The sequence below is a fragment of the Thalassospira lucentensis MCCC 1A00383 = DSM 14000 genome (assembly GCF_000421265.1).
Taxonomy (GTDB): Bacteria; Pseudomonadota; Alphaproteobacteria; order Rhodospirillales; family Thalassospiraceae; genus Thalassospira; species Thalassospira lucentensis.
The window spans coordinates 1-230686 of record NZ_ATWN01000007.1; the positions used below are offsets into that span (position 1 = coordinate 1).

Below are 230686 nucleotides of genomic sequence, written 5' to 3' on the forward strand. Positions count from 1 at the left end.
CCATCAAGGACCATGACGCGGATCCGCTCATCCTCAAGCTCCCTTTCAAGACGCTTGATCTTTTGTTCCGGGGTTTCTTCCAATTTGGACATGGCTGTGTGCCTCGCTGTGGACCAGTCGAGCTTACCATGTTTGCGCAACCAGTTCAGGACTGTACTTCGTCCCTGAATGCCATAGCGGTCCTGCGCTTGCTTATAGGTCAGTTCGCCTTTTTCAACCTGATCAACAACAGCCAGTTTAAAGCCCATGTTGTAATCTCGTTGTGTGCGCTTACGACGCACTTTGCCTGAAGTAGACATTGTCATCTCCTGTAGGTGACAACGTATTTCAGGACGTGACAACTCATAAAAAAAGGGAAGGCATTTTGCCTTCCCTTTTTCGCGCGGAGAAACGTCGTTAGTTGGCCTGACGACGTAGGAAGGCCGGGATCTCAAGAAGGTCATCAGACGCACCAGGCGTCTTGCCCCGGGAAGAGGGCTCCTTGTTCATGACCTGCGATCCATCATCGTGCAGGGGCATTTCGGTCTGACGCGGCGCAGGTGCCTGCGGTTGCCCGACCTTGGGGGCAGCATGCTGTTGCGGCTGTCCCTGCTGTTCCCTGGCGGTTTTGTTTTTACCAAACAGGCTGCTTAGGACCGAACGCGGCGATGTTGCGTTCTGGGCATCTGCGGCCTCAAAGACGTCCGGGCTGTGTTTGCTGACCGGTGCGGCTTCGCTTGGTGAAACAGCGCGCGGCGGAATGAATGCCATGTCGCCGTTGCTGTTTGGTTTTTCGGTTGCACGCAGGACCGGTTTCGGTTTCAGGACCGTCTGGCCCATTTCAATCGAACCGGTTTGCTGTGCTTCGGCCTGATGGTTCAATTCTGGCTGATGCGCGCTGCCGGTGGCAGCAAAGCGATCTGCTGGAATCTGATCAATCGAAGCACCGCCTGCATAGTCATCCTGTGCCATACCGGCTTCTGGTGCGCTGGCAGCGGCATTGCCGGCACCATGCTGACCAAATGACGGTGCGGCTGCGACTTTTTCTGCCGGTTCAGCCGCCTTGGGCTGTGCGACGGAAACAGTGGTTGGCTGCGGACGACGGACATCCTCGGCATCAATACCGGTTGCCACCACAGAAACACGCAACGCGCCTTCGATGGTCGGATCAAAGGTCGACCCAAAGATGATGTTGGCTTCGGAGGCGACTTCTTCGCGAATACGGTTCGCGGCTTCGTCGACTTCGTAAAGCGCCATGTCCATGCCGCCGGTGATGTTGATCAGGACAGCACGTGCGCCCTTCATCGATGCATCTTCCAGAAGCGGATTTGCGATGGCAGCTTCGGCGGCCTCAAGGGCACGTTTTTCGCCAGATGCTTCGCCGGTTCCCATCATGGCTTTGCCCATCTCGCTCATCACAGTGCGGATATCGGCAAAGTCAAGGTTCACAAGACCGGGAACCATCATAAGGTCGGTAATCGAACGCACGCCATTGCGCAGAACATCATCTGCCATCTGGAAGGCATCTGCGAACGTGGTTTTTTCATTCGCAACCCGGAACAGGTTCTGGTTCGGAATGATAATCAGGGTATCAACATACTGTTGAAGTTGCTCGATCCCCTGTTCGGCAGTGCGCATGCGGCGCGTGCCTTCAAAATGGAATGGCTTGGTCACAACGCCGACGGTCAGAATGCCTGCCTCTTTGGCAGCACGTGCGATGACCGGCGCTGCACCGGTACCCGTACCACCGCCCATACCGGCGGTGATGAATACCATGTGGCAGCCTTCAAGCTGTGCCTGAATTTCTTCAATGGATTCTTCTGCTGCGGCACCCCCGGCATCGGGACGTGCACCTGCACCCAGGCCTTGGGTGATTTTGCGGCCAAGCTGCATTTTGCGCGTGGCTTTGCTTTGGCTCAGGGCCTGAGAATCGGTATTGGCAACAACAAAGTCACACCCTTCAAGTTCGGATGTGATCATGTTGTTCACGGCGTTTCCGCCAGCACCGCCGACACCGATAACGGTGATCTTCGGTTTTAGGTTTTCTTCCGTTTCAGGTACGGAAAAACTGATTGTACTCATTGTTTGCTCTTCCTCTCCGCGCTTTAGAGCTTAAAGATCTACGCGACCTTCCCTTTGCCACGTATGTCAGAACACGTCCTGACACAAAGACCTCCAAGATGGTTTTAGCTGGCAAAGAGTTATTGGCGTGTTAATGCGCGCAAAAGTTTTCGAAAAAATGCAAAAAAAATCTGCATTCATTCCGATTTGCTCAGCAAACCTGCGGATTGCTTGGTTTTTGATGTTGGGAAACTAGAAATTTTCTTTAAACCACGCACCAAGACGGCCCCAGCGACCACCCGATTGGCGGATATTGGCCATGGCTTCGCTTAATGGGTCGTTTTGCTGTTCGACGGCGCGCAGCAACAATCCGGCACAGGCCGAAAACGCCGGACCCGCGGTTGCTTCGGCAAGGCCGGTGACGCCGTGTGGATGTGCGATACTTGCCGGACGTTCAAACATCTGGTTTGCCAGATCAGAAATGGCATTGAGCTGACTGGCACCCCCGGTCAAAACGATGCTGCGCCCGCCGATCTGTGACAGACCATGTTCTTCAAGTTGATCACGGATCAACTCAAACGTTTCTTCAAGGCGCGGTTTGATGATGTTGATCAACATCGATCGCGGCACATGATTGAAATTGTTTTCGTCTTCATCGCCAATCACCGGAACTGCAAGGATTTCCTGATCATCGGATGGGGATGTCAATGCACTGCCATGCAGGGTTTTCATCCGTTCCGCATGGTTAAGCGACGTGTTCAGCCCATAAGCGATATCGCGCGTCACATGCGCCCCACCGACGGGAACCGAGGCGGTATAAATCACCTGTCCACCGTGGAAAACCGCAACACTGGTTGTCCCGGCCCCCATATCAATCACGGTGGCACCAAGGTCGCGCTGATCGGGTGTTAAGGCCGAAAGACCCGATGCCAGCGGGGTGACAACGGTTTCCCTGATGGCCAGATGGCAGCGGCGCAAAAGCGTATCAAGATTGCGAAGCGGGGCTGTCTGGGTGCGCACAAAATGAAGATCAAGACCAAGGGTCGATCCATACATTCCGCGCGGATCATTCATGCTGTTGGTACCATCCACCCGGAAGCCAAGCGGAACCGCGTGGATCAGTTCGTCACCGGCCTGACGCAACAGGGCTTCTTTCTGATCATTGAGTTTTCTGATCTCAAGATTGCCAATCGGTCGGGACCCAAGGGGCAATTCAACCGTATGTGTTTCCGATTCGGGTTGTCCCCCCGACAGGTTTACGATCACGGATTCAATCGTGTGCCCCGCCATTTTTTCGGCGGCGTTGACCGCCGCCAAGACAACTTCCTGTGCGGCATCAAGATTGGAAATTGCGCCGCTTTGCAGCCCCTTGGACATGTTGTGACCAATGCCGATGATTTTCGGCGGCAGGTCTTTTTCACGTCGGGCAATAAAACAGCAGACCTTGGACGTTCCAATGTCCAAAGCCGCAATCAATCCTGATTTGGTTTTGCTGCGTGCCAATTGAGTGCTCGAAATCTTTTTTAAAGTTATTGGTTCGATTAATCAGGACTTGTCCCCAACGTCCGAACCTTACGCCCGTTTTCCACTAAAAGCCGTTGCAAATTGGTTAAGGCTGACCGGAGTCTTTTGCAATACGTCAATCTGATCACGGGAATTGGCATTTTGCGGTGCAAAATGACAGGGATGATCAACCGCGGGTTTTCTCTGGTTATAGCTTTGTTGTACTGCAACGTTACAGGCCCAGCTTGACAGTCAACTGTAACGTTGCAGTAATTAACCGCCAAATCATAAAACCAACAGGGAGGAAACAGCATGTTTCTTGGCAAAATGACACGTGCCGGGATCGGAATGATCGCGGCACTCGGACTTTCGACCAGCATTGCATCGGCTCAGGAAAGTGTAGAAGTCCTGCACTGGTGGACAGCCGGTGGTGAAGCCAAGGCGCTTCAGGTTCTGAAAAAGGATCTCGAAGATCAGGGCGTTTCATGGAACGACATGCCGGTCGCAGGTGGTGGCGGTGAGCAGGCAATGACCGTTCTGCGCGCACGCGTGACATCGGGCAACGCCCCAACCGCTGTTCAGATGCTGGGCTTTGATATCAAGGACTGGGCGGGCGAAGATGTTTTGGCCAACCTTGATGCGCTGGCGGAAAAGGAAGGCTGGGAAGAGGTTGTTCCCGATGCTCTGAAAGACTTTTCAAAGCATGACGGTCACTGGATTGCCGCCCCGGTCAATGTCCATTCCACCAACTGGGTCTGGGCCAACAAGGCAATTTTTGAAGAACTTGATCTGAAACAGCCGACCAACTGGGATGAGTTGATCGCCGCCCTTGATAAGATCAAGGACGCTGGTTACACCGCCGTCGCCCATGGCGGGCAGGCGTGGCAGGATGCCACCATCTTTGATGCGGTTGTGATGGCAACCGGTGGTCCGGACTTCTATCAGGCATCCATGATCGATACCGATCCGGATGCATTGGGATCAGATACGATGCAAACCGTGTTTGATCGCATGGCGAAATTGCGCACCTATGTTGATGACAACTTCTCGGGCCGCGACTGGAACTTGGCAACCGCGATGGTGATCAACAAGGAAGCCGGTGTGCAGTTCATGGGTGACTGGGCCAAGGGTGAATTCCTCAATGCCGGTAAAGTCCCGGATACCGATTTTATGTGCTTCCGCTTCCCCGGAACGCAGGATGCGGTAACGTTCAACTCTGACCAGTTTGTCATGTTCAAGGTTGGTGAGGACCGCCAGGACGCCCAGATGAAACTGGCATCTGCGGTCATGTCGCCAAGCTTCCAGTCGGCCTTTAACGTGGTCAAGGGATCGGTCCCGGCCCGTACGGATGTTTCAAACGACGCCTTTGATGCGTGCGGTAAAAAAGGCATGGCCGAACTGGCTGCGGCCAACAAAAAAGGCACGCTGTTTGGCTCTATGGCGCATGGTCACTCGGTCCCGGCCGGGGTCAAAAATGCCATGTATGACGTGATCACCGCCCATTTCAACGGCGAGTACGACAGCGCGACGGCTGCTGAAGAACTCGTCAATGCGGTGGCATCCGCCCAATAAACCAAAACGATAAACCGACGGCCGGTGCGAACATCGGCCGTCGGATAACGTGCGGAGCATTACTGATGCAACCATCCTTGCCCGGCAAGGCACAAGCAACCCTGCGGGAAGTTCTGCCCCGTCTGGTGCTGAGCCCAAGCCTGTTTCTGATCCTTTTATTCGTTTACGGATTTATCATTTACACCGGTTATCTGTCGCTGACCGACAGCCGGATGCTGCCATCTTATGATCTCGAAGGGTTTGGCAACTATGCCAACCTGTGGGGGCAACGAAACTGGCTGGTTGCCCTTCAGAACCTTGCGATTTTTGGCATTCTTTACATCGCCATCTGCTCGGTGCTTGGCTTGGTGCTGGCGATTTTGCTTGATCAAAAAATACGCGGCGAAGGCATCCTGCGCCCGATCTATCTTTATCCGATGGCGCTGTCGTTTATCGTCACCGGGACGGCGTGGAAATGGTTTCTGGATCCGGGTCTTGGTCTTGAAAACACCATGCATTTGTGGGGCTGGGAAAGTTTCACCTTTAACTGGATCAAGGATCGCGACATGGCGATCTATACCGTGGTGATTGCCGCTGTCTGGCAATCATCGGGGTTTGTCATGGCAATGTTTCTGGCCGGGCTGCGCGGCATTGATAGCGAAATCATGAAAGCCGCCCAGATGGACGGGGCCAGCCGATGGAGCCTCTATACCCGGATCGTCATTCCGCAATTGCGCCCGGTATTTCTGTCGGCCTTTGTGGTTTTGGCCCATCTGGCGATCAAGGCCTATGACCTTGTCATTGCCTTGACCAATGGCGGACCGGGGCGTGCGACCGAACTTCCCGCGACCTTCATGTATTCCTATACCTTTACCCGCAATCAGATGGGGGTTGGGGCATCATCTGCTGTGATCATGCTCGCCATGATTGCATCGATCATTGTGCCTTACCTTTATTCCGAACTCAGGGAGCGTCGCTAATGGCCCGTTCAACGCAACCTTCGTTTGGCACCGGCAAGCTTATGCGTGCTGCCCTGTATGCGGTTTTGATCCTGTTTGCGGTTTATTATCTGCTGCCGCTGTTTGTCATGCTGGTCAATTCGGTTAAGACACTCGATGAAATCCGCGGTGGCAACATGATGTCACTGCCCGAGGTTTTCACGATTGAGCCCTGGTTGAACGCGTGGTCCAGAGCCCAGATCGGGGTCGAACCCACCGGGCTTAGCCCCTATTTCATCAACAGCATCATGATGGTCGTGCCTGCTGTTGCGATCTCGACCGCCCTTGGGGCGATGAATGGGTATGTCCTGACCAAATGGCGGTTTCCCGGCGATAAGATCATTTTTGGTTTGATGCTGTTTGCCTGCTTCATCCCGTTCCAGATTGTCCTGATCCCGATGGCCCGTGTTTTGGGCATGATCGGCATTGCAGGCACGACAAGCGGTCTGGTGCTGGTGCATGTGGTCTATGGGCTTGGCTTTACCACCTTGTTTTTCCGCAACTATTACGCGGCATTTCCTGATGAACTGATCAAGGCGGCCAAGATGGACGGGGCCGGGTTCTGGCGAACCTTTACCCGTATTTTATTGCCCAGTTCCGGGCCGATCATTGTCGTGACCGTAATCTGGCAGTTCACCAATATCTGGAATGATTTCCTGTTTGGCGCGTCCTTTGCCGATTTTGATTCGATGCCAATGACCGTGGCACTCAACAACCTCGTTTCATCCTCGACCGGGGTTAAGGAATACAATGTGCATTTTGCTGGTGCGGTGCTTGCGGCCCTTCCGACACTGATCGTTTACGTCGTTTCCGGGCGCTATTTCGTGCGTGGATTGATGGCCGGTGCGGTCAAGGGCTAAGCCAAGCAAAGCCAAAAGCACCCAAAAAAGAATTACAGGGAAGTTATCATGTCCTTTCTACAAATCGACAAGGTTTGCAAAAGTTTCGGTCCAATCAATGTGTTGCGCGATATCTCGCTTGATGTTGAGGAAGGCGGGTTTCTTGTGCTGGTCGGCCCGTCAGGCTGTGGCAAATCAACACTTCTGAACACGATTGCCGGGCTTGAAAAGCTGACAACCGGGGAAATCCGCATTGATGGCAATGTGATTGATGATTTGCCGCCTGCCGAACGCAACATCGCGATGGTGTTTCAAAGCTACGCGCTTTATCCCAACATGAATGTCGGGCAAAACATCGCCTTTGGCCTTGAAATGCGCGGCATGCCAAAGGGCGAACGTGATGCCAAGGTGGCAGAGGCAGCCAAAACCCTTCAGATCGAACATCTGCTGGATCGTAAACCCGGTCAGCTTTCCGGTGGGCAACGCCAACGTGTGGCGATGGGGCGTGCGCTGGTGCGCAATCCGCAACTGTTCCTGTTTGATGAACCGCTTTCAAACCTTGATGCCAAGTTGCGCGTGGATATGCGTACTGAAATCAAACGCATGCATCAGACATTCGGCACCACGATTGTCTATGTCACCCATGACCAGATCGAAGCCATGACACTGGGTACACGCATTGCGGTTCTTAAAGACGGGGTCGTGCAGCAATACGGCACGCCTGCCGAAATTTATAACGATCCGACCAATCTGTTTGTCGCTGATTTCATGGGATCGCCTGCAATGAATCTGATCCCGGCAACGGTACGTGGCAACGGGGTTGAAATGGCACGTGCGGACGAAGACCCGCTGGTGCTGGGATTTGATCAATTGCCCGGCGATGTGGCCGCATATGAGGGGCAGGAAGTCATTGTTGGTATCCGGCCCGAAGCCATCACCGATGCGGATAGCCGGGCGGCGATGCGGGCCGGGCAACAGGTGACCGCATCGTGCAAGATTGATGTGGTTGAACCCGCCGGGGCGGACATCTATGCCATTACTGCGCTTGGCGGTAAGGAAGTCGTGACGCGCTTGCATCAGGACTGGTTCGGGCAGGCCAACCAGCATACGGAATTGGTCTTTAACCTTGAAAAAGTTGTGTTTTTTGATCCCCAAAGCGGCGTAAGACTGCGTTAGAAAATACACATCGGAATGCCTTGCACGGAGGGACAGCGCGCTGTCTGAACATGATCCTGTTGGCAATTTGGGCCCGTCACGTGCCCAAAGCCGACCGACGCTTAAAACCATTGCGGAAATGACCGGCCTTGGGGTGACCACGGTGTCGCGTGCGCTTAAGGATGCGCATGACATCAGTGCCAAAACCAAACTGCGGGTGCGCAAGGTGGCCGATGCCATTGGCTATCACCCTGATCGGGCCGGGGTGCGGTTGCGCACAGGCAAAACCAATGTCATCAGTCTGGTGCTGGATCAAACCGACAAGGTGCCGGAATTTGCCCGACGTTTGATTGTCGGCATTTCCGATGTCATGCGCGGCACGCCGTACCATCTTGTTGTGACACCACAATCGCGCACCGATGATCCGATGGACCCGGTACGCTATATCCTGAATACACGCGCAGCCGACGGGGTGATTATTACCCATGTGCGCCCCGATGATGAACGCATTGAGGTGCTGCGCCAAAGCGGATTGCCCTTTGTCGCGCATGGTCGCAGCCTTACCGGGGCGGAGCACGCCTATCACGATTTTGACAATCGGGCCTTTTGCGAAATGGCGGCAAACCGCCTGATTTCGCGCGGGCGCAAACGGTTGGCACTGTTATCGCCACCATCGGAATTTTCGTATTATCAGGAAACGCTGGCCGGGCTGGCGGCAACGGCGAAGGCCGCCGGGGTGCCGTTCCAAGTCCTTGGTGGCATTGACCTTGATAGCAGCAGCGAAGTTCTGCGTCAGGCCGGTATGGCGTTGCGCCATCAGGATTATGTGCCCGACGGCATCATTTGCGGTAGCGAGCTTTGTGCCATGGCGCTGATTGACGGCATGATCCAGTCAGGCCTGAATGTCGGGCAAGATATTGATGTGATTGCCAAGGAAACGTCGGATTTGCTGAACTTTACCCGCCCAAGGATCGACAGTTTGCGCGAGGACCTGATTGTCGCCGGGCAGCAATTGGCGACCCACCTTTTGGATGTCATAGAAGGGCGCGATACCACCAACCTGCAATCGCTTAGTCAGCCGGTCCCGGTTTGGCGAAATGAGGGGTAAGGTGATCGCGTTTAAGGGGCCTAAATCCCACCCACAAACGTCGCATCAGGCATGTTTTAATTATTCATAAAAAATGAATAGTTGTTGTGATTGATCATTTTTAATGAATAACGCGAAGTTTGTTCGCAGCAGGGTGCATAATCGTCGAAAACACCAATAAGTAATATTGTATGATGATTTAATGTTGTGGTTTTGACGATGGAGCAGGAGGCCAGAGCGGGATCGACCGCGCCCTCTTTTTTTCCAGGTTGTGACGTCACGCTAGATTATCTTTTGGGATGAGTTGCAGCGTCATGCGGCATCACTCTTCTTAAGGGGCGACGGCGATCCGCTGGGGCACCTTGTGTATGAATGCGGTGTTATGCCGCGTCACCTTTTTTTGGTGGGCTGCGGCGTAGTTCGGCGGCACCGGGGGTGAGGCGGACGAAGGTGCGGTCGGGCAGGCGCAGATCGACGATCAGGACATCGCGTTCGAGCAGGTCATGTTCGTTATTGAGCACCGCAAGGCGTTGCCATGCCTTGTCCATGTCCTTTTCGGGCAGGCGGACATACATGCCGTTGGCAAGTTGAATGTTCCAGCGGCGGTGGCCGATGCGCTGCGCGCCGGTGACCTGATCATAGAGATGGGGTACTGATTTGATGATGCTGAGCATCTCGGCGGCGTGTTCGGGGGCGTCATCGCCGACCAGAACCGGCAGGTCAAGATAGTCGCCGAGTTCATAGTTCTGAAGCTGCGCGCCATCGCCATCAATCAGCACATGGTTGCCTTGATCTGTCTGCCAAAGGGCCAGCGGGCGGCGTTCGACGATGGAGACAATCAGGGTGTCGGGCAATTGGCGTTCGACAGCAGCCGTGCGCACCCATGACAGCTGTTCGATCCGTTCGCGTGCACTGTCGACGTCAAAGGTAATGATCGGGGTGCCGGGCTTTTTGCCGATGGCGGCCAACAATGCGTTGGGATCGGTTTTTTCGCGGCCCGATACTTCAATGTTTCTGACCGTCATGCCAAAATCGGCAGACAGGCGAATGGCTTCGTTCTGGGCGATGGTTAACCACGCATCCGCACGCCCGGTTTGCCACAGCGCAATCGGGCCAAGCGTAAAGACACCAATGAAGCCGGTCCACCAGACAACACGGGCGATCCGTTTGACGTTCGAGGCAACGCTGTGTTGTTTATCAAGCTTTTCGCGGCGTTCGCGCGCCTGTTCTTCGAGCGTGCTTGATGTTCCTAACGCTCGCATGAGGCGTCCTCCACCATCCATGCGACGATGTCGGCAAAGCTAAAGCCGTCATGGCGTGCGGCATCGGGGACAAGCGATGTCGGGGTCATGCCGGGCTGGGTGTTGATTTCAAGAATGGCCAGACGGTCGTGTTTGGGATCATAGCGGAAATCGGCGCGCGCAATCCCCCGGCATCCCAGCGCGCGATAGGCGGCTTCGGCGTTTTGGCGCAGTTTGGTGCGCAAATCATCGGAGATATCGGCGGGCACGACATGTTCGGAGCCGCCCTGGGCGTATTTCGATTCAAAATCGTAAAAGGCATGATTGCCGGTCAGGATTTCGATGACCTCCATCGCCTCGCCATCCTTGACCGCGACGGTCATTTCACGGCCCGGCACGAATTCTTCCTGCATGACGCCCGCCCCATGCACCCAGTCACGGGCCAGCATGTTTTGTTCTTCCTCGGCCGTCAGGATGATTTCAACCCCGACAGACGACCCTTCGTTATTGGGTTTGAGAACATAGGGTGGGGGCAGGGCCGCACCCTTGGCAATTTCATCGCGCGTCACCCAGACATGGCGGGCACAGGGAATGTCATATTCCATGAACATCGCCTTGGCCGACATTTTATCCATCGCAATGGCGGACGCGCGCACACCTGAATGGGTATAGGGAATGTCCATGATTTCAAGCAGGCCCTGAACTGCGCCATCTTCGCCCCAGCGGCCATGCAGGGCATTGAAAATCACATCGGGTTTGGGATCAATGGCGGTAAGCTGTGCGGCCAGATCGCGGGTCGCGTCAATTTCAGTCACCTGATAGCCCTTTTCACGCAGCGCCTTGATGCATTCAACGCCCGAGGACAGGGAGACTTCGCGTTCGGCCGACCAACCGCCATAAATGACTGCGACATGTTTGTTCATGCGTCTTTTCCTATGATTGAGTGGCCAAGGCGTTCGCCAATGCGCCGGATTTCCCAGCGCAAATCAACGCCACTGTGGTCTTTGACCCGTTTTTTGACTTCATCGCCCAACTGTTCAAGATCAAAGGCGGTGGCAGTGCCGAGATTGATCATGAAGTTGCAATGGTGCGGGGATATTTGCGCACCGCCAATGGTCAACCCACGACACCCGGCGGCATCAATGAGTTCCCACGCGCGGTCCGGTGTCGGATTGGCAAAAGTTGATCCGCCGGTACGCGATTTGATCGGTTGTGATCCGGCGCGGGTATCCTGAATTTCGGCCATGCGGTTGGCGATTTCACCGGGGTCACCGGATGTGCCACGCAGGATGGCGGATGTGAAAATCCAGTCATCGGGCACGCCGCAATGACGATAGGATAAATCCATGTCGTCGGGGGTGACGGTGTGCAGGTTGCCCTTGCCATCAATCGCGGTGGCCGAGACAAGTACATCCTTGATTTCGGTGCCATATGCCCCGGCATTCATGCGCAGTGCCCCGCCAATGGTACCCGGAATGCCCGACAGGAATTCCAGCCCGGCAATACCGGCCTGCTGGGCGGTTTGCGCAACATTCAGATCGAGTGCACCGGCCCCAACATGAATGTCGCCATCCTTGATCACGGCATCGGTAAACGGACGCCCCAGACGGATGACCACACCGCGAATGCCGCCATCACGGACCAGAAGGTTCGATCCCACCCCGATGACCGTTACAGGCATATCGGCGGGCTTTTTTTTCAGAAAACCGGCAAGATCGGCCTCATCGGCCGGACGGAACAACACATCAGCGGGGCCGCCGACCTGAAACCAGGTGACCTTTGACAATTGCGCGCCTTCGCGCAGCTTGCCACGGACCTTGGGCAGGCGGTCAATCAGAGGTGTGTGGTGTCCCGGCGTGCTCATGGTAACCTCAGTTTTTCAGGGCTTCGAGTTGGGCGGGCAGGGCGTTGGCCCATGCGCTGATGGAGCCGGCACCAAGGCAGACAACCAGATCGCCCGGTTTGGCCGCAGCGGCGATGACTTCGGCCAGTTTTTCCGGTCCTTCAAGCGCACTGACATGGCGATGACCCCGGTTGCGCAATCCTTCGACCAGTGCATCGCGTGATGCGCCTTCGATCGGGGTTTCTCCGGCTTCATAGACATCGGCGACAATGACGTTGTCGGCATCGTTAAAGCAGGTGCAGAAATCTTCGAACAGGTCATGCAGGCGCGAATAGCGGTGCGGCTGCACCACGGCGATGACATTGTTCTGGGTCGCCTGACGGGCGGCTTTGAGCACCGCCTTGATTTCGACCGGGTGGTGACCGTAATCATCAATGATGGTGACACCATCAACTTCGCCGGTTTTGGTAAAGCGGCGTTTGACCCCGGTAAATCCGTCAAAGGCGGAAACGATTTTTTCATCCGGGATGCCAAGTTCAAGGGCGACCGTGATCGCGGCCAGCGAGTTTGACACGTTATGGTCGCCAACCATCGGCAGGCGGACATCCTTGATGATGCGTTCTTCGCTATCGACCCGTTCGCGGATGACGACGTCAAAGACGCTGTCGGAGATGTTGGTGCGCACATTGGTCGCGCGGACATCGGCCTGTGGCGAGAAACCGAAGGTGAAAATACGGCGGTCGGTGACCCGGCCAATCAGGGCCTGAACTTCGGGATGGTCAATGCACAAAACGGCAAAGCCGTAAAACGGGATGTTTTGAACAAAGTTTTTAAAGGCTTCGCGCAGTTGGTCGAAGTCCTTCCAGTGATCAAGATGTTCGGGATCGATGTTGGTGACAACCGAAATGGTCGAGGGGACCTTCACAAAGGTGCCATCCGACTCATCGGCCTCAACCACCATCCAGTCGCCATCGCCAAGGCGCGCATTGGTGCCGTATGAATTGATGATGCCGCCATTGATGACGGTCGGATCAAGGCCCGCCGCATCCAGCATGGTGGCAACAAGTGACGTGGTGGTGGTTTTGCCGTGCGTGCCGCCAACTGCAATTGCGGCCTTAAGGCGCATCAGTTCGGCCAGCATTTCAGAACGGCGAACAACCGGGATCATGTCGGCACGTGCGGCAATGACTTCGGGGTTGTCAGATTTAACCGCGGTTGAAATCACAACCACGTTGGCATCGGTGATGTTGCCAGCTTCGTGGCCGACAAAGACCTTAATGCCAAGACCACGCAGGCGCTGAACATTGGCATTGTCAGAGATGTCAGACCCTTGCACCGAATAGCCAAGGTTATGGAGAATTTCGGCAATACCGGACATACCGATGCCGCCAATACCGACAAAATGGATGGTGCCGATGTTGAGCGGCAGGGTGTTCATTGCGTGTCTCCTTGGTCTTTCTTACTTATGTTTTCTGCATCCGGGGTGCCTGCGGGGTTGAGACCCAGCATATCAAGCACCATATCGGCCAGCCGTTCGGCAGCATTGGCGCGTCCGGCGGTTTTGGCGGCCTTTGCCGCACGGGTCAAGGCCGCAGGATTGCGTAAAAGCTTTGCCAGCCGGTCGGTGACGGTTTCACTGGAAAAACGGTCTTGCGGCATCAGCCATGCGCCCCCGGCGTCTTCGACCTGCTGGGCATTAAAACGTTGATGATCATCAATGGCATGGGGGAGTGGCACCAGCAAGCCGGGACGCCCGGCAGCGGTCAATTCGGCCACGGTTGATGCGCCGGAACGGGCAATCACCAGATGGCAATCGCGCAGGCGTTCGGGGATGTCATCGATAAAGGATGCCAATGTCACATCAATGCCCGACCCGTCATAGGTCTTGCGCACCGCATTGATGTCTTCGTCGCGGGCTTGCTGGGTGACGACAAGGCGGGTGCGAATGCCTTCGGGCAGGTTGACCAGTGCGGTCGGCAGGATTTCGGACAGAACGCGCGCCCCCTGTGACCCGCCGGTGATCAGAAGTTTGATCGGGCCGTCTTCGGTCGGTACGTCATAGGTGCTGTTGGCAAGGGCGGCGACTTCGGCGCGCACCGGGTTGCCAGTCCAGATGACTTTGTTCTGATCGGTCGGATCAATCAGGGTGACAGTGGGAAATGAGGTGGCAATGCGTTTGGCAGACCCTGCCACCAACCGGTTGGCACGGCCCAAAACGGCGTTTTGTTCATGAATGGCAAACGGAATGCCCAGCCACTTGGCCGACATGGTGGCCGGGATCGAGGCATATCCGCCAAAGCCGATGACGACAGCCGGTTTGGCCTTTTTAATCATCGAGCGGGCTTTGAGCGTGCCAAGCCCAAGACGGGCAGCACCCATGAGGCGGCCTTTAAGGCCCTTACCGGCGATCCCGCCCGCGGGCAGGATGATGGTTTGCACCCCATCGACCCCGTCGGTATAGCGCGCAGCCCGGGCATCGGTGAAAAACAGCACCTTTGCGCCGCGCCGCACCAGCGCCTTTGACAGGGCAACGGCGGGGAACATGTGACCGCCCGTCCCGCCAGATGTCACAGCGATGACCTGCCCGGCAAGCGGGGCGTCATTGGTGGTGGAAATATCAGGTTGTGTGAGTTTCGTCATCTCGTCCACATGTTACACGACGGCACGCGCCAAGGTTCCCCCATCAAAACCCGACAAAGGTTAATATCCCTTCAAGCGGGGACGTTTGTAGGGCGGGAATTTGTCGTTTTTTTGGGACGGGGGTGTCGTTGGGATGTTTGAGGGCGGGGAAGGTGGTGACGTGCTGTTTAAGGCTGCGTTCGTGGTGGGATGGACTCCCGCCTTCGCGGGAGTGACGGTGTTTTGGGTGTTGGGGGATGTCGCCCTTTTGGCCGTCATTCCCGCGCAGGCGGGAATCCAGTGGTTAGCAGGCCGCTATTCGCCGCGGGTTAGGGCCAGAACTGCAATACCGATTGCAATGTGAATGGTGACCCTGCCGTCGTGAGGTCGGAACGGCAGGGTCATGCTTTTCGATGCGGGGTTGATCAGCTTATGGTTCGATTGTAATTGCGATTTTGCCAAGGAGACCGTTATTGCGGGTTTCCAGCCGGGCATGAGCAAGCGGAATGTCGGCGAGCGAATAGACCGCACCAACATGTGGTCGTAGCTGACCGCGTTCGATCAAGGCGCTTAACTCATCAAGCTTGCCGCGATTTTGCCGCGTGAAAACGAAGTGGAAGCTGGCGTTTTTGCCCCAAGCTTCGATAACGTTTTGCGGTTTTGCAATGTCGACAATCGAGACAACGCGGCCAAGCTGGGCGAGGGCATTGGGGCTGCGCGTCAATGTGTCGCCGCCAATGGTGTCGAAGATAACATCCACGCCATGACCGCCGGTTTCGCGCATGATGACGTCAACATAATCCTCTTTTTCGTAGTCGATGATGACATCCGCGCCCATGCTTCGGGCAAACTCAAACTGTGTGTCGCGCGCGGTTGTGAAAACCTTTGCGCCGATAGCTTTGGCCAGTTGGATCGCTACATGACCGACGCCGCCTGCGCCACCGTGTATCAGAATGCTTTCGCCGACCCTGAGGGCTGCGCGCACGACCAGTGCTTCCCACGCGGTTCCACCAACCAAGGTCAGGCTGGCGGCTTCGAGATGACTGAGTGAGGGGGGCTTGATCCCGATGATGCTTTCAGAAGCGACGTGGTACTCGGCATAGCTTCCGGGGCCGTCAAATATTTGGGGCGTGTACCAAACTTCGTCACCTGGCGCGAAGGCCGTTACGCCGGAGCCGACTTCTTCGACAACGCCGGAAACATCATGCCCGGTAATGGCGGGCAGGGGTACATAATCGGGATAGTCGCCGCGCCGGACTTGGTAATCCAACGGATTGATGGAAGTTGCATGTACGCGGACCAGAACTTGTCCTGCGTGGGGGACGGGCTTGGCAACGTCGGAAAGTTCGAACGATTCAGGGCCACCGAATGATTTCAGGATCTGGGCTTTCATTGTATTCCTCGTTTCGATAAAAAGAGATATCGGGATTTTTCGATGTAATGTGGGAAAAAACTACAGTTCTTTCCCTATGATCTCAGCAAGAGCGCTTATAGTTGCTTCATTCCGTTTGTAGTAAGTCCATTGCCCGATGCGCCTGACATCGACCAATCCTACACGTTGCAGGGTTGCAAGATAATCAGACACGGTTGACTGCGACAGTCCAACGCCTTCCTGGATGCTGCTGACGCAGACGCCCACCGTATGCACGTCACCTTCGTCCTGCGGAGGGAAGCTGTTCGCAGGGTCCTTCAAGCCTTTGAGGATTTCAAGGCGCGTACGGTTTGAGAGGGCTTTGAATATTTCGAGCATTTCCATATCGCGAGAATATCGAGATTTACCGATATGTCAATGCGAAATGTGATCACGGTCGAAGTGGTGCTGCTACAGGCCATTTCTTATGAAGTGATCACGCGGCACGCTGGACTCCCGCCTTCGCGGGAGAGACGGTGTTGGGCTGTTGTTTTGATGAGGTGTCATTCCCGCGAAGGCGGGAATCCATTGCGCACTGTTCGCGGGTCGGTTATTCGCCCGGACGTTTGCGGGTGAGGGCGAGAACAAAGCCCATGCCAATGGCGATGCCGATGGTGGCCGAGCCGCCGTAGGAAACAAACGGCAGGGTCATGCCCTTTGGCGGGACCAGTTGCAGGGTGGAGGCCATGTTGATGACCGCCTGCAAGCCGAACTGCACCAGAATGCCGGTTACCGCCAGCACGACGAACAGGTTGCGTTCGCCCATGAGGCGCGACAGGCCGCGCATGATGATGAAGGCAAAGACGCCGACGACCAGCACACAGAACAGCAAGCCGAATTCTTCGCCGGCCACGGCAAAGATAAAGTCGGAATGGGCATCGGGGATCGAGTTTTTGACCCAGCCTTCGCCGGGGCCGCGCCCCATGATGCCGCCGTTCATGAAAGCTTCCATCGAACGTTCGATTTGATAGTTGTCGCCCGATGCCGGATCAAGGAAGCGGTCCACGCGTGATTGCACGTGGGGTAAGATCAAATAGGCACTGACCGCAAGGCCAACAGCCCCCAAGCCCAGACAAAACACCAGAATGATCGGAAGGCCAGCGAGGAAGATTTGCACCGACCAGATGGAGGTCACAACCACCGTTTGCCCAAAATCAGGCTGGATCATCAGAAGGAAAATACACAGGGCCAGCATCAGGCTGCTGACGATGTAGCCGGGGAAATTGGGGTTAAGCCGACCTTCGGCAAACATCCATGCCACGACAACCGCAAAGGCCGGTTTTAGGAACTCGGACGGCTGAATTGTGACACCTGCAAGGTGGATCCAGCGCACCGCCCCCTTGATCTCCGAGCCGATGAACGGGGTGATGATCAAAAGGAAAATGACGCCAAGGAACATGATCGAGGCCAGCCTTCGGACCCATTTCACCGGCAGCAGTGAAATTGAGAACATGCAGGCGGCAGCAAGACCGAGAAAGACAAACTGGCGGGTGACGAAGTGGAAGCTATCGACATTGATGCGGTCGGCCACCGGCGGGCTTGCCGACATCACCAGAAGTGCGCCAATGCCCATCAGCAAAATGATGGCGGCAAGAAACCAGCGATCGACCGTCCACCACCAGATGCCCAGAACGGAGGTGTCCGCGCGGGAAAAGGCAATATTGGTATTATGACCAAACAGCGATTTCATGAGCGTTCCTGCGCGTTGGTGGCGAGATGGGCATAAATGTCGCGGAAGGCATCGCCGCGGGCTTCGAAACTTTTGAATTGATCGAACGACGCGCAGGCCGGGGTCAGCATGACCACCGGGGCGTCATCACCGTTGGTTTTGGCATCTTCAAACGCCGCCCTGGTGGCGACATCAAGGGTTTGGCATTTATCCCATGGCAGATCGGTACCGAGTGCGTCGGCAAACTCATTGGTGGCCGCCCCGATCAGATAGGCCTTCTTGATGTTGGGGTAGAATGCCTCAAGCCCGGCGATGCCGCCTTCCTTGGGTTTGCCGCCAACAATCCAGTAGATGTTTTGATAGGCCGAGAGTGCCTTGGCGGAGGCTTCGGCATTGGTGGCCTTGCTGTCATTGACAAAGACAACGCCGTCAATGGTGCCCAAGCGTTCCTGACGATGGGCGAGGCCGGGGAATGACAGGATGCCATCAATGATCCGGGTGGCATCAACACCGCGTGCGCGACAGAGCGCATAGGCAAAGGCAATGTTTTGCCAGTTATGTTTACCGGGCATCTGGGCAACGGTGGTGAGATCGAGAATACGGGTTTGTGCGCCCGAAATATCATCAATCAACCAGCCATCAGAAACATAAATACCGTGATCAACCGGTTGATTGATCGAAATTTCGATGATGTGGCGGCCGCCTTCGCGGGCCAGTTCGACCGACATTTTGGCGCAATTTTCATCATCAATCGAAATGATCGCCCATTTCGGGCCCTTGTTACGCGCAAAAATCTGATATTTTGCGCCGATATAGCCATCCATCCCGCCGTGACGATCCAGATGGTCGGGCGTGATGTTTAAAAGTGCGCAGGCATCAAAGGCGGCGTCGGCCAGCAGATCAAGTTGATAGGACGACAGTTCAAGCACCAGACAATCATCAGGACCGGATGGTTCAAGACCAAGGGCGGCATTGCCAAGATTGCCCCCGGCCTGCGTTTTGATCCCGGCACCGGCCAGAATATGGGCGGTAAGCGCAGTTGTGGTGGATTTGCCATTGGTGCCGGTGATCGCCAAGGTCGGCACATCGGGTTGGGCGGTACAGAGCAATTCAACGTCGCAAATGATCGGCACACCGGCCCGGCGTGCCTTTTCGGCCGCCGGGTGCGGGGTCGGGAAGGTGGACGGGATGCCGGGGCTTATGACCAGCATGTCGGGTTCGGTCCAGTCACACTCAACCAGATTGATCGGGGCCAAGCCCAATGGTTCGATCAGATCACGACCCGATGCGTTGTCATCCCACGCCCAGACAATCGCACCGGCATTGATCAATGCCTTCACACTGGCAAGACCCGATTTGCCGAGCCCCAGAACCGCGATGGTTTTGCCGCGCAAGTGTGAAAGATCAATCAAGGGTGTTTTCCTTAGCGAAGTTTAAGGGTGGCAAGCCCGACAAGGGCAAGGATCACGGCGATGATCCAGAAACGAATGACGATGGTTGCTTCCTGCCAGCCCTTTTTTTCAAAATGGTGATGCAGGGGCGCCATGCGAAATACACGCTTTCCGGTCAGTTTGAACGAGCCGACCTGAATGATTACCGACAGGGTTTCAAGCACAAACAAGCCACCAATGATGGCCAGAACCAGTTCGTGTTTGGTGACAACCGACACAGCCCCAAGTGCGCCGCCCAAGGCAAGCGACCCGGTATCGCCCATAAACACCATGGCAGGCGGGGCGTTGTACCACAGGAACCCAAGGCCAGCACCGACCAGCGCGCCAAGGAAAATGGTGAGTTCGCCTGATCCGGCGACGTAATGGACCTGAAGATATTCGGCAAATTGGATGTTGCCGATCAGATAGGTGATCAGCGCAAAACTGGCCGCGGCAATCATGACCGGCACAATCGCAAGCCCGTCGAGCCCATCGGTCAGGTTGACGGAGTTTGACGCCCCGACCATGACAAACATGGCAAACGGGATAAAGAACCAGCCGAGATCAAGCAGGTAGTTCTTGAAAAACGGGAAGGCCAGTGCGGTCGAAAGCGGATCGGCGGTGTTATAAGAAATCCAGAAGGCGGCAAGGGCGGCAATGGAAAACTGACCGAGCAGCTTTATCTTGCCGGGTAAGCCCTTGGTGTTTTTCTTTGACACCTTGAGGAAGTCATCAAGGAAGCCGAGGAACCCATAGCCGATGGTGACGAGTAAAACCGCCCAGACATAGGCATTGGTCAGATCGGCCCATAACAGGGTGGCGATCGATGTTGAAATCAACAGCAAAAGACCGCCCATGGTGGGCGTGCCTTTTTTGGTCAGAAGGTGACCTTCCGGGCCGTCTTCGCGGATCGGCTGACCTTCGCTTTGTTTGGACCGCAACCAGCGGATCAGGGACGGGCCCAGAACAAAAGCAAGGATAAGCGATGTTATGATCGCGCCGCCTGTGCGGAACGTGATGTACCGAAACAGGTTGAAAACCGGCATCTGATCGGCCAGCGGATAAAGCAGATTATAGAGCATTGCTCTTGTCGTTCCTTCTGCGACGAATTTCTATTGGGGTGCGGGTTTGTCGACCACGCCGCCCGATTTTAACGCCGATACAATTTTCGAAACGTAAATGCCAAGCGATCCTTTGATCAAAACCACGTCGCCGGGCTTAAGATCGGCCTTAATCGGCGCAATTGCGGCATCCGCAGTTTCGAAATGTCCGGCATTTATGGCGTCCGGCAGGGTTTTATCAAGCTCAGCCATCAAGGGACCGACACAATAAACCCGGTTAATTTCCATCGCGGTCAAAGGGTGATGAAGGTCAGCATGCATTTTAACCGCATCATCGCCCAGTTCGCGCATGTCGCCCAGAACCGCGATCTTGCGGCCGCCCTCAGCGGGTTTGCTTTGGGCCAGAACCTTGATCCCGGCCATCATCGAGGTCGGGTTGGCGTTATAGGCATCATCAATCAGGGTAAAGGTGCCATCACCCGAGGGCAGTTTGACCGTGGATGTTTCGCCCCGGCCTGCAGGCGGGGTAACATCGGCCAGGTCGCGGGCGGCGCGTTCGACATCCGCACCAATGGCCGCGACACAGCCCAGAACCGCGAGTGAATTGATCACCCAGTGTTCGCCGGGGCAGCCGATGAAATATTCCAGTTCATGGCCATCAATGCGCGCGCGCACCGCACTGCCATCATTGACGATGTTGGCTTCAAACAGGCGGTAATTGGCAACCGCATCGGTGCCAAATGATTTGATGTCGGTCAGGCCCAGTTCCTTGGCCCGGCGTGCCAGTGCGAAATAATGCAGATTGTCACGGTTGAGGATGACCGCGCCATTTTTGTTCAGACCGTCAAAAATTTCGGCCTTGGCCATGGCGATTTCGGCTTCGTCCTTGAAATATTCGGTGTGCGCGCCGACGACGGTGGTGATCATGGCAACCGATGGTTTGACCATCTTAACCAGCGGGCTGATTTCGCCGGGATGGTTCATGCCGATTTCAAGAACGCCGTATTGGGCGTCGACCGGAAGGGTCGCCAGACTGATCGGAACACCCCAATGGTTGTTAAAGCTGGCCGGGCTGGCGTGGGTTTTGCCCTGCTGGCTGAGCACGTATTTCAACGCTTCCTTGGTGCCGGTTTTACCGACACTGCCGGTGATGGCGACGATTTTGGCGTTGCTTCGTGCACGCCCGGCGTCGCCCAGACGGTTCAGGGCGGCCATGGTGTCATCGACCAGAAGGATTTTATCGGGATCGGTAATGCCGGTCGCGTCATCGACCATGACGGCGGACGCACCGGCATCAAGGGCGGCCTGCGCAAATGTGTGGCCGTCAAAATTCGGGCCCTTAAGGGCGATGAACAGATCGCCCTTGGTGACCTTGCGGCTGTCGATTGAGATGCCCGATACCGTCCAGTCGCCGGATGTTGTGCCACCGGTTGCGGTTTGGGCATCTTGTGCCGTCCATAAAACAGCCTTGGTCATAGGGTTACTTTCTTTCTCATCAGGCCGTTACGACCAGGGTGCCGTAACGGGAATTTATGGTCAGTTGCCACCGGCAAGGATGCTGCGCGCAACCGATGCATCATCAAACGGCATCACCTGATCGCCGATGATCTGGCCGCGTTCGTGGCCCTTGCCCGCGATGATCAAAACATCATTGCGTTGCAGGATGCCAATGCCGCGTTTGATCGCATCTGCGCGGTCGCCAATTTCAATGCCGCCGTCACATGCCTTTTTGATGGCAGCGCGAATGGTGGCGGGATTTTCGCTGCGCGGGTTGTCATCAGTGATGATGGCAATATCGGCGAAATCCTGTGCGACCTTGCCCATCAGCGGGCGTTTGCCGGTATCACGATCCCCACCCGCGCCAAAGACACAGACAATGCGTCCTTTGCAATGCGGACGGACAGCCTTGATCACGGTTTCAAGCGCATCGGGGGTATGGGCGTAATCAACAAACACCGGGGCGCCAAAGCTGGTTTTGCCAACCAGTTCCATGCGACCCCGCACACCTTCAAGCTTTTCAAGGGCGAGAACCGCCGGGTCGATATCGGCACCCGAGGCGATGACAATCGCAAGGGCGGCGAGCGCGTTCATCACCTGAAAACTGCCCATCAGCGGGAGGTGAATTTTGTATTCACCCTTGTTTGCCAGAAGGGTCAGTTTGGTGCCGGTACTATCAGGAACGGCGGAGACCAGTTTGATGTCATCGGCATTTTCGCCGTAGGACATTACGGTTAAGCCGCGCTTTTCGCACATGGCTTTCAGCGTCGCGAACTGTTCGACATCGGCGTTCAGCACCGCAGTGCCATCAGCCACCAGAAGGTCGGAAAACAGGCGGGCCTTGGCGGCGAAGTATTTGTCAAAGCTGCCGTGGTAATCAAGATGATCGCGCGACAGGTTGGTAAAGGCAGCCACGGTGACCTTGACCCCGTCAAGGCGATGCTGGTCGAGCCCGTGCGAGCTTGCCTCCATCGCGACGTGGGTGACACCGATTTCATACATTTCATTGAGACCCTGATGCAGGGCAACCGGGTCTGGCGTGGTGAGCGAACCGGGGATTTTTGCGCCCGCGGCGCGAATGCCAAGGGTGCCGATGGAACCCGACATATTGCCCATGATCGTCCAGAGCTGTTCGGTAAAGATCGCGGTCGATGTTTTGCCGTTGGTGCCGGTGATTGCCGCGATGTTGGCAGGTTGCTGCCCATAAAAGCGCGCAGCAAGCTGTGCGTAGCGCTTTCGCGGGTTTTCAACCGGGATCAGGGGAACCGTCGGGGCACTTGGACGGGGCGTTCCGTCCTTGGCCAAAATGGCGGCGGCGCCGAGCTTGATCGCATCGGCGATGTATTTCGAGCCGTCGTCCTTGGCACCAGACAGGGCGGCAAAGATATAGCCATCCTTTACGGTGCGTGAGTCTGCTGTCAGGCCCGTGATATCCGGGTCCTGTCCTTGGGCATGTTTAAGTGCCGCTTGATCACCTGCCATGAGTTCAGAAAGACGCAAGTTTGCGTTCCCCTTTGCGAAGTTCAATCTGCAACGCTTGCTCGATCTCCGGCGCCTTCGCATTCGCCGGTTCAATGCCCAAAAGGGGAGCAATACGTGTCACAACCTTGCCAACCGCAGGGGCGGACACCCATCCTGCTGTGGCAAATCCATAGGTTTTTTTTGTGCCTTTGGGCTCGTCTAGCGTCACCAGAACCACATATTTCGGGTCCTGCATCGGGAAGGCGGCGACAAAGGTCGACATGCGGGCGTTCTTTACGTAGCGCCCGTTCACGAGTTTTTCCGAGGTGCCGGTCTTCCCGCCAAGGAAGTAGCCCGCCACTTCGGCGTTTTTGCCCGATCCTTCGGTCACAACCAGACGCATCAAACGACGCATCAGGTCAGACGTTTCTCGGGAAAAGACACGTTCGCCTGCCGGGGCACCGTCTTGTCTGAGGACGGTGGACGGGCGGCGAATACCACCGTTTGCAATGGTGGAAATACCGTTGACGACCTGAAGCGGGGTGACGGCAATGCCGTGACCAAAGGCAATGGTCATGGTGTTGATTTCACGCCACGGATTGGGCACAAGTGGCCCGCCGACTTCAGGAAGTTCGATTTCTGGCTTGTCGAGCATGCCAAGCTTTTTGAGGTATTTTTGCTGGGTCGCGCCGCCAAAGGCCATCGCCATACGGGCCGAACCGATGTTCGAGCTATGGACCAGAATTTCCGGCACGGTCAGCCAGCGGTTCTCGGCGTGGTAATCACGGATCGAGAAGCGCGCAACGCGCAGTGGTTCGGTGGCATCGAAAACCGAGTTCAGGTTTGCCGAGCCGGTCTCAAGCGCGATTGCAGTGTTAAACAGTTTGAACACCGAACCCATTTCATAAACGCCCAGCGTGCTGCGGTTGAACCGCGCATCCGCAGGCGCCTGACCGGGGCGGTGCGGGTCAAAATTGGGAAGGGACGTCATGGCGATGACTTCGCCGGTGTAGACATCCATCACAAGCCCGGCAGCGCCAACCGCACTGTAGGTTTCCATCGCACTTTCGACTTCTTCCTCAAGCGCGTATTGCACCCGGGTATCGACCGACAATTGCAAAGGGCCGTTGTTGATGCGCAGTTCGTTATCAAATTCGCGTTCGGCACCGGCAATGCCGTTGTTATCGATATCGGTAAAGCCAAGCACGTGTGAGAACAGGCGGCCATGCGGGTAAACGCGGCGTTCTTCACGTTGGAAATTCAGACCGGGAACGCCCAGCGAGTTGACTTCATATTGCTGTTCGGGAGTCAGGTTGCGGCGGATCCAGACGAAGGCCTTGCGCGAGCTTAAATGCCGGATCAGCGTATCGCGGTCCAGATCGGGCAGGGCTGTTAGCAGCATGTCGGCGGACTCAACCGGGTCCTTTACCACGCGGGCGTCGGCATAAAGCGAATTGGTCGGAAGATCGGTGGCAAGCAAAATGCCGTTGCGATCGACGATGTCGGCGCGTTCGGTTTTAAGTTCGCGCGCATCGGTTCCCGAGGCCACAGCAGGTTCGTTGCCCTGACGCAAAACAGAAGCATCGACCAGACCATAGGTGATCCAGGTAAAGCCAACGATGAACATCGCGCCGGTGATGAAAATGCGGTTACGTGCAGTTTCAATCGCCAGACGTTCACGTTGATCGGGTCCGAGTTCCGGACGATCCCCGCGCAGCCAGTATGAGAAACGCATGAAGCTCATCGCGTGCCTCCTGCGGTGGCGGCGACCGAGGGGGCATCAATGATCATGGCGTCGGCGGCCTCGTCAGACATCAGATCGCCCGGTCGGGCACGCGGGAGCGGCAGGAAGGCAACTGCCTCGCCAAATTTGTCCAGACGATAAAGATGCTGATCGGCATTTTCGGGCAGGTCATCGATGCTGGCCATCTGGAGAATATCGATCTGCGCCAGGCTGAGATATTGCTGGGATAACCGTTCGATCCGTTCAGGATTGTTCAGGTAGCTCCATTCGGCCTGAAGCACATGGATGGTTTCCTGTTCGGCCAGAATATCGGACTGAATATCAGCGTAGCGTTTTTCAAGGCGTTCGACTTCGTGACTGACCCAATAGGTGCCAGTCCCAATCAGGATGGTCAGAAGCAAGCCGATAATTGTCACCGCGCGGGTCATTCTTTACCCCCTTGCGCAGTCGTCGCAGGCTGATCGTTGCGGGCAACCGCACGCAGTTTGGCCGACCGCGCACGCGGGTTGGCGCGAATTTCGTCCTTCTGGCCGGTGACGGCCTTGCGGGTGATGGTCGTGAAGGTCGGCGTTGCGACTTCGGGTTCGCCCGGAAGACGACGCGACATTTTGTTCGGATCGCCCGAACGTTCCTTCATAAATGTTTTGACCTGACGGTCTTCAAGCGAATGGAAGGTCACAACCACCAGACGGCCACCGGGTTTCAGCAAAGTTTCGGCCGCAGCCATCGCGCGTTCAAGTTCGCCAAGTTCGTCATTTACAAAAATGCGCAGCGCCTGAAACGTGCGGGTGGCCGGATCAATGCCGTCCTTGGATTTGCGCACGACCGAGCGCACCGCACGGGCAAGCTGGGATGTCGTGGTAAAGGGTTCTTCGGCGCGCATTTCCATGATTTTACGCGCGACCTTGCGCGAGGCGCGTTCTTCGCCGTAGCGGTAAATGACGTTGGCGATGTCTTCTTCTTCGGCGGTGTTGATGAAATCAGCCGCCGTTGGACCCGACATTGACATGCGCATATCAAGCGGGCCATCGGTGCGGAATGAAAAGCCGCGATCCGCCTGATCAATCTGCATCGATGAAACGCCGATATCAAGCACGATGCCGTCAACTTGTGGTGCGCCAGCAGCGGGGATCAGTTTACCGATCTCGCCAAAGCATCCTTCGACCATGTGGAAGCGACCGTTGTAGTCGGCTTCCATTTTCTGGCCGTTGGCAACCGCAGTCGGGTCGCGGTCAATGCCAAACAGCTCACACTGGGCGGAATCAAGAATGGCGCGGGAGTAACCGCCTGCGCCAAACGTACCATCCACCATGATTTCGCCGTCACCGGGTGCAAGAGCGTCAAGCACCTCGCGGAGCAAAACCGGTTTGTGCGGGCGATCTTCTGTCGCAAAGCTGATGTCCTGATCGGTCATGATGCATCCTCCTCGGTCGGGGCACGCGGGCGTGTGCCGTTCGAGGGTTCAGTCATCGGTTTGAGTTTGAGTGTCGCGCCACGGTTCAACGTTCGGGTCCGGCTGGCATCTTGCAGGGGTGTAAAGATGTCAGGGTTCCACAGACGGAAGGTGCGACCACGGCCAACAAAGGCGACCTGATCTTCGATGCGGGCATATTCGATGAGTTCGGCGGGCAGAATGATGCGGCCTTCGCCGTCATAGGGCAGCATGTGCGAGGAGCCAAGGATGGTATCGGCCAGATCGTCGGCCTCGTCCGAGAACATGTCGAGTTCATCAAGCGATGCTGCGATGCGCTCCATATGGCTTTCGCTGCAGCCTTCAAGGGCGCTTTCCTTGTGGGATTGATACAGGTAGATGCCAGCGAATTCTTCACGTTCAAGGGCCGCACGGAACCGCTTGGGGACGGATACGCGTCCCTTCCGGTCCAGCTTGTGAATGTGCGTCCCTGTGAACAGCACTTCGCCATTCCCCTGATCAAAAAAACCAATTCAAAAACAGGTTCCCAAATGGGAGGTCAGATGACCGGTTGCTGTTTGAAATGGATATGCCCCGCATGGCACAGAAATTATGCCTGCTTATGGGGTACCATGGGAAATGATGGGGGTCAATGGGATTTGATGGGTTCAGATGTGACGTTTTAGGGTATTCCCAGTGCTTCCGGTGTATATGCAGAAAGCCTGATTTCCGCCAAAAACGCTTTGAATCACGGTGTTATCCATCTCCTGCCCATGAAATCCCAAAGGTGGTCCATGGGAACCCATGGGGGCGCTTAAAAACGGGTGTATGGGTTCTTATGGACGCGGCGTGTTTGGTGTAGCTTGCGGGCATGACATACGAAGACAATTTGCGATTTAAGCCCCAATCGGGTTTGATGCGCGGATAAACTCCTGCAAGATGTCAGGATCGGAACGTGTCCTGCGCGGCATGCAGGACGGGACTTAAAGACAGCAACAGATACTGGCGCGGGGCAGCGTCAGTGAGATGAAGGACGCGATTGTTGCGGATAAAAGCTGCCATTTTCTTAATGAGTTGTGCGTTTTTGGCGATATCGATCACGCCAAGCGGCGTGGTTCCCTATGTGCAGGGTGTTCATGCGCAAGGTTTGACGCTGGATCAGGCCGGGGGTGGATCAGGATCAACTTCGCCCGAGGTTACATCGCCGCAAATGCGCGAACTTCTGCCGCTGATTATGAAGCAACTGCAAAATAACCCTGAACTGATGTCGCGATTTGGCATGGGGGGATTGGGCGGACTATCCGGTCTGTCGGGGCTTGATGGTGCGGGCGCGGGTGATGGTGCTGGAATGACCGGCATTCCGGGTGCCGGGACCAATGTTCCCGGCCTGAATGAGGCGATTGCCAAGGCACTGGCGGAAAAAAACGGCGGAACCGGCGTGGTGCCACAGGGGATCCCCGAACAGGTCAAGCTGTACCGCGAACAATTCCACCCGGTTGATATTGATCAGGATGGTCGCATTGGTGCGGAAGAGGCCGCATCCTATGCCAGCTGGATGTTTCGGCGGCGCGATATCAACGGTGATAGTGTGCTGGTCGTGCGGGAATTTTCCGCCGTCGAACAACTGCCCGGATCGCCCGAAGCCAACCGGCAGCGGCTGCGCACCGAGAGCCGTCGTCTGGAATTATTGTTCGCGCAGTATGATACCGATAAGGACAGTATGATCAGCAAGGATGAATTCCTAGCCCAAGCCAAAAGTGCGTTTGATGAGAAACGCGGAACCGAACCGGATGTTGATCCGTTTACATTCCAGACGGTACTGCCGTTCTAGGGTCAGGACGGCGTCACGGAAGTTTCACGCCCCAACAGGTTGTTTCCCGGTTTTGATGGCCGGGTGTATATCAGACACGCATGACAAAAACTGATCCATAATTTGGCCCATAATCTGGCCGCGATCAAACGACAGGCCAGCGCCGACGGAGAGAGGCCATGGACACCAACGAATTTTTCGCACCCGCACGTACGACATCCGATGAGGGCGGCAGCCGCAGCGAAAATGCCCCCGATACAGAAACGCATGATGGCGCATCTGGCGCGGCTGCGACGGAAGCGGGCGTTGCCAAGGTGCCAGATGTTTTGGATGTTTCGAGTGTTTCGGGCGATGAAACAACCGCGACACCATCGGGTAAGTCGCCCGTGTCAAAGGCACCTCGGACGCCGGTCTGGGTGGATCTTTTGTCGCCAAGCAATGATGAAATCCACGAAATCGAAAAACGATTTGGCATTGAAGTTCCGACCCGCGAAGAAATGCAGGAAATTGAGCTGTCATCGCGTTTGTATGATGAAGATGGCGCGTTGTTCATGACGGTATCGGTGTTGAACCGGGCGGCATCGGACGCACCGCAAACCGCTGCGGTAACGTTCATTCTGGTCAAGAAAACCCTGATTACCCTGCGCTATGCCGATCCGGTGCCGTTTAAAACCTTTATCCGCCGGGTCAACCGCAGCCCATCGCTTGCCCACAGTGCCGAGACGGTTTTGTTTGGATTGCTCGAACAGATTGTTGATCGCCTGGCGGACGTGATGGAGCAAGCGGCGGCCGACCTTGAAGGGCTGTCCAATCAGGTTTTTGCCAGTCCTGAGGATCGGAAATCAGATCAGGGACATCAGGAAACCCTGCGTCAGATCGGGCGGGCAGGCAACCTTTCGGGCAAGGCCAAGGACAGTTTGTTGAACCTGCATCGGCTTGGCTTGTTTCTGTCGACACAGGCGCGGCTGAAAAAGGACGCCAAGGCGCGGCTTAAGGTTATCTCGCGCGATATCGTGTCGATTACCGAGCACGCCAATTTCATCGCCAATAAAGTCACGTTCCTGCTGGATGCGACGCTGGGCATGATCAGTCTTGAGCAAAACAACATCATCAAGATTTTCTCGGTCGCAGCGGCGGCCTTTTTGCCGCCAACCCTGATTGCCAGCATTTACGGCATGAATTTCGAGGTCATGCCCGAACTTGACTGGCAATTTGGCTATCCGGTGGCGATTGGCTTGATGGTTCTGTCGGCGGTGTTGCCGCTTTGGTATTTCAAGCGGAAGGGCTGGCTTTAGGGCAGGCTTCGGAATTTAAGCAGTTTGGCGAGATTGGTGGGGTAATTGTCCTTTGTGCCATGGTTTTTTTTGGTAGATTGCGCGACCTTCTCACCGGATATCGCGGAGCTATGGATATGTCGAAGATCGCCTTGATTATGATTGACTGGCAACAAGGGTTTGATGACCTTGCCTATTGGGGAAACCGCAATAATCCGGATGCGGAAACCAACGGAGCAAAGCTTCTGACCCATTGGCGCAAGGCCGGATTGCCGGTTATTCATGTCAAACATGACTCGACCGCGCCGCAATCGCGCCTGCATCCATCCCATGCGGGCAATGCGATCAAGGATATTGTCGCCCCGATTTCCGGCGAGCTGGTCTATGGCAAGAATGTCAATTCGGCCTTTATCGGGACAACGCTTGAGGCGGACTTGCGGGCACAGGGGATTTCAAAGCTGGTTCTGTGCGGGATTACGACGGACCATTGTGTGAACACGACAACCCGCATGGCGGGGAATCTTGGCTTTGACGCGACGATTGCCGCAGATGCCTGTGCGACCTTTGATCGCCAATTGCCCGATGGGCGCGTGTTTGGCGCAGATGTGGTTCATGACGTGGCGCTGGCCAGCCTTAATGGTGAATTTGCCGCGGTCAAAACAGTCGCACAGATCATTGACGGGTGATCGGCAATTGACTTGCGTTTGCAGCTGACGCAATTTGCCCCCTGATTTCCGCAAAAGGTGCCCCCATGACCAAAATTGATACCCAAGAAAAGCTGCGTGCCATCTATGGTGCCCCCCTTGAAGTTGCCGTTTCAAAATGCCTTTCCGCACTTGATCCGCACTGCAAGCATTTCATCGATCTGGCACCTTTTGCCGTAATTTCATCGGCAGATTCGAACGGGGATGCGGATGTCAGCCCGCGCGGTGATGGTCCGGGTTTTATCAAGGTTCTTGATGACAACACCATCCTGATGCCCGACCGTCCGGGCAATAACCGGGTTGATACGCTGGCCAATATTGTCGAAAACCCGAAGGTCGGGATGCTGTTTTTTGTGCCGGGCATCAATGAGACATTGCGGGTAAATGGCACGGCTGAAATCCGTACCGATCCGGAATTGCTGGCGCAGTTTGCCGATACGCCAAAGCCGCCGGTCACGGTGATCAAGGTGACGGTCGAGGAAGCGTTCCTGCATTGTGCGAAATCGCTGATGCGGTCCAAATTGTGGGATGCAAATGCGCAGATTGACCGCAAGACGTTGCCGACCCTTGGTAAAATGATCAAGGATCAGACGTCGGCGAATTTCGAGGTCGGGACACAGGAAGAAGCCGATAAGTATTTCGCCGCATCGATTGCCGAGCGCGGTTGAGCTGAGCAGTTTTGCGCGGTTTGTGAATTTTAGTACAAGGCGATGACGGGATGTCATCGCCTTTGTCGTATTGGCGTTACAAAAAAATAAGACCAGATGGCCTGTAAGCCGGGTTCTGTCCATGCGGCAAGCCGCACTGTATGGCCATTCATCTGGGACGTCCGTCGCCGAACGCCTCCTGCAACCAACCCGAATGGTGGTGCGAAAACCCACCTGCCGACAATGCCGAAGCATCCGGCCGACCATTCCTATTAGGTTTTGCTCCCGGTGGGGTTTACCATGCGTCCCGCATTGCTGAAGGACCGGTGCGCTCTTACCGCACCCTTTCACCCTTGCCGAATGGCTTGCGCGATTCGGTGGTTTCCTTTCTGTGGCACTTTCCCTAGGGTCGCCCCCGCCAGACGTTATCTGGCACCGTGTTTCCGTGGAGCCCGGACTTTCCTCCCCCGCTGCGAACAGCAGGGGCGACCATCCGGCCATCTGGTTGCGGTGATGTAGGTTAGATGGGGTCGTTCGTCAAGAAAAAGCAGTGATCTCAATCGACTGTCTGTCGGGCGCAAAAATGCGGGCAAAAAAGCATTGGAGCCATGCAAAGACAGATTTGCGTTGCTATCCTAAAGAGTGTAAAAGTCGTCTTCAAATTCATCCACCCGTATAGTTATAGGCTGGCACATTCACCCATGCATCGGGCATTCTGGTTCATAGGCGCGGTCGCGCTGTTGTTTACGTCTGTCTGCGCGCAGGCAAAAGAGATCCGCATTTGTTACGACAAATGGGTTCCCTATGCCTATGAGGGGCGCAGCGGTGCGGAAGGTCTGTCGGTTGATATTGTGCGCACGTTCATGGAGCGGGCCGGGCATGAGGTGACATTTGTGTCGATGCCGACAGCACGGTGCCAGTTTTCCCAGCGGTACGGGGCGGTTGATGGCATTTTGCTTGATGACGTTGCGCATGCCAAAAGTGCCAACTTGAAGATATCATCAGACTCGCTGGCCAGCCGGGTGACGGTTGCGGTTGTGCGATCAAGCTTCCTTGAAAGCGAATATCGCGGGCCGGAAAGTTTTGAGGGCGCAAGCTGGCTTAAGGTTATTGGGGACCAGTATCCCGAGGCCATCGCAGGCAACCCGGATATGCATGCGGTCGAAGTTGGCGAGAATGCCAAAGGGTATGAGATGCTGCGCCGCCATCACGTCGATGTTGTCTTCGCCGATCTGGCGTCGATGCGCTATGACATTGGTGCCCGGCGCGACGCCATGCAGTTCAAGGTTTTGCACCCGGCTCTTGAGGTTGCCGAATTTTATCTAAGCCTTGGCGCAGAGACAGCCGACATCCTTGGCGACTTTAACCTTGCGATGGCGCACGGTGTTGAAAGCGGCGAGCTGGATAATATTTATTACCGCTACCTTGGTTTTAGCCGGAATGGCTATGCGCGCTATATCGAGCATTCTGACGGGGCGGGCGCGGCAGAGAGCAACAGCATTGAACAGTAGTGTTTCTGGATGCTGCGTCGTCGATAGGCAATCGGTTTGAGGTCGGCCCCTATGTCTATGTGGCTTTGACCAGTGCCTTGGCGATGGCCACGCATTCGTTATCAACCTTCCCGGAAATATCGGCCGGACGCCAGTGGCGCTGAAAGGCGATGCGGCGTTTTTGCCCGTCACCATCGCCATAGCCGATTTGATCGAGCAGGGGGTCAAGGTTGTCGGGGGATGTGAGGGCTTTGGGCGACATTTCGGGCGACCTCTGGGGCCGTATTTTGGGCCATAATCCGATGCCGTTTTCGGCCAGTTGATCCCATGGGAACAACTCGCCGGGGTCTTCTTTTCGGTCCGGGGCCATGTCGGAATGGGCGATGATGCGGCTGGCCGGGATGGTGTGGCGACCCAGGATGTCGCGGCACAGCGCAATCACCGATGTGATTTGATCTTCGAGGAAGGCGCGATAGCCATGTTCATGGCCGGGATTGACGATTTCAATGCCGATGGAGCGCGAATTTACATCCACGCATTTTTGCCATTCACCGCGCCCGGCATGCCATGCACGTTTGTCTTCATCAACGAGGCGGAAAATGCGCCCGTCTTCTTCGATCAGATAATGACATGACACCGATGACGCCGGATCACACAGGCGATCAAGGGCGATTTGCCCAGATTGCATGCCGGTGTAATGCAGGACGAGAATGTCAATCGGGCTGCCGTGCGGACGGTCGCCAAAGTTGGGCGATGGATGGTCGATGATGTGTGTCATTGCGCCGCTTGGCATGTCCGCATCGCCCCGCTTTGATTAATCCATGCCCTGGGTTTTGCGCTGTACCGGTTTGCGCAGCATAATCACGCCCACCCCGCACAGCACAACCGCCCCACCAATGATTTTCAGCACGGAAAAGGCTTCGCCAAAGACGATAAACGATCCGAAGACACTGATCACCGGGGCCAGAAGCGACCATGGCACGACAACATTGACGTCCTGAGTTTTTAGCAAGTGATACCAGAAGCCATAGGCGACAATCGAGGACATCACAACGGTGAAGCTGAGGTTGGCCCATGCCACCCAGCTTGCGTTCATGACGGCCTGAAACGCGTGCGGTTCAAAGATCAGCGAAAAGAAAAGCAGTTGCGGCGCGGCCATGAGTGCCATCCAGCCATTAAGCTGGAAGGTATCAATGTCGCCCAGTTTTTTGATCATGACATTGGCAACCGCCCACATGAAGGCGGCAAATACCACCAGCAATAATGGCAGTTGCAGATCCGTCATGGTCGGATCCCAGAACATGATAATGACCCCGATAAAGGCCAGTGCCATGCCCGAAAGCCGTTTCCAGCCCAACCGGTCATTAAAGAAATATGTGGCCAGCATCGATGAAAACGGCACGCCCAAAAGAACGATAATCGCCACCGGTCCCGCATCAATCATCGACAGGGCATAGAACAGAACCCCGAAATGGAGTGTGCCAAAGATAACCGAAATGATCGCCAGTTTTCCCATGCGCCCGCGTGGCATGCGCGCAAAGGGGACCAGCAGGGCCGCAACAGCGCCAAAGCGAATGGCGGTCAGCATGAAAGGCGGGATTTCACCGACCGCACCCTTGACGGTCAGCATGTTGACGCCCCAGATGATGGCGACGGACAAGGCCATGAGGGTGGCTTTTAACGGCATGGCGCGGGCTTTCAACATGGGTTGGCCCGATCCTTGTTCGGGTGCCAACCGGGTGACAATTGCCCGCAACCAAAGTCGGCGGCGGGGATTTATCCCTTGATCCACTGTTTTGCATCACAGGACAAATGAGTTGTTTTCAACTGCAGGCTCAAGTGTGGCGCATCTACCGTTGCGGGTAAAGTCCCGCAACGTTTCGCCCTCGCCAAAAGATCACTAGGTCCTGACCCCAGATGATCGGTCCTAGCCGAGTTCTTCACGCATCACTTCAAGTTCCAGCCAGCGGCCTTCGCACTCTTCGAGTTCGGCGCGCGCGGCATCAAGGCGGTCGGCCTTCTTCTGGAAGGCTTCGGGGTCCTTGGTGAATAGGCTGCCATCTGACAGGGCGGCTTCAATCTCGGCCATCTCGACCTCAATCTTTGCCATTTTGTCGGGCAGGTTGTCGTATTCGCGCTGATCTTTATAGCTCAGCTTGGCCGCAGCTTTGGGCTTTGCCGGGGCCGTGGCCGATGTGAAGGCCTTTTTGCCGGTCTTTGCCGCTGGACGGTCTTCGGTGGGTGCTTGTCCGGCATTTGAAAGTTTGCGCTGGGTGATGTAATCGGAATAGCCGCCAGCATATTCAACCGCCAGACCATCGCCCTCCATAACGATGGAGGATGTCACGACGCGATCAAGGAAGTCACGATCATGGCTGACCAGCAGAAGCGTGCCTTCGTAGTCATCAAGCATTTCCTGCAGAAGATCGAGCGTATCCATATCAAGATCGTTGGTCGGCTCATCCATGATCAGAAGGTTGGTCGGTTTGGCCAGTTGTTTGGCCAGAAGTAAACGATTGCGTTCGCCACCCGAAAGAGCGCCGACCGGGCTTCGGGCCTGCTTTTCATCAAACAGGAAATCACGCAGGTAACTGACGACATGGCGGGGATTGCCGCGCACCATGACCTGATCACCGCCAACATCGCAGAGCGTATCCCAAAGGGTCATGCTGTCATCAAGGGCGACGCGTTTCTGATCGAAATAGGATGCGTTCAGGTTGGTGCCGATCTTGATCGTGCCGCTGTCGGGTTCAAGCTGCCCGGTCAGCATTTTAAGCAATGTGGTTTTACCAGCCCCGTTCGGGCCAATGATCCCGACCTTGTCGCCGCGCAGAATACGGGTTGAGAAACCGGTCAGGATTTCACGGTCACCAAATGACTTGGCGATATCGGTGGCCTCGATCACGACCTTGCCCGATGTGCCACCCGTGTCAGCGGCAAGTGAGACATTGCCGATGCGATCAACCTGGGCGGAGCGCTGTTCGCGCATATCATACAGACGGCGCAGACGGCCCTGGTTCCGTTTGCGGCGCGCCGAGATGCCCTGCACCGACCAGACGGTTTCCTTGGCGATCAGCTTATCAAGCTTGGCGCGTTCCTCGGATTCTTTGCGGTAGATTTCCTCGGACCATTCTTCGAACTTGGCAAAGTTAAGCTTGCCCTGATGCATCACACCGCGATCAAGCCACAGCACCCCGTTTGACACCGCATTGAGGAATGCGCGGTCATGCGAAATCACCACAACTGCACCGCGGAAGTTTTTGATCTCGCCTTCGAGCCATTCAATCGTTGGCAAATCAAGGTGGTTGGTCGGCTCATCAAGCAGCAAGACTTGTGGGTCGGCAATCAGCGCGCGCGCAATTGCCGCGCGGCGGCCTTCACCACCGGAAAGCTGTTTGGGATCGGCCATCGGATCGATGCTGACCGATGCGAGGAGCATGTCGGAGCGATAGGAATATTCTTCTTCATGGGCATCAAGGGCGGACAGAACAAATTCTTCGACCGTGTCATAGCCGTCAAATTTGGGTTCCTGATTAAGGTAGGCCACCTTGCAGCCCGGCTGGACAAAGCGTTCGCCGCCGTCAGCTTCGATTTCACCGGCGATGATTTTAAGCAGGGTGGATTTGCCCCCGCCATTTCGCCCGACAAGGCACAGCCGATCCCGTTCGCCAATGGCAAATGAAACATCGGAAAACAGATCATTCCCGCCAAAGGTCAGGTGAATGTCATTAATATTAATCAGCGGTGGCGCCATGGGAAAACCGATAAGCTTGGGGTCAAAAATAAGTCCATTGGCCCCCTGCAAACAGCATATAGGGTGCCGTTGCAAGGGAAATCATCCGGGAGGGGCGATACAGGGTGCTTTTATGGTCAGCGAATGCCGCGTTCTTTGCGAATTTGATCCCAGGCGGCATTGATCCGGGCCATTTTTTCATTGGCCTGTTCGATGAACTCGGGCGGCATGCCTTTGGCCATCAGGGTGTCGGGATGGTTTTCGCGCGACAGTTTGCGATGGGCCGATTTCAGCTCATCGTCACTGGCGTCGCGGCCCAAGCCCAACTGTTGATACGGATCGGGTCCGTTCGAGGATGTATGGGCCTGATGCACACGGTCAAAATCGATATCGGCAAAGCCAAAGATATGGGCGACCTTTTTAAGGTAGGCCTGCTCGGAGGGGTGCAATTGCCCATCGGCCATGGCGATCTGATACAGCGCTTCGAGGATGCCTTCAAGCAGGGCACGTTCGCCGCGGAACATGGTGGCGATTTGCTGCGCATAAGGTTCAAACCCGTCGGGTGATGCCTTTGCCATGTCAAAGATACGACCGACATTTTTAGCCTCGCCCGGCGGGATGCTGAACACACGTTTAAAGGCATCGATTTCATCGCGGCTGACATGTCCGTCAACCTTGGCCATTTTGGCAGCAAGGATAATGACCCCCGTGGCAAAGGCGATCTGGCGTGGATCCTGCCCGCCCGGAAAGCTTTGGTAGCCGCCGTAATGGGGGCCTGATCCACCAAGTCGCGGGTCGGACGCGCTGTTTTTTATCTTGTCGACAACATGTCCTGCGGTTGCGCCAAGGATCGCGCCAAGCGGTCCGCCTAAGGCAAAACCAGCTGTTCCGCCAATAATTTTTCCCCAGATGCTCATGGGTGATTTTTGTCCTGTTGTTTGCGATGCCTGATGTGAAAGGCGGGTCAGGACAGCAGGCTTTGCCATCCGAATGCGTTCCCCCAACATAGTTTGGAGCGGGCAGAAAGAAATGGTCAAATCGCATTTTCTAATGCGTTCAGCTCAAAGGTATCGGGAGTGCTATACTTTGGTAGTATTTAAACTACCTTCAGTAGAATGTTTCTGATAAGTTGTGATAACAAGATTGTAATAAATAACCCTAGAATACAGAAAGTCGGGGTGGGAAATGTCCTTATTGTCACGCATGAAGCTGGTGTATCAGATCTCGCTTCTGAGCATTGTCGCGTTGGTGATCTTTGCAATTGTAGGTATTACGCAATTCATCGCCGATCAGCAACGCCAGTCCGCACAGCTTATCGCCAAGGCGGCGACGGCCGATCTGTCGATTGTCGATAACACCTCGCGTGCATTTCTGAATGCCCGGCGCCACGAAAAGGACTTTGTCCTGCGCCGCGACGAGCAATATATCACCGCACATGAGCAGTCATCTGGGAATGTGCGCGCCGGGCTTGAAACACTGGCCGCGCGCGAAGAACTTGACGAGCTTCTGGGCGAGGTGGACCAAGCCCGCGCAGCTTTTGAGCAATATGTCGCAGAATTTGCCAATGTTGTCGCCCTGCAGCGTCAGATCGGTCTGGACGGCAGTAGCGGCTTGCTGGGCGAAATGCGCAGTGCCGCATCCGAGGTTGAAGGTGCCTTGGCCGATGTTGCAAAGTTTGAAGCGATGCTGGGCTTAAGCGACAGTAAGGATTTGTCGATTGAGCTGTTGCAAATGCGCGGCAACGAAAAAGACTTTCTGGCAAATATGGACCCTGTACATATCGAGAATGTCGAGGGCCTCGAAAAGAAATTTGACGCATCCCTTAAAAAGGCAGGCAGCATTCAGGACGATAAGAAAGCCCAGCTTGCAAAGCTGATGGCGTCTTATGTTTCCAATTTCAAAACCCTTGCCGATGCGACGCTGGCGCGCGAGGAATCGCTTGGTCGGCTCAGCTCCTATTACGCGGCTGTCGAACCTATTCTTGCAACGCTCAGCACGGAAATCGGATCGGTCGCAGCAGACATGCAGGCGCGTTCCGAAAACATCGCGCGAACCGGTGTGATGGTGACCTTTGGCATCTTCATTGCCGGGACGCTTGTGCTGATTGTCATGTCGTTCATCTTGGCGCGTGCGATTGTCAGTGCGATTACCGGGCTGACATCAAAAATGACCCGTTTGGCCAACAGCGATTTCGACCTGCAACTCGGCGAAGCCGACCGTAAGGATGAAATCGGCGAGATGGGCCGTGCGGTTGTTGTGTTTCGTGAAAACGGGCTGGAGCGACAAAAACTTGAAGCCCGTCAAAAGGAAATTGACGAACAGCAACGCCAGCGAATTGCAACGCAGGAACAGCATATTCGCGAGTTTGACAATGATGTGGTCGCGATGATGAGCGAAGTGGGCACTGCGGTCGAGCAACTTCACTCCGTGTCAGAAGTCCTGCGGCGCAGTGCGACAACGGCGGATGAGCAATCAACAACCGTGTCGGCAGGGACGGAAGAAGCATCGTCAAATGTGCAACTTGTCGCAACGGCGGCAACAGAACTTTCCGCGTCCATTCATGAAATTGCCGGACAGGTCAGCGACACATCGCAAATGGCCATTTCGGCCAGTGAGCGGGCGCAAACCACCAATGAAGATATTCAGGGGTTGAATACGGCGGCCGTGCGCATTGGCGAAGTCATTGGAATGATCAATGACATTGCCGGGCAAACGAACCTGCTTGCGCTTAATGCCACGATCGAAGCGGCGCGCGCAGGCGAGGCAGGCAAGGGGTTTGCCGTCGTCGCAAGTGAAGTCAAGAACCTTGCCAATCAGACCGCAAAGGCGACCGAGGATATCACCGCGCAAATCGGCGATATTCAGCGGGCGACCGGATCGGCAGTTGAGGCGATTGATGAAATTGTTCGTATGATTTCCGATATCAGCGAACGCGCGTCGTCTGTCGCAGCCGCGGTCGAGCAACAAACCGTCGCCACCAGCGAGATATCGCAAAATGTCGAACAGGCGGCATCGGCAACGCGCGAGATTTCATCGGCCATGCAGGGCGTATCGTCCGCGGTTGCAGATACCACAGAGGCAGCACAGGATGTGCGCGGGTCTGCTGATAATCTTGGCAAGCAAAGCGATGGCTTGAGTGCGCGTATTGATCAGTTCCTTGAACGGATGCGCGCAGGCTAGGCCCTGATGCTCGCTAAACATTAAATGGCAGGGAATGCTGTTGGAAAAAGAAGTCCGATTTGATGTCGGGCTTCTTTTTTTTTGTGCGGACAGATACAGTCTTGCCCGCAACTGCAGCATTCTGGGCGGTGCGGTTGTGCATCTGAGTGTGCGTTTTGAGCGCGACTGGAATGACGTTCACACGCGGGGCGTCAAAAAAATCGATATTTTTCGCGTAATTTGATGTCATAGAACTCATATACCCCCTTATGAGACAAATGTGCTGCGATGGTGCGGTGCAAAACGGAACCAGATAAGACGGTCGGGGGCGCGACATGAAATTTCTATCTCGCATGCGGTTAATCTATCAGATTTCACTTATTGGTCTGTCGGCTTTGACGATTTTCGTGATCGTTGGGAGTGTTCTTTTTGTCGCGGATGCGCAGCGACAATCGGCGGAAAATTCCGCTGATAGTGCGCTTCAGGACCGTTTGCTGGTCGATAATATCGCCAAAGAATTCCTTAATGCCCGCCGTCGGGAAAAGGATTTCCTGCTGCGGCTGGATGAAAAATACGTCACAGATCACGCTGAAACAGTCGCAGCAGTTCATGACGGGTTGGAGCAGCTTTCAGCCAACCCCAAATTGGCGCCGTTTGAGACCGAGATTGGTTCAATCCTGACGTCATTTGATGCATATGCCGATAAGTTCAGCAAAATCGTCAATCTGCAGCGCGATATCGGCTTGACCGAAGAAGGTGGCCTTCTGGGCAGCCTTCGGTCATCGGTGCACGACGTTGAAGAAGCACTGGCAACCTATAACGCCGACAAGCTGACCGTCGTCATGTTGATGATGCGCCGCCATGAGAAGGATTTCCTGGCCCGGATTGATCCGAAATATGTTGATCGGATTGATGCCCGACTGGCTGAATTCGGACCGGCATTGGCAGCAACAAGCAGCATCCCCGATGATGAAAAGAAAAAGATCACTGGGCTTATGACGTCATACATCACTGATTTTAAGGCCCTGGCGGAAAAGATCCTGATACGTGAGCAGGAGCTTGGTTTGCTAAGCGATTATTACGCACAAGCAGAACCGGTTCTTGAGCAGTTGAGCATCGACATCACGGCGATCAACGAGATGTTGACCGCCCAAGCCAACGATATCGCTAAACGCAGTTTGATGGTCACGGTCATTATGTTTGTGGTCGGTGCGATTGCACTGATTGCGATGTCATGGCTTCTTGCGCGCGCAATTGCTGGTGCGATTGGCGGCCTTACCAATAAAATGGCACGTCTTGCGGAAAACGACTTTGACGTCGATATCAACGAGGTGCAGCGCGCCGACGAAATTGGCTCTATGGGGCGTGCCGTTCTGGTTTTCCGTGAAAACGGGATTGAGCGTAAAAAGCTTGAAGCCATTCAGGCAGAGGCAGATAAAAAACGCCGTATCCGGATGGAGACTCAGGAAAAATACATCCGTGAATTCGATGAAGCCGTGGTGTCGGTGATGGCGGAAGTCGGTGTTGCGGTCCAACAGTTGCATTCGGCCTCGAACGTATTGCGCAGCAGTGCTGACGTGGCGGCAACCCAATCAATCGCGGTCTCATCAGGTACCGAAGAAGCATCGTCAAATGTGCAATTGGTCGCAACGGCGGCAACCGAATTGTCGGCCTCGATCAACGAGATTTCCAGTCAGGTGACGGAAACCTCCAACATGGCGCAATCGGCAACCGAACGGGCGCGCAATACCAATGAAAACATTCAGGGGTTAAATGATGCCGCGCTTAAGATTGGCGAGGTCATTGGCCTGATCAGTGACATTGCCGGTCAAACCAACCTTCTGGCACTGAACGCGACAATCGAGGCAGCCCGTGCCGGGGATGCCGGGAAGGGATTTGCGGTTGTGGCAAGTGAGGTCAAGAACCTTGCCAATCAAACCGGCAAGGCTACGGAAGACATTACCAATCAAATCACAGGCATTCAGCAGGCAACCAGTCTTGCAGTTGATGCCATTGATGAAATCGTGCGGATGATTTCCGACATCAGCGAGCGGGCCGCCGCCGTTGCCGCCGCCGTCGAAGAACAAACCGTTGCGACCGGCGAAATTTCGCAGAATGTCGAACAGGCGGCCGCGGGTACCGAGGAAATATCGGCCGCGATGCAGGGGGTTTCGGGGGCGGTTGCTGATACCAATGTTGCGGCGAACGATGTGCATGGATCGGCCACCAACCTGGGCACTCAAAGCGAAAGCCTACGGGGGCAAATTGACGGGTTCCTGAAACGCATGCGATCACTTTAACGATGAATTGTCGGTAATAGATGGCGGCTGGGCTTTACCTTGCCGCCATTTTCACGATAAAATCACGACAATATCACGAGATATAAGTGTCAAATCACCCGCGAAACACCTGCGCGTGAGAAAAGGGGAACGTCTTATGACTGATAAACCACGCATTGTTTCATCATCGCATCTGGTGTCAGAGCGTGCTGCTGAACTTTCCGAACTTGAGTTTGCCCTGATCCTGTCGGGCAATGCGTTTGATCGCTGGATGGTGCGCTGCATGCGTGCGGCTGGCATGCCTGATCTGTCAGTTCTCGATATTCTGGTTCTGCATAATGTCAATTCACGCGAACGCGAAAAAAGCCTGTCGGAGGTTTGCTTTGTGCTTAATGTTGAAGACAGCCATCTGGTGAATTACGCGTTGAAGAAATTGCGCAAGCTTGGCCTTGTTGAAGGTAACAAGCGCGGTAAGGAAGTGCATTACGGCACGACACAGGATGGCCGTGCGATGTGCGAGAAATACCGCGAAGTGCGCGAAGCCTGCCTTGTCGAAACGTTCCAGCGTCTTGGCGTAAACAGTCAGGAAGTGGGCGATGTTGCCAAGACGCTGCGTGCAATTTCCGGTGTTTATGATCAGGCGTCGCGTGCGGCAAGTGCGATGTAAATCAGGTCCGTATGATTTAGGGTCAGGAGCCATTGAAACCAAATTAATGGGTCCTGACCCTAGGGCTGAGGCAACAGCGTTCGATTGTAGGTTGGTGACATCACGATCTCGTTAAAGCAGACCCGCATGGGAGCTGCGACCACGTAGGATACCATTTCGGCCAGATCGTCGGGTTTTAACATGAGTGAGAGTTCTTCATCTGTGACGGGCACCGGACGTTGTTTCAGGATCGGTGTAGCAACTTCCCCCGGACTGATGCAGCAGCAGCGGATGTTATTGTGCATTTCTTCCTGATTTATGCTGTGGGAGAGGTCGATAACGCCACGTTTGGACGCGATATAGGCCGGGCCGGCGGCAGGGAATTCGTGCCGCGCCGACCAGGAAGAAATATTGATGATCAGCCCGTCTTTTTGCGCGCGCATGACGGGCAAAGTTGCGCAAACCGTATTCGCCACGCCATTGAGATTGACGGCCACGATACGGTGCCAGTCGCCAATATCGAGGTCGCGCCAGTGTCGTTTGGGACTGTTCATCCCGGCACAATTGATCAGGACATTGATTTTGCCCATGGACGCCTGAATGTTGCGCGCAGCATCCGCGACCTGATCGCTGTTGCTGATATCAAGCGGGTGGATTTCGACCTTTCCGCCATCTGACTTGATCGCGGTTGCGACCTTGAGAAGTGTTTCTTCGCGCCGTGCAGACAGGGCGACCTGCGCGCCCGCCGCGGCAAGCGACTTTGCGATTGCTTCGCCGATACCGCTGCCAGCACCTGTAATCCAAACAGACTTCCCTGAAAGGTTCTGCATCCGATTTTTCCTTTTTGGTGATATTTCTGGATTCTACCATATGGCAATAAATCCAGAAATATCAGATTGATGGAAGATTTAAGCAGGATGACGCGGGCAAAATGTCCTGCGTAGTTTCCCGGTTTGTGCATGGCTGTTATGAATCAACATTGACAATTTGTCAGTAAAATGTGATTAATGTGTCGGGAGGATGCTTCGGAGTCTCGATACGCGCGATTCTGTATCGACTCCCAGTCACACAGGGAGACTTGAGCAATGCTTAAAAAGGCACTTTCGACTGTCGCAATCGCGGCAATGACACTGTCCGCCGGTATGGCGGCTGCTGCTGAAAAATGGGATATGGCAACGCCGTATCCGGATGCGACTTTCCACACCCAGAACATTATTGAATTTGCCAAAGACGTGAATGACGCGTCCGGTGGCGAGCTGACCATTACCGTTCATTCGGGCGGTTCGCTGTTTAAACATGCCGACATTAAACGGTCGGTTCAGCGCGGTCTGATCCCGATTGGTGAGACGCTGATTTCGCTTCTGGCCAATGAAAACCCGATCTACACCGTTGATGCGATCCCGTTCCTGGCGACGTCTTATGACGATGCCAAGAAACTTTGGGAAGTATCGCGTTCGGGCATTGAAGCCGCCCTTGAAAAAGACGGTCTGAAAGTGCTGTATGCCGTTCCGTGGCCAGCACAGGGTCTTTATACCGCGAACCCGGTTGCCAAGGTCGAAGACCTCGAAGGTGTTAAATTCCGCGCTTATAACTCCACCACGTCCCAGCTTGCCGATCTGACCGGCATGGTTGCAACGCAGGTTGAAGTGCCGGAAATCCCGACCGCCTTTGCCACCGGCATTGTTGAGGCAATGATCACATCGCCATCAACCGGTGCCAATTCCAAGGCATGGGATTTTGTGTCGAACTTCTATGACGTTCAGGCATGGCTTCCGAAAAACATGGTTGTTGTGAATGCCAAGTCGTTTGACGCCCTGCCAGAAGCCGCACAGAAAGCGGTTATGGATGCGGCAGCCAAAGCCGAAACCCGCGGCTGGGAAATGAGCATGGCCGAAGCAGATGCCAAGAAGAAAATCCTGGCAGAAAACGGCATGAACGTTGCAGCACCGAGCGACGAGCTAAAAGCTGGCCTGTCCAAAGCAGGCGAAACCATGGTTGCCGATTGGCTTGAAGAAACCGGCGATGACGGTAAAGCCATCATCGACGCGTTCAAGAACTAAGGTTCTTGTTATTTCACGGGATCGGGCAGGCAAAGCGTTCTGTCCGATCCCGACACGCCCCACATTTCAGGGGCAGGACCCTTTAATATGATTGTCATGGCAACCTCAATATTTGCGAAATACAAGGAAAAGCTCGCAGAGCGGGTTGGCATCCCGGCCAAGAGGTTTGACGCGGGAGTTCGCAAATATTGAAGTTGTCCTTCGGATTGATCGGATTTGCACGGGCTACTTTGTCGCAAGGCATTGAAAGATAAATATCTTCCTGCTGCCTTGCTCCGCGTATCCGCACAAATCTGATCAACCATTGCAAACATATTAAAGGGTCCTGACCCTCATGTTACTGTCCGTGTAGAAAGCAAACCACCATCGCGATAACCCGCGGGCGGAAAGGGGACTGCTGTGCGTAGATTATCAGAGCCTGACACATTTTATCTGCCCCATTTTGCCGGAGAGATCCCTCTGTCCGGCAAGGAAAGGGCCGCAGAGCGTAGCGGCGCTACGGTCAAGGTGCTTGACGCTGCGGGGCAGAGGAATCTCTCGGCCCGAAGGGTTTGCTTTTGGCGGCGTTTAGCTTCGTTACACCGTTTGACCGATGCGCCGCATCGCTCTGCACGCTGTGCCTTGCCAAACGGCACGCCAAAAACAAACAAAATGGAGCAGATAAAATGAGACAGGCTCTAAATTATTTATTCAAATTCAGTGCCGGGCTGGCAGCCTTTTTCCTGATTGCCATCGCACTTTTGATTTTGGCCCAGTCGATTGGCCGTGTGCTTGGCATTGCTGTGCATGATGCCAATGAAATGGCCGGTTTTGCGCTTGCGGCGGGGACGTTTTTGGCGCTTGGCCCGGCATTCCGGGCCGGAACACACATCCGGGTTCAAATCGTGCTGTCGCACCTTAAGGGCGGGTTCCGTCGTGTGATGGAAACCATCACGCTGTGTGCGGCGTCCTTCCTTGGCGGGTATTTCGCATGGTGGGTGAGCGTTTTGGCCGAGGAAAGCTACTCATACGGCGATACCTCGCCTGGGGTTCTGGCCTTTCCGTTGTGGATACCGCAGGCCGCCATGGCCTTTGGGTTGATTGTTTTCACCATCGCAATGATCGAAGCACTGGTTGATACCGTGTGTGGTCGCGCGCCGGCCTTCGCCCGTGGCGAAGCCGTTGAGCTAAACGAGTAGGGCACGGTCATGGATGTACTTCAAATTGGCCTGATCCTGATGGGGCTGTTGTTCCTGTTTCTGGGGGCCGGGCTTTGGGTGGCATTGTCGCTGTTTGCGATTGGTGTGTTTGCGCTGGACTTCTTTACCAGTGCACAAACCGGCCCGATCATCGCGACAACCGCGTGGTCCAGTCTTGCGACGTGGTCGTTGGCACCATTGCCGTTGTTTATCTGGATGGGCGAAATCCTGTTTCGGTCGCGGCTTTCCGAGGACATGTTTACAGGGTTGGCCCCGTGGTTGAACAAGCTTCCCGGGCGGCTGTTGCATGTCAATATTCTGGGGTGCGGTATCTTTGCCGCCGTGTCCGGGTCATCGGCGGCGACGGCTGCCACCATTGGCCGGATGTCGATCCCGGAATTGCGCAAACAGGGGTATCCCGACAAACTGATCCTTGGCACGCTTGCCGGGTCGGGCACGCTTGGCCTTTTGATCCCGCCATCGATCATTTTGATTGTTTATGGTGTGTCGGCGGAACTTTCGATTGCGCGCCTGTTTATTGCCGGTGTTTTGCCCGGTGCGATGCTTATTGTCCTGTTCATGAGCTTTGTCGGCATTTGGGCAACGGTCAATAAGGACAAGATGCCCGCAGCGGAACCGAGCATTCCGTTTGCTGATAAAATCCGTGCATCGGGGCGGTTGATCCCGGTGATCACCCTGATTGCCGCGGTGATTGGATCGATTTACGGCGGGATTGCCACCCCGACCGAGGCGGCGGCATTTGGTGTTGTCGGTGCGTTGATCCTTTCGGGGATTAGCGGGTCGTTAAGCCGTGAAAGCCTGATGGACGGGATTATGGGGGCCACGCGCACATCGTGCATGATCTGCTTTATCCTTGCCGGTGCGGCGGTTTTGACCGTGGCGATGGGCTTTACCGGTATTCCGCGTGAGCTTGCGGCATGGATCGCGCAGATGGATTTGTCGCCCTATGCGTTGCTGGCCGCACTGACCGTGTTCTTTATCGTGCTGGGCTGCTTCCTTGACGGGATTTCGGTGGTGGTTTTGACCACATCGGTGATCCTGCCGATGGTGCAGGCCGCAGGGATCGATCTTTTGTGGTTTGGCATCTATGTGGTGCTGGTGGTTGAAATGTCGCAGATCACCCCGCCGGTTGGTTTCAACCTTTTTGTTTTGCAGGGGCTGACAGGCAAGAACCTGTTTGCCATTGCGCTGGCTGCTTTGCCGTTTTTCTTCCTGCTGTTGTTTGCTGTGGTGCTGATTACCGTTTTCCCGGAAATCGCCACATGGTTGCCACAGCAAATGAACGGCTGACCGGTTTGAATATCTGATCTTTCGTATCGAATTTTTTGACTACAGATGCCCAAGGAGACAGCATCATGGCTTCTCACGCCCAAAACGCCCCCGTTTCGCAGACCACCGGACAGCCAAAATGGCAGTTCTGGATTGATCGCGGCGGTACCTTTACCGATATCGTTGCCCGCAAACCGGACGGGTCGCTTGTCACGCACAAGTTGCTGTCGGAAAACCCGGAACGCTATGCCGATGCCGCCATTCAGGGCATTCGTGAATTGCTTGATGTTCCGGCCGGTGAAAAAATCCCGGGTGAGAAAATCGAAGCGGTTAAAATGGGCACCACTGTTGCCACCAATGCGTTGCTTGAACGCAAAGGCGACCGCACCGCACTGGTGACGACCAAGGGGTTCCGCGATTCATTGCGTCTGGCCTATCAGAACCGCCCGCGCCTGTTTGATCGCAACATCAAGCTGCCGGAAATGCTCTATGAAAGCGTGATTGAGGCCGATGGCCGCTTTGACGCGCAGGGTGAAGAACTTACCGCACTTGATCGCGATGCCCTGCGTACCGAGTTGCAGGCTGTTTACGATGACGGCATTCGCGCCTGTGCCATCGTGTTTATGCATGGGTACCGTTATACCGCGCATGAAAATGCGGCGGCCGAGATTGCACGCGATATCGGGTTTACTCAGGTATCGGTCAGCCATCAGGTCAGCCCGTTGATGAAACTGGTGTCGCGCGGCGATACCACGGTTGTTGATGCGTATCTGTCGCCGATCCTGCGCCGCTATGTTGATCAGGTCGCAAGCGAGCTTGGCGGTGTGAAACTGATGTTCATGCAGTCGAATGGCGGGTTGACGGATGCCGCGAAGTTTCAGGGCAAGGACGCCATTTTGTCGGGCCCGGCGGGCGGTGTTGTCGGCATGGTGCGGACGGCCGAAATGGATGGTTTCAAGCAGGTCATCGGGTTTGACATGGGTGGGACGTCCACCGATGTTTCGCACTATGACGGCGAATATGAACGCGATTTTGAAACGCAGGTTGCCGGGGTGCGCATGCGCGCGCCGATGATGAAAATCCATACGGTTGCCGCCGGTGGCGGGTCGATCCTGCATTTTGATGGCGCGCGTTTCCGCGTTGGTCCCGACAGTGCCGGGGCAAATCCGGGACCAGCGGCCTATCGCCGCGGTGGGCCACTTGCGGTGACCGACATCAACGTCATGCTGGGCAAGGTTCAGCCGGAATTCTTCCCCAATGTGTTTGGCCCCGAGGGCAATGAGCCGCTTGACGCCGATGCGGTGCGCGCCGGGTTTGAGGCCATGGCCGCCAAGATCAAGGACAGCACCGGACAGGTTCGTACCCCCGAAGATGTCGCCGAAGGGTTCCTTCGCATTGCGGTGGAAAACATGGCCAATGCGATCAAGCAAATTTCGGTTCAGCGCGGCTATGACGTCACGGATTACATCCTGCAGTGCTTTGGCGGGGCCGGGGGACAGCATGCCTGTCAGGTGGCCGATACACTTGGCATGACCAAGGTGTTTGTCCATCCGTTTGCCGGTGTTTTGTCAGCCTATGGCATGGGGCTTGCCGACATTCGGGCGATGCGCGAACAGGCGGTTGAGGCCAAGCTTGAAAGTGGTGCATTGGCCGGTCTTGATCAGCAGCTTGATGTGTTGGCCGCAGACGCACGCGGCGAATTGCACGAACAGGGCATTACGGATGCCAAGATCAAGATGCTCAAACGGTTGCATCTGCGTTATGACGGTACGGATACGCCGCTTATCGTTGATTTTGGCGATGTTGATGCGATCAAAGGTCAGTTCGAAGAACAGCACAAACAGCGTTACGGCTTTGTCATGAGTGAAAAACCGCTGGTGGTTGAGGCGGTTGCGGTTGAGGCAGTTGGCGAAACCCAGAGCCTGCCTGACGCCGAAGCCAAGGCAGACAACACCGATGGTGTCGCCCCGGATGCGTTGGCGACCCGTGCGGTGGTGTTTGATGGCACATCGGAAGACACGCCGTTCTATAAACGCGAAGACATGAAACCGGGGGCGACCGTGCGTGGCCCCGCCGTGATTGTCGAGCCGGTTGGCACCACCGTGATTGATCCGGGCTGGGAAGCCAAGGTCAATGCGCGCGATCATTTGGTTCTGACCCGTGTTGTGGCGATGAAACGGTCCGAGGCGATTGGCACACAGGCCGATCCAGTGATGCTTGAGGTGTTCAATAATCTGTTCATGAACATTGCCGAGCAGATGGGCGTGACCCTGGCCAACACGTCATACTCGGTCAACATCAAGGAACGTCTTGATTTCTCCTGTGCGCTGTTTGATCAGGAAGGCCTTCTGATTGCCAATGCGCCGCATATGCCGGTCCATCTGGGATCGATGGGGGAATCGGTTCAGGCGGTCATGCGCAATAATGTCGGCAGCATGAAGGCTGGCGATGTTTATATGCTCAATGATCCGTATAACGGCGGCACGCATTTGCCCGACATCACCCTGATCACCCCGGTGTTTGGCGATGATGGCAAGGATATCCTGTTCTATGTCGCGTCACGTGGGCACCATGCCGATGTTGGCGGGATCACGCCGGGCTCGATGGCGCCAAATTCCCGCATTCTTGAAGAAGAAGGTGTCTTGATTGACAACTTCAAACTGGTTGATCAGGGCAAGTTTGATGAACCGGGCCTGACGGGCTTGCTTGAGGGGGCGAAATATCCGGCACGTAACCCCTATCAAAATATTGCCGATTTGCGCGCGCAGATTGCGGCCAATGAAAAGGGTGTGCAGGAACTGCGCAAGATGGTTGATCACTTTGGCCTTGAAGTTGTGCATGCCTATATGGGCCATGTGCAGGACAACGCCGAAGAAAGCGTACGGCGCGTGATAGATAATCTTGAAGGTGGCGAGTTCTCCTATGAAATGGATAATGGCGCGGTCGTAAAGGCCAAGGTCACCATCCATAAGGAAACCCGATCCGCCACGGTTGATTTCACCGGCACATCCGATCAGCTTGATAACAACTTCAATGCGCCGTCGGCGGTGACCCGGGCAGCGGTCCTTTATGTCTTCCGGACATTGGTTGATGATGACATTCCGCTCAATGCCGGGTGTCTGAAACCGGTCGATCTGATCGTGCCCGAAGGATCAATGCTAAACCCGGTTTACCCGGCCGCCGTCGTTGCCGGGAACGTGGAAACATCCCAGCATGTGACTGATACGCTCTATGCCGCCCTTGGCGTGATGTCGGGCGCGCAAGGGACCATGAACAACTTCACCTGGGGCAATGATACCCATCAGTATTATGAAACCATCTGTGGTGGTTCGGGTGCTGGTCCCGGTTTTGATGGCACCAGTGGGGTTCACACCCATATGACCAACTCGCGCCTGACAGATCCAGAAGTACTTGAATGGCGTTTCCCGGTGATGCTGGAAAGCTTTGAAATCCGGCAAAATTCCGGTGGGAATGGTGAGTTCAAGGGCGGCAATGGCACAACGCGCCGGGTCCGTTTCCTTGAAGACATGACCGCATCGATCCTGTCAAACCACCGTCGCGTTCCCAATCAGGCGGTCGCAGGCGGGGAGCCGGGAAAACTTGGCCGCAATGCGATTGAACGCGTTGATGGCACGGTTGAGGAGCTTAAAGGAACCGACGGGGCGCAAATGCATCCCGGTGATGTCTTTATCATCGAAACCCCGGGGGGCGGGGGCTACGGCAAGGCTTGATCGTAGCACCTGTCACTTAAGATCAGTTGGGAATAGAGCCCACCAAAACATGGGTCGCCGGGAAACCGGCGGCCTTTTTTTGTGTCTGATGTCATGGATGTCATGGCAGTGTCATTGTTGGTGAAATTGACAACACTTCGTTTGTGTTGGTATAAATACCAACATGAAAGCCAATTTGCTTATGCGTGAGCGTCATCAGCTTGCGCCAGATGCTTTTGTTGAAATGCGCATTTGGCGGGTGCCGCAATCGGTGCGTGGTTCTGCGCATATGTTCAAATATGCGCTGGCTTATGTCGTCGCCGGGGAATGTGTCCTTCGCTATGACAACGAAGCTGGCAAGGGTGACCACAGGCATATTGGCGATGTTGAAATATCCTATGACTTTTCGACACCGGCGCAATTGCTGCGTGATTTCTGGGCCGATGTCGATGGATGGAGGCGGATATGACCACCGATAACACTTCCAATACGGTAACTCTTTCGGTTGCGTCGCGCGATGATGTGACCAAGCGTGCGCTTGCTGCCTTTGACGGCACGGCGCAGGGGGCGCATATCTCGTTCGCATCGGTTGAGTTGCTGTGGCAAACCATGACGCCCAAACGATGGGACTTACTCAAAGTCATGACCGGACAGGGGGCGATGAGCATGCGTGAAGCTGCCAGGCGGGTTGGTCGGGATGTCAAAACGGTTCATGGGGATGTTCATGCCTTGCTGAACGCTGGCGTTCTTGACCGGGAGGAAAATGGCCAGATAACGTTTCCTTTTGATGCCGTGCATGTCGATTTTACGCTGACGACGGCAGCGTAAATCTGAAAATCTGGAAATCGGGCCCGCTGCGATCACGCCATATCGCACCAATTTGACAGGATGAGAGCACCGTGAAATTTTTCATATTGAACCAGCGCTATTTCGTGATCGCCAGTGTTGCGCTTTTGACAGCCGTTTTTGTGATCTGTGCTGGCGTGGTCAACAGTTGGTTCTGGGTGCCTGCCGTTATCTTTGGCGCCCTGTTGCTGGTCGGGTTTCATGACTTGCGCCAGAACAAGCATTCGATCCTGCGCAACTATCCCATAAGCGCGCATATCCGCTTTATCCTTGAAAGCTTCCGCCCGGAAATTCGTCAGTACCTGCTGGAAAGCGATCAGGATCAAATCCCGTTCAGCCGTCAGTCGCGCGGGCTTGTCTATCAGCGTGCCAAGGGGGCCGAGGACAAACGCCCGTTTGGCACCATCGAGGATGTTTATAAATCGGGCTATGCTTGGCTGACCCATTCGGTTGCGCCGACCACCATTCCCGACAGCGATTTTCGCGTTCGGGTCGGAGGCCCCAATTGCAAGCAACCCTATCAGGCAAGCATTTATAACATCTCGGCGATGAGTTTCGGCTCCCTGTCAGGCAATGCGATTTTGGCACTGAACAAGGGTGCCAAGAAGGGCGGCTTTGCGCATGATACCGGGGAAGGCAGCGTTTCACGCTATCACCGCGAAGGCGGTGGTGATCTGATCTATCAGGTGGCATCCGGGTATTTTGGGTGCCGTAATGACGATGGCAGTTTTTCCGAAGAAAAGTTTGCTGAAACAGCCGCTGACCCGCAGGTCAAAATGATCGAGGTGAAACTCAGCCAAGGGGCCAAACCCGGGCACGGCGGGATGTTGCCAGCGGCGAAGATCACCAAGGAAATTTCCGATGCGCGCGGCATTCCCATGGGCATTGATTGCATTTCACCCGCCGCGCACAGCACATTTTCAACCCCGATTGGCCTGATGGAATTCATCGGCCGGTTGCGCGATCTTTCGGGTGGCAAACCGGTCGGGTTCAAGCTGTGCATCGGGCATCGCCGTGAATTTATGAGCATCCTTAAAGCGATGCTTAAAACCGGCATCGTGCCTGATTTTATCGTGGTCGATGGCAAGGAAGGCGGCACCGGGGCAGCCCCGGTTGAGTTTGTCAATCACGTCGGCATGCCGATGCATGAGGGGCTTACCTTTGTGCATAATGCGCTGCGCGGGGCGGGGCTTCGTGAACAGGTGAAAGTGGGGGCGGCGGGCAAGATCGTGTCGGCCTTTGACATTGCGCGTACCCTTGCCCTTGGCGCGGACTGGTGTAATGCGGCGCGCGGTTTCATGTTTGCGCTGGGCTGTATTCAGGCCCAGTCATGCCATACCAACTGCTGCCCGGTCGGGATTGCAACGCAGGATAAAATCCGTCAGCGTGCGCTTGACCCGGGTGATAAAAGTGAACGTGTGGCGCGGTTCCATAAAAATACCATGCATGCCCTTGCTGAAATTACCGGGGCGGCGGGCCTTCATGATCCGCGCAATTTCATGCCCTATCACTTCATGGTCCGGCAAAAGGACAATGAGTTTGTTGATGGCAATGAAGCCTATCCCTATCTGCCCGAAGGCTTCCTTGTTGCCGATACGGAAATCGAGGAACTCCATGACTGGCATTCGCGCTGGGATCGTGCGTCACCTGAAACCTTCGCGCCCAAGGAAATTCCGTTTGGGCCGTATAAACGGCACAAGGATGACACGACCGAGAAAGCGGCTCAATAAGGAGGATGCCCAATGGCAGTAAAACGCATTGTGTCAAACTTCGCGGTTACGGATATCGCCAAGGCCAAAGCCTTTTATGAGGATATTCTGGGTCTTTCGACCGTCATGGATCACGGCTGGATCAGGACGTTTGCCGCCGCGGGTGAAACCATGACCACACAGGTCAATTTCGCCACCGAAGGCGGATCGGGCACCCCGGTTCCCGACATGTCGATTGAGGTCGATGATCTTGAAGAAACACTGGGTCGGATGACGGCTGCCGGTATCGAAATCGAATATGGCCCGGTCGATGAGCCATGGGGTGTCAGGCGGTTTTATGTCCGCGACCCGTTTGGCAAGTTGGTTAATATCCTTGAGCATAAATGATAAAAAGCCCGGTCTTGTGAGATGACCGGGCTTTGTCATTAGCGTTGGAACAATTCTGCGCGGACCGCAACCAGCCCTTCACGGGTTATGCGATATGGCGCGCCTCCGTGTGAACGGATAAAGCGGCGTTTACGCAGTTTCTTGAAAACCTCGATCGTGCAGGCGGTCAGAAACCAGCCGTCGCGTGTGATGCAATCTGCTTCGAGGATATGGTTTTTGTCGTCCTTGATCACTTTGATCAGGCCGCCCTGTGCGAGTACATGAAGCACGCGCTGTTCATTTTTCGATATATTCAATGGTCAGAGTCCGAAAACCAGTAAGAAAAGCGGTTTCCGATCGGGACAGGCACAACAGTACCGGTCACGCACCCCCCAATGAATGATTGGGCATGCGATCCGATCTGCTGATCAGCGGTCTGGATAAGGTTAGACTGTCAAACCGCGATCAGCGGCTGCGCCGGGACTCTGACATAAAAACTCCGATGAAGTATGTGGACGCAAATTGTCGGTTTGCGTGTCTATTGTCAAGCCGCGCGCTGCATTTCGACAGTTGGAATGTCACGGTCGGGGACCGGGCCGGTCACAAGGAAGCCGAATTTGCGGTAGAATGCCTTGGCGCGTTCGTTGTGCGCGACCACGGTCAAGCGCACATTGCTGCGCGCGCCATGTTCGGCCAGCGCATCAAGGGCGGCGATCATGAGCGCCTTGCCTGCACCACTGCCGTGTGATGCCGGATCAACCATGATCCAGTCGATTTCCGGGCTTTCGTGAATGGCGATCACGTAGCCAAGAAGATGTTCGTCCGCGGTGGCGACATAGACAGAGTGATTTTCGCTGCCAAGCGCATATTGGAAAACATCGGTCGATTTGGCGACATAGGCGGCAACGGTTTTGGCCGCAGAATCCCCCATGCCTTCGATGAAATAGGTTGAATCTGTCGCGCGCTTTGTCAGGTCGCGGATGAGAGAAAGATCGTTGGCAGTGCCTTTGCGGATCTGCATTTTTTATAAAAGCTCGTGCTCGTTATTTTGGTTGGGGTGTAAATGACCCAGCGTTCAGTGTCGCCTAAATTTCATACCATGTGGTTAATGTCCAGACTTCTGAACATCAGATTTCTGTGTTGTTTAGCGATGGATGCCGTGCATCTGGCACTGTGACCGGGCCCTTTGGCCCTATGAGGCGGTGTTATTTACGACGGCGTTTTTTATCGCGGTACATTTCAAGATCGGTCACGGCAATCATGTCCTCAAGACTTTGATTGACCGGATCAAAAAACACCGATGCACCCGAACTGATTTCCGGGGTTTCGCGGATCGGTGTTTTTGCCTTGGGGACCGATAGTTTGGCATTGGCAAGCGCATTGCGCACGCGGGCGATGATTGTCGTCAAATCACCGCGATTGCGCACATACCCCAGAACGGCAAACTCATCGCCGCCCATGCGGCCACAAATGTCGACTTCGCGGATGCTTTCGGTGATGGCCTTGCCAACCGCACGCAGGGCTGCATCGCCAGCGGCATGGCCGTAATCATCGTTCCAGTGTTTCATGTCATCAAGATCAATGAAAATGATCCCGATGTTGTGGTGATAGCGTTTGGCGATGCGGATTTTCTGATGGGCCAGCATTTCAAATCCGGCGCGGTTGTTCAGGCCGGTTAACGGGTCTGACATCGAAATATTGCGCATGATCTGGTATTGCTCATACAGGCGCAAATCGGCCTCGATCAGGTCGCGGAAACATTCAAGAAGTTCAAGCTGGCGTTTGTCATATCCGGTGGGTTTGGTGTCAAACACGCACAGGGTGCCAAACACCACGCCATTGGGCCAAAACAGCGGCACCCCGTAATAGGATACATACCCATCTTCGGTCAGTTCGGGGTTATCAGCCCACTCGGGCTTGCCTGTGGCATCGGGTTCATAAAACGATGCCTTGGTTTGTGCGACGCGGCGGCAGTAAATGTTGCTGCTGGCGGGTTCGGACTTGCCCGATAGTTTGCGGTTGGGGTTTGCGTCATTCTGGCTGGTCAAGGCGGCGCGAAAGCCAAGTTTGTCATTGTATTCGACAACATAGCCCGCCGTGGCCCCCAAAAGCCCCGTCATCAGGTCAACAGCACGTTGCCACTTGTCCATTGAAGACAGCATGGCTTCATCATTTGCCAGCCAGTCCTGTGTTTTCAGGGTCACCATCGAGACTGCTTTCACTTCTTGGCGTGATCATGGAGCATCAATGGCCTTAACTGACATGTGGTGCCCCCGCTATCTTCATATTTGTCTGATGAAGGTTAAGAACAAGCTTTCTTTTCCATGATTTAGGGGCTGTGGGATGTGTTTTTTGTCGTCGTGGGCAGTTCAATAATCTGTATTTTCGGATTGTCGGTCAGATTGTTGCCCCTTTTACTTGCGATTGCAGGAGACAGGTTTCAAACTTGATCGGACTTTCCAATTGGCCGAACCAAGATTGATTAAAGATAAAACAGGAGACGCCCCGATGGCAGACGTGATCGATTACACGATCCATGGTGAAGAAATGCAGTTGGTGGAGATCGAACTTGATCCGGGCGAGGGGGTTCGGGCCGAAGCCGGGGCCATGATGTATATGTCCGACGGCATTGCCATGCAGACTGGTACGGGTGGCGGCATCTTTTCCGGCTTTAAGCGCATGCTGACCGGCGAGGGGTTCTTTATCACCAGTTTCGTGCATGAAGGTCAGAACAAGGGGCATGTTGCCTTTGCCGCCCCTTATCCGGGCAAGGTGGTGCCGCTTGATCTTGCGACCTATGGCGGGGAAATCATCTGCCAAAAGGATGCTTTTTTGTGTGCGGCGGCGGGCATTGATATTGATATCGCCTTTTCCAAGAAAATCGGGGCCGGGTTGTTTGGCGGCGAAGGGTTTATTCTGCAACGCCTGACCGGTGATGGGCTGGCGTTCATGCATGCCGGGGGCACGATCATTAAAAAGGAACTGCAACCGGGCCAGACGTTGCGCGTTGATACCGGGGCGCTGGTGGCACTGACGCCGTCGGTGGATTATTCGATCAAGTTTATTGGTGGCTTTACCAATGCGCTGTTTGGTGGCGAAGGGCTTTTTGTCACCACCCTTGAAGGGCCGGGAACGGTCTGGTTGCAAAGCTTGCCGTTTGCGCGGCTGGCGGACCGGATTGCCGCAGCCTTGCCGCAAGATCGCAATAAGGGGTAATTCCCGCGTGCTGAGACGGACAATGGATCAGGCTGCTCACCATGTGGTGGGCGGCTTTTTTTTGCATTTTCTGGGTAAAAGGTAATACCAATTTCGACCATCTCGGCGTAGGGTGGGCGAAATCATTTAAGGTCGCCCGAGCAGATCGATGGTCCATCCCCACATTCAAATGGGCCATTGTGCGTTCAGGCAAACCTGATTGCCACCCGGACCAAGGGGGCAAAGCCCCGAAAATACGAGGAACGTCATGTCGGATCGTCAATATGAACGCATTGAAACCCCGGAAAGCCTGATCAGCACCTTGCGCGAGATGCTTGGAGATCGGCTTTCGACAGCGGCGGCTGTGCTTGAGCAGCATGGCAAGGATGAAAGCTGGCACGCAGCATCGCCGCCCGATGCGGTTGTTTTTGCCACCACGACCGAGGAAGTCGCCGAGGTGGTTAAACTCTGTGCCGCGCATGAGGTTCCGATAGTGCCGTTTGGCGTTGGATCGTCGCTTGAAGGCCATGTTGCGGCCTTGCGCGGGGGGATTTGTATTGATCTGTCGCGCATGGACGCGATTTTGGAGGTCAATAACGAGGACCTTGATTGCCGGGTTCAGGCCGGTGTCACCCGTGAACAGCTTAATGATCACTTGCGTGATACCGGTTTGTTTTTCCCGATTGATCCGGGGGCGAATGCATCCATCGGCGGCATGACGGCAACCCGCGCATCGGGCACCAATGCGGTGCGCTATGGCACCATGCGCGAGAACGTCTTGAACCTGACGGTGGTGACACCGGATGGTAAAATCATCAAGACCGCCAATCGGGCGCGTAAATCATCGGCGGGTTATGACCTGACGCGGTTGTTTGTCGGGTCCGAAGGCACCCTTGGTGTGATCACGGAAATCGCCTTGAAGCTGTATGGCATCCCCGAGGCGATGTCGGCGGCGGTGTGCGTCTTTCCGTCGGTTGCAGCCGCGGTTGATACCACGATCCTGACCATTCAGGCGGGTATTCCGGTCGCACGCATTGAGTTTCTCGATGAAATGCAAATCCGGGCGATCAATAAATATTCCAAAACCGATCATAAAGAAGCGCCGACCTTGTTCTTTGAATTCCATGGTACGGATGCCGGGGTGAAGGAGCAGGCGGAATTTGTGCAATCGGTTGCCGAAGAATTCGGGGCCGAGGAATTCCAGTGGGCGACCCGTCAGGAAGACCGCAATAAACTGTGGGCGGCACGCCACAAGGCTTATTACGCGTCGCTTCAGCTTGAGCCGGGTAAGGCGGGCATGCCGACCGATGTTTGTGTGCCGATTTCAAAACTGGCCGAAGCGATTTCCGAGACCCGTGCCGATTGTGATGCCAGCCCGTTGACCTGCACGATTGTTGGTCATGTCGGGGATGGTAATTTCCATACCCTGATCCTGCTTGATCCCGAAGATGCCGGTCAGATGGCCGAGGCAAAGCGCCTTCATGACCGGATGGTCGAACGTGCGCTTAAACTGGGCGGGACCTGTACCGGGGAACATGGCATTGGCTATGGCAAGCTTGATTTCATGGAAGCCGAGCACGGGGCCGATACGATTGCGCTGATGCGTGCGCTTAAAAACGCGATTGATCCCAAAGGTCTGATGAATCCGGGGAAGCTTATTCCCGGTCTTTGATATCATCAGACTATTTATGATTGATGCGAAAAACGGGGCCTTTTGCGCCCCGTTTTTGTTTTGGTTAGAACCGGAACGACAGGGAAAGTGATCCGAACTGGTCAGCACCATCCTGTGCGGTATATTCGGCGGTGCGATACACATGGGTATAGGTCAAACGTGCCTGACCCATGATCACGGCAAAGCCGATTTGCAGATCCCCGACCAGCGGTTCCTTGTCGACGGAATTACTGTCCTGGAACGTATTGCCATCAAGCGTGATATCACGTGCGACATACCGCCCGGCGACCCCGGCAAACAGATACCCACTTAGTGGGAAGCCCTCGGTATCGGGGACGAAGAAATCAGATCCCGGCAAGCTGGGGCGAATGCGCGGCGGACCGTAATCGGCAGGCAAGTCAAACCCCATGCGAAACATCGTGCCGACCTCGGCATTGGTAAAGGCATTGCCAAGCGACACAGCCCCGTGCGGGGTGGCATCAAATTCGATCCCGGCAATGTCGGCTTCAAACCAGCTGCGGTATTTGCGTTCATAGGTCAGGTTCAGCAGCGGTTCGTTTTCGATCTGATTGTCCCAGCCTTCGGGGGCAGGGCTGTTGATGTTTTTGTGAACGATTTTCTGTGTTTTGTCGGCAAGCGATGCTGGCCCGACCACGCCCAGTGTCAGTTCAAGCGTATCAATCCGCGAATAGTTGCCGTCACCATCATTTTGCAATCCGGTATCGGACAACAGCCCGACCGTACCGGCCAGAATACCGGCCCATGGACGATCATCGGGCTGGTTTTCGGCAATTGTGATGTCGTCGGGCGTGTACATGGTCTGGCCGAAGGAATAGCTGGTTCGAATGCGACCGTTCGAGGCAAAGAATGGAACTTTTTTGGCAGCAGTGAGGAAGGATGCCGGTGCGGAATCCTCAGGCGAGATAAAGGCAAGACGCACGCCATTGGTGTAATGCTGATCACTGTTGGTCGGTGTGAATACGTCATTTTCCACCGAGAGCGACACCCCCCATTTTTCATCCGGGGTTCGGGTCGATTGCGGTCCGCTGGCTGTGTTTTCCTGCGCACTGACATGCTGCGTTGCTGCGATCAGGCTGAGCAATGAAACCGATAGGGCCGCAGGATACTGGATGGCTCTGGGCAATGGCATGGTGGGTTCTACTCGCTCAATCGGCTTTGTTGTTGGAATTTCAAACCAAATTCAATTCTGATTTTGCCCAATTTATGGCGCAGTGTCGCATAGTTAACGCATCCGTCCACAGTTAACATAAACTCGCTCGACGCGCGATTGTTCCCATCTGGGCTAAATCGGGCGCAAACGTTCATCGGGTGTTTGCTGTCGTACAGGAAAAGAGCCCGCAAATCGTCGGTGAAAGAAACAGGACGAGGTTACGGGCTTAACGTCAAGCGCCCGCCCGTTTGATCGATCATGTGATCCCAGGGCAGGCGCCTTTATTAACGATGCTATGCGTGATGTCTTATGGCAGTTTAGGCCGTTTTGCGGCGCAGGCGCGCGACATCTGTTTGGCTTGTATCAATCAGCCCGCGATAGGCATGCCAGCTTGAGAAGCCCAGAAGCGGCATGATGACAGCCATGCCAAACAAAAACACAACCATGCCACATGCCGACAGGATGGCGATCACCGCCGCCCAGCCGGTCAGGACTTTCCAGTTTTTGCGAAATGCCGCGACACTGATGATAACAGCCGTGATGACATCAACGTCGCGATCAACCAGCAAAGGTATCGACACGACCGAAACCGCAAAAACCATGATGGCCAATGCACCGCCAAGGATGCTTCCGGTGATCAGGAAGGTCATGGCGTCACGCGAAAAGAAGGTTTCCCACACCAGCACATCAAGCGATGGCACCGTGCCATTATAAAACAAGGCAAACAGCAACATCGCAATACGTGTCCACACCAAGAAGAACAGCATCAACATAATGCCGATGGCACCAATTTGGCCCGGGTTGCGGCGAAACCCGTTCAGGCTGTGCCACAGGGTGACGTTCTCGCCCATTTCAAGGCGGCGACTGGTTTCATAAAGCCCGACGGCCAGAAGCGGGGCGAGCAGCATAAAGCCTGCCGCCAAGGGTAAGGTCAGATGAAGTTGCCCAGTTCGAAAGATGCTCAGGACCACAAGATAGCCTGCAAGAACACAGAATGCGCCATAGGCCAACCCGATGGCAGGGGCACGTTTAAAATCACGCCAGCCTGCTTCAAGCCATGCACCGGACTGATCGGTGGTGATTTCGCGAATGGCGATGCCGCTTATTGTGGGTTCGACCGTATTGTTTGTCTTTACGATTGTTGTTTCGGTCATGGGTGTCCTCCCTGTCGCTTTGGCCGGTTTGATTTGGCCCGTCTCATTTGGCGTGTCGCTTTTTGCAAAACGATCTTTTGATCTGCCTGAAAGTCAGGATTGAATTTAGTGGTGTGTAAAATGTATCATTTTAAGGGCGGATTTCCACCATCCCGTTGATTTTAAAGCATGTATAAAGAATGTGTGATGTGCCATTCTGATGAAATTGGGTTATGTTCCCGCATGCTGTGGGATTGTTTGGATTGGTTAAAAAATCAGATTTTAATCAGTCTGGATGCTTGATCACGGCGTATGACCCATACAGATGACATGGGATGTGGACAATTGGGGCGATAAGACCCATCTGAACATCGGAAAACCAATCGGACGGTCTGTGAACAATCTCTCGCCATTTTCTATTGCGAGACGTAATACGAACCCTATGCTTTGGGGCCTGACCCGAAACTTGAAATCGAACCTTAAAAGGTCGCTGCCCACCGGCAGAACGATCTTGCGAGCAAGCGGAGCCTGACTTTTGAAAAAAATCCTTGCCGTTATCGGCGCTGTGCTGGTCGTTTTGATTGCAGCGTTGCTGATCATTCCATCCCTGATCGACTGGAATGGCTATAAGGCCCAGGTCAGTCAGGCTGTCCGTGATGCGACGGGACGCGAACTTGTAATCAATGGCGATTTGTCGATGTCGTTGATCCCGTCGCCTGCCTTGTCGGCAGAACAGGTTGCACTTGGCAATGCGCCCGGTGCGACGGACGCGAACATGGTCACGATTTCAGAAGTGCGGGTTTCCGTTGCGATGATGCCGCTTCTGACCGGCAATGTTCAGGTCACCGAAATCAGCCTGATTGATCCGGTGATTGCCATCGAAACGTTTGAAGATGGCAGCAACAACCTTGTGTTTGATCCGGCACAGGCAAAGCGTTCCGGCCCGGATGCGGGGACGATCACCACGCCCGAGCCTGCAACGCCATCGACAGAAAACACCCCGGCTGCACCGACATCCGGTGATGATGGTGCAAGCAGCGATTTCTCCAGCGCCATTCAGGTTGACCAGCTTGAGGTCGAAAATGCCACGATCATTTACCGCACACCGGGCAGTGAGGAACGCATCGAAGGGCTGACCATTGGTGTGTCGGCCGATAGCCTGAATGGCCCGATGGACGGCGAAGGATATGTGTTTTATCGCGGCATTCCGCTGACGTTTGAATTTAACGTCGGACAGATCAGCCAAACCGGCCCTTTCCCGGTCAGCCTCAAGGTCGGTGTCGACAAGGTCGATGGGGGCATTTCGCTGGGGGGTAAAGTTGACCTGTCATCGGACAACCCCGGATTTGACGGCCAGATTGAAGGCAAGTTTGATGATCTGCGCGCAGCAGCATTGCGCATTGCCGGTGAGGGAGCAGACATCCCCGATATTGCCGCCAAGCCGTTTGACCTTGGCGGGCACATCACGGCCGATGCCAAATCGGTTACGTTAAATGATTTGTCGATCCGTTTTGGGGAAACCCGTGGATCGGGGGCGATTGCGATTGATCAGGAACCGCGTATGCGGGCTGATGTTGCGTTGCGCTTTAACCAGCTTGATCTTGATTCAATTCTGGTGCTGGCCGACGTCGGTGATGGCGTAAAGGCACCAGAAGCCGACACCGCATCGGGTTCATCATCGACCGATGCCGGAAAAGCATCCGATGAGGCGCAGTCCATTCCATCGCAAAGTTCGGTGAAATCCGGTTCAGCAAACGGGCCGATTATTCCGGCCGATCTGACAGCATCCATCGACTTTGAAGTCGAAACCCTGATTTATAATCAGACGCCCATTCACAATGCCCGTATCAACGCGGCGATAGCCAACAGCAAAGTCACCTTGAACGAGGTATCCGCCGGATTGCCCGGTGGAACGGACTTGGCAGTGTTTGGTAGTATTTCGGGTGAAAAATCGACACCATCTGCGGCACTTAGCTATGAAATCGCATCGGAAAACATCCGTGCGGTGATCCGTTGGCTTGGTGTTGATGTTGATGGTGTGCGCGCTGATCGGTTGCGCCGTTTCTCGTTGACTGGCGGGATTAAAGGCACACCTGAGCAGCTTAACATTTCCGATCTGGACATGCGCATCGATGACACTGCCATTCGCGGTGCTGTGGTTGCCAATATCAGTGGTCCGGGGCTGCCGTCCCTTGGTATCGGGCTTAAGCTTGATCGCATCAATCTTGATCAATACCTTCCGAGCAGCCCAAGTGCGGCGGGCACTGATCAAGCGTCTGGTGCGTCGTCAGGGACGACTTCTGGTTCGGGGGCAACATCATCTGATGGGGCTTCTGGTCAAGGGACTGCGGGCGGCACAGATGCCGATATGGTCAAACTGATCAAGGATGCCCTGGCACCACTTGACGGGATGGCAGCCAATTATCGGTTGTCGGCCGATGAGATCATTTCATCGGGTGTGTCGGTGCGCGGGATCGTTATTGATGGCAACATCAATGGGCGCAAGATCGCACTGAACAATTTTGCCATTGCCGATGCGGCTGGTCTTGCGGCCAGTGCCAAGGGAACATTTAATGGTGCTACGGACATTCCGGCATTTGAAGGTTTGGCCGTGCGCGTTACGGCCAAAACGCTTGAGCCGTTGGCGAAACTGACGGGGATTACCCTGCCGGCACCGGCTAGCAGCTATAAAAGCATTCAGGCCAATCTTGGTTTGAACGGGCCTGTGAGCGGACCAACACTTGATCTTGATGTGTCCAATCCGTTGGCACAGGTGAGCCTTAAGGGTGTGTTGGCCAATATCTTTGGGGCCAATCCCGGTCTTGATGGCAAACTTGGTGTTCAGGCATCAAGCCTGAACCGGGCACTTGATCTGGTGGCCCCGACCTATACCCCATCGGGGAACCTTGGGCGCCTGGCACTTTCCAGTACGGTTAAGGGAACGGCACAGAACATCAATCTGGGCGACCTGAAACTGGTCGTCGGAGCATTTGAAACGGCGGGGGATGTTAAGTTTGACGCGACGCAGGCCCAGCCAAAAGTCACCGTCAGCCTTTCTGGTGGCAAGCTTGCAGTTGATCCGTTCCTGCCAGCCGAGAAACGCGCTGGTTTGATGCCGGGTGCGGGAAGTGGGATGCGCAAGGCAGCATTTAACCTGCCGAAGACGGCAAGTGTCACCCGTGTGGATGCCCGTGATGGCACGCCATGGGATGATACGGTGATTGATGTTTCGGCCTTGCGGTCGATTGATGCCGACATCGCCATTGCCCTTGATCAGCTTGATTTTGATACCTATAGCCTGATGAAGCCGGACTTGAAGGCGGATCTTGTTGCCGGGTTGTTGACGATTTCCAAGCTGACCGGTGTGTTGGGCGATGGTGATCTGGCGATTGATGGTAATTTCGATGCGCGCAGCACCGACATTCCCAAACTTGCCCTCAAAGGTTCGCTCGATGGTGCGCGGGTGGAAAAACTTGCCCCAATTCAGGTTGCCAGTGACCTTATCAATGGCGGTATTCAAACCAAGTTTGATGTTTCCTCATCGGGGAATACATCGCGTCGTCTGGTGTCAGCCCTTGGCGGGACAGCCAATTTTGTCCTGAATAATGTGCGGTTTAGCAATGCCGATAAACGGTCTGCTGATCCGAAGCTTAACCTGCAGGCTTTGCTGCGTCAGGGACCACAGGCCATGGTGGTTGAGGGCATTGGCAACAACGACATTCTTGAAACGCTTGAGGCCGATATCACCATTACCAACGGTGTGGCCAAAACCACACGGGTCGAGGCAACCTCACGCGTGGGGACGGCGGATGCGGATGCGACCCTTGATTTGCCCAAATGGGTGATGGATACGCGCGCCGACTTTGATTTCTCGGAAAAAATCGAAGAACTGCCGCCGTTCAGTGTCTTTGCCAAAGGCAAAATTGACGATCCGGTGATTACGGGGCGGATGGACAAGGTTGCGGTGAAGGTTCTTGATAACCTTTTGGACAAGGCGCTTGGCGGGGATGGATCGTCCGGTTCAACTGGTGACTCGGGTAAGGATGCGGCCAAAGGATTGCTAAAAGGTCTTTTGAATCAATTCGGTCGCTAATCCCCGTCCTTGAGATTTTATCTTTGAAACGGCCCTGCAGTGCGGGGCCGTTTTATTTTTGCGCCTTTGTCATCTTAGTTGATTGTCACATAACGGCAAAAAAACCTTAACAAAGTGGCTCGGCTTCTACATGATCCGCGCGTCGATTCCCTTTGGTGGTTACGGTTGATTATGTCGGTAAAGAAAACGGCTCTGGATAAGGACCTTAGGTGGCAGAAGCGCATGGATGCGGGGATGGGTGAAACCGCCTCGATCAGTGCGAAGCTTGGTCTGGCACTTGTGTTCCTGCTGGCGTGCAGCGCGTTTGTCGCCTTTCAAATGGGCGGGGTACCGCAAAGTGGTTTCCTGATTGCAGCAGCCGTCATTGGCGGGTACATGGCGCTCAACATCGGGGCCAATGACGTTGCCAACAATGTTGGTCCGGCGGTGGGGTCCAAGGCGCTGACCATGGTTGGTGCGCTTTTGATTGCCGCTGTTTTTGAGGCTGCTGGTGCGATCATTGCCGGTGGCGATGTTGTCAGCACGATCAAGAACGGCATTATTGATCCGGCCCGGATGCCCGATCCTCAGACCTTTGTCTGGGCAATGATGGCAGCCCTTCTTGCTGCTGCCTTGTGGCTTAATCTTGCGACCTGGGTTGGTGCGCCGGTTTCGACCACGCATTCCATCGTTGGAGGTGTGATGGGCGCTGGTATGGCCGCCGTCGGCATTGACGCGGTGAATTGGCCGACCATGGGCACGATTGCTGCAAGCTGGGTGATCTCGCCGGTTCTGGGGGGCTTGATTGCCGCCGGGTTCCTGGCCTTTATCAAGTTCCGCATCCTTTATACCGACGACCGGGTTGCTGCGGCGCGCAAATGGGTGCCCATCCTTGTCGGGGTGATGGTTTCGGCCTTCACCATGTATCTGATGATGAAGGGCATTAAGAAAATCTGGAAAGTGGAAACGCCGGTTGTGATTGCAATTGGTATTGCTGCTTTTGTCATTACGGTCCTGCCTGTCCGTAAGGCCGTTTTCCGGGCTTCTGCCAATATGACGGGGCGTCGCAAGGAAATTGCATCCTTGTTCCGGGTTCCGCTGGTTGTGTCAGCGGCCCTTCTGTCATTTGCCCATGGGTCGAACGATGTTGCCAATGCGATTGGCCCGTTGGCGGCCATTGTTTCGGGTATCAACAGCGGGGAGATCGTGACATCTGCGCCGATCCCGATTTGGGTGATGGTCATCGGCGCGATTGGCATTGCAGCCGGGCTTATCCTGTTTGGTCCGAAGTTGATCAAGACGGTGGGGACACAAATCACCAAGCTTGATCCGATCCGGGCCTATACCGTCGCGCTGTCGGCAGCCTTGACTGTGATTGTTGCATCCGCACTTGGTCTTCCGGTCAGTTCCACCCACATTGCGGTGGGGGCGGTGTTCGGGGTTGGCTTCCTGCGCGAAAGCCTTAGTCACCGTCGCCGCAAGATCAATCCGCCAATGTTGGTGAACGTTGGGAACGGGGATCAGGCCAACGAGCATATCGAAGCCCTGCGTCAGATCGACCCGAACGAAGCCAAAAAGGCGGAGAAGAAGTTGCGCAAGCGTCTTCTGGTGCGCCGGAACTATGCATTTACCATCGCAACTGCCTGGGTGGTGACGGTACCGGCTGGTGCGTTTCTGGGAGCCTTGCTGTTCTTCACCATTCGCGGCATTATGTTGTAATATCAAAAAGAATAGAGTTTCGCGGCACAGTACCCCGCACTTTTTGGGGTATGTGCAGCGATCTGCAGCGGCGGTCAGGGGTTCCCTGATCGCCGTTTTTCCTTGACCGGTCTGTGCCGTGGGCGTAAACACCCGGCAACCAAAGTTGTACCGAACCCGGTCTTGATCGTCGCCCAATAAAGTGGGCCGCGAGATTTGGTATGCGTGGGTCGACCCTATTGAAGGACAGATAGATGAAAGCCATCATTTTCGGCATTCTGGCAATGGCCGCAACGGTTGTTGCATCCAACATTCTGGTCGAATATCCGCTGCCCGGCGTTTTGGCCGATTGGCTGACCTATGGCGCGTTTACCTATCCGGTGGCGTTCCTTGTGACGGATTTGACCAACCGCGCGCGCGGGGCCAGGGCGGCCCGTCTTGTAGTGCTGGCGGGGTTTGCGTTGGCGGTTGTGTTGTCGCTGGTCTTTGCCGACACACGCATTGCCATTGCATCGGGGTCGGCTTTCCTGATTGCGCAGATGCTTGATGTCACCATCTTTGACAAACTGCGTCAGGCAACCTGGTGGAAAGCGCCGCTTGTCTCAAGCGGGATCGGGTCGGCTGTTGATACCGCGCTGTTCTTTTCCATTGCGTTCGTGGGCACCGGTTTGCCTTGGCATACATGGGCCATGGGCGATTTCACCGCCAAGGTGATCATGGCGCTGACCTGTCTTGCACCGTTCCGTTTGTTGATGGCGGTGGTGACACCGCGTCTGAATGTGGGTTCAGCACAGCCAACACAGGGCTGATATACAGGCCAGTGGCTTGTGATTTTTGGCGAAGGGGCGCATAAAACGCCCCTTCATTTGTTTGTTCATTGTTCTGGAATAGCCCTGATCCATGAAAGTCGATCTGTTCGATTTCGAATTGCCGCGTGAGCGCATTGCCGAACATCCCGCATCGCCGCGTGATGCCGCGCGTATGCTGGACCTGTCGGCGGCGGATATCCAAGACCGTATCGTGCGCGAATTGCCCGATATTTTGCGTCCCGGTGATTTGCTGATTTCAAATGACACCCGTGTTATTCCGGCCCGCCTGTTTGGCAAGCGTGGGGAGGCAAAGGTCGAAGTCACCTTGCATAAGCAGGAAGGCCTTGGCACTTGGGTTGCCTTTGCCAAGCCAGCCAAGAAGCTGCGGATTGGTGAAACATTCTTTGTGAATGATGAATTTGAGGCCGAAGTCCTTGATAAAAAGGACGGCGGCGAAGTGGTATTGCGGTTCAATAAGTCCGGTGCGGATTTGATTGCCGCGCTTGAGGAATATGGTGTGATGCCGTTACCTCCCTATATCCGGCGCGAAACAGGTGGCGATGATCAGGATAAATCCGATTATCAAACCATTTTCGCCCAAAAGGACGGCGCGGTTGCGGCCCCGACGGCCGGATTGCACTTTACCCCGGAATTGCTGGCCAATCTTGATGCGCGCGGGATCAAGCGCCGCACGATTACGCTGCATGTCGGGGCGGGGACGTTTTTGCCGGTGAAGGTTGATGACACCGAGAACCACAAAATGCATGCGGAATGGGGATCAATTTCGCCGGAAATTGCCAATCTGATCAATGAAACGCGGGCCAATGGCGGGCGGGTTGTTGCGGTTGGGACGACGTCGTTGCGATTGCTTGAAAGTGCGGCACGTGAAGACGGGGTGGTTGAACCGTTCGAGGCCGAAACCGACATCTTTATCACGCCGGGATATAAGTTCCGGGCGGTGGATATGTTGTTGACCAACTTCCATCTGCCGCGTTCGACCTTGTTCATGCTGGTATCGGCCTTTGCCGGGTTTGACCGGATGAAGGCGGCCTATGCCCACGCGATCGAAAACGAATACCGTTTCTATTCTTATGGCGATTGCAGCTTGCTTGAATGCGCCAACAAAATTGATGCACGGACATAATCAGACATGACCGAATTTCGCTATGAACTGCTTGCCCAAGATGGCAAGGCCCGTCTGGGACGTATTTACACCGCCCACGGTGTCATTGATACGCCGACCTTTATGCCGGTTGGTACGGCGGCGACGGTTAAGGCGATGTTGCCGGAAAATGTTGCAGATACCGGTGCGCAGATTTTGCTGGGCAATACGTACCATTTGATGTTGCGTCCGGGGGCGGAACGCATTGCACGTCTTGGTGGCCTGCATAAATTCATGAATTGGGACAAGCCGATCCTGACCGATAGCGGCGGGTATCAGGTGATGTCGCTTGCGAAACTGCGCAAGATCACCGAAGACGGTGTGACGTTCAAAAGCCATATCGACGGGCGCAAATTTAACCTGACGCCGGAACGGTCGATGGAAATTCAGCATTTGCTGGGATCGACCATCACCATGGCGTTTGATGAATGCACGCCGTTCCCCGCGACCGAGCAACAGGCACGCGAAAGCATGCAGATGTCGATGCGCTGGGCAAAACGGTCCAGAGATGCGTTTGTCAATCGTGAAGGATATGCGCTTTATGGCATTCAGCAGGGCAGTGTGTTTGAAAACCTGCGTCGGGAAAGTTCGGAAAAGCTGACCGAGCTTGATCTTCCGGGGCATTCGGTTGGCGGACTTGCGGTGGGTGAAGGCCAGCAGATCATGTTTGATACGCTTGATTTCTGCGTTGATATGTTGCCTGCCAACAAGCCGCGTTACCTGATGGGGGTTGGCAAGCCGTCTGATCTTGTCGGGGCCGTGATGCGCGGGATTGATCAGTTTGATTGCGTTTTGCCGACCCGGTCGGGGCGCAATGCACAGGCCTTTACCCATCGTGGTACGCTGAACCTTAAAAACGGGCGTCATCGTGATGATGACCGTCCGCTGGATGATCAATGTGGATGTCCGGCCTGCACGAAATATTCGCGCGCCTATTTGCATCATCTGATCAAGGCGGGCGAGATGCTCGGTTCCGTGCTGCTGACGTGGCATAACCTTGCCTATTATCAGGATTTGATGCGCGATATGCGGAGCGCGATTTCCGAGGGCCGCATGGACGCATTTGCACGCGATTTCCATGCCGCACAGGAAGGCGGGGATATTGATCCCGTGCCGATCATCGAGGATTAAGGAGAACCGTCATGGCCGATCAAACGATCTATGACAATCTGACCATGCTGGGCAGTGACACAGCACAGCCCGCATCCCCGGATGAAGCCGTTTTGGAACGTGTGGCCAACCCACAGGCCGGAACCGATTACTGTGTGCGGTTTGTCGCACCGGAATTTACGTCCCTGTGCCCGATGACCGGTCAGCCCGATTTTGCCCATCTGGTGATTGATTACATTCCTGGTGACTGGCTGGTGGAAAGTAAATCGCTGAAACTTTTCCTGACCTCGTTCCGTAATCATGGATCCTTCCACGAAGATTGCACCATCAAGGTCGCCAAACGCATTGTCGAAACCCTTGATCCGAAATGGCTGCGCATTGGCGGGTACTGGTATCCGCGCGGCGGTATTCCGATTGATGTGTTTTATCAGACAGGTGCCGAACCAGAAGGTGTCTGGATCCCTGATCAGGGGGTTGCGCCCTATCGCGGGCGTGGCTGATACCGGGTATCGGCAGAACCAGAATTAAAGGCTGCTTTGGCAACAAGGCGGCCTTTTGTGTTTTCGGAAAGCTGTTTGGGTCTTCAATGGTATATTTTGCGAATTATTCTCATTGTCATTATTTATAGTTCCTGCTAATGGAAGGGGCGGCAGGGATCACCTGCGACGTTTGGTATCTGTTGGTTGGGAATGATGATGGCGCGTCACGGCGCATCCGTCTTGATGGCAAGTTTTCAGGAAAACTATGAACAGCTTTTGCGGTTTTTGACCCGGAAGCTGAATGGTGATTCCCAATGTGCGGCCGATGTGGTGCAAGATACCTATGTCCGGCTTGCCAAAACATCCGACACTGACGAACCGATAGATAATCCGCGCGCCTATATCTATCGGGTGGCGGGGAACCTTGCGATTGATCGTATTCGCCATGATCGCCGGATGTCAGCACGGTTTGACGGCGATGCGCAAGGTACCGACATCCATGACCCCAAGCCGGGACCGGAAACCATTTTCCTGTCGCGGGAACAGATCATGCTGCTGGATCGGGCACTGGAAAAACTGCCGGAAAATGCACGCGCCGCGCTTTTGATGTTTCGGGTTGAGGGGCTGTCACATGCCGAAATCGCCGAGAAACTTGGTGTTTCCAACAGCATGGTGGCCAAATATATTGGCCGTGCGTTAAGGCATTGCCGCGATGCTCTTGTGGTCGGGGGCGAAAAATAATGTCAAAAAGTTTTGTCGATGCAGACAGGCTCGTTCGTCTTATGATGAGAAGCCAAATTTCAGGGGCGGTCAGCCAGCAGTTTTGGGGATACGGGTTTTGACGTCGGGTGGATCCGCGCAACAGCAGGCGATACTAAACGCCTATGACGATGACATGATCGCGCTGAGCGATCAGGCCATTGAATGGCTTGTGCGTCTGCATTCCGGGGACGCGACGGCGGCGGACTTTGCGGCTTTTGCCGCATGGCGCGGGCAAAGCGATGACCATATTCGTGCGGTCCGTGATGCAGAAGCCCTTCTGGGCGGTGTTGATGAAACCAATGCGGCGCAAAACTGGACAGGGTCAGAACCTGTGTCGCCCAATCGCCTTGCGATGCCTTCGCGCAGGAGCCGACCAGTACAGTCTGGGCCACGCGCGGTGTTTGCCACGCGACGTGCCGTCATCGCAATGGCATCGCTGTGCGCGGTGCTTGTCCTGACGATTGTCGGAGGCATTCAGGGAACCGGGATTTTGGGGCGCTGGAATGCCGATTACAGTACCGGAATCGGGCAATTTGAGACGGTGACACTGCCCGATGGCACGGTTGCACATATGAATACTGCCTCGGCATTTTCGGTTGAGTATTCCGATGATGTGCGGCGCATTGATCTTGCGGCGGGTGAGGTGATCTTTGAGGTTGCCAAGGACGCAGCGCATCCCTTTATCGTCTCGGCGATTGGCGGTGAAGCCATGGCGGTCGGTACGGTATACGGGGTGCGGATTGACGGTGACCATGCCAGGGTCACTGTGAAGGAAGGCATTGTCGAAGTCAGCAATGGGACGGGTAAGGCGGTGCGTCTTGTGGCCGGGGACCGGGCATCTTATCAGGTTGGAACGCCGCCGGTACTTCGCGATGACATCAATCTTGCGACCTATGGCAGTTGGCAACGTGGCAAATTGATTTTCAACAGCCGGTCGCTTGGCGATGTGATTGATGAAGCTCAGCGTTACCAGACTGGCCGGATCATCATTGCGCGTGATCGCCTGCGGGACTTGAAGGTCACGGGTGTTTTTGACATCGCCGAACTTGATGATCTGTTGGCGTCGCTTACGCAAACAACGGGCGCAAGTGTCCTGAAATTGCCGCTTGTGACGGTGATCTATTAGACACCCAAAGCGGTGACATCGAAATATTTTCAAAAAAGTTGAAAGATTAGGTGCAAATCTCGTTAGCCGGGATCGTCATAAGGTCAAAAGAGAATGATTGTAGTTATTAACATCATTCGCAATGGGGAAGTTAACCAGAAGGCCTTATGATGAATTCAGGTAATGCGATGAAGCTGACAACGGTTGATCAGGCGTCAGTTCACCACGCAGGGGATATGCGCAATCAGTGGGTGCGCCGTCTTGTGGCGACCACCCTTATTTCCGGGGTTGTCGCAACCAGCCCATGGCAGGCGAGTGCTGCGACACTGGGGACAGATGGTGCGCAGAATGTTGAAATTGCCCAGTCAACGCTGGTGACGTTTGATATTCCGGCACAGGAGCTCGACCGTGCGCTGACCAGCTTTGCCGATCAGGCCGATGTGAAACTGTTCTTTCCGTCCGAAGGACTGGGTGGGCTTGAAGCACAGGCTCTTCAGGGTGAAATGTCGGTTGATGCGGCCCTTGGTGCGCTTCTGAGCGGAACCGGTTTCACTTGGCGCTATACCGACGGTGGCACGATCACGATTGAAAAGGTTGCAGCCAGCGGTGAGAACGTTCTTGATCCGGTGCGTGTCGATGCGAATGCCATCGATGAGCAGGCCGATGGCCCTGTTGTGGGATACCTCGCCACACAGTCACAGGCTGGGACAAAAACCGCAACGCCAATCCTTGAAACACCACAGTCCATTTCTACTGTAACCAGTGACCAGATTACAGATCAGGGGTCCCAGAGTGTTATGGATGCGGTGCGCTATACGCCGGGTGTCTTTGCCGAACAGTTCGGTGCCACGAGCCGGTATGATTATGTTGTCATGCGCGGCATGACCGAAAACAGTGTCGATAATGTCTATCTCGATGGCATGCAGATGATGGGCGATAACTCGACCTATAGCTCGATGCAGGTCGATCCGTATTTTATTGATCGCGCAGATGTTGTGAAAGGACCGGCATCGGTTCTGTACGGCCGCAGTTCGCCGGGGGGATTGGTTGCCCTTTCAAGTAAAACGCCGGAGTTCGAACAAAAGGGTGAGGCCGAGGTGTCTTATGGCAACCGGAACCAGCGTGCTGTGGCGTTTGATGTGACAGGGCCACTGACCGAAGGTGACAGGCTGGCCTATCGTGTTGTCGGCAAGGCGGATGCGCAAGATACACAATTCGATTATGTCGAAGAGGAACGCTATGTTCTTGCACCGTCCTTAACCGCGAATTTTACCGATGATACGCGCTTGACCGTGCAGGCATATTTACAGCGTGACCCGGAAGGTGGGTGGCATAACGGCGTACCGGCAGAGGGAACGCTTTATCCACGCAATGGTCAGTATATTTCGCGAAGTTTCTTTGACGGCGATCCCGATCTGGAAAAATTTGACCGTGTTCAGAACATGGTCGGTTACGAGTTTGAACATGATTTTGACCGGGACTGGACGTTGCGCCACAAGCTCAGATACCTCGATTCCAGTGTTGATATTGATCAGGTGTACCAGACGGGGTGGTCTGGGACGTCAAATGAACTCACTCGTACTTACTATGGTGGCGACGAAACCTTGCGTGCTTTGAGCAGTGACAACCAGATTGAGGGCAATTTTTCCACGGGGCAGATAGACCACACAGTACTGGCAGGTCTTGATTATCAGCATCGCCGGGCGCGGACCAATTACTGGTACGAAACGGCATCCAATATTAATGCGTTTAATCCGGTTTATAGTGGTTCAAACGTGACATTTGGAACGCCTTACAAACTAAACACCAAGGAGCTGGAGCAGACGGGAGTCTATCTTCAGGATCAATTCGCCTATGAAAACTGGCGGTTTTCGCTTGGACTGCGTCAGGATTGGCTGGAAACATCAAATCTGAGCAGGCTTGACGATACGCGAACAGGTCAGGACCGTGAAAAACTGACGAAAAATGCCGGTTTGTTGTATTTGTTTGATAACGGTATTGCGCCCTATATCAGCTATTCCGAATCTTTTGATCCGAGCCTGCTTTCTGATTCAAATGGCGATCCAATTGAACCCACCGAAGGCACGCAATACGAAGCCGGTATCAAGTACCAGCCGGAAGGTGACGACATCTTATTGAGTGCTGCTGTCTTTGATATCCGGCAGGACAATGTTGCATTGTATAATTCAACCACGACGGCGTATGACCCGGCAGGGTCGCTTGAAAGCCGTGGTCTTGAACTCGAAGCACGTGGTCGGGTTAATGACAACATTGATCTTATTGCAAGTTATACCTACACCGATACGCAATATGATGCGCCCGGTGATAGCAAGGATGGCAAGCAATCCATGCAGGTGCCTGAACATATGGCATCCCTTTGGGGACACTATCAGTTCTTGTCAGGTCCGCTGAACGGGCTTGGTCTGGGGGGCGGTGTTCGTTATGTCGGTGAAACTTGGGCAAATGTGACCAATACGCAGAAGGTCCCGGATTATGCGGTTCTGGATTTCGCACTGAACTATGATCTTGCTTATGTCGGGTTTGATGATCTCGATTTCAGGCTCAATGTGAACAATCTGCTGGATGAGGAATACGTCGCATCCTGTTACACGCTTGCGAACTGTTATTTTGGCGATGCACGTTCCATCGTCGGAACATTGCGGTATAAGTTCTAAGCACCCCGGACTGTTTTCAAAGGCCGCAGCTTTTTGCTGCGGCCTTTTGCGTTTTGGGCAGATGATTATATAAGGCAGACGAGAGTACCCGGTTCGACAACCAATAGATCAAACGCCATGGCCGCCCACAGCGCAGATGCGATCACGCTTGAACGTCTTCAGGCCAAAGCCCGTGAAATCGGCTTTGACGTCTGTGGTGTTGCGCGCCCGAGCATTGATGCGCGTAATCAGAAGCGTCTTGATGAGTTTGTTGCGGGTGGGGAATACGGGTCGATGGACTGGATGAATGATCCCGAACGGTTGCCGCGCCGCCGTGATCCGGTGGCGTTGTGGCCGGATGTGAAATCCGTGATTGTGCTGGGCAGTAATTATGGCCCGGCGGAAAATCCGATGGCCTTGCTGGATCACCCCGACCGGGCGATGATTTCGGTCTATGCCAAGAACAAGGATTACCACGATCTGATCAAAAAGCGCCTGAAACAATTGGCGCGCTGGTTGATGGAACAGGCGCAAAAGTCAGGGGCAGGTGGTGAGCAGGTCAAAGTGTTTGTCGATACCGCGCCGGTTCTTGAAAAGCCGTTGGGTCAATCAGCCGGGATTGGTTGGCAGGGAAAACACACCAATCTGGTGTCGCGCGAATTTGGCAGTTGGCTGTTTCTGGGCGAGGTGTTCACAACCCTTGAGTTCGAGCAGGCTACGCCGGAAATCGATCATTGCGGGTCGTGTTCAAAATGCATTTCGGCCTGTCCGACCGATGCGTTTCCAGCGCCGTACAAACTGGATGCACGTAAATGCATCTCATACCTCACCATCGAACATGATGATGTGATCCCGCACCAGTTTCGCCGTGCGATGGGCAACCGGATTTATGGCTGTGACGATTGTCTGGCGGCCTGTCCGTGGAATAAGTTCGCTTCGCGGACCGAGGAGCTGGCCTTTATCCCGCGCGCGGAATTGACAGCCCCCCGGCTGGCCGATTTCCTTGAGCTTGATGAGGCGGAATTTCGGGCGTTTTTTACCGGGTCACCGATCAAGCGGATTGGCCGGGCCAAATTCCTGCGCAATGTTCTGATTGCTGCGGGCAATAGCGGGGCGGAAAGCCTGATCCCGCGTGTTGAAAAGTTATTGTCTGATGAAAGCAGCCTGATCCGGGCCAGTGCGGTTTGGGCCTTGACCCAACTGATGCCGTCGGATGCGTTTGCCACGCTTAAATCAGACCATTACACGGGTGAAGAAAGCTCGGTGGTGCGTGATGAATGGGATCAGGCAACCAAGGCCGCCTGATCGCACTTACAGATCAAATTTGATGAAATCGAAATGGTAGCGAAGCCCGCCGGTGCTGTCGGCAAAGGCAATGCCATATCCCGGATTAAGCCGATTGCGGTCTTCGAGGTCTTCTTCTTTCTCATGACGGAAATCAAGCGGTTCGCCGCATTGCGTACTGGCAGCCAGAAGGAAGGGCACACCTTGCCATGTGCCGGTTGCCGGGCGGTGCAAATGGCCAAAGAACAGATGTTTGACCTGTGGGTTGGCGGTAGCGATTTCGGCCAGTTCCTGATCAGCGTCAAGGCGAATGGTATCCATGAACGGCAGGCCCATTTCAAACGGCGGATGATGCATGAACAGGAAGGTTGGGGTGTCACGGTGGACATTTAGCTCATTGCGCAGCCAGTCCAGACGATGCTGGCATAATGTACCGTGATGGGCGCCGGGAACGATGCTGTCCATCATCACAAACCTTACCCCACCAAATGTGTGTCCGTGATTGATAAAGCCGTTTTCATCCACCGGGGTGTCGGGAAAGGCATGTTTGAACGCCGCCCGTTCGTCATGGTTTCCGGGGATCAGGATATAGGGAATGGCAAGGTCGTCCAGAATGGCAATTGCCTGTTCATACTGTTCCGGATGGCCATGATGGGTGATGTCGCCGGTGATGACGCAAATCTCGGCATCGCGGTGGTATTTGTTAATCTCGCCAATGATTTTGCCGAGCGTGGCGGCGGCATCGGGATGGCGTGAATAATCATCACGTGCGAGAATATGCGTGTCGGAAAGATGTATAAATTTCATGGCGATGCCCTATCATGATCCTAGAGCCTATTCCATTTAGATTGCACCGTTTTGCCGGAGATCACCTTCTGTGCTGCAAGGAAAGGTTCGCCGAGCGTAGCGGTGCTACGGTGAAGACCTTTGACGCTGCGGGGCAGAAGGTGATCCAGGCCCGAAGGGTTTGTGTTTGGCGACGTTTGGCAGCGTTACGCCGTTTGAACGATGCGCCGCATCGCCCTGCACGCCGTGCCTTGCCAAACAATTCGCCAAACGCAAACAAAACGATGCAATCTAAATGGAATAGGCTCTACTGAAACCATGTCCGTTTTCGAAGTACGTGCAAAGTTATAAATGTCATGGATGATACCGTTCGTAAAAGATCAGTGACAATTGCCGGGCACCGCACCAGTTTTTCGCTTGAAGAAGCGTTTTGGCAGGAGCTGTTGGGGCTTGCTGAGCGCCGTGCTGTGACATTGGCGGAATTGGTGGTCGAGATTGACAGCACGCGTGACGGCAACCTGTCGAGTGCCTTGCGGCTTTATATCCTGCGTGATCTTCAGGCGCGGTTGGCAGAGGCATCTGATCGCGGTTCAGATCCTGCGTTGGACGGGGACGGCGAATAATCGCGGGTGCCATAGATCGGGAATGGGGCGATGTGCGGTATTGCGGGGGCGACGGCAAAAAACGACCAGGCTTTTTTATCCGATGCTTTGAACCATCTTTCCCATCGCGGTCCTGACGGTCAGGACGTCTGGCATGATCCCGATCATCGGTGTGCAATCGGATGTGCGCGCCTTGCGACGACGGATATTTCACCCGATGGTGCGCAACCCGTCACCTCGGTCGATGGGCGGTTTGCTCTGGTCTTTAATGGTTATATTGCCGGGCATCGTCGAGCACTTGACGCGTTAAAGAAAACCGGCGTTTCGGTGCGCAGTCACAGTGACGCAGAGCTTGTCCTGCATCTTTTGATCGATGCAATTATGGGGGACGGTAATGGTGACGTCACGGGGGCACTGGCGCAACTTTCCGGGCAATTTGCGCTGGCCTTATGGGATCGGGATCAGGCGGTTTTATATCTGGCGCGTGATCCTCTTGGCATCAAGCCGCTTTATGTGATGAACCGCCCCGATGGGCATCTTGCTTTTGCGTCTGAACCATCCGCACTTTCTGCCTTTGAGCCATTGCACCGCGATGAGACGGTGCGCGCGCATTATTTTGCACATTTGTTTGTGCCATCGCCTGCGGTCGGGAGTGTCGATGTAGGTTCGCTGCCGCCCGGTCGGGTTTCACGGTGGCAGCATGGGCAGGTCACACACGATCAAATTATCCACCCGGCAAAACGCGGGCGTGGTGCAGACGGTGCATTGGAAAGCCAGCACGGCAATCTGGTGGCAGCCGTGCATAAGGCGGTACGCCAATCGGTGGCAGATGCGATGGATGCCGATTGTTCGGTTGGAACGTTGGTATCCGGAGGGCTCGACAGTGCCGGTGTTGCTGCGATGGCCTGTTCGATTGCGCGGGAACGCGGGCAGGTGTCACCAACTGGTTTCGTGATGGGTTTTAACGACCCGGCGGTGGATGAAACGCGCGCAGCACAAAGGCTTGCGCGTCATCTGGGGCAAGAGATTCATGTCGTGTCCGCGCCGGAAAAACCGCATGAGATTTTTGAGGAACTGCAAAAGGCCCTGCACAGCATTGGCGGGCCGTTTGCCAATCCATCAGTGGTTTTGATGCGCAGCCTATCACGTGTGGTTGGTGGCCATGCAAAAGTCTGTTTGTCGGGCGATGGCGGAGATGAGCTGTTTGGCGGCTACCCACGGTATCAGGGCGCACGGTTGTTTGATCAATACTGGCGTTCTGTACCCGCATCGGCTCGTCGGATGCTTGCCCGCATGGTCGGGCGCAATGGGCCGCGCAATATGGCGCGATTCCTTGAGGGTGGGCAAGGCGATGCCCGCTGTGCGTTTGAGGCTTGGAACAACAGATGTGCGGTGCCGGAACTTAAGGCCGGGCTGGTTAAGGATACGCAGGATGTTGATGGTGCTGGCGGTTTGGCCGATGTGATGATGGCGTTTGATCGCGATGTGACGCTTCCAGGCAATCAATTGATGATGTCGGACCGGATGGGGATGGCGTTTGGTGTTGAGTACCGGTTGCCGTTGCTTGCGCATGATGTGGTGCGTGTGGCGGCGGAGATTGAGGCCAAACAGCACCTGCGGCGTGGGGGTAAGGATATCTGGCGCGCGGTTGTCGCACCCTATTTACCCAAGGAGCATGTCAATCGCCCAAAGATTGGATTTAACCCGCCAACAGCGGATTGGCTGGCAAAGGTCTGTCGTTATGTCTGGGGTGATGCCGAAACGATTTGTACCGCCCTTTTTGACGGGTTTGATGTGCCTAAAGACCGGCGCGCTGTTTATTGGCAACGAGCCATATCAGGACGCGCGCCTGATGTTGCGTTGACCCTGTGGGCGTTGATGGTCTGGCAGATGTGGTTAAACGATGGATCGGTTAAGCGCCAGCGGGTTTTGGCACAGCAATCATTCCCACGATCAAGCGCGCGCGTCATCGCCCCAGCTTCGTGACCGGCGATACAGGTTCAAGGCCGTCAGTGCGGTCGGAGCAAGTTGAACCACTTGACGTGACAGGGCCGTGACGTGCCCTTCATCAATCTCGTCTTCATCGAAAATCGTTTGGGTGGTTGCGCAGAGTTCGGACAATTGACGCAGACCAAAGGTGCCTGACGTGCTTTTGAGGACGTGAACTTCGCTGCGCACCGTCGACAAATCGTCTTCTGACAGGGCCTTGTCGATTTTGACCAGACGGGATTCGGTTTCATTGATGAAAATATCAATCCCGCAGCGCGCCCCTTCATCCCCGGCATCGTTGTAAAGCTGTTCAAGGACGCGGATATCAAGCACCGGGCTTGTTGGTGTTTCCGGGCGCATCCGTTTGCCCAGCCGCGCACTTTTGCTGCGCAGGACCGGCGGCGGGGAGGGCAGGTTGTTTTGTTTGAGTTTGTCGAGGGGCGCACGCGTAATCAGGTCACGAATGGTTTCAAGCAGCGGGCCGCGCTGGATCGGTTTGTTGATAAATTCATCAACACCTGATTGGCGGGCAATGACATTCCAGTCCCGCGATTGATGGGCCGACAGGGCGATGATCGGTGTGTGGGAAACCGGACCCTGCATATGGCGAATACGCCGCGTGGTGTGCAGCCCGTCCATGTCGGGCATTTCAACATCCATCAGGATTAAATCCGCCGCAACGCCACGGCGCAGCATGTTGAGCACAGTTTGCCCGTTGCTGGCTTCGACGATGGTGTATCCTTCGGATTGCAGAATACGCCGTGCGACCATGCGGTTGCTTTCGCTGTCATCGGCAATGATGACAGTACCGATGTTGCTGTCGTTGGCGGAATCGTTCAGGCGCATCGTCGGGGGCGGGGCGGCCTGTGGTTTAACGAAACAGACCGAAATCATCCCGCCTTCAGGCAGTTCTGTTTCGTTAAACAGAAGGTCTTCTTCGGCAACGCCGGTAATGAGCTGTTCCCAAGCAGGATTGGCATACACAATACGTTCGTCGGCATCGAACAATGCGATGCCGGCTTGTGTTTGTGCCAGTGCTTCGATGATCTGGTTATTCATTGGCCACCTTGTCGATTCGGTGCCCAGTCCCTTACCAAAAGGTAATTAGTCTTATTGTCTGAAACGCATAGGTTTCATTTTTGATTTCGAACATTGTTACATTTTTTTCTAATAAGTCCATATTTTTTAACAGATGCAGCGGCGAAGCCACCTGTCGCCATAAAACAGAGAAGCAAAACAACTGTTTCAAAATATGCATTAAATGAAACAATTGTTGAGATCTGGCATGGCTTGTGGCGTAATTGCCCGATCATGTGAACAAAGGTGTCTGACCGATGGGGCTTCATGCGGATTTGCGCGAAAAACTGATATCTGACTATGCAAAGTTAAGTCCGCAGATGCAGAAGGCGGCGCGCCATATCCTTGATCATCCCAATGATGTTGCTCTGCGTTCAATGCGGTCCCTTGCGCGGGCCGCCGATGTTCCGCCCAGCACGGTCACGCGCCTGATGACGGCCATTGGTGTCGATACCTGGCAACAGTTTCGCGATCATTATCAGAACCGTTTGCTTGATCTTCCGGCAAGTTATGCCAACCGGGCGCGTGAAACCCAGAATGTCTCGCAGGATGTGGATCGCGATCAGCATTTGCTGGAAAGCATCGCACGCACCGAAATCGATAATATCGACAAGGCGTTTGGGGCGGAATTGCGGGGGCGTACCATCGACGCCTGTGTCGCGATTGAAAATGCGCGGCAGGTTTTTGTCGTCGGGCGCGGTGCGGCCTATCCGGCGGCCTATCAGTTTGCCTATGCCTATCGGTTGTTTCGCGACAATGTGGTTTTGGTCGATGGCCGGTCAGGTGCATTTGGCGATCAGTTGCGCGGGATCAACCGCCGCGATGTGATGATTGCCATCGGTGCACGTCCGTATATTCGCGATACGGTGCGCGCCGTCGAGTATGCGTGCAGTCAGCATTGCCCGGTGATTGCCATTTGTGATTCCGACGTCGCGCCGATCGCGCTTGATGCGATGATCAAACTGATCGTTTCGGATAAGTCTCAGTCCTTTTTCCAAAGCTTTACCGCTGCGGTGTCGCTTGTACAGGCGATTGTTGCCCTGCTTGTCGCGCGCGGTGGGCAAAAGGCCCTGGAGCGGATTGCCTCGGCCGAAGAACAACTTGCAGCCTTTGATACCTATGTCGAAGATCCCAGCCCCACACGGAATTCCTGATCATGACGCATGCATCAAACACCTCATCTGCCCCCAATGCCAAAACCCACGTGCTTCATCGCAGCAGTGTCGCGACCCCGCCGCGTGCGATCCGGGGCGAGGGGATCTATATCTTTGACGAGAATGGCAAAAGTTATCTGGACGCCTGCGGTGGAGCGGCGGTGTCGTGCCTTGGACATTCTGATGCGGATGTCCGTGCGGCGATGCATGCCCAGATTGATCAGATTGCCTATGCCCATTCCGGGTTCTTTTCATCCGATGCGATGGAAGAACTGGCCGATGACCTGATTGCCCATGCACCCGATGGGATGGATAAGGTTTATTTTGTGTCAGGCGGGTCGGAGGCAACCGAGGCCGCGCTTAAAATGGCGCGGCAATATTATCTTGAAATCGGGCAGCCGGACCGGAAATACGTTATTGCGCGCAGGCAGTCCTATCATGGCAATACGCTGGGGGCGCTGTCGGTCGGCGGCAATATGTGGCGCCGCCAACAGTTTGAGCCACTGTTGATCACGGCAACCCATATCGCGCCAGTGTACCAATATCGTGATCAGCGCGACGGTGAAACCGAAGCTGAATACGGTCTTCGCGTTGCCAATGAATTGGAAACCGCAATCCTTGAACTGGGCGCACAAAATGTTGCTGCCTTTGTGGCCGAGCCGGTTGTCGGCGCGACATCGGGTGCGGTGGCGCCAGTGCCGGGGTATTTCAAGCGCGTGCGCGAGATTTGCGATCAGTATGGCGTGTTGCTGATTTTGGATGAAGTCATGTGTGGCATGGGCCGAACCGGCACCTTGCACGCGATTGAGCAGGAAGGCATTTCAGGCGATATTCAAACCATCGCCAAGGGGTTGGGGGCGGGCTATCAGCCGATTGGTGCGGTTCTGGTTTCAAAGAAAATCAATGATGCCATCGCCAACGGATCGGGCTTTTTCCAGCATGGGCATACCTATCAGGGGCATGCGACGGCCTGTGCAGCCGCCTTGGCAACCCAGCGCGCCATTCGGGAGCGTGATCTTTTGAGTAATGTTGTCAAACAGGGCGAAAATCTTGCCGATGGCCTTCGGGCTAAACTGGGGCAGCACCCGTTTGTTGGGGATATTCGCGGACGGGGCCTGTTTCGCGGGGTGGAACTGGTGGCCAACCGCGAAATCAAAGACCCGTTTGACCCCAATATGAATATCAATGCCAAGATCAAGAAGGCGGCCTTTGCACGTGGGCTTATGGCCTATCCGATGGGCGGGACGATTGACGGAGTGCGCGGCGATCATGTGTTGTTTGCCCCGGCGTTTATTGTGACTGAGGATGATGTTGCCAAGATTGTTGATCTTTTTGCCGCCGCCCTTGATGACGTTTTTGTCGCAGAAGGACTGGCATAATGGCATATGGCCAGACACCGTTTGTGATTGCCGCAGCCCCGAATGGCGCGCGAAAAACCAAGACCGATGTACCCAATATCCCGATTACTCCGGCTGAAGTCGCCCAAACGGCCCTTGCGTGCAAGCAGGCCGGTGCGGCGATGATGCATCTGCATGTCCGTGATGAGGAACAGAAACACAGTCTTGATATCGGGCGGTATCGCGAAATGCTGACCGAAGTCCGCGCTGCAGTCGGTGATGATATGGTTTTGCAGGTCACAACCGAGGCGGTCGGGATGTATAGTGCCGATGATCAGATGGCGATGGTCCGCGGGCTTGTGCCCGAGGCGGTGTCGATTGCCATTCGTGAAATCGCACCGGATGGCTTTGACGTGAGTGCGATAAAATCATTCTTTGCCTTCATGCGCGAAGCCAAAATTTCCCCGCAGTTCATTCTTTATGCCTCTGATGACGTCAGGCGGTTTAACCAACTGGTGGAAGAAGGGATTTTGCCGGGGGAAAAGTTCCCGGTTTTGTTTGTTTTAGGGCGCTATAGCGTGGGGCAGGTCTCTGATCCGGCTGATTTATTGCCATTTATCGGAACGAGTTCTTATATCTCTACGTGGATGGTGTGTGCGTTTGGGGCGTTTGAGAATGCCTGTATCCTGACCGGCGCCGGATTGGGCGGGCATGCGCGCATTGGATTTGAAAATAATCATCTTTTGGTTGACGGATCGCCTGCGGACCATAATGCTGAGTTGATTGCTCAGGCGCGCGAGGGTGCCCGCCATATGGCGCGAAAAATCGCGACGGGCGAACAGGCCAAGCAGATCATGCACCCCGTATGGTAGCTGTGGCCAGTCTCAGCGGCAAAAGTGCAGAAAACTTAAATTCTATCAGGAGGTTTCGGGCTTTATAGGCTTTTAATTCGGTGTTCCGATACCTATAATCCCGCCGTCGAAACATCTGATTTATCTGATGTTTCTATGTGATTCTTCTGTTCCACGCGGAGCGGTTGAATTCGTAATAATAGGGTGTACAAGGGAGCTATTCCTAATGAAAAAACTTATTGCTGTAGCGGGTGCAGTTGCTGCGATTGCAGGTGCCTCGCTCTTCGCCGGTCCGGCGTCGGCACAGGAAAACCGTTTCATCACCATCGGTACCGGTGGCGTAACGGGCGTTTACTACCCGACCGGTGGTGCAATCTGCCGTCTGGTAAACAAAGATCGTAAAGAGCACGGCATTCGTTGCTCGGTCGAGTCCACGGGTGGTTCGGTTTACAACATCAACACCATCCGTTCTGGCGAACTCGACATGGGTGTTGCCCAGTCCGATTGGCAGTTCCATGCCTATAACGGCACTTCGAAATTCGAAGATCTTGGTCCGTTCGAAGACCTTCGTGCAGTGTTCTCCGTTCATCCGGAGCCGTTCACGGTTGTTGCGCGCGCAGATTCCGGCATCAAAACCTTTGACGATCTCAAAGGCAAACGCGTGAACATCGGTAACCCGGGTTCAGGCCAGCGCGGCACTATGGACGTTGTTCTTGAAGCCAAAGGCTGGTCTCTTGATGACTTTTCCTTGGCGTCCGAACTGAAGCCAGCCGAACAGTCCCAGGCTCTGTGTGACAACAAGATCGATGCCATGATCTACACCGTTGGTCACCCGTCCGGGTCGATCCAGGAAGCAACGACAGCCTGTGATTCGGTTCTGGTAGAAGTTGCTGGTCCGGCCATCGACAAACTGGTTGCGGATAACCCGTATTACCGTGTCGCCACCATTCCGGGTGGTATGTATCGCGGCAATCCTGATGATGTTCAGACCTTTGGCGTTGGCGCGACCTTTGTGTCCTCGACCAAAACCGATGCTGACGTCGTTTATCATGTTGTCAAAGCAGTCTTTGAAAACTTCGATGATTTCAAAAAGCTGCACCCGGCATTCTCCGTCCTGAAAAAAGAAGAAATGATCAAGGACGGCCTGTCGGCTCCGCTGCATGACGGTGCTGCGAAGTACTACAAAGAAGCAGGCTTGATGTAATTTCGCTGCGAACGGAGGGCAAACTTGCCCTCCGTTTTCTTCTTGCGCCTATCGGGTACTAAAAAATTGAATAACGATTACACCGTAACTTTGGTGTTTGAGTACTCCGTGGGCGACCGGTGTGTGTGTCGACGGAGGTTTTTTGTTTCTGGGTTACCAGTGCAGATTGCTTTCGTAATGACCGGGAGTTTGTGATGACCGAAAACAAAAATGGGGACAATGTATCCGTTGATCAGGGGTTGCAGGACCTGATTGCAGAAAGCGATACAGGTGCCCGCCAGCCAGGTGGCTTGACCGCACAGATTTTGCTGTGGCTTGCCGTCGCATGGTCCTTGTTCCAGTTGTGGTATGCTTCGCCGCTGCCATTCATGTTCAATTTTGGTGTGCTGAATTCGACCGAAGCACGGTCGATCCATTTGGCGTTTGCCATTTTCCTCGCATTTATGGCCTATCCGGCGTTTAAGAATTCACCGCGCAGCTATGTCCCCATTTTTGACTGGGTTCTGGCATCTGTCGGTGCTTTATGTGCTGCGTACATTTATATCTTCTATCGGGATTTGTCCGACCGTCCGGGCCTGCCGATTACGCAGGATCTGGCGGTTGCCGGTGTTGGTTTGGTGCTGTTGCTTGAAGCCACCCGCCGCGCACTTGGCCCACCTTTGATGTGTGTGGCAATACTGTTCCTGGCTTATGTGTTCTTTGGCAATGCAGCTTGGGTACCTGACGTCCTGCAATGGGCGGGGGCGAGTTTCTCTAAGGCGATGTCGCATCAGTGGATTACCACCGAAGGCGTGTTTGGCATTGCACTTGGCGTTTCAACAAGCTTCGTGTTCCTGTTTGTGCTGTTTGGCTCATTGCTTGATAAAGCCGGGGCTGGCAACTATTTCATCAAGGTCGCGTTTGCAGCCCTTGGTCATATGCGCGGTGGTCCGGCAAAAGCAGCCGTTCTGTCATCGGCCATGACCGGTTTGATTTCAGGGTCCTCGATTGCCAACGTGGTCACCACCGGGACCTTTACAATCCCGCTGATGAAGCGTGTTGGTTTCTCGGGTGAGAAGGCCGGTGCGGTTGAAGTCGCATCGTCGGTCAATGGACAGATCATGCCGCCGGTCATGGGGGCTGCGGCCTTCCTGATGGTCGAGTATGTCGGTATTCCCTATCCGGAAGTCATCAAGCATGCCTTCCTGCCGGCAACGATTTCCTATATCGCGCTGATTTACATCGTCCATCTTGAGGCGCTCAAGGCCAATATGAAAGGCCTGCCAAAGCTGCATACCTCGACACTTAGTCAGACGATGATGCGCTCGTTACTGTTCGTCTTGTCGCTGGTTGTTCTGTCTGGGGTGATTTATTACGCCATCACCTTACAGAAACAGGTGTTTGGTGAGGGGGTTGGCTGGATTGTCGCTATCGAATGTGCGGTGGTGTATTTTGCTGGCCTGTATTATGCAGCGAGATACCCTGACCTTGAGCTTGATGACCCCAATCAGCCGGTGGTCAAGCTGCCGGAACTAGGCGAAACCGCAAAGGCTGGTTTGCATTATCTGCTGCCGGTTGTGGTTTTGGTCTGGTTCCTGATGATTGAGTTGAAATCACCGGGACTTTCGGCCTTTTGGGCTACGGTTCTGATGATCTTCATCATGTTGACCCAGCGTCCGGTCAAGGCGTTCTTCCGTAAGCAACCTGATTATATGAACGAGCTGCGTGCTGGTTTGATTGACGTGGTAGATGGTTTGGCGACCGGTGCGCGCAATATGATCGGCATCGGTGTTGCAACTGCCGCCGCCGGGATCATTGTGGGCACGGTATCGCTGACCGGGATCGGTCAGGTGATGGTTGAGTTCGTCGAACTGATTTCGGGCGGCAACTTGATGCTGATCCTAATCTTTACCGCGATCATCAGTCTGATTCTTGGTATGGGGTTGCCGACCACGGCGAACTATATCGTGGTATCGAGCCTGATGGCGCCGGTGATTGTCGAACTTGGGGCGGCAAACGGATTGATCGTGCCGCTGATTGCGGTCCATCTGTTCGTATTCTATTTCGGAATCATGGCTGATGTTACTCCGCCGGTGGGGCTGGCGTCCTTTGCCGCGGCCGCGATATCAGGTGCCGATCCGATGAAGACCGGTTTTGTCGCATTTTTCTATTCGATGCGCACCGCGGTTTTGCCGTTCTTGTTCCTGTTCAATACGCAGCTTTTGATGATCGGTCTGGATCACCCGATTGATGTGGTGGTGGTGATTATCATATCAACGATTGCCATGTTGATCTTTGCCGCCGCGACGCAAGGGTATTTCTTTGCCCGATCGAAACTGTGGGAAAGTGCAGCACTTCTGCTGATTGCGTTCAGTTTGTTCCGTCCGGGGTTCTGGCTTGATATGATCGAGCCGCCTTATGAAAACCTTCCCGCGACAGAAATTGTACAAAAAGCGGCGGAAATGCCGGCCAATACCAGCATCCTTCTGGATGTTGAGGGCATCAGTCTGGAAGGTGACGACGTCGCCAAGTCTGTGATGTTGCCTTTGGGGCCGGAAGCATCAGGTGAAGATCGGCTGTATAACGCAGGTCTTTCGGTCCGTGACGAAAACGGGAAGATCTTTATCGACGACCTGGTGTTTGGTGGCCCGGCCGAGAAAGCGGGGCTTGATTTCGATTTTGAAATCACCGCGATCAAGGTGGAAGCCAGCCGTATGCCCAAAGAGGTGTTCTATATCCCGGCGTTCTTGTTGCTGGGTGGGATCATCGTTCTGCAACGCCGTCGTCGTCGCGCCGAATTGGCGCTTGAAGCGGCTTAAGGAGGGCCAGGTTCATGTATAAGGATATTCTGGTTACAGTGGATCTTGATCATGACTCGTCGTGGAAAAAGGCGGTTCCGGTTGCGATCAAGCAGGCGCAAAGTTTTGGCGCACGTCTTCACGTTTTGACAGTGGTGCCCACGGTCGGCATGTCGATGGTCGGGCAATTCTTTCCGAAGGGCTACGAGACCAAGGTTCTTGATGCCTATAATGAGCGTCTGCATGAGTTCGTGTCGGAGCATATTCCGAACGATATCAAGGTGCAGCACATCATCGGGCAGGGAACGGTTTACGAAGTGATCCTGAAAATGGCGAAAAAAACCAAATGCGATCTGATCGTGATTGGGGCGCATCGTCCGGAACTCAAGGATTACCTTCTGGGGCCGAATGCTGCGCGTGTTGTTCGTCATGCGGACTGTTCTGTGATGGTTGTTCGCGAATAGCTGCATCCTGAACAAGGCATAAAAACGATATAGGAAAGGGGCGATGCATATGCATCGCCCCTTTTTGTCATCAGGAAAATATTTGGGTGTGCGTGATTATTTCGCAGCGCACGGATTTGCCGCACATGGGTTCGCGGCCGCACAGGGGTTGGCGGCGCATGGGCTGCACGGGCTGCAGGGATTAACGACCTTTTTCGCCGCACACGGATTGGCGGCACACGGGTTTGCCGCGCATGGGTTCGCAGCACATGGGTTGGCTGCACAAGGATTTGCCGTGCAGGTTGCGACTTCTGCGGTCGGGGTGGGCAGCGGTGCGGCCATCGCCATCGGTGCGGCCATGGCGAGGCTGGCGCCAACGGCAAGTGCCGGGATAAGGGCGGTTTGGGCGAAACGATTTGTTTTCTTGGTCATTATTGCCTCTCTGAAGATGCTGTCATTAAATGTCGGAAGGAGCGTGATTGAGCTAACGTCCTCAAGCCACGCCGACTATGGCGCAAATCATCTGGGAGGCGGCGTCACATAGTTTCACTGTTCTGTGACAGCCCCGTGTGGGGCGGGGGTTCGGTGCTTATATGCCAATCCCCTTATCTTGGGTAAAATCGAAAGCCAGACGGGGAATAAACTGGCCAAACTTATTGAAAAGCCGGTCAAATTTCATCATGTTGATGATAATGGGCTAAGTTGGGTGGTGCCGCTTGGCGGGTTGAATAATCCGTGAGAATGGGATCCGGGCAAAACGGGAATTACCGATGAAAAACAGTGTTAAAGCTGCAATTGTTCAAAAGTTTTTCGTAGCGGTATGCCTTTTGGCGTTTTCAGATGGTGCTTTTGCGCAATCGGGTTCTGTCACGGAACCATCCATGGTCGAAATCCCGGCGGGCTGGTTTTGGCAGGGGTCTGATGGGATCGAACGCTCATATGCCTATGATATTGACGAGCAGGTCTATGGCCACGACATTAGCCGCCGCAATAGATGGTATGATATCGAAGCCGACAAATGGCGCGTTCATCTTCTGCCCTACCATATTTCCAAGACCCCGGTGACCAACGATGATTACGCCGCGTTTATCAAGGCAACAGGTCATGCTGCCCCTGACATCAGCAAGGATGAATGGGACAGACAGGGGTTGATTTACAATTACGATACGATCGCGCCTTTCCTGTGGAAAAAGGGGCGCCCGCCCAAAGGACGCGGCAATCATCCTGTGGTGCTGGTGTCCTGGCAGGATGCACAGGCCTATGTTGAATGGCTAAGTGAAAAGACCGGGAAAAGCTGGTCATTGCCCAGCGAACTTTATTGGGAAAAGGCTGTTCGCGGGGAAGAGGGAACCTTTTATCCGTGGGGCAATATCTATGACCCGACCCTTTTAAACAGTGGCGATCGTGGCCCCTTTGATACAACGCCGGTCGGGCAATATGATGCCGGGCCGTTTGGTCTTTTGGATGGTGTCGGACAGGTGTTTGAATGGACATCAACGTCCGGGCAGGCGGGGTATCGCTTTGTCAAAGGCGGGTCGTGGGATGACCGTGGTTGTGGTGTCTGTCGCCCGGCCGCCCGTCATGCGCGGCCTGAACATCTCAGACATATTCTGATCGGCTTTCGCGTGATGTATCGCGACTGATTTTAGCCATTGAATTGCCTTCAGACCCTAAATCCCGCACCAAAAACACGGCCACATAATATGGACCACAGGGTTCATGTGCATATTTTATAATGGAATAATCAGTATAAAACTGAATTCCATTGGTTGATCCTTGTTGCAAAGCACGTTGAAATCACTAACTCTTGATCGAGATTAATTGGTCGGAATGACCAGAATGCGGATATTTCTGCCTTTGCGGATATAGAAAGCGGATCGCAAAGACACTGGTGCTGATATGAGTCAAATAGCAATCGACTGGACATCCATTCCAACGGGCCGACTGAAAAGAATGTTGGCTGCGGGGCGTGATGTCATGGAATGTCATCGGGTTTTGACCGCCACCAGCGATAACATCGTTGGCGAGCTGATCAAGACGGGCGGGACATTTTATGAATGGACGCATTACCCCGAAGGGGATGTTTATGACCGTCAATCACATGCGCAATTTTATTATCACGCCCACCCAAAGGAAGAACGGCGTGAATGGGATGAACATGGTCATTTCCATAGTTTCATGCGCCCGCGTGGCATGCCCGATGGCTGCAAACCAAAACAGATAGACGGGTTTGAGTATCCCGAAGGGCCAAATGATGCGCTTTCGCATCTGGTGGCATTTTCCATGGATGAGTTCGGGTTTTGCCAGAGACTGTTTACCACCAATCGCTGGGTCACCGGCGAGGTCTGGTATGATGGTGCCGACGTGACGTCGATGCTTGATAATTTCATCATCGACCATGCACAGCCGTCTTGGCCGGTTAATCGCTGGATTTCCGGGATGATGGTTCTATATCGTCCACAGATCGAAGATTTAATCCGCCAGCGCGACGCCAAGATCACATCCTGGCAGCAACAATATCCGGACCGTGATGTCTATGAGGATCGCGATCTTGAAGTAACCTCGACAGAAGATATCGCCGTTGCCGAGCAAATGTGCGCAATCGGTGCCGAACTGGGTCGGCGCCGTGAGGCAGCCTGACAAGACCGGAAACGATTGAGTGCCGTGACATGACAAAAGGCCGATGCGCAGATGCATCGGCCTTTTATTTTTGGGGGTCAGGGTGTTGAATTATTTCGTTTTAAGAAACTCAATCATGTCCGCAACGTCTTCATCCTTCTTAAGTTTGAAGGCCATTTTCGAACGTTGTTTGGACCCGGCAATTTCACTGAGTTTTGCGGACGGATCTTTGAGGTAATCGGTCAGGAAGGCCTCGTCGGAGACAAAACCTTTTTCACACGCGGCTTGGTATCCCTTGCCGTATTTGTATCCATCGACGGTACCGCAGTCACGACCGACAGCGCCAGCCAGGCTTGGGCCGACCTTGTTTACGCCAGCATCGACACTGTGGCAGGCAGCGCAGCGTTTAAAAAGTTTCTCGCCATTTTCGGCATCACCGGCAACGGCCGGGACAGCGGCAAGGATGACAAGGGACGTGGCGGCGAATGCAATTTTGCGGGAAAGTGACATTATCGGGCCTCTCTTTGTTCATTCCCGTTGACCGGGATTACGTATCGATAGACTAGGGTCAGGACCTAGCACCCGTTTGGGTAACCAGAAGGTCAACAGGGCGGCATATTGTGCTTAAAAAATAAGGCCGTGCTGTTGAGATTCTAGAAATCATAACGACATCTAGCATATCTAAACCGTACAGGATTTGAGTTTAGTCAATTTTCGACAGTTAATACGTAGGGATGCTGATGATGGATTGCGCGTCGGTTCATGGCCTGAAATGATCTATCGCATGTGCAGTTCATGGTCCCGATATAAGGCCATTTTGACTGTGAGGATGACATGATGAAAGAGCTAGGGTATTGAATATCAGGTATTTGTGCTAAATTTCGGGAAATTATGTTTGTCGAAACTCTGCCACAAGTATAGTGTAAAAAGGTTAGTTGGCAGCCATCCGGTAAGCGTGCCAGGAGATATCTATTGCCGCGTATCACCAAAGAAGATCTGAGTAAGCTGGTTCAAGACCCGTCCGGGTCAAACCGTGCGGATACTGCTGATAAGATCAGTCGCGAGTTTTCAACAGAAACTCTGTCTGACAGCGAACGCATTTTGGCCGAAGATATCTTTCGTTTGATGATCCGCGATGCGGAAGTCCGTGTTCGCAAAGCTTTGGCCAAGAACCTTCAGCAAACCCCGCTTGTGCCCCATGATGTGGTGGCAACACTGGCGCGCGACGTTGATGAAGTTGCCCTGCCGATCCTGAAGTTTTCCGAAGTTCTCAATGATGAAGACCTTGTCGATATCATTGGCGATAATACCGACAGCGTGGAAAAGCAGCGTGCCATTGCGTCGCGCGCCCATGTGTCGGAAATCGTTTCAGCGACCCTTGTCGATATTGGCCATGAAGATGTGATGGTTGATCTGGTTTCGAACGCCGGTGCCGAGATCAGTGAAGTGTCGTTGCAGAAAGTTGTCGAAGAGTTCGGTGAAAACGAACGCATCCAAAAACCAATGATTGAACGCAATCATTTGCCGATCACGATTGCCGAACGTTTGGTGACGCTGGTGTCTGATCGGATGCGCGCAGAACTTATTTCACGTGGTCACATCCCCGAGGGCATCGTCAACGCCGTGATGACCCAATCGCAGGAAAGTGCCACCATTGGCCTTCTGGGCGAGGGGGCGGAAGACCGCGATGTCGAACTTCTGGTCGAGCATCTCTATGCCAACAACCGTCTCACAAGCGGTTTGATCCTGCGTGCGCTTTGCATGGGCGATGTATCGTTCTTTGAGGCGGCCTTGGCACGGCGTGCCGGTGTATCGTTGATCAATACCCGCATTTTGATCCATGACAGCGGGCCTTTCGGGCTTGAGGCAATCTATAATAAGGCCGACCTGCCAGAACATTTCTTTCCCGGTGTCCGTGCCGCGATGGAAGTTGCCCGCGAGACCACCTTTGATGGTGGGGAGCAGGATAAGGAACGTTATTCACGGCGTATGATCGAACGGGTTTTGACCCAATACGGTGATCTGGGTGTCGAATTTGATTCCGATGACGTCGATTACCTGATGGGCCGGATGTTGCAATTGCCCAGTGAACGGGCGATGCATCAGTAACAACCGCGCAATCGGTCACCGTTGCCATCAATCTCAGGAAACCGCCAGGTTAAGCAACATGCTTTCGGGCGGTTTTTTTGTGACTGGAGTTTAGGTCGTCAATTGACGGGGCGTTCGCAACATGAAAAAGGCGCCGTTCTTAAACGGCGCCTTTTGGGAAAGTCAGTGGTTGTACCAGAAGCCTACTCAAGCAGGGTATTTGGCATCCACAAGGCAATTTCAGGGAACGCCATCACCAGGATCAAGCCGATAACCTGCAACAGAACAAAGGGAATGATGCCTTTGTATATCTGCTGAATGGAGATCGATTTTGGTGCAACGCCCTTAAGATAAAACAGGGCGAACCCGAACGGCGGGGTTAAGAAACTTGTTTGCAAGTTTACCGCCACAAGGACCGCAAACCAGGTCAGAACCTGCGTCTCGGTTGCGCCCAGTCCACCAACATCAAGATGATGACCGAAATCAAGCTGTGCGATCACAGGTGCAAAGATCGGCAGAACAATCAGCGTAATCTCAACCCAGTCAAAGAAGAAGCCAAGGATAAACACGATCAGCATCAGCAACAGCAAGATGCCCCATGATCCCAAGCCGGCCTGTTCAACCAGATCAATGACAAGATCATCGCCACCAAGCGAACGGAACACGTATGAGAATACGGTAGCACCAGCAAACAGGAAGAACAGCATTGCCCCGGTCAGAGCCGAACGTTCGCAGACATCCTTAAGGACCGGCCATTTAAGCCGTCCTTTAACCAATGCAAGGAACGTCGCGCCAACTGCGCCCACACCAGCGGCCTCGGTCGGGGTCGCGAAGCCTGCAAAGATTGACCCAAGTACCAGAACAATCAGGAAGACCGGCGGGAGGAAGCTTCGCAGCATCATCATCACAAGGTCTTTGCCGTGGACGGCTTCGCCTTCTGGAAGCGGCGGGGCCAGTGACGGGTTTATCTGACAGCGGATAAAGATGTAAACAGTGTACAAACTTGCCAGAAGCAGGCCGGGAATGATCGATGCCAGGAACAGATTGCCGACCGAAATCGACAGAAGGTCTGACATCAGAACCAGCATGATGGACGGCGGTATCAGGATGCCAAGGGTACCAGAGGCGGCAATTGTCCCGGTCGCAAGCGACGGGTCATAATTGCGGCGCAACATGACCGGCAAGGCCAGAAGCGTCATCATCACAACAGATGCGCCGATAATGCCCGTGGTTGCGGCCATAATGGTGCCCATCAGAGTGACCGAAAGTGCCAAGCCACCCGGAACCTTGCGCAGCAGCATGTTCAGGCATTCAAGCAGATCTTCGGCGACGCCACTTTTTTCAAGCATCGTACCCATGAAAATGAACATGGGAACGGCAACCATCACCATATTTTCGGCGATGCCACCCCAGATGCGCGAAACGATGTTGAAGAATTCAATAAAGGAGAAAACGTCATAGGCCATACCGAGGAAGCCAAAGGCAATCCCTATGCCTGAAATGACGAATGCAACCGGAAGACCCGTGAACACAAAGATGCCGATACAGGCAAACATGAACAGCGGAAACCAGTCTTCGATATAAAAGTTATCCATTTGGGTTATCCCTGTCCGGCTTAGTCTTTGAGCTTGGCGACGTCGCCAAGGTCTGCGTGGTGGGTCCCGACATAATAGCCCGCACGTTTATGCAGGTTGGTCGGTCCAAAGACAAAGACGAAGCATTTCATAAATATCGAAAGCCCCGCCATCGCGAGAAGCCCAAAGCCGATGGGGATTGTCGATTTGATGATCCAGCGATGTGTCAAGCCGGTTGTCGACGCCGAAACCTCGTGGTTTTCAAAGGAGCGGGCGACAAAATCAAAACCGAAATAAAGCACCAAGGCACAGAACGGCAGGACACAGATAAGGCCGCCGATCATTTCAACAATGGCGCGGGTGCGCGGACGCAAATTGTCACGGATCAGTTCGATACGGACATGAGAGTCGCGAATATAACCAAAACCAAAACACAGCATGAACAGGCCGGTGTGCAGGTGCCATTCGAGTTCCTGCAATTTGATCGATCCTTGACCGCCAAATTTACGCTGGATCACATCATAAATGATCGTCAGCATCAGCGGGATCGCCAGCAAGGATGCCCACTTCCCGATACGGGAAACGACGGCGTCAATGCAGTCACTAATTTTTAGTAGCGCTTCCATAGGAGACTCCCGGGTCTTCTCTTTCGCGGTCAAGGCCGGGGCACGCGGACCCGGCCTTGCCGTGACTTGTTTTTATAGACTGCGTAAGCAGCCTTTCAGACCGTTTGGATTAATCGAGATACCCGATGTCTTTCCAGATTTTGTAATCTGCACGGAAGGACTGCAGGCTTTCATAGGCATCCTTGAATGCGGCATCTTCACTCGAAAGTTCGCCAGCCACTTCTTCCCATGCACCACGCATCGCATCGAGCATTTCCGGCGACCATTTTTTGATGTTCACGCCTTTTTCCTGAAGTTCTTTCAGGGCTGCGAACTGGATCGCTTCGCCTTCTGCGAAACCATAAGCAAGGTTGTCGTTACAGACTGTTTCGATCTGTGCCTGCTGGGTGTCGGAAAGTGCATCCCATTTTTCTTTGTTCATCATCAGATCAAAGAAGGTCGACTGCTGATGCCAGCCCGGGAAGTAGTAGTATTTGGCTACCTGATGGAAGCCAAGTTTCAGATCGATCGCTGGCATGGAGAATTCGGTCGCATCAATCGTACCCAGCTCAAGTGCCGGATAGATGTCGCCGGCCGAAAGAAGCTGGGTCGATACACCGAGTTTTTCCATGACTTTTGCGCCGAGGCCAAAGAAGCGCATCTTCAGGCCCTTAAGGTCATCAACCGAGTTGATTTCCTTGGAGAACCAGCCAGAAGCTTCCGGTGCGATCAGGCCACAGAACAGCGACTTGATGCCATGTTCGGCATACAGCTTGTCAAAGATTTCCTGACCGCCGCCAAACTTAACCCATGCCAGATATTCACCTGCCTGCGGGCCGAACGGAACAGCACCGAACAGCTGAAGGGCAGGGACTTTACCAGCCCAATATCCCGGGGTTGAGAAGGCCGCATCAATCGAGCCGGTTGAAACAGCATCAAAAACTTCGAGTGCAGGCACAAGTGCGCCCGGCTCATAGAATTTAATGTTGATGTTGCCACCGGAAACGGCATCGATTTTTTCATCGACGCGCTTGCCCAACGTCCCGAGCTGGGTCAGGCTGCCAGGATAGGTTGACCCCATTTTCCAGCGAACGCGTTCCTGAGCATTTGCATCAGATGGGGCCGCAGAAAATGCTGCCGTTGCGAGAACTGCGACACAAGTTGCCGACTTAAGCAGTTTAGAAAAGCTCATCCGTCTTCCTCCCTAAGAAGTCCGAAATTGGTAATACCACGTGAGGCGGACAACCGCGTTTTGCTATTATTATTGCTGCGGGTTTCCGCCGATTTTCATGTTGCGAGGCCGAGCATAAGCGTAATTCGCAAGTATGGGCAAGTTTGTTTCGCTCTTTGCGCAAGAAAATATCTTCGCGGATGCGTGAAAAATAACTTGCATCCAGCTTCAAAAGCAGGATTTGCGCACGGGAATGCGTATTTTTACAGACGTTTAGGCTTTGGTGCGGCCCTATCCTTAAAAGACACGTTATATTCGTCGCTTAGCAAAATTGCTCTGCGACGATTCGCCTTTTGTATGGGATCGAGCGCTGAATGTATGGTGTGGGGTGTTTTGATTTATCGTGTGATGAAGGTTTTCAGGGGCTGTGCGCGGACATCTGGTTTTGCAGCTGCAACATCATTCGGGCTGCTGTGGTCCCTGATTTTTGGAGATGTGGGAGTGCGACGTTGCCCGGGCATCAGAGGCCTGAAATGAAAACGGGCGGTCTTTTAAAAAAAAGACCGCCCGACTGATGGTCGGAGCGAGAGGATTCGAACCTCCGACCCCTGCCTCCCGAAGACAGTGCTCTACCAGGCTGAGCTACGCTCCGTCAGTGGCGGGAGGTTTAGCCCTTCTTTCCGCGCGGATCAAGCATAATCGGGCTGTTTTCAGGGAAATATTTGCGTGATTGGAGGCGTTCAGCACCGAGTTGCCCAAGGATAAGTCAAGATCGATCCGGGGTTCTGATTTGACCAATTGCTTTGAACGCAAAAGGCCCCGAAACGGATCACCGTTTCAGGGCCTTTGAATAATGGTCGGAGCGAGAGGATTCGAACCTCCGACCCCTGCCTCCCGAAGACAGTGCTCTACCAGGCTGAGCTACGCTCCGTCATTCTGCGAAGCCGGGTGATAATGGTTTCTGGCAGGTGACGCAAGATATTTTTGTGACATCGTTGCCCAACACCGCCAAGCAATATGGGGTGCTTGTCGATAGGTGGTATCAGTAGGGGCGGGAAATACAGAACTCGACCGCTTCGATCATCGAATCCTTGATCGGACCATCGTCAAAGCGCGTTAGCGTATCAATTGCCATCTGACCATAGTCGCGGGCCCGATCCATTGATGCCGTAAGTGCATCATGTTTGCGGATCAGCGTCTGCGCACGGTCAAGGTCGCCGTCTTCAAAATTCTGATCTTCCATGCAGCGACGCCAGAATGCTTTTTCGGTGTCGTCGCCTTTGGCATAAGAAATGATTACCGGAAGTGTGACCTTACCGTCACGGAAATCATCGCCGACGGTTTTGCCAAGCGTGGCCTGATGGGCCGAATAATCGAGAACATCGTCAATCAGCTGGAATGCAGTCCCGAGATAGATGCCATAAAGCCGAAGGGCTTCTTCATCCTCGGCCGACCGTTTGGCAATGACCGCACCGATTTGCGATGCTGCGCCAAACAAGGCGGCAGTTTTGGCCGTGATGACTTCAAGATAGGCCTCTTCGCTTGTACCCATGTCATTGGCAGTCGCAAGCTGTAAGACTTCCCCTTCGGCAATGACGGCTGATGCCTGTGCCAGAATATCAAGAACGCGCAGCGACCCTGTTTTAACCATCACGACAAAGGCACGCGCAAACAGGAAATCGCCAACCAGAACGCTTGCTTCGTTGCCAAAAAGGGCATTGGCTGAGGCCTGTCCGCGGCGCAGCTGACTTTCGTCAACCACATCATCATGCAGAAGGGTTGCAGTGTGGATAAACTCAACACAGGCGGCAAGGTCAACCGCATCGGGACCATCGCCGTAACCGCAAAGCCGGGCCGATGCCAGTGTTAGCATCGGACGCATGCGTTTGCCACCGGCCGCAACCAGATGTGATGCCAGTTGCGGGATCAGGGCGACTTCGCTGTGCATATTGTCGATGATGACCTGATTGACGCGCTTCATATCGGCGTCAACAAGGTTAACCAGTGAATCAAGGCTCGGCTGAGGCTTTGTCTGCGGTGCGGTATTGGTCACGCTGTATTCCGACTTTCCAATGGCATCTTCGCGGCCTGCATTTAGCGAAGATTGCAAATAACATCAGGCGGCCTCAACATAGATAGCCAAGGGCATACCGGTCAAGGGGACAAATGCTGTGGTGCACAGTGTGCAATCCTAGATAAATTGCGGGATTAAGGGCATTTTCTGAAAACGGCTGCACAGGCTCCCCACATTAATGTACGTATAATTTCAACACTGGATCTGAAACGATCCGGTCAAGGTGACACAACGAGCAAACTATTTAAGGGGAACCGCCATATGATCGAACTGTTTCGCAGCAACGATCCGATTGAGCTGAGCTGGGCGCAATCGGTGTTGGCGGATGAAGGAATTTCGAGCCACATCTTTGACTATCACGCCAGCATCATCGAAGGGTCCATCGGGGCGCTGCAACGGCGTTTGATGGTTGACGGCGAACAGGAAAGTCGCGCGAAATACATTCTTGATATTGCCAGACGCGAGCTTGATGCGCATAACGCAGAACAAGATAAAAAGGACGAACTGACGTCCAAGTGATGCAGGCAAGTGATGCTGGGTCTCGGGATTTCACCAAAACCCATATTGCTGGGCAGGATGAGGTGCGTGACACTGGTGGCGCAAATAAAGGCGATTGATGACAAACGCAGGTGCGACATGTGATGTGCCTGACTTTCCCGAAGACCGGATCAGTCATGATTTTCTTCTGGGTGGGTCGGTAACGCTTAAACAACCGGTCGATGGCTATCGGGTGGCGGTGGATGCGGTGTTTCTGGCGGCTGCGGTCGCGATTAATTCCAGACGCGATCAAAAAATTCTTGATGTCGGGGCGGCGGTTGGCTCCGCTGGGTTGTGTGTCGCACATCGACTTGAAGATGCGGTTGTGACCGGTATTGAACTGCAAGATGACCTCTATGCGCTTTATTGTCGCAACGTGGTTGAAAATGACCTGGTTGGGCGCGTGACCCCGGTTCATGGCGATATCAATGATCCAAGATTGTCTTTACAGGCCCACGGTTTTGATCAGGTAATTTCAAACCCGCCCTACTATCCTAGTGGCACGCGCCCGACCAATGAAAGCCGGGCAACTGCCCATCAGGAAGGTCATACCAGTCTCAAAGACTGGATCGGGTTCTGTTTGAAAATGCTGCGTCCAAAAGGTCGGATTACATTGGTCCATCGTGCAGATCATTTGGATCGCATCATCGGTTTATTGCATGGTAAAGCCGGGGATGTGACGGTTTACCCGATCTGGAGCAAAGATAATTCCGAGGCACCACTGCGCGTGATTGTTTCAGCCCGCAAAGGGGTGGCATCGCCGCTTACCCTGCGTCGCGGACTTGTTTTGCATGACGCCGCAGGGGCCTTTTTACCGCACGCGGAACAAATTTTGCGCAATCCTTTGCCATTGCCCGGTTTCTAAATCGATGAGAGTTTAATATAAGAACCGCTTGGTTGCGCTGTGGCGCAGGAATAAATGCGCTTTGGGAACGGATATGCTCAGCTTTTCGAAAATCATTTTTACCGCTCTGGTCATTGTCGTCGTCTGGCAGGGCTTTAAGCTGTTTAACCGTTTCAAGCAGGTTTCAGAAAACGAACAGCCAAAGCAGACCCGCCATAAGAAGAAAAGCCAGCCAAAGACAGTGGCGCAGGAAATGGAAAAATGCCCCGAATGCGGCGTTTACCACGCCGAAGGCAATGCCCATCGCTGCTAGGGCTATGATTCGAATTGTCCAGCGGAAGCGACAGAACCCCAACGGCCTGTGTTCGACTTTGTGCCAAAGCGGGCAGATTTCATTTGAAAATCCGCATCAGATCGTTGATCTATGATGTTGCAATGCGGCATTTTGTGTTCGGCGGTGATGCAAGGGGTGCAAATTCAGTGCATCTCAGGGCTTTTGCCTTCTTGACCGCGAGGGGGCAGGGCGGTAGCTTGCCGCTCTAATTTATAGGCAACAGTAATAGTGAGTTTGCGCAATGGCGCTCGACGGGTCGCAACGTCCCCCTTCATTCCAGGAAATCATTCTTCGACTGCAAAGCTATTGGGCCGATAAGGGATGTGTCATCCTTCAGCCTTATGACTTGGAAGTCGGTGCCGGTACCTTCCACACCGCGACAACCTTGCGCGCGCTTGGACCGGAAAGCTGGAACGCGGCCTATGTGCAGCCATCGCGTCGTCCAACCGATGGTCGGTATGGGGAAAACCCGAACCGCTTGCAGCACTATTACCAGTTTCAGGTGATCATGAAGCCGTCGCCGGGCAATTCGCAGGAATTGTATCTTGGCTCGCTCAAGCATCTGGGCATTGACCCGATGGCCCATGACATCCGCTTTGTCGAGGATGACTGGGAAAGCCCGACCCTTGGTGCATGGGGCCTTGGCTGGGAAGTCTGGCTTGATGGCATGGAAGTCACCCAATTCACCTATTTCCAACAGGTCGGTGGGTTTGAATGCAACCCGGTCCCGGTCGAGCTGACCTATGGTCTGGAACGTCTGGCGATGTATATTCAGGGTGTCGAGAACGTCTATGACCTTGATTACAATGGTCAGGGTGTCAGCTATGGCGACGTGTTCCTGCAAAATGAAATCGAACAATCGACCTATAACTTTGAAGTCGCGAACACCGATATGTTGTTCCAGCACTTCAAGGACGCACAGGCCGAATGTGGCGTTAATATCGAACGTGGTCTGGCATTGCCAGCCTATGAGCAGGCAATGAAAGCCAGCCATATCTTTAACCTTCTTGATGCGCGCGGTGTGATTTCTGTGACCGAACGTGCGGCCTATATCGGCCGTGTTCGCGACATGTCGAAATCCTGCTGTGAGGCGTGGCTGCGATCACGCGGCCATCTGAAAGAGGAGGCATAAGTTATGGCCGAATTGCTGCTTGAACTGTTTTCCGAAGAAATCCCGGCCCGTATGCAGGCCCGTGCGACCGCTGACCTTTCAAAGCTGGTCACCGATGGCCTTAAAGCCGCCGATCTTGCGTTTGAGACTGTCGAAACGCTGGTCACCCCGCGCCGCTTGACCCTGATCATTGATGGTTTGCCGGAAAAACAGCCGGATCTTCGCGAAGAACGCCGTGGTCCACGCGCTGATGCGCCTGAAAAGGCGATCAACGGTTTCCTGACCGGGAACGGTGTGACCCTTGATCAGTGCGAAAAACGTGAAATGCCCAAGGGTACCTTCCTGTTTGCGTTTGTCGAACAGAAAGGCCGTGCCAGTGCTGAGGTCATCAAGGACATCGTCGAAGATGCCATGGCCAAACTGCCATGGCCAAAATCGATGCGCTGGGCCGATCAGAAAGTCCGCTGGGTGCGTCAGCTCGACAGCATTCTGTGCCTGTTTGATGGCAAGGTGATCCCGGCATCATACGGCCCCGTTACCGCCGGGGATACCACCCGCGGCCACCGGTTCCTTGCCCCGGCAACCTTTAGCGTTGCCAATGCGACCGAGTACAAGGAAAAACTGCGTGCGGCCATGGTCATGCTTGACCGTGAAGAGCGTAAGCAGGTGATCCTTGACGGTGCCAAAAAGCTTGCCGCCGATGCCGGGTTTGAACTGCTGGAAGATAATGGTCTTCTGGAAGAAGTCTGTGGGCTGGTTGAATGGCCGGTGCCGGTGATGGGCAAGGTCGATGACCTGTTTATGGATATCCCGCGTGAGGTTCTTGAAACCTCGATGCGTGAACATCAGAAGTATTTTGTTGTCGAAGATAAAAACGGCAAACTTGCTGCACGCTTCATCACCATTTCCAACATGGTAACGGTCGACAACAATGCCAAAATCATTGCCGGGAACGAACGCGTTTTACGCGCACGCCTGCATGATGCCAAATTCTTCTGGGATCAGGATCGGAAAGTGACGCTGCAATCGCGTCTGCCGAAACTCGACAGCATCGTCTTCCACGCTAAGCTGGGATCGCTTTCCGAGCGCGTTTTGCGTTTGCGTGGGTTGGCACGCGAATTGTCGGCGGATATTCCCAATTGCGATGTCAAACTGGCCGACCGTGCGGCGGAAATCGGCAAGGCCGATCTGGTGTCGCAGATGGTGTTTGAATTCACCGAACTTCAGGGACTGATGGGCAAATATTACGCCGAGAATGACGGCGAAGCCCCGGAAGTTGCCAATGCCATTGCCGAGCATTATGCCCCGGCGGGGCCATCGGATATGTGTCCGACGGCACCTGTTTCAGTTGCTTTTGCCTTGGCTGAGAAGCTTGATACCCTTGCCGGGTTCTTTACGGTCAACGAAAAACCGACCGGGTCAAAAGATCCGTTTGCGCTTCGTCGTGCTGCATTGGGTGTCATTCGTCTGGTTTTGGAAAATGGTTTGCGTTTGCCGCTTCGGCGTGTGTTCGCCTTTGCCGTTTCCCAGTACCCAACTGCTATTCGTCGTGACGCGGCAGTGGATGACCTTTTGGCCTTCTTTGCCGACCGTTTGAAAGTCCATCTGCGTGAACAGGGTGTCCGCCATGATTTGGTGTCCGCCGTGTTTGCGCTTGATGGCGAGGACGATCTTGTCCGCCTGCTGGCCCGTGTTGAGGCGCTTTCCGGTTTTGTATCGGGCGAAAGCGGCGTCAACCTTATGGCTGGCTACAAGCGTGCGTCCAACATCCTGCGCATCGAAGAGAAAAAGGACGATACGTCCTATGACGCGGATGTTTCCGCGGATCTTCTGAGCGTGGATGAAGAACGCAAGCTGTATCAGGCGCTCATCGATGTCCGGCATGCTGCCTTGCCGCTTTTGCGCGACGAGGATTATGCCGCGGCAATGACCGAATTTGCGCGGTTGCGTGAACCGGTCGATGCATTCTTTGAACAGGTCACGGTAAATAGTGACAAGGCCGACGAACGTGCCAACCGGCTTAAGCTGCTGGCGCAAATTCGGACGGCCTTGCATGACATTGCAGACTTCTCAAAGATCGAAACATAAATAGGTCGGGGTTACGGGGCTTTCCCCATCCTGGGGAGGCCCGCCAAAGGGCCTTGACCAGATGAGGAAAAGGCAAGATGACCAAATGGGTCTACGGTTTCGGTGGCGGTAACGCCGAAGGCCGATCGGATATGCGTGAACTTCTGGGTGGCAAGGGCGCAAACCTTGCCGAGATGAGTAATCTTGGGCTTCCGGTCCCGCCTGGCTTTACCATTACAACCGAAGTCTGCACGGCGTTTTATGACAATGACCGTGCTTACCCGGATGGTCTGAATGCCGAAGTCGAAACGGCGCTGGCGGCAGTTGAAAAACTGGTCGGGCGCAAGTTTGGCGACGCAAATGATCCCCTTTTGGTATCTGTTCGTTCCGGTGCGCGGGCATCCATGCCCGGCATGATGGATACGGTTTTGAACCTTGGTCTGAATGATCAGACAGTCGAAGCCTTGGCATCAGTGTCAGGTGATCGTCGTTTTGCCTATGACAGTTACCGCCGCTTTATCCAGATGTATGGCGATGTGGTGCTCGGCGTTGAGCATTACCATTTCGAAGAAATCCTTGAGATCCATAAGGAAGACAAGGGCTATTCCCTTGATACCGAAATGAGTGCCGATGATTGGGCCGAGGTCGTCCGCGATTTCAAGAAAAAGGTCGATAGCGAGCTTGGTCAGCCGTTCCCGCAAGACCCTCGTGAACAGCTTTGGGGCGCGATTGGTGCGGTGTTTGGCAGTTGGATGAATGCGCGTGCCAATACATACCGTCGTTTGCACAGTATCCCGGCAAGCTGGGGCACGGCCGTTAACGTGCAGGCCATGGTGTTTGGCAACATGGGTGATGATTGTGCGACAGGTGTGTGTTTCTCGCGCAATCCATCGACCGGCGAAGATCGTTTCTACGGCGAGTATCTGATCAACGCACAAGGCGAAGACGTGGTTGCGGGCATTCGGACACCGGCACCGCTGACCAAAATCGAACGCGAAGAATCCGGTTCGGACCTGACGTCGATGGAAGAAGCCCTGCCGACGGTCTTTGCCGAACTTTGTGATATTCGCGACAAACTCGAATCCCATTACCGCGATATGCAGGACATGGAGTTTACCGTTGAGACGGGCAAGCTTTACATGCTGCAAACCCGTGCCGGTAAACGCACCGCAAAGGCGGCCCTGCGCATCGCCGTTGAAATGTGCCGTGATGGCGTGATCAGCAAGGAAGACGCCCTGCGCCGTGTTGATCCCGCCCAACTTGATCAGCTTTTGCACCCGACCCTTGATCCGGAAGCCACACGTAAAGTAATTGGCATGGGCCTTCCGGCGTCCCCGGGGGCGGCTTCCGGGCAGGTCGTGTTTTCATCTGAAATTGCTGAAGATTGGGCGCATAACAAGGGCCAGAAAGTCATTCTGGTGCGGATCGAAACCAGTCCGGAAGACATTGCGGGCATGCATGCCGCCGAGGGTATCCTGACATCCCGTGGCGGGATGACAAGCCACGCGGCCGTGGTGGCACGTGGCATGGGGACCCCCTGTGTCTGTGGTGCCGGTCAGATCAAGATCGATTATGCCAATAAAACCATGATTGCGGGTGGTGTGAACCTTAAGGAAGGGGATGTTATTACCCTTGACGGGGCAACCGGCGAAATTATGCTGGGCGAGGTCGCAACGCTTAAGCCCGATCTTTCGGGTGATTTTTCCAAGCTGATGGAATGGGCTGATGGTGTGCGCCGGCTTAAGGTCCGCACCAATGCCGAAACCCCTGATGACGCGCAAACCGCACGTGGTTTTGGCGCCGAGGGTATTGGTCTTTGCCGGACAGAACATATGTTCTTTGACCCGGCACGGATCATTTCCATGCGCGAAATGATCTTGGCTGAAACCGAACAGGGGCGCCGCACCGCCCTTGATAAATTGCTGCCCTATCAGCGTCAGGACTTTATCGATCTGTTCCGCATCATGAAGGGCCTGCCGGTAACCATCCGGTTGCTTGATCCGCCATTGCATGAATTCCTGCCCCATGGCGACGCTGAAATTGCCGAGGTTGCCAATGCCGCAGGCGTGTCCGAGGCGATTGTGCGCCGCCGGTTGCTTGACCTGACGGAGGCCAACCCGATGCTGGGCCATCGTGGGTGCCGTTTGGGTATTAGCTATCCTGAAATCTATGAAATGCAGGTGCGTGCGATCTTTGAAGCCGCGATTGAGGTTTCAAAGGATGGTGGCGATCCGGTTATCCCAGAAATCATGATCCCGCTGATTGTCGGCAAAAAGGAACTCGAAATCCTTAAAGCCGCGATCATCAAGGTTGCAGCCGAGGTCGAGGCCAAAAAATCGGCTAAGCTGACCTTCCTTGTAGGCACAATGATCGAATTACCGCGTGCAGCACTCAAAGCCGGTGAAATTGCCGAAGAAGCCGAGTTTTTCAGCTTTGGCACCAACGATCTGACCCAGACCACCTTTGGGCTGTCGCGCGATGATGCGTCGCGTTTTCTGGATACCTATATTTCCAAGGAAATCTTTGCCGGTGACCCGTTTGTGTCACTGGATCAGGAAGGGGTTGGTGAATTGGTCAGCATTGCGGCTGACCGCGGGCGTGCAACGCGCCCCGACATCAAGCTTGGCATTTGTGGTGAACATGGTGGGGATCCGTCCTCCATCGCGTTCTGCGAAGCACAGGGACTAGATTACGTATCTTGCTCACCGTATCGCGTGCCAATTGCGCGTTTGGCCGCCGCACAGGCTGCCCTTGGTCGCAAGAAGCCCTAAATAAAACACCGGCGGCAAGATGACCTTGCCGCCGGTGTTTTTGTCTTTGTTTGAGCGGGCGCTTTACGCTGCGTTACGCAGCACTTTCCGGCAGCGACACCCAATCGGGGATATTGACGGTAATTTTTGCGCCATCGGCCAGAAGTTCATCCCCCTCCGAAATACGTTCCAGACGGATCAGGGCAAGCCCGCCATCGCCATGGACGGAGCGGATGATGCCTGCTTCCTTGTCGCCATTCATGATGGCGGTACCCGCCGACGGAGCGGTGCCGGTGATTGTGATGGGCAGCAAACGTTTGCGCACCAGACCACGATATTTGGTCCGTGCGGTCAGTTCCTGTCCCATAAAGCAGCCCTTTTTGAAATCGACGCCATTTAGCTCTTCAAACCCGTTTTCAAGCAGAATGGCTTTGTCGATTTCAAGTTCTTCGCTGCCATTGGGCACGCCAAGTGATACGCGCAATTGATGGAAAGATTCCACGTCGCTTTCGATGGCACCGATTGCCGCCATTTCAGCCAAGCCATTTTTCGGGAGTAATACGCGCGCACCCATTGCGGTCAGACGCGGATCAACGGCCTTGATCCCGTTGGCAAAGCCAGCCGTGCTGCCCGGTGTGTCGGGCAGTGATAACGACGGCAACGCATCCTTGCCAAAGACGGCCACTACGTCATAGCTGTCGGTGATATCGGTGAGTTCGGCCTTGGCACGGAGTTTATACATGCGCAGTTTTTTGAAAAGATCTGCGGCACGTGCGCCGTCTTCGCCGCGTTCGCATTCGATCAAAAGGCTGTCTTCGTCCTGTTGATAGACAAAGAAATCAAAAAGGAACTTCCCCTGCGGGGACAGTAAGGCACCATAGCCGGATTTCTCAGCACTGATGGATTCGATATTGTTTGATACCAGCCCTTGCAGAAAACTGACGCGGTCAGGACCGCTGACCCGGATCACGGCCCGGTCCGGCAGAAGGGCGTAAAAAGTCTCGGTCATATGTATGGGCTCCGGTTAGTCGGAATGGTTTGGCCGAAATGTGGGGCAATTGCACATAATTCGCAAGCCCTGTCTCGTGAACGAAAGCCAGAGTGTGATGTAAGAAAACCCTTCATAAAACGCCGCCGAGCAGATAGAACCAAAGTCATGAAAATCTTGATGCTTGATCATTCCATCGGCTTTGATCCCAAAGATCGTGAAGCCCGCCCGCTCGGGACCACGCAGCGCGCCTTTATTGCGCTCGCCGAGGCCCTTGTTGCCCGTGGTCATAAGGTCGAAGCGCGCCGAAATGGTGGCATCGATAAGGATATGCACGGTGTTGCATGGCGACAACTTGATGCCGAATTGCCGCCCTTTGGTGGCGATGCGGTCGACACGGTAATTGTCTGGCGCGATCCGGCATTGTTAAGCCATGCGTCGATTCCGGTGGATGCAAAAACGATCCTTTGGTTTGATGGTGACCCGGCAAAATTGAATGCCGATGATCTGCGTCTGGTTCTGCATGACAAGGAAGTGCAGATCGTCTTTACAGATGATGCCCAGAAAAAAGGGTTTGAAGCCGATCTGGTGAAAAAGCCGATTGTGGTCAAGCCGGGTGCCGTCACGGCCTTTACCATGGCATCAAACATGCACTGGGCGTTTGAATCGCGCGAAGAAGTGGCGGTTACGGTTGCCAATACCACCACCGGGATTGCCCAAATTGTGCGTATTTGGGAAGCCTACGTTGCGCCCAAGGCGCCCAAGGCAATTTTGGAAATCTATGCCTATGATCTTTTCATGGCGATGGCCGGTGAAAACGATCAGGTCTCTGACGACATAGTTGATTTGGTGCGTTCGGCGATTGACAAGGGGGTTCGGGTGTTACATCCAAAACCCGAAGGCGATATGGCCGAAACGGTGGCCAATGCGCGAGCGTTTTTGCATCACGGAAAATATGGCACGGACTATGCCGGTCAGTGGATTGTCGATGCACTTGGTGCGGCGACCCCGGTTGTGTCTTATGGCGGGATTGCCAAAACCCGCGTTGAAGATGGCAAAACCGGGTATATCGTTCCCGATGAGGCGGCCTATGGTAATATCACTTGGCAGCTTCTGACCGACCGGTCGTTCTTTTCTACTCAGTCCGAAGCCGCACGCAATGACCGCCGCGAATGGATTCATGTCGCCGGTGAGCTGGAGAAAATTTAAGCTGTGCGCTTGCTGTTTATCACGTCAAACCGTTTGGGCGATGCTGTTCTTTCGACATCGGTCTTACGCCATTATGTCGAAACCTACCCGGGCATAAAGGTTACCGTTGCTTGTGGCCCGGTGGCCGCGCCAATTTTCGAAGCCGTCCCCAATCTTGAACGCATTATCGAGATGCCCAAGCAAAAACGCGGCGGGCACTGGTGGAAACTCTGGAAATCGGTTGCGTTGACCTGGTGGGACGTGATCGTTGATCTACGCGGCAGTGCGACGGCGTATGTTTTGCCGGGTTGGAAGCGGGTTGTGCTTAAGGGGAATGATGATGGTCTTCATCGTGTCGTTCAACTTGGTGATCTAATCGGTCTCAACCCACCACCAATGCCAAAAGTATGGACCAGAAAAGAAGATGAGGATAGGGCTGCTCAACTTATCCCTAATGATGGCGCGCCACTTCTGGTGGTTGGGCCATCAGCGAACTGGATTGGTAAAACTTGGCACGCGGAGCGGTTTGCAGAGACGATCAATAAGCTGACCGAGAAGGGAGCGGTCCTTGAAAACGCACATGTTTTGTTGGTGGGGGCTCCTAATGAACGCAGTTCGGCTGAGCAGGTTATCCAGTCACTACCAGAAGACAAGCGAACAGAAATCTTTGGCAACGAGCATCTGTTGACGGTCATGGCATGCCTGAGAAAAGCGGATCTTTATCTTGGTAACGATTCTGGGTTGATGCACATGGCTGCTGCATCGGGTCGACCGACGCTCGGTCTTTTTGGGCCATCGCGCGATGAGCATTATAGCCCTTTTGCTAAATGGGGACGGGCTGTTCGGACAGACTGGTCCTACGATAAAATTATTGCTAATCGAACAAGCTGGTTTTCCAAAGAAAACCTCATGGAAAGTTTGCCGGTCGAAAAAGTTGTGACAGCAGCTACAGAATTGGTTTCTGACTTTCGGGCAGAGGAAAAAGACAAATGACAGAGGCAAAGCCGCGTATTTCGGTTGTCATGTGCGCCCATAATGAGCAGGAGCGACTGCCGTCCTGTCTGGAAAAGGTGTCATTTGCGGATGAGATCATTGTCGTGTGCGACAAATGTACTGACCAGACAGAAGAAGTTGCTCAGAAATATGGTGCGAAAACCGTTGTTGGCAGCTGGGACATAGAAGGTGCACGGCGCAATCGCGCAATTGAAGAAGCCACAGGCGACTGGATTTTCGAACTTGATGCAGATGAACACGTCAGCGAAGAGCTCGCGATTTCCATTCGCTCGGCTGTGCGGTCTGACGCGTTTGATCTTTATGTGGTCCCTGTAGACAATTATGTCGGAAAGCGGCTTGTCAGATATGGTTGGGGGGCTTCATTCGGGACATCTGCGGTTTGGAGGCTGTTCCGAAAAGGTCATAAGAACTGGGGATCACAACGGGTGCATCCTTCGTTTGATATGCAGGGACGCAAGGGACCCAAGCTTAATGGCGCTCTTCTTCATTTTGTTGACCGCAATATCTCTGACATGATCTGTCGACTGGATAGCTATTCGACAGCTCGGGCTGCCGATTTGCGCGAAAGTGGTAACATCGGCACGTTTGCAAACAACTTCCGGCGTATTTTTTCACGCTTCTATCGCTGTTTTGTCGCGCGCAAGGGATACAAGGAAGGTGGAATGGGCTTTCTGATCGCGTTGTTTGGTGCGCTGTTCCCAATCCTTTCCTATCTTAAGGCCAGATACGAGGACTCCTGAACGGTGGGCGTGTGTTTTGTGTCAAATAGTGTAGGCGAATATAGTCAGGGAATGCCCTCGATATCAGAAAATGCACTGCTATTTGAGTATTTGAGAGGGCTCATCCCGTGAGCATGTTGCTGCAAACCATGGCTGGAAGTCCGTTTGGCGGGGCAGAGGAATTCTTTGTGCGTCTGGCTTGTGGGTTTCAACGTGTCGGGATTGAGCAGCATTGTGTCGTGCGTCCGAACGAAGGTCGCAACGCGGTGCTTGCTGCCAATGGCGTTTCGTTTGACGAATTGCCCTTTGGTGGGCGGTTGGATGTACGAACGCCATGGAATTTGCGTAAACAGCTCAAACGTCACAAGCCGCGCATTGTCCTGAGCTGGATGAACCGTGCCAGCCGCATGACGCCATCAGGTGACTTTGTGAAAGTTGCGCGGCTTGGCGGATATTACAAACTCAAAAATTTCCGAGATTGTGATCACCTGATCGGCAATACGCGCAATATCTGCGATTATCTTATTGGCGAAGGATGGCCCGTTGATCGCACTCATTATCTGCCGAATTTTGTTGATGCAAAACCCGGTACAGCAATCAGTCGGGCCGAATTTAATACCCCCGATGATGCGCCGCTAATCCTTGGTCTGGGGCGGCTGCATGACAACAAGGGGTTTGATACCCTGATCCGTGCGATGGCTGAAGTACCAAGTGCCTATCTTTGGATTGCAGGGGCGGGTGATTTAAAAGACGATCTTCTGAAACTTGCCGCTGAATGCGGTGTTGCAGATCGCGTGCGACTGCTTGGCTGGCGGCGCGATGTTGCCAATCTTTTTGCGACCTGCGACGTGTTTTGCGCATCGTCACGACATGAACCGCTGGGCAACATGGTGATTGAGGCGTGGGCACATGGCAAAGCGGTTGTCGCACAGGCAAGCCAGGGGCCGGTTCAATTGATCACGCCGGGTGAAAGTGGTTTGCTGTCGGAACTCGAAGATGTATCTGCTTTGGCTTCAGATTTGCGCGCCGTTCTTGACGACAGAGTGCTTTCAGACACATTGTCAAGCAACGGTCGTACTGCCTTTGAGGCGAACTTCACCGAAGACGTTGTCGTCGCAAAATACAAAGCTTTCTTTGACGAGGTTGCGCTTTAATGTGCGGAATTGCCGGATTTATTGCCAAAGACAAGCAAACCATTGATCCCGAAATTCTGGATCGCCTGCGCAATGCGCTGGGGCATCGTGGTCCGGATGGCGATGGCCGATATGTAAAAGGTCCGGTTGGCTTTATCCAGACCCGGCTGGCGATCATTGATCTTGATACTGGCGATCAACCACTTTTCCATGAAAATGGCAGCGCACTTATCGCCAATGGCGAGATTTATAATTATGTTGAGTTGCGTCAGAACCTGTGCGAAGCAGACTTTAAGACCCGTTCAGACAGTGAAACTGCCCTTCGCATCTATGCCCGTGATGGCATAGACGGGTTTGATCAACTGCGCGGTATGTATGCCTTTGCCCTTCATGATGCGATGGAAAATCAGGTCGTACTGTGTCGTGATCCATTTGGCATCAAGCAGCTGTATTACGTTGAAACGCCGGAATTCTTTGCCTTTGCGTCCGAGGCGCAGGCGTTGGTTGCGGCGGGACTGGTTGGCAGGACTGTGCGCGAAGATGCCCGTGCGGAGTTGCTTCAGGTCCAATTCACGACCGGCAGTGATATGATCCTTGATGGTGTCAAACGCCTGTTGTCAGGTGAGACCCTTGTTCTGAAAAACGGCCGTGTGGTTGAGCGCCGCCGCCGCCAGGTTCTGGGGGACAAGGGTGTTGTTGGGGCGCGTCTTGATGGCGCCTTGACCCAATGGGACCGGGTGTTTGAAGAGTCTGTGCGACTTCATCAACGTTCTGACGTTGATTATGCGATGTTCCTGTCAGGTGGGGTGGATAGTGCATCTCTTTTGGGCATGATGCATCGTTTGAACGAACGTCCGGTGACGGCCTATACCGCCGCATTTGAGGCATCGAGCGTCCATGATGAACGCGAATTGGCCCGCGAGGTTGCCAAGGCCTGCAACGCCAATCACGTTGAGGTCATGTTTTCCGAACGCGATTTCTGGACGCTTTTGCCCGAAGTTGCTGCCAAGATGGACGATCCGGTGGCTGACTATGCTATTTTGCCGACCTACAAGCTTGCAGCCGAGGCCGCGCGGGATTTCAAGGTCGTTCTGTCCGGCGAAGGCGGCGATGAGCTGTTTGGCGGGTATGGCCGATATCGTTCGGTTATGCGGCCTTTATTACTGGGCGGGCGGGTCATGCGCTCAAAGGGCACCTTTGATAAGATCGATGTTCTGCACCCCAAAGTTCTTGAAGGCTGGCGCGATGGCATCGCGGCATCAGAAAGCCGCGAAAACCGTGGAAAACGTTCGCGTCTTGCGGTGGCACAGGCAGTGGACTGTTCGGACTGGTTGCCAAATGATTTGTTGATCAAGCTTGATCGCATGCTGATGGCACACGGCCTTGAGGGGCGGACACCGTTCCTTGATCCAATGGTGGCGGACTTTGCATATCATCTGCCAGACCGGCTTAAGGTGCGTAAAGGTGTGGGTAAATTCCTGTTGCGCAGCTGGCTGGAGCGGTGTCTTCCTATGGCGCAACCCTTTGCCAAAAAACGCGGATTTACCGTGCCGGTTGGGGAATGGATTGCCGGGCAGGGTAAGCGCCTTGGCCCGCTGGTTGCCAATCAGGCCGGTGTTCTTGAAATTGCCGATCCGGTTCGGGTGGAAAAGCTGTTCACCACGCCCGGCAAGAAAGAAAATGCAGCATGCTGGCATCTGTTGTTTTACGCCTTGTGGCATCAGACCAATGTTCTTGGTCAGGCACCGGCAGGTGATGTTTTTGATACACTCGCTTCGTAGCCAGTTTGATATCTTGTGAATTTCGAATGCAAATATCGGTGATGCTGGTCAAATTTGATGCCGATGTATGGCCCGCTGTAAATAAGTGACACGTGATCAAGGGCATGACACGATCATGCGCGTGGAGCTGAGATTGATCGATTAGGACAGAAGGCTTTTCATGGCGAAAACATCAGCATGGATGATCGTTCCCAATCTGCTGCGGACATTGATGCGCGGCGATGTACCTCTGAAATCCAAACTTATTTTGCTGGCAGGACTTGTCTATTTGATCAGTCCAGTTGATCTGTTGCCCGATGTTATTGTTGGCGTTGGGTGGCTTGATGATCTTGTGATTGTGCCGCTTTTGGGGTGGCTTTCCTATCGCAGCTTACCCGCACCGGTCCAGCATGATGTCGTGCCTGAAGCTGATGCCGGTCAAAACACATCACGTCGAACCATTTTATATATGGTTGTTCTTTTGATGGCCGTCGTGCTTGTGATCTTGTTGGGCAGCGGAGAGGATGAGCTTGAGCTTGCGCCTGTTTCTCCAGTTCTGTCGCAATGACGCAATGTTTACTGATCCGACCAAGGGCGCATTTGACAGCTGGCTTTGCGCACGAATACTCTTGATCCAAACACATCATGATCGGGAGACGTTCCATGGGCGATGCATTTCGCGCACTTGTTTTGGATCAGAACGACAAGAAAGTCACAGCCGAATTCCGTAATTTGACAACTGATGACCTGCCGGATGGTGATGTCTTGGTTCGGGTCAAATGGTCGACCTTAAATTACAAGGATGGCATGATTTTAAATGGCCTTGGCCGATTGGTGCGCACCTATCCGCATGTGCCCGGGGTCGATTTTTCCGGTGAAGTCGTCTCGTCAAGTGATGCACGGTACAAGCCCGGTGATCAGGTTGTCCTGACCGGTTGGCGCGTTGGTGAGGCCCATTGGGGCGGATATGGTCAAATGGCGCGGGTAAAGGCCGACTGGCTTGTCCCGCTACCAGAAGGACTCGATGCGGCACAGGCGATGTCCATCGGGACGGCCGGGTTTACGTCAATGCTTGCGGTTATGGCACTGGAAGAACAGGGCATCAGTCCAAAACAGGATGGCGAAGTTCTTGTAACAGGTGCCGCTGGCGGGGTTGGCTCGGTTGCAGTATCGATTTTGTCGGCCTTGGGGTATCGGGTGGCGGCCTCAACCGGGCGCACCGAAACCCACGCCTACCTCCGTGAATTGGGGGCGACGACAATTATTGATCGCAATGAGTTGACCGATACCAGTAAGCCTCTTTTGGCCGAACGCTGGATCGGGGCGATTGATAGTGTTGGCAGTACAACCCTTGCTCATGTTCTTTCAGAAATGAAGTATCACGGTGTTGTCGCAGCCTGTGGTCTCGCAGGAGGAGCCGACTTACCGGGAACTGTGATCCCGTTCCTGTTGCGCGGGGTGCGGTTGATCGGCATTGATTCGGTAATGTGTCCCTATGCAACCCGAATTCGGGCTTGGGAACGGCTTGCGAAAGAGCTTCCTATCGATCAGCTAAATGCCGCAACGACGAAGGTTGCGCTTCGTGATGTTGTGCCATGGGGTGAGAAAATTTTGAAAGGTCAGATCAAAGGTCGTTTGCTGATTGACGTGCAGGATTGCTAGAAGCCTTGGAACCATGCAAAATCAGATACTTTCCGATGTTCAGGCTTTGACGGAAAAATGATTTTAAACGTGGAAATTGCTGCGATGGCTGATCAACGGTTTCGAATTCTTTTGGTCGAAGATAACCCGGGGGACGCGTTCCTTGTTAGGACGCTTCTGGATGAAACCGGGGATCCGTTTGACATTGAACATTGCAGTGACCTTACCTCGGCCCTGACTATTTTAAATGGCGATGGGCCGGGGGCACGGTTCGATGTTGTCTTGCTTGATCTGACCTTACCAGACTCATCGGGTGTCGAGACAATTCGTCGCGTGCGCAGCTGTGCCAATAGCGCCCCGGTGGTTGTTTTAACCGGTCACAAGGACGAAGAACTGGCGTTTGAAGCCCTGCAACACGGTGCGGAAGACTATCTGACCAAGGAATTTCCAGACGGTCGGACAATTCGACGTTCCATCCGGTATGCCATTGAACGTTCGCGGGCCGAACGGGCACTCAAGGAAAGTGAAGAACGTTATCGCAAGCTGGTCGAACTTGCCCCTGAGCTCATCTCAATCCTGAGCGGTGAGGAGATTACTTATATCAATCAGCAAGGGCTCACGATCCTGGGGGCTGAGGATACGACAGAACTTGTTGGTCGCAGCTTTATGGAAATGGTTAATCCATCCAGCCGTGAAATCCTGTCAGAATATATAGAACGCTATCGCAACGGTTACAGCGGTCGGGCAGATTTTGTCATCATGTGCAACCGCCCGGATGGTGAAACAGTTGAACTGGAAGTGTCGGCAATCGCCTTTACCCACGAAGGCGCACCGGCAATGTTGATGTTGGCCGAAGACGTGACGGAAAAACGCAAAGTCGAACGCCAGTTGGTCCAGACATCAAAACTTGCGACACTGGGTGAAATGGCGGCATCAGTGGCCCATGAAATGAACCAGCCGCTGAATGTTATTCGCATGGCGGCCGATACCTGTGCGCTTCAATATGATCTTGATGCTGTAAAACCGGCCTTTCAACGAGAACGCCTGTCTTTGATCAGCGGTCAAACTGAACGCATGTCTGAAATCATCAAGCACCTGCAGATATATAGTCGTCCTGATGATGATGACTTTGCTCCGTTTGATCCCATGAAGGCCGTGGGGCGTGCGGTGGACATGATTGAGCATGATTGCCGCCTGTCGGGCATCATGATTGATGTGGTGCCACCTGCCCAGATGTGTCGGGTGAATGGCCGTCAGGTACAGCTCGAACAGGTTTTGGTCAATATGCTGACCAATGCGCGTGATGCGATCAATGAGAATGGCGATGACGCCAACAGCATTGGCGGATTAATCCGTGTCAGTGCGATGATTGATCAAGACGAAAAGTTCCTGAAACTCGCGGTGAATGACAATGGTGGTGGTGTGCCAGAGGCGGCCATTGATCTGCTGTTCCATCCATTTTTCACCACCAAAGACGTTGGTAAGGGAACAGGGCTTGGGTTGTCGGTCAGCTATGGCATCGTCGAGGCGATGGGGGGCAAGATTGATGTGCGTAACGAAGGGGATGGGGCCTGTTTCGAGGTGACTCTACCGGTCGCCCAAATCGGTAAGGAACTCGAAGCGGACGGTGACGAAGCGGTGGTAAAAAGTGCACGAATACATGCTGACTGCGTTGATCGTGCCGGGCGTCAAGCTGTACGGGTACTGGTCGTTGATGACGAAATTGATGCAATGGAAATCATTGCTGCTTATCTGGAAGCACAAGGATATTCGGTTTCAGCCGCAACGAACGGTGAGGATGCATTGGCGATTGCCGGGGTTATGCAGCCGACCATTCTGATTACCGATATTCGCATGCCGCATATGGATGGCAACAGCCTTGTCAAAGCGTTGCGTGCCCGAAACCCTGCCATGCCGGTCATTGTCATGACCGGACACCCCGGCGATGCTGAGCGACCGGTTGACGATGATGACGGTGCAGATGCACCTGTCATGGTGATGCCAAAACCCCTTGATCTTCAAGAGCTTCTTGGCACTCTCGATGAGCTTGCTGAAGTTTACTGTGAATAGAAAACCGTTGGGGCGTAAAGAAGATGGCGAAGTATATAACAACAAAGCCCGGCAAAATTGCCGGGCTTTGTTATGAGTGTCGTCGTTTGCGTTGCGCTCAGGTCAGGCTTCCCAACCGAGCTGCATCGCAATTTTGACTGCCTGAGTACGATTGGCGGCACCAAGCTTTTTGAAAATACCCGTCAGGTGGACTTTGACGGTGATTTCACGCACTGTAAGTTGCTTGGCTATTTCCTTATTCGACAGGCCTTTGGTCAGCAGAGCAAGAACTTCGCGTTCGCGATTGGTCAACTGACGCAAAGGATTGTCAGGTGACAGGCCGTCCAGATCAATCTCGCCAGGACGCATTTTTGTACCGTCATCTTCAAGCAAAGCTGATGGAATGTATTTCTCACCTGACATGATCAAGCGCAATGCATTGATCAGTGATTTTCCCGACAATGTTTTTGGCAGATAGCCAGAGGCACCATGCTCGAGCGCGTTCAAAACGTCACTGCGCTTAACTGATCCAGACAGAATGACAACCGGAATTTCCGGGTGCTTTTGACGCATGACGGTTAAGCCCGAAAGGCCGTTCATCCCCGGCATGTTCAAATCAAGAATGGTCAGCTCGACTTGCGTTTCCCCGTCGACAACTGAAAGCGCCTCGGCAAAATCCTTCGCCTGAGAGATTTCAACTTCCGGCGCCGCCGTTTTAAGGAAGGAAGTGATCCCGTCTCTGACGAGGTCGTGGTCGTCTGCTAGCAGGATGTTCATTTTTGTGCCGTACCCGTTTTTGTCCGAGCTTAGGACATGTGTCCGTCCGCGTCAGAAACGCGACCGCACCCAAGATACGGAATCGCGTAAATCTATAATGTTTAGTTCAAGCGTCCCCCCCGGACGCGCGCGCAGCATTCAACAAAATGGGGGGCCTGTCAAACGGCAGGATAGTTTCTGGTTTTCTGAACTATCCCATTGAATAGGGTATTATGTTCAAGGGTAGATGTTCTGTCGCGCTTTGCATAGTATATGGGGAGCGGAAGCAGACTTCGCGAGGTCCAAAATCAAATAGAAATCGAGATGCCCTGTCTCGCGTCGTTCCCGTTTTCGTTGTTAGACGCAATGGATTCTATCGGTTTAGGCGATTCGTCGCTGGCTTGTGCTGTTGCACGTTGCAAGCTTGCCTGACGGAAGGCCGCCATATCGGCACCGGACGGTGCATTAGGGGCAAGTGCTGCGTTCTGCAAGGTCGCCAGTGCGCGATCACGATCCGCCGCAGATCCAGTCATCGATACACCAACATCAACGTGTCCACCGATTGCATATGCTTTGCCATCTGGCCCGATCTGATATTCATACTGTGGCGCAGACCCATAAGGACCCGCTGCGGCGGCATGGGCTTTTTCTTCTTGTTTGACGGCGGAATCACGTGATTGCAACTGTTCAACAACGGCCTTTTCCGCCGGATCAAGGTCTGTATCGCCAGAAATGCTGCTGTTCGTATTTTGACCGGCTTGTTCTTCACTGGTTTCACGCGCCTGACGATACTCCGCGCGGCTAACACCGCCCGCAACGGCTTGTGCTTCAGTCAGGGTGCGGGGATCAACGATGCGTGTCCGTGCAGCGTCACTGTCTTGGCCCGCAATTGCATAGGGTGATGAACTGCCAGTGCTCGAAGGCGCAACTTCGATAGCTTCGTATTCGGCCAAAACTTGTCCATCAGCAGTTCGTGCGATTTCCTGAACATTCAGGACTACGCCCATTCTGCCGCTATTGGGGTTGGCAATGGTTTGACCGGTTGCAATCATATAGCTTTGTAAGCTCTAGGTTTATCTATGCACTGTATATCCAACAGAATAGCAGATAATGATCTTTCTGTCTTGTGCATGATTTGCGGACCAGGTTGAGGGCTTCTCGTGTCTTGCGAAAAGGGGGCCTTGCTGCTATCAGAATGACCGAATTTAAAGTGCCGTGATAGTTATCGTTCATAAACACATCAGACAGGAATTCCGAGGAACATGCTCGACTTTGCCATTCCCGCCCATGAAAAGGTGCTGGTTACCGGTGCTGCCGGTTTTATTGGATCGCACCTTTGTCTGAAGCTGCTTGAGCAAGGGACGACTGTTGTTGGCCTTGATAACGTCAATGACTATTATGACGTGAACCTCAAAGAAGCCCGTCTGGCGCGGATTGAAGGCAAACCAGGTTTCAAGTTTGTTCGCATGGACCTTGAAGACCGCGACGGTATTGCCGACCTGTTTGCTACGGAAAAGCCGACCTATGTTGTTAACCTGGCTGCTCAGGCTGGTGTGCGGTATTCGATTGAAAACCCGCATGCCTATATTGATGCCAACCTTGTCGGGTTTACCAACATCCTCGAAGGATGTCGCCATAACGGCGTGAAGCATCTTGTCTATGCGTCAAGCAGCTCGGTTTATGGCATGAATACTGAGATGCCGTTCTCGGTCCATCACAATGTCGATCACCCAATCAGCCTGTATGCCGCGTCGAAAAAGGCAAATGAACTGATGGCCCATACCTATAGCCATCTCTATAGCTTGCCGACGACAGGACTGCGATTCTTTACTGTATATGGACCGTGGGGGCGTCCGGATATGGCGCTTTTCTTGTTCACCAAGGCCATTCTCGAAGGCAAACCGATCAACGTGTTCAATCAGGGCAAAATGCGCCGCGATTTCACCTATGTCGATGACATTGTCGAAGGTGTTCATCGCTGCATCTCGACCGTGGCGGAACCAAATGCGAACTGGAAACCGGCAAAACCGGACCCGGCAACCAGCTCGGCTCCCTACCGCGTGTTTAACATCGGCAACAATAGCCCGGTTGAGCTGATGCATATGATCGAAACTCTTGAGAAGGCGCTGGGCAAAACGGCCGAGAAAAATATGCTGCCGATGCAGGATGGCGATGTTCCGGCCACTTATGCTGATGTTGATGCCCTGACCGATGCAGTTGGCTTTAAACCGGAAACCTCAATCGAGACCGGGATTGGCAATTTTGTTGCGTGGTACCGCTCCTTTTACGGATAAACGAAGTTGAAATTTGCCGCCATTTTTGTGCTGTTCGCCAATGCGTTCTCGGCGGGCATGATGTTTCTGGCCAGCGTGTTCATCTCACGCTATGGCGGCAAGGAGCTGTTTGGTTTTTTTAGTGTTGTACTTGGTGTCGTTGTAATTGGGGCAAAAGTTTCAACACTTGGCCTTGATGTTGCGATCGTAAGGTTTTTACCAAAATATAGCACTGAGGGACGGGCGGATGCTGCAGGTGGTATAAAGCGTGTCGCAATAGGGCTAACATTGGTATTTTCGTTAGTCGGCGCATTGATCTTTGGAACTATGCTGTATTACATGCGTGCATTTCCGGGGGCGGTCTCATTTACTGTGGCGTTAGCATTGCCGATGGCTTCTTTGCTGGCTATTTTTCAGAATATCATTCGTGCAGATGGAAATGTTTCAAGGGCGGTCATTGGCGAGGCTGTCGTGCGACCGGCAACGTTTATGGTGTTTCTGGTTGCTGTTCAGTTTCTTTTATATGACGGATTAGGGAACTTTACGGTTGGCCTAGGTTACACACTTGCCCTGACAGCTTCCTTAGTCACCGTAATTGTGCTTGTTGTCGTGGATAAAAAGGTTAATTGGGCTGGCGACTTCAGTTTAGCTTCGGATGATTTTCGGCAATGGTTATCTCATGGTGTTAACTTGTTGTTGTCTGAGTCTGCTACAGCTCTATTGAATCAATCCCCTATTGTTCTTGCCGGTATATTGCTCTCTGCGGCGGAAGCCGGTGAAATGAGTGCTGTCATTCGTTTGGCAATGCTGGTGATTTTTGCTCTGACGGCCGTGCAATCCATTATAACGCCGTTCCTGTCGCGTGCGATGTCCAATAACAATACAGACGAACTCCAGGCGCTTGTTGCCCGAGCGACTGGATTTACAATGGCCGTCGCATTGCCTGTGTGTGGAATCTTTTTTGCCTTTGCTCCAGAGCTTCTAGGCTTTTTTGGCGAAGGGTATGTTCAAGCCGTTCCGTTGCTTCGCATCATGCTCATGGCATATTTCCTTTACGCTGCTGCGGGGCCAGCCGTCTCCCTTATGACGATGACAGGTCAGCACAAGGTTGCCCGAACCGTAATCTGTTGGGCGGCTGTAATCATGATGTTGGCAGGTGCTGCTGCCATGAGTTTTGGTGGGTTGACACCGGCGGTTTGGGTTTCAGGTGCAGTGGTCGCAATTTATCCTCATGTATTGGCTGTTTTATGTCGTTCTCGTTTGGGGGTTGACCCGACGGTGTTTTCGCTTCGGTTCCTTTTAAAACGATATAAAGACAAAACCTAGCTCTCGATACACGCGTTGCGCAGTTACAGCGTTGCTGTCTGCGTTATTGTATCTATCAAATATTTATCTTTCGGGGAAATGGTGCTGCCGGAGAGATTTGAACTCTGACCTCTCCCTTGCAACGGGTGTATCTAGGGCCACCGGAGGGCAATTTATCCCCATGTGTTGGTTGCGTGTTATCGATTAAGTCAGGGCTTGGACTTGACTATCTTTTCGTTGTGATTTCCCGTGCGGTACTTGATTATCCTGGCAGCTTCAGATTGTAAGGGCCCGGGATGCGCGCGAGATACAATGTTAAAACGGTTGATAGCCACTCATTCACCGAGACTAGTTTTTCCAAACTAGTGGGAAACTTCTTCGCCCTTCTTTCCCTTCTTTGGGTGGTTGGACGCGTTGTCGATGGTCTTGGTGTACTCTATGCGTTTGATATAAGTTGGACTGATGACTTCCCGCTCAGTCTGCGTCTCGAGACGGTAACCATTTTCAGCTGTATGTTTTCGCTCGTGCTCGGGTTTTGGGTCAGTTCGGAAGCAACCAGTTTGCGGCTGCGTGGCATTCTGTTTGGTCTCGTCGGCCTCGTACTGTCTGCAGTGCTTTTTTATCGGCTTGGTCAAGGTATTCCGTCATATCGTCCAGATCAGTTTGATACTAATTGGGTGGCGCTTTCTGGCCTTGTTACGCTGTTTTTTGCGCTGCTCGTGTGGCGATTGTTTTCTGGCTGGTTGGTCTTTTCCACTGCCCTTGTTTTGTCTGCGTTCATTATAGAAGACTTGTTGTTTGGGGCTGGAGACGTTCTCGACCACAGTATGGTATTCTGGCTCATAAAGTCAGGCGCGTGGAATACGTTCTCCAGCGTCATTATTATGGGCAGCCCTTTTTGTTTACTGGCATTCAGGGCCGACCAGATTGCTCTTGGCTATCAAGTTAAACGACGGTCTTTTGTCTGGTTGGCACGTACCTGCTCTGTGCCTTACTCTGTTTTTCGGTTTACGAATAGTGATGACCTTTTCTGGAGTAAACTGTCGGTTGTTGCTCTCCCGATATTGATCTTTCCTTTTATGTGGCGTTTCGAATTTGGCCATTTTGTCCTACTGTGTACGCTGCTTTTTGGTGTGATTATACCGCTGATACTTGGCCGATTTTTGGGAAGGTTTGCGGATAGTCGGTACTTTAAAAAACGCACGACGTTTTTTGTGGTTGCGAGTTTGATCGTAGCTGTTAGCTACCTCTTTATTGCTGTCGCTAACATAAACGTTTTGATTTGTGCCGTTTTTGCCGTCGCATTGACGTCGTCATCGAGACGAATTGCGTCTGCTGATGCTGGCCGCAAGACCAATGGGACTATAGTACGTGCTATCTCGGTTCTGTATGGTGGAATGTTTCTAACTTTGCTTGCGGCTTTAACTTTCGGGGCCGCCAGTTCGGTATCGTTGATTTGGGATTACGGCAACCTTACTAATCTACGTTATCCGTGGCATATCGCTGTGAGTGTTCTTGTGCCGATTGTTGTTGTTTCTTTGGTGGCCAAATTACGTGGGAATTTTAGTAAGGTATCCAAAGACGCCGTGATGGTGGGATTTACCGCCTTTCTGTATTTTGCATTCGTTCAGGGAAAGTCCCCAGGCATGTCTGGTACATTGTCAGTCTTGGCGATGCTCGGAGGGACACTGTTTGGTGTGTTTGCGGGCGCAACTTTTGAAAAGCGGAAGGGGTTCCTTGCGGGTCTGTCTGAGGCTACGTTAGAACTTTACCGCTGGGCTATCGGCTGTGTTTCCGTGCTCGTACCTGTGACGGTCATTGCAATAGTATCTGCAGCCGTTTGCAGTGTAATTTACTATCCCATTTACTAATGGGAGCAAATGCTCCGAGTTAGCATTTATGCGATACAATAAAAAATTCTGGAAAATGGTGCTGCCGGAGAGATTTGAACTCTCGACCTCTCCCTTACCAAGGGAGTGCTCTACCCCTGAGCTACGGCAGCCTAAGCAGGTCGCTTAACGGGCAAATGGTGCTGCTGGGGAGATTTGAACTCCCGGCCTCTCCCTTACCAAGGGAGTGCTCTACCCCTGAGCTACAGCAGCATTAAGCCCTTTGCGGTGCGGGCGGGTTATAGGCCACGGATCCGTATTTGGTCAAGCCCGAAATAGGCGAAGTTTTTCGAATGTTCAAACATCGCAGCTTTTTGCCCTGTTTTCGTCAAGATCGGCTGTAATTTTTCGCCTGCTGTTTTATAACGTCCCGACATCTTCCCGATCATATCAACCGGAAACCGGATCACATTATGACTGCAAAGAAATCCGATATCCGCCCGGCGGTGAATAAGGAACGCCAAAAGCGCGAAGCCGAAGCGCTGCGCGCCAATCTGGCCAAGCGTAAACAGCAGAAGCGTTCACGACAGGATGCAGGCGAGGCGACAGGAAAAGACAGTCCCCAATCGGATGATGAAAAGAATTAGGCATCAGCCACAGGCATCGTTTGGTTGATCTTCATGCTGTGTGGCGGGTAAAACGAATATCGCAGGATGGCGCAGTGTCGCGCAGGGACCTTTACAGTAAACAAGGGTGGCAAAATGTCGGTAAGACCTGATCACTGGATACGCCAAATGGCGCAGGAAAAAGGCATGATTGAACCGTTTGTTGACGGTTTCAAACGCGATGGCGTGATTTCCTATGGGGTCAGTTCCTATGGCTATGATGCCCGGGTTGCTGACGAGTTCAAGATTTTTACCAATGTCGACTCGGCGATTGTTGATCCCAAGGATTTTTCCGATGACGGGTTTGTTAACCGCAAGACCGATTGTTGTGTGATCCCGCCCAACAGTTTTGCCCTGGCGCGTACGGTGGAATATTTCCGCATTCCACGCGATACGCTGGTGATCTGCCTTGGCAAGTCGACCTATGCGCGGTGCGGTATCATTGTCAATGTCACCCCGCTTGAGCCGGAATGGGAAGGGCATGTGACATTGGAGTTTTCAAACACTACACCGCTTCCGGCCCGCATTTATGCCAACGAAGGGGCGTGCCAGTTCATTTTCCTGAAAGCCGAAAGCGAATGCGATACCTCCTATGCGGATCGCGCAGGAAAATATATGGGCCAAAAAGGTGTCACACTGCCGCGCCTGTGATAAAGGCATGGCAACATATTCGGCGGTGATACGCCAAGACACGGTTTTGCTGCGCACAAAGACGCAGCACAATGAGGATTGAATGGACAAGATCAAGATTTCCGGTGGTCGCCGGTTGCAGGGTAAAATCGCTATTGGCGGTGCCAAGAATGCGGCCCTTCCGCTTATGGCAGCCGCCCTTCTGACCGATGAAACGCTGACTCTCTCAAACCTGCCGCATCTGGCCGACATCACGTCGATGGCAAATTTGCTGGCCCAGCATGGTGTCGCGCTGCATCTCAATGGTCATGCACCCAATGGCGGTCACACGGGCCGCGTTCTGGAAATGACCGCCAAGGAAATCATCTCTACGACCGCGCCTTATGATCTTGTGCGCAAGATGCGCGCATCTGTTCTGGTTCTGGGGCCGATTGTCGCACGTTGTGGTGTCGCCCGCGTTTCGCTTCCCGGTGGTTGTGCGATTGGCAACCGTCCGGTTGACCTGCACCTTAAGGCACTTGAAGCTATGGGGGCTGAAATCCACCTGACCGAGGGCTATATCGAAGCCCGCGCACCAGAAGGCCTTAAGGGCGGGCATGTCCTGTTCCCGCAGGTGTCTGTTGGTGCGACGGAAAATGCCCTGATGGGAGCATCCCTTGCCGATGGTGTTGTGACCATTGCCAATGCGGCCCGCGAACCCGAAGTTTCCGATCTGGCCCATTGCTTGGTTGCGATGGGGGCCGAGATCGAAGGCATCGGCACCGATACGCTTAAAGTCACCGGTAAGCCGCGCCTGCATGGTGCGGAATACTCGGTGGTACCTGATCGGATCGAAACCGGCACCTACGCGATTGCCGCGGCAATTACCGGGGGCGATATTGAACTGAGCGGTACGCGGCTTGAGCTGATCGACAGTCTGGTTGATGCCATGCGCAAGGCCGGGGTTGAGATCGAAGAAACCGACGATGGCATGAAGGTGCGCGGCAACCGCGCAACCCTTCGCGGCGTTGATGTCATGACTGAACCTTATCCCGGTTTCCCGACTGATATGCAGGCCCAGTTCATGGCGCTGATGTCGGTGGCCAATGGCGCATCCATGATCACAGAGACGATTTTTGAAAACCGCTTCATGCATGTGCCGGAATTGAGCCGCATGGGGGCGGACGTCAACGTCCATGGACGTTCGGCCATTGTGCGCGGCAGTGCGAAGCTGTCGGGGGCCGAAGTAATGGCAACCGATCTGCGTGCGTCGGTGTCGATGGTGCTTGCGGGCTTGGCAGCCGAGGGCGAGACGGTTATTAACCGTGTCTACCATCTTGATCGCGGCTATGAGCGACTGGAAGAAAAACTGAGTTCCTGCGGGGCGCAGATCGAACGTGTCCGGGTGCCGGTCTAAAGCCGGTTCGTGATTGGATTGCGATCCGGACAGTAAATAACGCGTAAGGCGACTGATTGATGAGTGACGAAAAGCTGGTGCTGGCCCTGCCAAAGGGGCGCATTCTTGACGAGGTAATGCCGCTGGTGCGATCCGCCGGGATCGAACCGGAAGCCGCATTTGATGATCCCAAATCCCGTGCGCTTCGGTTTGCCACAAATCATCCGCATATCGATATCATTCGCGTGCGCAGCTTTGACGTTGCAACTTTTGTTGCCTTTGGTGCCGCCCATATCGGGGTGTGCGGCAATGATGTTCTGATGGAATTTGACTATCCCGATATCTATGCGCCGCTTGATCTTAATATCGGGCATTGCCGTCTGGCTGTGGCCGAGCCCGAAGAAATGATTGACGGTGATGATCCATCGCGCTGGTCGCATGTGCGTGTTGCAACCAAATATCCCAATGTGACGCGCAATCATTTTTCCAAACGCGGTGTTCAGGCCGAATGCATTAAACTGAACGGCGCGATGGAACTGGCACCGACCCTTGGTCTGTGCCGTCGCATTGTCGATCTGGTATCGACGGGCAATACGCTTAAGGCCAATGGCCTGCGCGAGATTGAACATATTGCCGATGTGACGTCACGCCTGATCGTCAACCGGGCCGCGCTTAAAACCCGTCCGACCGATGTTCAGCCATGGATTGACCGTTTCTCCGAGGTGCTCAATGCCGCTTAAGCTTTCTATTACCGATGCCGGGTTTGAGGAAGATTTCGTCAAACTTCTCGGCATGAAGCGCGAATCTGATGCCGATGTTGATGCGGCTGTTGCCAACATCATTGCCGATGTGCGCGCACGTGGTGACGAAGCGGTATGTGAATATACCAACCGTTTTGACCGTCTTAATATTGATGCCAGTGGTATGGCGGTGACGGCGGCCGAGGTTGATGCTGCCTTAGACGAAGTTGATGCCGATCTGCTTAAGTCGCTGGAACTGGCGGCAACGCGCATTCGCTCCTACCACGAAAAGCAGATGCCAACCGATGAACGCTACACCGATGAAACAGGTGTTGAGCTTGGCTGGCGCTGGCGGGCTGTGTCGGCGGCGGGGCTGTATGTCCCCGGTGGTTTGGCATCTTATCCGTCATCGGTTCTGATGAATGCCATCCCGGCCAAGGTTGCCGGGGTTGAGCGTCTTGTCATGGTGGTACCAACCCCGGACAATAAAATGAACCCGCTGGTACTGGCTGCGGCCCGCATTGCCGGTGTGGACGAGATTTACCGCATCGGTGGCGCGCAGGCGGTTGCGGCCCTTGCCTATGGTACGCAAACCATTAAGCCGGTTGATAAGATCGTTGGCCCGGGCAATGCCTTTGTCGCGGCGGCAAAACGCCGCGTATTCGGGCAGGTAGGCATTGACATGATTGCCGGTCCGTCGGAAATCCTTGTGGTCGCCGATGGTTCTAACGATCCAAGCTGGGTGGCGGCAGACCTTTTGTCGCAGGCTGAACATGATCCGGTTGCGCAATCGATCCTGATCACCGATGACGCCGGTTTTGCCGACCGTGTGCAAGTCGCGATTGACGCGCATCTGGAAAAATTGCCGCGTGCGGAAATCGCCGGGGCAAGCTGGCGCGACTTTGGTGCAATTGTCTTGGTGGAAAATCTGTCGCAGGCTCCGGCCCTTGTGGATCGGATCGCCCCGGAGCATCTGGAATTGGCGGTGGATGACCCGGACGCACTGGCAGAAGACATTCATCATGCAGGTGCGATTTTCCTGGGCCGTTACACGCCAGAAGCCATTGGTGACTATGTTGCCGGGCCAAACCACGTGCTGCCAACGGCCCGTTCGGCACGGTTTTCTTCCGGTCTTGGTGTGCTTGATTTTGTTAAGCGGTCATCGCTGATCAAATGCACCCCGGAAAGCCTGGCCAAGATCGGACCAGCGGCAATTGCGCTTGCGGAAAGTGAAGGTTTGCAGGCACACGGACTTTCAGTGGCGATCCGGTCAAACCAGATGTAAGCTGTGTTATGCTGTTGCAGTGCAGCGTGTAAGGGGACCGCAGGGAGAGAGCCATGGCAAAGAACCAATGTATCGCTGGTATCTATCTTGACGAAAAGTACAAGGTGCGTCGCCGTCCCGAGGTCGAACACGAACAGGCTGTCGCGATTTATGACCTGCTCGAAGATAACCATTTTGAGCCTGCTGGCGGGTTCGAAGGGCCGTATTCGGTCCATATGCGCATCGAAGAAAACCGCATCTATATGGATGTGCGCGGCGATGATGACAGTGAAAACCTGACCACCATTCCCGTGCCATTGTCGCCGTTTCGCCGCATCGTCAAAGATTACTTCATGATCTGCGAAAGCTATTATGACGCGATCAAAAAGGCCAGTGCATCACAGATCGAAACCATTGATATGGCGCGTCGAGGGTTGCACAACGAAGGGTCGGAGCAATTGCGCGAGCTTCTGGCTGAGAAGGTGACAGTTGATGAAAATACTGCACGTCGCCTGTTTACCCTGATTTGCGTCCTTCACATCCGGGGTTAAGGCACAGTGGCAGAAGAGCTTCCCGGATCGGTTCTCTTTGCCTGTAGTTTCAATGCCGTTCGTTCGGTGATGGCGGCGGCCATCATGCGCCATTATCACGGGACGCGCATTTATGTCGAAAGCTGCGGTCTGCGCGCTGGTGAGGTTGATGGTTTTGCCATTGCCGTGATGGATGAAATCGGTCTGGACATTTCCTCATACAAATCCAAAACGTTTGATCAGCTTGAAGACGGGTTCTTTGATCTCATCATCACCATGTCACCAGAAGCCCAGCATCGTGCGGTCGAAATGACCCGCACCATGGCCTGTGATGTTGAATTCTGGAATACCTTCGATGCCACCATTGTCGAAGGATCGCGTGAAACGCGGCTTGAGGCCTACCGTCAGGTGCGTGATCAGATCAAAAATCGCATCCTCGATCGTTTCCCGGTCGGACCTTCGCCAAAAGTCTGATTATTTGTTTTGGGCAAGATCGGTAAACGCGTCACCATCAAGAACAAAGATCTTTTCTTCATCGGCAGGACGCATGCCGAGTTTTTCATAGAACCGCTGACCGATGACGTTTTGGGCATCAACTGATAGCCTGATATAGGTTTTGCCTTGCGCATGCGCCTGTTTGGCGACAGCTTGAACCAGATTTCGCGCAAGGCTGCCCCCTGGCTGTGCCCCGCGATGAGACGGGGCGACATACAGGTCCTGAATATAAAGCCCGGCCTGTCCACGGAACGTTGAATAGCTGGGGAAATACAGACAAAGCGCAACCGGAGTGCTGTTTTCGGTCGCGATCATGGCCTCAAAGGCGGGGGTATTTCCAAACCCGTCCCGGACAAGATCGTCTGGACTGCTTTTAAATTTGTCCTTGCATCCGGTGGCAGCAGCAATCTGAAACAGCATTGCATGAAGGGCCGGGACGTCATCCTTTTGTGCCAGACGGATGTCAGGTTGGTTCTTTGTCGACATGGCGGTTGGTTCCAAAGGGCTAAGGTCAGGACCTATTAATGCGAAAGACTCCAGACAATAGAACCGATTAGGCACCCCAGCAAAGAGCCAAAACCACAGGCAGCCATCATAAGCCGTCGTAACGCGGGCCTATAAACGCATCAACAGCCGTTGCCATGCCGTGTATGCAGTGCTGGAACGCCGAGGGGGTGGTGTGAAAGGACTTGACCTTTTGCCCGGTTCAGAGCAGTTTGCGCCCCACCGGTATTTTGATATTGCAATACGAAAGCTAGGAGTCACATGGCTAAAGAAGACGTTATCGAGTTTCAGGGCACTGTCGTTGAACTTCTGCCCAACGCGATGTTCCGCGTGAAGCTGGACAATGACCACGAAATCCTTGCTCATACCTCGGGCAAAATGCGTAAGAACCGTATTCGTGTTCTCGCAGGGGACCGTGTCAGCGTCGAAATGACCCCTTATGACCTGACCAAGGGTCGTATCACCTTCCGTTTCAAGTAATTTGAAACCTGCTTACAGCGTAAATTGACCTTGTCTGGCGTGCGGTTTACCTTTGCGCCCAAGGGCAATTGTTCTGTGTATGGAACGCGTGTGACAAGGTCACATCGCGAACCAAGGGTAAAGATCCGACATCCGGGAGCCGCGTCTTGTCGAAACTGATACTGGCCTCTGCATCGCCGCGCCGTCTTGAGCTGCTTGCGCAGATCGGAATTGTGCCAGATCAGGTTGCCCCGGCGGATATCGACGAAACGCCAGCGGCCGACGAAAGTCCGCGCCGACTTGCCTTGCGCCTTGCCGAAGAAAAAGCCCGTGCCGTTGCCAAAAGCAATGGCGGGGCTTTTGTCCTTGCCGCCGATACTGTTGTTGCCTGCGGAACCCGCGCGCTGGGCAAGGCATCCGATGAACGCGAAGCGCGCAAATTCCTGACCCTTCTTTCTGGTCGTCGCCATCGTGTTTACGGCGGTGTCTGTCTGATTGCGCCGGATGGCACTGAGCGGTCCCGCGTGATCGAAACACAGGTTAAATTCCGAACCCTCGGTACCGAAGACCTTGACCGTTATCTTTCGCATGACGAATGGAAAGGCAAGGCAGGTGCCTATGCCATTCAGGGCCATGCGGCGACCTTTATCAAGGCGATTTCCGGCTCCTATTCCAATGTCGTCGGGCTGTCGCTCTGTGAGGTGGACGGCCTCCTGCGTGGTCTTGGCTACCCCGTCAAAGAGGTCTGATCATGACAGCTGGCGTACCCCCAAAAGGCCGCCTGCTCATTGACGCTGTTGCGCTTGAACGGCGCATTGCCCTTATTGAACAGGGGCGCCTTTCGCGTCTTTGGATTGATCGTGGTGGGCCTGCACGGTTTGACCTTCATCTTGGCCGGGTGTCAAAGGTTCTGCCGGAAATGGCCGCGGCGATGGTGGCCCTTGAGGGGCTTGATGACGGTCTGCTGCCGTTTGATCGCTACACCGGGCCACTTCATGAAGGCCAATGGGTGCTGGTGCAGATTTCCCGGCTTGGCTTTGAAGACAAGGGTGTGAAGCTCACCGGGCGGATTGCCATCGAAGGGCTGGGCATGATCCTGCGCCCGCACGGCAAACAGATCGAACTTCCCCGGAAACTCAAGGACGAAGGCCGTCGTGCCGATTTGGCGCGTCACCTCAAATCGCTTCAGACTGATGATGATGGCATCATGCTGCGCAGTCATGCCCTTGAGTGGGACGGGGCAGCACTGTCGGGCGAATATCAACTGTTGCGCCGCCAATGGCAGGCCGCGACCGCAGCGCTGGCTGATCCTAAAAAACCGCAACGGATATCGCCTGCGCAGTCTGAGGTCGATCAGATGATCGAACGCCACCTGATGGCGGGGGGCGCATGCGTCGTCGATGGAACGAATGAATTTGTGCGCCTGCGCGGCATTTTAAAGGCCCGTGGTGTGCCAGACGACAATCTTGCCCGTCACACTGGGGCGCAGCTTTTGTTTGCCGCCAGTGATCTTGAAATCGATCTTGAAGACGAGATGAACATGGCGTTGTCGTCACGGGTGGAACTTCCCGGTGGCGGCTGGATCGCGGTTGACCCGGCAACCGCACTTTGTGCGATTGATGTGAACGCTGGTGGGGGCGATGCAGGCCGGGATAGTGAAGCCCGTGCGATTGAGCTTAATGCTCGTGCGGCCATAGAAATCGTTCATCAAATCCGCTTGCGCAATATTGGCGGATTGATTGTGATTGACCCCTTGCGGGTGAAATCGCGTGCCGGACGCGACAGGTTTGATGTCGTTCTGCGCGAAACTTTCGGGGCGGAGCTTGAAGGGGCTGTTCAAATTGGCGGGTTCACACGGCTTGGCCTGTTTGAGTTTAGCCGCCAGCGGTCGGGCGAATCGCTTCGTGAGCGGATGCAGGTAAAGTCAGACACGCACAGACTTTCAAACCAAACGGCGCTTAATGCGGTCATCCGTCATGTGATTGGCGACTGTCGCAACGGTCTCGTCGGGGCGGTTAAGCTTTATGTGGCTCCGGCGATTGCCGAACGACTTGCGTTGAATGAAAATGGTGCAAACATCTTGCGAAATGAATTGGGGGTTACCCCTGAAATCATCGCAGACCCGATGCTAAGCGAAGATGCCTACCGGTTGGAGAAAAAGACATGACAGAAAAAAACACAGCAAAAACAGCAGGGTCGGGCTGCCCTGTTTGTGACAAGCCGGTTGAAGAAAAATACAAGCCGTTCTGCTCGAAACGCTGTGCGGATCTTGACCTTGGGAAATGGTTGAATGAAAGCTACGCAATTCCCGCAGCCGAGCCGCCCGAGTATCTCGAAGACCTTGAAGATGAAGAAGAATTTTAACGGGAAAAAAAATGCGATTTGAGTCTGGACAAGCCCCAAAGGAGTTTGTATAACCCGGCTCGTTCCGCAGGGGACACTCTGGAAACAGAGATGAAAGATTAAGATGCCCAGATAGCTCAGTTGGTAGAGCAGTGGACTGAAAATCCGCGTGTCGGTGGTTCGAACCCGCCTCTGGGCACCATCTTTCATAAAACAAAAAAGACCCGGCTTTCATAGCCGGGTCTTTTTGATTCCGGGTCTATGTCAGACTTTGTTGTCTGGAATCCAAAGTGTGAATTCAACACCCTCATCATCCTGATCAGTTCCTTCGCCAATCAGGTTGCGTTTGTCATCAAGGGTGAATGTACCCGACGCAAATGCCCCTTTGGTACAATTTGCAAACCATGTGCCTTCTGTCGGGGCGTCGTTTTTGGTTACGCTCAGTTGTGCTTTGCATTGCGAACTGTTTGGGCCGACAAACTCAAGTGTCCCGCCATAATCTTTGAGCGACACCTTGGTATCGAGATGCCCATCGGTCAGCTTGCTTCCCCAAGTCATTGCGATGGTGCGATCATAGGTGCCCATTCTGGCGCTGGACCAGTTACCGCCTTGTGCACCCGAAGTCTTGGTTCTCGTCATCGCGCATGCTGGAGTAGGTAGCGCCATTACCCGCGCTGCATAGGCGTCACGGTCATCGACCAGACTGATGTTATGGGTCAATTTTGCGATGTCGAAATCAGCGTTCCCGCAGTAGACAACAGTGACGATTGAATCGATGCCGCCGCGATCGTTGTCGTAAATTTTGCGGCCATTTGTCGCACGGAAGCCGAATTTGGCGACTTTACATTGCGAACTTTCGCCAATTTTGGCGTCAGCATAATAGCCCACTGCCTTCCCATTCACGTTTGACGTGATCGGATAGGTTTTCAATACTGTCACATTTGATGTTTCGAATGTGTCTCGGAATTGCGCTTCGTCTGCAAGTTCCTGTTCGCTTTGTGGGGTGAACCAGACATCAAATGTATATGCATTTGTGACCAGACCCTGCCCGCAGGCCAGTTCCCATCTTTCGTTCTGGACTTGACCATTGTTACGATCACTCTGTTCGAGCTTGGTCACCGGAATGTTCGAGGCCGTCGGCACGTTAAACCGTGACTTGCCAATCGGTACTTCTTTCCATTCTGAAAATGCATAATCTCTGGTGGTCTGGCACCCGGCCAGCAACAGTGTTGTCCCCAAAACGGCGAACCCGATAAGTTTCTTGGTGTTCATTATTACCCTCTAGATTGTATGTCCCACGATGAGGATAGCCACTATTGGCAGGTTTGAGACCTGTTCGAAAGTGGTGGAAATGCGGTTTTCTAATATGTTTTTTAGGTATCTGGTCGCTCTTAAGTAAGCGTCAGTCTCATCATTCAGAAGTGGAGACCTGCAGCAAATGCCAAGTGTTGGAGGTCAGGCGAAGCAAAATGCCGCAAACATCAATTCTTGGATGTTTGCGGCATTTTTGTGGGATCTGTTGGGGTTAAAGTTCGATTTGAAGCAGTATATTTGAGCCTTTTTGGTCGGTGCCTTTACCATAAAGTAGCTTGTCATTTTCGGGATAGAAAAATCCCTTGGCACTTTGACCATTGTTACATTTCATAGACCAATCTGCATTCAGTGGTTTTTGTGGGTCTGAGGCTTTGAAGTGACCTTCACATGTTAATCCTTCATCAAATGATACATTGAACACACCAGTGGTTGGCCCATGAGAAATTTCTATTGGACCCGACCCTTTGTAAGTGCCGTCCCACACAACAGTGGCATTTGCTTTTTTTTGAGTGTCGAGTGTTTCGGTTAACTTTGGCTCGCTGTAAGCAGACGTGCAATCTTGTAACTGACCAGCGTTGGCAGCGCCATTTTTAGTCATATCAACGGTTTCGACAAACGTTCCCATATCAATACGCTCATCACCGCAATAGTGAAGCTCTATATATGTATCAACCTGTCCACGGTCATTGTCATACATGCGGGCATTTTTGCCGCGAATACCAAAAATTGCTCCCTGACAAATGTCTCCGTTGGATTTTTTAACATCTGCATAGTAACCAATACGGCGTCCTGTAGGGATCGTTACAGAAGTTGTGTTTTGAAGACTCACATTGGATCCAGCCCCCGCTATTACTTGGGCAGCAAAAGTCTCCTCTGATTTAAGGTCACTAATTGTCGATGGGTTGAACCATGCACTCGAAACATGTTGAATTTGAACTTCACCTTTTCCGCAGGCAAGTACCCATTTCTCGTCAAGAACCTGACCATTGTTGCGGGATCGCTGTTGAACTGCACTTACCGGGACTGACAACGCCTGCATGATATTAAAACGTGCACTTGCAATAGGCGTTTCTTTCCATTCCGAAAAATGGTTTGAGCGTGTGGTCTGGCAGCCGCTCAATGCCATGCATCCAAGGATGGTTGTGAGGAGTACTGGATTCCAAAACTGATTTAATTTCATTGAAGTAAATTTCTTCCATAATTTATTATGTTGGCAGAAGTAACGCGTGGCGCATTCCAGTCGGGACCACGAGTTCATTCCTCGGAAACAGGTACGAAACCCGAAATCTATTTCGGTGACATTGTCCAACATTATCAATGGTTAATTTGCGATGGATACTATCTATAAGAACGGGTTGGCTGCTCTGTCCTATCCTATTGATTAGGGTTGGGGGTTGATAGACGATTTAATGTTTGGGTTTGTTCGAGGGCGATGAAAAAGTAACTATTTAACATGCTTTCACTTGATGATTCTTGCAGAGCCTCTTGGGTCCACATGCCTGTAAAGAATCGGTAAGAGATCGGATGCGCTGGATTAAGCAGGCACGCACCCTATCTTCTCAAAGTTTATGAATTTGTTGCTGTTGTGATCAAATGAACAGAAATCTTCTGGTCTGGTTTCAAATGAAAGGTGCAGTTTGTGTAAGCAGTGAGATATGCGTTTAGTGCTTGATTTGACGAGGGGTTTAGGGCTTTTGTTGCGGAAATTTGACAATCCGCTACCATCATTCCGGCATGTGATTTCAACCCGCTGAAACATAAAAACGTTTATGATATAAGGTTTTGGTGAAATCCGCTGTGCTGCAAGAGCAATACGCCTAGGGGACCCAAAATGGCCGAGAAGCAGATCGAAATCGAACTGAAACTTCGGATCGATCCAAAGCACGTTTCGCGTTTGCGTCAGGCACCCGTCTTACGCGAGGTGAAAGAAGGCCGTCGCATCGAGACGACCCATCTGGTTTCCATCTATTATGATACGCCCAAGCTGTCGCTGGCGCGCAAGGGGCTTGCCATTCGGGTGCGCAAGATTGGAACGCAAGGGTGGGAGCAAACCGTTAAGGCCACCAATGGCCTGCGCGAGGCTTTGCCCGCACGTCACGAATGGACAGTACCGCTTGAAGACGGGGCACTTGATCTTGAGAAATTTACCGACAAGGACGTTAAAAAGCTTCTGAGCAAGTTTGCCAAGAAGAAAACCATCGACCGGATTTTTGAAAGCGACCTTAAACGCAGTGCCGTTGATCTGACTTACCGTGATGCGGTGATGGAAATGGCCATAGATCAGGGTGTTGTGCGCGCCGGTGAGGCCGAAGTGCCACTTTCCGAAGTCGAGTTTGAATTAAAAGATGGCCATCCCGCCGCTTTGTTTGACTTGGCACTAGAGCTGCAACGCACTGTTCCCTTGCTGTTGAGCATGCGATCTAAAGCATCGCGCGGTCGGGATTTGTACCTTGGCACGGAGACACGCTTTTATAAGCCAGACGCGGTTGCCCTGACAGCTGATATGTCGGCCGAAACAGCCTTTCGAGCCGTCCTTGCGCAGGGGCTTCGGATGATCCTTGGCAATGAGATTTGTGTGCGTCAGGACCTTCATGTCGAAGGCTGCCATCAGATGCGGGTTGGCATGCGCAGGCTGCGGGTGGCGTTTAATCTGTTTAAAAAGAACCTGCCACATGGCGAGGCGGTTTTGCTGAGGCGGTTGTTAAAGACGTGTAGCAAGGGACTTGATGCCTTGCGTGATTGGGATGTGTTTCTTGGCGAAACCTTGCCCCTGATCGAAGAACGGTTTTCGCAAAATGTGGGTGTTGCCGAGTTGCGCAAAGCCGCCGAGATTGAACGTCAAAAGGCGTTGGTCGCAGCACATGATATGCTCGATAGCCCGGAATATGGGCAGCTTCTTTTGATCCTTGGCGCATGGGCCAGCTATTCGCGCTGGGCATCCGGGGCCAGTGCATCACAGATGAAAGCCATGGCTGCCCCGATTGGCAAGATGGCCGAGCCATTGCTGGAACGGGTTTATAAACGTGTTACCCGTCGCGGCGACAACATCACTGCGTTGACCACGCCACAGCTTCATGCACTGCGTCTTGATGTTAAACAGATGCGCTATGGCACCGATTTCTTTGGCGGTGTCTATGGCAGCAAGAAGGTCAAAAAGTTCCGCAACGGCCTTGTCGCCATGCAGGATATTCTTGGTGAGTTGCAGGATGCAGCCGTGGCTGAAAAACGGCTGATGTCACTGGCGCCAAAACTGTCAAAAGAAGGACTGGTGGCCATCGGGCTGGTATCTGGCTGGTATGCCGCACGTGTTGACCATGAACTGGACGGTCTTGGCATGGCCTGGAAAGAGTTCGCAGAACGCAAGTTGTTCTGGAGTTGACTGATACCATATTGTGCCGTTTCTAATCGATGAAGGCTGCGGGGGATTACGCCGCAGCCTTTTTCATGTCCTGATAGGCCGCCAAAGCCCGCTCACGGCCTTCTTTCAAGCCGATCAAGGGATCGGGGTAGGACTTGCCCAGCGTGACGTCAGCAGCCTTGAGGATCAAGGGCGATGCTTCCCATGGTTTGTGGATGTATTGATCAGGCATGTCGCGCAGTTCCGGCACCCATTGGCGAACATATTCGCCCTTGGGGTCAAATTTTTCGCCCTGAAGCACCGGATTAAAAATACGGAAATATGGAGCTGCATCCGCCCCGCACCCGCCGATCCATTGCCATGAAAACGGATTGTTGGCCGGGCAGGCATCGACAAGTGTGTCGTCAAACCATGCCAGCCCGTCGCGCCAATGGATCAAAAGATGTTTGACCAGAATGGATCCGACAATCATCCGCACCCGGTTGTGCATGTATCCGGTATGCCAAAGTTCACGCATGCCGGCATCGACGATGGGAAAGCCGGTTTGCCCGCGCTGCCAGGCTGCCAGATCGTCGGGGGCATCTGACCATGCAAAGCTGCTGAACTTATCTTGCAGCGGCTGGGTTCGAAGGTCTTCGGCGTGAAACAGGATATGATGGGCAAATTCCCGCCATCCGAGTTCGGATATAAACTTCGATGCGGTTTTGCCTTTGCCGGGATTGGCATCGGCAAAATGGTTTGCGGTGTGCCAGACCTGAAATGGGCTGATTTCGCCAAAGCGTAAATGCGGGGAAAGTTCGGACGTCACCCGGTGATCCGGGCGGTCGCGCAGATCGGCGTAGTCTTGCAACCGGTCATCAATGAAATCAAACAACTGATCCATCGCGCCTTTTTCGCCGGGGGTAAAGCGTTCAGATAATCCCACGGCCCAATCAAATGGCTTGGGCGACAGATCCAGTGTTCGAAGGTCAACCTGACCTTTGATGTCTTGATCGCAAAGCGTGATGGTTTCAGGTGCCATGAAAGGCGCACGTGGCGGTGGGTTTTTTTGGCAGGCGCGCCAGAACGGGCTAAAGACCTTGAAATCAGTACCGCCGCCGGTTTTGACTTCCCACGGTTCAAACAGAAGCTGCGCCTTGAAACTCTCGCACGTAAGACTGCGATCCATCATGGCGGCCTTGATTTCGGTATCGCGCGTGATCGATGGCTTGTCATAAAGTCGGTTCCAGAACAATGCCCCGACCGGCTGGCTTTCAATGATGGTATCAAGGATATCAGAGGACTTGCCGACAAACAGCCGCAAGGCAGTGTTTTTAGGCATGTTAGCGCTAACATCGCCAAGCTCTGAAATGGCGCGGTCAAGCACGGTCAGGCTTTTTTCAAGCCACCATCGAGTAGCCCCGCCAAGCTGATCTGAAATCACTGGATCAAGGATGAATAGCGGTAAAACAACCCCGTCATTTTCGCGCGCCCACTGGGTTGCTGCGCGTAAGGCCGGATTGTCGGCCAAACGCAAATCATTGCGAAACCACATGATGGCGATTGGACGGTCGGTCATTGATATCCTTAAAGATCGTCTTGGAATTTCGACAGAAAGGTGAGAGAGCGTCTCGACTGTGACAGCGTATAGAGGGGGTGCCGAGCCGCTCTCTCTGGCTTAGGGTACATTAAGAGGTACGTTCCATGATCGTGATCAGTTCACCAAAACTTTGCGTCAGGGCATTTTTGTTCCATCCGGCAAACCCAAGCACCAGCCCCTGCGGCAGATTAGGGCGGTTTTGGGCCGATTTATCGTGGAAATAAGACGACAGCGCGCGGCAATCAAGCCCGGCTGTGACCATCTTTTCCTGCAAAACCATGTCGTCATGCCCGGCGATAAGTTTTGTGCAGAAATGCAGTCCACCGTCTGACGGCATAATAGAAAGTGCGCCTGACGCACGATCCGCAATCAGGTTTTGCAGATGTGTGCGCCGTTCGCCGTACCGCAGGCGCATCTTGCGTACGTGACTGCCAAAATGGCCGTCGGCGAAAAACGCGGCAAGGGCGGCTTGCGCGGTTGGGGCGGGGACCCCGTCGGCAAAGCCGCGCATACCGCGAAAGGCCGGGATTAACGCCTTTGGCAGCACCAGATATCCAAGCCGAATACCGGGAAACATCACCCGGGAAAACGTGCCGACATAAATCACCCGGTTTTGGGTATCAAGCCCCTGAAGGGATGACAGCGGTGGCCCGTCATAGCGGTATTCGCTGTCGTAATCGTCTTCGACAATCCAGGCATCATTGGCATCCGCCCATTGCAACATCGCCAGACGCCGCGCAAGCGAAAGGGTCGTTCCCAATGGGTAATTGCGCGATGGGGTTGTGACCACGATCCGTGCTGGAGATGATGTGTTTGAAAGCAGATCAACGCACAGCCCTTCGTGATCGACCGGAATGGCCTGAACATCGGCACCACTGGCGGCAAGAACACCGCGTATGCCTTCGTAGCCGGGGTCTTCGGTAGCGATGACATCGCCGGGATCGACGAGTGCACGGGCAATCAGATCAAGCGCCTGCTGCGCGCCAGATACAATCATCACCTGATCGGCATCGCAATTGACCCCGCGCGACTGGCGCAGCCATTTTGCGATTTCATGGCGCAATTGCGAAAGGCCAAGCGGATCATCGGGGATCGTCAGATCAATATCGGGCGACCGCCATGCACGGCGCAACAACCGCGCCCAAAGGTCAAAGGGAAAGCCATCCAGATCCGGTGTGGCGGGGTTAAACGGACGGGCGACCCGGAACCTTGGGAAGCGTCGCTGATATTCGAGCATGCGCGCGACACTTTGGCTGAGCCGCAAGGGGCGTTCATTGGTCTTGGATGCATTTCCTTGATCGCTGGTTTGATGCGTTGCCGCCATATCGCGGTCGGGCAGGGTGCTGGCAACAAAGCTTCCGGCTCCGACACGGGTTTCGAGGTAGCCTTCGGACGTCAGCAGGTCAAAACTGGTGACCACGGTATTGCGCGATATGCCAAGTGTTCTGGCCAGGTCGCGGCTGGCCGGAAGCCGTTCGCCCGGATGGAGCCGCCCATCAAGAATGGCGGCCCGTATGCCGTGATAAAGCCGCCGATAGGCGATGGGTTCTGCCCGGTCGCCGGTTTGGTCGGTGTGGCTGGGATATATCCAGCTGTAATCGCTGCGCATGCTGATCGGCCTGACGGTTTGAATTGGTTCTATGTATTTTATTATAATGGACCTTTTGAAAAGTCCAATAATCGCGATGATCAGGCGAAACACCCCGCGTGCCATCACCGACGAACAAAAGAGAACCCCATGTCTGACGTACTTGATTTGCCTGACCAATATGATGTTCACCCCGTAACCAAAATTGTGCGTGGTCCCAAGCGTGCATCCTATGACCGTAAGCTTGTTCACGGGATCATTGATGACGCCTTGATTTGCCATGTTGGAACGGTGGTCAATGGTCGCCCCACCATGATCCCGACCGCCCACTGGCGGGTGGGCGAACGGATTTATATCCATGGGGCGTCGAAAAACCGCATTCTGGGCGCGATTGCCGAGGGGGCGGAGGCCTGCCTGTGCATCACCCACCTTGATGGGCTGGTGATGGCGCGTTCGGCATTCCATCATTCAGCCAACTATCGTTCGGTCGTGATTTACGGCAAGGGTGAGGTTGTATCTGATGACGCAGGCAAGATGGAACATTCCCGCCTGTTTATGGAAAAGCTTGAACCGGGACGGTGGGGCACCATCCGTGAACCCAACAAGCAGGAGCTTAAAGCCACCATATTCCTTGGCTTTGACCTGAACGAAGTTTCCGCCAAAGTCCGGGCCGGTGATCCGGTCGATGATGACGAAGATTACGACCTGCCGGTGTGGGCCGGGGTTCTGCCGTGCCAGAACATGTGGGGCACGCCGGTTGACGATGCCAAGATTGATCCCGGCTTTGTCGGTAAAGGCAAAAAGCCGGAGTAGGATTTCTCGCTGAAACGAAAACCGGCTGGCAGAGGGAACTCTGTCAGCCGGTTTTTCTGTATCGTGATGCTTGATCGTGAGACGGATTAATCGACCATCGCCGCCGCAATTCTTGCGCCAAGGCGGGCATTGTTGCGCACAAGAGCGATGTTGGCTTCAAGGCTTTTGCCATCGGTCAGTTCGGTCACGCGTTTAAGCAGGAACGGGGTAACGTCGCGCCCTTGAATGCCTTTTTCGGTGGCCTCGGCCAGTGCGCTTTCAATCGCACCTTCGATGGCTTCGCGGGCGAGCGCCTTGTCGGCCTCGGGCGGGTTGCCAATCACAGCCCCACCTTCAAGACCAAATTCCCATTTCGATGTCAGGAAGGCCGCCAGTTCTTCGGGGGTATCAAGACGAAGGGGCGCTTTTTGACCGCTTTCCACCGAATAGAACGCCGGGAATTCATCGGTGCCATAGGCAATCACCGGCACACCCAGCGTTTCAAGATGTTCAAGCGTTTTAGGGATATCAAGGATCGCCTTGGCACCAGCACAGACAACCGCGACACTGGTTTTACCAAGCTCGGTCAGATCAGCCGATACATCGTAATTCCCGGCAAGATCACGGTGAACCCCACCAATACCACCCGTGGCAAACACCCGGATGCCGGCCTTTTCGGCCAAAATCATGGTGGCGGAAACCGTGGTCGCCCCGTCAAGTTTCTTGGCAAGGCAATAGGGAATATCGCGGCGCGACAGTTTCAGGATGTCCGTGCCCTTGGCGAAATATTCCAGCTCATCGGCGGTAAGACCGATTTTGCAGCGACCAGCAATCACGGCGATGGTGGCGGGAACCGCACCATTATCACGCACATCCTGTTCAACAGCACGCGCCGTTTCAAGGTTCTGCGGATAGGGCATGCCATGGGAAATAATGGTCGATTCAAGGGCGACAACCGGCTTGCCCGCAGCAAATGCTTCGGCGACTTCAGGGGCGATATCGATATGATTCAACATAAAGTGGCTCATGTTTGAGTTAAAGTTTTAAAGGTCAGAATTAAACAGATCATCCTTCGAAATCCAGCCCAAAGCATTGCATGTCTGCAATGTTTCATATTGATCAATGCCACATCTGAAACGCACTTGTGCCAGTCAACGGATTGTAACGGATGTGGCAGGCGCGTATCTTGTTGAAACCACCAACCTTTTCGGGACCATCCTTTATGCATTCCAAACCAGTTCTGACCCGTGGGCTTCTCGCCTTTATGGCGGTCGGAAGCGGCCTCTCGGTTGCCAGCCTTTATTATGTGCAGCCCTTGCTGGAACTGCTTGCACGTGAATATGGCCTAAGCGACACCAAGGCCGGGCTTTTGGTTACAGTCGCGCAATTGGGCTATCTCGCCGGTTTGATCGTGGTGGTCCCACTTGGCGATCATCATGAACGGCGGAAATTATTGACCATTACCTCGGCCTTAACGGCCTTGGGCCTTTTGGCGATGGGCTTGTCGCATTCGTTTTTGTTGCTGGTCGCATTTAGCATCATGGTCGGCATAAGCTGTGTCACCGCCCAAATCCTGGTGCCGTTGGCAGCCCATCTTGCCAGTGATGATAAGCGCGGATCGGCGGTGGGCACGGTGATGAGTGGCTTGTTACTGGGTATTCTTTTGGCGCGTACCTTTTCGGGGGTGATGGCCGAACTTGCCGGATGGCGGTCGGTTTTTATCGTCGCGGCATTCCTGATGGCGGGCTATTCGGTGGCCTGTTACAAAATCTTGCCCCATCTGGTCCCAACCTCAAACACCAGTTACCGGACACTTTACGCCTCCATCCTGCATCTGTTTCGTGATGAGCCGGTGTTGCGCCGTCGCAGCCTGATTGGTGGGCTGCAATACGCGGTGTTTGGCATTTTCTGGACGGCGATGGCCTTTATGCTTGCCCGTCAATATGACATGTCCGAAGCCATGATCGGCATGTTTGGCCTGATCGGGGCCATTGGTATTTTGGCGGCCCGTATTGCAGGCAGGCTGGCGGATCGGGGTTGGGCAAGGCTGAGCACCGGCGGATTTTTAATGGTGACGGTGTCAAGCTGGGTGTTGCTGTATTGGGGGCAATGGTCGCTGGTTGCCTTTGGCGTCGGTGTCGTGTTGCTCGACCTTGGTATCCAAGGTGCGCATATCTCGAACCAAAGCGAGATTTACCGCCTTAACCCCGAAGCCAGAAGCCGCCTGACAACGGGCTATATGGCCAGTTACTTCCTCGGCGGTGCATGTGGTTCGGCCAGTGCAGCTGTTTCGTACGGGATGGGCGGGTGGCCCGCTATCGTGGCGCTTGGATCAAGTGTGTCGATCCTTTGTGTCGTCATCTGGGCTGTCACGGAATTGCGCTTCCCGGTGAAGCGCATGCACCAGTAGTTCTGGGTTGTTTCGGGCATAGCCCTCAAAGCAAAACGGCCGCCCCATCGGGACGGCCGTTTGCATCAAAAACCCAAGCTGTTGCTTAGTTCTTTTCTTTGTCGACAAGCTGGTTAGCAGCAATCCACGGCATCATAGCGCGCAGTTTGGTGCCAACTTCTTCGATCGGATGTTCTGCATTCAGGCGGCGTGTTGCTTTGAACATCGGCTCACCGCAATGCATTTCCTGAACGAAATCACGCACGAATTTACCTTCCTGAATGTCAGCAAGGACTTCTTTCATACGGTCTTTGACCGATGCGTCGATCACGCGCGGACCGGTGACATAGTCGCCGTATTCTGCGGTGTTCGAGATTGAGTAACGCATGTTGGCCATACCGCCTTCATACATCAGGTCAACGATCAGTTTCACTTCGTGCAGGCACTCAAAGTATGCCATTTCCGGTGCGTAGCCAGCTTCGGTCAGGGTTTCAAAACCGTATTTGATCAGCTGGGTCAGGCCGCCACACAGAACAGCCTGTTCGCCGAACAGATCGGTTTCGCACTCTTCACGGAAGGTGGTTTCGATCACGCCCGAACGGCCGCCACCGATTGCAGATGCATAAGACAGTGCGACTTCAAGTGCATTGCCCGATGCGTTCTGTTCAACAGCAACAAGGCAAGGAACCCCGCCGCCACGTGCATATTCAGAACGAACCGTGTGGCCCGGGCCTTTTGGTGCGATCATCATAACGTCAAGATCAGCGCGCGGCTCGATCAGGCCGAAATGCACGTTCAGACCGTGTGCGAACAGAAGGGCGGCACCCTGTTTAAGGTTGTCGCGCAGTTCATTGGCATAGATCGCTGCCTGATGCTCATCAGGGGTCAGCATCATGACAACATCTGCCCAAGCAGCGGCTTCGGCCGGGGTCATGGTTTTCAGACCGGCTTTTTCAGCCTTTTTGCGCGAAGAGGAACCTTCACGCAGGCCAACGGCCACTTCTGCAACACCGGAATCATGAAGGTTCAGCGCATGGGCGTGACCCTGCGAACCGTAACCGATGATGGCAACTTTTTTGGTTTTGATCAGATTAACATCTGCATCGCGGTCGTAATAAACACGCATCTTTCGATACCTCTGGACGTTGGACCACGCTTATTTTTATCTGCGTGGTGGGATGGATCAAATTTGTTTAGGGGCAAAACCCCCAATGCCTTGCCCAATGCGGATCACCGGGCAGGGCAAACTCACATCGTCAGTGTGCCGCGCGAAATTGCCGCGACACCCGTACGCGAAATTTCCGAAAGCCCCAGCGGTTCCATCAATTTGATGAAAGCGTCAATCTTTTCGGGGCTGCCGATGATTTCATAAACGAAGGAACTGTTGGTCGCATCGACTGCGCGTGCCTTGAAGATATCGGCAATACGCAGGGATTCGACGCGTTTCTCACCCGTTGCAATCACCTTGATCAGGGCCAATTCACGTTCAACACTTGGTCCCGACAGGGTCAGATCATTGACCTTGTGAACCGGGACAAGACGCGAAAGCTGTGCCTTGATCTGTTCGATGACCATCGGGGTGCCCGATGTGACAACGGTGATGCGCGATTCATGGGTATGCGCATCGACCTCGGCCACGGTCAGGCTTTCGATGTTATAGCCACGGCCCGAAAACAGCCCGATGACACGGGCCAGGACGCCTGCTTCGTTATCCACCAGAACAGAAATGGTGTGCTTCGAAATTTCGGTTTCTTTCACGGTTTCGCTCCGCTAGGGCGCGGTTGGGGGCAATCTATTGCCGCCCACACCGGCTTTTTCATTATGGTTTTGATGATGTCGTCTCGCACTTTTGTTGGGTGCGGATCAGACCAGAACCATTCCTTCGTCGGAATCAATGGCTTCGTTGCCGTTGGTTTCCTGCCCAAGCAGCATTTCATTGTGCGGCTTGCCCGATGGGATCATCGGATAGCAGTTTTCCTTATCATCGACAGCAACATCCAGAATAACCGGACCATCAATTTCGAGCATTTTGGCAATGGCATCATCAAGATCAGCCGGATTTTCGCACTTCATGCCGGTAAAGCCAAAGGCCTCGGACAATTTGACGAAGTCGGGCAGGGTTTCGCTATAACTTTCGGAATAGCGCGACCCGTGCAGAAGCTGCTGCCACTGGCGGACCATGCCCATGTAACGGTTGTTCAGGATCACGGTTTTGATCGGCAGACGATACTGCGTCATCGTCGCGCATTCCTGAATGTTCATCATGATCGATGCATCACCGGTAAAGCAGACAACCGTCGCATCAGGATGAGCAACCTGCACGCCAAGGGCGGCGGGCATCCCATAGCCCATGGTACCAAGACCACCTGACGTCATCCATTCATACGGGTGTTCAAACCCGAAATGCTGGGCGGCCCACATCTGGTGCTGCCCCACATCGGTGGTGATATAGGTTTTGCGATCACGGGTCAGCGCATGGACACGGCGAATAACGTGCTGCGGCTTGATCACGTCTTTGGGTTGTTTGTAGGACAGGCAGTGTTTTTCACGCCAGCCTTCAATCTCTTTCCACCAGCCATCAAGTGCGGCTGCGTCGAGCTTGTATTGCTTGGCTTTCCAGATTTTGATCATGTCTTCAAGAACGTGACCAATGTCGCCAACAATGCCGATATCGACGGGGACGTTTTTGTTGATCGAACTTGGATCAATGTCGATCTGGACTTTCTGTGATCCCGGCGCAAAGAAATCAAGATTGCCGGTTACACGGTCATCAAAACGCGCGCCAACCGCAAACATGACATCGCAATCATGCATCGCCATGTTGGCTTCGTAGGTTCCGTGCATGCCCAGCATGCCAAGGTGCTGCTTGTCAGACGCCGGATAGGCACCAAGACCCATCAGGGTCAGGGTGATCGGAATGCCGGTGGTGCGGGTGAATTCCGCCAGAAGCTTACAGGCCTGTTCGCCGGAATTGATGACACCGCCGCCGCAGTACAGGATCGGCTTTTTGGCCGATGCCAGCATTTCAAGGGCTTGTTCGATCTGTCCACGGTCGCCCTTAACCACCGGGTTATAGGTCCGGTGCTGAACCTGTGACGGTTCGAGATACGGCGCCTTGCCAACCAGAATATCCTTGGGAAGGTCAATAACAACCGGTCCCGGACGCCCGGAAGATGCAACGTGGAAAGCTTCGTGCATGGTACGCGCAAGCTTTGCTGGATCTTTCACCAGATAGTTATGCTTGGTGCACGGGCGGGTGATGCCGGTGGTGTCGGCTTCCTGAAATGCATCATTGCCGATCAAATGGGTCGGCACCTGACCGGTCAGGCAGACAACTGGAATCGAGTCCATCAACGCATCGGTAAGGCCCGTTACGGCATTGGTTGCCCCCGGTCCGCTGGTTACAAGCACAACGCCGACCTTACCGGTCGAGCGGGCGTAACCTTCAGCAGCGTGGACAGCAGCCTGTTCATGGCGCACGAGAACGTGACGAATTCGGTTCTGTTTAAATATCTCGTCATATAGCGGTAGGACAGCGCCGCCGGGATAGCCGAACACGACTTCCACACCCTGATCTGCAAGGGCCTGCAACACTACTTCCGAACCGTTCAAAATACGTTCTGCCATGATTTTCGAGCCTCTTTACTTAGCGACAACAACGTGTCGCGTGATAACCGCGTGGTTGAAACATGATCCAATTATCCTCGAATTGGAGTTGAAAAATCCGCCGAAACGGCGGTTTTCCGCCATTCCGGCGGTGGAAGCGCCAACCTATCGCCTCACTTTGGCGTGGTCAACAGAAATTGGTTAATATCATGACGCAATTTGTCCGCCAAACTTTCCGAATATTGCGTGTCGATGATTTCCTTGTCGGTCATCTGATGGCGAAACCAGGTTAATTGGCGTTTGGCATAGCGTCTGGTTTCGCGTTGCGACAGGTCGCGCGCGGTCTCAAGATTGGTGTCGCCTGATAAGTATGAGGAAAGCTCTCTGACGCCGACAGCCTTCATTACAGGTGCTGTTGGCGGCAAATTCAAGGCGACCAGTTCACGAACTTCATCAAGTGAGCCTTGCGCGATCATCAGATCAAAACGCCGATTGCAGCGGTCATACAAAATGTCGCGCGGCGGCATGTAACAAAGCTTCTTGAAAAACATGTTTTCGGGCGGGGTAATCACCGGTTCCTTGTGCCAACTGGCCAATCCACGTCCGGTATGGGCAAAAACTTCGGCGGCGCGAATCATCCTTTGAGTGTTGTTGCCATCAAGCTTGGCGGCGGTTTCCGGGTCATCGCGTTTGAGTTTGTCAAAGAACGCGACGTGGCCCATTTCAGCCAGTTCGGCGGTAACGGTCTCGCGAATCCGCATCGGAACATCCGGGATCGGCGCAATCCCGGCGGTCAGGGCATTCAAATACATGCCAGTACCCCCGGTAATGATCGGAAGTTTGCCTTGGGCGTGACACTCGGCAATTTCGGCCATCGCCATTTCGCGCCACTTCCCGGCCGAGCAGGCCTCCGCCCCGGAAAGAACCCCGTACAAACGATGTGGCGCACGGGCAAGTTCGCCATCGTCGGGCCGCGCACTGAGCACACGCAGTTCTTTATAGACCTGCATGCTGTCGGCATTGATCACCACACCGTCAAATGTGTTCGCCATATCAAGGGCAAGTGCAGACTTGCCGCTGGCAGTGGGGCCGGCAACGATCAGGACGGGTTGGAAGTCGGGTTTATTGGGTGTGGGCATTTTATAAATTCGTCTCTGATCAATTCGGGTGCCATGGATCAAACAGACGCGCGCCTGTTTGATCAAAGTCTTTTACATTGCGCGTCACAATTGTCATGCCATGAACCAGTGCGGTTGCGGCAATCAGGGCGTCACGTTCTGATTTGGGATCGGGAACATGCAAACTTGCACATTTGCGCGCAATGATGTGGTCAATCGGCAAGATGCGTTCGTGAAACGCAGCCAAAACCTGTTCTTCAAACCAGTCACGCAGCAATTGCGCCTGTTGGGCATCTTTGCGTGCGATTTTCAAAATGCCGGTTTCAATTTCCAGCACACTGATGGCTGACATATACAGGCTAACCGTCGATACCGAGCGTGCCCAGGCAACAACGTTTTCATCCGCACGGCCCGATGCCGCCTTGCGCAGTTCGGATATGACATTGGTATCAAGGATAAACATCAGGACAGGTCAGCCGACTTTATGCCGATATGGGTCGGTTGCGGGTCGAAGGCAAAATCGCCAGTGTCAGCAGGCATTGCCAGCAACTCGACAATCGATGGCAGGTTGCCGGTCAGCTTCTGATACTCTTCAATCGATAGCAACACATGCGATGGCTTGCCCCGGTCGGTAATCACAACCGGGCCGCTGTTGGATGCTTTCTTTGCGCTGCTTGTATCCTGATTGAATTCACGGCTTGATATTGTCGTAATTCCCATATCGCACCTCCTGAAAAATGTAGAAACAATACTACAATCGAAAGGGGTTCAGATCAAGATAATCGACAAAATCAACAAACGCTCTTGTCATGGTTCGATGCAATCCGGATAAAGGCGAGATATCGGTTTAATCTCTTTCCGCCAAGGAGCCTCCATACCATGAAATTGGTACTGACCCTGATCGCTGCCCCGAACTCGAACGCATTGACAGATGCCATCATTGATCGTGCGGCGATTGCGCTGACCGGGGCGGGGGCACTTGTCGGCGGTGTAAGCTGGCTTGCCGGTGGAGAGGCCTGTGATCTTGAGTTCGACGGCATCACCCTTGATGTTGCTGATACCACGCTGGCCGAGGCCGAGCTTGAAGTCGACGCCGTCACCCAAAAGATCGCCACCCGGCGCAAAAAGCTTCTGATTGCTGATATGGACAGCACCATGGTTACGGGTGAAACGTTGGATGAACTGGCTGAGTTTGCCGGGGTAAAGGACCGGGTTGCGGCGATTACCGCGCGCGCGATGAATGGCGAGCTTGATTTTGAAGCCGCCCTTGATGAACGGGTCGGACTTTTGGATGGCATGTCGACCGATATGTTGGCCGAAGCATGGAAAACGGTGGAATATACCGGCGGGGCCAAGACGCTGGTCGCAACGATGAAGGCCAACGGCGCGTTTGCCGCCCTTGTGTCGGGCGGGTTTGATTTCTTTACCGCTGCTGTGCGCAAGGAGCTTGGCTTTGATTTTGATCAGGCCAACGTTTTGATGACCAAAGACGGCAAATTGACCGGCAAGGTGCAAAAGCCGGTTTTAGACCGTCAGGCCAAGGTTGATGCGCTTGAGAACTTGACCGAAGAACACGGCATGACGGTGGATGATGCGATGGCGGTTGGCGATGGGGCCAATGACCTTCAGATGATTTCACTGGCGGGAACTGGGGTGGCCTTCCATGCCAAGCCATCGGTTCGCGAACAGGCGCGTATCTGCATCAATCATGGTGATCTGACCGCACTTTTGTACCTGCAAGGGTATCGGAAATCTGAATTCGTTGTCTGATCGGCGAAACCCAAGTTAACGAAAAAGGGCGACCTGCATATGACAGGCCGCCCTTTTTTACGTTTGATAATAATCGCTGTGGATTATTGTTCTGCGTTCAGTGTCAGGCCAAAGTAACGCGCGCCTGCCGATGTTTCGATCAACATCAGGATGGTACGTTTTTCATCGTCAACGGCGGATTTAACCGCATCCATGACGTCTTCGACGTTTGACACCGAGCTATGCGACGCCTCGATGATGATGTCGCCCGGACGGACACCCTTTTCCGCAGCAAAGCTGTCGCTGCTGACGTCGGTGACGATGACACCCTCGGTACCTTCTGCAAGGTTATAGCGGGTGCGCAGTTCGTCATTGACGTTGGCAATCTTGATGCCAAGGGCGTCAACCGATGCTTCGGCAATTGCCGGGGCTTCGGTTTGGTTGTTGGCCGGGGCATTCGCCGCAACGACGTCTTCTTCAAGTTCGCCGAGTTCGACCTGTACGGTCTGCTTTTTGCCATCACGCCAGATCACCACATCGACATCCTTGCCGATCTTGGTATCTGCGACGATGCGCGGCAGGCGACGCATGCTTTCGACTTCCTTACCATCAAAAGTCAGGATGACGTCACCCTGTTTGATGCCAGCTTCTTTGGCCGGACCTTCGTCCGAGACACCGGCAACCATTGCGCCGGTACTTTCATCAAGGCCGACCGAGTCTGCGATATCGTCGGTAACAGTCTGGATGTGAACACCAAGCCAGCCACGGCGGGTACGGCCGTATTCCTTAAGCTGGTCGACAACGCTTTGGGCAATGGCTGAGGGAATGGCAAAGCCAATACCGACAGAACCACCTGACGGGGAATAGATCGCACTGTTAATGCCGATCACGTCGCCTTCAAGGTTAAACAGCGGACCGCCAGAGTTGCCACGGTTGATTGAGGCATCGGTCTGGATGAAGTCATCATACGGACCCTGATTGATGTTACGGTTACGGGCCGAAACGATCCCGGCCGTTACAGTGCCACCAAGACCAAACGGGTTGCCGATCGCCATGGCCCAATCGCCAATGCGCGCATCATCGGAACTGCCCCATTTAACAAATGGCAGGTCTTCTTTTGGTTCGACCTTAAGCAAGGCAACGTCGGTTTTAGGGTCGCGGCCGATCAGTTTGGCGTCAAGCGTGTCACCATCATGAAGGCGAACGCTGATTTCATCGGCACCATCAATGACGTGATTGTTGGTCACGATATAGCCATCGGCTGAGATGATGAAGCCCGACCCAAGGGCTGTGGCACGGCGTTTCTGTGGGCTTGGGCCGCCCTGTTCGCCACCCTGACCGTTGCGATCCATGAAATCGCGGAAAAGGTCTTCAAAAGGTGAGCCGGGAGGAAACTGGAAATCTGGTCCCTGACGATCAGCAACCATTTGGCTGGTCGCGATGTTCACAACACTGGGCAGAAGGCGTTCAGCCAGATCTGCGAAGCTGTCAGGAGCGGGGCGGGCATTCGCGATTTGCGAAACACTGGTCACGCCAAGAAGAACAATCACCAGTGCCGCGCTTACTTTGCTCCGCACCGGGTTGTAGAATGCCTGTAGCATGTTTTTGATCCTGTTCGTTGCCGCGTTCACGGTATTTGTATGTTGCAGCGCGCGATGGAGCCTCGTAATTCACCCATCGCTTAACTATCCAAATTAAACCCGACTTTGGCAGAATTTGGGCAAGCCTGAGGAAAAAGAAGGAAATATCATCACTTTATTGTGGCGATAACTCCGTACGGCTGCTGTTTTCCAGCCAAAACCCAGTCTTACAGCCAGGTTCGCACGGCCCAAATTGCCCCAATTGCTGCTATGGCTGCAATCAGTCCGCCTGCACGAAGTTGTGATTCCGGGATTTCCTGAACCATTTCCATCACCCGTTTCATGCCGCCCGGAAACAGCGAATAAAACATGCCTTCTAGCGCAATCGCCAGAAGTATGGCTGTGGCAAGTTCCTTCATGGGTGCGGACGTTCCGGCGGTTTTTTATGCCCGTCAGCTATGTTTGCTAACAGATCAAAATTATGAAAACAAAAAGGGCGACCTGACTAATATGCAGGTCGCCCTTGTGTTTTGTCTAGCGGCTTGTTTGAGGCGCCGACTTATTAAAGTATTGGAAAAACTCGCTATCTGGTGAAAGCACCATGGTCGAGCCGTTCGAAAGCGCGGATTTATAGGATTCTAGCGAACGATAAAATTCGAAGAATTCCGCGTCTTGGCCATAGGCCTTACCCAGAACGATGTTTCGTTCCGCGTCGCCTTCACCGCTAAGAACCTCAGCCTGACGGCTGGCCTCGGCAAGGATACCGATGCGTTCACGGTCAGCTTCTGCCTGGATTTTCGCCTTGAGCTCTTCACCTTCTGCGCGAAGCTGTGCGGCCTCGGCAATACGTGAAGACCGCATACGGTTATACACCGCCTGGGACGTTTCCTGTGGCAGATCGGTACGACCAATACGTACGTCAATCAGCTGAACACCAAATTCCTTGGCGGGTTCGACCAGGCTTGCCTGGATCTTTTCCATGATCTGCGCACGGTTGTCTGACAGAAGTGTCACAAGCGGGGCCTGTGCCAATTCACCACGGATCACCGAGTTCAGACGCTGGCCAAACAACTGAACAAAGTTCGTTGTGTTGGTCGCACGCTGACGGAAGGTCAGCGGATCAACGATTTTCCAGCGGGCAAAGCTGTCAACATTGACACGCTTCTGATCCGACAGAAGAACCTGCTGTACCGGCGGGTCCAGTTCAAGAATGCGGCGTTCGTAATATTCCACATTCTGGATCGGCAGTTTGAAATGCAGCCCCGGTTCGGAAACCGCATGAACAGGATTACCGAACTGAAGAACAAGGGCCTGCTGGTCCTGACGTACGGTAAACACACACATGGAGCCAACTACGGCGGCGATAACGACAACGACGCCTGCGGCAATAAGTTTAGGACTTGCCATTATTTATTGCCTCCTGCATTTGCACGTTTTTCAACTTCCGGCAGCGGAAGATACGGCACAACGCCATTGCCCTGAGATTTCTGATCAATAATGACTTTGTCAGATTTGCTCAGAATTTCCTGCATGGTTTCAAGATACAGGCGGCGCGTGGTGACATCTTGCGCAGTCAGATAGGAATTATAGATCGAGGTAAAGCGTTCTGCTTCACCTTGTGCTTCTTTGGTCACACGATCCTTGTATGCGCGGGCCTGCAGAATGGTTCGTTCTGCTTCACCTTTTGCACGTGGGATGATGTCATTGCGATAGGCCAGTGCTTCGTTCTGGGAACGATCACGGTCCTGACGCGCACGCTGCACATCGTTAAACGCATCGATAACGTCACGCGGCGGGTCAACTTTCTGCATTTTTACTTCAGCAATGAAAACGCCCGACTCATAGCCGTCCATAATCGACTGAAGCAAAACACGTGTCTGTTCTTCAACCCGGACACGACCGACGGTCAGGGCTTCTTCCAGATTGGTTTTGCCGATGACTTCGCGGATAGCACTTTCCGCAGCAAGCTTGATCGTGTTTTCAGGGTCACGGACATTAAACAGATAGGAGCCAGCGTCGCTGATGCGCCACTGAACAACATAGTCAATGTCGATGATGTTCTGATCACCGGTCAGCATCAGGCTTTCTTCCGGGACGTCCCGGGTGCCGCCACTGCCGACAGTACCATTGCCGCGATAACCGATCTCGATCTGGTTGGTCCGTTCGACGTTCGGTTTAATAACCTCGCCAATCGGGGCCGGAAGGAAATAGTTCAGACCCGGACCTGTGGTGCCAACCCATTTGCCAAACAGAAGTGTCACACCCTGTTCGCCCGGTTGGACACGGTAAAAGCCGGTCAAAAGCCACAACCCGATGATCGCGATACCAATCAGCACGAAGCCCTTGTATCCGCCGCCACCGGGGAACAGCCGTTTCAGGCGTTCCTGGCCCTTGCGAATCATTTCGTCAAAATCGGGGGGCGTATTTCCGCCGCCGCCACCACCCGAAGGACGCTGTCCCCACGGGTTTTGACCGCCGCCATTATTTCCGCCGCTGCCCCAGGGGCCACCGCCCCCTTGTGAATTCCATGGCATCGAGTGTTTTCCTCTTCTTGCCGTTCGGTGTTTATTTTGGTTACCGAGCGCACGCTCCGTCCAACAAACTCCATTGTGCCAAGCCGACCTTTTGTCCTGCAAGGATAAACCGGCAGGGCGTAGCTCACTACGCGTAAACGGGCTTGGCGCTGCGGGCAACAGACAATCTCAATATGATCTGGCCCGACGGTCTTGTTTTAACGCTATTTGACTTTACCGCATCGGGTCGGCGATGGTGCCCATCGATTTTCCCGCTCGTATTAAGTCAAACAGTACGCCAAAAACAAACACACTGAAACTTGTTGGACGGCGCATGCTCTTTCGCCTTATATGACAGCTTGCCTTGCAAAACAACGATACGCGCTTGCAAGTTCTATATGATCCCGGACTTAAGGCAAAAATTGGAGACCGCAATATGACCTCGCCCAACCGTGAACAGATTATCGCCGCCCTTAACAGCGTGATCGACCCGGTAGACGGCCAATCAATCGTCGCCAAGGATATGGTGCAAGGTATTGATATAAATGACCAAACAGTCAATATCATGATTGCTGTTGATCCGCAACGCGGACCGTCCCTCGAAGATTTGCGCCAGACTGCTGAAAAGGCGGTGGCTGCTGTGAACGGGGTCACAACGGCCCGTGTGGCCCTGACCGCCGAGCGCGCCAAGGGTACACCCGATAACGCGCCAAAGGCACCGGGTGGCCCATCACGCCCTGCTGGTACGGCTTCCGGGCAAGCAGGTCAGGTGGGACAACGTCCGCAGGGTGGCGGTCAAAAGCCGCTTGAACTGCCTGACGTGCGCAGCATCATTACGGTGGCGTCGGGTAAGGGCGGGGTTGGTAAATCGACCACCTCGGTCAATCTGGCGCTGTCGCTGGCGGCCAAGGGGCTTAAGGTCGGCTTGCTGGATGCCGATATCTATGGCCCGAGTCTGCCGCGGATGCTGGGGCTTCGCGATGCCAAACCGAAACCATCTGATATTGATGGCAAAATGACCCCGCCAACGGCCTTTGGCATTCGCATCATGTCGATTGGCTTTATGATCGACGAAGAACAACCGGTGATCTGGCGCGGCCCGATGGCGATGGGCGCGCTTGAACAGCTTCTGCGCGATACCGATTGGGGCGTTCTCGACGTGATGGTTGTCGATATGCCACCGGGCACGGGCGATATTCAACTTTCCATGGCGCAGCGTGTGCCTGTTACCGGGGCGGTGATTGTTTCCACCCCACAGGACATTGCCCTTTTGGATGCCCGCAAGGGGCTGAATATGTTCCGCAAGGTCAATGTGCCGGTGTTCGGCTTGATCGAAAACATGTCCTATTACAAATGCCCGGAATGCGGCCATATCGATCATGTGTTTGATCACGGCGGCGCGCATAAAGCGGCCGATGAGCTGAATGTGCCGTTCCTTGGCGAAATCCCGCTTGATCTGAAAATCCGTCTGGGGGCGGATGAAGGCAAACCGATTGTCCATTCAGACCCGGACGGTGAGCACACCAAGGCCTATGGCGCGATTGCCGACAAGATTGCAGCGGCAATTGACGAACAGGTTGGTCCCGTGTCCGAGCCCAAGAAAAAAAGCCTGTTCCCGAAAATCAGCTTTAAGTAACGACGGTTCTGCCAAGGTCTTTTGGCAAAGCAGAAAACGATCAAACCCCGCCAGTATGCTGGCGGGGTTTTTCTTTTGCGGTTTGGGACTGGGCCTTGGGCTTGGGGCAGGAGGATTTAAGCCGTTGCAAGCTTGCCGGTGCTCGCAAGCATCCGGTATTCCAGCCCAGCCAACAGACAAACCGCCAATGCCTGCACTATGACAAAGCCAGAACCGAGCAATGAAGGCGAGATGGCGGGCAGCAGCAGGACGGCAATGCTTGCGATGACCCATCCGACATTGCCAATGATAATCAGCCAAACCATTGCGGGACTTGGTGTTGCCTGACGTCCGGTGACATACATCAGGACGGCACAGGGAAACAAAATCACACCAGCAATCAGCAGTAGGTTGCTCGGCAGGCCTAACCATTCACCAAGCAGGTCTGCGCCAAGGGTTAGCAGGACGCCAAAGGCAAGGCAGGTTGCGGCGTCGAGCACCAAAACGGTTTTTAGCAATTTTGCAGAAGAAGCTACAGACATCGTTCTAACCTTTCGGGTTGGTTGTGATGGCTGCAGTATGCCGACGGCAGGTAATGAAGGCGATTACCTCGGAGGTAATGTCATGTCGAATTGTTTGATGATAGTCTGTGTCAAATTCATTCAGGGCAGACAATGAACCAGATAAATCGCGACACATTTTCAGGTGTTTTGAAAGCATGGCGCAAACAGCGTCGGTTAAGTCAGCTTGACCTTGCGGGTATGGCGCAGATTTCAACGCGTCATCTCAGTTTCCTTGAAACCGGTCGATCAAAGCCCAGCCGGGACATGGTTCTGCATCTTGCCGACTGTCTTGAAATTCCGCTGCGTGAACGCAACAGTTTGCTGGTTGCGGGTGGTTTTGCGCCGATCTATGCCGAACATGATTTCGCCGATGATCAATCAATGGCGATACGCGCAGCTGTTGATCAAATTCTGTCGGCGCATGAACCCTATCCGGCACTTGCCATGGATCGACACTGGAACATGGTGGCTGCCAACAAGATTGTACCTTTGATGCTTGATGGTGTTGATGCTGAATTACTGCGTCCGCCGGTAAACCTGTTGCGGCTTAGCCTTCATCCCGATGGTCTGGCATCGCGTGTGGTCAATTATATCCAATGGAAGGATCATTTGCTTGATCGTCTGCGCCGCCAGATCGAGCTGGCAGCGGACTCCAAGCTGCGTGGCCTGCATGACGAAGCCAGCCATTATCGTATGCCACCGACGGTAACGGGGGCTGAAAACACGCCGCCGACAGATGCCGGAGCCTTGTCCGGGCTTGTGGTACCATTGGTGCTGCAAACAGAGATTGGCACATTACGGTTTGTTAGCACGACGACCGTGTTTGGGACCCCGGTCGAAGTCACATTGTCAGAATTGGCAATTGAAACGCTGTTGCCTGCGGACGCGGCGACGGGACATGCTTTGCGCCAATTGGCATCCGGTCTTTAAAGCAAAACCCCGCCAGAACATTCTGGCGGGGTTTTGTGTTTGCAGGAAATAACTGCTGATTAGGTGGCGTCGGCCATGAAGGACGGCATCCAGCCTTCGTTCAGGTCGCGCAGGTCGGAAACGCTGACCTTGGCGTCGCCTTCGATGCTGATGGCATCGCCACCGATCTGACCGACGATGACGGCGGCAACATTGGCACTGGCCGCAGCATTCAGAACCTTGTCCGGATCGCTGGTTGCGATCACGTAGCGGCCCTGATCTTCGCCAAACAGCCATGCGGCTTCGCTGCCCTGTTCTGGCAGGCTGACGTCCGCACCGATATTGCCCGCCATGCACATTTCGGCAACGGTGACCAAAAGGCCGCCATCGGCGATATCGTGGCAGGTTTTGACAGCACCAAGTTCGATCAATTCGCGCACCAGCGTACCGGCACGTTTTTCCGCATTCAGATCAACCGGCGGCGGCGCACCTTCTTCGCGACCTTCGATGGTCTTAAGATACAGCGACTGGCCAAGTTCGCCCGTAGCCGCACCGATCATGATCAGCGCGCCTTCACCGGCTTTAAGGCCGATGGTGGCATGATGAGCCAGATCGGAAATCACACCAACGCCGCCAATAGCGGGGGTTGGCATGATGCCTTCGCCGTTGGTTTCGTTATAAAGCGACACGTTGCCCGACACGACCGGGAAGTCCAGCGTGATGCAGGCGTCCGCAATGCCCTGACAGGCACCGACAAACTGACCCATGATGCGCGGGCGTTCCGGATTGCCAAAGTTCATATTGTCCGTGATCGCCAGCGGTTTTGCACCGGTTGCGATCAGGTTACGGTATGCTTCGGCAACCGCCTGTTTGCCGCCTTCGACCGGATCGGCCATGACATAGCGCGGGGTACAGTCGGTGGTGGCTGCAATGCCCTTGTTGGTACCAGAAACGCGCACAACACCGGCATCACCGCCCGGACGGACAATGGTATTGCCCATGACCAGATGGTCATACTGTTCCCAGATCCAGCGACGTGATGCGAGGTCAGGGGACGCAATCAGGGTTTTAAGCGCATCGATATGATCGACCTTCCCCGAAAGGCTTGCCGGATCAATGCGATCCTGTTTCGGGGTGACTTCCCACGGACGGTCATATTCCGGCGATGCTTCGGCCAGCGGATCAATCGGAAGATCACCGGCAAGCTCACCATGCCATTTCAGAACCATGCGTTTGGTATCGGTCAGTGTACCGATCACCGCAAAGTCGAGTTCCCATTTGTCAAAGATCGCCTTGGCGGCCTCTTCGCAACCGGGTTTCAGCACCATCAACATGCGTTCCTGTGACTCTGACAGCATCAGCTCATAAGGCGTCATGCCTTCTTCGCGCATTGGAACTTTATCAAGCCACAGCTCAACACCAACACCGCCTTTGGACGCCATCTCGAACGAGGATGACGTCAGGCCAGCCGCCCCCATGTCCTGAATGGCAACGATCATGTCGGTCGCCATCAGTTCAAGACAGGCTTCAAGCAGAAGTTTCTCGGTGAACGGATCGCCAACCTGAACGGTGGGGCGCTTTTCATCGCTGTCGTCATCAAACTCGGCCGATGCCATGGTCGCACCATGGATACCGTCACGACCGGTTTTCGACCCGACATAAACAACCGGGTTACCAATACCAGCTGCCGCCGAATAGAAAATATTGTCCGTATCGGCCAGCCCCACGGTCATCGCATTGACCAGGATATTACCGTTATAGGATGCGTGGAAGTTGGTTTCGCCACCAATGGTCGGAACGCCCATGCAGTTGCCATACCCGCCAATGCCTTCGACAACGCCACTTAGCAAGTGGCGTGTTTTCGGATGCTCTGGCGCGCCAAAGCGTAGCGCATTGAGGTTGGCAATCGGACGTGCGCCCATGGTGAAGACATCACGCATGATGCCGCCAACACCGGTTGCCGCCCCCTGATAGGGTTCGATGAACGACGGGTGATTGTGACTTTCCATTTTGAAAATGGCGGCCTGACCATCGCCGATGTCAATCACACCGGCGTTTTCACCCGGACCCTGAATAACCCAGTCGGCCGTGGTCGGAAGCGTTTTCAGCCATTTTTTCGATGATTTGTAGGAGCAATGCTCAGACCACATAACCGAAAAAATACCAAGTTCGTTGATGTTGGGTTCACGGCCCATGATTTCGAGGACGAGTTTGTACTCTTCCTCGTTCAGGCCGTGTTCTTTGACCAGTTCAGGCGTGATCGGTGTGCTGTTGAATTGGTTGGTGCTCACGATACGGCCTCCACCATGCTTTTGAACAGACCGCGACCATCAATCCCGCCATGCAGCGGATCAATGGCATTCTCCGGATGGGGCATCATGCCAAGAACATTGCCCGCCTCGTTGATGATGCCTGCGATATTGCGCTGCGACCCATTAAGGTTGGTTTCTGTGTCAACGGCACCGTTGGCATCGCAGTACCGCAGGACAACGCGGCCTTCGCCTTCAAGACGGTTGAGCGTGTCTTCATCGGCAAAATAATTGCCATCATGATGTGCCACCGGATAATCGACCACATCGCCTTTGCCATACTGGTTGGTAAAGCGGGTTGTGGTGGTCTCGATCTTCAGATGCGTATTCTTGCAGATAAATTTCAGGCTGGCATTGCGCATCAGCGCACCGGGCAGAAGGCCTGCTTCTGTCAGGATCTGGAAACCGTTACAGACGCCCAGAATGGTCACGCCCTGGCTTGCGCGCTCAGCAACGGCGCGCATGATCGGCGATTTGGCAGCCATCGCCCCGCAGCGCAGATAGTCGCCATAAGAAAAGCCGCCGGGGACCATGATGATGTCGACGTTGGGAAGCTCGGTTTCGCCATGCCAAACCAGGGTCGGCTGGGTGCCGGTCGCCTGTTTCAGGGCTGCGATGGCGTCATTTTCCCGGTTGATGCCGGGAAACAGGATGACAGCGGATTTCATGAAATACCGTCTCTCGATTAGGGTCCGTTACGTAATCTCGAACCGCAAAAGTCTGCTTAAGCAAAACCTTGGCGGGGCGGTTAAGCCAGCTCGATGGTGTAGTCTTCGATCACGGTATTGGCGAGAAGCTTCTCGCACATTTCGGTGACCTCGGCTTTGGCCTTGGCTGTATCCGCACCGTCGATTTCCAGTTCAATGAACTTGCCCTGACGGACGTCATTAACGCCATCAAAACCAAGACCCTGAAGGGCGTGGTGAACGGCTTTGCCTTGCGGATCAAGAACACCGTTCTTCAGGGTGACATGAACACGTGCTTTCACGGGAAGCTCCTTTAACGTTCGCATGCGAAGGCGCATGCGCGATATTGCTTGCAAACAAAACGCTGTCCGATGAGATCGATCACCGGTCAGTCATAAGAAAAAGGCCGCGCGAACGCGGCCTTGGGGATTATTTGTCTTTATTGAGCATTTCTATTTCGGCGGATTCAGGCAGCACACCAAGACGGCGGGCGACTTCCTGATAGGCCTCTTCAACGCCACCCATGTCGCGGCGGAATCGGTCCTTATCCATCTTTTCGTTGGTTTCTGCATCCCAAAGACGGCAGTTGTCCGGGCTAAACTCATCGGCCAGAACCAGATGGGCAAAATCGCCTTCCCAAACACGGCCAAACTCAAGTTTGAAATCAACCAGTTTGATGCCGATGCCGCGCATCAGACCACACAGGTAGTCATTGACACGCAGCGTCATGCCGACAATTTCCTCAAGCTCTTCGGCACTTGCCCAGCCCAGTGCGAGGATATGTTCGTCAGATACCAGCGGATCGCCAAGATCGTCGTCTTTGTAATAAAACTCGACAATCGGACGCGGCAGGCGTTCGCCTTCTTCAAGGCCAAGACGCTTTGCCATCGACCCGGCCACGATGTTGCGCACGACAACTTCGATCGGAACGATTTCACATTTGCGGCACAGCTGTTCGCGCATGTTCAGGCGGCGAATGAAGTGGGTCGGGATGCCGATTTCCGCCAGACGGGTCATGACGAATTCGGTAATCATGTTGTTGAGCACACCCTTGCCTGCAATCGTGCCGCGCTTCTGCGCGTTAAAGGCGGTGGCATCATCCTTGAAATACTGAATGATCGTGCCGGGTTCGGTACCTTCGTAAAGAACCTTGGCTTTGCCCTCATAGATGGGCGTCTTTCTGGACATTGGCGGGATCTTTCACATATTGGCTTGCGGGGAGTGTCCCCGAGCACCCTGAAAATCGCGCCCCCCATATAGCAGTGCTGGGCGAGAAACTCAATTGTCGCGTAAGGTCTATTTATGCAGACTTGATAATCGTATTTTGCAACCGTCACGCCGAACGGTGCCGCAATGCAATATTTCCATTGTATTACGCCGTTTTTACAAACAGTTGCCGGTTACAAAGCCACTGGATGAAACGGGGTCTCATCGGGTTGCCCGTTGGCAAATAACCAGACAGGGCGACGCGGAAGTTCGTTTTTGTCAGTGGGAATCGCCGGCAGACCGATCACGGATGAACACAGGGTTTCAAATCCGATGTTGCTTCGGACCAGCATCGCATCGGCGCGAATATCGTGATGATCCGGGTCGGCGGGAAGGGTTCCTGTATCCGCCAGAAGCGCCTGCCAGGCAAACCAGTCATCGGCTTCGGGATTGGGGGCTGGGGCGCTGATGAAACGCGGCAGATTGCGTTTTGTCCGGGCACTATTTTCCGTGTCGTTCAGATCGTAGGCGGTGACAATCGACAGACCTTCGGGAATATCGGTGATTTCAATCTTGCCTTCGCCATGATTGGCAAGCCAGTATGCATCACGGTTATCGGCGATCACCATGTTAAACGGGCGATAGGCGGTACCATCAAGTTCGGCCAATGCCTGTGCGGCGTCAATCGCATCGGCATGGTCAAGTGCTTCAAGCGGCAATTCACCGCGCGATCGTTTGCCATCGGCCGGGCCAAGGGTGCCAAACCGGTTCAGCACGGCGGCAACCACACCGTCTTCGTTGTTGCCAAGCCATGTGCCCCCGGCTGTTTCATCCAGTCCGGCAATCACATGGGGTCGGTCTTCCCAGTGGCGGGCCGGGGGCTGCCACGGGCGGTTGTTCATTTCGTCACGATTGGCGCCAATGATGACAGGCCATTCGTGGTCGGGGCGGCGTAAAATAATGACAGTACACATGAGCCAGATCAAAGCGTCATGGGGGCATATTTGTCAAATTCAAAAGTGACCGATGAAGGGATGAAATTACCTTTGTCCGGTCATACTTATCAATCTGGCCTATTAATCTAACCGTAATCTATTTGAACAATCGGACGCCAAACGGGCAGGAGGGAACATCATGAACAATTTTAATGATCGTGAACGGGGCTTTGAGGCCAAATACAGCTTTGATCTGGAACAGGATTTTCGCATCGAAGCCCATCTTTACAAGATGCTGGCGGTATGGGCAGGCGAACAGATGGGCATGGCCCCGGCCGATTGTGATGCCTATGCCAAGAAAGTCATTGGCGAAGTGATCGCAAACCCCAAAGAAAACAGCATTGTTACTTTTTTGCTAGCGGATTTCGGCCGCAACAACATTGATGTAACCGTCAGCACGCTACAGGCGAAACTCGAACAATTGCGCCCGATTGCCCGGGCCGAGATGCTTGCGGGTTAAGCGCAGTCAAAACCCTTGCAAAAATCTTCGTGTTTGCAAACGCCTAAGGGGTCCCGTATTCTCCAAACGGAAACAATAAAAACAACGGGTGCAACTTCTTAGTGTGGTACTCATGACATCTGGGTGGAGATGTCTACTTGGGAAAGAAGGGCAAGGGTTTTGCGTATCCTATTGGCAGACGATCACGACCTGGTTCGTGAAGCATTATCGTTGCTGTTTCAGCAATATTTCGAAGATTGCGAAGTCGTCGAAGCCGGGGCATTGGATCCGGCGCTTGATCATATTGTGGCAACCAATGATTTCGACCTTGTTCTGCTCGATCTCCGGATGCCGGGCATGAATGGGCTCGAAGGCCTTAAGCGGACACTTCAGAAGGTCGCCGAAACCACGGCGGTTGTTTTGCTTTCCGGGGCCTATCGCAGCGAGGATGTCCGTCACGCCATTGAGGCGGGTGCACAGGGGTTCATTCCCAAAACACTGCGCGGTCAGGCCTTGGCAAATGCCATTCAGCTTGTCCTTGCCGGTGAAAAATACCTGCCATCGTCCATTCTCAATGATATGACCGACGGTATTGTCGGTGGTCCTGATCGTGAAAAACGCATGGCGGGTGGTTTCGGGGTCGAGGGGGATTTTGCCCGCCTGACCCCGCGTGAACGTGAAGTACTGGCGTTGCTATCTGAAGGGCGTCCGAACAAGGATATCGCACGCCATCTTGATCTGCGTGAAATCACGGTGAAATATCACCTGAAAAACATCTATCGCAAACTCAACGTTTCGAACCGCGCCCAAGCGGTAAAAACCGCGCTTGAAGATATGGCGCGCTCGGGAACTTTGTAATATACTCGTCAAAGGCAGCTTTGTTTGAGCTTGCGATCCGGCCCGTGTTTTTCACGGGCCGTTTTCGTTGGTAACACTGTTTGTCCTCCTCGTCATGTCACCTAAAACGAGGATTTCTTATGACCATCCGTATTGCACTTGTTGGCGATTTCAAACAGGCCGTTATCGCCCATCAAGCCATCCCCAAAGCCCTTCAGATTGCTGCTGATGATCTCGGGGAAATGATCGCGTATGACTGGATCGCAACAGAGCGTCTTGACGCCAATGTACCGCATATTCTTGAGGGATATGACGGGATTTGGTGTGTACCTGCCAGCCCGTATAATAGTTTTGACGGGGCGCTAAATGCGATCCGCTATGCCCGTGAACGCGATGTTGCGTTTCTGGGAACCTGTGGCGGGTATCAGCATGCGGTTCTGGAATATGCCCGCAATGTTCTGGGGCTTGTTGATGCGGCCAACGCCGAAATTGACCCGGACGCGAAATTGCCACTGATTGCGCCGCTTGTCTGTGCGCTGATTGATCAGGATGGCGCGATCAAGCTTGCCAAAGACAGTCTCATCCGAACCCATTACAGCAGTGCTGAAATCAACGAAACCTATCGGTGCAGTTATGGCCTTAATCCAGATTATGCCGGTTTGCTGGACGGGCAGGACCTTGTGATCAGTGCGTGGGATGATGAAGGTGATCCCCGTGCAGTCGAATTGCGGAGCGCACGTTTTTTCATCGGAACGGCGTTTCAGCCCGAAAGATCGGCCTTGCGCGGGGAAACCCATCCTCTGATCACGGCATTCGTCCGGGCCGCATCCCAATCACGCATTTAACGGTTCATCACATAGAAAAACACCCCCGTGCAGTGCACGGGGGTGACGATAACGCGCAGCATTCCTTAGGTCGGATCGCACTGTTTGGCTGCGACAATGCTACAATCGGATGTCGTTTTGACCGATTGGGCGGTTGCGGCGGGAGTTCGTGATGATTGCATCACCAAGGTTCCCGACAGGATGGCGGCGGTGGCGATAATGTCTGTCATTGAAATGGTTTCACCAAGGATCAAGACGCCGGTCAAAAGGCCGATCACCGGCGGGATATAGGTGACACTGGATGTCTTGATCGCACCAAGCTGCTCAACCAGATAATAGTAGCACATAAAGGCCATGCCGGTACCCAGAAGACCCAGCCCAATAAACAGCGACCCTGCGGCTTTCCAGTCGGTAAAGATCATCTCAAGTCCGTCAAAATCGCCAATCGCCATGGCGGTCAGTGACGACAGGCCCAACTGATACGTGCACAGCGCAATCGGCGAAATGCCAAGCGGGCTTAGGAACTTTCGGGCATAGACAAACGACAGTCCAACACACGCTGATCCAAACGCGATGTACAGAACACCGGTCAAGTCATTGCTGGCAATATTGGCGTCCCAGGGCCGTGCAATCACAATGACCCCGCCAAACCCGATCAAAAGCCCGGTGATGGAGCGAAAGTTAACCGGTTCGCTGCGCAGGAAAATCGCCGCTCCGACAAAGGAAAAAAGCGGGATTGCACCGCTTAGCATGCCCGCGGTGCTTGTTGGCAAAAGTGAAATGCCCTTGGCAAAGGCAAAGTAGTAAACGGTAGCCGCCATCAGCGACATCACCACAAAATGGTGGATGTAGCGGACATGCTCCCAGCGCAGAACTTTGCGCGACAGGGCAAAAGCCAGCACGGGTAAAAACCCTATCACCACACGCACCATAACGATCTGCATCGGAGACACCACACCGCCTGCGATCTTGTTGAACAAAAACGTCATGCCCCAAAGAAGGGCCAGAAAACCAAAAACAAGATACGGGGTGGGGATGCTGCGTTTCATGGCGGTACTTTCGGTGGCGGTGATTGCCAGATTGTAGGCAGCACGCAGATCGGCTACAAATCATGTTATCTGTTCAATGAAATAGAAAAGCTATATCATGGCTGCATATCCACCGCTGAATTCATTGCGTGCGTTCGAGGCATCTATTCGACTAAATAGTTTTTCTCTTGCCGCCGAAGAATTGAACGTGACCCCGGGGGCTGTTGGTCAGCAGATCAAAAAGCTTGAAGACTGGCTGGGGATGGAGCTATTTACCCGTTCGGTCCGGCAAGTCCGCCCAACTGCGGATGGATTGGATTATGCCGCGCGCATTGGGCCTGCCTTGCGCCAGATCGTCGATGCCAGCCAACAGGTGCGCGGGCGTTCTGATCGCTCGGTACGGGTTGTGATGCCGCCAAGTTTTGCCGCAAAATGGTTTTCACGGCGGATGGCCCGCTTTTTGATCGACTATCCGACAACGTCGCTTCATGTCGGATCGCAAAGCCAAATGATCGATTTTAATCGGGATCCGGTCGATATCGCTGTGCGCTATTTTGATGGATGCGACGATAGTCTTGAGACAGTGCTGCTATATCGTGGGCGGGCTGCGGCCTATTGCGCGCCGTCTTACCGTGATCACATGGGGGTGGCAAAACCATCCGATCTGGTTCGGGCAACCTTGCTCAATGATATTTTGCATGCGTGGTGGCCCGAATGGCTGGGTGCTTATGCCGGGGTGAGTGCCGCCGATGTCAGCACGATCACGCAGATTGAAATCGATCAGACCTCGATGGCCATCGAAGCTGCCATTCACGGGCAGGGCGTGGTTTTGGCAAACCCGCTACTGACCGAAGAAGACATTGCCGAGGGCAAGCTGGTCCATCTGTTTCCAGAGCAGGTGCTCACAGTGCCATTTGGCTATTATCTGGTGCATCCCAAAAATCGCGCATTGCGCGGGCAGGTGAAGCTTTTTCGTGACTGGTTGCTGGCTGAGGCACAGGAACTTGCATCTGACTAAGCCGGATTGTCGGGGGCTTAGTCAACAAAAAGCCCCGGCCGTTTGAAACGTGCCGGGGCTTTGTTTTGTTTGCAGTGGTCTGCCTTAGTCGGCAAAGACGCGGGCAAAGATCGTGTCGACATGCTTGGTGTGATAGCCAAGATCAAACAGCGCTTCGAGCTTGTCCATCGGGATTTTCCCGGTGACGTCTTCGTCGGTTTTCAGAAGCGACAAAAGATCACCTTCGCGGTTCCAGACTTTCATCGCGTTACGCTGAACGATGCGATATGAATCTTCGCGCGATACGCCATATTGGGTCAGGGTCAGCAACACACGCTGCGAGAACACCAATCCACCCATCTGATTGAGAATCTCGTCCATCCGTTCTGGATAGATCACAAGGTTCTCAACCACGTTTGACAAACGCATCAGGGCAAAATCAAGCGTTACGGTCGCATCCGGACCGATATTACGTTCGACCGAGCTGTGCGAAATGTCACGTTCATGCCAAAGAGCAACGTTTTCCATTGCCGGGATTGCCATTGAACGCACCAGACGGGCAAGACCGGTCAGGTTTTCGGTCAGAACCGGGTTGCGTTTGTGTGGCATCGCCGAGGAGCCTTTCTGCCCCTTGGAGAAGAACTCCTCAACTTCACGCACTTCGGTGCGCTGCAGATGGCGAATTTCGGTTGCCAGATGCTCGATCGAAGACGCAATCACACCAAGGGTCGCAAAATAGGCCGCATGGCGGTCGCGCGGGATCACCTGTGTTGAAACCGGTTCAGGTTTCAGGCCAAGTTTCGCAGCAACATGTTCTTCAACGCTCGGATCGATGTTGGCGAATGTGCCAACCGCGCCTGAAATCGCACAGGTGGCGATTTCTTCGCGCGCAGCAACCAGACGATCCCGGTTGCGTTTGAATTCGGCATAGAAGGTGGCAAGTTTCAGACCAAAGGTCACCGGTTCTGCGTGGATGCCGTGCGAACGGCCCATGCAGGGGACGTCTTTGGTTTCATAGGCGCGCGTTTTAAGCGCAGCCAGAAGCTTGTCCATATCTTCAAGCAGGATGTCGGTTGCTTGGGCCAACTGAACGTTAAAGCAGGTATCAAGAACGTCCGAGCTGGTCATGCCCTGATGAACAAAGCGGGCTTCTTCGCCAACCTGTTCAGACAGTTCGGTCAGAAACGCAATGACGTCATGTTTGACTTCGGCCTCGACGGTGTCGATGCGATCAATACGGTCCTGAGTATAAGGTTTGTCACCTTTTTCCCAAACCAGCTTGGCAGATTGGGTCGGGATAACACCGAGCTCAGCCAGTTTGTCAGCAGCGTGTGCTTCAATTTCAAACCAGATACGGAATTTGTTCGCCGGTTCCCAGATGGCAGTCATCTGTGGACGGGAATAACGGGGGATCATGCGGTCGCCTCCGGGCAAGATGGTTGGGTGCCGGGGTATGATCTGAATGATCGGATTGCGTGATCACTTCCACGATCATCAGGCCAGCACGCTTTCACCGCGTCGGATAGTCCATTCCGGCCCGATTGGCAAGCCTGCAGACAGGTATGACTGGGATGTGATTGTATTTTTACCGGTTAAAAACTTGTGTTCTGTTAGAATTATAGCAACTTAGATAGAATACATATGCAAACGGACATTATGTATATGATGGCATTCTGGTCATCCGGTTGTTGAGTGGACGGGAAATTAATGACGCGCGAAGGCGACGGGGCGAAGGATCTTCCAAAAGAAGGGACGGAGACCCGCGAAACAGACGCCAACTATCTTGCGCAGCTTGTGGATTTGGGTATTGCGCTTTCCGCCGAGCAGGGACGCGAGGAGCTTAACCAGAAGATCCTGATGGCTGCGCGTAAATTCACCAATGCGGATGGTGGATCGCTTTATCTCGTCAATAAAGACGAAAGCGAACTGCATTTCCGTATCCTGATGAATGATACGCTCAACACATTCTTTGTTTCCGGCCGCGAAAATGAAAAACCGTTTCCGCCCTTACCGCTGTATGACGTCGAAGGGCGGCCCAATTATCGCAACATCGCGACCTATGTCGCGCTGACCGGTAAGCCGATCAATATCGAAGATGCCTATTGTGCCGACGGGTTTGATTTTTCCGGCACGCGCGCCTTTGACGCCAAAACGGGCTATCGGTCGAAATCATTTTTGACCGTACCGCTAAAAAGTACGCGCGGTGCGATGATGGGTGTGTTGCAGCTGATCAATGCCCGCGATGAAGCCGGGCAGGTGATTGCCTTTGATAAATCAATTGAACCAATCATCGCCGCATTGGCCAGTCAGGCCGCCGTTGCGATTGAAAACAGCCGTCTTCTGGTTGCACAACGCGATTTGATGGAAAGTTTCGTGCGCGTATTGGGCCATGCGATTGATGCCAAGTCGCCGCATACAGCCGATCATTGTTCGCGCGTTCCGGTGATTGCACGCATGCTGGCGCAGGCAGCAGTTGACGACAAACTTGGACCGTTTTCCAATTTCTACCTGACCGATATGGAATGGTACGAACTTGATCTGGCCGCCTGGCTTCATGATTGCGGCAAAATCGTCACCCCCGACCATGTGATGGAAAAGGCGACCAAGCTTGAAACCATCCATAACCGCATTCATGAAATCCGAACCCGGTTTGAAGTCCTGCGCCGTGATGCTGAAATCGATATGCTTAAACGCAAACTGGCGGGCGAAGACGCCGATGCCTGCGATGCCGATTTCAAGCAAAAGGTTGCCAAGCTGGAAAATCAGTTCGCCATGGTCGCCGATGCCAATATTGGCGATACGGAACTTGATACCGACACCATCTATGCCCTGCACGATATTGCCGAACTGACATGGGTGCGCCATTTTGATCGAACGGTCGGGTTGTCGTGGTCGGAAAATCAACGGCTGACCGATGCGGATCTGGTAAGCCTACGCGAAGCGGGCACAGAAACCTTGCTGATGGACCGCGAAGATCAGGTGTATCTGGGCTTTAACCGTGGTGAGCTTTATAACCTTTCTATCCCGCACGGTACCCTGACATCCGAAGAACGACAGGTGATCAATGATCACGTTGTCGTAACGCAGGATATGCTTGCCCAATTACCTTATCCACGCGAACTGCAACGTATTCCTGCTATTGCGGGCAATCACCATGAAAAAATGGATGGATCAGGGTATCCGCACGGCATAACCGGCGATGACATGGGCATTCTCGAAAAGGTCATGGTCATCGCGGACATTTTCGAGGCCCTGACCGCGGTTGACCGACCCTATAAGCGGCCCAAACTTTTATCGGAGTGCATATCGATTTTGGGCGACATGCGCGACAAGGGGCAGATCGACAATGATCTGTTTGAACTGTTTCTCGTCAGCGGAACATACCTTGAGTACGGCAAGAAGTTTCTGAAATCCGGTCAATGCGACGAAGTCGATATCGAGCAGTTTATCATTTCGCGCTAAGCGGATTTTCTTTCCAAAAAAACAGCATCCATAAAGCTTTATCGCAGAGCCACGGCGCATGTGAATGCGTTGTCCGGCTTCTGATTGTGGGTTCATACGTCCGAAGCTATAAATCCGGACGCCAGAGGACCGTGATCTTCCTATTGTCTGCCCGACACAACGAAACGATTCTCATAAAGGCGTGAAAATAGATGGTTTTGGAAAAAGTATTACGTCGGTTTGGCGATGTCTTGGTGGCGGCTGGTCTGGTGCTTTGTACCTTAGCGGTGGTGATTGCTCTGAGCCGGCCGGCAAACGCGCAGCAAGGTAAAAAAGAAATCTTGCGCGAACAGGTTAACCCGAATGCGGGCAGCGACGACCCATGGCTTGGCGGCAACTGGCAATTTGGCGCATTTGGTTCGGTTGAAAGCAACCCCTATCGCGGTGCGGACAGTACCGATTTAGGCGGGCTTCCAATTCTGGCTTATGATGCGGAGCGGATGCATATCGGGATTGACGGGATCGATATCAAAGCCTGGCAAAATGATTTTGCCAGTCTGTCAGTGATCGGTGGCTTCCGTGATGGACCATTTGAGTCAGGTGACAGCAATTATCTGAGAGGAATGAAGGATACCGACATGGGATATGATGTTGGTATTGGCTTTAGCACGCGGTTATGGCGCGGCGAACTGGTTGGAAGCTATCTGACCGATGTTGCCGATACCCATAACGGGCACGAGGTTGATGTATCCTATTTCGTGCCGCTGCAATTAGGGGATGTGAACTTTGAGTGGGGTGCGGGTGTGACCTGGCAAAGCGAAAACCTGGTTGATTATGGAACGGGTGTTTCCCGCACTGAAGTCCGAAGCGACCGGGCATACTATGCCCCGGATGCAACCTTCCTGCCGCATCTTGATGTGACCATTGCCTATCCGCTGACCGACAGCCTCAATATCATTGGCACCGGCGGTTTCCTGTATCTGTCCGATGAATATACCGACAGCCCGATCATTGATGATGATTACGTTCTCAGTGCCGGTCTTGGGCTTGTCTACACGTTCTGATCTTTGCAGAACCAGCCTCAAACCGGGCTGATCACCGGGTAACTCGCATAAAAAACGGACCGTCGCAAGACGGTCCGTTAAGTTTCAGGGTGCAATTGTGGTCGGCTTGTTATTCAAATGCTGTCGTGGAAATGACAGGCGACTTCCTGAGTTTCCGAAACACGGTCAATTGTCGGCACGTCCGTTGCACATTTTTCCTGTGCAAATGGGCATCGGGTCCGAAATACACATCCTGATGGCGGCGATAGCGGGCTTGGCAAATCACCGGTCAGGACAATGCGTTCCTTATTACGTTCAATCTCCGGGTCGGGGATTGGAACGGCTGAAATCAGGGCTTTGGTATAGGGGTGTCTTGGCGCAGCATAGATGCTGTCACGATCCGCAAGCTCCATCACATTGCCAAGATACAGCACCATGATGCGATGACAGATATGGCGCACAATTGACAAATCATGGCTGATGAAAATCAACGACAGGTCAAATTCGCGCTGCAATTCCTGTAACAGATTGACGATCTGCGCCTGGATCGACACATCAAGGGCGGAAACCGGTTCATCACAAACAATCAGTTTTGGTTCAAGGATCATTGCGCGTGCAATGCCGATACGCTGGCATTGGCCACCGGAAAACTCATGCGGATAGCGGTTGATCATTTGCGGCAAAAGGCCAACCCGCGCCATCATGCGTTTGACGCGCGTTTTGATTTCATCCTTGCCCAATTCGGGTTTGTGGGTGACCAGCGGTTCCGCAATGATTTCGCCAATCGTCATCCGAGGATTAAGGCTGGCCAGCGGGTCCTGAAAAATGATCTGCAAATCCCGGCGCAGGGGCTGCATATCGCGGTGCGGAATGCCGACAATGTCTTTGCCAAGCCATGCGACCTGTCCGCCGGATGGGGCTATCAATTGTAAAATTGCCCGGCCCAGTGTCGATTTACCGCACCCTGATTCCCCAACCACGCCCAGCGTTTCACCCGGAAACAGGTCAAAATTCACCCCATCGACAGCCTTAAGCGGGCGGTCCTTGGCAAACGGGCCTTTGCCGGGTATCGGGAAATGAACCTTAAGATCGCGCACAGAAAGGATCGGGGCGTTGTCGCGTTTGTCTGGTGCTGTCATGGCCGTCATTGCCCGTCCTCCCGGAAACATGCGCTGGCCCGGCCATCTCCAAAACCTTTGAGCAACGGGCGTTCCACACAGCATCGATCCATGACATAGCCACACCGTTCCTGATAGGCACAACCCGTCGGCAGGTTCTGAAGATTGGGCGGCTGGCCGGGAATGGCGAACATGCTGTCTTCGTTGGCGCGATCAATGCGCGGCATCGATTTCAACAGTCCCTCGGTATAGGGATGATGACTGTCATAGAAAATGTCGCGCACGGTACCGGTTTCAACAACCCGCCCGCCATACATCACCATCACCCGATCACACAGGCCAGCCACCACACCCAGATCGTGAGTGATCATGACGGTTGCGGTGTTGAAGTCCTTTTGCAGATCGCGCAACAGATCAAGGATCTGTGCCTGTACCGTGACATCAAGGGCGGTGGTCGGCTCATCGGCAATCAGAACTTCCGGATCACACAAAAGCGCCATGGCAATCATCACGCGTTGGCGCATGCCGCCGGAAAATTCATGGGGATACATGTGAACACGCTGGGCCGCACCGGGGATGCCAACACGGTCAAGCATTGCAATGGCACGTTTTAGGGCATCTGCCTCGGACATGCCGCGATGTTCGACCAGAACCTCTGTCATTTGCCGTGAGATTTTCAAAAACGGGTTCAGCGATGTCATCGGGTCCTGAAAGATCATCGACATCGAGACACCGCGAATTTTGTTCAAGTCGCGGGACCGCAGATTGAGGATTTCCTTATCCTTGTAGCGGACCGATCCGGTTGATGTGCCGTTCTTGGCCAAAAGCCCCATCAGGGACAGGAAAATCTGGGTTTTGCCCGATCCCGATTCCCCGACAACGCCAAGCGTTTCGCCCGGATCAATGTGGAAATTGACGTTATTGACCGCCTCAACTTCACCGTCCGGGGTTTGAAACCGCGTAGAAAGGTTTTCGACAGTCAGAATATGGTTGGTTGTCATGATGTGTTTCCTTCCTGTCCTATCTGTCTTTCGGGTCCAGCGCATCGCGCAGGCCATCGCCGATGAAGTTGAAACAGAACAGTGTCAGTGCGAGGAACACCGCCGGATAAATCAGCATCCAGGTCGATGCTTCGATCACTTTTGCGCCTTCGGAAATCAGAACACCCCAACTGGTCAGGGGTTCCTGCACACCCAGCCCAAGGAACGACAGGAAACTCTCCGTCAGGATCACTTGGGGAATGGTCAGCGTCATATAGACAATCACCGGCCCCAGAACGTTGGGGATCACATGGCGGAAAATGATTTTGAAGTTCGAAACCCCCGTGGCATGGGCAGCCTCAATAAATTCACGCCGCCGCAGCGAAAGTGTCTGACCCCGGACAATGCGCGCCATGGTCAACCATTCAACCGCGCCAAGGGCGACAAAAATCAAAAAGATGTTTCGACCAAACACCACCATCAACATGATGACAAAGAACATGAAGGGCAGGGAATAAAGCACATCGACAAACCGCATCATGATGCTGTCGATCTTGCCGCCGAAATATCCGGCGATGGCCCCATATGTCACGCCAATGATCAGCGACACGGCTGTTGCCAGAAGCCCGACGGCCAACGACACGCGCGCGCCATACAGCACACGGACAAACAGATCGCGTCCATTGCCATCGGTGCCAAAAATATGGCCGTTTTCCCAGTTCGGACCTTCCTGAATATATCCCCAGTCGATCTGGTCGTAGGCATATGGGCTCAAAAGCGGGGCAATGATCGCAAGCAGGGTAATAATCCCCAGAATGATCATCGACCCGACGGCGGCCTTGTTACGAAACAGGCGGATGCGGGCATCACGCCACAGGCTGCGCCCTTCGATTTCCTTGGTCGCACCGGCTGATTGCAGCAGTGCTGTCTTTTCGGATTTATTCATCATCAGGGTGACTTCAGTTTGGGATCAAGAAGGCCGTAAACCATGTCGACCAGGAAATTCAGCATGATGATCATCACCGCATAGATAATCACCACCCCCATCACCAACGGATAGTCGCGATTTAATGCGGCCTTGATGAAATAGGTGCCAATACCGGGCACACCAAAGATGCTTTCAATCACAACCGAGCCGGTCATCACTGCCGCGGTCGCGGGGCCGAGATAGGAAATCACTGGCAAAAGCGCGCCCTTGATTGCATGACGGTTCACCACCAACTTTTCGCGCAGTCCCTTGGCGCGTGCCGTGCGGATATAATTGGAATGCAGCACTTCGACCATGGATCCGCGCGTCAGGCGCGCGATATAGGCAATCTGGGGCAGGGCAAGGGCAATGATCGGCAAAATCTTGTACTGGATTTCGCCGTCTCCCCATCCTGCGGTCGGCAGGATCGCAAGATACAATCCAAAAACAAGCGACAGCAACGGCGCCATGACAAAGTTCGGGATGGCAATGCCGATCATGGCAATTCCCATCACGGCAAAATCAACCGCACTGTTTTGTCGAAGGGCGGCATAGGTGCCAAACCCGATCCCGAATACAAGGGCCAGGGCAATTGCACTTAAACCAAGCTGCATGGATGCAGGCGCACCGGCCATGATCAGTTCAGCAACGGAAAAGTCGCGGATCTTGATCGAAGGGCCAAAGTCACCCTGCAAAAGCTTACCGATGTAAATGCCGTATTGTTCGATCAGCGGTTTATCAAGGTCATAGGCCGCCTTGATATTCTTTTCGATTTCGGGCGGAAGTGCGCGTTCCTGATCGAACGGGCCGCCCGGTGCAATACGCATCATGAAAAAGGCCACCGTGATCACGATGAACAGTGTCGGGATCGCGATCAGCAGGCGCCGAATGGCGTAAGATAACATATTTCTCTCTCATCCCCGTCGGGGTGATCGCAGGCCTTGGGCGGGAGGAAGCCTTCAAAGCCTGCGATACCAAGGCGAAATTTACTCGGCGATGTCGAGCCAGCGGGTCAGGTGACGATCCGGGGCATTATCGATCCAGCCCTTGATCTTTGGCGATACAAGCTGTTTCGAGACATAGTAGTAAATCGGGATGAAGGGCTGCGCTTCCATCATGATGGCTTCGGCCTGATGCATCAGTTCTGCACGCTTTTTCAGGTCGCCTTCGTTTTCGGCTTCCAGCATGAGTTCATTATAGCGCGGGTTGTCGAACGCGGCATAATTCAGCGGCCCGGTGCGTTCTTCACCAAGGAACAGGAAGTTCTGTGCATCGTTGTAATCGGCAATCCAGCCTGCGCGGGCGACTTCGAAATCACCAACTTTCAGGTCGGCATAATGGATTTTGCCTTCGGTGTTAAACAGGTCCGCTTCGACACCGATCTGTTTCCACATGTTTTGCGCCGCAATCGCGATACGCTTGTGGTTTTCCGACGTGTTGTAGCGCAGGGTGAATTTCAACGGATTGTCCGGCCCATAGCCAGCCTCAGCCATCAGTTTCTTGGCTTCTGCGACCTTCTCGCCATAGGGCAGGTCTTTCCATGAAACATAGGCCGGTTCGGTATAGTTGCCTGTTCCCGGTGGCACGAATGAATATGCCGGAAGTTCACCGGTTTTCAGAACCGCATCAGTGATGGCTTCGCGGTTGATGGCCATTGAAAGCGCCTTACGCACGCGCGGATCGGTGAACTTTTCCTTATCGGTTCGGATCGCGTAATAATAAATGCCCGCATAGGGGGCGATGCGCAGGCTGTCGCTCAGATTGTCACGCAGCCAGGAAATCTGTTCGGATGCGATGTCACGTGCGACGTCAAGTTCGTTAGCACGGAACCGGTTCTGCATCGCGGTGCGATCTTCGTAGGCGTAATAAATGACCTCGTCGATCGGAACGTTCTTGGCGTCATAAAATTCTTCGTTTTTGACCAGTTTGGTATGAACGTTCGGAACCCATTCAACCAGTTTGTAAGGGCCATTCACGACGATGTTTTCCGGCTTTACCCAGTCCTTGCCATATTTTTCCACCGTATGACGGGGAATGGCAAAGGCGGTCTGATGGGTCAATTGTGCCAGAAAATAAGGGGCTGGTGCCGTCAGCTTGACCTTAAGGGTGTGGTCATCAACGGCAGTTGCTGCGAGTTTCGCGCCGTCTTTGCCGGTGTTGACGTCTTCGGCACCTTCAATGATGTACAAAAGCGACGCATATTCAGCACCCAGTGCCGGATCAAGAACGCGTTGCCAGCCTGCGATGAAGTCCTGTGCGGTGACCGGAGTGCCATCCGACCAGTTATGGTCGCGGATTTTAAAGGTATATGTCATCCCGTCGTCTGAAACGGTCCAGCTTTCGGCCGCACCGGGGACTGGCTGACCATCGGGGCCATATGTCAGAAGACCCAGCGACATATCATCGGAAACACGGCTGGTCTGAACGGTCGAGATGAAATGTGGGTCCATGGATTGTGGTTCGCCATCATTCCCAACCCGCAGAATCTTTTCGGCTTGCGCGTGGGTGGATGACAACATGGTCATCGACCCGGCAATCAAGGCGGTCCCCAGCACAAAGGCCCGTGACGACTTTACCAGTCCGCTCACGAGACCTTTTGCGGTCATCGCATTTTGTGACATTTGAAATGTCTCCCTCAACAATTATGATTTGTTGTGACGCACTCCCTGAAAGTACGTACGCAAAAATACTGAGGCTGCCATGCGTCAATTGCAAGTCGTGATTTCATATTGATGAAACAAATGGTGGAATTTTGCGCGATTTTGTCCATTTCATAGCTGAACTTTGCGTAAACTGCGTAAGTTGACTGATAATCTAAACATGCACGACAAGGGTGACAATTTGGATATCAGGTCACTATTCGATATTCAGGGAAATGTGATGTAACCCGGAAAAGTTGTGTTTTTAGAGTGAAGTACTTCACATTTAAGGCTTTGAGGGGGCTTCAATCTTGCGAATCGGGCACCAAAGCGCAAGGCGTTCACTTAAGCGTTGAGAAACATGATTTTACGCGGTACGGGTTATCACGTAGCACGATGTTTAGCCGAGCAGCACCGAAATCACGATTGAAGATATTGATGCTTGTCATTCGCCATTTTCGTGGCGGGTCTTTGCACCCCGGCGCAGGAAGCTCGCCTTGTGACATTTGATCAGGACCGAACTGAACGATGATAGAAACAGCGAAAATTGTCCTGATGGTGATTGCGGTTGTCGGCTTGGGACAAGCTGCCTTTTTAATGCTTTTGCTCCGGCACGAGGGCAAGCGCGCATTTCGTGCCAACCGCTGGCTGATGGTCTTTGCCTTTGCATCCTGTTTAAGCTTTATCGAAGACATCACCGACGTTTTGCTGACGCCGAAATGGATGCTGTTGATGGCACCGGTTTTCATGTCGATGACCTTTGCCTTCGTGCCGTCCATTTATCTGTATTTTCGCGAAATTGCAGACCGGCCGGTACGGCGACCAATCTATCATTTCGTGGTTCTGATTCCGGTTTTGGCGGCAACGTCCGGAGTGGTGTGGATTCTGTTTGATCAGTTCGTGCCAGAAATCATTCATGGCACCGATGTCGAAATCGATATTGCCATTGATCAGCACATCGGGCTGTCAGTTCTCCTGATGACTGTCTTTATCGGGCTTTATATCCAGCTTTTTGCCTATATGCCCAAGATATGGAAAGTCGCCCTTGGGTATCTGCGACAGGCTGGTGAACAGCTTGGTGCGGATCAGGTCGCTTTGCGCCGCTGGATTCTGGAAATCCTGATCGGGGTCACCACCATTTTCGTGATCTTCACCGTAACGTCGGTGATCGACATCTTTGTTGACGATGGAACATGGCTGACCACCCTTGTTCAAGGCAGTTTTGCACTCGTATTTTTCCGGATGTGTCATCTTTTGGCATCGAACCCCGCCTTGTTCGTTCAAGCCGAATGGGAGGAAACAGATGCGGACCGGGCAGAAAGCAGCATAGACCAATCTGTTTCAGTCCGCGTAATCGATAAAAGTAACCAGACGGAACAAGGCAGACAGTTCCTTGATGATCATGACGTTGCACGTATTCGGGGGCGGTTGGATAAGGTTGTCGATGAAACAGAGATGTTGTTTGATCCGCTTTTATCTATGCCCAAACTTGCGAATATGATCGGAGCCACGCCAAACCAGTTGTCCCATGTTCTTAATCAGCATCTCGGCAAAAGCTTCTTTGATTTCGTCAATGAAGTCCGCACCAAAGAGGCGTCGACACTTCTGATTAATGAGCCGGATCGCACGGTTCTCGATATTGCGACCAGCGTTGGCTTCAATTCGAAATCGACCTTCAATCTGGCCTTCAAAAAAATCACCGGGCTTACCCCAAGCGCATATCGCCGCAAAAATCTTGATAAAACAGATGATTAGTTCAACCGAATGATTGGGTCGGCAAGGACAGAAGCCCTGACATATGGCGTTTATCTTCCCACATAGGCCGAGAGCTCGTCCGATGTTCCTTTGGGAAAGGCATCCCGTAAAAAGTCGAGGAACGCCGAAACGCGTGCGCTTAGCAATCGGCGAGACGGGTAAAGCGCCCACAAGGTGATTTCGGGCCCGTCAACATCACCCCACTGCACCAGCGTGCCATCGCCAATATCGTGACTGACGAGCGACACGGGCAGACGTCCGGCACCGACCCCTTTTCGCACGGCGTCCCGCACCATGACCAGCGATGACAGGCTCAGGACCGGATTGACCGCGATCCCCGATTGGCTCGTCGGTGTCTTCACATTCCAGATTTCGCCTTGGCGGGCTTGCCCCCGCACGACAGCCGGGACCGCAGATCCATCTATCGGGCGCGGCAGGTCGGGGCTTGCCACGATCACCAGTCGATCATGCAGGAAGGCTCTTCCAATCAGACTTTCATCGGGCTCCGGGTTGACCCTGATCACCAGATCATAGGCTTCCTCGATCATATCAACAGGCCGGTCCTCGGTCGTGACTTCAAGCTGGACCTTTGGATACTTAAGAGCAAAATCAGCAGCAAGTTTACCCATCGCAGTCAGCGAAAAGAGCAACGGCGCACTGATCCGAAGCCTGCCCCTTGGTTCGCGTCCACCGGAGGCTATTTCTGTGGTCGTCTCGTCGAGTTCAGTAAACAGCTGGCTCGTCCGCTCAAACAGTGCCCGTCCTTCCTCTGTCAGCTTGAGTACTCGCGCGCCACGTTCGAACAAACGCAGTTCAAGGCTCGCCTCTAGCTCCGCGACGCGTCGCGACAGTGTCGCTTTGGGCCGGCCAGTGGCGCGGGACGCTTTTCCAAACCCTTCGTGGCGGGCAACCAGATTGAAGTCAGCAAGAGCAAGAAGGTTCATGTGTTCCACCATTGAGACAGTATGTCTAAATATAGCGTCTATCGGTAAGAATGTGGATCATTAAATTGGGGGCAGTCAAATTACTTAACCAAGGAGATAACCCATGACCATTCTAGTAACCGGTGCGACTGGAAATGTCGGTCGCAATGTCGTCGAACAACTTGTGAACCGTGGTGCCGATGTGCGTGCGCTGGTCCGTGACCCTTCCAAAGCGAGTTTTCCAATCGGTGTGGAAGTCGTCCAGGGTGACTTGCTCGAGGTCGACTCACTGCGGCATGCCATGTCGGGCGTCTCTACTCTGTTTCTGTTGAACGGGGTTGTTGCCGACGAATACACGCAGGCGCTGATTGCTCTTAACCTTGCCCGCGAGGCCGGGATTGAGCGGATTGTATATCTGTCGGTAATCCACAGCGATATCTACGTCAATGTGCCGCATTTTGCCGGGAAGTTCGGCGTCGAGCGGATGATCGAACACATGGGCCTCAGCGCCACCATCTTGCGCCCGGCCTATTACATGGACAACGAGATCACGATCAAGGATGTCGTCATTAATTATGGCATTTATCCGATGCCGATTGGCGAGAAGGGCCTTGCGATGATCGACGCACGTGACGTCGGCGAAATTGCCGCACTCGAACTGATCCGTCGTGAACAGTCAGCAACACCATTGCCGATCAATCGCATTAATCTCGTTGGTCCGGACACGCTGACCGGCAACGATGCCGCCGCGATTTGGGGCGATGTCCTTGGCCGTGCAATTGCTTTTCCCGGCAACGATACCGCCGGGTTCGAACAGAACTTGCGTCAGTTTATGCCAAGCTGGATGGCATTCGACATGCGCCTGATGGCCGAACGCTTCCTGACCGATGGCATGCTTCCAGACGTCGGTGACGTCGACCGGTTGACATCTATGCTTGGTCGTCCGCTGCGCTCCTATCGTGACTATGTTGCTCAGATTGTCGGCTGATAGCCTCCATTCCAACACCACCGAAAAAGGACCATCGACATGATCTATTCGACTGCAACCGTCCCGGTGAACCCGGAAGGTGAGGGAAAACTCACGCGCGCGCAGGTCTGGAAGGGCCTCGAACTGAAGGCACGCGATGCGCGCCAATTCCTCCCGGCAGGCCTCTGCACCCGTTGCGAGGTTACAGAGGAAAGTGCCACGCACTTCGTCCGCGACGCCACGATCGGCAGTGTCGACCTGCGAGAGATCATCACGCTGGAGCCGCAACACAAGGTCATCTTCTTTCAGGCGACTGGCCCGCGCGAAGGTGCCATCATCAATGAATTGTTCGAGGATGACGCGGGCGAGCTTCAGCTCAAATTCTACTGCTACCTCGGACTGCGCGATAAGGCACCGAACGGCCCGGAGGAACAGGCAGAACAAGCACAGTTCGATAGCGAGCAGGGTTATAAAGCAGCCCTTCTATCCACATTGAAGCGCACACGTGAAATGGTTGCTGACGGCAGGATTTGATCCTCGATACTCTCATCAACCAACAATACAAACAGCACACGTCACTGTAGTCTGGTCGGTCATTTTTAATGGCTGACCAGATTTTTTGGGGGCATGGCTTTAAGCTCCAGCAAATCCCACTTATTGCCATACAGGTCTTCAAACACCGCAACGGTGACATAAGGTTCATGGCGCGGGGCTTCAAGAAACCGTACACCGGCATTGGTCATGCGGGCATGGTCACGGGAAAAATCATCGGTATTAAGGAAAAAGCCAACCCGCCCGCCGGTCTGATCCCCAATGATGCAGGTTTGACGCTCGCCTTTGGCCTTTGCAAGTAAGACGCGGGTATCTGTTGCGCCGTTGGGGGCGACAACCACCCAGCGTTTGCCATCACCAAGATCGGTATCTTCGACCAATTCAAAGCCGACCTTGCCGGTGTAAAACGCAATGGCGGCGTCGTAATCGCGTACAACAAGCGTGATCAAACCAATATGGGGCATGGCGTTCTTTCCGGTTGGAAATAGGGGGATTGTATCGTGGTGGCTTTAAATCAAACCAAGGGTCTTAAACGAATTATATCCCGCCTGACTGATGATGATGTGATCATGCACCGCAATCTCCATCGCCTTGGCGGCATCAACGATCTTGCGCGTCATCTCGATATCACCGCGCGAGGGGGTGGCATCGCCACTGGGATGATTGTGCACCAAGATGATGGCGGATGCATGCAGCTCAAGTGCGCGTTTGATGACTTCGCGTGGATAGACCGGGGTATGATCGACGGTGCCGCGTTGATGGCATTCATCGGCAATCAGCCGGTTTTTACGATCGAGAAACAGCAAATGCAGTTCTTCGTTTTTCAAATGCCCAATCCGCACCCGGCAATAGTCAATTAGCTGTTCCCAACTGGCAATCACCGGCAGTTCCATCGCACGTTCACGCGATAAATGTTGTGCGCTGGCCTCGACTATTTTAATCGCGGCAATACCGGCCTCGCCAAGCCCCTTGGCCTTGTGCAAATCTTCGGGCCGGGCGGATAACACATTGGCAAAGCTGCCAAACTGCGCAATCAGCGATTTGGACAGCGGTTTTACATCACCACGCGGCATTGCCATGCACAGCATCAATTCCAGCAACTCATAATCGGCCAATGCGGTCGCACCGCCCTTGATAAAGCGGTCGCGCAACCGTTGGCGGTGGCCGTGATAATGCGGTTTGGCGGATTTCGGTGTTGTGGCGTTTGCCGACGATGCGGGCAGGGGAGTGTCGTGCTCGGGAACGGGTGGGGGTGCCGGACTCTGTATCGCAGAAGGGACATCGCGGGTCTGATCAAAAAACACCCGCGTCCCGTCATCGATTTCAGAAGTCGGGGTCAAAGCAGCTTTGCGATTTTTGGTGTCGCTCAAATCTGCTTCCCCCGTTTACCCGTTACTCGGCTGCTTTGCCAAGGTCATAGGGTGGTTTGTCCAGACCGGCCGGTGATCGGGTAAAGATTTCAAACCCGTCGTCGGTCACGCCAAGCGAATGTTCAAACTGTGACGACAGTTTGCGGTCTCGCGTCACCGCTGTCCAGCCATCAGGTAAAATTTTACACGCATAAGTGCCCTGATTGATCATCGGCTCAATCGTAAAGATCATACCCGGTTCCAGAACAAGCCCTTCGCCCGGTTTGCCGTAATGCAAAACATTCGGCGCATCATGGAACACCTGACCAAGCCCGTGACCGCAGAAATCACGCACAACAGAGAACCGCTCACCTTCGGCATAGGACTGGATCGCATGGCCAATATCGCCAAGCGTCGCACCTGGCTTAACCGCGTTAATCCCGCGCCAAAGCGCCTCATAGGTCACGTCAACAAGACGCTGGGCCATGACTTTGGGTGTTCCGGCAATATACATGCGCGATGTGTCGCCGTACCAACCATCAACAATGACCGTGACATCAATGTTCATGATGTCGCCATTCTGAAGTTTCTTGTCGCCCGGAATGCCGTGGCACACCACATGATTGATCGATGTGCAGATTGATTTCGGGAAACCGCGATAATTCAGGCAGGCCGAAATCGAATTGTGATCGCGGATATATTCATCACACAGGCGATCAAGCTCACCCGTGGTCACACCCGGCACAACATGCGGGGTAATCATATCAAGCACTTCCGCTGCCAGCCGTCCGGCGGCGCGCATGCCTTCAAATGCTTCGGGGCCGTGAAGTTTAACTTTTCCGTTCGCCACCCGAAATCTCCTTAAGCTCGGCTACATGTCTATCGAAATCGATATTGAATTTGTTCAACAATGACATAAAGCCAGATGTCCTTATTGGCAAGGTTTGGCTGATGTGCGTGCGTTTTTGCGCCGAAAAACCAACAATCGCCGCGGCCCCGCCATGCCCCGCGTTTCGGGCACGAAAAAGCCCGCCGTGATGGCGGGCCAAGTCGTGTCGATCCCGGCGAAATATTACTCAGGATCAAACTGTTCGCTGTGTGTCAGGGCGCCAATCAGTTTGGTACACTGGAGCTTTGCTTCTGTGCCTTGTCCATCACATACCCGATGTCATCTGGCAGCATATATCCATCCTTGATCAGGTCCTGTGACGCTGACCGCACCGCGTCAAGATAGGCGGCCTTACTTGGGTAATGCTGACCCATGCTTTTGCGGCCATTACCAGACACATTATTTTCAAACGGCACAAAAAGACCGGTCAGGCTGCACAATTCACCCGGTGCATAACCTTCGCTACGCAGGTTCCATCCCGCATAGGTGCCCAACGGTGCTGCGATATAGGGCAAGGCAACGCCGCCAGTCGGATTGCCATTGGCATCAACTGTCGGGACATATGCCGGGTAGGTTGCCCCACGTTTTGGCGGGGTTGTTGAATGATCCATCACTTGAAGCCCATTATAAGATGGCACTGGCGCCGTATCACCAAGCTTGGGCATTTTGAAATCGGCCAACGGCGTCAACGACCCATCGCTAAGGTTCGGGTAGCGACTTTTGGGCGGTGTTTTACCCGTGGTGATCCAGTCGACCATTCCCGCATACAACGCCCGCATGACGGGTGCCCCACTCAGCGGATTTGTCGGATAACGGCAGACAGGGCCCAGTTTGGAGTCTGTCATCCAGCCATTGAAATGCGGAGCACCCTCAATGAAATAGAGGCGGACATTCTCTGGCATCTCTAACGGTTCGCCCGCAGGTGTGGTCGAAACCAATGACGCGCGTGCCTGCCAGAACTCTGTTGACGTATCGCTTTGCATGACTTTCGGGCAGGTGTTTGTGTTTTCACATGCCGAAAGGATTGACCCCTGCTTTCCGGTCAACGGGTCTGTTGTCTGGGCATAGGTGAAAGGAAACTGATCGCCCGGATAGTCGTGGTCTTCATGCTGACGCGAATACCGGCCCGGCAAGGCAAAACGATAATTCGTGTAGGTCTTACGAGACCCCGCAATGTGCGGCATGGCACCGTCAAAGACCTGTGCGCCGGTTTCGTCGGCATTAAAGCCCTGATAAATGAAATCACGCAGGTAACGTCCCGATTGCGAAATGCCAAGACCCAATGTGTGGTCAATACCATGAAGCGGGCCTTGTACATCATGGCCCGGATTGCCGCGTAGGAACGAAACCGTATCGCTGGTCGCGACAAATGCAAGTCCCTGTGGAACCGGGTTTTTCGCAGGATAAACAAAATCATAGATCGCGCCGGCATCCATGCCCGCTGGTCGGGAAATTTCAATTTCGATCGGGCTGATATATTTAAACGACAGCCCCGCAGGCGTAACCCGTGGATCGCTTTCATTCTGACGAACGGTCAAGGTTGCCTGCGTTACGTCAAGATTGGCCGCAGGATAGGTCAAGGTGCCCTTGCCGGTGGTGCCAGCTTTGTCAAAAATAAACTGTTCGCGCGACGGGCCCGTAATGTCAGACAGGACAGGAAGGTTCAGGTTGATGGCAGCGTCAGGCAGGTCGGCTTGCCAGCCTGTCCACACAATCGTATCACCGCGCAACATCAGGAAACCATCACCGGCATCGCCAGCTTTTTCCGGAATACCTGATGAACCTGAACGGTTCAGCAGCATAAAGCTCAGATTGCGTCCCCTGTTGGGGACCTCATGGAACAGCAAGCCAGATTTCTTGTCTGGATCGGTGGGCTGAAGTATTGAAACCTCGGTCGAGAAAACAACTTCTCCCTGTTCGTTGACCGGAACTTTGTCGATATCGACAATGTTGGCCATTCGCGGTGAATTTGGGTCAACGGCAAAGGTCGCCGTGGCATCAATGCGATCATAGGTGCCGATTTCTGGAAACGGCATCCCTTCAAACGCAGTGGTCTGCGACGTAACTTCAAAGTTGGTTACCCTGGCCTGCGCATCTGTTGGCGCACCAATCGCGATGCCGCCCATGGCAAGCAACGCTGGTATAATGATTTTTTTATGCATTATATCCTCCCGTTTGGATCAACTATAGGATGAGCCTTTAGATGATTTGATGCTGTTGTGTTCAGAGTCAAATATTTTGTATACAAGGTTTGCCACATCGTATGCGTAGGGGCGGGTATGAGAAACACTTTTCACAAGCTTCGGGACGATATTGAGAACGGTATTCTCACAGGCGATTTCGCCCCCGGCGAGCGACTGGACGAGACCCAGTTAGCAGAGCGGTTTGGCGTTTCACGCACCCCGATCAGAGAAGCGCTTATGCAATTAAGCGCCATCGGCCTGATCGAGTTCCGACCACGGCGCGGCGCGCTTGTCGCCGATTACGGCCCGAAATATGTCTTTGAAATGTTTGAAGTCATGGCCGAGCTTGAAGGTATGGCTGGCGCATCTGCCGCCCGGCGCCACACACCAGAGGATAAAACCCTGCTTCTAAACGCCCATCTTCGGTGCGAGGAAGCCACGGCCAATGACGATACCGACGCCTATTATTATGAAAACGAGGCGTTCCATCACGTTATCTATGCCGCCAGTCAAAACAGCTTTTTAAGTGAACAATGCGCACTGCTGCATCGGCGCCTCAGGCCTTATCGCCGCCTGCAGCTTCGTGTTCACAATCGGATGAAGGCGTCTTTCGACGAACATAAACAGATCATTGAAAAAATCCTTTCTGGCGATGCACAAGCCGCGCGCGAACTGTTGCTTGCCCATGTCAGAGTACAAGGGGACCGGTTTAGCGACCTGATCGCCTCTTTGGAAAAAATAAAGGCCAAAGCGACGAGTGACCGGTAACCTGCGCGCCACCACCCGTTTTACAATCCCACAATCGGCAACGGATTGCGCACGGTGACCGCGTTGGTATCAATCGAACAATCATAGGCAATGGCTTCAACCCCGTTGGCGCGCGCGGCCTTGAACCGATCCCCATAATGCGGGTCAATGTCGGTCGAAAGTGTAAACCGGTCACAATCGGTCCGCTGGATCAGGTAAAACATCACCGCCCGATGTCCCTCGGCGACCATGTCGGCCATTTCATCCAAATGCTTTGCTCCGCGTGCTGTCACCGCATCGGGAAATTCGGCCAAACCGGGGACGTCTTCGTCACGTTTAAGATGGACGTTTTTGACTTCGACATAACAAAGCCCGCGGTCGGGATCAGACAGCAATATATCAATCCGCGAATTCTTGCCGTACTTCACTTCGCGTTTCAGGGTTTCATACCCCGACAGTTCGGGAACCAGACCGTTCAAAATGGCTTCTTCGACAATCGCATTGGGGTGGGACGTGTTAATCCCGATCCAGGCGTCGCCGATCTGGCACAGCTCCCAGCTATATTTCAGTTTGCGTTTGGGGTTGTCTGATTGCGACAGCCAGACATCAATGCCCGGCTCCTTAAGTCCGATCATCCCACCGGGATTGGCGCAATGCGCGGTAATAACCTCCCCGCTATCAAGTTCAACATCGGCCAGAAACCGTTTATATCGTTTGATCAGCTTGCCGTGGATCAGCGGGGTTGGAAGATGCATCGTTGGCCTTTCGGGGAAACTGTCCTGACAGGAACTGTCATGTGATTTCTAAAACATGCTGCCAATTTCACGGCAATCGCGTCATACATCAACCCCTTACCGCTCAAAACCGCCAGAGGATTGAAAATTGCGCCAGACCCTTCGCGCTAAAGCCATTGCCGTTTGCGACAAAAAGATCGCGCAAAAAGGCGAAAATGTCGGCCTGTCATTCTATGCGTTTTTTGCCAACCGCAATGATGATCCGGATATGTTGATGGAGGCCGCAACATGGTGGATCAAAACCCATCAGCTTGATCATTTCGAAAAGGCCACCAAAATCCGCGAGATGGTCGAAGCCGGACTGTAAGTGATCGAGCTGTATTATCTCAGGCGGTTTAGGACTTTTTTGCCCTGCGTTTGATAGGGATAAACTGTGTATTTCTCACAATGAGATATCTATTTCTGCGCAAGTCCAGAACGCGCGAGGGCATCCTGTTTCAAAGAAAAATAAACTATCTTGGGTTGAATTTTTTGTATCTTTCCCAAAATTGACGGTCATGCCTTTTGGCAACGATTTCCGATGCCGGAATGGCAGTGAGTTAGTTCAATTGCTGGAAAATATAAGGAGTAGGATCCAATCCGGGTGTGATGTGACAGCTTGCCCGACGGACTCCTGTTTTTCTGGGTGCACGTGAAAGGTGTATGGCTCGGGAGGAGATTCATGAATCTCGGACAAATCAGCATGTCGACAAAGGTGATCATGGTCATTGCTGTTCTGGCGATCTTTTTGGGCGTCAATACCGGTGTGGCTATCTGGGGCTTGGATCGATTGTTTACGGCCTCAGAACGAAGTCGGATCGCCGGGGAAGAAGCATCAGATGGCGGACGGTTGTTGCGTGTTATCACTTCGTTGAACCGAGCAGAGTTCAGGATTGCTGCCGACCCATCGCCGGAAACAGTTGCGGAGTTAAGTGCGCTTCTTGAAGAAGAACGTACGCAGTTTCGGAAAACTGTCGAAAAGCTTGAGAAAACAGCAGGTCCGGAACAGCAAAAAGAACTGAATGTAATTTTCTCAAGCTATGAAGACTATCGGGACCGGGTTTCCAGCACCATTGAGCTCGCTACACAAAGTAGCGGAGAAAATACCGCCGCTTTGCGCGATAGATTGGTGGGCGCTGCTTTGCAGAACCGGCGCAACGCAACCGAACTAAATGACACGATCCGGATATATCTTGAAATTGCTGAAAACCGGATGACGACACTTGGTGCAACATCGGATCAACTGTTTTCAAACATACGTAGCGGCATGTTGATCTTCTCGGTTGTTGCGATTGTAATCGGGTTTGGACTTGGTTTGTATATATCGCGGCAGGGTATCATCATACCAATTCGAGGCATCGTCAGGGCACTTAAGCAGCTTTCAGACGGTAATCTGGAAACCAAACTTTATGGTGTCGGGCGCAAGGACGAAATCGGTGATATCGCTGCCGCGATGCAGGTGTTTCAGAAAAACATGTTGCGCACCCAGAGATTGGAAGAAGAGGCAGACGAAAAAGAACGTCTCGCCGAAGAAAAGCGCATACGCCAACTCAACAAAATGGCCGATGATTTTGAGCATACCGTCGGTGGTGTTGTTTCGGTCGTTGCATCGGCCGCGGTCGAACTTGAAACAGCTGCCGAAACCCTGACCACAACTCTTGATGAGGCGAACTCGCAGGCTTCAACGGTTGCGTCAGCCTCGCATCAGGCCTCGACCAATGTTGAGACCGTCGCGGCTGCTTGCGAACAACTGGCTTCTTCGATCAGTGAGATTGGCCATCAAATGCAAAATGCGACCAATATCACCGGATCGGCTGATGAGAACGCAAACAATACCCGTCTTACCGCGGAACAGATGGTGGCGTCGGTTCAGAAGATTGGCGAAGTTGTAACCCTTATTCAAGATATTGCGGCACAAACCAATCTTCTTGCGCTCAATGCCACGATTGAGGCCGCGCGCGCAGGGGACGCGGGTAAAGGCTTTGCCGTTGTCGCCAGCGAGGTTAAAAATCTGGCCACACAGACGGCCAAGGCGACCGAGAATATTACAACGCATATCTCAGAAGTTCAGGACGTCACACAATCAACGGCGACAGCAATCGAAAGCATTTCTGCAGTGATTGCCGAAGTGCGTGACACCTCGACGAACATCTCTGCAGCAGTGGAACAGCAGGATGCTGCCACTCAGGAAATTGCCCGAAATGTTAGTCAGGCTTCCGAAGGAACGGGTGAAGTTAATGCGTCAATCACGTTGGTGAGCGAGGCGGCACAAGAAGGTGGTCAAGCTGCAAATGAAGTGCTTTCAAGTGCACGTGAGTTGTCCCGTTCTGCAGATACCTTGCGCCAAGAGGTTGGGAAGTTTGTTGATGCGGTACGCGCTGCATAGTTGCTCTCACAAAGGCGCCGTATCCGTTACGGCGCTTTTGTCACCGGTCATGGCTTAGGCTTATCTGGAACGTCACCGAGGAAATCAACCAGACTGACCTGACCAGAACCCCGGCGCAGCGGCTTGGGCTGGCTTTCATCTGGCGCCCATGCCGTCAAATAGATGACTTGAAACTTCGCATGTATCCGGCCATCGGGTTGCGCATGACGTTCGTGATAGATCGCAGCAGCACGTGCCAATGTACTGCGTTTGGTGAACTTTTTGGATCGTTTGGCAACAATGTTGCTTTCGCCCATCCCCGAAAGGTCGCGCATCAGTTTAAGCGCATCGGGATAATCAATCGTGATGTCATCGGCATCCACCACTGGCAGGGCAAAGCCGCTGCGTTGAAGCAATGCACCAGCATCTTTAACATCGACAAACGGGGAAACACGCGGCGATACGCCGCCTTCTTCTTCGGCCTCGGCCGTCATCAGGGCTTCGCGCAGGCCTTTAAGCGTCTCCCCACCAAGCATGCAGGCCAGAAACAACCCGTCGGATTTCAGCGCACGACGCGCCTGAAGCAACATGCCCGGCAGATCATTGACCCAATGCAGGCTGAGGTTCGACAAGATCAGATCAAGCGACCCTTCGGCAAAGGGCAGGAATTCTTCATCCGCCACCATGCTGGACCGGCCATTAAGATCACGCGCGACCTTGGCATAACGATAGGAAATATCAGCTTGATGCAGGGTTTCAACCCGGCTGCTTGCGGCAAGGATCTGTGCCAACTCACCACTATGACAGCCAAGATCAACCGCATGCGGGAAATTGCGCGTGGTGTCCTCTAACCGGTCGGCCAGCCGGTCGGCGGTTTCGGCAAACAGGAAGTTGAACTCGGACGCGCGCGATGCGGCGCGGTCGCGGCGCAGTTTAAGGATATGACGATCAAAGACCGTGATCGGATCGGCCATGGGGCGGGAAGCTCCGGCAAAGTCGTTTTAAATGTTACGACCTAGATAGAGCGTCCCGCCCCATGGTGCAATCGAAGATCGGCCTTAAAGTTCCAATATGAGCGGCGCATCACCGTCGGTTTCGGATGCGGCGGGCATAGCACAGCAGATCAGGGCCTCGTCGGAGTTAAAGGTCGCACTGGGCTGTGTTTTATAGGTCACGCGACCTTGCGCAATTTTGGTCCGGCATGTGCCGCAATTCCCACCGCGGCAGCTGGCTTCCGGGGCAAGTCCGGCGTCCTCGGCAAGTTCAAGCAACGTCTTGTCGGCGTCGGGTTGCCAGATGGCCGTCTGACCGGATTTCGCGAATTCGACCTGTGTTGCTTTGGAGCTCGCCGGGGCGAGTTCGGGCAACTGGTCATTGGCATCAAGGCTTCGTTGCAGCGATGCGGGGCCAAAGGCCTCGGCATGGATACGGTTATTGGTAATGTTTAGCCCGCGCAGCCCATCATACATCGCCTGCATGAAGGGCGGCGGCCCGCACAGATAAAAATCAAAATCATCAAACGGCAGCAGGGACCGAAGCAAATTCATGTCGATATGACCCGATGCTTCATAATCCTTGCGTGGTTCTGCCCCATCTGTATCGGCCAGAACCCGGACAAGGCGAATGTTGCCCTGTGCGACTTTCACAAGTTCAATGATCTCGCTGTCAAAGGCCCGGTCAGTGAGACTGCGGGCAGAATAAAACAGCCATGTCGGACGGAAACCGCGCGTGCGCAGTCCTTCATAGACAATATGGCGCAGCATCGAAATCATTGGTGTAATGCCAATGCCACCTGCCATCAGAACGACGGGCCGCTTTGCGTCGGCATCAAGGTGAAACTCCCCGGCAGGTGCCCGTGCCTCGATCACATCGCCAACGCGCAGGGTGTCGTGCAAGTGGCTTGAGACAACACCTTCGCGCTTTACGCTGATGCGATAGGTATCATCCGATGGCCCATTTGAAAGCGTATAGGTTCGGATCAACGGCGTGTCCGTGCCGGGTATCTGCACACGGATCGGTAAATGCTGTCCTGCTTTGTTGGGTAAAGTGCCATTCTGATCTGCCGGTTCAAGGTGGAACGATTTGATCAGGTGGTTTTCCTCGGTAATCCGGGCAATTTTGAACGGACGCCAGCTTCTTGCCGCTTCAATGGCCGCAAGGTTCCGTGCCGCACTTTCCCAATCGCCGGTCAGAAGGCTGTTGGGCGATGCGCCGTCCGCTTGATCGCGCCAGCGTATCGGCAGGGCAGATTTCCTGAAAACCACCTTGCGCGGGAAAACACGCCAAAGGCGTTCAGCCCCCTGAAAGGCGGCAATTTCCGGCCCTTCGACAATGACGTCGGCATCGCCGGTGATTTGCAGGACATTGCCCGTGTTAAAATCGGTAAAGATCAACCCTGCCTTCGGGTTGGTCAGGATATTGCCCAGCGTGTTGAAAAACAGGTTTCCGGCAAAATCGGGAATGGTCAGGGTGCCGTCGGCGTCTATGTGGACAAACCCGGCTTTGCCGCCGCGATGGGATACATCTACTTCGCGTTTTTTTCCGGCACGATCAACATAGGTTGCGACAAAAAAGGTGTCGGCAGCGGCAATGATCGCCCGCGCCCGTTCATCAAGTTCTGCCGACGTTTCGGGGGACGACGCGGCAGGGGCAAGTGGATCACGGATGAATTCAAAATCGCGCAGATGGATATACTGCGGGCAATTGCCATAGCTGTGCCCGACCTCGATGGTAAAGTGATCATCGGAAGAATGCGCAATTGTACCGTTCATACGGTTACGCCGTCTGGTATGCAGTTCAATCCCGATCATGCCGATCGCCGTACCGTCACCTATGCCGGCATCCGCAGGATCGGTCGCATCGCGCGGGATGCTGACCGAAAGATGATGGGGATCAGGTGAGCTGAGAAATCCGGGGTGGTTGGCGCGAAGGGTTGCCCAGACATCGCCCGCATCATCCACCGTGCCAAATACGGCAAAGGGCAGTTGCGGATAGAACTGACGATGTTGATCAATCAGATGATCACGCAGCACGCGTTTGCCCATCTCGGCCATCTTTGTCTCGACACCGACCAACTGTTGCATGTGGATCTCGCCCTCATGCCACGGGCCGGAAGTGTCCGCACCTGACGGCGTGAATTGGACGGGGGCGGAAGATGGGATTTTTGAGGGCGATGCACTGCGCGTGTTCATGACAGTTTCCTTTTCGACGGACGAGGCTCAGGGCCGGTCTGGGGGCAGGGGGAGTTTGAGCGGGGGCACAAACACAGTGAAAGACCGACCCAGCCCGTCAGATCGCCTTACGAAGACCGGCGACTGATTGCTCAAAGGGAACGAAACCGGGCAGGGCTTCAACCCGTTTTAGCCACGCGCGCACATTGTCATAGGCGGCAAGGTCAACATTGCCTTCCGGTGCATTGGCGATATAGCTGTAAAGCGCGATATCGGCGATGGTCGGATGATCAAGCGCAATCCAGTCGTTGCCCGAAAGCTGGCTCTCAATCTGGGTAAGGATGGCATGGGCGCGTGCAATGACTTCCTCGGCGTTGAACGGCGCATTGAAAACCGTGACCAGACGGGCTGCACAAACGCCATAGGCAATCTGCCCGGCCGCGACGGAAAGCCATTTCTGAACTTTTGCGGCACCTTCGGCGTCTTCGGGCAGCCAGTCGGTTGCACCAAGCTTCTTGGCGACATAGGTCATGATGGCAATTGAATCGGCAATCACGACATCACCATCTTCAAGAACCGGAACTTGACCAAGCGGGTTCAGTTTAAGGAATTCCGGTGATTTATGTGCGCCGTTTGGTAAATCGACAATGCTTACCTCGTGCTCAACACCCAGAAGGCTCAGGAAAAGATGGGCACGGTGGGCATGACCCGAAAGCGGGAAATGATGCAGTTTCATGATCGCGATCCTTTTCGTGGACATTGTTTATGGGGTGATCTGATCATGATTGTTGGCTCATAATTAAGGAATATGGTTTTATGGGAATTCATTATTCCGAAATATGGAATAATTAGTTAGCGGTCGGGAAAGCATCATGGATCGATTTCAGGCAATGCGAATTTTTGTCCGCGTCGTCGAGGCGCGCAGCTTCGCCGAAGCAGCGCGGCAATTACATTCAAGTCCACCCGCAGTCACACGTGCGGTGGCATATCTTGAAGAAATCACCGGTGCGCGGCTACTGACCCGGACAACAAGATCGGTGACCCTGACCGAACCAGGCGCGCGCTATTATGCCGATTGTAAACGTCTGCTTGCCGCCTTGAACGAGGCCGAAGCCGCCGCAGGGGGCGAGTATGCCAAGCCGAGCGGCACATTGACGATCACCGCCCCGGTTTTGTTCGGGCAGATGTATGTTTTTCCGGTTCTGACTGAATTTCTTGATCTTTATCCCGAGATGCGCGGCCATGCACTGTTGCTCGACCGGATTGTCAATATTGTCGATGAAGGTATCGATATTGCCATTCGCATCGGGCACATGGCCGATACATCCATGAGCGCGATCAAGGTCGGGACGGTGCGCCACATCGTTTGCGGTTCACCAGACTACTTTGCACGAAATGGCAGGCCGCAGGTCCCCGCAGACCTTGGCGCACATAAGGTTATTGCATCGACCGGATCCTCGATACCCCTTGACTGGCAATTTGGCCGGGATCAGAAAATCAATCTTTCCGTGACCGCACGCTTGCAAAGTAATTCGATCGCAGCCGGCCGCCAGGCAGCAATTGACGGCTGGGGACTAATGCGTCTGCTGTCCTATCAGGCGGCCCCCTATGTTCAGGATGGATTGCTTGAAGTGGTTCTAACTGAGTATGAGCCCGAACCACTGCCGATCCATATTGTCCATCCCGAAGGCCGCCATGCATCCGCCAAGGTGCGTTCCTTTATCGATCTGGCGGTGGATCGTCTGCGGGCAGACGCGCGCATTAATTAGGAAGGTAGATTTTAGGGTCAGGCCCTGGTCCCGACACATGCTATATTCCGGTTCCAGTTCAGTGTTTTGGGGCATCTGGTGGGTATTTCATCGTCGCAAATTGGCCGTGCCATCGGCAATGTGGTGCAAATCGGGTTGCGAACCGTTTTACCACCGCGTTGCGGCGGATGTGGGGAAATTACCGACACCACCCATGCGGTCTGTGCCGATTGCTGGGCCGGATTGCGGTTTATCACCGCCCCGCAGTGTGCGTGTTGTGGATATCCGTTCGAACTCGATGTTAGCGCTAACATCGAGGCTATTGACCAAAACTCGGATGGTAAAATCCTGTGCGGGAACTGCCATCAAAAGAAACCGGCCTTTGATCAGGCACGTGCGGCCTTGGTCTATGACGATCATAGCCGCGAGTATCTTCTGCGGTTCAAGCATGCGGATCGCACCGACCTGACCCCGCTTCTGGCGCGTTGGATGTTTCAGGCCGGACACGATATGTGGGGAGATGCGACGTTGATTCTACCGGTCCCCTTACATCGTCGTCGTTTGTTATCGCGGCGCTACAATCAGTCGGGGCTTTTGGCGCAAAGGCTTTCGCGTCACACTGGAATTTCCTGGGATAGTTTGGTGTTACGGCGGGATCGCAATACACGAAGCCTTGGCGGATTGGGCCCATCTTCGCGCAAACGCGAGGTTGGCGGGGCCTTTCGCATTGATGAAGCCCGCGCAGGTCGTCTTGGTCTTGCCGGGGCCAATGTTGTTTTAGTCGATGATGTGCTGACAACCGGGGCAACCGCCAATGCCTGTGCCAGCAGTTTAAAGCGGGCCGGGGCCATGCACGTATCCGTGATCACAGTTGCACGTGTCGTGCGATGACGCGGTGCAGAATTTCTGATATACAGCCCTCATCCAAACTGAATTTCACGCCATATCATGTATTGGTTTCCCGGATTTCCGGGCGATTAAGGGTGATTGGCGGATAGAATAAGGAAGATAACCATATGGCAAAAGTTGAAGTGTATGCCACCGAATGGTGCCCGTTCTGCAAACGCGCGCGTAAGCTTTTGGAAGAAAAAGGTGCCAAGTACCAGTTGATCGACGTGATGATGGAGCCACGGCGCAAAAAGGAAATGATGGACCGTGCAAACGGAAAACATACCGTGCCGCAAATCTTCATCAATGACGAACATATCGGCGGCTGTGACGAACTGATGGCGCTAAACGCCAAGGGCGATCTGGACACCAAGCTGTCTGCATAAGTTCAAGATTCTAGGCGACTAAATCGGGTGGCAATGATCGTTGCCACCCGTTTATTTTTTGATGTCGGATACGGTTTCAAGCGTTTTGCGAAATTCCGAAAATGCCGGGGTTTCAAATCCCGGGCGGCAGGCCAGAACAGTATCAACAGTCATGAGCGGATGTTCCTTGACCGGGCCAATATGGCGCATCAGATCAACGACACTGCGTGGCATGATGCTGATGCATGAACCTGCTGCTGTGCAGGCAAACATCGCGTGATAGGAACCGACTTCCTGAACCGCGAAATGTTCCTTGATTGATCCAAAACCGGTCAGCCATTCCTCCGCCAGCATGCGATAGGTGCAACCCGGTGCAAAGGCGGCCAATGCTTTTGGTTTGATATCGCTGGCATGCCGGATATCGGGATGTCCGGGCGGCAACAGCAGAACCAGCTGTTCGCGAAACAGGGCGTGCGTATCAAGTGTTCCGGGTTCCAGCCACCATTCACCCGACGGAACTGCAATCAGCGCGCAATCAATACGTCGTGCCAGAAGGGCATCAATAAGCTGGCGGGTGGGGGCGGTTGAAAGTTCGATTGTGACGTCGGGCCATGCCTTGTTATATGCCGCAAGTGGCACGGGAAGGCGGCTGGCAACCGTGCTTTCCATTGATCCGACACGCAAGGTTCCGCAAGGAGCCGACGGATTAACAACCTGTCGGGCTTCATCGGCAAGGTTCAGAATGCGATCCGCATATTCCAGAAAAGTTTCACCTTCCTGTGTCAGCAGCATGCGCTTTTTGTCACGTTGAAACAGGGCAACACCGATTTCTGTTTCGAGTTGCTGGATGCGCGTGGTGACGTTTGATGGCACCCGGCCAAGCCGTTCGGCTGCGCGTGTAATTCCCTGTTCTTTTGCGACGGTGCGAAAAATTGCCAGCGATGCATGATCCATCGTGAGTTCTCCAGTGCGGAATTTTCTTGAATTTATATTCATTATTAAAGAATATATGTCAATATTAATTCTGAATTCATGAAGGATATACGTGCCAGATGGTGCGAAAACCTCCGGGAGGACCGAAATGCTTGATACGCTTGGTGTGACATTGCCGATTGTACAGGCCCCGATGGCCGGGGTTTCTACCCCGGTACTTGCCGCAGCGGTTTCCAATGCAGGGGGCTTGGGATCGATTGGTATCGGCGCGACTGATCCGTCCGGTGCGCGCAAAATGATCGAGGAATTACGTGCTGCGACCGACCGTGCCTTCAACGTCAATGTGTTCGTGCATGAAACACCCCAACCGGACCGGGCGCGCGAAGCGGAGTGGCTTGACGCGTTAAGGCCGTATTTTGACGCGTTCGGTGCACCGCCGCCGTCAAGTTTGCGCACCATCTATAAAAGCTTTGCCGATGATCCGGAAATGCTCAAACTTTTGATCGATATGAAACCGGCTGTGGTCAGCCTGCATTTCGGATTGCCGTCTGCCGATGCGATTGCAGCCTTAAAGCAGGCCGGGATCACGCTGTTTGCGACGGCTACCAGTCTGGACGAGGCACGCAAGATTGAGGCGGCGGGCATTGATGTCATTGTTGCGCAGGGGATTGAGGCTGGCGGTCATCGCGGCGTTTTTGACCCGCATGCGCACGATGATGGTTTGGGGACCGTCGCATTGACCCGTCTGCTGGTACGCCATTGCACTTTGCCGGTTGTTGCAGCCGGGGGCATCATGGATGGTGCGGGGATTGCCGCCGTACGTGATCTTGGTGCCGTTGCCGCCCAACTGGGGACGGCATTTATCGCATGCCCGGAAACGTCGGCCGATGACGGATATCGCAAAGCACTTATGGGGGATGGTGCACATCATACCCAACTGACATCGCAGATTTCTGGGCGTCCGGCCCGGGCGATTGCAAACCGTTTTACGGCTTTGGGGGATGCTTTGGACGTTTCCGTGCCATCCTATCCGATTGCTTATGACGCGGGAAAAGCATTGAATGCTGCGGCCAAGGCACAGGGTGAATATGGCTTTGGGGCGCAATGGGCCGGGCAGGGCGCGCCGCTTGCACGTGCGATGCCCGTAGCCGAGCTTGTCGCGACCCTGATGCAGGAACTCGACGCGGTGGATCGGAGCTAATACCTTACTGAAAATCAAAACCCCCGATCAAGATGACCGGGGGTTTTGTTGGTGGTGGCACGGGGGATTGGGTTTATTAGGAAAATATCTGTTCCATTTCCTTGCGAAACGCGATGGCCGGATCATGAGCATCAAATTCAACATCATCCCATGTCAGTACCTGATCACAGGCAACCGCACGTTTGATTTTCAAATGATGGGCCAACCCGATCGGAAGCGCATTACGGGCGCGCGATGTTTTGGCCGGCATCAGTTTTCCGTAAACGGTAAAGCCGCCTTCACCATCCAGCATGTCACCAACCGCAAGGTCACGTTTGACGGTGGCAACCGCATCACCAGACCAGACACGCGATGATCCGGTGGCCTCATGGCGGAGTGCTGCGGACGCCACCGAAATGCCAAGTTCCAGCCCGATCAGGTGATAGGGTTTGTACATTGTCGAATATTGGCCGGTCGGATCGGTGAGTAAGCCGTATTCGGAAAAGCAGCGCGCGACATAATCACTCGGCGCTTCAAACGTGACATAAACGCCCCAGCGCAGATCGCGAAACACCGGGCGGGTATCGCGTTCAAGGCTGGACACCACCTCGACCGTGCCCTTGCGGTCCAGAATGCCGCCACTTTCACGCGGAGATAAAAGGCGCGGCAGATCATCAACCCCGCAGGCCGGGAATTGCAGCCCGCAGTCTTGCGGGATGAGGTCGCAGGCGTTGGACACCGCCGCCATTTCGATGGCCGATTTGGTACCATCAAGGAAGCTGTTGAAAATTTGCGGGTTCATGCCGCCAGCCTTGGCCTGATCAGGTGTCAGACCATAGTGGGTCCAGACATCATCAGGGGTGACGTGATGATAAATCGGCAGGTACTTTGTGCCCTTGCCCGCACAAACGACCGACAGGCCCACCGCGCGTGCCCAATCAACCATTTCGGCAATCAGGGCCGGTTGATCGCCATAGGCCATGGAATAAACCAGACCGGCGGCCTCGGCCCGTTTGGCCAAAAGCGGCCCGGCAAGAACATCGGCCTCGACATTGACCATGACGATATGACGGCCATGCTCAATCGCCTTTAACCCAAACCGAATACCCGCCGCCGGGCTGCCGGTGGCATCAATGATGACTTCAAGCCCATCGGCCTCGATCAGGGCATCGGCGTCTTCGGTGAGCCATGTGGTGCCGTTTTTAAGGGCCGATGCCGGGTTGGGTGCGCCATATTGCTCCGCCGACCATCCGACACGTTTAAGGGCGTCTTTGGCGCGGTCAATGCTGAGATCGGCAATGCCCAGAACGTGATAGCCCGGATGATGCCCGGCCTGACTTAAAAACATCGATCCAAATTTACCCGCCCCGATGATGCCAACCCGAACCGGATTGCCCTCATCGGCACGTTTACGCAGTTTTGCGTCGAGATTCATTTTATTCTCCAGCCCCGGAACTTTTTATGCCGCAGATTGCTTTGAAACCAGCTCATCAAGGCAGTCATCGGCAAGTGGCGTGATCGGGGTAAAGTCCCGATGCGCGATCCATGGTTTGCGATTGAACGCCCGGATGTGGTTGGACACTGCACAGAGGCTGAGATAGACAATCGTTCGGTCAAACGGGCTGATGTTGGGCGGGCTGGCATGGACCAGATTGCCATGGAACATCACAACCGATCCAGCCGGACCAACCGGGGCTTCGCAGCCGCCATCTTTTGCCAGTTCGGTCACTGTTTCGCGATCAAGTGTCCATAGCGGATAGGACGTGGTTTCAAGGTCATGTCCGGCTTTAAGCACACCGGCCTTGTGGCTTTTGGGGATAAACAAAAGCGGGCCGTTGGCCGGGGTGACGTCTTCGAGGAACAGGGCAATGTTAAAGGCGCGCGGTTCGGGCATTTCGTCATCGCGCTGCCAGGTGCCATAATCTTGATGCCACTGCCAAACCGCGCCATCAAAGGCGGCCTTGGCGTTGATTTTGTATTGATGCATGTAGACCTGTTCATCCAAAAACTGTTCAACAGGTTCAATCAGGCGGGGATGGGCGCCAAGGCGGCGGTGGGCATCATTATAGGTGTGCGCGGCAAAGGCCGTTCGGGCAACACCGGATGTCTCGCGCCAGACCTCTTCGCGGTCGGAGGCATAAATCTTGCGGGCTTCGGACAGAAGCAAGGCGGCTTCGTCGCGGGAAAACAGTTCGGGTAGAAAAACAAAGCCCTTTTCGCGAAATTCGGCAAGTGCCGTTTCGTTGAGTTTCATGATGTTTCCTCCGATCCGCACAGTGTTGTTTTTATGGTGCGGCTGATGCCCGGTTGCGGGCGGTTAATTTGTTTGGGTCTCGGTATCCTTCATTCTCGACGTCAGGCGGTGCTTGGCATTGTTGCTATGGTTAATGGCAAGCTTTTGGGCACGGTCGCCATCGCCGGCGCAGATCGCGTCGGCGATGGCTTCATGTTCCGTCCAGATCGGATCTCGGGACGATCCGCTCTGAAGATAGGCATGCATAACACGCCGAATTTGCAGCCAGACGGCTGCAGATGCCTCAGGCAATAGGGGATTGCCTGATAGGCGATAGATCGTTTGATGGAATGCGACATCGGCTGCAACAAGGTCTGCGGTGTCGCCGCTGCCCAGAGCGTGGTGTCCCTGTTGTATGGCAGCCCGCAGAGCCGATTTCCGGTTAACATCCAAGGATTGAGCCGCAAGACGGGCCGCGAGCCCGTCAAAGGCTTCTCGCAGGTCATAAACGTGACGGACCAGATTGGCATCCACTTGGGAAACGCGATATCCGCGCCGCCCCATTGGTTCAACCAGTCCGTCACGACGCAGCAACCCCAGAGCTTGCAACACTGGTTGCCGCGAGACATTGAGCTCCTCGGCAATAGCTTCCTGACGCAAAGGCGTTCCGGGAGGGAGAGCACCAGAACACAGCGCATCGACCAAACGGTCGTGCACTTCGTCAGTCAGGCTTTTGCGACCGGAAAGAGGTTCCATCTTCAATCCTTCTTAGGTGTACGGAATACTGTATACACTAATTTAAAAGCGCGAAAGAGGGAATTTCCCGATGTGGCAATTAGTCATAAATTATGAATAATTGTCCTGATTGTGTGTTTTAGGTGAAAAGTCTTTGCGGCGGCTCAGAACCTGGTCATCGACACGGAGGATCGTGGGTTTATATTTGTATGACTTATGGCAAATGAGACTTGCCGCCCCGGACTGACATCTCCATCATCATATGGATGATCGTAAAAAGGAGATTGCGTCATGACCCGTTTCATTGCTGCCTGCGTTCAGGTCAATTCCCGTGATGACATGACTGATAACCTTGCGCGTGCGGCGACCTATGCCCGCGATGCGCATGCGGTTGGGGCGCGGTTGATCGCATTTCCTGAAAACATATCAATGATGTCGTTTGGCGGGGAAAATGTCCGTGCGGCGGCCTTCCTTGAAGACGAGCATCCCGGACTGGCGTTTTTTGCTGATCTTGCCAAGGAATTGGAGGCGACCCTCATTGTCGGATCGCTGCATGTAAAAGCACGCGACGAGGATCGGGTGGCCAATCGCTGCTTTGTGATCGGGCCAGATGGCAATATCATCATATCATATGATAAAATACATATGTTTGATGTCGATCTGGCCAATGGGGAAAGCTACCGCGAAAGCAAAACATTCCGTCCCGGCGATGCGGCCCGCGTGGCGGAAACAGACTATGGCAAAATCGGTGTGTCGATTTGTTATGACGTGCGGTTTCCTCATCTGTTTCGCGATTATGCCAAGGCCGGGGCAAAGATACTGAGCATTCCCGCGGCCTTTACCCGCACCACCGGGCAGGCACATTGGCATACGCTTTTAAAAGCACGCGCGATTGAAAACGGCTGTTTTGTGATTGCGGCTGCGCAGTGCGGGGAGCATCCGGGCAACCGGCAAACATTTGGTCATTCGCTGATCATTGATCCGTGGGGCAACGTTCTGGCCGATGGCGGGACCGATCCCGGCTTTATCACCGCCGAGATCGATCTGGATCGGGTGGAGGAAATCCGACGCATGGTGCCGTCGCTGCAAAACGAGCAGAGCTATAAACCCTGTTAGGTTATTGATCGGCTCGTTTGGGTGAAGCGATCAGGAATAGCTGACGATTTCAAACTCGATGCCGTCTTCATCATCGAAATAAAACCGGCGACCGGGTTCGTAGTCGGCGTGGTTTTTGGTTTGATAGCCAGATGCCTTGATCCGTTGTTCGGTGGCATCAAGATCATCCACCACAATCGCCACATGGTTCAGGCCGCCACGGGTTTCATAGGAACTTTCGGAACCGTCATTTGGTTTGCCCGGCGAATAGAGTGCGACGTAACTGGATGTTTTGCCAACATGATAGGTCGTGCCATCATGGATCGCGGCCCCATGCCAGCGGATATGCCAGCCAAACCAGTCACACAGCCGCTGTGCGGTTTTGGCGGGATCGGAAACGGTGAAATTCACATGTTCAAGAAATGCTTCAGCCATGGCGGTTCTCCTTATTTGATGGGTTAGCTTATTCCTTTGTCCTAATTCCTCAAGTTAAGTTGAGGTCAAATGTTTTTTGACATTGTTTTTAAGGGGAAGTTTTAGGGGTGCATCGTTAAGATCACGCAAGCTCACGAAACAGTGTCGCAACGTCATTTCGATTTTATCGCCCCATCGGTCAATCTTTGGGCATGGCGTAAATTCAACCGGAGAATCTGGGAAATGTTAAAGCGATTTTTGATGAGTTCGGCAGTGCTTGTTGCCATGTCGGGGGCAGCGATTGCCGGTGAGCAATATGTTGATGAAACCGGCTTTGCGATTAGCGGTTATGACGCGGTGGCCTATTTCAATTTGCCACAAAAAGATCCCGGCATGATGCAGCCCCATGCCGTGCCGGGCCGGGCGGATATCACCGCGGACTATAACGGTGCGACATGGGCGTTTGCCAGTGCCGAGAACCGCGACATGTTTCTGGCCAACCCGGAAAAATACGCCCCGAAATATGATGGCCATTGCGCCTATGGCGTTGCCAAGGGCGGCAAGGTGCCTGCCAATCCCAACCTGTGGCGGATTGTCGATGGGGAACTTTATCTTAACATCACCCCGGCGGTGGTTGGGTTCTGGAATGAAGATATCAACGGCAACATCAGTACTGCCGAAGGCAATTGGTCCGGTCTTGAGGCCAAGGATGCCTCGGGGAAAAGCTGGACTGCAATCAGCGATAATGACGGCACCTATGATGGTCCTGCACCGATAAAATAAGGTGTGGAAGCATTGCCAGAGCGTATGAAAGCCTAAAAAGAAACAAGCCAGCTGCGATATGCAACTGGCTTGTTTTTATAGGTTATGGGTTTGGTGCGATTAGCTGGCGATTTCGCCGCCATCCTGCTTGGTAATTGCGACAACGGATGGACGCGGAGGCATGCCATCGGCAAAGTCCGGCCAGCGCGTACTTGGCGCGTCAAATGTCGAGCCATCCGCAGGATGCTGGACCGCGACAAACAAGGTCGTCCCGTCCGGGGTGAATTCCGGACCGCACATTTCAGCACCTTCCGGGCACGCAAAGAAGAATTTGGTCAAGGCCCGGCCCGCACCAGATACGTCGGTTGCATGCATGCCGTCCGGAATATCGGATTTTGGTGCGCCATCGGTTGAAATCCACAAGCGTCCCTTGTGGTCGACGGCCATGTTGTCGGGGCAGGAAACCCAGCTTTCGGCGCCGGGATGATACGACGATTTGTCGTCTGAATTTGCCGGATTGCCGCCGAGAAGGAAGATGTCCCACGTGAAGGTATCTGCGGTGTGATCGGCGTCCTTGCCCGTGCCACCCGGAGGCGTCAGTTCGAGCACGTGACCATGGATGTTTTCAACGCGCGGATTGACGATATTGGCTTCTTTGCGTTTTGAGTTGTTGGTCAGCATGACATAGACCTTGCCATTGACCGGGTTTGGTTCGACATCTTCGGGCCGGTCCATTTGGGTCGCGCCAAGAAGATCAGCCGCACGGCGCGTTTCGATCAGAACATCGGCCTGACTGTTAAAGTCGTTTTGGGCTGTCAGCGGACCATCACCGTGAACCAGTGGCATCCAGTTTACGCTGCCATCTTCGTTGAATTTGGCAACGTAAAGCGTGCCGTCTTCAAGAATGTCCATATTGGCGGCGCGGTCATTCGGATTGAATTTTTTCGATGCGACAAATTTGTACAAGTAATCGAAACGCTGATCATCCCCGGAATAGGCGACAACCGAGTTATCCTTGTTGAGGATGACGGTCGCGCCTTCGTGCTTGAAGCGGCCAAGGGCGCTGCGTTTTTTTGGCGTTGAGGTCGGATCATACGGATCGATTTCGACCATCCAGCCGAATTTGTTCGGCTCGTTCGGTTCTTTTTCCACATTGAAGCGGTCGAAATATTTGACCCAGCTGTACCAACTGTCAGTGCTGATGCCCAGGCGCTTGTAATTGCGTTCTTCGTTGGTTTTGCTGATGTCGCCACCAAAGTATCCGTTGAAGTTTTCCTCGGCGATCAGGATCGTGCCCCATGGGGTTTTGCCACCAGCACAATTGTTAAGTGTGCCGATAACCCGTGTACCGGTTGGGTCGCTGCTGGTTTTTAGGCGGTCATGGCCTGCGACTGCACCTGTAATGACCATTTCCGTATCAAGAGCAGAGATGCGGCGTGCATATTTCGATCCGTCGACGACCTGCCACGTGCCGCCGGTTTTTTTGACTTCAACGACGGAATGCCCGTGGGCGGCAATTTCATGAAGTGCCTGTTCTTGCGATACGCCCATCGCATCTTTGAGGCCCGGCCACATCAGTTCGGCATTGGTGTATTCATGGTTGACGCATAGCAGGCCGTGATCGGAGCTATCAGAACCAATCGGCAGCGGCATGAATGCGATGAAATCGTTATTATATCCAAACTGTTTGTTTTGCGAGACGGCATCAACGGCCCCTGGCACGAACGCCGGCGCATCAGCCACAACCTTGTCGCCGTAACGAATGAGAATATTGGCATCATAGCCATCGGCAACAGCGTGGGTTTTTGTAATTTTCTGCGGGATCGACTTAAAGGTCAGGGTCGATGCATCCTGTGCGCGGACCACGCCATTGGTTGCCATATAGGCACCTGCAACGGCGGAAGTTGCCATGAGGCCCTTGAAAAATCCACGGCGGGAAAGACGCGCATTGATCAGGTCGGCAACGCGGGGGTTGCTGGTTGGATTAGATGGGATGTCGTCTTGATCTTCAATAATTTCAAATTGTTCGTTCATGGCAAATTCTCTCTCTTTTTTTTGGGCGGGCGGTGAAACCAATGAAGAGGAAGATGCCAGAAAGATGTGCGCGATGAGTGTGACACTTGTGTTGTTTTTTTGCTTTGCGAATGCGCATGGAATAAGAAGATTTTTTCCGCAGATTTTAGGTCCTGAGCCTAGGGCTTTCGGACAGCTATGGCCTGTTTGACCGCATGGGGATGTGGGGCGTTTTCGTGGTAAACGTCACCCTGCATCTGGTTGATTATGCGCCAGCCGGAAAACGCGGTCAGAAGTTCGTCTTCTTGTAACAGGAAGTCAGGAGACCGCGGGCGGCCAAATTGCTCATTGCCGATCATGAAGGTTTCATAGATCAGGGTGCCACCAGACCGAACCGCATCGCGCAGATGATCAAAAAGGGAGCGGTGCAGGTAATTGACCACAACAATCAGGTCAAACTGCCGGGTGCCCAACGGCCAGTGGCCGGTTTCAAGGTCGGCTTGCAGCCAGTCAATGCGTGCATCGGCGGCGCAATCGGTTTGGGAAAGATCACGGTCAAGGGCGGTTACCTGCCATCCGTGTTGGGCCAGCCAGAAACTATGCCGTCCTTTGCCACACGCAACATCAAGCGCACGGTTATGTCCCGGTGCAGGTGGAGGGACATTTTGGGTGATCCAGTGTGACGGCAATTGGGATGACATTTTCATAAATCTTGTTTATTGAAGGTTTTGCCTGTGGCTGGCGATGTTTGCCCGTAGGGCCATATTACAGTAATCATATCGTCATGCGATCAATACGGTTTGCACACATACCATCATGATTCTATTTCAGCTTAAATGCGAACATGATCACGAATTCGAAGGCTGGTTCAAGGACGGCGCGACCTATGACGCGCAGGCCGCCGGGGGTGATTTATCCTGCCCGGTTTGTGGCACGTCCAATGTTGGCAAGGCCTTGATGGCGCCGCGTCTTCGCACGACACGCCAAAAAGAAGATGCTGCTGAAAAACAGCGTCAGAAGGCGGTTGCCGAAGCCACCAAGACCGCGATTGCCGAAATCCGCAAACAGGTCGAAACCAATTGCGAGAATGTCGGTACCAAGTTCGCCGAAGAAGCCCGCAAAATCCATTATGGCGAAACCGAAAAGCGCGGCATCTACGGCGAAGCGTCGATCAAGGAAACTGCCGAACTGGTCGATGAGGGCATTGATATTCATGCCTTGCCCTGGGACGACAAGACCAAGAAAAACTGATCAAGAGATCAGGTTTCTATCACCTGTCGTTGTGCAAGGTTTTCCGGTCTTTCGGAACAGGCGTTTGCCCGTCTTTACGCCGCAGGTTTGCGCGCAATCACCATGTAATTGACGTCAAGGTCGCGGGGTGCCGGGGACCATTTGTCATTGATCGGGTTATAGGCGACACCGGTGATATCAACCATCTCAAGCCCGGAACCACGCAAGTAACCTGACATTTCCGACGGTTTGACGAATTTGCGCCAATCATGGGTTCCAGCGGGCACCCAGCGCAGAATGTATTCCGCGCCGATCTTGGCAAGGGCAAGGGATTTCAGCGTGCGGTTCAGGGTGGCGATAAACATCAAACCGCCCGGTTTAAGCACCGACGCGCAAGCCTGCATGAAGAACTGCGGGTCATCGACATGTTCGATGACTTCCATGTTCAGCACGACGTCAAACTGTTTGCCCTCATCGGCCAGCATTTCGGGCGTGCCACAGCGATAGTCGATCTCCAGCCCGGATTGTTGGGCGTGGACCTTGGCGACATCGATGTTGTTTTGCGCCGCATCGACGGAGATCATTTTGGCCCCCATGCGGGCAAGCGGTTCGGACAGAAGGCCCGCACCACACCCGATATCGATGATTTCGATGTCCTTGAGCGGTTCAATGGTGTTGGGATCGCGCCCAACATGCGCACAGATATTGTCGCGCAGGAGCCCCAAACGTACCGGGTTGAATTTATGCAGCGGCTTCATCACACCATTGGGATCCCACCATTCTTCAGCCATGGCGGAAAAACGTGCAATTTCCTCGGCATTGGCAGTGCGGCTGGTTTTGGTGGGGGCTTCCGACATGGCGTGGCTCCGAAGGCGTGATGTCAAATATGTCTGCACTGTTTACGCGGGGACGCCTAGCAAGGCAATACTTCGGTGCAAAACCGTGGCTGTCATATGTTGGTAGGGATGGACGTGCCAGCGATCTTTCTTGAGTTGTTTAGGGGGGCTGGTGACTTTGGAAAAGGTGCCCTGCACAAATGGTATGGATCATCAGGGTTATTAGGTAAATTTCGTCGAAAATTTCATTGAATTTGCCCATCACGAACGATTGGGAGCATTTTTGCAGAGAAAAAATGCATCGACGCAATTTATCGGCTTGGTTGATGCTTGTTTCGCAATGCGTATGGCAGTATTGATAACGCCGCCCGGATCAGGAGTAGCGCTGTATATAGAGCATGCACCCTTGGTTCGGCACCGGATCACATGCCGTCATTTTCGGATAGCCGATCGACGGCGAGCATAGCGGGGATACTTCATGGCCCGTATTGTCATGAAATTTGGCGGCACTTCGGTCGCCGATGTCGAAAAAATCAAGAATGTCGCACGCCGGGTTAAAACCGAGGTCGATGCAGGCAATCAGGTTGCGGTTGTTGTTTCCGCGATGTCGGGCAAGACCAACGAACTGGTTGGCTGGGCACAGGAAGTGTCGCCGATGTATGATGCGCGTGAATATGACGTCATCGTATCGTCGGGCGAACAGGTGACTGTCGGCCTTCTGGCGATGGCCCTACAAAGCATGGATGTGGCAGCACGGTCGTGGCTGGGATGGCAAATTCCGCTTAAGACCGATGGCGCACATGCCAAGGCACGCATCAAGGAAATCGACACCACCGAACTTGATAAACGCCTGAATGGTGGCGAAGTTGTCTGTGTGGCCGGGTTCCAGGGGATTGCACCCGATAACCGGATTACCACGCTGGGCCGTGGTGGGTCCGATACATCGGCGGTGGCACTGGCGGCGGCATTGAAGGCGGACCGCTGCGATATCTACACCGATGTTGAGGGGGTCTACACCACCGACCCGCGGATCGTGCCCAAGGCGCGCAAGATCGATAAGATTACCTACGAAGAAATGCTGGAACTCGCTTCGCTGGGTGCGAAGGTCCTACAAACCCGATCGGTTGAGATGGCGATGAACCATCGCGTCCGGGTGCAGGTCCGTTCGACCTTTAGCGAAGCAGAAGGAACACTTGTTGTAGACGAGGACGAGATCGTGGAACAGGAAGTCGTAAGCGGGATTGCCTATAGCCGTGACGAAGCCAAGATTACCTTGGTCAAGGTTGCGGACAAGCCGGGCATCGCTGCTTCTATCTTCAGCCCGTTGGCTGATGCGAATATCAATGTCGACATGATCGTGCAGAACGTCTCTGAAGACGGGAAAAGCACGGATATGACCTTTACCGTTCCGCGCGGAGAATTCCAGCGGGCGCTTCAGGTCATTGAAAAGAACAAGGCGCATATCGCCTATCAGGAACTGCTGAGCACATCGGATGTGACCAAAGTGTCGATCATTGGTGTTGGCATGCGGTCCCATGTTGGCGTGGCACGCAAAATGTTTGAGACCCTGGCTGAAAAGGGCATCAACATTCAGGTCATCTCAACCTCGGAAATCAAGGTCAGTGTTCTGATCGCCGAGGAATATACCGAACTTGCGGTTCGTGCCCTGCACACCGCATACGGTCTGGATGCCGATTAATTGCAACGGGGTTTTCGCGTTTTGCGCGATTAAGCCACTGTTAAAGTAAGTATAATACTACATACTAGCTGGGGCTTCTTGGTTTCAGCTTTCTTGATGAAATGGCAGGGGACCCATCGGTCTCCTGCATTTCTGCTTTGGGGTACAAAGAATATGAGCGATCCGAAATTTGACGCAGCACGTGCGCGCCTTGAAACTTTGTGGGCAGCGGGCAAGGAATTTCTGGGAACCGACTACGCCATTATGGCTGGCGCGATGTCGTGGGTGTCAGAACGTCACCTTGTGTCGGCTGTGTCGAATGGCGGTGGTTTCGGGGTGATTGCCTGTGGCTCGATGACGCCTGATTTGCTGTCAGCCGAAATTGCCGCAACCAAGGAAATGACCAAGAAGCCGTTTGGCGTCAATCTGATCACCATGCATCCGATGCTTGATGATCTGATTGACGTTTGCCGCGAACATAATGTTGGTCACGTGGTCCTTGCGGGTGGGTTGCCGTCATCGGCCTCGATCAAAAAGGCCAAGGAATTTGCCAAGGTTGTTTGTTTTGCCCCGGCACTTGTTTTAACCAAAAAGCTGATCCGCTCGGGTGCGGATGCGCTGGTGATCGAAGGCAGTGAGGCCGGTGGCCATATCGGCCCTGTGTCACTGACGGTTCTTGCACAGGAAATCTTGCCGCATGTTGCCGATGTACCGGTTTTCTGTGCTGGTGGTATTGGGCGCGGCGAAGCGATTACCGGGTTGCTTGAGCAGGGTGCATCTGGTGTGCAGATCGGCACCCGTCTTGTCTGTGCCGAGGAATGCATTGCCCATCCCGATTTCAAAAAGGCCTTTATCCGTGCCAGCGCACGTGATGCGATTACCACGGTTCAGCTTGATGACCGTTTCCCGGTTATTCCGGTGCGTGCCCTTGCCAACAAGGGGACCGATGAATTCCGCGATAAACAGCGTGCGGTGATTGAAAAGTTCCGCGCAGGTGAGCTAGATCAAGGCGAAGCCCAGCTTGAAATTGAACACTTCTGGGCCGGTGCATTGCGCCGTGCCGTGATTGACGGTGACGTTGAAAGTGGATCGGTTATGGCAGGGCAGTCGGTTGGTATGGTAAAGAAAGAACAACCGGTTACCGAAATTCTTGAAGAGCTGGTCGAACAGGCCGTTCAATCCCTGGTTAAGAGAGACGACTAAGACAGATGAGCATTCCGTCCGCCGCAGTTTCTGGCCCGCGACGCCTTTTAAAGCGCGTCCGCGACGTTATGGCTGGACCGGGGACTGCGGAGGAACGCCTTGGACAGATCGTGACCATTATTGCTGCTGATATGGTGGCAGAGGTGTGTTCGGTCTATGTGATGCGTGCGGGCGAGGTGCTTGAGCTGTTTGCGACATGTGGTCTGTCCAAAGAGGCGATCCACATGACGCGCCTTCGGGTGGGTGAGGGGATTGTCGGGTTTGTTGCCGCCCATGCGCGGCCCTTGAACCTTAAGGACGCGCAAAGTCATCCGAACTTTGCCTATCGCCCGGAAACCGGCGAGGAAATCTATCATTCCATGATCGGTGTGCCGGTCCTGCGCGGGGGCCGTATCATTGGCGTTTTGGCGGTGCAGAACCGCACCGAACGCCTGTATTCCGAGGACGAGCAGGAAGCGCTTGAAAACGTTGCCATGGTGCTGGCCGAAATGGTCGCCGGTGGTGAGTTGGTTAGCCGCGAAGAACTTATTCCGACCGATGGCATCGCACTTTTGCCGCTGCGTCTTGGCGGGGCGCGGCTTGCGCCGGGGATTGGCAAGGGGATTGCCGTTCTGCATGAGCCGCGCATTGTCATTGACCGCATGGTGTCGGACGACCCCGAAGAAGAACTGACGCGGCTGCGCGAAGCCATGCGGGCCTTGCAAAACCATCTTGATAAGATGCTTGAGGCGGTTTCCGACATTGACGGCCTTGATGAGGCCGACGATCCGGGCGACATCCTTGAAGCCTATCGGATGATTGCCCAGGATACCGGGTGGCTTAACCGGATTACCGAGGCGGTCCATACCGGGTTGACGGCCGAGGCGGCTGTGCAGAAGGTTCATGACGACACCCGTGCACGTATGGCGCAGGTGACCGATCCGTATTTGCGCGAACGCCTGCATGATCTTGAAGACCTTGCCAACCGGTTGTTGCAGCATTTGTCTGGCCAGTATCAGTCCCCGGCATTTGGTGATTTGCCCGATGAAATTATTCTGGTGGCGCGCAACATCGGCCCGGCGGAGCTTTTGGATTACGATCACACCCGGTTGCGCGGGCTGGCGCTTGAGGAAGGGTCACATACATCGCATGTGGCGATTGTGGCCCGTGCCCTTGATATTCCCGTTCTTGGCGGGGTAAAGGGCGTTCTTGATAAGGTCGAAGGCGGTGATCCACTGATTGTGGATGCCGACAATGCCCAGTTGTTCGTGCGCCCCAGTGAAGATGTGCGTGCGGTCATTGACGGGGCGCTTAAGGCGCGTGCACAGCGCAAGGCGCTTTATGCGCAGATGCGCGATATGCCGTCGTGCACGACCGATGGGGTGGATGTTTCGCTTAATATCAATGCGGGGCTTTTGATTGATGTGCCCCATGTCATTGAAAGCGGCGCGGATGGTATTGGTCTGTACCGGACGGAAATCCCGTTCATGGTGCGATCTGCCATGCCCGACATCACCGATCAGACAAAATTATACAACCGTATTTTCGAGCAGGCCGAGGGCCGTCCGATCGTGTTTCGGACGTTGGATGTCGGCGGTGACAAATTGTTGCCCTATTGGGAAGATATGACTGAAGAGAACCCGGCAATGGGGTGGCGTTCGATCCGCATTACGCTGGATCGGCCTGCCGTGCTGGTGCATCAGCTGCGCGCCTTGATCCGTGCGGGGCATGATCGTGATCTTTATATCATGTTCCCGATGATCGCCGAGGTTGCCGAATTCGATCAGGCGAAAGTCCTGCTTGATGATCAGCTAAGGCGTGAAGCCGAACGTGGTTTTGTTCCGCGCAAGGTTGAAGTTGGCGCGATGCTTGAGGTGCCAGCCCTTATCTGGCAGGCACCAGCCTTGCTTAAGCGTGTTGACTTCCTGTCGGTCGGGACCAACGATCTGTTGCAGTTTATGTTTGCCGCAGATCGTGGTAATCCGCGGATTGAAGGACGATATGATACATTATCACCCAGCGTTTTCGCATTTATGCGCCAGTTGGTGACGCTGTGTGACGAAAAAGATGTCCGGTTAACCATTTGTGGCGAAATGGCCGGGCGACCGTTGGAGGCAATGGCCCTTATCGGCTTGGGAATAAAGCGTTTATCTATGGCACCTGCGTCTATCGGTCCTGTAAAGGAAATGGTTAGAAGTATGTGCAAGTATGAAGTTGAACGTTATGTTCTGACGATAATGAATAATTCCACCAGATCACTGCGATCTCGTCTTAAGGCTTTCGCAATAGATCACGGTGTAAAACTTTAAAAACAATCGCTTTTGGTGGGGATTTCTGATATTTTTATTGCTAGATCGTAACGTGGGGGTGCGGAGTTGGCGATCAAAAAGCGAAAGGAAGATCATTTGAATGAGGATGCCCGCGGGCGCCTGCGCTTCAGGCCGTTGTCCGGGGATAATCCCTCGAATGATATTATGATGGAAGCAGAGAACAACCAGCTCGGCGGTCACGCCGATGTCGGACAACTCTTGAAACAGACCCGTATCGGGTTGGGGCAAACCGTCGAAGACGTTTGTCAGCTTCTTCGTATTCGTAAAATTTATGTCGAAGCCATCGAGAATGGAGAGTATTCGCTTTTGCCGAATGGTCCCTATGGTCTTGGCTTCGTTAAAGCATATGCTGAGCATCTTGGCCTTGACGGGGCTGAGATTGCGCGTCGTTTCCGTGAGGAAAACAACGCGCCGGCAGCACGAACGCAATTGTCGTTCCCAAAACCGGTTCAAGAAAGCCGGGTTCCAGGTGGGGCAGTCCTTTTGATTGCCGCGATGCTTGGACTTGGGGCTTACGGCGGGTGGTACTATCTTTCAAGCCAGGGCAAAACCATTGCCGATCTGGTCGATCCACTGCCTGAACGACTGGCAAGCTATACGACGTCTGCACCGAAAGAGCCTGAGCCGCGGACACTTGAAAACGCGGCAGAGGCACGGGCAGCCGAAGCGCCGGTTTCATCGACGGATACTACTGACACTGCAAACGAACCTGCTGGGGTGGAAACACCCGTTGCAAGTTCAGCCACCACCTCCGAGGGTGAGGGTGCAGGGTCAAATGATGTTGCCGTTGTCGAAACCGCACCTGAAACTGCTGCTGCCCCGGTTGAAGAAGCCGAGAATACGGCACCAGACGTTGCAGAACAGCCCGTAAGCGAAACGGCGCAAGCAGAACCTGCTGCGGAGCCGCAAGCGCCGGTGGCTCAAGCACCTGAAACGACACCTGATACGGCACCGGCTGCGCCAGCCGCAGAAGTTGCGTCTGTACCGGAAGTACCTGACGTTGATGATGCGGGTGGTGCGCGTGTGTTTGGATCGGTCAATGTTGACAGCCGTGTGACGATTTCAGCCACAGAAACCAGTTGGGTTCGCATTCGCGAAGCTGATGGTAATGTCTTGCTGACCCGGATGTTGACGGCGGGCGATACCTATCGTGTGCCGAACCGTGACGGGCTTAAGCTTGAAGTCGGTAATGCCGGTGCCCTGACCTATAGCATCGACGGGAACGAAGCGCTTCCGGTTGGTGAATACGGCGCGGTTATTTCGGATTTCTCGTTGAATGTTGATGATTTGACCGACGCTGAAACATCGACTGTTCAGTAAACGCAAGCACCGGTAAAATGGTTTGTGTGACAGATTAAATGCCAAAGGCGGCCCTGTTGGGTCGCCTTTTTCGTGCCTGCCATGCAAAATCGGTGAGAAAATCCGTCAGCCAACGGTTTCTAATCGGCGTTTGATAAGCTATATACACCCCAAGACACCTTGAACATTTTGGAACCGGAAATGAGCGTCCGCCCATATCGCGATATTGAACGCCGCAAAAGCCGCAAAATCCTTGTCGGGAATGTGGAAGTTGGCGGCGACGCACCGATCACGGTGCAGTCGATGACAAACACCCTGACCACCGATGTGAACGCGACAGTTGCGCAGATCCATCGGCTGGAAGAAGCCGGTGCAGACATCGTACGTGTGTCCTGCCCGGATCAGGAATCCTCGTTCGCGCTTAAGGACATTGTCAAACAGGTCAATGTCCCGATCGTGGCCGACATCCATTTCCATTACAAACGTGCGATTGAAGCCGCCGAATCCGGTGCGGCGTGCCTGCGGATCAATCCGGGGAATATCGGGTCGACCGAACGTGTGCGCGAAGTCGTCAAGGCGGCAAAGGATCATGGCTGTTCAATGCGGATCGGGGTGAATGCCGGGTCGCTGGAAAAAGAACTGTTGGAGCGTTACGGCGAACCATGCCCCGAGGCGATGGTTGAAAGTGCGCTGAACCACGCCAAAATCCTTGAAGACCTTGATTTCCGCGAATTTAAAATCTCGGTCAAGGCGTCCGACGTTTTTCTGGCGGTGGCGGCCTATTACGGGCTGGCAGAAGCCTGTGATTATCCGCTGCATCTTGGCATTACCGAGGCCGGTGGCCTGCGCGGTGGGACGGTGAAATCAGCCATCGGGATGGGCAACCTTTTATGGGCCGGTATTGGTGATACGCTGCGCGTGTCATTGTCGGCCGATCCGGTTGAGGAAATCCATGTCGGATTTGACATTCTGAAATCACTTGGCCTTCGCACCCGTGGTGTGCAGATCATATCCTGCCCATCTTGTGCGCGTCAGGGCTTTAACGTGGTTGAAACCGTGGCCGCCCTTGAAGAACGTCTTGCCCATATCTCAACCCCGATTTCGCTGTCGATCATTGGCTGTATTGTCAATGGTCCGGGCGAAGCGCGTGAAACCGATATCGGTTTGACCGGTGGCGGTGGGGGCAATCACAAGATGTATATTTCCGGGCGCCCGGATCATAATGTCAGCACGGAAAAGATGGTCGATCATATCGTCGATCTGGTCGAAGAACGTGCGGCAAAAATCGAAGCCGAAGAAGCCGCCAAACTGGCTGCGGCGGAATAGCAAAGTTGTATTGATCAGTTTTGGCTTTCCGCCACACCGGCGGAAAGCTATTTTCATGTTCGCATGAATTTGCACACAATTGCCTTGTGGGCAAATTGCTGGATTTAAAGAAAGATCGGAGACCCAAAGTGGCATCGCTTCAACCCGTCCGTGGTACGCATGACCTTCTGCCTGAACAGAACCGATTGCAGGATCATATCGCGAATACCGCACGCGACATTGGCGAGTTGTATGGTTATCAGCGTATGACCACGCCGATCTTTGAATTTACCGACGTGTTTGCCCGGACCCTTGGCGATACATCCGATGTCGTAACCAAGGAAATGTACACCTTTGAAGATCGCGGTGGTGAACAGATCACCCTGCGCCCCGAAGGAACAGCCGGTATTGCGCGGGCCTATATGTCCAATGGCATGCAGCAGATGTCCCCGGTCAAGGTCAGTTACTACGGCCCGATGTTCCGTTATGAGCGTCCGCAAAAGGGCCGTCAGCGCCAGTTCCACCAGATCGGTGCCGAACTGCTGGGTGTTGAGCAGGTGGCCGGCGATATCGAGATGATCGGGTACGGCGCGCATATCCTTAAAACCCTTGGTCTTTGGGACAGCATCACGCTGGAGCTGAATACGCTTGGCGATCCGGAAAGCCGTGCGGCGTATCGCGACGTTCTGGTTGATTATTTCAAGGGGCATTTTGACAAGTTGTCGGAAGACAGCCGCAATCGTCTTGAAAAGAACCCGCTGCGTATCCTTGATTCCAAGGATGAAGGCGACCGTGAACTGGTGGCCAATGCGCCGCTGTTTGCCGAGTACCTTAACGAATACAGCAAGGAATTCTTCAAGGGTCTGACCGAAGGGCTTGGCGATATCGGGATCAATTATGAATTGAACCCGCGTCTGGTGCGCGGGCTGGATTATTATTGCCATACCTGTTTTGAATTCACGACCAACACTCTTGGTGCGCAGGGAACCGTTATGGCCGGAGGCCGGTATGACGGGCTGATTTCGACCATGGGTGGCCCGCAGACGGCTGGTGTTGGCTGGGCAGCAGGTGTTGAACGACTTGCCCTTATGGTTGGGCAAGCCCCGGCAGGTCCGCGCCCGGTGGCGCTTATTCCGATGGGGGATGCTGCCGAAGCCAAATGCCGTGCACTGGCCCAGACGTTGCGCGAAGCCGGTATTGCGGTTGAGCTTGGCTATTCCGGCAATATGAAAAAACGCCTGAAACGGGCAGACAAGGCCAATGCCCGTATGGCGGTGATCCTTGGTGATGATGAACTGGCAAACGGTGTTGCCCAGTTGCGCGATCTTGATAGCAGCGAACAGCGCGAAGTGGCCCTTGATCAACTGGCTGGCGTGATCAGCAAAGGATGAGTTAAGGCGTGACAGACGGGGCAGACGGGATTTCGCATGAAGATGCCGGGGATTGGCCGCTAGATCGCCTTTTGGTGATCGGCACCAATCATCGGCGGTCCAGCGAAGATACCCGCGATCGTCTGTTCATTGACGAAGCCCGCCTGCCACAGTTTTTGGCCGCGATTGCCCAAGCCCGTTTGGGGCAGGCGGTTGTGGTGTCGACCTGCAACCGTACTGAAATCCATCTGTTGGCGTCCGAGGCCGAACGCGGCCGGGAACGGTTGATTGATTTGATGTCGCTTTGGGCGGATGTCGATCGGGATCAACTGGCCGCCGAGCTTTATATTCGTTCGGGCCGCGATGCGCTGCGCCACATGTTTGCGGTGGCGGCATCCCTTGACAGTCTGGTGATTGGCGAGCCGGAAGTTTTCGGGCAGGTCAAGGATGCGCATCGGATTGCGCGCAAGCATGAGCTTGTCGGGCGTGAGCTTGAACTGGTCTATCAGGCGGCCTATGCCATTGCCAAAAAGGTCCGCAATCAAACCGGCATCGGACAGGGGGCTGTTTCAATTGCGGCGGCGGCCCAGTCGGTGGCGCGCGATTTACATGGTGATCTTAAAAACTGCACCCTGTTGCTGGCAGGGGCCGGTGACATGGGCGAATTGATTGCCGCATCGCTTGCCGAACGGGGCATTGGCCGCATTCTGGTGACGGATCGTTTGGCCGCACGCGCCCGTCTTGTGGCGCGCCGTCTTGATTGCCATTGGTCGGAAATGGAAGACCTTGATCGTCTGATGGCAGAGGCCGATCTTATTCTGACTGCGGGGGGATCGCGGCGTTACATGATTGACCGGGATCGTGCGTTGGCGGCGGTCAAACGCCGCCGGTATCGCCCGGTCTTGATGATTGATACGGCTGTGCCCGGTGATATCGACCCGCAGGTCGATGAGATTGACGAGGTTTTCCTTTATCGGATCGAAGACCTTGAAAATATCGCCGCCGAAGGGCGCGGTGGCCGTGAACAAAAGGCCGAAGAAGCCTGGGCCCTGATTGAGGCGGAACTTGACAGGTTTGTGCGCGACCGTGCACAGCGGGCCGCCGTTCCGGCAATTGCAGATTTGCGCAAACGATTTGAAACGGTGCGTTCTGATGTTTTAAACGAAAGCCAGGGGGATGCGGAAAAGGCAACGCGGCTTTTGATCAATCGATTGTTGCATACGCCGACCCAGGCCCTAAAAGATCTGGCGACGACAACGGATGGTGCAGGCACTGTCGAATGGGTGAAGGCCCAGAAACTGTTGGCGCGCTTATTTGAACTTGATGACAAACCGGTTGGCGATAAAAACACCCCAACCGACCCCGAACAGGAGAATAAAGAGTGAGTTTGGACCTTGGTAAGCTTGATGGCGTCGTACGCCGGTTCGACGAGCTCAACTCCCTACTGTCGAGCGGCGAGCTTGATGGCGACAACTTTGTCAAACTGTCACGTGAACATGCGGAGCTGTCGCCGATTGTTGAGGCGATTGGGGTCTATACAAAGCTTCTGAGCGATCTGGATGATGCCAAGGAAATTCTGGCTGACCCGGATGGCGATCGCGATATGCGCGAAATGGCCGAGGCGGAAAAATACGAAATTCAGGACAAGCTGCCTGAGGCCGAACACGCCGTTAAGCTGATGCTGATCCCCAAGGACAGTGCGGACAGTAAAAACGCCATCCTTGAAATTCGCGCCGGTACGGGCGGCGAGGAAGCCGCCCTGTTTGCCGCCGACCTTTATCGGATGTATCAGCGTTATGCCGAAGGGCGCGGCTGGAAGTTCGAACAAATGGACGCCAGCGAAAACGATCTTGGCGGGTTTAAGGAAGTCATTGTCAATGTGTCGGGCACGGACGTATTTGCCCGCATGAAGTTTGAAAGTGGCGTTCACCGCGTGCAGCGTGTGCCCGTTACCGAGGGCGGCGGGCGCATTCATACGTCTGCGGCAACAGTCGCGGTTCTGCCCGAGGCCGAAGAAGTTGATATCCGCATTGATCCAAAAGACCTGCGGATTGATACTTATCGCTCGCAAGGGGCGGGTGGCCAGCACGTCAACACGACCGATAGTGCGGTGCGGATTACCCATATTCCGTCCGGGGTGGTTGCGGCCAGTCAGGAAGCAAAATCCCAGCATAAGAACAAAGAAAAAGCGATGAAGATGCTGCTGTCGCGCCTGTATGATCAGGAACGCGAAAGCAAGGACACCGCACGTGCCGCCGACCGTAAATCGCAAGTCGGGTCGGGGGATCGGTCCGAGCGCATCCGGACATATAACTTCCCGCAAGGACGCGTGTCGGATCATCGTATTAACCTGACCCTTTATCGTCTTGATGATTTCATTGCCGGTGGCCCGTCAGTTGATGAAATGATTGATGCGCTGATTTCCGAAGAGCAGGCACAGAAACTGGCTGAAATCGAAAGTTGAGGGGATGGTGGCCAGTACTTCGCAGCATGATGGATCGACCCTTGGTGCCTTGATGGCCGATGGGGTGTCGGCGTTGAACGCCGCCGGGATCGAAAATGCGCGTATGGATGCGCGTATTTTGCTGGCACGTGCGGCTGGTGTGGATGGTGGCCGGATCACCGCATGGCCCGAAGATGACGTTGCGCCCGAAAAGGCCGCAATATTTCGCGATATGATTGCGCGCCGGGCCCGACATGAACCGGTTGGACGGATTCTGGGCGAGCGCGACTTTTGGCGCCATACCTTCAAACTTGCCCCTGATACGCTTGAACCACGCCCCGATAGTGAAACGCTTGTTGAGTGGGCGATTGATTTTCTTGAGGATGCGGATGCGCCGCGCATTCTTGATTTGGGGACGGGGACCGGGTGTTTGTTGTTATCGACACTTGGCGATCTGCCAGGCGCAACGGGCATCGGCCTTGATATCAGCGAAGGGGCGGTTGACTGTGCGCGTGAAAATGCCCGCGCACTTGATATGACCGAACAGGCCGAATTTCGGGTGTCGGACTGGGCGCGCGCACTTAGCGATGGGGAACGGGCCGAGGGGTTTGACCTTGTGATGTCAAACCCGCCCTATATCACGCGTGACGAGATGGACATGCTTAGCCCGGAAGTACAGAAGTTTGATCCGCGTCGTGCCTTAACCGATGAAGGCGACGGATTGGCGGCCTATCGGATATTGGCGCAGGTGGCGTATGATCTGACCAAACCGGCGGGATTTGTCATATTTGAAATCGGGCGCGGTCAGGAAAATGATGTTGGCCGCATGCTTGTCGAGGCGGGATTTGTCGGTGTTGAACACCGCGAAGATCTGGGCGGAATTGTCCGTTGCGTCGCGGCAAAGAAAACCCGTTGTTCCGTAGGACGCTGCGTGATTTAAGTTTTGCATATGTCCTATGTGAAAAAAAGCGTTTGGTACTGAAAAAAACAGTTGGAATAACCGAACAAGCCATATAGGTTGGTTTGAACGGGCCGGGTGCCCGACGCGCTTATGAAAGCGCCGTGTTCCCCAGTAAACAGTTAATAATCTCCGTTCCTGATTAGGTTCTTGGTTGATTTGTCTTGAGACCGTTTGATCGGTGCTGTTTAGCGGGAAATATGTTTTTCAGACGGAGTGGTTCCGGGGCCGATGATGTCACCGGATTGTCCTTCAACACCAAAGTCATGTTGATATGAGAAATAACAATAAACGTCCGCGCGGACGGCAACAGCCTAATAAACGTCCAGTAAATCCTAAATTTCAAACTTTTGACAGCAACGGTCCAGATGGACGCGTTCGCGGCAATGCCCAACAGGTTCAAGAGAAATACGTTTCTCTGGCCAAGGATTGCACCGACGATCCGGTTTTGGCTGAAAACTATTACCAGCATGCTGAACATTACCATCGCATCCTGCAAGCTGCGCAGGAGTGGGAAAATCAGCGTCGCGACGAACGCGGCAGCGATAATAGTAATAACAATAATAACAACAACAATAGTAATAATCGCCCGCGTAATCAGCACGTTAATCGTGATGGCCGCGGCGAAAACCAGTCCAATCAAAGTGATGATCAGGGCGAAAACACTGAAAATGCGGCAACGTCTGACACTCCGTCAAACGCGTCCGCAAACAGTGAAAACGCCAGCCATGAAAATACAGCACCTGCATCCGCTGATGGCGTAGAAGACAAACCGAAACGTGCACCACGTGCACGCCGTACGGACAGTCGTAGCAGCCGTAGCCGCAGACCTGAAAATTCCGATGGTGCCGTGAGCTCCGATCGTCCCAATGCCAATGCCGGTTCTTCGGCTGAAACCTCGGCGCCAGTTGCTTCTTCATCTGATGGTGAAAGCACGGCTCAGGATTCAGGGCAGGATGCCGGTTCGGACGGTGAAGAAAAGAAACCGCGTCGCGCATCAAGCGGCACGACCCGCACACGTGGGCGTCATCCGACCGCACGTCGCGGGCGCAGCCGGGCTGCTGGTCGTGATGAAGACGGCGAAGGTGGTGAAACCGTATCTGATGATGGTTCCGAACCCGTTTCGGCCTGATACGAATAACACCTGATATCTTTTACGTAAAAACACCCTCGCAGAAATAGATCTGCGGGGGTGTTTTGCTGTGTGCGGTGCGTGCTTTTCGCGGCACCTTGTGGGTATGGTTGCGGATAAAATGCAGTGTAAAACTTTGGATTATAAAGCCGAATAAACCGTGCAACCGTTGATTATTATTGGTATCAGTTTAACCAACGTCACACATAATAAGTGACGAGATGACCGCAATGCGGCGATGGGTTGGCGTGGTGCAGATTGCCACTACTTGGGAGTCTTTGATGGGGACTGGCTTATTTCGCGTCGTCATGGTGCTGCTTTGGGCGCTTGGCGGGATGGTTGTTGCTCTTGGGTTGTTTAACGGCGACTACGAGTTAGCGCTTCTTGGTGCGGTCTGCTTCATCATTCCAATGTTCCTTCCTGTTGTGGTGATTGCCTTGAACCGGATGAAGGGATCATCCCCAAGCAAAAACAAGAAATCCATGTCACCGGCACAGGCCGCCAAAGCAAAGGCCGAAGGCCAGTGGGCAAAGCGTGAAGATCTGAACGCGCGCAAAATGTTTGAAAGCAATCCATCAATGGTTCTTGGCCGTTGGGGCGATGACAAAAGCCTTATCGGGGCATCCGGGCTTAAACGTGTTTTGACATTTTCGACATCGCCCGAAGAATATTACCGGGCATCAGCAGAACCGAACGCGTTGCTTCACACCGGAAATCTGTTTGTTTATGAACGCAATGGCAGCATTTTTCGCGCCATTCATGATCGGCGCAAGAAGCTTGGTCAGAACCTGATTGTCATTGACCCGCATGGTCAGAGCGGCTTTGAGTCAGATCAGTTTAATCCGTTTGATTTCATCCGCCAGCAGGGCGAGGGCATGATCACCGATACCGGTTTGATCGCCGATACGTTGTTAGCCCCGATGTTTGTTCAGGAACTTGACGAGCAGGAAGTGCGCATTGCGCGTTCGCTTTTGCAGGGGTTTATTGTTCATACGATCCGGACAAGCCCGAAAGAAAACCGTAATCTTGGTGAGGTTCGCCGCAACCTGATCATGCCGTCGCACCGGTTTTATAAAATCCTTGAAGAATTGATGAATATTGAATCGGCCGACGGCCGGATTTCAGACGTTGCGCTTAATATCCTTGATATGACCGAAGATCAGCGTATGAAGATCATCGAAGCCTGTCGTGCGTCGACCGCAGAGTTTGATAATCCGCAAATTTCGCGCGTTCTAAGCAAAAGCAGCTTTGACATTGACGACATTGCCAGCAGTGCGGTTTCGATTTTTGTGATTGGTCAGGTGGGCGGGGATACGCCCGATGTTCAGCCGTCCTTTAGCCGCGTCATGCTGGCCGGGATGATGAATATGCTCAATCAGCGCAACTGGAAAAGCGGTGACCCCGAGTTTCTTGTGCTGATGGACGGGATCGAAAGTGTTGGGCGCATGCCACTTTTTGAACGCTTGCTGGGCGGTGGGTACGGCGAAGGCATGATCGTCTGGCCGGGCTTTAGCGGTGTCAGTGCCTTGATGGATGTGTGTCTGAACTGGGAAAACGTTGTGGGCCGGGTGGATGCCATTTCAGTACTTAGTCAGGATGGGGCATTCAACCTTGATTGGGTGGCTGGCCTGACGGCGATGTCAAAATTTGATGATACGGGGGGCGGCAGTTCGACAGACCGTCCTGTTCATTTAAAGGGACAGGATGCTCAGCCAATCTTGCGGTCAGCAGAAGTCGCACGGTTCCCCAAAGAGGAACAAATTTTGTTCCGCAAGGGGGTGCCGCCGATCAAGGCGCACCGGATTGACTGGTATCATGATGAACTGTTTACCGGGATTGCCGTTCACGCGCCGACCTTTAATTAGGCGCCAACCGGAGGTCTTGCGATCAAAGAAAACGCCTGACCCTGAACTGCGTTTCATCGCAGCAAAAGATCAGGCGTTTTAACAGGCGGCTATTTTGTTCGATAAGATCAGGCGATGGTTACGGTGTCGCCCGGTGCGATGACCGCATCGCTGACGGGCTCAATATACATGCCCATATAAAGGTGATTGACCCCTTTGCGCAGCATCAACGGCACATTGATATCCGAGACAGCGGTATCGGGGTTGATGCTGGTGGCTTTGCAGCGCGTAATGGGGTGAACAACCCGGAAGGTGCCATCATTGATCTTGATGATCTGGTCTTCTTCCCATTCCAGTTCTTTCCACGGCGCCAGCCCGTCAATCAGCAGATTGCCGCGAAAACGCATCGGATCGATTTCGGCCTGAACAATGCGTTCGCCGAAATCACGGATCGAGGCCAGATTGAGGATCGAAATATAGGGTTCCTTCATGTCGCCAAACTGCGTGTCCGGAACGGAATAGATTTTCGGTGTGCCGGCGATATCGTTTTTCAGGAATGCCTTGAGGAAATCTTCGATGACGGTGCGGCCCATGGCGTCATCAAGTTTGCCTTTGCAGATTGCCCGGCCATTGCGCATGACGGTCAGGGTTGATGTGGCGTCGTCATACTCGGTGCCAAGCTCGGCCAGTTTCGGGGTGTTGACCAATTGCAGGAAATTGCTTTTGCGCGCCCACTCATGCACGCCGTCCTGCCCCGTTGACGACTGGGTGGCAATCACAAAACGCCGATCATCGGGTATCATTTTGTGGGCGGTGATGGTGGCTTTGGGCATATCAATCCCGGGCATCCCTTTGACGGGGTAACGTCGGATGGCTTTGAGCTCGACGGTCATTGTCTTGTTTCCTGTATGGCGCATTGTCCATGCCGTTTAAATTTGGGCGAGCCAGCATGGATTTATCGTGACGTTAATGTGTTGTTTTGTGCTGGGCAACCCCTGCTTTCGCAGTAAATTCAGGTCGTTTTCACGCAGACTGTAACAATGACAGAAAATCGTGTTGCGGTGCACAATTAATTCTTGCAACTTTTGTAGGGGTATCTGCTTGCAAACGGGTTAAACTGAGACATATCAAAGTGGTCGGCGGTGAAAAAATCTATAATTTCTTCATCGCTTACGCCGTGGATGCTTCCAAGAAGGTCCACATCTCATAAACACTGTTGGCTCAAGGAGTGACAGGAATGGAATTTGAAAACTTTACGGATCGGTCCAAAGGTTTCCTTCAGTCTGCGCAATCGCTGGCGTTGCGGGAAAACCATCAACAATTTGTGCCCATCCATCTTCTCAAGGTGCTGCTGGACGATGAAGAAGGTCTGGCAGCCAATCTGATCAAGGCATCGGGGGGCAACCCCAAACTGGCACAGCAACGCTGTGCGCAGGAGCTTGCCAAACTGCCGAAGGTTTCCGGCGGGAATGGTCAGATTTACCTTTCATCAGAATTTGCCCGCCTGATCGATCAGGCACAGGAGGTCGCCAAAAAAGCCGGTGACAGTTATGTCACGGCGGAACGGTTGCTGTTGACCATTGCCCTTGATCCGAAATCAACGGCGGGCAAGGTGTTGGCCGATGCCAGTGTGACCGCGCAGTCGCTTAATGGTGCGATCAATGACATCCGCAAAGGCCGCACGGCCGACAGTTCCGGTGCCGAAAGCCAGTATGACGCGTTGAAAAAATACGCCCGCGACCTGACCGAGGCGGCGCGCGACGGCAAACTTGACCCGGTGATTGGCCGGGATGAGGAAATCCGTCGTGCCATTCAGGTCCTGTCACGCCGGACCAAAAACAATCCGGTGATGATCGGCGAACCCGGTGTTGGTAAAACCGCGATTGCCGAAGGCCTGGCCTTGCGCATTGTGAAGGGGGATATCCCTGAAACGCTTAAGGACAAGAAGCTTCTGTCTTTGGACCTTGGCGCATTGATTGCCGGGGCGAAATTCCGCGGCGAGTTTGAAGAACGTCTGAAAGCGGTTCTAAGCGAAATTGAATCCGAGGCCGGTGAAGTCATCCTGTTTATTGACGAGCTGCATACGCTTGTCGGGGCGGGTAAGGCCGAAGGATCGATGGATGCCTCCAACCTTTTGAAACCGGCGTTGGCACGTGGTGAGCTTCACTGCATCGGTGCAACTACACTCGATGAATATCGCAAGCACATCGAAAAGGATGCGGCCCTTGCCCGGCGGTTCCAGCCGGTGTTTGTGTCTGAGCCAACCGTGTCTGACACGGTATCGATCCTGCGCGGGATCAAGGATAAATACGAACTTCATCACGGGGTTCGCATTGCCGATGCAGCTTTGGTCGCGGCGGCAACGCTTTCGAACCGATATATCACGGATCGGTTTTTGCCCGACAAGGCGATTGATCTGATGGATGAAGCGTCATCGCGGCTGCGCATGGAACTTGATTCCAAGCCAGAAGAAATCGATGAACTTGATCGCCGGATCATCCAACTTAAAATCGAACGTGAAGCGCTTAAGAAAGAAGACGATGCGGCATCGAAAGATCGCCTTGGTCGCCTTGATAAGGAGCTGTCGGCCCTTGAAAGCAGTTCGGCATCCCTGACTGCGAAGTGGGAAGCACAGAAAACCGAAATGGCGGCATCGACCCATATCAAGGAACAGCTTGATATCGCGCGTGGTGAACTTGAACGTGCGATGCGTGATGGCAAACTTGATCGTGCCGGGCAGCTTCAATACGAAGAAATCCCCGCCCTTGAACGTCTGCTTGAAAAAGCCGAGGACGATCAGGCCGATGGCATGAAGGAAGAGGCGGTGACTGAAAAGCACATCGCATCCATCGTGTCACGCTGGACAGGTATTCCGGTGGACAAGATGCTGGAAGGTGAACGCGAAAAGCTTCTTGAAATGGAAGACACCCTGCGAAAAAGGGTGGTCGGTCAGGATGAAGCCGTGCGCTCGATCTCCAATGCGGTGCGCCGGGCACGTGCGGGCCTTCAGGATCCGAATCGTCCGATGGGGTCGTTCCTGTTCCTTGGTCCGACGGGTGTGGGTAAAACCGAGCTTACCAAAGCATTGGCGCAGTTCCTGTTTGATGATGAACAGGCCATGGTGCGGATTGATATGTCCGAATTTATGGAAAAACACGCCGTCGCACGGTTGATCGGCGCACCTCCGGGTTATGTCGGCTATGAAGAAGGTGGTTCCTTGACCGAGGCGGTCCGTCGCCGTCCGTATCAGGTGATCCTGTTTGACGAGGTCGAAAAAGCGCATCCAGATGTGTTTAACGTCCTTTTGCAGGTGCTTGACGAAGGGCGTTTGACCGATGGGCAGGGGCGTGTTGTTGATTTCCGCAATACGTTGATTATTCTGACCTCGAACCTAGGTGGTGAGATCCTTGCCAATCAGGAAGCCGGTCATGACAGTGGCGAGCTTCGCAGTCAGGTGATGGAAATTGTCCGGGCGTCGTTCCGGCCAGAATTCCTTAACCGTCTGGACGAGGTCATTTTGTTCCATCGTTTGCAACGCGCGCAGATGGGGACAATTGTCGAAATCCAGCTTAGCCGTTTGGAAAAGCTTTTGTTCGATCGCAAGATTGATCTGGCTTTGGATGACGCGGCCAAGGATTGGCTGGCGGAAAAGGGTTATGATCCGGTTTATGGCGCACGTCCGCTTAAGCGCGTGATCCAGCGGTATCTGCAAAACCCGTTGGCGATGCAGATCCTCGAAGGTGGAATCAAGGATGGCGATAAAGTCCCGGTTTCTGCCGAGGGTTCCGATCTTTTGCTGAATGGTAAAAAGGTCGATGTCGTTGAATAACGTGGCCTAACCGCATACATGCAAAACCCCGATCATCGCATCGGGGTTTTGTCTTTTTCGGGCCATGATTATTGGCCACCATGTAACAATCGCCAGTAAACACATATGACAGACCGGGATATGAAATGCAGCTTTTGAAAAACCATTCGGCGGTGCGCGTGGGTGCCGTGACATTTGCCATTGCGATCATGGCAGGCGGCATCGCGTCGCCGGTGATGGCGCAGTCGTTTTTTGACAAGGCAAAGGACGCGCTGGGCGATGTCATGGAGCAAAATGGCAGTGGGAGTACGTCTTCTGGAACTGCGGGCAATTCGGCCATTTCTGCCCTGTCGGCAGACACGGTTGAGCAGGGCCTAAAACAGGCACTTGATGCCGGTGTTGAGGCCGTGACTGCCCAGCTTGGCGTGAAGGATGGCTTTAATGCCGATCCGGTGGCGCATATTCCCCTGCCTGACAGTGTGAAAACCGCACAGCAATTGATGAATAAGGCCGGACTTGGCAGCTATGCCGATGAAATCGAATTGCGCATGAACCGTGCGGCGGAAGATACCATGAGCGAGGCCGGTGACATTTTGGTCAATGCGGTCAGTCAAATGACCCTTGAGGATGCCAAGGGCATTCTGAGCGGGCCGGATGACGCGGCGACAAGCTATCTCCGTCGCGTTTCGGGGACCGATATCGAAGCCCGCCTGCGCCCGGTGATTACCGATGCCCTGGCCGATACCGGGGCACTTTCGATGTATGATCAGATGGTTGGGCAATATGATACGTTGCCGTTTGTGCCCGATTTGAAAACGTCGCTGACCGATCATGCGACGGATAAGGCAATGGAAGGGTTGTTCCATTATATCGCGCTTCAGGAAGCCGATATTCGCAGTGACCCGGCGCGCTGGACAACGGATGTGCTCAAAAAGGTGTTTTCCGCCGCGAATTAAGATCAAACCTTAGCGATATTTGGCGGGCAGGGCTTCCCAGCGGTCCTGCATCGCCTTGATCTTATCAACCGGCACGTCGTGGATATTGTCAAACTGGCCGTGGCATTCGATGACTTGCAGGGCAACGCCATGGCGGTCTGCCATGTCGAGATAGGCCTGCATTTCCCATATCTGGGTGAAGGTATTGGCAACAATGACGCTGTTGCCGGTGCCGAGGGCCTCATCGCATGCGGTTTCGCAGTGCTGATGGGCATCGCGTAGTTTTCGCGCATCGAACCGGTATTTCCCCGCCCGGTCGACCATAAATTGATCGGCCTCAAAATGCTTCGCACCGGTCTGCGCGGCCAAGGCAGTGGCCATGGTTGATTTCCCTGATCCGGGAAGGCCGCGGATCAGGGTCAGGGTTTGTTGTTTGCCGTCATCGGGGGAGCCCATCGTGACGGTTACTGCCCTTTGCGTTTGCGTTGATACAGCCCGTCTAGCTGCTGACCATAGGCATCGCGGATTTTATGACGGCGAATTTTCATTGATGGTGTGAGCATTTCGTTGTCGATGCCAAAGGCGGCCTCGGCGAACATAAAGCTGCGCACCTTTTCAATCGTCGACAGGCGGGTATTCACCCCGTCAATCGCGGAGCGGATAATTTTGCGGAACGTGTCATTCTGCGACAGTTCGTCAATGTCATTGTTGATCGAATTGTCACGGGCAAATTCGCGCATGAAATCTTCGTCCGGCCAGATCACCGCCACCAGATACGGTTTGTCATCGCCGTAGACCATGGCTTGGGAAATCTCGGTTTCCAAGGTCATCAGGCCTTCGATCCGCTGCGGCGAAATATTGTCACCGCCGGAATTGACGATGATGTCTTTCTTCCGGTCGGTGATCATCAGGCTGCCCTGTTCATCGAACTTGCCAATGTCGCCTGTCTGAACCCAGCCATCAACAATCGTCGCGGCGGTCACGTCGGGCAGGTTCCAGTATCCCTTCATCATGCTTTCGCCGCGCAGAAGGATTTCACCATCATCGGCAATGCGAACTTCGGCCCCGACCATGGGCGGGCCGACCGTGCGCAGTTTGTTGTTTTCAGCACGGTTGCACGAAACGACCGGGGCAAATTCGGTCTGGCCGTATCCTTGCAGGATACGAATGCCACACGATACAAACAAAACGCCCAGTTCGTAATTCAGCGGCCCGCCGCCTGATACCATGGCCTTGATTCGGCCGCCAAAACGCTGACGCAGTTTCCGGCGCAGTAAAATCTCGCAGGCAAAGTTCTGGAGCTTTTCAATCAGGCCAAGATGCTCACCTTCGTAGGTTTTGCGACCAAGGCGAAGGGTCAGTTCAAACAGTTTTTGTTTGATGCCGCCTTCTTTTTCGACCATGCGGCTCATGCGTTGATAGAGCATCTCATAAAGACGCGGCACAGCCGTCATGATGGTCGGGCGGACTTCGGTCAGGTTGGCGGCAAGCTTGTCGATGCCTTCGGCGTAGTAAATCTGTGCGCCGATGCTGATCGGGAAATATAGCCCGGCAGTATGTTCGTAGGAATGTGACAGCGGCAGGAATGACAGAAATACTTCTTCGCCGATGCCAAGCGTTTCAATGATATCAAACGCGCCCATACAGTTTGATATGATCGCCCCGTGCGACAGCATTACGCCCTTGGGCGCGCCACCGGTACCCGATGTATAGATCAGGCAGGCCAGATCATCGCGTTTGATGTTGGCAACCCATTCGTCAATATCATGTAAAAGGCCACGGCCCTTGGCGATGACGTCGCTCCAGCGGGTGATGGTGATATCGCCGACAAAGCTTTGGCCCCATTCTTCCATCATGATCGCATGACGGCAGCGCCCGCTATCAAGGGCGGCATGCAAAAAGGGTTGGGCCAGTTTTTTGGTCGAAATGATGGCAATCGCCGCACCACTGTCTTCGATCGCGTGCAAGTGGTCGCGCTCGGTATTGGTGGTATAGGCCGGAACAGTCATGGCGCCGACACACATCACGGCAAGGTCGGCAATGCCCCATTCGGTGCGGTTTTCCGACACCAGCAAAACACGGTCGCCACTGCGCACCCCAATGTCATAGAGCGACCGGGCCAGTGCGCGCACCTGATCTGCGGCCTCCGCCCATGAGGTCGCGACAAATTCCCCTGTCTCGCTATCCTTGGTCCACAGAAACGGCGCGTCGCCGTATGTCTGGGCTTTTTCGAAAAACATCGAGGGCAAGTTCTGCCAGTTGGCATAATCCTGCAGGCTTGTCATGACGTTTCCTTGCCTTGTTTTCGTTTCTATTTATCGCATCAGATGGATTTCAAGTCACTTGATACGTGATCCGCGTGAGAGAGATCATGGTGGCATGCGCACGATGTAGCGGCGAAATCTACAGGCGCAATCCATCTTCTTTTTGTTATCAGGGATTAAGTCGTTTCGCAGCCGGAAAATGACAATCCCTGTCATGAAATCGCAATCTTGTGATCTGGCGTACAGAAATAATACACCGATTTGGGCAATCGGAGGTGTGATCTTGGTTGCAGCCCGCATCATGACTTATATGTTCAGCAACAAGACAAGGCCGGATATAACGACTGGTCTGAGCATAGGGACTGGCACAGGCCGCATGCGCGTCATATATGATCGTTGCGCATTGGCCTGCCCAACCCATAAGATGCAGCGCACAAGATACATAACGCCGACCGTCTGGAGGACAAATGAACGCGATCAACAAGAATTTGCCGACCTGGGATCTGACTGATCTCTATAACGATCCGAAAGACCCGGCCATCCGGCGCGATCTTGATGATGCCAAGTCCCGCTCGCAAGCGTTCCAGAAAAGCTTTCAGGGCAAATTGAATGATCTGACCGGGGATGAGCTGATGACAGCCATCGCCGAATATGAAGCCGTCAGCGAAATTTGCGGCAAGATCGGATCATATGCGCAGTTGCTGTATGCCGGGGATAGCTCGGATGCGGCAATTGGTCAGTTCTATCAGTCGGTTCAAGAGGAAATGACCGGCATTTCGAGCCTGACCTTGTTCTTTGGGCTTGAGATCAACCGCATTGACGACGCATCGCTTGACGCCAAATACGCCCAAAGCGAAGAACTTCGTCGGTATCGTCCGTTCCTCGATGAAAACCGTGCGTTCCGCCCGCATCAGCTTTCAGATGAGGTCGAGCAGGTTTTGCATGAACGCCGTGTGGCCGGATCGGCCGCATGGGTGCGCCTGTTTGATCAAACCATGGCCGAGCTTCGTTTTCCGATCAACGGCGAAGAGCTGACCATGTCAGATGTCGCCAATATGCTGTCCTCGACCAAGGTTGACGAACGCAAAGCTGCGGCGAAATCCATTGGTGATGTTTTGGGTAAAAACATCAAACTTCTGGCGCATGTCACCAATACCCTTGCCAAAGACAAGGAAATTGACGATCGCCTGCGCAAGTTTGCCACCCCGGTGTCATCGCGCAATCTGGCCAATCAGGTCGAAGACGAAGTTGTCGATGCGCTTAATACCGCGGTGAAAGACAGTCATGCGGACCTGTCGCATCGGTATTACCGTCTGAAAGCCAAATGGTTTGGTGTCGATCAGCTTGATTATTGGGACCGTAATGCGCCACTCCCGGATGATGATGATCGCCAGATTGATTGGGATACGGCGCGTTCGACCGTGCTTAAGGCATACGGCGAATTTTCGCCGGAACTGGCCGAAGTTGGTCAGAAATTCTTTGATAACCCATGGATTGATGTGCCGCCGCGTGCAGGCAAATCATCGGGCGCCTTTGCCCATCCGACGGTGCCGTCCGCCCATCCTTATTTGCTGTTGAACTATCACGGGAAAACACGTGATGTGATGACGCTGGCGCATGAATTGGGCCATGGCGTGCATCAGGTTCTGGCTGGTGAGCAGGGGTATTTCCTGTCTGATACGCCGCTAACACTGGCGGAAACCGCATCGGTGTTTGGTGAAATGCTGACGTTCCAGTCGATGCTGCGCGCAGAAACCGATCCGAAGATGAAGCGCATCATGCTGGCGGGCAAGGTTGAGGATATGCTCAACACGGTCGTGCGTCAGATTGCATTCTTTGAGTTTGAAAAACGCGTTCATGAAAAACGCCGTGAAGGTGAATTGACGGTCGATGAGATCTGCGACATCTGGATTGCCGTACAGCATGAAAGTCTGGGTGATGCGATCCGCTATGAGGACGAGTACAAATATTACTGGTCCTATATTCCGCACTTCATCCATTCACCGTTTTACGTTTACGCCTATGCGTTTGGCGATTGTTTGGTCAATTCGCTTTATGACGTTTATGAAAATGCCGAAGACGGTTTCCAGCAGAAATACCTTGATATGCTGAAAGCCGGCGGCACCAAGCGCCATAAAGAACTTCTCGCACCGTTTGGTCTGGATGCATCTGATCCGGCCTTTTGGCAGCGCGGGCTTAACATGATCAAACGCATGATCGACGAGCTGGAGGAGCTTTCCTGATATGAGTAACGACGACGATTATACCGCGCCAAATGAAGAAAATCGATTTGGCGGACGGGTTCGTCGTTACGCACGGGTGGGGGCGTCGGCCAGTAAGCTGGCCGCGCGCCTTGCCACCGGGAAAGTGTTCGGCGGCGACGTTGATCATGCCAAATACGCCGCCGAACTGACATCTGCACTGGGCGGG

At 54.0% G+C, this 230686-nt stretch carries 201 protein-coding genes, 5 tRNA genes, 1 other RNA gene and 1 pseudogene (1 of these 208 cut by a window edge); 115 read left to right on the plus strand and 93 right to left on the minus strand.

Annotated elements, in window-relative coordinates:
- From K355_RS0114580 to ftsA, 3 genes and pseudogenes are all read right to left on the minus strand, one after another.
- Positions 1-299, minus strand: a pseudogene (locus K355_RS0114580) (IS3 family transposase); the annotation flags it as partial.
- A gap of 97 nt (positions 300-396) precedes the next feature.
- Positions 397-2061 carry a cell division protein FtsZ gene (gene ftsZ / locus K355_RS0114585; RefSeq protein WP_022732893.1) on the minus strand — a complete coding sequence of 555 codons (1665 nt, stop codon included), beginning with the start codon at positions 2059-2061 and terminating at the stop codon, positions 397-399.
- Between the two features lie 231 nt (positions 2062-2292).
- A complete protein-coding gene (ftsA, locus tag K355_RS0114595; protein WP_022732895.1) occupies positions 2293-3543 on the minus strand; it encodes a cell division protein FtsA in 1251 nt (416 codons plus the stop codon).
- A 312-nt stretch (positions 3544-3855) separates the two neighbouring features.
- Between ftsA and K355_RS0114600 the strand changes: the two genes are divergently transcribed.
- The 5 genes from K355_RS0114600 to K355_RS0114620 all read left to right on the plus strand — a co-directional run bounded on the left by K355_RS0114600 (position 3856) and on the right by K355_RS0114620 (position 9194).
- On the plus strand, positions 3856-5115 hold the full coding sequence (locus tag K355_RS0114600; RefSeq protein WP_022732896.1) for an ABC transporter substrate-binding protein: 1260 nt from the start codon (positions 3856-3858) through the stop codon (positions 5113-5115).
- 65 nt (positions 5116-5180) lie between these two features.
- Positions 5181-6074, plus strand: a complete 894-nt coding sequence (locus tag K355_RS0114605) for a carbohydrate ABC transporter permease (RefSeq protein ID WP_022732897.1) — start codon at positions 5181-5183, stop codon at positions 6072-6074.
- Positions 6074-6952: a carbohydrate ABC transporter permease gene (locus tag K355_RS0114610; protein ID WP_022732898.1), complete on the plus strand. Its 879-nt coding sequence runs from the start codon at positions 6074-6076 to the stop codon at positions 6950-6952. The genes K355_RS0114605 and K355_RS0114610 overlap by 1 nt, the downstream gene beginning before the upstream one ends.
- Positions 6953-7000: 48 nt before the next feature.
- On the plus strand, positions 7001-8107 hold the full coding sequence (locus K355_RS0114615) for an ABC transporter ATP-binding protein (protein ID WP_022732899.1): 1107 nt from the start codon (positions 7001-7003) through the stop codon (positions 8105-8107).
- A gap of 67 nt (positions 8108-8174) precedes the next feature.
- Entirely contained in the window at positions 8175-9194 is a 1020-nt protein-coding gene (locus K355_RS0114620) for a LacI family transcriptional regulator (RefSeq protein WP_022732900.1), read from the plus strand.
- 359 nt (positions 9195-9553) lie between these two features.
- Here K355_RS0114620 and K355_RS24100 read toward each other — a convergent pair whose 3' ends face one another.
- The 16 genes from K355_RS24100 to K355_RS0114705 form a co-directional block, all read right to left on the minus strand.
- Positions 9554-10435 carry a cell division protein FtsQ/DivIB gene (locus tag K355_RS24100; protein ID WP_022732901.1) on the minus strand — a complete coding sequence of 294 codons (882 nt, stop codon included), beginning with the start codon at positions 10433-10435 and terminating at the stop codon, positions 9554-9556.
- A complete protein-coding gene (locus K355_RS0114630) occupies positions 10423-11337 on the minus strand; it encodes a D-alanine--D-alanine ligase (RefSeq protein ID WP_022732902.1) in 915 nt (304 codons plus the stop codon). Before K355_RS0114630 ends, K355_RS24100 begins: the two co-directional genes overlap by 13 nt.
- Positions 11334-12278, minus strand: a complete 945-nt coding sequence (gene murB / locus K355_RS0114635) for a UDP-N-acetylmuramate dehydrogenase (protein WP_022732903.1) — start codon at positions 12276-12278, stop codon at positions 11334-11336. The genes K355_RS0114630 and murB overlap by 4 nt, the downstream gene beginning before the upstream one ends.
- 7 nt (positions 12279-12285) lie before the next feature.
- Positions 12286-13695 (minus strand): UDP-N-acetylmuramate--L-alanine ligase, encoded by a 1410-nt coding sequence (gene murC, locus K355_RS0114640; RefSeq protein WP_022732904.1) that lies wholly within the window; start codon positions 13693-13695, stop codon positions 12286-12288.
- Positions 13692-14897, minus strand: coding sequence for an undecaprenyldiphospho-muramoylpentapeptide beta-N-acetylglucosaminyltransferase (gene murG, locus K355_RS0114645; protein WP_022732905.1), 1206 nt, complete (start codon positions 14895-14897; stop codon positions 13692-13694). The genes murC and murG overlap by 4 nt, the downstream gene beginning before the upstream one ends.
- A gap of 409 nt (positions 14898-15306) precedes the next feature.
- Complete coding sequence (locus K355_RS0114655; RefSeq protein ID WP_022732907.1) at positions 15307-16269, minus strand: zinc-dependent alcohol dehydrogenase family protein; 963 nt, start codon at positions 16267-16269, stop codon at positions 15307-15309.
- A gap of 60 nt (positions 16270-16329) precedes the next feature.
- On the minus strand, positions 16330-16632 hold the full coding sequence (locus tag K355_RS0114660; protein ID WP_022732908.1) for an ArsR/SmtB family transcription factor: 303 nt from the start codon (positions 16630-16632) through the stop codon (positions 16330-16332).
- A 205-nt stretch (positions 16633-16837) separates the two neighbouring features.
- A complete protein-coding gene (gene ftsW / locus K355_RS0114665) occupies positions 16838-17977 on the minus strand; it encodes a putative lipid II flippase FtsW (protein WP_022732909.1) in 1140 nt (379 codons plus the stop codon).
- Positions 17974-19368, minus strand: a complete 1395-nt coding sequence (murD, locus tag K355_RS0114670; RefSeq protein ID WP_022732910.1) for a UDP-N-acetylmuramoyl-L-alanine--D-glutamate ligase — start codon at positions 19366-19368, stop codon at positions 17974-17976. Before murD ends, ftsW begins: the two co-directional genes overlap by 4 nt.
- An 11-nt stretch (positions 19369-19379) precedes the next feature.
- Entirely contained in the window at positions 19380-20468 is a 1089-nt protein-coding gene (gene mraY / locus K355_RS0114675; protein ID WP_022732911.1) for a phospho-N-acetylmuramoyl-pentapeptide-transferase, read from the minus strand.
- A 30-nt stretch (positions 20469-20498) separates the two neighbouring features.
- Positions 20499-21923: a UDP-N-acetylmuramoyl-tripeptide--D-alanyl-D-alanine ligase gene (locus K355_RS24105; RefSeq protein ID WP_022732912.1), complete on the minus strand. Its 1425-nt coding sequence runs from the start codon at positions 21921-21923 to the stop codon at positions 20499-20501.
- 60 nt (positions 21924-21983) lie between these two features.
- Entirely contained in the window at positions 21984-23444 is a 1461-nt protein-coding gene (locus K355_RS0114685; RefSeq protein WP_022732913.1) for a UDP-N-acetylmuramoyl-L-alanyl-D-glutamate--2,6-diaminopimelate ligase, read from the minus strand.
- Positions 23431-25149 (minus strand): peptidoglycan D,D-transpeptidase FtsI family protein, encoded by a 1719-nt coding sequence (locus K355_RS0114690; protein WP_022732914.1) that lies wholly within the window; start codon positions 25147-25149, stop codon positions 23431-23433. Before K355_RS0114690 ends, K355_RS0114685 begins: the two co-directional genes overlap by 14 nt.
- Complete coding sequence (gene ftsL / locus K355_RS0114695; protein WP_022732915.1) at positions 25146-25577, minus strand: cell division protein FtsL; 432 nt, start codon at positions 25575-25577, stop codon at positions 25146-25148. The genes K355_RS0114690 and ftsL overlap by 4 nt, the downstream gene beginning before the upstream one ends.
- Positions 25574-26563 (minus strand): 16S rRNA (cytosine(1402)-N(4))-methyltransferase RsmH, encoded by a 990-nt coding sequence (gene rsmH, locus K355_RS0114700; protein WP_022732916.1) that lies wholly within the window; start codon positions 26561-26563, stop codon positions 25574-25576. The genes ftsL and rsmH overlap by 4 nt, the downstream gene beginning before the upstream one ends.
- Positions 26560-27063 carry a division/cell wall cluster transcriptional repressor MraZ gene (locus K355_RS0114705; protein ID WP_022732917.1) on the minus strand — a complete coding sequence of 168 codons (504 nt, stop codon included), beginning with the start codon at positions 27061-27063 and terminating at the stop codon, positions 26560-26562. The genes rsmH and K355_RS0114705 overlap by 4 nt, the downstream gene beginning before the upstream one ends.
- Positions 27064-27644: 581 nt before the next feature.
- On the opposite strand from K355_RS0114705, the gene K355_RS0114710 reads away from it, so the two are divergent.
- The 4 genes from K355_RS0114710 to K355_RS0114725 all read left to right on the plus strand — a co-directional run bounded on the left by K355_RS0114710 (position 27645) and on the right by K355_RS0114725 (position 31016).
- Positions 27645-28391 carry an EF-hand domain-containing protein gene (locus K355_RS0114710; protein ID WP_245562954.1) on the plus strand — a complete coding sequence of 249 codons (747 nt, stop codon included), beginning with the start codon at positions 27645-27647 and terminating at the stop codon, positions 28389-28391.
- A gap of 158 nt (positions 28392-28549) precedes the next feature.
- Positions 28550-29665, plus strand: a complete 1116-nt coding sequence (corA, locus tag K355_RS0114715; protein ID WP_022732919.1) for a magnesium/cobalt transporter CorA — start codon at positions 28550-28552, stop codon at positions 29663-29665.
- Positions 29666-29781: 116 nt separating this feature from the next.
- Positions 29782-30330, plus strand: a complete 549-nt coding sequence (locus K355_RS0114720; protein ID WP_081649534.1) for a cysteine hydrolase family protein — start codon at positions 29782-29784, stop codon at positions 30328-30330.
- Between the two features lie 65 nt (positions 30331-30395).
- The gene (locus K355_RS0114725; RefSeq protein WP_022732921.1) at positions 30396-31016 is read left to right on the plus strand and encodes a pyridoxamine 5'-phosphate oxidase family protein; all 621 of its coding nucleotides are present in this window, start codon (positions 30396-30398) and stop codon (positions 31014-31016) included.
- Positions 31017-31104: 88 nt separating this feature from the next.
- Here K355_RS0114725 and rnpB read toward each other — a convergent pair.
- An RNA gene (rnpB, locus tag K355_RS25160) (RNase P RNA component class A) lies at positions 31105-31500 on the minus strand.
- Between the two features lie 196 nt (positions 31501-31696).
- Between rnpB and K355_RS0114730 the strand changes: the two genes are divergently transcribed.
- Positions 31697-32506, plus strand: a complete 810-nt coding sequence (locus K355_RS0114730; protein WP_022732922.1) for a substrate-binding periplasmic protein — start codon at positions 31697-31699, stop codon at positions 32504-32506.
- 55 nt (positions 32507-32561) lie between these two features.
- Here the strand turns inward: K355_RS0114730 and K355_RS0114735 are convergent, their stop codons facing one another.
- The 4 genes from K355_RS0114735 to K355_RS0114750 form a co-directional block, all read right to left on the minus strand.
- Complete coding sequence (locus K355_RS0114735; RefSeq protein ID WP_022732923.1) at positions 32562-33278, minus strand: N-acetylmuramoyl-L-alanine amidase; 717 nt, start codon at positions 33276-33278, stop codon at positions 32562-32564.
- 21 nt (positions 33279-33299) lie between these two features.
- On the minus strand, positions 33300-34190 hold the full coding sequence (locus K355_RS0114740) for a DMT family transporter (RefSeq protein ID WP_022732924.1): 891 nt from the start codon (positions 34188-34190) through the stop codon (positions 33300-33302).
- Between the two features lie 222 nt (positions 34191-34412).
- Positions 34413-36239 (minus strand): ATP-binding cassette domain-containing protein, encoded by a 1827-nt coding sequence (locus K355_RS0114745; protein WP_028791629.1) that lies wholly within the window; start codon positions 36237-36239, stop codon positions 34413-34415.
- A gap of 116 nt (positions 36240-36355) precedes the next feature.
- Entirely contained in the window at positions 36356-37135 is a 780-nt protein-coding gene (locus K355_RS0114750) for a TerB family tellurite resistance protein (protein ID WP_028791630.1), read from the minus strand.
- Positions 37136-37403: 268 nt separating this feature from the next.
- Between K355_RS0114750 and K355_RS0114755 the strand changes: the two genes are divergently transcribed.
- From K355_RS0114755 to K355_RS0114770, 4 genes are all read left to right on the plus strand, one after another.
- Positions 37404-39398, plus strand: coding sequence for a methyl-accepting chemotaxis protein (locus tag K355_RS0114755; RefSeq protein ID WP_022732927.1), 1995 nt, complete (start codon positions 37404-37406; stop codon positions 39396-39398).
- Between the two features lie 40 nt (positions 39399-39438).
- Positions 39439-39621: a hypothetical protein gene (locus tag K355_RS0114760; RefSeq protein WP_147250409.1), complete on the plus strand. Its 183-nt coding sequence runs from the start codon at positions 39439-39441 to the stop codon at positions 39619-39621.
- A 91-nt stretch (positions 39622-39712) separates the two neighbouring features.
- Entirely contained in the window at positions 39713-41677 is a 1965-nt protein-coding gene (locus K355_RS0114765; RefSeq protein ID WP_022732929.1) for a methyl-accepting chemotaxis protein, read from the plus strand.
- A gap of 136 nt (positions 41678-41813) precedes the next feature.
- Complete coding sequence (locus K355_RS0114770) at positions 41814-42323, plus strand: winged helix DNA-binding protein (protein ID WP_022732930.1); 510 nt, start codon at positions 41814-41816, stop codon at positions 42321-42323.
- 59 nt (positions 42324-42382) lie between these two features.
- Here the strand turns inward: K355_RS0114770 and K355_RS0114775 are convergent, their stop codons facing one another.
- On the minus strand, positions 42383-43132 hold the full coding sequence (locus K355_RS0114775; protein WP_022732931.1) for an SDR family oxidoreductase: 750 nt from the start codon (positions 43130-43132) through the stop codon (positions 42383-42385).
- Between the two features lie 255 nt (positions 43133-43387).
- On the opposite strand from K355_RS0114775, the gene K355_RS0114780 reads away from it, so the two are divergent.
- The 8 genes from K355_RS0114780 (at position 43388) to K355_RS0114820 (ending at position 53482) form a co-directional block, all read left to right on the plus strand.
- On the plus strand, positions 43388-44362 hold the full coding sequence (locus K355_RS0114780) for a TRAP transporter substrate-binding protein (RefSeq protein ID WP_022732932.1): 975 nt from the start codon (positions 43388-43390) through the stop codon (positions 44360-44362).
- A gap of 665 nt (positions 44363-45027) precedes the next feature.
- Positions 45028-45540, plus strand: a complete 513-nt coding sequence (locus K355_RS0114790; protein WP_028791633.1) for a TRAP transporter small permease — start codon at positions 45028-45030, stop codon at positions 45538-45540.
- Between the two features lie 9 nt (positions 45541-45549).
- A complete protein-coding gene (locus tag K355_RS0114795; RefSeq protein ID WP_022732935.1) occupies positions 45550-46851 on the plus strand; it encodes a TRAP transporter large permease in 1302 nt (433 codons plus the stop codon).
- A 65-nt stretch (positions 46852-46916) separates the two neighbouring features.
- Positions 46917-50561 (plus strand): hydantoinase B/oxoprolinase family protein, encoded by a 3645-nt coding sequence (locus K355_RS0114800; RefSeq protein WP_022732936.1) that lies wholly within the window; start codon positions 46917-46919, stop codon positions 50559-50561.
- Positions 50562-50724: 163 nt separating this feature from the next.
- On the plus strand, positions 50725-51009 hold the full coding sequence (locus K355_RS0114805) for a toxin-antitoxin system TumE family protein (RefSeq protein WP_022732937.1): 285 nt from the start codon (positions 50725-50727) through the stop codon (positions 51007-51009).
- Positions 51006-51368 carry an HVO_A0114 family putative DNA-binding protein gene (locus K355_RS0114810; RefSeq protein WP_022732938.1) on the plus strand — a complete coding sequence of 121 codons (363 nt, stop codon included), beginning with the start codon at positions 51006-51008 and terminating at the stop codon, positions 51366-51368. Before K355_RS0114805 ends, K355_RS0114810 begins: the two co-directional genes overlap by 4 nt.
- Positions 51369-51439: 71 nt before the next feature.
- Positions 51440-53116, plus strand: coding sequence for an FMN-binding glutamate synthase family protein (locus K355_RS0114815; RefSeq protein WP_022732939.1), 1677 nt, complete (start codon positions 51440-51442; stop codon positions 53114-53116).
- Between the two features lie 12 nt (positions 53117-53128).
- Positions 53129-53482 carry a VOC family protein gene (locus K355_RS0114820; protein WP_022732940.1) on the plus strand — a complete coding sequence of 118 codons (354 nt, stop codon included), beginning with the start codon at positions 53129-53131 and terminating at the stop codon, positions 53480-53482.
- Positions 53483-53520: 38 nt separating this feature from the next.
- Here the strand turns inward: K355_RS0114820 and K355_RS0114825 are convergent, their stop codons facing one another.
- From K355_RS0114825 to K355_RS0114835, 3 genes are all read right to left on the minus strand, one after another.
- Positions 53521-53778, minus strand: coding sequence for a YjhX family toxin (locus K355_RS0114825; protein WP_022732941.1), 258 nt, complete (start codon positions 53776-53778; stop codon positions 53521-53523).
- Between the two features lie 227 nt (positions 53779-54005).
- Positions 54006-54482: a GNAT family N-acetyltransferase gene (locus K355_RS0114830; protein WP_022732942.1), complete on the minus strand. Its 477-nt coding sequence runs from the start codon at positions 54480-54482 to the stop codon at positions 54006-54008.
- A 184-nt stretch (positions 54483-54666) separates the two neighbouring features.
- Positions 54667-55668 carry a sensor domain-containing diguanylate cyclase gene (locus K355_RS0114835; protein ID WP_022732943.1) on the minus strand — a complete coding sequence of 334 codons (1002 nt, stop codon included), beginning with the start codon at positions 55666-55668 and terminating at the stop codon, positions 54667-54669.
- A gap of 301 nt (positions 55669-55969) precedes the next feature.
- Here K355_RS0114835 and K355_RS0114840 point away from each other — a divergent pair, with 301 nt between their 5' ends.
- Together K355_RS0114840 and K355_RS0114845 are read left to right on the plus strand one after the other, a co-directional pair.
- The gene (locus tag K355_RS0114840) at positions 55970-56677 is read left to right on the plus strand and encodes a TIGR00266 family protein (RefSeq protein ID WP_022732944.1); all 708 of its coding nucleotides are present in this window, start codon (positions 55970-55972) and stop codon (positions 56675-56677) included.
- A gap of 247 nt (positions 56678-56924) precedes the next feature.
- Entirely contained in the window at positions 56925-58328 is a 1404-nt protein-coding gene (locus K355_RS0114845) for an FAD-linked oxidase C-terminal domain-containing protein (protein WP_022732945.1), read from the plus strand.
- Positions 58329-58392: 64 nt separating this feature from the next.
- Here K355_RS0114845 and K355_RS0114850 read toward each other — a convergent pair whose 3' ends face one another.
- Both K355_RS0114850 and K355_RS0114855 read right to left on the minus strand, forming a co-directional pair.
- Positions 58393-59478, minus strand: coding sequence for a lipid A deacylase LpxR family protein (locus K355_RS0114850; RefSeq protein ID WP_022732946.1), 1086 nt, complete (start codon positions 59476-59478; stop codon positions 58393-58395).
- Positions 59479-59816: 338 nt separating this feature from the next.
- On the minus strand, positions 59817-60653 hold the full coding sequence (locus K355_RS0114855) for a DUF2189 domain-containing protein (RefSeq protein ID WP_022732947.1): 837 nt from the start codon (positions 60651-60653) through the stop codon (positions 59817-59819).
- A gap of 514 nt (positions 60654-61167) precedes the next feature.
- Between K355_RS0114855 and K355_RS0114860 the strand changes: the two genes are divergently transcribed.
- The 10 genes from K355_RS0114860 to queG all read left to right on the plus strand — a co-directional run bounded on the left by K355_RS0114860 (position 61168) and on the right by queG (position 75788).
- Positions 61168-64725 (plus strand): AsmA family protein, encoded by a 3558-nt coding sequence (locus K355_RS0114860; protein WP_022732948.1) that lies wholly within the window; start codon positions 61168-61170, stop codon positions 64723-64725.
- A 234-nt stretch (positions 64726-64959) separates the two neighbouring features.
- Positions 64960-66423: an inorganic phosphate transporter gene (locus tag K355_RS0114865; RefSeq protein WP_309471178.1), complete on the plus strand. Its 1464-nt coding sequence runs from the start codon at positions 64960-64962 to the stop codon at positions 66421-66423.
- 233 nt (positions 66424-66656) lie between these two features.
- Positions 66657-67211, plus strand: a complete 555-nt coding sequence (locus tag K355_RS0114870; protein WP_022732950.1) for a VUT family protein — start codon at positions 66657-66659, stop codon at positions 67209-67211.
- 91 nt (positions 67212-67302) lie between these two features.
- A complete protein-coding gene (queA, locus tag K355_RS0114875) occupies positions 67303-68355 on the plus strand; it encodes a tRNA preQ1(34) S-adenosylmethionine ribosyltransferase-isomerase QueA (protein ID WP_022732951.1) in 1053 nt (350 codons plus the stop codon).
- 6 nt (positions 68356-68361) lie between these two features.
- Positions 68362-69504, plus strand: a complete 1143-nt coding sequence (tgt, locus tag K355_RS0114880; RefSeq protein ID WP_022732952.1) for a tRNA guanosine(34) transglycosylase Tgt — start codon at positions 68362-68364, stop codon at positions 69502-69504.
- 11 nt (positions 69505-69515) lie between these two features.
- Positions 69516-69983 (plus strand): preQ(1) synthase, encoded by a 468-nt coding sequence (gene queF, locus K355_RS0114885; protein WP_022732953.1) that lies wholly within the window; start codon positions 69516-69518, stop codon positions 69981-69983.
- A gap of 195 nt (positions 69984-70178) precedes the next feature.
- A complete protein-coding gene (locus K355_RS0114890; protein WP_022732954.1) occupies positions 70179-70703 on the plus strand; it encodes an RNA polymerase sigma factor in 525 nt (174 codons plus the stop codon).
- A 97-nt stretch (positions 70704-70800) separates the two neighbouring features.
- Complete coding sequence (locus K355_RS24110; RefSeq protein WP_022732955.1) at positions 70801-71850, plus strand: FecR family protein; 1050 nt, start codon at positions 70801-70803, stop codon at positions 71848-71850.
- A gap of 146 nt (positions 71851-71996) precedes the next feature.
- Positions 71997-74504 carry a TonB-dependent siderophore receptor gene (locus K355_RS0114900; RefSeq protein WP_022732956.1) on the plus strand — a complete coding sequence of 836 codons (2508 nt, stop codon included), beginning with the start codon at positions 71997-71999 and terminating at the stop codon, positions 74502-74504.
- A 117-nt stretch (positions 74505-74621) separates the two neighbouring features.
- On the plus strand, positions 74622-75788 hold the full coding sequence (gene queG / locus K355_RS24115) for a tRNA epoxyqueuosine(34) reductase QueG (RefSeq protein WP_022732957.1): 1167 nt from the start codon (positions 74622-74624) through the stop codon (positions 75786-75788).
- A gap of 6 nt (positions 75789-75794) precedes the next feature.
- Here the strand turns inward: queG and K355_RS0114910 are convergent, their stop codons facing one another.
- Complete coding sequence (locus tag K355_RS0114910) at positions 75795-76574, minus strand: phosphodiesterase (RefSeq protein WP_022732958.1); 780 nt, start codon at positions 76572-76574, stop codon at positions 75795-75797.
- A gap of 335 nt (positions 76575-76909) precedes the next feature.
- Here K355_RS0114910 and K355_RS24120 point away from each other — a divergent pair, with 335 nt between their 5' ends.
- Together K355_RS24120 and asnB (K355_RS0114920) are read left to right on the plus strand one after the other, a co-directional pair.
- Positions 76910-77176, plus strand: coding sequence for a ribbon-helix-helix domain-containing protein (locus K355_RS24120; protein ID WP_022732959.1), 267 nt, complete (start codon positions 76910-76912; stop codon positions 77174-77176).
- Positions 77177-77206: 30 nt separating this feature from the next.
- Complete coding sequence (asnB, locus tag K355_RS0114920) at positions 77207-79141, plus strand: asparagine synthase (glutamine-hydrolyzing) (RefSeq protein ID WP_022732960.1); 1935 nt, start codon at positions 77207-77209, stop codon at positions 79139-79141.
- On the opposite strand, the gene K355_RS0114925 is transcribed toward asnB (K355_RS0114920), so the two are convergent.
- Entirely contained in the window at positions 79109-80203 is a 1095-nt protein-coding gene (locus K355_RS0114925) for a response regulator (protein ID WP_022732961.1), read from the minus strand. The genes asnB (K355_RS0114920) and K355_RS0114925 overlap by 33 nt on opposite strands.
- 275 nt (positions 80204-80478) lie before the next feature.
- On the opposite strand from K355_RS0114925, the gene K355_RS0114930 reads away from it, so the two are divergent.
- From K355_RS0114930 to K355_RS0114975, 9 genes are all read left to right on the plus strand, one after another.
- A complete protein-coding gene (locus tag K355_RS0114930; RefSeq protein ID WP_022732962.1) occupies positions 80479-81375 on the plus strand; it encodes a MurR/RpiR family transcriptional regulator in 897 nt (298 codons plus the stop codon).
- A 2-nt stretch (positions 81376-81377) separates the two neighbouring features.
- Positions 81378-82754, plus strand: coding sequence for an aspartate aminotransferase family protein (locus K355_RS0114935; RefSeq protein WP_022732963.1), 1377 nt, complete (start codon positions 81378-81380; stop codon positions 82752-82754).
- Positions 82754-83584, plus strand: coding sequence for a beta-keto acid cleavage family enzyme (locus tag K355_RS0114940; RefSeq protein WP_022732964.1), 831 nt, complete (start codon positions 82754-82756; stop codon positions 83582-83584). Before K355_RS0114935 ends, K355_RS0114940 begins: the two co-directional genes overlap by 1 nt.
- Positions 83585-83789: 205 nt before the next feature.
- Entirely contained in the window at positions 83790-84767 is a 978-nt protein-coding gene (locus K355_RS0114945; RefSeq protein WP_022732965.1) for a TAXI family TRAP transporter solute-binding subunit, read from the plus strand.
- Positions 84768-84961: 194 nt separating this feature from the next.
- Positions 84962-87565 carry a TRAP transporter permease gene (locus K355_RS0114950; protein ID WP_022732966.1) on the plus strand — a complete coding sequence of 868 codons (2604 nt, stop codon included), beginning with the start codon at positions 84962-84964 and terminating at the stop codon, positions 87563-87565.
- A 14-nt stretch (positions 87566-87579) separates the two neighbouring features.
- A complete protein-coding gene (locus K355_RS0114955) occupies positions 87580-88008 on the plus strand; it encodes a universal stress protein (protein ID WP_022732967.1) in 429 nt (142 codons plus the stop codon).
- A gap of 43 nt (positions 88009-88051) precedes the next feature.
- Positions 88052-88531, plus strand: coding sequence for a hypothetical protein (locus tag K355_RS25575; RefSeq protein ID WP_022732968.1), 480 nt, complete (start codon positions 88052-88054; stop codon positions 88529-88531).
- Positions 88532-88757: 226 nt separating this feature from the next.
- A complete protein-coding gene (locus K355_RS0114970; protein ID WP_022732970.1) occupies positions 88758-89630 on the plus strand; it encodes a formylglycine-generating enzyme family protein in 873 nt (290 codons plus the stop codon).
- A gap of 256 nt (positions 89631-89886) precedes the next feature.
- Positions 89887-90627, plus strand: a complete 741-nt coding sequence (locus K355_RS0114975; protein ID WP_022732971.1) for a DUF6969 family protein — start codon at positions 89887-89889, stop codon at positions 90625-90627.
- A gap of 90 nt (positions 90628-90717) precedes the next feature.
- Here the strand turns inward: K355_RS0114975 and K355_RS0114980 are convergent, their stop codons facing one another.
- On the minus strand, positions 90718-91116 hold the full coding sequence (locus K355_RS0114980) for a c-type cytochrome (protein WP_022732972.1): 399 nt from the start codon (positions 91114-91116) through the stop codon (positions 90718-90720).
- A 462-nt stretch (positions 91117-91578) separates the two neighbouring features.
- Here K355_RS0114980 and spbR point away from each other — a divergent pair, with 462 nt between their 5' ends.
- Positions 91579-92715, plus strand: coding sequence for a SpbR family protein (gene spbR, locus K355_RS0114985; protein ID WP_022732973.1), 1137 nt, complete (start codon positions 91579-91581; stop codon positions 92713-92715).
- Positions 92716-92897: 182 nt separating this feature from the next.
- Here the strand turns inward: spbR and K355_RS0114990 are convergent, their stop codons facing one another.
- The 6 genes from K355_RS0114990 to K355_RS0115015 all read right to left on the minus strand — a co-directional run bounded on the left by K355_RS0114990 (position 92898) and on the right by K355_RS0115015 (position 98097).
- Positions 92898-94289: a TRAP transporter large permease gene (locus K355_RS0114990; RefSeq protein ID WP_022732974.1), complete on the minus strand. Its 1392-nt coding sequence runs from the start codon at positions 94287-94289 to the stop codon at positions 92898-92900.
- Between the two features lie 20 nt (positions 94290-94309).
- The gene (locus tag K355_RS0114995; RefSeq protein ID WP_022732975.1) at positions 94310-94894 is read right to left on the minus strand and encodes a TRAP transporter small permease subunit; all 585 of its coding nucleotides are present in this window, start codon (positions 94892-94894) and stop codon (positions 94310-94312) included.
- A gap of 109 nt (positions 94895-95003) precedes the next feature.
- Positions 95004-96065, minus strand: coding sequence for a TRAP transporter substrate-binding protein (locus tag K355_RS0115000; protein ID WP_022732976.1), 1062 nt, complete (start codon positions 96063-96065; stop codon positions 95004-95006).
- 554 nt (positions 96066-96619) lie between these two features.
- A tRNA-Pro gene (locus K355_RS0115005) sits at positions 96620-96696 on the minus strand.
- 202 nt (positions 96697-96898) lie between these two features.
- Positions 96899-96975, minus strand: a tRNA-Pro gene (locus K355_RS0115010).
- A 111-nt stretch (positions 96976-97086) separates the two neighbouring features.
- Positions 97087-98097 carry a polyprenyl synthetase family protein gene (locus K355_RS0115015; protein WP_022732977.1) on the minus strand — a complete coding sequence of 337 codons (1011 nt, stop codon included), beginning with the start codon at positions 98095-98097 and terminating at the stop codon, positions 97087-97089.
- 282 nt (positions 98098-98379) lie between these two features.
- Between K355_RS0115015 and K355_RS0115020 the strand changes: the two genes are divergently transcribed.
- From K355_RS0115020 to ppdK, 6 genes are all read left to right on the plus strand, one after another.
- On the plus strand, positions 98380-98637 hold the full coding sequence (locus tag K355_RS0115020) for a putative signal transducing protein (protein WP_022732978.1): 258 nt from the start codon (positions 98380-98382) through the stop codon (positions 98635-98637).
- A gap of 97 nt (positions 98638-98734) precedes the next feature.
- Entirely contained in the window at positions 98735-99520 is a 786-nt protein-coding gene (locus K355_RS0115030) for a tRNA1(Val) (adenine(37)-N6)-methyltransferase (RefSeq protein WP_022732980.1), read from the plus strand.
- 73 nt (positions 99521-99593) lie between these two features.
- Entirely contained in the window at positions 99594-99812 is a 219-nt protein-coding gene (locus K355_RS0115035; protein WP_022732981.1) for a hypothetical protein, read from the plus strand.
- Between the two features lie 262 nt (positions 99813-100074).
- A complete protein-coding gene (locus tag K355_RS0115040) occupies positions 100075-100965 on the plus strand; it encodes a glycine--tRNA ligase subunit alpha (protein ID WP_022732982.1) in 891 nt (296 codons plus the stop codon).
- 3 nt (positions 100966-100968) lie between these two features.
- On the plus strand, positions 100969-103032 hold the full coding sequence (glyS, locus tag K355_RS0115045; protein WP_022732983.1) for a glycine--tRNA ligase subunit beta: 2064 nt from the start codon (positions 100969-100971) through the stop codon (positions 103030-103032).
- A gap of 77 nt (positions 103033-103109) precedes the next feature.
- Positions 103110-105782, plus strand: coding sequence for a pyruvate, phosphate dikinase (gene ppdK, locus K355_RS0115050; RefSeq protein ID WP_022732984.1), 2673 nt, complete (start codon positions 103110-103112; stop codon positions 105780-105782).
- 73 nt (positions 105783-105855) lie between these two features.
- Here the strand turns inward: ppdK and ygfZ are convergent, their stop codons facing one another.
- A complete protein-coding gene (gene ygfZ / locus K355_RS0115055; protein ID WP_022732985.1) occupies positions 105856-106770 on the minus strand; it encodes a CAF17-like 4Fe-4S cluster assembly/insertion protein YgfZ in 915 nt (304 codons plus the stop codon).
- Between the two features lie 147 nt (positions 106771-106917).
- Between ygfZ and K355_RS0115060 the strand changes: the two genes are divergently transcribed.
- The 8 genes from K355_RS0115060 to K355_RS0115095 all read left to right on the plus strand — a co-directional run bounded on the left by K355_RS0115060 (position 106918) and on the right by K355_RS0115095 (position 116274).
- Positions 106918-107958, plus strand: coding sequence for a glycosyltransferase (locus tag K355_RS0115060; RefSeq protein WP_022732986.1), 1041 nt, complete (start codon positions 106918-106920; stop codon positions 107956-107958).
- Between the two features lie 33 nt (positions 107959-107991).
- Positions 107992-108930: a glycosyltransferase family 9 protein gene (locus tag K355_RS0115065; protein ID WP_245562955.1), complete on the plus strand. Its 939-nt coding sequence runs from the start codon at positions 107992-107994 to the stop codon at positions 108928-108930.
- Entirely contained in the window at positions 108927-109691 is a 765-nt protein-coding gene (locus tag K355_RS0115070) for a glycosyltransferase family 2 protein (RefSeq protein WP_022732988.1), read from the plus strand. The genes K355_RS0115065 and K355_RS0115070 overlap by 4 nt, the downstream gene beginning before the upstream one ends.
- A gap of 113 nt (positions 109692-109804) precedes the next feature.
- Positions 109805-110824: a glycosyltransferase gene (locus K355_RS0115075; protein ID WP_022732989.1), complete on the plus strand. Its 1020-nt coding sequence runs from the start codon at positions 109805-109807 to the stop codon at positions 110822-110824.
- Positions 110824-112584 (plus strand): asparagine synthase (glutamine-hydrolyzing), encoded by a 1761-nt coding sequence (gene asnB / locus K355_RS0115080; RefSeq protein ID WP_022732990.1) that lies wholly within the window; start codon positions 110824-110826, stop codon positions 112582-112584. Before K355_RS0115075 ends, asnB (K355_RS0115080) begins: the two co-directional genes overlap by 1 nt.
- Positions 112585-112744: 160 nt before the next feature.
- Complete coding sequence (locus tag K355_RS0115085) at positions 112745-113131, plus strand: YkvA family protein (RefSeq protein ID WP_022732991.1); 387 nt, start codon at positions 112745-112747, stop codon at positions 113129-113131.
- 95 nt (positions 113132-113226) lie between these two features.
- The gene (gene acuI, locus K355_RS0115090; RefSeq protein ID WP_022732992.1) at positions 113227-114225 is read left to right on the plus strand and encodes an acrylyl-CoA reductase (NADPH); all 999 of its coding nucleotides are present in this window, start codon (positions 113227-113229) and stop codon (positions 114223-114225) included.
- 84 nt (positions 114226-114309) lie between these two features.
- Positions 114310-116274, plus strand: a complete 1965-nt coding sequence (locus tag K355_RS0115095; protein ID WP_028791642.1) for a hybrid sensor histidine kinase/response regulator — start codon at positions 114310-114312, stop codon at positions 116272-116274.
- 102 nt (positions 116275-116376) lie between these two features.
- Here the strand turns inward: K355_RS0115095 and K355_RS0115100 are convergent, their stop codons facing one another.
- Both K355_RS0115100 and K355_RS0115105 read right to left on the minus strand, forming a co-directional pair.
- Positions 116377-117030, minus strand: a complete 654-nt coding sequence (locus K355_RS0115100) for a response regulator (protein WP_022732994.1) — start codon at positions 117028-117030, stop codon at positions 116377-116379.
- Positions 117031-117317: 287 nt separating this feature from the next.
- Positions 117318-118061, minus strand: coding sequence for a putative metalloprotease CJM1_0395 family protein (locus K355_RS0115105; protein WP_022732995.1), 744 nt, complete (start codon positions 118059-118061; stop codon positions 117318-117320).
- Between the two features lie 210 nt (positions 118062-118271).
- Here K355_RS0115105 and K355_RS0115110 point away from each other — a divergent pair, with 210 nt between their 5' ends.
- From K355_RS0115110 to K355_RS0115120, 3 genes are all read left to right on the plus strand, one after another.
- Entirely contained in the window at positions 118272-119303 is a 1032-nt protein-coding gene (locus tag K355_RS0115110) for an NAD-dependent epimerase (protein ID WP_022732996.1), read from the plus strand.
- Between the two features lie 6 nt (positions 119304-119309).
- Positions 119310-120608 (plus strand): oligosaccharide flippase family protein, encoded by a 1299-nt coding sequence (locus K355_RS0115115; RefSeq protein ID WP_022732997.1) that lies wholly within the window; start codon positions 119310-119312, stop codon positions 120606-120608.
- A 275-nt stretch (positions 120609-120883) separates the two neighbouring features.
- Positions 120884-122458: a hypothetical protein gene (locus K355_RS0115120; protein WP_022732998.1), complete on the plus strand. Its 1575-nt coding sequence runs from the start codon at positions 120884-120886 to the stop codon at positions 122456-122458.
- 56 nt (positions 122459-122514) lie between these two features.
- Here the strand turns inward: K355_RS0115120 and K355_RS0115125 are convergent.
- Both K355_RS0115125 and K355_RS0115130 read right to left on the minus strand, forming a co-directional pair.
- A tRNA-Thr gene (locus K355_RS0115125) sits at positions 122515-122589 on the minus strand.
- Between the two features lie 25 nt (positions 122590-122614).
- Positions 122615-122689: transfer RNA gene (locus K355_RS0115130), tRNA-Thr, on the minus strand.
- Between the two features lie 200 nt (positions 122690-122889).
- Here K355_RS0115130 and K355_RS25700 point away from each other — a divergent pair.
- The 7 genes from K355_RS25700 to K355_RS0115170 all read left to right on the plus strand — a co-directional run bounded on the left by K355_RS25700 (position 122890) and on the right by K355_RS0115170 (position 128094).
- A complete protein-coding gene (locus tag K355_RS25700) occupies positions 122890-123063 on the plus strand; it encodes a hypothetical protein (protein ID WP_022733000.1) in 174 nt (57 codons plus the stop codon).
- 114 nt (positions 123064-123177) lie between these two features.
- On the plus strand, positions 123178-123732 hold the full coding sequence (dcd, locus tag K355_RS0115145) for a dCTP deaminase (RefSeq protein ID WP_022733001.1): 555 nt from the start codon (positions 123178-123180) through the stop codon (positions 123730-123732).
- Between the two features lie 82 nt (positions 123733-123814).
- Entirely contained in the window at positions 123815-125107 is a 1293-nt protein-coding gene (gene murA, locus K355_RS0115150) for a UDP-N-acetylglucosamine 1-carboxyvinyltransferase (RefSeq protein ID WP_022733002.1), read from the plus strand.
- 59 nt (positions 125108-125166) lie between these two features.
- Positions 125167-125826: an ATP phosphoribosyltransferase gene (hisG, locus tag K355_RS0115155; protein ID WP_022733003.1), complete on the plus strand. Its 660-nt coding sequence runs from the start codon at positions 125167-125169 to the stop codon at positions 125824-125826.
- Positions 125816-127111: a histidinol dehydrogenase gene (gene hisD / locus K355_RS0115160; protein ID WP_022733004.1), complete on the plus strand. Its 1296-nt coding sequence runs from the start codon at positions 125816-125818 to the stop codon at positions 127109-127111. Before hisG ends, hisD begins: the two co-directional genes overlap by 11 nt.
- A 53-nt stretch (positions 127112-127164) precedes the next feature.
- Positions 127165-127641, plus strand: coding sequence for a UPF0262 family protein (locus K355_RS0115165; protein ID WP_022733005.1), 477 nt, complete (start codon positions 127165-127167; stop codon positions 127639-127641).
- A gap of 6 nt (positions 127642-127647) precedes the next feature.
- Positions 127648-128094 (plus strand): arsenate reductase ArsC, encoded by a 447-nt coding sequence (locus K355_RS0115170; protein WP_022733006.1) that lies wholly within the window; start codon positions 127648-127650, stop codon positions 128092-128094.
- On the opposite strand, the gene K355_RS0115175 is transcribed toward K355_RS0115170, so the two are convergent.
- Complete coding sequence (locus K355_RS0115175) at positions 128095-128601, minus strand: GNAT family N-acetyltransferase (protein ID WP_022733007.1); 507 nt, start codon at positions 128599-128601, stop codon at positions 128095-128097.
- A 279-nt stretch (positions 128602-128880) separates the two neighbouring features.
- On the opposite strand from K355_RS0115175, the gene infA reads away from it, so the two are divergent.
- The 5 genes from infA (at position 128881) to K355_RS0115200 (ending at position 131623) form a co-directional block, all read left to right on the plus strand.
- The gene (gene infA / locus K355_RS0115180) at positions 128881-129099 is read left to right on the plus strand and encodes a translation initiation factor IF-1 (RefSeq protein WP_007092059.1); all 219 of its coding nucleotides are present in this window, start codon (positions 128881-128883) and stop codon (positions 129097-129099) included.
- A gap of 146 nt (positions 129100-129245) precedes the next feature.
- Positions 129246-129827, plus strand: coding sequence for a Maf family protein (locus K355_RS0115185; protein ID WP_022733008.1), 582 nt, complete (start codon positions 129246-129248; stop codon positions 129825-129827).
- Between the two features lie 2 nt (positions 129828-129829).
- Positions 129830-131245 carry a ribonuclease E/G gene (locus tag K355_RS0115190; protein WP_022733009.1) on the plus strand — a complete coding sequence of 472 codons (1416 nt, stop codon included), beginning with the start codon at positions 129830-129832 and terminating at the stop codon, positions 131243-131245.
- Positions 131242-131442, plus strand: coding sequence for a DNA gyrase inhibitor YacG (locus tag K355_RS0115195; RefSeq protein ID WP_022733010.1), 201 nt, complete (start codon positions 131242-131244; stop codon positions 131440-131442). The genes K355_RS0115190 and K355_RS0115195 overlap by 4 nt, the downstream gene beginning before the upstream one ends.
- Positions 131443-131547: 105 nt before the next feature.
- Positions 131548-131623 (plus strand) — tRNA-Phe (locus K355_RS0115200).
- Positions 131624-131685: 62 nt separating this feature from the next.
- Here the strand turns inward: K355_RS0115200 and K355_RS0115205 are convergent.
- Together K355_RS0115205 and K355_RS0115210 are read right to left on the minus strand one after the other, a co-directional pair.
- Positions 131686-132693 (minus strand): hypothetical protein, encoded by a 1008-nt coding sequence (locus K355_RS0115205; RefSeq protein ID WP_022733011.1) that lies wholly within the window; start codon positions 132691-132693, stop codon positions 131686-131688.
- 253 nt (positions 132694-132946) lie between these two features.
- Positions 132947-133915: a hypothetical protein gene (locus K355_RS0115210; protein ID WP_022733012.1), complete on the minus strand. Its 969-nt coding sequence runs from the start codon at positions 133913-133915 to the stop codon at positions 132947-132949.
- Positions 133916-134566: 651 nt separating this feature from the next.
- Between K355_RS0115210 and K355_RS0115215 the strand changes: the two genes are divergently transcribed.
- A complete protein-coding gene (locus tag K355_RS0115215; RefSeq protein ID WP_022733013.1) occupies positions 134567-136114 on the plus strand; it encodes a CYTH and CHAD domain-containing protein in 1548 nt (515 codons plus the stop codon).
- Between the two features lie 46 nt (positions 136115-136160).
- On the opposite strand, the gene K355_RS0115220 is transcribed toward K355_RS0115215, so the two are convergent.
- Together K355_RS0115220 and pdxR are read right to left on the minus strand one after the other, a co-directional pair.
- Complete coding sequence (locus K355_RS0115220) at positions 136161-137651, minus strand: cryptochrome/photolyase family protein (protein ID WP_022733014.1); 1491 nt, start codon at positions 137649-137651, stop codon at positions 136161-136163.
- A 109-nt stretch (positions 137652-137760) separates the two neighbouring features.
- Positions 137761-139281, minus strand: a complete 1521-nt coding sequence (gene pdxR / locus K355_RS0115225) for a MocR-like pyridoxine biosynthesis transcription factor PdxR (RefSeq protein ID WP_033368982.1) — start codon at positions 139279-139281, stop codon at positions 137761-137763.
- A 129-nt stretch (positions 139282-139410) separates the two neighbouring features.
- On the opposite strand from pdxR, the gene K355_RS0115230 reads away from it, so the two are divergent.
- On the plus strand, positions 139411-140073 hold the full coding sequence (locus K355_RS0115230; RefSeq protein ID WP_022733016.1) for a pyridoxamine 5'-phosphate oxidase family protein: 663 nt from the start codon (positions 139411-139413) through the stop codon (positions 140071-140073).
- An 86-nt stretch (positions 140074-140159) separates the two neighbouring features.
- On the opposite strand, the gene K355_RS0115235 is transcribed toward K355_RS0115230, so the two are convergent.
- Entirely contained in the window at positions 140160-141068 is a 909-nt protein-coding gene (locus K355_RS0115235; RefSeq protein ID WP_022733017.1) for a pseudouridine-5'-phosphate glycosidase, read from the minus strand.
- Positions 141069-141274: 206 nt separating this feature from the next.
- Here K355_RS0115235 and K355_RS24130 point away from each other — a divergent pair, with 206 nt between their 5' ends.
- Positions 141275-142462 carry an MFS transporter gene (locus tag K355_RS24130; RefSeq protein ID WP_051146014.1) on the plus strand — a complete coding sequence of 396 codons (1188 nt, stop codon included), beginning with the start codon at positions 141275-141277 and terminating at the stop codon, positions 142460-142462.
- A gap of 85 nt (positions 142463-142547) precedes the next feature.
- On the opposite strand, the gene ilvC is transcribed toward K355_RS24130, so the two are convergent.
- The 6 genes from ilvC to K355_RS0115270 form a co-directional block, all read right to left on the minus strand.
- On the minus strand, positions 142548-143567 hold the full coding sequence (gene ilvC / locus K355_RS0115245) for a ketol-acid reductoisomerase (RefSeq protein ID WP_022733019.1): 1020 nt from the start codon (positions 143565-143567) through the stop codon (positions 142548-142550).
- Positions 143568-143689: 122 nt separating this feature from the next.
- The gene (gene ilvN / locus K355_RS0115250) at positions 143690-144199 is read right to left on the minus strand and encodes an acetolactate synthase small subunit (RefSeq protein WP_022733020.1); all 510 of its coding nucleotides are present in this window, start codon (positions 144197-144199) and stop codon (positions 143690-143692) included.
- Between the two features lie 105 nt (positions 144200-144304).
- Positions 144305-146068 (minus strand): acetolactate synthase 3 large subunit, encoded by a 1764-nt coding sequence (locus K355_RS0115255; protein WP_022733021.1) that lies wholly within the window; start codon positions 146066-146068, stop codon positions 144305-144307.
- Between the two features lie 152 nt (positions 146069-146220).
- A complete protein-coding gene (miaA, locus tag K355_RS0115260; protein ID WP_022733022.1) occupies positions 146221-147186 on the minus strand; it encodes a tRNA (adenosine(37)-N6)-dimethylallyltransferase MiaA in 966 nt (321 codons plus the stop codon).
- 19 nt (positions 147187-147205) lie between these two features.
- On the minus strand, positions 147206-147628 hold the full coding sequence (locus tag K355_RS0115265; RefSeq protein ID WP_022733023.1) for a type II toxin-antitoxin system VapC family toxin: 423 nt from the start codon (positions 147626-147628) through the stop codon (positions 147206-147208).
- Positions 147628-147885: a type II toxin-antitoxin system Phd/YefM family antitoxin gene (locus tag K355_RS0115270; RefSeq protein ID WP_022733024.1), complete on the minus strand. Its 258-nt coding sequence runs from the start codon at positions 147883-147885 to the stop codon at positions 147628-147630. Before K355_RS0115270 ends, K355_RS0115265 begins: the two co-directional genes overlap by 1 nt.
- 159 nt (positions 147886-148044) lie before the next feature.
- Here K355_RS0115270 and serB point away from each other — a divergent pair, with 159 nt between their 5' ends.
- Positions 148045-148935, plus strand: coding sequence for a phosphoserine phosphatase SerB (gene serB / locus K355_RS0115275; protein ID WP_022733025.1), 891 nt, complete (start codon positions 148045-148047; stop codon positions 148933-148935).
- Positions 148936-149018: 83 nt separating this feature from the next.
- Here serB and K355_RS0115280 read toward each other — a convergent pair whose 3' ends face one another.
- From K355_RS0115280 to hflK, 4 genes are all read right to left on the minus strand, one after another.
- Positions 149019-150515, minus strand: a complete 1497-nt coding sequence (locus K355_RS0115280) for a DegQ family serine endoprotease (RefSeq protein ID WP_022733026.1) — start codon at positions 150513-150515, stop codon at positions 149019-149021.
- A 206-nt stretch (positions 150516-150721) separates the two neighbouring features.
- Positions 150722-150913: a DUF2065 family protein gene (locus K355_RS0115285; protein ID WP_022733027.1), complete on the minus strand. Its 192-nt coding sequence runs from the start codon at positions 150911-150913 to the stop codon at positions 150722-150724.
- Between the two features lie 115 nt (positions 150914-151028).
- Positions 151029-151901: a protease modulator HflC gene (gene hflC / locus K355_RS0115290; protein ID WP_022733028.1), complete on the minus strand. Its 873-nt coding sequence runs from the start codon at positions 151899-151901 to the stop codon at positions 151029-151031.
- Positions 151901-153028, minus strand: a complete 1128-nt coding sequence (gene hflK / locus K355_RS0115295; protein ID WP_022733029.1) for an FtsH protease activity modulator HflK — start codon at positions 153026-153028, stop codon at positions 151901-151903. The genes hflC and hflK overlap by 1 nt, the downstream gene beginning before the upstream one ends.
- Positions 153029-153443: 415 nt before the next feature.
- Here hflK and K355_RS0115300 point away from each other — a divergent pair, with 415 nt between their 5' ends.
- Complete coding sequence (locus K355_RS0115300; protein WP_022733030.1) at positions 153444-154643, plus strand: Mrp/NBP35 family ATP-binding protein; 1200 nt, start codon at positions 153444-153446, stop codon at positions 154641-154643.
- 116 nt (positions 154644-154759) lie between these two features.
- Here the strand turns inward: K355_RS0115300 and K355_RS0115305 are convergent, their stop codons facing one another.
- Positions 154760-155164: a hypothetical protein gene (locus K355_RS0115305; protein WP_022733031.1), complete on the minus strand. Its 405-nt coding sequence runs from the start codon at positions 155162-155164 to the stop codon at positions 154760-154762.
- A gap of 132 nt (positions 155165-155296) precedes the next feature.
- Between K355_RS0115305 and K355_RS0115310 the strand changes: the two genes are divergently transcribed.
- Positions 155297-156115 (plus strand): helix-turn-helix domain-containing protein, encoded by an 819-nt coding sequence (locus tag K355_RS0115310; RefSeq protein ID WP_022733032.1) that lies wholly within the window; start codon positions 155297-155299, stop codon positions 156113-156115.
- Between the two features lie 59 nt (positions 156116-156174).
- On the opposite strand, the gene purL is transcribed toward K355_RS0115310, so the two are convergent.
- The 5 genes from purL to K355_RS0115335 all read right to left on the minus strand — a co-directional run bounded on the left by purL (position 156175) and on the right by K355_RS0115335 (position 161269).
- The gene (gene purL, locus K355_RS0115315) at positions 156175-158385 is read right to left on the minus strand and encodes a phosphoribosylformylglycinamidine synthase subunit PurL (RefSeq protein ID WP_022733033.1); all 2211 of its coding nucleotides are present in this window, start codon (positions 158383-158385) and stop codon (positions 156175-156177) included.
- Positions 158382-159071 (minus strand): phosphoribosylformylglycinamidine synthase subunit PurQ, encoded by a 690-nt coding sequence (gene purQ, locus K355_RS0115320; protein ID WP_022733034.1) that lies wholly within the window; start codon positions 159069-159071, stop codon positions 158382-158384. Before purQ ends, purL begins: the two co-directional genes overlap by 4 nt.
- 80 nt (positions 159072-159151) lie before the next feature.
- Complete coding sequence (gene purS, locus K355_RS0115325; RefSeq protein WP_022733035.1) at positions 159152-159391, minus strand: phosphoribosylformylglycinamidine synthase subunit PurS; 240 nt, start codon at positions 159389-159391, stop codon at positions 159152-159154.
- Positions 159392-159518: 127 nt separating this feature from the next.
- Positions 159519-160277 carry a phosphoribosylaminoimidazolesuccinocarboxamide synthase gene (gene purC, locus K355_RS0115330; RefSeq protein WP_022733036.1) on the minus strand — a complete coding sequence of 253 codons (759 nt, stop codon included), beginning with the start codon at positions 160275-160277 and terminating at the stop codon, positions 159519-159521.
- 212 nt (positions 160278-160489) lie between these two features.
- Complete coding sequence (locus K355_RS0115335; RefSeq protein WP_022733037.1) at positions 160490-161269, minus strand: NRDE family protein; 780 nt, start codon at positions 161267-161269, stop codon at positions 160490-160492.
- Between the two features lie 160 nt (positions 161270-161429).
- Between K355_RS0115335 and K355_RS0115340 the strand changes: the two genes are divergently transcribed.
- From K355_RS0115340 to K355_RS0115350, 3 genes are all read left to right on the plus strand, one after another.
- A complete protein-coding gene (locus tag K355_RS0115340; protein WP_022733038.1) occupies positions 161430-161750 on the plus strand; it encodes a DUF1476 domain-containing protein in 321 nt (106 codons plus the stop codon).
- 159 nt (positions 161751-161909) lie between these two features.
- On the plus strand, positions 161910-162587 hold the full coding sequence (locus tag K355_RS0115345) for a response regulator (protein ID WP_022733039.1): 678 nt from the start codon (positions 161910-161912) through the stop codon (positions 162585-162587).
- A 119-nt stretch (positions 162588-162706) separates the two neighbouring features.
- Positions 162707-163411, plus strand: a complete 705-nt coding sequence (locus K355_RS0115350; RefSeq protein ID WP_022733040.1) for a CTP synthase C-terminal region-related (seleno)protein — start codon at positions 162707-162709, stop codon at positions 163409-163411.
- A gap of 65 nt (positions 163412-163476) precedes the next feature.
- On the opposite strand, the gene K355_RS24135 is transcribed toward K355_RS0115350, so the two are convergent.
- The gene (locus K355_RS24135) at positions 163477-164439 is read right to left on the minus strand and encodes a DMT family transporter (RefSeq protein ID WP_022733041.1); all 963 of its coding nucleotides are present in this window, start codon (positions 164437-164439) and stop codon (positions 163477-163479) included.
- A gap of 97 nt (positions 164440-164536) precedes the next feature.
- Between K355_RS24135 and K355_RS0115360 the strand changes: the two genes are divergently transcribed.
- The gene (locus K355_RS0115360; protein WP_022733042.1) at positions 164537-165436 is read left to right on the plus strand and encodes a LysR substrate-binding domain-containing protein; all 900 of its coding nucleotides are present in this window, start codon (positions 164537-164539) and stop codon (positions 165434-165436) included.
- 84 nt (positions 165437-165520) lie between these two features.
- On the opposite strand, the gene purB is transcribed toward K355_RS0115360, so the two are convergent.
- The gene (purB, locus tag K355_RS0115365) at positions 165521-166831 is read right to left on the minus strand and encodes an adenylosuccinate lyase (protein ID WP_022733043.1); all 1311 of its coding nucleotides are present in this window, start codon (positions 166829-166831) and stop codon (positions 165521-165523) included.
- 291 nt (positions 166832-167122) lie between these two features.
- On the opposite strand from purB, the gene K355_RS0115370 reads away from it, so the two are divergent.
- Both K355_RS0115370 and K355_RS0115375 read left to right on the plus strand, forming a co-directional pair.
- Entirely contained in the window at positions 167123-168877 is a 1755-nt protein-coding gene (locus K355_RS0115370) for a GAF and HD-GYP domain-containing protein (RefSeq protein ID WP_022733044.1), read from the plus strand.
- A gap of 191 nt (positions 168878-169068) precedes the next feature.
- Positions 169069-169920, plus strand: a complete 852-nt coding sequence (locus K355_RS0115375; RefSeq protein ID WP_022733045.1) for a MipA/OmpV family protein — start codon at positions 169069-169071, stop codon at positions 169918-169920.
- A 113-nt stretch (positions 169921-170033) separates the two neighbouring features.
- Here the strand turns inward: K355_RS0115375 and K355_RS0115380 are convergent, their stop codons facing one another.
- The 5 genes from K355_RS0115380 to K355_RS0115400 all read right to left on the minus strand — a co-directional run bounded on the left by K355_RS0115380 (position 170034) and on the right by K355_RS0115400 (position 175585).
- Complete coding sequence (locus tag K355_RS0115380) at positions 170034-171038, minus strand: ABC transporter ATP-binding protein (RefSeq protein ID WP_028791645.1); 1005 nt, start codon at positions 171036-171038, stop codon at positions 170034-170036.
- A gap of 5 nt (positions 171039-171043) precedes the next feature.
- Positions 171044-172018, minus strand: a complete 975-nt coding sequence (locus tag K355_RS0115385) for an ABC transporter ATP-binding protein (protein ID WP_022733047.1) — start codon at positions 172016-172018, stop codon at positions 171044-171046.
- Positions 172019-172037: 19 nt separating this feature from the next.
- Positions 172038-172946 carry an oligopeptide ABC transporter permease OppC gene (gene oppC / locus K355_RS0115390; protein WP_022733048.1) on the minus strand — a complete coding sequence of 303 codons (909 nt, stop codon included), beginning with the start codon at positions 172944-172946 and terminating at the stop codon, positions 172038-172040.
- Positions 172946-173869, minus strand: a complete 924-nt coding sequence (gene oppB, locus K355_RS0115395; RefSeq protein ID WP_022733049.1) for an oligopeptide ABC transporter permease OppB — start codon at positions 173867-173869, stop codon at positions 172946-172948. Before oppB ends, oppC begins: the two co-directional genes overlap by 1 nt.
- An 81-nt stretch (positions 173870-173950) precedes the next feature.
- A complete protein-coding gene (locus K355_RS0115400; RefSeq protein WP_022733050.1) occupies positions 173951-175585 on the minus strand; it encodes a peptide ABC transporter substrate-binding protein in 1635 nt (544 codons plus the stop codon).
- 546 nt (positions 175586-176131) lie between these two features.
- On the opposite strand from K355_RS0115400, the gene K355_RS0115405 reads away from it, so the two are divergent.
- The gene (locus K355_RS0115405; protein ID WP_022733051.1) at positions 176132-177358 is read left to right on the plus strand and encodes an AraC family transcriptional regulator; all 1227 of its coding nucleotides are present in this window, start codon (positions 176132-176134) and stop codon (positions 177356-177358) included.
- Between the two features lie 50 nt (positions 177359-177408).
- Here K355_RS0115405 and K355_RS0115410 read toward each other — a convergent pair whose 3' ends face one another.
- A complete protein-coding gene (locus tag K355_RS0115410; RefSeq protein WP_022733052.1) occupies positions 177409-178302 on the minus strand; it encodes a LysR family transcriptional regulator in 894 nt (297 codons plus the stop codon).
- Positions 178303-178405: 103 nt separating this feature from the next.
- Here K355_RS0115410 and K355_RS0115415 point away from each other — a divergent pair, with 103 nt between their 5' ends.
- Entirely contained in the window at positions 178406-179269 is an 864-nt protein-coding gene (locus K355_RS0115415) for an SDR family oxidoreductase (protein ID WP_022733053.1), read from the plus strand.
- A gap of 39 nt (positions 179270-179308) precedes the next feature.
- Positions 179309-179782 carry an SRPBCC family protein gene (locus K355_RS0115420; protein WP_022733054.1) on the plus strand — a complete coding sequence of 158 codons (474 nt, stop codon included), beginning with the start codon at positions 179309-179311 and terminating at the stop codon, positions 179780-179782.
- A 65-nt stretch (positions 179783-179847) separates the two neighbouring features.
- Here the strand turns inward: K355_RS0115420 and K355_RS0115425 are convergent, their stop codons facing one another.
- The 4 genes from K355_RS0115425 to K355_RS0115445 form a co-directional block, all read right to left on the minus strand.
- Positions 179848-180264 carry a VOC family protein gene (locus K355_RS0115425; protein ID WP_022733055.1) on the minus strand — a complete coding sequence of 139 codons (417 nt, stop codon included), beginning with the start codon at positions 180262-180264 and terminating at the stop codon, positions 179848-179850.
- Between the two features lie 45 nt (positions 180265-180309).
- Complete coding sequence (gene radC / locus K355_RS0115430) at positions 180310-181170, minus strand: RadC family protein (protein ID WP_022733056.1); 861 nt, start codon at positions 181168-181170, stop codon at positions 180310-180312.
- A 22-nt stretch (positions 181171-181192) separates the two neighbouring features.
- Entirely contained in the window at positions 181193-181999 is an 807-nt protein-coding gene (map, locus tag K355_RS0115435; protein WP_022733057.1) for a type I methionyl aminopeptidase, read from the minus strand.
- 263 nt (positions 182000-182262) lie between these two features.
- Positions 182263-184200, minus strand: coding sequence for an alpha/beta hydrolase domain-containing protein (locus K355_RS0115445; protein WP_022733059.1), 1938 nt, complete (start codon positions 184198-184200; stop codon positions 182263-182265).
- A 117-nt stretch (positions 184201-184317) separates the two neighbouring features.
- Here K355_RS0115445 and K355_RS0115450 point away from each other — a divergent pair, with 117 nt between their 5' ends.
- Positions 184318-184989, plus strand: coding sequence for a GntR family transcriptional regulator (locus K355_RS0115450; protein ID WP_022733060.1), 672 nt, complete (start codon positions 184318-184320; stop codon positions 184987-184989).
- A gap of 20 nt (positions 184990-185009) precedes the next feature.
- On the opposite strand, the gene sfsA is transcribed toward K355_RS0115450, so the two are convergent.
- Positions 185010-185723, minus strand: coding sequence for a DNA/RNA nuclease SfsA (gene sfsA, locus K355_RS0115455; protein ID WP_022733061.1), 714 nt, complete (start codon positions 185721-185723; stop codon positions 185010-185012).
- 127 nt (positions 185724-185850) lie between these two features.
- On the opposite strand from sfsA, the gene K355_RS0115460 reads away from it, so the two are divergent.
- Both K355_RS0115460 and K355_RS25155 read left to right on the plus strand, forming a co-directional pair.
- Complete coding sequence (locus tag K355_RS0115460) at positions 185851-186069, plus strand: DUF6500 family protein (protein WP_022733062.1); 219 nt, start codon at positions 185851-185853, stop codon at positions 186067-186069.
- Between the two features lie 354 nt (positions 186070-186423).
- The gene (locus K355_RS25155) at positions 186424-188127 is read left to right on the plus strand and encodes a methyl-accepting chemotaxis protein (protein WP_022733063.1); all 1704 of its coding nucleotides are present in this window, start codon (positions 186424-186426) and stop codon (positions 188125-188127) included.
- A 47-nt stretch (positions 188128-188174) separates the two neighbouring features.
- On the opposite strand, the gene K355_RS0115470 is transcribed toward K355_RS25155, so the two are convergent.
- The 3 genes from K355_RS0115470 to K355_RS0115480 form a co-directional block, all read right to left on the minus strand.
- Positions 188175-189080 carry a methyltransferase domain-containing protein gene (locus K355_RS0115470; protein WP_022733064.1) on the minus strand — a complete coding sequence of 302 codons (906 nt, stop codon included), beginning with the start codon at positions 189078-189080 and terminating at the stop codon, positions 188175-188177.
- An 84-nt stretch (positions 189081-189164) separates the two neighbouring features.
- Positions 189165-191297 carry a 2Fe-2S iron-sulfur cluster-binding protein gene (locus tag K355_RS0115475; protein WP_022733065.1) on the minus strand — a complete coding sequence of 711 codons (2133 nt, stop codon included), beginning with the start codon at positions 191295-191297 and terminating at the stop codon, positions 189165-189167.
- Between the two features lie 97 nt (positions 191298-191394).
- Complete coding sequence (locus K355_RS0115480) at positions 191395-192012, minus strand: glutathione S-transferase family protein (RefSeq protein ID WP_022733066.1); 618 nt, start codon at positions 192010-192012, stop codon at positions 191395-191397.
- Between the two features lie 136 nt (positions 192013-192148).
- Between K355_RS0115480 and K355_RS0115485 the strand changes: the two genes are divergently transcribed.
- The 3 genes from K355_RS0115485 (at position 192149) to grxC (ending at position 194298) form a co-directional block, all read left to right on the plus strand.
- Positions 192149-193045, plus strand: a complete 897-nt coding sequence (locus tag K355_RS0115485; protein WP_022733067.1) for a LysR family transcriptional regulator — start codon at positions 192149-192151, stop codon at positions 193043-193045.
- A gap of 78 nt (positions 193046-193123) precedes the next feature.
- Positions 193124-193915 (plus strand): ComF family protein, encoded by a 792-nt coding sequence (locus K355_RS0115490; RefSeq protein ID WP_022733068.1) that lies wholly within the window; start codon positions 193124-193126, stop codon positions 193913-193915.
- Between the two features lie 125 nt (positions 193916-194040).
- Positions 194041-194298 carry a glutaredoxin 3 gene (gene grxC / locus K355_RS0115495; protein WP_022733069.1) on the plus strand — a complete coding sequence of 86 codons (258 nt, stop codon included), beginning with the start codon at positions 194041-194043 and terminating at the stop codon, positions 194296-194298.
- Between the two features lie 51 nt (positions 194299-194349).
- Here the strand turns inward: grxC and K355_RS0115500 are convergent, their stop codons facing one another.
- A complete protein-coding gene (locus tag K355_RS0115500; RefSeq protein WP_022733070.1) occupies positions 194350-195231 on the minus strand; it encodes a LysR family transcriptional regulator in 882 nt (293 codons plus the stop codon).
- Between the two features lie 127 nt (positions 195232-195358).
- Between K355_RS0115500 and K355_RS0115505 the strand changes: the two genes are divergently transcribed.
- Positions 195359-196411 (plus strand): NAD(P)H-dependent flavin oxidoreductase, encoded by a 1053-nt coding sequence (locus K355_RS0115505; protein ID WP_022733071.1) that lies wholly within the window; start codon positions 195359-195361, stop codon positions 196409-196411.
- Between the two features lie 76 nt (positions 196412-196487).
- Here the strand turns inward: K355_RS0115505 and K355_RS0115510 are convergent, their stop codons facing one another.
- The 3 genes from K355_RS0115510 to K355_RS0115520 all read right to left on the minus strand — a co-directional run bounded on the left by K355_RS0115510 (position 196488) and on the right by K355_RS0115520 (position 199379).
- Entirely contained in the window at positions 196488-197825 is a 1338-nt protein-coding gene (locus K355_RS0115510) for an NAD(P)H-dependent oxidoreductase (protein WP_022733072.1), read from the minus strand.
- 24 nt (positions 197826-197849) lie between these two features.
- Positions 197850-198644, minus strand: a complete 795-nt coding sequence (locus K355_RS0115515; RefSeq protein ID WP_022733073.1) for a phytanoyl-CoA dioxygenase family protein — start codon at positions 198642-198644, stop codon at positions 197850-197852.
- Positions 198645-198707: 63 nt separating this feature from the next.
- On the minus strand, positions 198708-199379 hold the full coding sequence (locus K355_RS0115520; protein WP_022733074.1) for a GntR family transcriptional regulator: 672 nt from the start codon (positions 199377-199379) through the stop codon (positions 198708-198710).
- 270 nt (positions 199380-199649) lie between these two features.
- Here K355_RS0115520 and K355_RS0115525 point away from each other — a divergent pair, with 270 nt between their 5' ends.
- On the plus strand, positions 199650-200474 hold the full coding sequence (locus tag K355_RS0115525) for a carbon-nitrogen hydrolase family protein (protein ID WP_022733075.1): 825 nt from the start codon (positions 199650-199652) through the stop codon (positions 200472-200474).
- Between the two features lie 30 nt (positions 200475-200504).
- Here K355_RS0115525 and K355_RS0115530 read toward each other — a convergent pair whose 3' ends face one another.
- The gene (locus tag K355_RS0115530) at positions 200505-200888 is read right to left on the minus strand and encodes a VOC family protein (protein WP_022733076.1); all 384 of its coding nucleotides are present in this window, start codon (positions 200886-200888) and stop codon (positions 200505-200507) included.
- A 222-nt stretch (positions 200889-201110) separates the two neighbouring features.
- On the opposite strand from K355_RS0115530, the gene K355_RS0115535 reads away from it, so the two are divergent.
- Complete coding sequence (locus K355_RS0115535) at positions 201111-201650, plus strand: YHS domain-containing (seleno)protein (protein ID WP_022733077.1); 540 nt, start codon at positions 201111-201113, stop codon at positions 201648-201650.
- A gap of 99 nt (positions 201651-201749) precedes the next feature.
- Here K355_RS0115535 and K355_RS0115540 read toward each other — a convergent pair whose 3' ends face one another.
- Both K355_RS0115540 and K355_RS0115545 read right to left on the minus strand, forming a co-directional pair.
- A complete protein-coding gene (locus K355_RS0115540) occupies positions 201750-203663 on the minus strand; it encodes a PhoX family protein (RefSeq protein WP_022733078.1) in 1914 nt (637 codons plus the stop codon).
- Between the two features lie 158 nt (positions 203664-203821).
- On the minus strand, positions 203822-204343 hold the full coding sequence (locus K355_RS0115545; RefSeq protein ID WP_028791650.1) for a class I SAM-dependent methyltransferase: 522 nt from the start codon (positions 204341-204343) through the stop codon (positions 203822-203824).
- Between the two features lie 115 nt (positions 204344-204458).
- Between K355_RS0115545 and K355_RS0115550 the strand changes: the two genes are divergently transcribed.
- On the plus strand, positions 204459-204893 hold the full coding sequence (locus K355_RS0115550; protein WP_022733080.1) for a DUF1178 family protein: 435 nt from the start codon (positions 204459-204461) through the stop codon (positions 204891-204893).
- 74 nt (positions 204894-204967) lie between these two features.
- On the opposite strand, the gene ubiG is transcribed toward K355_RS0115550, so the two are convergent.
- Entirely contained in the window at positions 204968-205729 is a 762-nt protein-coding gene (ubiG, locus tag K355_RS0115555) for a bifunctional 2-polyprenyl-6-hydroxyphenol methylase/3-demethylubiquinol 3-O-methyltransferase UbiG (protein ID WP_022733081.1), read from the minus strand.
- A gap of 457 nt (positions 205730-206186) precedes the next feature.
- Between ubiG and K355_RS0115560 the strand changes: the two genes are divergently transcribed.
- The 11 genes from K355_RS0115560 to K355_RS0115610 all read left to right on the plus strand — a co-directional run bounded on the left by K355_RS0115560 (position 206187) and on the right by K355_RS0115610 (position 221270).
- Entirely contained in the window at positions 206187-207407 is a 1221-nt protein-coding gene (locus K355_RS0115560) for an aspartate kinase (RefSeq protein WP_022733082.1), read from the plus strand.
- A 153-nt stretch (positions 207408-207560) separates the two neighbouring features.
- Positions 207561-208589, plus strand: a complete 1029-nt coding sequence (locus tag K355_RS0115565) for an NAD(P)H-dependent flavin oxidoreductase (protein ID WP_022733083.1) — start codon at positions 207561-207563, stop codon at positions 208587-208589.
- Between the two features lie 5 nt (positions 208590-208594).
- The gene (gene ptsP, locus K355_RS0115570) at positions 208595-210877 is read left to right on the plus strand and encodes a phosphoenolpyruvate--protein phosphotransferase (protein ID WP_022733084.1); all 2283 of its coding nucleotides are present in this window, start codon (positions 208595-208597) and stop codon (positions 210875-210877) included.
- Positions 210878-211042: 165 nt separating this feature from the next.
- Positions 211043-212218 (plus strand): helix-turn-helix domain-containing protein, encoded by a 1176-nt coding sequence (locus K355_RS0115575; RefSeq protein WP_245562956.1) that lies wholly within the window; start codon positions 211043-211045, stop codon positions 212216-212218.
- 180 nt (positions 212219-212398) lie between these two features.
- Positions 212399-213523 carry a flavodoxin-dependent (E)-4-hydroxy-3-methylbut-2-enyl-diphosphate synthase gene (gene ispG, locus K355_RS0115580; RefSeq protein WP_022733086.1) on the plus strand — a complete coding sequence of 375 codons (1125 nt, stop codon included), beginning with the start codon at positions 212399-212401 and terminating at the stop codon, positions 213521-213523.
- Between the two features lie 128 nt (positions 213524-213651).
- Positions 213652-214893, plus strand: coding sequence for a histidine--tRNA ligase (gene hisS / locus K355_RS0115585; RefSeq protein WP_022733087.1), 1242 nt, complete (start codon positions 213652-213654; stop codon positions 214891-214893).
- 8 nt (positions 214894-214901) lie between these two features.
- Positions 214902-216257 (plus strand): glutamyl-tRNA reductase, encoded by a 1356-nt coding sequence (hemA, locus tag K355_RS0115590; RefSeq protein ID WP_022733088.1) that lies wholly within the window; start codon positions 214902-214904, stop codon positions 216255-216257.
- A complete protein-coding gene (gene prfA / locus K355_RS0115595; RefSeq protein ID WP_022733089.1) occupies positions 216254-217336 on the plus strand; it encodes a peptide chain release factor 1 in 1083 nt (360 codons plus the stop codon). The genes hemA and prfA overlap by 4 nt, the downstream gene beginning before the upstream one ends.
- Before the next feature lie 4 nt (positions 217337-217340).
- Positions 217341-218255 (plus strand): peptide chain release factor N(5)-glutamine methyltransferase, encoded by a 915-nt coding sequence (prmC, locus tag K355_RS0115600; RefSeq protein WP_022733090.1) that lies wholly within the window; start codon positions 217341-217343, stop codon positions 218253-218255.
- Between the two features lie 292 nt (positions 218256-218547).
- Positions 218548-219405 carry a DUF4167 domain-containing protein gene (locus K355_RS0115605; protein WP_022733091.1) on the plus strand — a complete coding sequence of 286 codons (858 nt, stop codon included), beginning with the start codon at positions 218548-218550 and terminating at the stop codon, positions 219403-219405.
- A gap of 281 nt (positions 219406-219686) precedes the next feature.
- On the plus strand, positions 219687-221270 hold the full coding sequence (locus tag K355_RS0115610; protein ID WP_022733092.1) for a type IV secretory system conjugative DNA transfer family protein: 1584 nt from the start codon (positions 219687-219689) through the stop codon (positions 221268-221270).
- 107 nt (positions 221271-221377) lie between these two features.
- Here K355_RS0115610 and K355_RS0115615 read toward each other — a convergent pair whose 3' ends face one another.
- Positions 221378-222142, minus strand: coding sequence for an MOSC domain-containing protein (locus K355_RS0115615; RefSeq protein WP_022733093.1), 765 nt, complete (start codon positions 222140-222142; stop codon positions 221378-221380).
- A 344-nt stretch (positions 222143-222486) separates the two neighbouring features.
- Here K355_RS0115615 and clpB point away from each other — a divergent pair, with 344 nt between their 5' ends.
- Positions 222487-225078 carry an ATP-dependent chaperone ClpB gene (gene clpB, locus K355_RS0115620; RefSeq protein ID WP_022733094.1) on the plus strand — a complete coding sequence of 864 codons (2592 nt, stop codon included), beginning with the start codon at positions 222487-222489 and terminating at the stop codon, positions 225076-225078.
- 125 nt (positions 225079-225203) lie between these two features.
- Positions 225204-226013: a DUF4197 domain-containing protein gene (locus K355_RS24145; protein WP_081649531.1), complete on the plus strand. Its 810-nt coding sequence runs from the start codon at positions 225204-225206 to the stop codon at positions 226011-226013.
- 9 nt (positions 226014-226022) lie between these two features.
- On the opposite strand, the gene K355_RS0115630 is transcribed toward K355_RS24145, so the two are convergent.
- Together K355_RS0115630 and K355_RS0115635 are read right to left on the minus strand one after the other, a co-directional pair.
- A complete protein-coding gene (locus K355_RS0115630; RefSeq protein WP_022733095.1) occupies positions 226023-226448 on the minus strand; it encodes a P-loop nucleotide/nucleoside kinase family protein in 426 nt (141 codons plus the stop codon).
- Positions 226449-226456: 8 nt separating this feature from the next.
- A complete protein-coding gene (locus tag K355_RS0115635; RefSeq protein ID WP_022733096.1) occupies positions 226457-228277 on the minus strand; it encodes an AMP-dependent synthetase/ligase in 1821 nt (606 codons plus the stop codon).
- Between the two features lie 446 nt (positions 228278-228723).
- Between K355_RS0115635 and K355_RS0115640 the strand changes: the two genes are divergently transcribed.
- Together K355_RS0115640 and K355_RS0115645 are read left to right on the plus strand one after the other, a co-directional pair.
- On the plus strand, positions 228724-230499 hold the full coding sequence (locus K355_RS0115640) for a M3 family oligoendopeptidase (protein ID WP_022733097.1): 1776 nt from the start codon (positions 228724-228726) through the stop codon (positions 230497-230499).
- 1 nt (position 230500) lies between these two features.
- Positions 230501-230686 carry the beginning of an ABC1 kinase family protein gene (locus tag K355_RS0115645; RefSeq protein WP_022733098.1) on the plus strand. Its footprint extends 1185 nt past the window's final position, so the window shows 186 of its 1371 coding nt (coding positions 1-186); it begins with the start codon at positions 230501-230503; its stop codon lies off the right edge, out of view.

What these genes read in the sequence shown, in the direction of transcription:
- ftsZ (WP_022732893.1), bottom strand. Translation starts at nt 2,061, where the DNA reads ATGAGTACAATCAGTTTTTCCGTACCTGAAACGGAAGAAAACCTAAAA.
- K355_RS0114600 (WP_022732896.1), top strand. Translation starts at nt 3,856, where the DNA reads ATGTTTCTTGGCAAAATGACACGTGCCGGGATCGGAATGATCGCGGCA.
- K355_RS0114605 (WP_022732897.1), top strand. Translation starts at nt 5,181, where the DNA reads ATGCAACCATCCTTGCCCGGCAAGGCACAAGCAACCCTGCGGGAAGTT.
- K355_RS0114610 (WP_022732898.1), top strand. Translation starts at nt 6,074, where the DNA reads ATGGCCCGTTCAACGCAACCTTCGTTTGGCACCGGCAAGCTTATGCGT.
- K355_RS0114615 (WP_022732899.1), top strand. Translation starts at nt 7,001, where the DNA reads ATGTCCTTTCTACAAATCGACAAGGTTTGCAAAAGTTTCGGTCCAATC.
- K355_RS24100 (WP_022732901.1), bottom strand. Translation starts at nt 10,435, where the DNA reads ATGCGAGCGTTAGGAACATCAAGCACGCTCGAAGAACAGGCGCGCGAA.
- K355_RS0114630 (WP_022732902.1), bottom strand. Translation starts at nt 11,337, where the DNA reads ATGAACAAACATGTCGCAGTCATTTATGGCGGTTGGTCGGCCGAACGC.
- murB (WP_022732903.1), bottom strand. Translation starts at nt 12,278, where the DNA reads ATGAGCACGCCGGGACACCACACACCTCTGATTGACCGCCTGCCCAAG.
- murC (WP_022732904.1), bottom strand. Translation starts at nt 13,695, where the DNA reads ATGAACACCCTGCCGCTCAACATCGGCACCATCCATTTTGTCGGTATT.
- murG (WP_022732905.1), bottom strand. Translation starts at nt 14,897, where the DNA reads ATGACGAAACTCACACAACCTGATATTTCCACCACCAATGACGCCCCG.
- K355_RS0114655 (WP_022732907.1), bottom strand. Translation starts at nt 16,269, where the DNA reads ATGAAAGCCCAGATCCTGAAATCATTCGGTGGCCCTGAATCGTTCGAA.
- K355_RS0114660 (WP_022732908.1), bottom strand. Translation starts at nt 16,632, where the DNA reads ATGGAAATGCTCGAAATATTCAAAGCCCTCTCAAACCGTACGCGCCTT.
- ftsW (WP_022732909.1), bottom strand. Translation starts at nt 17,977, where the DNA reads ATGAAATCGCTGTTTGGTCATAATACCAATATTGCCTTTTCCCGCGCG.
- mraY (WP_022732911.1), bottom strand. Translation starts at nt 20,468, where the DNA reads ATGCTCTATAATCTGCTTTATCCGCTGGCCGATCAGATGCCGGTTTTC.
- K355_RS24105 (WP_022732912.1), bottom strand. Translation starts at nt 21,923, where the DNA reads ATGACCAAGGCTGTTTTATGGACGGCACAAGATGCCCAAACCGCAACC.
- K355_RS0114690 (WP_022732914.1), bottom strand. Translation starts at nt 25,149, where the DNA reads ATGAGCTTCATGCGTTTCTCATACTGGCTGCGCGGGGATCGTCCGGAA.
- ftsL (WP_022732915.1), bottom strand. Translation starts at nt 25,577, where the DNA reads ATGACCCGCGCGGTGACAATTATCGGCTTGCTTCTGACCATCCTGATT.
- rsmH (WP_022732916.1), bottom strand. Translation starts at nt 26,563, where the DNA reads ATGACCGATCAGGACATCAGCTTTGCGACAGAAGATCGCCCGCACAAA.
- corA (WP_022732919.1), top strand. Translation starts at nt 28,550, where the DNA reads ATGGACACCAACGAATTTTTCGCACCCGCACGTACGACATCCGATGAG.
- K355_RS0114720 (WP_081649534.1), top strand. Translation starts at nt 29,782, where the DNA reads ATGTCGAAGATCGCCTTGATTATGATTGACTGGCAACAAGGGTTTGAT.
- K355_RS0114725 (WP_022732921.1), top strand. Translation starts at nt 30,396, where the DNA reads ATGACCAAAATTGATACCCAAGAAAAGCTGCGTGCCATCTATGGTGCC.
- K355_RS0114730 (WP_022732922.1), top strand. Translation starts at nt 31,697, where the DNA reads ATGCATCGGGCATTCTGGTTCATAGGCGCGGTCGCGCTGTTGTTTACG.
- K355_RS0114735 (WP_022732923.1), bottom strand. Translation starts at nt 33,278, where the DNA reads ATGCCAAGCGGCGCAATGACACACATCATCGACCATCCATCGCCCAAC.
- K355_RS0114740 (WP_022732924.1), bottom strand. Translation starts at nt 34,190, where the DNA reads ATGTTGAAAGCCCGCGCCATGCCGTTAAAAGCCACCCTCATGGCCTTG.
- K355_RS0114745 (WP_028791629.1), bottom strand. Translation starts at nt 36,239, where the DNA reads ATGGCGCCACCGCTGATTAATATTAATGACATTCACCTGACCTTTGGC.
- K355_RS0114750 (WP_028791630.1), bottom strand. Translation starts at nt 37,135, where the DNA reads ATGAGCATCTGGGGAAAAATTATTGGCGGAACAGCTGGTTTTGCCTTA.
- K355_RS0114755 (WP_022732927.1), top strand. Translation starts at nt 37,404, where the DNA reads ATGTCCTTATTGTCACGCATGAAGCTGGTGTATCAGATCTCGCTTCTG.
- K355_RS0114765 (WP_022732929.1), top strand. Translation starts at nt 39,713, where the DNA reads ATGAAATTTCTATCTCGCATGCGGTTAATCTATCAGATTTCACTTATT.
- K355_RS0114770 (WP_022732930.1), top strand. Translation starts at nt 41,814, where the DNA reads ATGACTGATAAACCACGCATTGTTTCATCATCGCATCTGGTGTCAGAG.
- K355_RS0114775 (WP_022732931.1), bottom strand. Translation starts at nt 43,132, where the DNA reads ATGCAGAACCTTTCAGGGAAGTCTGTTTGGATTACAGGTGCTGGCAGC.
- K355_RS0114780 (WP_022732932.1), top strand. Translation starts at nt 43,388, where the DNA reads ATGCTTAAAAAGGCACTTTCGACTGTCGCAATCGCGGCAATGACACTG.
- K355_RS0114790 (WP_028791633.1), top strand. Translation starts at nt 45,028, where the DNA reads ATGAGACAGGCTCTAAATTATTTATTCAAATTCAGTGCCGGGCTGGCA.
- K355_RS0114795 (WP_022732935.1), top strand. Translation starts at nt 45,550, where the DNA reads ATGGATGTACTTCAAATTGGCCTGATCCTGATGGGGCTGTTGTTCCTG.
- K355_RS0114800 (WP_022732936.1), top strand. Translation starts at nt 46,917, where the DNA reads ATGGCTTCTCACGCCCAAAACGCCCCCGTTTCGCAGACCACCGGACAG.
- K355_RS0114805 (WP_022732937.1), top strand. Translation starts at nt 50,725, where the DNA reads ATGAAAGCCAATTTGCTTATGCGTGAGCGTCATCAGCTTGCGCCAGAT.
- K355_RS0114810 (WP_022732938.1), top strand. Translation starts at nt 51,006, where the DNA reads ATGACCACCGATAACACTTCCAATACGGTAACTCTTTCGGTTGCGTCG.
- K355_RS0114820 (WP_022732940.1), top strand. Translation starts at nt 53,129, where the DNA reads ATGGCAGTAAAACGCATTGTGTCAAACTTCGCGGTTACGGATATCGCC.
- K355_RS0114830 (WP_022732942.1), bottom strand. Translation starts at nt 54,482, where the DNA reads ATGCAGATCCGCAAAGGCACTGCCAACGATCTTTCTCTCATCCGCGAC.
- K355_RS0114835 (WP_022732943.1), bottom strand. Translation starts at nt 55,668, where the DNA reads ATGGTGACCCTGAAAACACAGGACTGGCTGGCAAATGATGAAGCCATG.
- K355_RS0114840 (WP_022732944.1), top strand. Translation starts at nt 55,970, where the DNA reads ATGGCAGACGTGATCGATTACACGATCCATGGTGAAGAAATGCAGTTG.
- K355_RS0114845 (WP_022732945.1), top strand. Translation starts at nt 56,925, where the DNA reads ATGTCGGATCGTCAATATGAACGCATTGAAACCCCGGAAAGCCTGATC.
- K355_RS0114850 (WP_022732946.1), bottom strand. Translation starts at nt 59,478, where the DNA reads ATGCCATTGCCCAGAGCCATCCAGTATCCTGCGGCCCTATCGGTTTCA.
- K355_RS0114855 (WP_022732947.1), bottom strand. Translation starts at nt 60,653, where the DNA reads ATGACCGAAACAACAATCGTAAAGACAAACAATACGGTCGAACCCACA.
- K355_RS0114865 (WP_309471178.1), top strand. Translation starts at nt 64,960, where the DNA reads ATGGGTGAAACCGCCTCGATCAGTGCGAAGCTTGGTCTGGCACTTGTG.
- K355_RS0114870 (WP_022732950.1), top strand. Translation starts at nt 66,657, where the DNA reads ATGAAAGCCATCATTTTCGGCATTCTGGCAATGGCCGCAACGGTTGTT.
- queA (WP_022732951.1), top strand. Translation starts at nt 67,303, where the DNA reads ATGAAAGTCGATCTGTTCGATTTCGAATTGCCGCGTGAGCGCATTGCC.
- tgt (WP_022732952.1), top strand. Translation starts at nt 68,362, where the DNA reads ATGACCGAATTTCGCTATGAACTGCTTGCCCAAGATGGCAAGGCCCGT.
- queF (WP_022732953.1), top strand. Translation starts at nt 69,516, where the DNA reads ATGGCCGATCAAACGATCTATGACAATCTGACCATGCTGGGCAGTGAC.
- K355_RS0114890 (WP_022732954.1), top strand. Translation starts at nt 70,179, where the DNA reads ATGGCGCGTCACGGCGCATCCGTCTTGATGGCAAGTTTTCAGGAAAAC.
- K355_RS0114900 (WP_022732956.1), top strand. Translation starts at nt 71,997, where the DNA reads ATGATGAATTCAGGTAATGCGATGAAGCTGACAACGGTTGATCAGGCG.
- queG (WP_022732957.1), top strand. Translation starts at nt 74,622, where the DNA reads ATGGCCGCCCACAGCGCAGATGCGATCACGCTTGAACGTCTTCAGGCC.
- K355_RS0114910 (WP_022732958.1), bottom strand. Translation starts at nt 76,574, where the DNA reads ATGAAATTTATACATCTTTCCGACACGCATATTCTCGCACGTGATGAT.
- K355_RS24120 (WP_022732959.1), top strand. Translation starts at nt 76,910, where the DNA reads ATGGATGATACCGTTCGTAAAAGATCAGTGACAATTGCCGGGCACCGC.
- asnB (WP_022732960.1), top strand. Translation starts at nt 77,207, where the DNA reads ATGTGCGGTATTGCGGGGGCGACGGCAAAAAACGACCAGGCTTTTTTA.
- K355_RS0114925 (WP_022732961.1), bottom strand. Translation starts at nt 80,203, where the DNA reads ATGAATAACCAGATCATCGAAGCACTGGCACAAACACAAGCCGGCATC.
- K355_RS0114930 (WP_022732962.1), top strand. Translation starts at nt 80,479, where the DNA reads ATGGGGCTTCATGCGGATTTGCGCGAAAAACTGATATCTGACTATGCA.
- K355_RS0114935 (WP_022732963.1), top strand. Translation starts at nt 81,378, where the DNA reads ATGACGCATGCATCAAACACCTCATCTGCCCCCAATGCCAAAACCCAC.
- K355_RS0114940 (WP_022732964.1), top strand. Translation starts at nt 82,754, where the DNA reads ATGGCATATGGCCAGACACCGTTTGTGATTGCCGCAGCCCCGAATGGC.
- K355_RS0114945 (WP_022732965.1), top strand. Translation starts at nt 83,790, where the DNA reads ATGAAAAAACTTATTGCTGTAGCGGGTGCAGTTGCTGCGATTGCAGGT.
- K355_RS0114950 (WP_022732966.1), top strand. Translation starts at nt 84,962, where the DNA reads ATGACCGAAAACAAAAATGGGGACAATGTATCCGTTGATCAGGGGTTG.
- K355_RS0114955 (WP_022732967.1), top strand. Translation starts at nt 87,580, where the DNA reads ATGTATAAGGATATTCTGGTTACAGTGGATCTTGATCATGACTCGTCG.
- K355_RS25575 (WP_022732968.1), top strand. Translation starts at nt 88,052, where the DNA reads ATGCATATGCATCGCCCCTTTTTGTCATCAGGAAAATATTTGGGTGTG.
- K355_RS0114970 (WP_022732970.1), top strand. Translation starts at nt 88,758, where the DNA reads ATGAAAAACAGTGTTAAAGCTGCAATTGTTCAAAAGTTTTTCGTAGCG.
- K355_RS0114975 (WP_022732971.1), top strand. Translation starts at nt 89,887, where the DNA reads ATGAGTCAAATAGCAATCGACTGGACATCCATTCCAACGGGCCGACTG.
- K355_RS0114980 (WP_022732972.1), bottom strand. Translation starts at nt 91,116, where the DNA reads ATGTCACTTTCCCGCAAAATTGCATTCGCCGCCACGTCCCTTGTCATC.
- K355_RS0114990 (WP_022732974.1), bottom strand. Translation starts at nt 94,289, where the DNA reads ATGGATAACTTTTATATCGAAGACTGGTTTCCGCTGTTCATGTTTGCC.
- K355_RS0114995 (WP_022732975.1), bottom strand. Translation starts at nt 94,894, where the DNA reads ATGGAAGCGCTACTAAAAATTAGTGACTGCATTGACGCCGTCGTTTCC.
- K355_RS0115000 (WP_022732976.1), bottom strand. Translation starts at nt 96,065, where the DNA reads ATGAGCTTTTCTAAACTGCTTAAGTCGGCAACTTGTGTCGCAGTTCTC.
- K355_RS0115020 (WP_022732978.1), top strand. Translation starts at nt 98,380, where the DNA reads ATGATCGAACTGTTTCGCAGCAACGATCCGATTGAGCTGAGCTGGGCG.
- K355_RS0115030 (WP_022732980.1), top strand. Translation starts at nt 98,735, where the DNA reads ATGACAAACGCAGGTGCGACATGTGATGTGCCTGACTTTCCCGAAGAC.
- K355_RS0115035 (WP_022732981.1), top strand. Translation starts at nt 99,594, where the DNA reads ATGCTCAGCTTTTCGAAAATCATTTTTACCGCTCTGGTCATTGTCGTC.
- K355_RS0115040 (WP_022732982.1), top strand. Translation starts at nt 100,075, where the DNA reads ATGGCGCTCGACGGGTCGCAACGTCCCCCTTCATTCCAGGAAATCATT.
- glyS (WP_022732983.1), top strand. Translation starts at nt 100,969, where the DNA reads ATGGCCGAATTGCTGCTTGAACTGTTTTCCGAAGAAATCCCGGCCCGT.
- ppdK (WP_022732984.1), top strand. Translation starts at nt 103,110, where the DNA reads ATGACCAAATGGGTCTACGGTTTCGGTGGCGGTAACGCCGAAGGCCGA.
- ygfZ (WP_022732985.1), bottom strand. Translation starts at nt 106,770, where the DNA reads ATGACCGAGACTTTTTACGCCCTTCTGCCGGACCGGGCCGTGATCCGG.
- K355_RS0115060 (WP_022732986.1), top strand. Translation starts at nt 106,918, where the DNA reads ATGAAAATCTTGATGCTTGATCATTCCATCGGCTTTGATCCCAAAGAT.
- K355_RS0115070 (WP_022732988.1), top strand. Translation starts at nt 108,927, where the DNA reads ATGACAGAGGCAAAGCCGCGTATTTCGGTTGTCATGTGCGCCCATAAT.
- K355_RS0115075 (WP_022732989.1), top strand. Translation starts at nt 109,805, where the DNA reads ATGTTGCTGCAAACCATGGCTGGAAGTCCGTTTGGCGGGGCAGAGGAA.
- asnB (WP_022732990.1), top strand. Translation starts at nt 110,824, where the DNA reads ATGTGCGGAATTGCCGGATTTATTGCCAAAGACAAGCAAACCATTGAT.
- K355_RS0115085 (WP_022732991.1), top strand. Translation starts at nt 112,745, where the DNA reads ATGGCGAAAACATCAGCATGGATGATCGTTCCCAATCTGCTGCGGACA.
- acuI (WP_022732992.1), top strand. Translation starts at nt 113,227, where the DNA reads ATGGGCGATGCATTTCGCGCACTTGTTTTGGATCAGAACGACAAGAAA.
- K355_RS0115095 (WP_028791642.1), top strand. Translation starts at nt 114,310, where the DNA reads ATGGCTGATCAACGGTTTCGAATTCTTTTGGTCGAAGATAACCCGGGG.
- K355_RS0115100 (WP_022732994.1), bottom strand. Translation starts at nt 117,030, where the DNA reads ATGAACATCCTGCTAGCAGACGACCACGACCTCGTCAGAGACGGGATC.
- K355_RS0115105 (WP_022732995.1), bottom strand. Translation starts at nt 118,061, where the DNA reads ATGATTGCAACCGGTCAAACCATTGCCAACCCCAATAGCGGCAGAATG.
- K355_RS0115110 (WP_022732996.1), top strand. Translation starts at nt 118,272, where the DNA reads ATGCTCGACTTTGCCATTCCCGCCCATGAAAAGGTGCTGGTTACCGGT.
- K355_RS0115120 (WP_022732998.1), top strand. Translation starts at nt 120,884, where the DNA reads ATGCGCGCGAGATACAATGTTAAAACGGTTGATAGCCACTCATTCACC.
- K355_RS25700 (WP_022733000.1), top strand. Translation starts at nt 122,890, where the DNA reads ATGACTGCAAAGAAATCCGATATCCGCCCGGCGGTGAATAAGGAACGC.
- dcd (WP_022733001.1), top strand. Translation starts at nt 123,178, where the DNA reads ATGTCGGTAAGACCTGATCACTGGATACGCCAAATGGCGCAGGAAAAA.
- murA (WP_022733002.1), top strand. Translation starts at nt 123,815, where the DNA reads ATGGACAAGATCAAGATTTCCGGTGGTCGCCGGTTGCAGGGTAAAATC.
- hisG (WP_022733003.1), top strand. Translation starts at nt 125,167, where the DNA reads ATGAGTGACGAAAAGCTGGTGCTGGCCCTGCCAAAGGGGCGCATTCTT.
- hisD (WP_022733004.1), top strand. Translation starts at nt 125,816, where the DNA reads ATGCCGCTTAAGCTTTCTATTACCGATGCCGGGTTTGAGGAAGATTTC.
- K355_RS0115165 (WP_022733005.1), top strand. Translation starts at nt 127,165, where the DNA reads ATGGCAAAGAACCAATGTATCGCTGGTATCTATCTTGACGAAAAGTAC.
- K355_RS0115175 (WP_022733007.1), bottom strand. Translation starts at nt 128,601, where the DNA reads ATGTCGACAAAGAACCAACCTGACATCCGTCTGGCACAAAAGGATGAC.
- infA (WP_007092059.1), top strand. Translation starts at nt 128,881, where the DNA reads ATGGCTAAAGAAGACGTTATCGAGTTTCAGGGCACTGTCGTTGAACTT.
- K355_RS0115190 (WP_022733009.1), top strand. Translation starts at nt 129,830, where the DNA reads ATGACAGCTGGCGTACCCCCAAAAGGCCGCCTGCTCATTGACGCTGTT.
- K355_RS0115195 (WP_022733010.1), top strand. Translation starts at nt 131,242, where the DNA reads ATGACAGAAAAAAACACAGCAAAAACAGCAGGGTCGGGCTGCCCTGTT.
- K355_RS0115205 (WP_022733011.1), bottom strand. Translation starts at nt 132,693, where the DNA reads ATGAACACCAAGAAACTTATCGGGTTCGCCGTTTTGGGGACAACACTG.
- K355_RS0115210 (WP_022733012.1), bottom strand. Translation starts at nt 133,915, where the DNA reads ATGAAATTAAATCAGTTTTGGAATCCAGTACTCCTCACAACCATCCTT.
- K355_RS0115215 (WP_022733013.1), top strand. Translation starts at nt 134,567, where the DNA reads ATGGCCGAGAAGCAGATCGAAATCGAACTGAAACTTCGGATCGATCCA.
- K355_RS0115220 (WP_022733014.1), bottom strand. Translation starts at nt 137,651, where the DNA reads ATGACCGACCGTCCAATCGCCATCATGTGGTTTCGCAATGATTTGCGT.
- pdxR (WP_033368982.1), bottom strand. Translation starts at nt 139,281, where the DNA reads ATGCGCAGCGATTACAGCTGGATATATCCCAGCCACACCGACCAAACC.
- K355_RS0115230 (WP_022733016.1), top strand. Translation starts at nt 139,411, where the DNA reads ATGTCTGACGTACTTGATTTGCCTGACCAATATGATGTTCACCCCGTA.
- K355_RS0115235 (WP_022733017.1), bottom strand. Translation starts at nt 141,068, where the DNA reads ATGTTGAATCATATCGATATCGCCCCTGAAGTCGCCGAAGCATTTGCT.
- K355_RS24130 (WP_051146014.1), top strand. Translation starts at nt 141,275, where the DNA reads ATGCATTCCAAACCAGTTCTGACCCGTGGGCTTCTCGCCTTTATGGCG.
- ilvC (WP_022733019.1), bottom strand. Translation starts at nt 143,567, where the DNA reads ATGCGTGTTTATTACGACCGCGATGCAGATGTTAATCTGATCAAAACC.
- K355_RS0115255 (WP_022733021.1), bottom strand. Translation starts at nt 146,068, where the DNA reads ATGGCAGAACGTATTTTGAACGGTTCGGAAGTAGTGTTGCAGGCCCTT.
- miaA (WP_022733022.1), bottom strand. Translation starts at nt 147,186, where the DNA reads ATGCCCACACCCAATAAACCCGACTTCCAACCCGTCCTGATCGTTGCC.
- K355_RS0115265 (WP_022733023.1), bottom strand. Translation starts at nt 147,628, where the DNA reads ATGTTTATCCTTGATACCAATGTCATATCCGAACTGCGCAAGGCGGCA.
- K355_RS0115270 (WP_022733024.1), bottom strand. Translation starts at nt 147,885, where the DNA reads ATGGGAATTACGACAATATCAAGCCGTGAATTCAATCAGGATACAAGC.
- serB (WP_022733025.1), top strand. Translation starts at nt 148,045, where the DNA reads ATGAAATTGGTACTGACCCTGATCGCTGCCCCGAACTCGAACGCATTG.
- K355_RS0115280 (WP_022733026.1), bottom strand. Translation starts at nt 150,515, where the DNA reads ATGCTACAGGCATTCTACAACCCGGTGCGGAGCAAAGTAAGCGCGGCA.
- K355_RS0115285 (WP_022733027.1), bottom strand. Translation starts at nt 150,913, where the DNA reads ATGAAGGAACTTGCCACAGCCATACTTCTGGCGATTGCGCTAGAAGGC.
- hflC (WP_022733028.1), bottom strand. Translation starts at nt 151,901, where the DNA reads ATGGCAAGTCCTAAACTTATTGCCGCAGGCGTCGTTGTCGTTATCGCC.
- hflK (WP_022733029.1), bottom strand. Translation starts at nt 153,028, where the DNA reads ATGCCATGGAATTCACAAGGGGGCGGTGGCCCCTGGGGCAGCGGCGGA.
- K355_RS0115300 (WP_022733030.1), top strand. Translation starts at nt 153,444, where the DNA reads ATGACCTCGCCCAACCGTGAACAGATTATCGCCGCCCTTAACAGCGTG.
- K355_RS0115305 (WP_022733031.1), bottom strand. Translation starts at nt 155,164, where the DNA reads ATGTCTGTAGCTTCTTCTGCAAAATTGCTAAAAACCGTTTTGGTGCTC.
- K355_RS0115310 (WP_022733032.1), top strand. Translation starts at nt 155,297, where the DNA reads ATGAACCAGATAAATCGCGACACATTTTCAGGTGTTTTGAAAGCATGG.
- purQ (WP_022733034.1), bottom strand. Translation starts at nt 159,071, where the DNA reads ATGAAATCCGCTGTCATCCTGTTTCCCGGCATCAACCGGGAAAATGAC.
- purC (WP_022733036.1), bottom strand. Translation starts at nt 160,277, where the DNA reads ATGTCCAGAAAGACGCCCATCTATGAGGGCAAAGCCAAGGTTCTTTAC.
- K355_RS0115335 (WP_022733037.1), bottom strand. Translation starts at nt 161,269, where the DNA reads ATGTGTACTGTCATTATTTTACGCCGCCCCGACCACGAATGGCCTGTC.
- K355_RS0115340 (WP_022733038.1), top strand. Translation starts at nt 161,430, where the DNA reads ATGAACAATTTTAATGATCGTGAACGGGGCTTTGAGGCCAAATACAGC.
- K355_RS0115350 (WP_022733040.1), top strand. Translation starts at nt 162,707, where the DNA reads ATGACCATCCGTATTGCACTTGTTGGCGATTTCAAACAGGCCGTTATC.
- K355_RS24135 (WP_022733041.1), bottom strand. Translation starts at nt 164,439, where the DNA reads ATGAAACGCAGCATCCCCACCCCGTATCTTGTTTTTGGTTTTCTGGCC.
- K355_RS0115360 (WP_022733042.1), top strand. Translation starts at nt 164,537, where the DNA reads ATGGCTGCATATCCACCGCTGAATTCATTGCGTGCGTTCGAGGCATCT.
- purB (WP_022733043.1), bottom strand. Translation starts at nt 166,831, where the DNA reads ATGATCCCCCGTTATTCCCGTCCACAGATGACTGCCATCTGGGAACCG.
- K355_RS0115370 (WP_022733044.1), top strand. Translation starts at nt 167,123, where the DNA reads ATGACGCGCGAAGGCGACGGGGCGAAGGATCTTCCAAAAGAAGGGACG.
- K355_RS0115375 (WP_022733045.1), top strand. Translation starts at nt 169,069, where the DNA reads ATGGTTTTGGAAAAAGTATTACGTCGGTTTGGCGATGTCTTGGTGGCG.
- K355_RS0115380 (WP_028791645.1), bottom strand. Translation starts at nt 171,038, where the DNA reads ATGACAGCACCAGACAAACGCGACAACGCCCCGATCCTTTCTGTGCGC.
- K355_RS0115385 (WP_022733047.1), bottom strand. Translation starts at nt 172,018, where the DNA reads ATGACAACCAACCATATTCTGACTGTCGAAAACCTTTCTACGCGGTTT.
- oppC (WP_022733048.1), bottom strand. Translation starts at nt 172,946, where the DNA reads ATGATGAATAAATCCGAAAAGACAGCACTGCTGCAATCAGCCGGTGCG.
- oppB (WP_022733049.1), bottom strand. Translation starts at nt 173,869, where the DNA reads ATGTTATCTTACGCCATTCGGCGCCTGCTGATCGCGATCCCGACACTG.
- K355_RS0115400 (WP_022733050.1), bottom strand. Translation starts at nt 175,585, where the DNA reads ATGTCACAAAATGCGATGACCGCAAAAGGTCTCGTGAGCGGACTGGTA.
- K355_RS0115405 (WP_022733051.1), top strand. Translation starts at nt 176,132, where the DNA reads ATGATAGAAACAGCGAAAATTGTCCTGATGGTGATTGCGGTTGTCGGC.
- K355_RS0115410 (WP_022733052.1), bottom strand. Translation starts at nt 178,302, where the DNA reads ATGAACCTTCTTGCTCTTGCTGACTTCAATCTGGTTGCCCGCCACGAA.
- K355_RS0115415 (WP_022733053.1), top strand. Translation starts at nt 178,406, where the DNA reads ATGACCATTCTAGTAACCGGTGCGACTGGAAATGTCGGTCGCAATGTC.
- K355_RS0115420 (WP_022733054.1), top strand. Translation starts at nt 179,309, where the DNA reads ATGATCTATTCGACTGCAACCGTCCCGGTGAACCCGGAAGGTGAGGGA.
- K355_RS0115425 (WP_022733055.1), bottom strand. Translation starts at nt 180,264, where the DNA reads ATGCCCCATATTGGTTTGATCACGCTTGTTGTACGCGATTACGACGCC.
- K355_RS0115445 (WP_022733059.1), bottom strand. Translation starts at nt 184,200, where the DNA reads ATGCATAAAAAAATCATTATACCAGCGTTGCTTGCCATGGGCGGCATC.
- K355_RS0115450 (WP_022733060.1), top strand. Translation starts at nt 184,318, where the DNA reads ATGAGAAACACTTTTCACAAGCTTCGGGACGATATTGAGAACGGTATT.
- sfsA (WP_022733061.1), bottom strand. Translation starts at nt 185,723, where the DNA reads ATGCATCTTCCAACCCCGCTGATCCACGGCAAGCTGATCAAACGATAT.
- K355_RS25155 (WP_022733063.1), top strand. Translation starts at nt 186,424, where the DNA reads ATGAATCTCGGACAAATCAGCATGTCGACAAAGGTGATCATGGTCATT.
- K355_RS0115470 (WP_022733064.1), bottom strand. Translation starts at nt 189,080, where the DNA reads ATGGCCGATCCGATCACGGTCTTTGATCGTCATATCCTTAAACTGCGC.
- K355_RS0115475 (WP_022733065.1), bottom strand. Translation starts at nt 191,297, where the DNA reads ATGAACACGCGCAGTGCATCGCCCTCAAAAATCCCATCTTCCGCCCCC.
- K355_RS0115480 (WP_022733066.1), bottom strand. Translation starts at nt 192,012, where the DNA reads ATGAAACTGCATCATTTCCCGCTTTCGGGTCATGCCCACCGTGCCCAT.
- K355_RS0115485 (WP_022733067.1), top strand. Translation starts at nt 192,149, where the DNA reads ATGGATCGATTTCAGGCAATGCGAATTTTTGTCCGCGTCGTCGAGGCG.
- grxC (WP_022733069.1), top strand. Translation starts at nt 194,041, where the DNA reads ATGGCAAAAGTTGAAGTGTATGCCACCGAATGGTGCCCGTTCTGCAAA.
- K355_RS0115500 (WP_022733070.1), bottom strand. Translation starts at nt 195,231, where the DNA reads ATGGATCATGCATCGCTGGCAATTTTTCGCACCGTCGCAAAAGAACAG.
- K355_RS0115505 (WP_022733071.1), top strand. Translation starts at nt 195,359, where the DNA reads ATGCTTGATACGCTTGGTGTGACATTGCCGATTGTACAGGCCCCGATG.
- K355_RS0115510 (WP_022733072.1), bottom strand. Translation starts at nt 197,825, where the DNA reads ATGAATCTCGACGCAAAACTGCGTAAACGTGCCGATGAGGGCAATCCG.
- K355_RS0115515 (WP_022733073.1), bottom strand. Translation starts at nt 198,644, where the DNA reads ATGAAACTCAACGAAACGGCACTTGCCGAATTTCGCGAAAAGGGCTTT.
- K355_RS0115520 (WP_022733074.1), bottom strand. Translation starts at nt 199,379, where the DNA reads ATGGAACCTCTTTCCGGTCGCAAAAGCCTGACTGACGAAGTGCACGAC.
- K355_RS0115525 (WP_022733075.1), top strand. Translation starts at nt 199,650, where the DNA reads ATGACCCGTTTCATTGCTGCCTGCGTTCAGGTCAATTCCCGTGATGAC.
- K355_RS0115530 (WP_022733076.1), bottom strand. Translation starts at nt 200,888, where the DNA reads ATGGCTGAAGCATTTCTTGAACATGTGAATTTCACCGTTTCCGATCCC.
- K355_RS0115535 (WP_022733077.1), top strand. Translation starts at nt 201,111, where the DNA reads ATGTTAAAGCGATTTTTGATGAGTTCGGCAGTGCTTGTTGCCATGTCG.
- K355_RS0115540 (WP_022733078.1), bottom strand. Translation starts at nt 203,663, where the DNA reads ATGAACGAACAATTTGAAATTATTGAAGATCAAGACGACATCCCATCT.
- K355_RS0115545 (WP_028791650.1), bottom strand. Translation starts at nt 204,343, where the DNA reads ATGTCATCCCAATTGCCGTCACACTGGATCACCCAAAATGTCCCTCCA.
- K355_RS0115550 (WP_022733080.1), top strand. Translation starts at nt 204,459, where the DNA reads ATGATTCTATTTCAGCTTAAATGCGAACATGATCACGAATTCGAAGGC.
- ubiG (WP_022733081.1), bottom strand. Translation starts at nt 205,729, where the DNA reads ATGTCGGAAGCCCCCACCAAAACCAGCCGCACTGCCAATGCCGAGGAA.
- K355_RS0115560 (WP_022733082.1), top strand. Translation starts at nt 206,187, where the DNA reads ATGGCCCGTATTGTCATGAAATTTGGCGGCACTTCGGTCGCCGATGTC.
- K355_RS0115565 (WP_022733083.1), top strand. Translation starts at nt 207,561, where the DNA reads ATGAGCGATCCGAAATTTGACGCAGCACGTGCGCGCCTTGAAACTTTG.
- ptsP (WP_022733084.1), top strand. Translation starts at nt 208,595, where the DNA reads ATGAGCATTCCGTCCGCCGCAGTTTCTGGCCCGCGACGCCTTTTAAAG.
- K355_RS0115575 (WP_245562956.1), top strand. Translation starts at nt 211,043, where the DNA reads ATGATGGAAGCAGAGAACAACCAGCTCGGCGGTCACGCCGATGTCGGA.
- ispG (WP_022733086.1), top strand. Translation starts at nt 212,399, where the DNA reads ATGAGCGTCCGCCCATATCGCGATATTGAACGCCGCAAAAGCCGCAAA.
- prmC (WP_022733090.1), top strand. Translation starts at nt 217,341, where the DNA reads ATGGTGGCCAGTACTTCGCAGCATGATGGATCGACCCTTGGTGCCTTG.
- K355_RS0115605 (WP_022733091.1), top strand. Translation starts at nt 218,548, where the DNA reads ATGAGAAATAACAATAAACGTCCGCGCGGACGGCAACAGCCTAATAAA.
- K355_RS0115610 (WP_022733092.1), top strand. Translation starts at nt 219,687, where the DNA reads ATGGGGACTGGCTTATTTCGCGTCGTCATGGTGCTGCTTTGGGCGCTT.
- K355_RS0115615 (WP_022733093.1), bottom strand. Translation starts at nt 222,142, where the DNA reads ATGACCGTCGAGCTCAAAGCCATCCGACGTTACCCCGTCAAAGGGATG.
- clpB (WP_022733094.1), top strand. Translation starts at nt 222,487, where the DNA reads ATGGAATTTGAAAACTTTACGGATCGGTCCAAAGGTTTCCTTCAGTCT.
- K355_RS24145 (WP_081649531.1), top strand. Translation starts at nt 225,204, where the DNA reads ATGCAGCTTTTGAAAAACCATTCGGCGGTGCGCGTGGGTGCCGTGACA.
- K355_RS0115630 (WP_022733095.1), bottom strand. Translation starts at nt 226,448, where the DNA reads ATGGGCTCCCCCGATGACGGCAAACAACAAACCCTGACCCTGATCCGC.
- K355_RS0115635 (WP_022733096.1), bottom strand. Translation starts at nt 228,277, where the DNA reads ATGACAAGCCTGCAGGATTATGCCAACTGGCAGAACTTGCCCTCGATG.
- K355_RS0115640 (WP_022733097.1), top strand. Translation starts at nt 228,724, where the DNA reads ATGAACGCGATCAACAAGAATTTGCCGACCTGGGATCTGACTGATCTC.